The 226,155-nt window shown below is 61.3% G+C and carries 204 protein-coding genes, 5 tRNA genes, 3 rRNA genes, 1 other RNA gene and 1 pseudogene (2 of these 214 only partly in view); 132 read left to right on the top strand and 82 right to left on the bottom strand.

The window, feature by feature from the left end; translation table 11 throughout:
- The 4 genes in view from KIG99_RS06565 to KIG99_RS06550 are tightly spaced (at most 9 nt apart) and all read right to left on the bottom strand, a layout consistent with a single transcriptional unit that may run on beyond the window.
- On the bottom strand, positions 1–493 hold the beginning of the coding sequence (locus tag KIG99_RS06565) for an ABC transporter permease (RefSeq protein WP_226459421.1). It extends 716 nt beyond the left edge of the window; 493 of the gene's 1,209 nt are visible here — the first part of the coding sequence; it begins with the start codon at positions 491–493; the stop codon falls past the left edge of the window.
- Positions 480–1,169: an ABC transporter ATP-binding protein gene (locus KIG99_RS06560; RefSeq protein ID WP_226459420.1), complete on the bottom strand. Its 690-nt coding sequence runs from the start codon at positions 1,167–1,169 to the stop codon at positions 480–482. The genes KIG99_RS06565 and KIG99_RS06560 overlap by 14 nt, the downstream gene beginning before the upstream one ends.
- 3 nt (positions 1,170–1,172) lie before the next feature.
- Positions 1,173–2,321, bottom strand: a complete 1,149-nt coding sequence (locus KIG99_RS06555) for an efflux RND transporter periplasmic adaptor subunit (protein ID WP_226459419.1) — start codon at positions 2,319–2,321, stop codon at positions 1,173–1,175.
- A 9-nt stretch (positions 2,322–2,330) separates the two neighbouring features.
- The gene (locus KIG99_RS06550; RefSeq protein WP_226459418.1) at positions 2,331–2,918 is read right to left on the bottom strand and encodes a hypothetical protein; all 588 of its coding nucleotides are present in this window, start codon (positions 2,916–2,918) and stop codon (positions 2,331–2,333) included.
- Positions 2,919–3,293: 375 nt separating this feature from the next.
- On the opposite strand from KIG99_RS06550, the gene KIG99_RS06545 reads away from it, so the two are divergent.
- The 6 genes from KIG99_RS06545 (at position 3,294) to rrf (ending at position 9,387) form a co-directional block, all read left to right on the top strand.
- On the top strand, positions 3,294–3,677 hold the full coding sequence (locus tag KIG99_RS06545; RefSeq protein WP_226459417.1) for a RidA family protein: 384 nt from the start codon (positions 3,294–3,296) through the stop codon (positions 3,675–3,677).
- 555 nt (positions 3,678–4,232) lie between these two features.
- Positions 4,233–5,770 (top strand): 16S ribosomal RNA (locus tag KIG99_RS06540).
- Positions 5,771–5,832: 62 nt separating this feature from the next.
- Positions 5,833–5,909 (top strand) — tRNA-Ile (locus tag KIG99_RS06535).
- Between the two features lie 96 nt (positions 5,910–6,005).
- Positions 6,006–6,081, top strand: a tRNA-Ala gene (locus tag KIG99_RS06530).
- A 206-nt stretch (positions 6,082–6,287) separates the two neighbouring features.
- Positions 6,288–9,168, top strand: a 23S ribosomal RNA gene (locus tag KIG99_RS06525).
- Between the two features lie 105 nt (positions 9,169–9,273).
- Positions 9,274–9,387, top strand: a 5S ribosomal RNA gene (gene rrf, locus KIG99_RS06520).
- The 16S, 23S and 5S rRNA genes sit together here with 2 tRNA genes alongside, the layout of an rRNA operon.
- A gap of 101 nt (positions 9,388–9,488) precedes the next feature.
- On the opposite strand, the gene KIG99_RS06515 is transcribed toward rrf, so the two are convergent.
- Positions 9,489–10,334: an alpha/beta fold hydrolase gene (locus KIG99_RS06515; RefSeq protein WP_226459416.1), complete on the bottom strand. Its 846-nt coding sequence runs from the start codon at positions 10,332–10,334 to the stop codon at positions 9,489–9,491.
- A gap of 63 nt (positions 10,335–10,397) precedes the next feature.
- Between KIG99_RS06515 and KIG99_RS06510 the strand changes: the two genes are divergently transcribed.
- Positions 10,398–11,345, top strand: a complete 948-nt coding sequence (locus KIG99_RS06510) for an MBL fold metallo-hydrolase (protein WP_319002363.1) — start codon at positions 10,398–10,400, stop codon at positions 11,343–11,345.
- A 37-nt stretch (positions 11,346–11,382) separates the two neighbouring features.
- On the opposite strand, the gene tcdA is transcribed toward KIG99_RS06510, so the two are convergent.
- Entirely contained in the window at positions 11,383–12,147 is a 765-nt protein-coding gene (gene tcdA, locus KIG99_RS06505) for a tRNA cyclic N6-threonylcarbamoyladenosine(37) synthase TcdA (RefSeq protein WP_226459414.1), read from the bottom strand.
- The gene (locus tag KIG99_RS06500; protein WP_404817875.1) at positions 12,147–13,181 is read right to left on the bottom strand and encodes an HD domain-containing phosphohydrolase; all 1,035 of its coding nucleotides are present in this window, start codon (positions 13,179–13,181) and stop codon (positions 12,147–12,149) included. Before KIG99_RS06500 ends, tcdA begins: the two co-directional genes overlap by 1 nt.
- Before the next feature lie 210 nt (positions 13,182–13,391).
- On the opposite strand from KIG99_RS06500, the gene ispB reads away from it, so the two are divergent.
- From ispB to ampD, 6 genes are all read left to right on the top strand, one after another.
- Positions 13,392–14,360, top strand: coding sequence for an octaprenyl diphosphate synthase (ispB, locus tag KIG99_RS06495; protein WP_226461797.1), 969 nt, complete (start codon positions 13,392–13,394; stop codon positions 14,358–14,360).
- A gap of 17 nt (positions 14,361–14,377) precedes the next feature.
- Positions 14,378–14,454, top strand: a tRNA-Pro gene (locus tag KIG99_RS06490).
- 293 nt (positions 14,455–14,747) lie between these two features.
- Positions 14,748–14,978, top strand: coding sequence for a PP0621 family protein (locus KIG99_RS06485; RefSeq protein ID WP_226459412.1), 231 nt, complete (start codon positions 14,748–14,750; stop codon positions 14,976–14,978).
- A complete protein-coding gene (locus KIG99_RS06480; RefSeq protein ID WP_226459411.1) occupies positions 14,975–16,552 on the top strand; it encodes a sensor histidine kinase in 1,578 nt (525 codons plus the stop codon). Before KIG99_RS06485 ends, KIG99_RS06480 begins: the two co-directional genes overlap by 4 nt.
- Positions 16,543–17,895, top strand: coding sequence for a sigma-54-dependent transcriptional regulator (locus KIG99_RS06475; RefSeq protein WP_226459410.1), 1,353 nt, complete (start codon positions 16,543–16,545; stop codon positions 17,893–17,895). The genes KIG99_RS06480 and KIG99_RS06475 overlap by 10 nt, the downstream gene beginning before the upstream one ends.
- On the top strand, positions 17,892–18,461 hold the full coding sequence (gene ampD / locus KIG99_RS06470; RefSeq protein WP_226459409.1) for a 1,6-anhydro-N-acetylmuramyl-L-alanine amidase AmpD: 570 nt from the start codon (positions 17,892–17,894) through the stop codon (positions 18,459–18,461). The genes KIG99_RS06475 and ampD overlap by 4 nt, the downstream gene beginning before the upstream one ends.
- Here ampD and KIG99_RS06465 read toward each other — a convergent pair.
- Entirely contained in the window at positions 18,438–19,625 is a 1,188-nt protein-coding gene (locus tag KIG99_RS06465; protein WP_226459408.1) for a pyridoxal phosphate-dependent aminotransferase, read from the bottom strand. The genes ampD and KIG99_RS06465 overlap by 24 nt on opposite strands.
- 73 nt (positions 19,626–19,698) lie before the next feature.
- Positions 19,699–21,543 carry a phosphoenolpyruvate carboxykinase (GTP) gene (locus KIG99_RS06460; RefSeq protein WP_226459407.1) on the bottom strand — a complete coding sequence of 615 codons (1,845 nt, stop codon included), beginning with the start codon at positions 21,541–21,543 and terminating at the stop codon, positions 19,699–19,701.
- Positions 21,544–21,787: 244 nt separating this feature from the next.
- Here KIG99_RS06460 and KIG99_RS06455 point away from each other — a divergent pair, with 244 nt between their 5' ends.
- Positions 21,788–24,067 (top strand): NADP-dependent malic enzyme, encoded by a 2,280-nt coding sequence (locus KIG99_RS06455; RefSeq protein ID WP_226459406.1) that lies wholly within the window; start codon positions 21,788–21,790, stop codon positions 24,065–24,067.
- Between the two features lie 103 nt (positions 24,068–24,170).
- The gene (gene pbpG / locus KIG99_RS06450) at positions 24,171–25,253 is read left to right on the top strand and encodes a D-alanyl-D-alanine endopeptidase (RefSeq protein WP_226459405.1); all 1,083 of its coding nucleotides are present in this window, start codon (positions 24,171–24,173) and stop codon (positions 25,251–25,253) included.
- Between the two features lie 41 nt (positions 25,254–25,294).
- Here pbpG and KIG99_RS06445 read toward each other — a convergent pair whose 3' ends face one another.
- A complete protein-coding gene (locus KIG99_RS06445) occupies positions 25,295–26,023 on the bottom strand; it encodes an IclR family transcriptional regulator (protein ID WP_226461796.1) in 729 nt (242 codons plus the stop codon).
- Between the two features lie 130 nt (positions 26,024–26,153).
- Here KIG99_RS06445 and KIG99_RS06440 point away from each other — a divergent pair, with 130 nt between their 5' ends.
- The 6 genes from KIG99_RS06440 to KIG99_RS06415 are packed head-to-tail and all read left to right on the top strand — an operon-like array spanning position 26,154 to position 30,840.
- On the top strand, positions 26,154–26,882 hold the full coding sequence (locus tag KIG99_RS06440) for a (Fe-S)-binding protein (protein ID WP_226459404.1): 729 nt from the start codon (positions 26,154–26,156) through the stop codon (positions 26,880–26,882).
- Entirely contained in the window at positions 26,882–28,324 is a 1,443-nt protein-coding gene (locus tag KIG99_RS06435) for a LutB/LldF family L-lactate oxidation iron-sulfur protein (protein WP_226459403.1), read from the top strand. The genes KIG99_RS06440 and KIG99_RS06435 overlap by 1 nt, the downstream gene beginning before the upstream one ends.
- Positions 28,325–28,326: 2 nt before the next feature.
- Positions 28,327–29,025 (top strand): aldehyde dehydrogenase family protein, encoded by a 699-nt coding sequence (locus tag KIG99_RS06430; RefSeq protein ID WP_226459402.1) that lies wholly within the window; start codon positions 28,327–28,329, stop codon positions 29,023–29,025.
- A complete protein-coding gene (locus tag KIG99_RS06425; protein ID WP_226459401.1) occupies positions 29,025–29,981 on the top strand; it encodes a D-2-hydroxyacid dehydrogenase in 957 nt (318 codons plus the stop codon). The genes KIG99_RS06430 and KIG99_RS06425 overlap by 1 nt, the downstream gene beginning before the upstream one ends.
- Positions 29,978–30,628 carry a LutC/YkgG family protein gene (locus KIG99_RS06420; RefSeq protein WP_226459400.1) on the top strand — a complete coding sequence of 217 codons (651 nt, stop codon included), beginning with the start codon at positions 29,978–29,980 and terminating at the stop codon, positions 30,626–30,628. Before KIG99_RS06425 ends, KIG99_RS06420 begins: the two co-directional genes overlap by 4 nt.
- Positions 30,625–30,840, top strand: coding sequence for an RNA-binding S4 domain-containing protein (locus KIG99_RS06415; RefSeq protein WP_226459399.1), 216 nt, complete (start codon positions 30,625–30,627; stop codon positions 30,838–30,840). Before KIG99_RS06420 ends, KIG99_RS06415 begins: the two co-directional genes overlap by 4 nt.
- Before the next feature lie 3 nt (positions 30,841–30,843).
- Here KIG99_RS06415 and KIG99_RS06410 read toward each other — a convergent pair whose 3' ends face one another.
- Entirely contained in the window at positions 30,844–31,032 is a 189-nt protein-coding gene (locus KIG99_RS06410; RefSeq protein WP_226459398.1) for a hypothetical protein, read from the bottom strand.
- Between the two features lie 310 nt (positions 31,033–31,342).
- Between KIG99_RS06410 and KIG99_RS06405 the strand changes: the two genes are divergently transcribed.
- Positions 31,343–32,176, top strand: a complete 834-nt coding sequence (locus tag KIG99_RS06405) for an alpha/beta hydrolase (protein WP_226459397.1) — start codon at positions 31,343–31,345, stop codon at positions 32,174–32,176.
- A gap of 54 nt (positions 32,177–32,230) precedes the next feature.
- Here KIG99_RS06405 and ccoG read toward each other — a convergent pair whose 3' ends face one another.
- A complete protein-coding gene (ccoG, locus tag KIG99_RS06400; RefSeq protein WP_404817874.1) occupies positions 32,231–33,643 on the bottom strand; it encodes a cytochrome c oxidase accessory protein CcoG in 1,413 nt (470 codons plus the stop codon).
- A gap of 282 nt (positions 33,644–33,925) precedes the next feature.
- Here ccoG and KIG99_RS06395 point away from each other — a divergent pair, with 282 nt between their 5' ends.
- A complete protein-coding gene (locus tag KIG99_RS06395; RefSeq protein WP_226459396.1) occupies positions 33,926–35,245 on the top strand; it encodes a sigma-54 interaction domain-containing protein in 1,320 nt (439 codons plus the stop codon).
- A 56-nt stretch (positions 35,246–35,301) separates the two neighbouring features.
- On the top strand, positions 35,302–35,748 hold the full coding sequence (locus tag KIG99_RS06390; RefSeq protein WP_226459395.1) for a cytochrome c: 447 nt from the start codon (positions 35,302–35,304) through the stop codon (positions 35,746–35,748).
- 103 nt (positions 35,749–35,851) lie between these two features.
- Here KIG99_RS06390 and KIG99_RS06385 read toward each other — a convergent pair whose 3' ends face one another.
- Both KIG99_RS06385 and KIG99_RS06380 read right to left on the bottom strand, forming a co-directional pair.
- Positions 35,852–36,532 (bottom strand): EF-hand domain-containing protein, encoded by a 681-nt coding sequence (locus KIG99_RS06385; protein ID WP_226459394.1) that lies wholly within the window; start codon positions 36,530–36,532, stop codon positions 35,852–35,854.
- 122 nt (positions 36,533–36,654) lie between these two features.
- Positions 36,655–36,885 carry a hypothetical protein gene (locus tag KIG99_RS06380; protein ID WP_226459393.1) on the bottom strand — a complete coding sequence of 77 codons (231 nt, stop codon included), beginning with the start codon at positions 36,883–36,885 and terminating at the stop codon, positions 36,655–36,657.
- Between the two features lie 14 nt (positions 36,886–36,899).
- On the opposite strand from KIG99_RS06380, the gene KIG99_RS06375 reads away from it, so the two are divergent.
- The 3 genes from KIG99_RS06375 to KIG99_RS06365 all read left to right on the top strand — a co-directional run bounded on the left by KIG99_RS06375 (position 36,900) and on the right by KIG99_RS06365 (position 40,738).
- Positions 36,900–37,595, top strand: coding sequence for a response regulator transcription factor (locus KIG99_RS06375; RefSeq protein WP_226459392.1), 696 nt, complete (start codon positions 36,900–36,902; stop codon positions 37,593–37,595).
- Between the two features lies 1 nt (position 37,596).
- Positions 37,597–38,721, top strand: a complete 1,125-nt coding sequence (locus tag KIG99_RS06370; protein WP_226459391.1) for a HAMP domain-containing sensor histidine kinase — start codon at positions 37,597–37,599, stop codon at positions 38,719–38,721.
- A 157-nt stretch (positions 38,722–38,878) separates the two neighbouring features.
- Positions 38,879–40,738 carry a TolC family outer membrane protein gene (locus KIG99_RS06365; RefSeq protein ID WP_226459390.1) on the top strand — a complete coding sequence of 620 codons (1,860 nt, stop codon included), beginning with the start codon at positions 38,879–38,881 and terminating at the stop codon, positions 40,736–40,738.
- A gap of 102 nt (positions 40,739–40,840) precedes the next feature.
- Here the strand turns inward: KIG99_RS06365 and KIG99_RS06360 are convergent, their stop codons facing one another.
- Positions 40,841–41,668, bottom strand: coding sequence for a response regulator (locus tag KIG99_RS06360; protein WP_226459389.1), 828 nt, complete (start codon positions 41,666–41,668; stop codon positions 40,841–40,843).
- 6 nt (positions 41,669–41,674) lie between these two features.
- Here KIG99_RS06360 and KIG99_RS06355 point away from each other — a divergent pair, with 6 nt between their 5' ends.
- The 17 genes from KIG99_RS06355 (at position 41,675) to KIG99_RS06275 (ending at position 60,508) form a co-directional block, all read left to right on the top strand.
- Positions 41,675–42,103, top strand: a complete 429-nt coding sequence (locus KIG99_RS06355) for a hypothetical protein (RefSeq protein ID WP_226459388.1) — start codon at positions 41,675–41,677, stop codon at positions 42,101–42,103.
- On the top strand, positions 42,100–44,850 hold the full coding sequence (locus KIG99_RS06350) for a response regulator (RefSeq protein WP_226459387.1): 2,751 nt from the start codon (positions 42,100–42,102) through the stop codon (positions 44,848–44,850). The genes KIG99_RS06355 and KIG99_RS06350 overlap by 4 nt, the downstream gene beginning before the upstream one ends.
- Positions 44,847–45,239: a response regulator gene (locus KIG99_RS06345; protein ID WP_226459386.1), complete on the top strand. Its 393-nt coding sequence runs from the start codon at positions 44,847–44,849 to the stop codon at positions 45,237–45,239. Before KIG99_RS06350 ends, KIG99_RS06345 begins: the two co-directional genes overlap by 4 nt.
- Positions 45,240–45,348: 109 nt before the next feature.
- Positions 45,349–45,840 (top strand): DUF3124 domain-containing protein, encoded by a 492-nt coding sequence (locus KIG99_RS06340; protein ID WP_226459385.1) that lies wholly within the window; start codon positions 45,349–45,351, stop codon positions 45,838–45,840.
- A gap of 87 nt (positions 45,841–45,927) precedes the next feature.
- Positions 45,928–46,893 carry a potassium channel family protein gene (locus KIG99_RS06335; protein ID WP_319002362.1) on the top strand — a complete coding sequence of 322 codons (966 nt, stop codon included), beginning with the start codon at positions 45,928–45,930 and terminating at the stop codon, positions 46,891–46,893.
- Positions 46,894–46,998: 105 nt separating this feature from the next.
- On the top strand, positions 46,999–47,310 hold the full coding sequence (locus KIG99_RS06330; protein ID WP_226459383.1) for an STAS domain-containing protein: 312 nt from the start codon (positions 46,999–47,001) through the stop codon (positions 47,308–47,310).
- 72 nt (positions 47,311–47,382) lie between these two features.
- Positions 47,383–48,774: a cation:proton antiporter gene (locus KIG99_RS06325; protein ID WP_226459382.1), complete on the top strand. Its 1,392-nt coding sequence runs from the start codon at positions 47,383–47,385 to the stop codon at positions 48,772–48,774.
- 77 nt (positions 48,775–48,851) lie between these two features.
- Positions 48,852–49,154 carry a c-type cytochrome gene (locus KIG99_RS06320; RefSeq protein ID WP_226459381.1) on the top strand — a complete coding sequence of 101 codons (303 nt, stop codon included), beginning with the start codon at positions 48,852–48,854 and terminating at the stop codon, positions 49,152–49,154.
- A gap of 301 nt (positions 49,155–49,455) precedes the next feature.
- Positions 49,456–50,697 carry a PAS domain S-box protein gene (locus tag KIG99_RS06315; protein WP_226459380.1) on the top strand — a complete coding sequence of 414 codons (1,242 nt, stop codon included), beginning with the start codon at positions 49,456–49,458 and terminating at the stop codon, positions 50,695–50,697.
- 73 nt (positions 50,698–50,770) lie between these two features.
- On the top strand, positions 50,771–51,760 hold the full coding sequence (locus KIG99_RS06310; protein WP_226459379.1) for an efflux RND transporter periplasmic adaptor subunit: 990 nt from the start codon (positions 50,771–50,773) through the stop codon (positions 51,758–51,760).
- 3 nt (positions 51,761–51,763) lie between these two features.
- Positions 51,764–54,982 carry an efflux RND transporter permease subunit gene (locus KIG99_RS06305; RefSeq protein ID WP_226459378.1) on the top strand — a complete coding sequence of 1,073 codons (3,219 nt, stop codon included), beginning with the start codon at positions 51,764–51,766 and terminating at the stop codon, positions 54,980–54,982.
- Positions 54,979–55,206, top strand: coding sequence for a YgaP family membrane protein (locus KIG99_RS06300; RefSeq protein WP_226459377.1), 228 nt, complete (start codon positions 54,979–54,981; stop codon positions 55,204–55,206). The genes KIG99_RS06305 and KIG99_RS06300 overlap by 4 nt, the downstream gene beginning before the upstream one ends.
- Positions 55,207–55,382: 176 nt before the next feature.
- Complete coding sequence (locus tag KIG99_RS06295) at positions 55,383–57,254, top strand: putative bifunctional diguanylate cyclase/phosphodiesterase (RefSeq protein WP_226459376.1); 1,872 nt, start codon at positions 55,383–55,385, stop codon at positions 57,252–57,254.
- Between the two features lie 56 nt (positions 57,255–57,310).
- The gene (locus tag KIG99_RS06290; RefSeq protein WP_226459375.1) at positions 57,311–58,180 is read left to right on the top strand and encodes an NAD(P)-dependent oxidoreductase; all 870 of its coding nucleotides are present in this window, start codon (positions 57,311–57,313) and stop codon (positions 58,178–58,180) included.
- Complete coding sequence (locus KIG99_RS06285) at positions 58,177–59,034, top strand: NAD(P)-dependent oxidoreductase (RefSeq protein ID WP_226459374.1); 858 nt, start codon at positions 58,177–58,179, stop codon at positions 59,032–59,034. The genes KIG99_RS06290 and KIG99_RS06285 overlap by 4 nt, the downstream gene beginning before the upstream one ends.
- Before the next feature lie 3 nt (positions 59,035–59,037).
- Positions 59,038–59,781, top strand: coding sequence for a flagellar brake protein (locus KIG99_RS06280; RefSeq protein ID WP_226459373.1), 744 nt, complete (start codon positions 59,038–59,040; stop codon positions 59,779–59,781).
- Between the two features lie 34 nt (positions 59,782–59,815).
- Positions 59,816–60,508 (top strand): hypothetical protein, encoded by a 693-nt coding sequence (locus KIG99_RS06275; RefSeq protein WP_226459372.1) that lies wholly within the window; start codon positions 59,816–59,818, stop codon positions 60,506–60,508.
- Here the strand turns inward: KIG99_RS06275 and KIG99_RS06270 are convergent.
- Genes KIG99_RS06270 through KIG99_RS06245 form a run of 6 tightly spaced genes read right to left on the bottom strand, consistent with a single transcriptional unit; the run spans position 60,502 to position 66,635 of the window.
- Positions 60,502–61,836, bottom strand: coding sequence for a sigma-54-dependent transcriptional regulator (locus KIG99_RS06270; RefSeq protein WP_226459371.1), 1,335 nt, complete (start codon positions 61,834–61,836; stop codon positions 60,502–60,504). The two genes, KIG99_RS06275 and KIG99_RS06270, sit on opposite strands and share 7 nt — an antisense overlap.
- Positions 61,829–62,191 carry a 5-carboxymethyl-2-hydroxymuconate Delta-isomerase gene (locus tag KIG99_RS06265; protein WP_226459370.1) on the bottom strand — a complete coding sequence of 121 codons (363 nt, stop codon included), beginning with the start codon at positions 62,189–62,191 and terminating at the stop codon, positions 61,829–61,831. Before KIG99_RS06265 ends, KIG99_RS06270 begins: the two co-directional genes overlap by 8 nt.
- Positions 62,172–64,001 carry a sensor histidine kinase gene (locus KIG99_RS06260; protein WP_226459369.1) on the bottom strand — a complete coding sequence of 610 codons (1,830 nt, stop codon included), beginning with the start codon at positions 63,999–64,001 and terminating at the stop codon, positions 62,172–62,174. The genes KIG99_RS06265 and KIG99_RS06260 overlap by 20 nt, the downstream gene beginning before the upstream one ends.
- A 31-nt stretch (positions 64,002–64,032) precedes the next feature.
- On the bottom strand, positions 64,033–64,824 hold the full coding sequence (locus KIG99_RS06255; protein WP_226459368.1) for an ABC transporter ATP-binding protein: 792 nt from the start codon (positions 64,822–64,824) through the stop codon (positions 64,033–64,035).
- A 1-nt stretch (position 64,825) separates the two neighbouring features.
- Positions 64,826–65,638: an ABC transporter permease gene (locus tag KIG99_RS06250; RefSeq protein ID WP_226459367.1), complete on the bottom strand. Its 813-nt coding sequence runs from the start codon at positions 65,636–65,638 to the stop codon at positions 64,826–64,828.
- Positions 65,639–65,648: 10 nt separating this feature from the next.
- The gene (locus tag KIG99_RS06245) at positions 65,649–66,635 is read right to left on the bottom strand and encodes an ABC transporter substrate-binding protein (protein ID WP_226459366.1); all 987 of its coding nucleotides are present in this window, start codon (positions 66,633–66,635) and stop codon (positions 65,649–65,651) included.
- 70 nt (positions 66,636–66,705) lie between these two features.
- Here KIG99_RS06245 and KIG99_RS06240 point away from each other — a divergent pair, with 70 nt between their 5' ends.
- The 3 genes from KIG99_RS06240 to KIG99_RS06230 are packed head-to-tail and all read left to right on the top strand — an operon-like array spanning position 66,706 to position 68,084.
- A complete protein-coding gene (locus KIG99_RS06240) occupies positions 66,706–66,897 on the top strand; it encodes a hypothetical protein (RefSeq protein ID WP_226459365.1) in 192 nt (63 codons plus the stop codon).
- 17 nt (positions 66,898–66,914) lie between these two features.
- Entirely contained in the window at positions 66,915–67,775 is an 861-nt protein-coding gene (locus tag KIG99_RS06235; RefSeq protein ID WP_226459364.1) for a DUF3553 domain-containing protein, read from the top strand.
- Positions 67,776–67,811: 36 nt separating this feature from the next.
- A complete protein-coding gene (locus KIG99_RS06230; RefSeq protein WP_226459363.1) occupies positions 67,812–68,084 on the top strand; it encodes a hypothetical protein in 273 nt (90 codons plus the stop codon).
- Positions 68,085–68,159: 75 nt separating this feature from the next.
- On the opposite strand, the gene KIG99_RS06225 is transcribed toward KIG99_RS06230, so the two are convergent.
- Together KIG99_RS06225 and pdxR are read right to left on the bottom strand one after the other, a co-directional pair.
- Positions 68,160–68,372, bottom strand: a complete 213-nt coding sequence (locus tag KIG99_RS06225; RefSeq protein ID WP_226459362.1) for a hypothetical protein — start codon at positions 68,370–68,372, stop codon at positions 68,160–68,162.
- 182 nt (positions 68,373–68,554) lie between these two features.
- Positions 68,555–70,066, bottom strand: a complete 1,512-nt coding sequence (pdxR, locus tag KIG99_RS06220) for a MocR-like pyridoxine biosynthesis transcription factor PdxR (protein ID WP_226459361.1) — start codon at positions 70,064–70,066, stop codon at positions 68,555–68,557.
- A gap of 123 nt (positions 70,067–70,189) precedes the next feature.
- Here pdxR and KIG99_RS06215 point away from each other — a divergent pair, with 123 nt between their 5' ends.
- A complete protein-coding gene (locus KIG99_RS06215; protein ID WP_226459360.1) occupies positions 70,190–70,633 on the top strand; it encodes a carboxymuconolactone decarboxylase family protein in 444 nt (147 codons plus the stop codon).
- A gap of 23 nt (positions 70,634–70,656) precedes the next feature.
- On the opposite strand, the gene KIG99_RS06210 is transcribed toward KIG99_RS06215, so the two are convergent.
- From KIG99_RS06210 to mtnA, 8 genes are all read right to left on the bottom strand, one after another.
- The gene (locus KIG99_RS06210; RefSeq protein ID WP_226459359.1) at positions 70,657–70,989 is read right to left on the bottom strand and encodes a hypothetical protein; all 333 of its coding nucleotides are present in this window, start codon (positions 70,987–70,989) and stop codon (positions 70,657–70,659) included.
- Positions 70,990–71,003: 14 nt separating this feature from the next.
- Positions 71,004–71,612 carry a hypothetical protein gene (locus tag KIG99_RS06205; protein WP_226459358.1) on the bottom strand — a complete coding sequence of 203 codons (609 nt, stop codon included), beginning with the start codon at positions 71,610–71,612 and terminating at the stop codon, positions 71,004–71,006.
- Positions 71,613–71,932: 320 nt separating this feature from the next.
- On the bottom strand, positions 71,933–73,117 hold the full coding sequence (locus KIG99_RS06200; RefSeq protein WP_226459357.1) for a hypothetical protein: 1,185 nt from the start codon (positions 73,115–73,117) through the stop codon (positions 71,933–71,935).
- A gap of 328 nt (positions 73,118–73,445) precedes the next feature.
- Positions 73,446–73,976 carry a hypothetical protein gene (locus KIG99_RS06195; RefSeq protein WP_226459356.1) on the bottom strand — a complete coding sequence of 177 codons (531 nt, stop codon included), beginning with the start codon at positions 73,974–73,976 and terminating at the stop codon, positions 73,446–73,448.
- Between the two features lie 142 nt (positions 73,977–74,118).
- Positions 74,119–74,526: a hypothetical protein gene (locus KIG99_RS06190; RefSeq protein WP_226459355.1), complete on the bottom strand. Its 408-nt coding sequence runs from the start codon at positions 74,524–74,526 to the stop codon at positions 74,119–74,121.
- A gap of 132 nt (positions 74,527–74,658) precedes the next feature.
- Positions 74,659–75,624, bottom strand: a complete 966-nt coding sequence (dmeF, locus tag KIG99_RS06185) for a CDF family Co(II)/Ni(II) efflux transporter DmeF (RefSeq protein WP_226459354.1) — start codon at positions 75,622–75,624, stop codon at positions 74,659–74,661.
- A 4-nt stretch (positions 75,625–75,628) separates the two neighbouring features.
- On the bottom strand, positions 75,629–76,258 hold the full coding sequence (locus KIG99_RS06180; protein WP_226459353.1) for a class II aldolase/adducin family protein: 630 nt from the start codon (positions 76,256–76,258) through the stop codon (positions 75,629–75,631).
- Positions 76,251–77,339, bottom strand: coding sequence for an S-methyl-5-thioribose-1-phosphate isomerase (gene mtnA / locus KIG99_RS06175; RefSeq protein ID WP_226459352.1), 1,089 nt, complete (start codon positions 77,337–77,339; stop codon positions 76,251–76,253). Before mtnA ends, KIG99_RS06180 begins: the two co-directional genes overlap by 8 nt.
- Positions 77,340–77,790: 451 nt before the next feature.
- On the opposite strand from mtnA, the pseudogene KIG99_RS06170 reads away from it, so the two are divergent.
- From KIG99_RS06170 to mscL, 3 genes and pseudogenes are all read left to right on the top strand, one after another.
- Positions 77,791–79,560: pseudogene (locus tag KIG99_RS06170) on the top strand (methyl-accepting chemotaxis protein); the annotation flags it as partial.
- Between the two features lie 92 nt (positions 79,561–79,652).
- Positions 79,653–80,822 carry a pyridoxal phosphate-dependent aminotransferase gene (locus KIG99_RS06165; RefSeq protein ID WP_226459350.1) on the top strand — a complete coding sequence of 390 codons (1,170 nt, stop codon included), beginning with the start codon at positions 79,653–79,655 and terminating at the stop codon, positions 80,820–80,822.
- A 78-nt stretch (positions 80,823–80,900) separates the two neighbouring features.
- The gene (gene mscL / locus KIG99_RS06160; RefSeq protein WP_226459349.1) at positions 80,901–81,329 is read left to right on the top strand and encodes a large conductance mechanosensitive channel protein MscL; all 429 of its coding nucleotides are present in this window, start codon (positions 80,901–80,903) and stop codon (positions 81,327–81,329) included.
- 67 nt (positions 81,330–81,396) lie between these two features.
- Here the strand turns inward: mscL and KIG99_RS06155 are convergent, their stop codons facing one another.
- The 3 genes from KIG99_RS06155 to glnE form a co-directional block, all read right to left on the bottom strand.
- Positions 81,397–84,516 (bottom strand): response regulator, encoded by a 3,120-nt coding sequence (locus KIG99_RS06155; protein ID WP_226459348.1) that lies wholly within the window; start codon positions 84,514–84,516, stop codon positions 81,397–81,399.
- A gap of 19 nt (positions 84,517–84,535) precedes the next feature.
- Positions 84,536–85,678 carry an FIST signal transduction protein gene (locus KIG99_RS06150; protein WP_226459347.1) on the bottom strand — a complete coding sequence of 381 codons (1,143 nt, stop codon included), beginning with the start codon at positions 85,676–85,678 and terminating at the stop codon, positions 84,536–84,538.
- Between the two features lie 77 nt (positions 85,679–85,755).
- On the bottom strand, positions 85,756–88,452 hold the full coding sequence (glnE, locus tag KIG99_RS06145; protein WP_226459346.1) for a bifunctional [glutamate--ammonia ligase]-adenylyl-L-tyrosine phosphorylase/[glutamate--ammonia-ligase] adenylyltransferase: 2,697 nt from the start codon (positions 88,450–88,452) through the stop codon (positions 85,756–85,758).
- A 153-nt stretch (positions 88,453–88,605) separates the two neighbouring features.
- On the opposite strand from glnE, the gene KIG99_RS06140 reads away from it, so the two are divergent.
- Genes KIG99_RS06140 through KIG99_RS06125 form a run of 4 tightly spaced genes read left to right on the top strand, consistent with a single transcriptional unit; the run spans position 88,606 to position 95,408 of the window.
- A complete protein-coding gene (locus KIG99_RS06140; RefSeq protein WP_226459345.1) occupies positions 88,606–92,499 on the top strand; it encodes a YhdP family protein in 3,894 nt (1,297 codons plus the stop codon).
- Positions 92,496–93,302 carry a carbon-nitrogen hydrolase family protein gene (locus tag KIG99_RS06135; protein WP_226459344.1) on the top strand — a complete coding sequence of 269 codons (807 nt, stop codon included), beginning with the start codon at positions 92,496–92,498 and terminating at the stop codon, positions 93,300–93,302. Before KIG99_RS06140 ends, KIG99_RS06135 begins: the two co-directional genes overlap by 4 nt.
- 10 nt (positions 93,303–93,312) lie before the next feature.
- Positions 93,313–94,758, top strand: a complete 1,446-nt coding sequence (gene tldD / locus KIG99_RS06130) for a metalloprotease TldD (RefSeq protein ID WP_226459343.1) — start codon at positions 93,313–93,315, stop codon at positions 94,756–94,758.
- A gap of 29 nt (positions 94,759–94,787) precedes the next feature.
- On the top strand, positions 94,788–95,408 hold the full coding sequence (locus tag KIG99_RS06125; RefSeq protein ID WP_226459342.1) for a c-type cytochrome: 621 nt from the start codon (positions 94,788–94,790) through the stop codon (positions 95,406–95,408).
- On the opposite strand, the gene KIG99_RS06120 is transcribed toward KIG99_RS06125, so the two are convergent.
- The gene (locus tag KIG99_RS06120) at positions 95,405–96,502 is read right to left on the bottom strand and encodes a PA0069 family radical SAM protein (RefSeq protein WP_226459341.1); all 1,098 of its coding nucleotides are present in this window, start codon (positions 96,500–96,502) and stop codon (positions 95,405–95,407) included. The two genes, KIG99_RS06125 and KIG99_RS06120, sit on opposite strands and share 4 nt — an antisense overlap.
- 51 nt (positions 96,503–96,553) lie before the next feature.
- Here KIG99_RS06120 and aroG point away from each other — a divergent pair, with 51 nt between their 5' ends.
- Both aroG and KIG99_RS06110 read left to right on the top strand, forming a co-directional pair.
- Positions 96,554–97,645, top strand: a complete 1,092-nt coding sequence (gene aroG, locus KIG99_RS06115) for a 3-deoxy-7-phosphoheptulonate synthase AroG (RefSeq protein ID WP_226459340.1) — start codon at positions 96,554–96,556, stop codon at positions 97,643–97,645.
- Positions 97,646–97,701: 56 nt separating this feature from the next.
- Complete coding sequence (locus KIG99_RS06110) at positions 97,702–98,121, top strand: hypothetical protein (protein ID WP_226459339.1); 420 nt, start codon at positions 97,702–97,704, stop codon at positions 98,119–98,121.
- A gap of 31 nt (positions 98,122–98,152) precedes the next feature.
- Here KIG99_RS06110 and KIG99_RS06105 read toward each other — a convergent pair whose 3' ends face one another.
- The 4 genes from KIG99_RS06105 to KIG99_RS06090 all read right to left on the bottom strand — a co-directional run bounded on the left by KIG99_RS06105 (position 98,153) and on the right by KIG99_RS06090 (position 102,036).
- On the bottom strand, positions 98,153–100,183 hold the full coding sequence (locus KIG99_RS06105) for a PAS domain-containing hybrid sensor histidine kinase/response regulator (RefSeq protein WP_226459338.1): 2,031 nt from the start codon (positions 100,181–100,183) through the stop codon (positions 98,153–98,155).
- 93 nt (positions 100,184–100,276) lie between these two features.
- On the bottom strand, positions 100,277–101,098 hold the full coding sequence (locus KIG99_RS06100) for a crotonase/enoyl-CoA hydratase family protein (RefSeq protein WP_226459337.1): 822 nt from the start codon (positions 101,096–101,098) through the stop codon (positions 100,277–100,279).
- A 66-nt stretch (positions 101,099–101,164) separates the two neighbouring features.
- Positions 101,165–101,449, bottom strand: a complete 285-nt coding sequence (locus KIG99_RS06095) for a DUF1330 domain-containing protein (protein WP_226459336.1) — start codon at positions 101,447–101,449, stop codon at positions 101,165–101,167.
- Complete coding sequence (locus KIG99_RS06090) at positions 101,446–102,036, bottom strand: cob(I)yrinic acid a,c-diamide adenosyltransferase (RefSeq protein ID WP_226459335.1); 591 nt, start codon at positions 102,034–102,036, stop codon at positions 101,446–101,448. Before KIG99_RS06090 ends, KIG99_RS06095 begins: the two co-directional genes overlap by 4 nt.
- Positions 102,037–102,097: 61 nt before the next feature.
- On the opposite strand from KIG99_RS06090, the gene otnI reads away from it, so the two are divergent.
- Positions 102,098–102,871 carry a 2-oxo-tetronate isomerase gene (otnI, locus tag KIG99_RS06085; protein ID WP_226459334.1) on the top strand — a complete coding sequence of 258 codons (774 nt, stop codon included), beginning with the start codon at positions 102,098–102,100 and terminating at the stop codon, positions 102,869–102,871.
- Positions 102,872–102,875: 4 nt separating this feature from the next.
- Here otnI and KIG99_RS06080 read toward each other — a convergent pair whose 3' ends face one another.
- Positions 102,876–104,153, bottom strand: a complete 1,278-nt coding sequence (locus KIG99_RS06080) for a GGDEF domain-containing protein (RefSeq protein WP_226459333.1) — start codon at positions 104,151–104,153, stop codon at positions 102,876–102,878.
- Between the two features lie 277 nt (positions 104,154–104,430).
- Between KIG99_RS06080 and KIG99_RS06075 the strand changes: the two genes are divergently transcribed.
- The 5 genes from KIG99_RS06075 (at position 104,431) to KIG99_RS06055 (ending at position 109,988) form a co-directional block, all read left to right on the top strand.
- Positions 104,431–105,912, top strand: coding sequence for an FAD-linked oxidase C-terminal domain-containing protein (locus tag KIG99_RS06075; RefSeq protein WP_226459332.1), 1,482 nt, complete (start codon positions 104,431–104,433; stop codon positions 105,910–105,912).
- Positions 105,912–106,979: a glycolate oxidase subunit GlcE gene (glcE, locus tag KIG99_RS06070; protein WP_226459331.1), complete on the top strand. Its 1,068-nt coding sequence runs from the start codon at positions 105,912–105,914 to the stop codon at positions 106,977–106,979. Before KIG99_RS06075 ends, glcE begins: the two co-directional genes overlap by 1 nt.
- Positions 106,979–108,217, top strand: a complete 1,239-nt coding sequence (gene glcF, locus KIG99_RS06065; RefSeq protein ID WP_226459330.1) for a glycolate oxidase subunit GlcF — start codon at positions 106,979–106,981, stop codon at positions 108,215–108,217. The genes glcE and glcF overlap by 1 nt, the downstream gene beginning before the upstream one ends.
- Positions 108,214–109,098, top strand: coding sequence for an HDOD domain-containing protein (locus KIG99_RS06060; protein ID WP_226459329.1), 885 nt, complete (start codon positions 108,214–108,216; stop codon positions 109,096–109,098). The genes glcF and KIG99_RS06060 overlap by 4 nt, the downstream gene beginning before the upstream one ends.
- Positions 109,099–109,190: 92 nt before the next feature.
- Positions 109,191–109,988, top strand: coding sequence for a PP2C family protein-serine/threonine phosphatase (locus tag KIG99_RS06055; protein WP_226459328.1), 798 nt, complete (start codon positions 109,191–109,193; stop codon positions 109,986–109,988).
- 47 nt (positions 109,989–110,035) lie between these two features.
- On the opposite strand, the gene KIG99_RS06050 is transcribed toward KIG99_RS06055, so the two are convergent.
- The 9 genes from KIG99_RS06050 to KIG99_RS06010 all read right to left on the bottom strand — a co-directional run bounded on the left by KIG99_RS06050 (position 110,036) and on the right by KIG99_RS06010 (position 123,278).
- Positions 110,036–111,505: a DEAD/DEAH box helicase gene (locus KIG99_RS06050; RefSeq protein WP_226461794.1), complete on the bottom strand. Its 1,470-nt coding sequence runs from the start codon at positions 111,503–111,505 to the stop codon at positions 110,036–110,038.
- A gap of 188 nt (positions 111,506–111,693) precedes the next feature.
- Entirely contained in the window at positions 111,694–112,056 is a 363-nt protein-coding gene (locus KIG99_RS06045) for a response regulator (RefSeq protein ID WP_226459327.1), read from the bottom strand.
- Positions 112,049–114,586: a sensor histidine kinase gene (locus KIG99_RS06040; RefSeq protein ID WP_226459326.1), complete on the bottom strand. Its 2,538-nt coding sequence runs from the start codon at positions 114,584–114,586 to the stop codon at positions 112,049–112,051. Before KIG99_RS06040 ends, KIG99_RS06045 begins: the two co-directional genes overlap by 8 nt.
- A gap of 43 nt (positions 114,587–114,629) precedes the next feature.
- Positions 114,630–115,055: a hypothetical protein gene (locus tag KIG99_RS06035; protein WP_226459325.1), complete on the bottom strand. Its 426-nt coding sequence runs from the start codon at positions 115,053–115,055 to the stop codon at positions 114,630–114,632.
- Positions 115,056–115,132: 77 nt separating this feature from the next.
- Positions 115,133–115,762, bottom strand: coding sequence for a TetR family transcriptional regulator (locus tag KIG99_RS06030; protein WP_226459324.1), 630 nt, complete (start codon positions 115,760–115,762; stop codon positions 115,133–115,135).
- A gap of 31 nt (positions 115,763–115,793) precedes the next feature.
- Positions 115,794–117,221, bottom strand: a complete 1,428-nt coding sequence (locus KIG99_RS06025; protein ID WP_226459323.1) for an efflux transporter outer membrane subunit — start codon at positions 117,219–117,221, stop codon at positions 115,794–115,796.
- A gap of 1 nt (position 117,222) precedes the next feature.
- Entirely contained in the window at positions 117,223–120,348 is a 3,126-nt protein-coding gene (locus tag KIG99_RS06020; protein ID WP_226459322.1) for an efflux RND transporter permease subunit, read from the bottom strand.
- Positions 120,349–120,357: 9 nt separating this feature from the next.
- Positions 120,358–121,581 (bottom strand): efflux RND transporter periplasmic adaptor subunit, encoded by a 1,224-nt coding sequence (locus KIG99_RS06015; protein ID WP_226459321.1) that lies wholly within the window; start codon positions 121,579–121,581, stop codon positions 120,358–120,360.
- Between the two features lie 158 nt (positions 121,582–121,739).
- Entirely contained in the window at positions 121,740–123,278 is a 1,539-nt protein-coding gene (locus tag KIG99_RS06010; RefSeq protein WP_226459320.1) for an autotransporter outer membrane beta-barrel domain-containing protein, read from the bottom strand.
- 178 nt (positions 123,279–123,456) lie between these two features.
- Between KIG99_RS06010 and KIG99_RS06005 the strand changes: the two genes are divergently transcribed.
- The gene (locus KIG99_RS06005; RefSeq protein WP_226459319.1) at positions 123,457–123,690 is read left to right on the top strand and encodes a hypothetical protein; all 234 of its coding nucleotides are present in this window, start codon (positions 123,457–123,459) and stop codon (positions 123,688–123,690) included.
- 15 nt (positions 123,691–123,705) lie between these two features.
- Here the strand turns inward: KIG99_RS06005 and KIG99_RS06000 are convergent, their stop codons facing one another.
- A complete protein-coding gene (locus KIG99_RS06000; protein WP_226459318.1) occupies positions 123,706–124,152 on the bottom strand; it encodes a ProQ/FINO family protein in 447 nt (148 codons plus the stop codon).
- A 155-nt stretch (positions 124,153–124,307) separates the two neighbouring features.
- Here KIG99_RS06000 and KIG99_RS05995 point away from each other — a divergent pair, with 155 nt between their 5' ends.
- The 24 genes from KIG99_RS05995 to KIG99_RS05880 all read left to right on the top strand — a co-directional run bounded on the left by KIG99_RS05995 (position 124,308) and on the right by KIG99_RS05880 (position 149,067).
- Positions 124,308–125,609 carry an extracellular solute-binding protein gene (locus tag KIG99_RS05995; protein ID WP_226459317.1) on the top strand — a complete coding sequence of 434 codons (1,302 nt, stop codon included), beginning with the start codon at positions 124,308–124,310 and terminating at the stop codon, positions 125,607–125,609.
- Positions 125,609–126,352, top strand: coding sequence for a glycerophosphodiester phosphodiesterase (ugpQ, locus tag KIG99_RS05990; protein ID WP_226459316.1), 744 nt, complete (start codon positions 125,609–125,611; stop codon positions 126,350–126,352). Before KIG99_RS05995 ends, ugpQ begins: the two co-directional genes overlap by 1 nt.
- A gap of 64 nt (positions 126,353–126,416) precedes the next feature.
- Positions 126,417–126,770, top strand: coding sequence for a hypothetical protein (locus KIG99_RS05985; RefSeq protein ID WP_226459315.1), 354 nt, complete (start codon positions 126,417–126,419; stop codon positions 126,768–126,770).
- A 94-nt stretch (positions 126,771–126,864) separates the two neighbouring features.
- Positions 126,865–129,486, top strand: a complete 2,622-nt coding sequence (gene alaS, locus KIG99_RS05980; protein WP_226459314.1) for an alanine--tRNA ligase — start codon at positions 126,865–126,867, stop codon at positions 129,484–129,486.
- A 182-nt stretch (positions 129,487–129,668) separates the two neighbouring features.
- Complete coding sequence (locus KIG99_RS05975) at positions 129,669–130,292, top strand: OmpW/AlkL family protein (RefSeq protein WP_226459313.1); 624 nt, start codon at positions 129,669–129,671, stop codon at positions 130,290–130,292.
- Positions 130,293–130,387: 95 nt separating this feature from the next.
- Positions 130,388–130,486: signal recognition particle sRNA small type (gene ffs, locus KIG99_RS05970), an RNA gene on the top strand.
- A gap of 27 nt (positions 130,487–130,513) precedes the next feature.
- A complete protein-coding gene (gene dnaX, locus KIG99_RS05965) occupies positions 130,514–132,145 on the top strand; it encodes a DNA polymerase III subunit gamma/tau (RefSeq protein WP_226459312.1) in 1,632 nt (543 codons plus the stop codon).
- Between the two features lie 15 nt (positions 132,146–132,160).
- Positions 132,161–132,484, top strand: a complete 324-nt coding sequence (locus KIG99_RS05960; RefSeq protein ID WP_226441095.1) for a YbaB/EbfC family nucleoid-associated protein — start codon at positions 132,161–132,163, stop codon at positions 132,482–132,484.
- A complete protein-coding gene (gene recR / locus KIG99_RS05955; RefSeq protein ID WP_226459311.1) occupies positions 132,485–133,084 on the top strand; it encodes a recombination mediator RecR in 600 nt (199 codons plus the stop codon).
- An 83-nt stretch (positions 133,085–133,167) separates the two neighbouring features.
- On the top strand, positions 133,168–133,767 hold the full coding sequence (petA, locus tag KIG99_RS05950) for a ubiquinol-cytochrome c reductase iron-sulfur subunit (RefSeq protein WP_226459310.1): 600 nt from the start codon (positions 133,168–133,170) through the stop codon (positions 133,765–133,767).
- 3 nt (positions 133,768–133,770) lie between these two features.
- Positions 133,771–135,072 (top strand): cytochrome b, encoded by a 1,302-nt coding sequence (locus tag KIG99_RS05945; RefSeq protein ID WP_404817873.1) that lies wholly within the window; start codon positions 133,771–133,773, stop codon positions 135,070–135,072.
- Between the two features lie 11 nt (positions 135,073–135,083).
- Entirely contained in the window at positions 135,084–135,803 is a 720-nt protein-coding gene (locus KIG99_RS05940) for a cytochrome c1 (protein WP_226459309.1), read from the top strand.
- 83 nt (positions 135,804–135,886) lie between these two features.
- On the top strand, positions 135,887–136,483 hold the full coding sequence (locus tag KIG99_RS05935; RefSeq protein WP_226441091.1) for a glutathione S-transferase N-terminal domain-containing protein: 597 nt from the start codon (positions 135,887–135,889) through the stop codon (positions 136,481–136,483).
- Between the two features lie 5 nt (positions 136,484–136,488).
- Positions 136,489–136,923 carry a ClpXP protease specificity-enhancing factor gene (locus KIG99_RS05930; protein WP_226459308.1) on the top strand — a complete coding sequence of 145 codons (435 nt, stop codon included), beginning with the start codon at positions 136,489–136,491 and terminating at the stop codon, positions 136,921–136,923.
- A gap of 128 nt (positions 136,924–137,051) precedes the next feature.
- Positions 137,052–139,775: a nitrate reductase gene (locus KIG99_RS05925; RefSeq protein ID WP_226459307.1), complete on the top strand. Its 2,724-nt coding sequence runs from the start codon at positions 137,052–137,054 to the stop codon at positions 139,773–139,775.
- An 18-nt stretch (positions 139,776–139,793) separates the two neighbouring features.
- On the top strand, positions 139,794–140,783 hold the full coding sequence (ybiB, locus tag KIG99_RS05920; protein ID WP_226459306.1) for a DNA-binding protein YbiB: 990 nt from the start codon (positions 139,794–139,796) through the stop codon (positions 140,781–140,783).
- Between the two features lie 253 nt (positions 140,784–141,036).
- Positions 141,037–143,487 carry a nitrite reductase large subunit NirB gene (nirB, locus tag KIG99_RS05915; protein WP_226459305.1) on the top strand — a complete coding sequence of 817 codons (2,451 nt, stop codon included), beginning with the start codon at positions 141,037–141,039 and terminating at the stop codon, positions 143,485–143,487.
- Between the two features lie 57 nt (positions 143,488–143,544).
- Positions 143,545–143,856 carry a nitrite reductase small subunit NirD gene (gene nirD / locus KIG99_RS05910; protein ID WP_226459304.1) on the top strand — a complete coding sequence of 104 codons (312 nt, stop codon included), beginning with the start codon at positions 143,545–143,547 and terminating at the stop codon, positions 143,854–143,856.
- A gap of 4 nt (positions 143,857–143,860) precedes the next feature.
- Positions 143,861–144,646, top strand: a complete 786-nt coding sequence (locus KIG99_RS05905) for a type IV pili methyl-accepting chemotaxis transducer N-terminal domain-containing protein (RefSeq protein WP_226459303.1) — start codon at positions 143,861–143,863, stop codon at positions 144,644–144,646.
- Positions 144,647–144,735: 89 nt separating this feature from the next.
- The gene (locus KIG99_RS05900) at positions 144,736–145,116 is read left to right on the top strand and encodes a sirohydrochlorin chelatase (RefSeq protein ID WP_226459302.1); all 381 of its coding nucleotides are present in this window, start codon (positions 144,736–144,738) and stop codon (positions 145,114–145,116) included.
- An 8-nt stretch (positions 145,117–145,124) separates the two neighbouring features.
- Complete coding sequence (locus KIG99_RS05895; RefSeq protein ID WP_226459301.1) at positions 145,125–145,700, top strand: ANTAR domain-containing response regulator; 576 nt, start codon at positions 145,125–145,127, stop codon at positions 145,698–145,700.
- A gap of 382 nt (positions 145,701–146,082) precedes the next feature.
- Positions 146,083–147,264, top strand: coding sequence for a CmpA/NrtA family ABC transporter substrate-binding protein (locus tag KIG99_RS05890; protein WP_226459300.1), 1,182 nt, complete (start codon positions 146,083–146,085; stop codon positions 147,262–147,264).
- A 56-nt stretch (positions 147,265–147,320) separates the two neighbouring features.
- On the top strand, positions 147,321–148,250 hold the full coding sequence (gene ntrB / locus KIG99_RS05885; RefSeq protein ID WP_226459299.1) for a nitrate ABC transporter permease: 930 nt from the start codon (positions 147,321–147,323) through the stop codon (positions 148,248–148,250).
- 16 nt (positions 148,251–148,266) lie between these two features.
- The gene (locus KIG99_RS05880) at positions 148,267–149,067 is read left to right on the top strand and encodes an ABC transporter ATP-binding protein (protein ID WP_226459298.1); all 801 of its coding nucleotides are present in this window, start codon (positions 148,267–148,269) and stop codon (positions 149,065–149,067) included.
- Positions 149,068–149,206: 139 nt separating this feature from the next.
- On the opposite strand, the gene KIG99_RS05875 is transcribed toward KIG99_RS05880, so the two are convergent.
- Both KIG99_RS05875 and KIG99_RS05870 read right to left on the bottom strand, forming a co-directional pair.
- Positions 149,207–149,482: a hypothetical protein gene (locus tag KIG99_RS05875; RefSeq protein ID WP_226459297.1), complete on the bottom strand. Its 276-nt coding sequence runs from the start codon at positions 149,480–149,482 to the stop codon at positions 149,207–149,209.
- Between the two features lie 145 nt (positions 149,483–149,627).
- Entirely contained in the window at positions 149,628–150,404 is a 777-nt protein-coding gene (locus KIG99_RS05870; protein WP_226459296.1) for a spermine/spermidine synthase domain-containing protein, read from the bottom strand.
- Positions 150,405–150,560: 156 nt separating this feature from the next.
- Here KIG99_RS05870 and KIG99_RS05865 point away from each other — a divergent pair, with 156 nt between their 5' ends.
- Complete coding sequence (locus tag KIG99_RS05865; RefSeq protein ID WP_226459295.1) at positions 150,561–153,494, top strand: sensor domain-containing protein; 2,934 nt, start codon at positions 150,561–150,563, stop codon at positions 153,492–153,494.
- Positions 153,495–153,532: 38 nt separating this feature from the next.
- Here KIG99_RS05865 and KIG99_RS05860 read toward each other — a convergent pair.
- Positions 153,533–153,607 (bottom strand) — tRNA-Arg (locus tag KIG99_RS05860).
- 94 nt (positions 153,608–153,701) lie between these two features.
- Between KIG99_RS05860 and KIG99_RS05855 the strand changes: the two genes are divergently transcribed.
- Both KIG99_RS05855 and KIG99_RS05850 read left to right on the top strand, forming a co-directional pair.
- A complete protein-coding gene (locus tag KIG99_RS05855; RefSeq protein WP_226459294.1) occupies positions 153,702–155,744 on the top strand; it encodes a methyl-accepting chemotaxis protein in 2,043 nt (680 codons plus the stop codon).
- Between the two features lie 119 nt (positions 155,745–155,863).
- The gene (locus KIG99_RS05850; protein WP_226459293.1) at positions 155,864–157,792 is read left to right on the top strand and encodes an ATP-binding cassette domain-containing protein; all 1,929 of its coding nucleotides are present in this window, start codon (positions 155,864–155,866) and stop codon (positions 157,790–157,792) included.
- 48 nt (positions 157,793–157,840) lie between these two features.
- On the opposite strand, the gene KIG99_RS05845 is transcribed toward KIG99_RS05850, so the two are convergent.
- Positions 157,841–158,698 carry an HDOD domain-containing protein gene (locus KIG99_RS05845; protein WP_226459292.1) on the bottom strand — a complete coding sequence of 286 codons (858 nt, stop codon included), beginning with the start codon at positions 158,696–158,698 and terminating at the stop codon, positions 157,841–157,843.
- A 119-nt stretch (positions 158,699–158,817) separates the two neighbouring features.
- Between KIG99_RS05845 and KIG99_RS05840 the strand changes: the two genes are divergently transcribed.
- A complete protein-coding gene (locus KIG99_RS05840; protein WP_226459291.1) occupies positions 158,818–159,459 on the top strand; it encodes an MBL fold metallo-hydrolase in 642 nt (213 codons plus the stop codon).
- A 3-nt stretch (positions 159,460–159,462) separates the two neighbouring features.
- On the opposite strand, the gene KIG99_RS05835 is transcribed toward KIG99_RS05840, so the two are convergent.
- On the bottom strand, positions 159,463–160,629 hold the full coding sequence (locus tag KIG99_RS05835) for an EAL and HDOD domain-containing protein (RefSeq protein WP_226459290.1): 1,167 nt from the start codon (positions 160,627–160,629) through the stop codon (positions 159,463–159,465).
- A 185-nt stretch (positions 160,630–160,814) separates the two neighbouring features.
- On the opposite strand from KIG99_RS05835, the gene KIG99_RS05830 reads away from it, so the two are divergent.
- The 5 genes from KIG99_RS05830 (at position 160,815) to KIG99_RS05810 (ending at position 165,604) form a co-directional block, all read left to right on the top strand.
- A complete protein-coding gene (locus tag KIG99_RS05830) occupies positions 160,815–161,783 on the top strand; it encodes an acetyl-CoA carboxylase carboxyltransferase subunit alpha (RefSeq protein ID WP_226459289.1) in 969 nt (322 codons plus the stop codon).
- A complete protein-coding gene (gene tilS, locus KIG99_RS05825; protein WP_226459288.1) occupies positions 161,752–162,732 on the top strand; it encodes a tRNA lysidine(34) synthetase TilS in 981 nt (326 codons plus the stop codon). The genes KIG99_RS05830 and tilS overlap by 32 nt, the downstream gene beginning before the upstream one ends.
- A 79-nt stretch (positions 162,733–162,811) precedes the next feature.
- Positions 162,812–163,690 (top strand): 4-hydroxy-tetrahydrodipicolinate synthase, encoded by an 879-nt coding sequence (gene dapA, locus KIG99_RS05820; protein WP_226459287.1) that lies wholly within the window; start codon positions 162,812–162,814, stop codon positions 163,688–163,690.
- Positions 163,691–163,706: 16 nt separating this feature from the next.
- Positions 163,707–164,834, top strand: a complete 1,128-nt coding sequence (bamC, locus tag KIG99_RS05815; RefSeq protein WP_226459286.1) for an outer membrane protein assembly factor BamC — start codon at positions 163,707–163,709, stop codon at positions 164,832–164,834.
- Complete coding sequence (locus tag KIG99_RS05810; protein ID WP_226459285.1) at positions 164,831–165,604, top strand: MBL fold metallo-hydrolase; 774 nt, start codon at positions 164,831–164,833, stop codon at positions 165,602–165,604. The genes bamC and KIG99_RS05810 overlap by 4 nt, the downstream gene beginning before the upstream one ends.
- Before the next feature lie 58 nt (positions 165,605–165,662).
- On the opposite strand, the gene KIG99_RS05805 is transcribed toward KIG99_RS05810, so the two are convergent.
- Positions 165,663–165,902, bottom strand: coding sequence for a hypothetical protein (locus KIG99_RS05805; RefSeq protein WP_226459284.1), 240 nt, complete (start codon positions 165,900–165,902; stop codon positions 165,663–165,665).
- A gap of 126 nt (positions 165,903–166,028) precedes the next feature.
- Complete coding sequence (locus tag KIG99_RS05800; RefSeq protein WP_226459283.1) at positions 166,029–166,508, bottom strand: DUF7931 domain-containing protein; 480 nt, start codon at positions 166,506–166,508, stop codon at positions 166,029–166,031.
- A gap of 51 nt (positions 166,509–166,559) precedes the next feature.
- On the opposite strand from KIG99_RS05800, the gene rlmD reads away from it, so the two are divergent.
- Positions 166,560–167,858 (top strand): 23S rRNA (uracil(1939)-C(5))-methyltransferase RlmD, encoded by a 1,299-nt coding sequence (gene rlmD, locus KIG99_RS05795; protein WP_226459282.1) that lies wholly within the window; start codon positions 166,560–166,562, stop codon positions 167,856–167,858.
- Between the two features lie 48 nt (positions 167,859–167,906).
- Here the strand turns inward: rlmD and KIG99_RS05790 are convergent, their stop codons facing one another.
- Positions 167,907–168,599 (bottom strand): Bax inhibitor-1/YccA family protein, encoded by a 693-nt coding sequence (locus tag KIG99_RS05790; protein ID WP_226459281.1) that lies wholly within the window; start codon positions 168,597–168,599, stop codon positions 167,907–167,909.
- A gap of 133 nt (positions 168,600–168,732) precedes the next feature.
- Between KIG99_RS05790 and KIG99_RS05785 the strand changes: the two genes are divergently transcribed.
- Positions 168,733–168,820, top strand: a tRNA-Ser gene (locus KIG99_RS05785).
- A gap of 115 nt (positions 168,821–168,935) precedes the next feature.
- Positions 168,936–169,184 carry a type II toxin-antitoxin system HicB family antitoxin gene (locus tag KIG99_RS05780; protein WP_226459280.1) on the top strand — a complete coding sequence of 83 codons (249 nt, stop codon included), beginning with the start codon at positions 168,936–168,938 and terminating at the stop codon, positions 169,182–169,184.
- A 28-nt stretch (positions 169,185–169,212) separates the two neighbouring features.
- On the opposite strand, the gene KIG99_RS05775 is transcribed toward KIG99_RS05780, so the two are convergent.
- Together KIG99_RS05775 and queD are read right to left on the bottom strand one after the other, a co-directional pair.
- Positions 169,213–170,361 (bottom strand): patatin-like phospholipase family protein, encoded by a 1,149-nt coding sequence (locus KIG99_RS05775; RefSeq protein WP_226459279.1) that lies wholly within the window; start codon positions 170,359–170,361, stop codon positions 169,213–169,215.
- Positions 170,362–170,423: 62 nt separating this feature from the next.
- On the bottom strand, positions 170,424–170,876 hold the full coding sequence (gene queD, locus KIG99_RS05770; protein WP_226459278.1) for a 6-carboxytetrahydropterin synthase QueD: 453 nt from the start codon (positions 170,874–170,876) through the stop codon (positions 170,424–170,426).
- 44 nt (positions 170,877–170,920) lie between these two features.
- On the opposite strand from queD, the gene KIG99_RS05765 reads away from it, so the two are divergent.
- Positions 170,921–171,757 carry a radical SAM protein gene (locus KIG99_RS05765; RefSeq protein WP_226459277.1) on the top strand — a complete coding sequence of 279 codons (837 nt, stop codon included), beginning with the start codon at positions 170,921–170,923 and terminating at the stop codon, positions 171,755–171,757.
- Between the two features lie 39 nt (positions 171,758–171,796).
- Here the strand turns inward: KIG99_RS05765 and KIG99_RS05760 are convergent, their stop codons facing one another.
- Entirely contained in the window at positions 171,797–172,102 is a 306-nt protein-coding gene (locus tag KIG99_RS05760; protein WP_226459276.1) for a helix-turn-helix domain-containing protein, read from the bottom strand.
- 271 nt (positions 172,103–172,373) lie between these two features.
- On the opposite strand from KIG99_RS05760, the gene KIG99_RS05755 reads away from it, so the two are divergent.
- Positions 172,374–172,823, top strand: a complete 450-nt coding sequence (locus KIG99_RS05755; RefSeq protein WP_226459275.1) for a CBS domain-containing protein — start codon at positions 172,374–172,376, stop codon at positions 172,821–172,823.
- Between the two features lie 49 nt (positions 172,824–172,872).
- Here KIG99_RS05755 and KIG99_RS05750 read toward each other — a convergent pair whose 3' ends face one another.
- On the bottom strand, positions 172,873–173,031 hold the full coding sequence (locus KIG99_RS05750) for a hypothetical protein (protein ID WP_226459274.1): 159 nt from the start codon (positions 173,029–173,031) through the stop codon (positions 172,873–172,875).
- 37 nt (positions 173,032–173,068) lie between these two features.
- Here KIG99_RS05750 and aroC point away from each other — a divergent pair, with 37 nt between their 5' ends.
- From aroC to KIG99_RS05635, 23 genes are all read left to right on the top strand, one after another.
- A complete protein-coding gene (aroC, locus tag KIG99_RS05745; RefSeq protein WP_226459273.1) occupies positions 173,069–174,160 on the top strand; it encodes a chorismate synthase in 1,092 nt (363 codons plus the stop codon).
- A 57-nt stretch (positions 174,161–174,217) separates the two neighbouring features.
- Positions 174,218–174,484: a YdcH family protein gene (locus KIG99_RS05740; RefSeq protein ID WP_226459272.1), complete on the top strand. Its 267-nt coding sequence runs from the start codon at positions 174,218–174,220 to the stop codon at positions 174,482–174,484.
- A gap of 41 nt (positions 174,485–174,525) precedes the next feature.
- Entirely contained in the window at positions 174,526–175,713 is a 1,188-nt protein-coding gene (locus KIG99_RS05735) for an MFS transporter (protein WP_226459271.1), read from the top strand.
- Between the two features lie 32 nt (positions 175,714–175,745).
- Positions 175,746–177,152 carry a 3-isopropylmalate dehydratase large subunit gene (gene leuC, locus KIG99_RS05730; RefSeq protein ID WP_226459270.1) on the top strand — a complete coding sequence of 469 codons (1,407 nt, stop codon included), beginning with the start codon at positions 175,746–175,748 and terminating at the stop codon, positions 177,150–177,152.
- Between the two features lie 9 nt (positions 177,153–177,161).
- Entirely contained in the window at positions 177,162–177,410 is a 249-nt protein-coding gene (locus tag KIG99_RS05725) for an entericidin EcnAB (protein ID WP_226459269.1), read from the top strand.
- Entirely contained in the window at positions 177,410–178,048 is a 639-nt protein-coding gene (gene leuD, locus KIG99_RS05720) for a 3-isopropylmalate dehydratase small subunit (RefSeq protein ID WP_226459268.1), read from the top strand. Before KIG99_RS05725 ends, leuD begins: the two co-directional genes overlap by 1 nt.
- Positions 178,049–178,060: 12 nt before the next feature.
- A complete protein-coding gene (gene leuB / locus KIG99_RS05715) occupies positions 178,061–179,116 on the top strand; it encodes a 3-isopropylmalate dehydrogenase (RefSeq protein ID WP_226459267.1) in 1,056 nt (351 codons plus the stop codon).
- 51 nt (positions 179,117–179,167) lie between these two features.
- A complete protein-coding gene (gene asd, locus KIG99_RS05710) occupies positions 179,168–180,301 on the top strand; it encodes an aspartate-semialdehyde dehydrogenase (protein WP_226459266.1) in 1,134 nt (377 codons plus the stop codon).
- Positions 180,302–180,453: 152 nt separating this feature from the next.
- The gene (locus KIG99_RS05705; RefSeq protein ID WP_455431252.1) at positions 180,454–183,597 is read left to right on the top strand and encodes a FimV/HubP family polar landmark protein; all 3,144 of its coding nucleotides are present in this window, start codon (positions 180,454–180,456) and stop codon (positions 183,595–183,597) included.
- Positions 183,598–183,658: 61 nt separating this feature from the next.
- A complete protein-coding gene (locus KIG99_RS05700) occupies positions 183,659–184,252 on the top strand; it encodes a hypothetical protein (protein WP_226459264.1) in 594 nt (197 codons plus the stop codon).
- Positions 184,249–185,037 (top strand): tRNA pseudouridine(38-40) synthase TruA, encoded by a 789-nt coding sequence (truA, locus tag KIG99_RS05695; protein ID WP_226459263.1) that lies wholly within the window; start codon positions 184,249–184,251, stop codon positions 185,035–185,037. Before KIG99_RS05700 ends, truA begins: the two co-directional genes overlap by 4 nt.
- Positions 185,034–185,672, top strand: coding sequence for a phosphoribosylanthranilate isomerase (locus KIG99_RS05690; RefSeq protein ID WP_226459262.1), 639 nt, complete (start codon positions 185,034–185,036; stop codon positions 185,670–185,672). Before truA ends, KIG99_RS05690 begins: the two co-directional genes overlap by 4 nt.
- Before the next feature lie 118 nt (positions 185,673–185,790).
- Positions 185,791–186,996 carry a tryptophan synthase subunit beta gene (trpB, locus tag KIG99_RS05685; RefSeq protein ID WP_226459261.1) on the top strand — a complete coding sequence of 402 codons (1,206 nt, stop codon included), beginning with the start codon at positions 185,791–185,793 and terminating at the stop codon, positions 186,994–186,996.
- Positions 186,997–186,998: 2 nt separating this feature from the next.
- Positions 186,999–187,805, top strand: a complete 807-nt coding sequence (trpA, locus tag KIG99_RS05680; protein ID WP_226459260.1) for a tryptophan synthase subunit alpha — start codon at positions 186,999–187,001, stop codon at positions 187,803–187,805.
- Complete coding sequence (gene accD / locus KIG99_RS05675; RefSeq protein WP_226459259.1) at positions 187,802–188,671, top strand: acetyl-CoA carboxylase, carboxyltransferase subunit beta; 870 nt, start codon at positions 187,802–187,804, stop codon at positions 188,669–188,671. Before trpA ends, accD begins: the two co-directional genes overlap by 4 nt.
- Before the next feature lie 76 nt (positions 188,672–188,747).
- Positions 188,748–190,055: a bifunctional tetrahydrofolate synthase/dihydrofolate synthase gene (gene folC / locus KIG99_RS05670; protein WP_226459258.1), complete on the top strand. Its 1,308-nt coding sequence runs from the start codon at positions 188,748–188,750 to the stop codon at positions 190,053–190,055.
- Positions 190,056–190,085: 30 nt separating this feature from the next.
- A complete protein-coding gene (locus KIG99_RS05665; RefSeq protein WP_226459257.1) occupies positions 190,086–190,829 on the top strand; it encodes an SPOR domain-containing protein in 744 nt (247 codons plus the stop codon).
- Positions 190,826–191,317: a CvpA family protein gene (locus tag KIG99_RS05660; RefSeq protein ID WP_226459256.1), complete on the top strand. Its 492-nt coding sequence runs from the start codon at positions 190,826–190,828 to the stop codon at positions 191,315–191,317. The genes KIG99_RS05665 and KIG99_RS05660 overlap by 4 nt, the downstream gene beginning before the upstream one ends.
- A 13-nt stretch (positions 191,318–191,330) precedes the next feature.
- Complete coding sequence (gene purF, locus KIG99_RS05655) at positions 191,331–192,872, top strand: amidophosphoribosyltransferase (protein ID WP_226441022.1); 1,542 nt, start codon at positions 191,331–191,333, stop codon at positions 192,870–192,872.
- On the top strand, positions 192,872–194,059 hold the full coding sequence (locus KIG99_RS05650; protein WP_226459255.1) for an O-succinylhomoserine sulfhydrylase: 1,188 nt from the start codon (positions 192,872–192,874) through the stop codon (positions 194,057–194,059). The genes purF and KIG99_RS05650 overlap by 1 nt, the downstream gene beginning before the upstream one ends.
- Positions 194,060–194,283: 224 nt before the next feature.
- Complete coding sequence (locus KIG99_RS05645) at positions 194,284–195,561, top strand: DEAD/DEAH box helicase (RefSeq protein WP_226459254.1); 1,278 nt, start codon at positions 194,284–194,286, stop codon at positions 195,559–195,561.
- A 91-nt stretch (positions 195,562–195,652) separates the two neighbouring features.
- Complete coding sequence (locus KIG99_RS05640; RefSeq protein ID WP_226459253.1) at positions 195,653–197,311, top strand: fatty acid--CoA ligase; 1,659 nt, start codon at positions 195,653–195,655, stop codon at positions 197,309–197,311.
- Between the two features lie 75 nt (positions 197,312–197,386).
- On the top strand, positions 197,387–198,073 hold the full coding sequence (locus tag KIG99_RS05635) for a DUF3334 family protein (RefSeq protein WP_226459252.1): 687 nt from the start codon (positions 197,387–197,389) through the stop codon (positions 198,071–198,073).
- Between the two features lie 27 nt (positions 198,074–198,100).
- Here KIG99_RS05635 and KIG99_RS05630 read toward each other — a convergent pair whose 3' ends face one another.
- The 7 genes from KIG99_RS05630 to KIG99_RS05600 are packed head-to-tail and all read right to left on the bottom strand — an operon-like array spanning position 198,101 to position 204,810.
- On the bottom strand, positions 198,101–198,718 hold the full coding sequence (locus tag KIG99_RS05630) for a DUF2238 domain-containing protein (protein WP_226459251.1): 618 nt from the start codon (positions 198,716–198,718) through the stop codon (positions 198,101–198,103).
- A gap of 1 nt (position 198,719) precedes the next feature.
- Positions 198,720–200,537, bottom strand: coding sequence for a DNA helicase RecQ (gene recQ, locus KIG99_RS05625; protein ID WP_226459250.1), 1,818 nt, complete (start codon positions 200,535–200,537; stop codon positions 198,720–198,722).
- 45 nt (positions 200,538–200,582) lie between these two features.
- Positions 200,583–201,263: a UDP-2,3-diacylglucosamine diphosphatase gene (locus KIG99_RS05620; protein WP_404817871.1), complete on the bottom strand. Its 681-nt coding sequence runs from the start codon at positions 201,261–201,263 to the stop codon at positions 200,583–200,585.
- 53 nt (positions 201,264–201,316) lie between these two features.
- Entirely contained in the window at positions 201,317–201,808 is a 492-nt protein-coding gene (locus KIG99_RS05615) for a peptidylprolyl isomerase (protein ID WP_226459248.1), read from the bottom strand.
- A gap of 10 nt (positions 201,809–201,818) precedes the next feature.
- Complete coding sequence (locus KIG99_RS05610) at positions 201,819–202,379, bottom strand: peptidylprolyl isomerase (protein ID WP_226459247.1); 561 nt, start codon at positions 202,377–202,379, stop codon at positions 201,819–201,821.
- Positions 202,379–203,680, bottom strand: a complete 1,302-nt coding sequence (locus KIG99_RS05605) for a L,D-transpeptidase family protein (RefSeq protein WP_226459246.1) — start codon at positions 203,678–203,680, stop codon at positions 202,379–202,381. The genes KIG99_RS05610 and KIG99_RS05605 overlap by 1 nt, the downstream gene beginning before the upstream one ends.
- Positions 203,681–203,709: 29 nt before the next feature.
- Complete coding sequence (locus KIG99_RS05600; RefSeq protein WP_226459245.1) at positions 203,710–204,810, bottom strand: nuclear transport factor 2 family protein; 1,101 nt, start codon at positions 204,808–204,810, stop codon at positions 203,710–203,712.
- Between the two features lie 105 nt (positions 204,811–204,915).
- Between KIG99_RS05600 and cysS the strand changes: the two genes are divergently transcribed.
- Positions 204,916–206,286 carry a cysteine--tRNA ligase gene (cysS, locus tag KIG99_RS05595; protein ID WP_226459244.1) on the top strand — a complete coding sequence of 457 codons (1,371 nt, stop codon included), beginning with the start codon at positions 204,916–204,918 and terminating at the stop codon, positions 206,284–206,286.
- Positions 206,287–206,349: 63 nt separating this feature from the next.
- Here the strand turns inward: cysS and KIG99_RS05590 are convergent, their stop codons facing one another.
- From KIG99_RS05590 to grpE, 4 genes are all read right to left on the bottom strand, one after another.
- Positions 206,350–207,495, bottom strand: coding sequence for an ABC transporter substrate-binding protein (locus KIG99_RS05590; protein ID WP_226459243.1), 1,146 nt, complete (start codon positions 207,493–207,495; stop codon positions 206,350–206,352).
- A 287-nt stretch (positions 207,496–207,782) separates the two neighbouring features.
- Positions 207,783–208,925 (bottom strand): molecular chaperone DnaJ, encoded by a 1,143-nt coding sequence (dnaJ, locus tag KIG99_RS05585; RefSeq protein WP_226459242.1) that lies wholly within the window; start codon positions 208,923–208,925, stop codon positions 207,783–207,785.
- Positions 208,926–209,022: 97 nt separating this feature from the next.
- Positions 209,023–210,963, bottom strand: coding sequence for a molecular chaperone DnaK (gene dnaK, locus KIG99_RS05580; protein ID WP_226459241.1), 1,941 nt, complete (start codon positions 210,961–210,963; stop codon positions 209,023–209,025).
- Positions 210,964–211,028: 65 nt separating this feature from the next.
- Positions 211,029–211,586, bottom strand: a complete 558-nt coding sequence (grpE, locus tag KIG99_RS05575) for a nucleotide exchange factor GrpE (RefSeq protein WP_226459240.1) — start codon at positions 211,584–211,586, stop codon at positions 211,029–211,031.
- A 150-nt stretch (positions 211,587–211,736) separates the two neighbouring features.
- Here grpE and KIG99_RS05570 point away from each other — a divergent pair, with 150 nt between their 5' ends.
- Positions 211,737–213,107, top strand: coding sequence for a serine/threonine protein kinase (locus tag KIG99_RS05570; protein WP_226459239.1), 1,371 nt, complete (start codon positions 211,737–211,739; stop codon positions 213,105–213,107).
- 84 nt (positions 213,108–213,191) lie between these two features.
- Here the strand turns inward: KIG99_RS05570 and KIG99_RS05565 are convergent, their stop codons facing one another.
- The 7 genes from KIG99_RS05565 to KIG99_RS05540 all read right to left on the bottom strand — a co-directional run bounded on the left by KIG99_RS05565 (position 213,192) and on the right by KIG99_RS05540 (position 219,149).
- Positions 213,192–214,793 carry a methyl-accepting chemotaxis protein gene (locus tag KIG99_RS05565; RefSeq protein WP_319002360.1) on the bottom strand — a complete coding sequence of 534 codons (1,602 nt, stop codon included), beginning with the start codon at positions 214,791–214,793 and terminating at the stop codon, positions 213,192–213,194.
- A 45-nt stretch (positions 214,794–214,838) separates the two neighbouring features.
- Positions 214,839–215,903 carry a VCBS repeat-containing protein gene (locus KIG99_RS05560; RefSeq protein WP_226459237.1) on the bottom strand — a complete coding sequence of 355 codons (1,065 nt, stop codon included), beginning with the start codon at positions 215,901–215,903 and terminating at the stop codon, positions 214,839–214,841.
- A 54-nt stretch (positions 215,904–215,957) separates the two neighbouring features.
- The gene (gene trxA / locus KIG99_RS20945; RefSeq protein WP_455431260.1) at positions 215,958–216,230 is read right to left on the bottom strand and encodes a thioredoxin; all 273 of its coding nucleotides are present in this window, start codon (positions 216,228–216,230) and stop codon (positions 215,958–215,960) included.
- A gap of 15 nt (positions 216,231–216,245) precedes the next feature.
- Positions 216,246–216,401 (bottom strand): hypothetical protein, encoded by a 156-nt coding sequence (locus KIG99_RS20940; protein WP_455431251.1) that lies wholly within the window; start codon positions 216,399–216,401, stop codon positions 216,246–216,248.
- Positions 216,402–216,454: 53 nt separating this feature from the next.
- Positions 216,455–217,558, bottom strand: coding sequence for a ferrochelatase (gene hemH, locus KIG99_RS05550; protein ID WP_226459236.1), 1,104 nt, complete (start codon positions 217,556–217,558; stop codon positions 216,455–216,457).
- Positions 217,558–218,586 (bottom strand): heat-inducible transcriptional repressor HrcA, encoded by a 1,029-nt coding sequence (hrcA, locus tag KIG99_RS05545; RefSeq protein ID WP_226459235.1) that lies wholly within the window; start codon positions 218,584–218,586, stop codon positions 217,558–217,560. Before hrcA ends, hemH begins: the two co-directional genes overlap by 1 nt.
- A gap of 74 nt (positions 218,587–218,660) precedes the next feature.
- Entirely contained in the window at positions 218,661–219,149 is a 489-nt protein-coding gene (locus KIG99_RS05540) for an acyl-CoA thioesterase (RefSeq protein ID WP_226459234.1), read from the bottom strand.
- A 132-nt stretch (positions 219,150–219,281) separates the two neighbouring features.
- On the opposite strand from KIG99_RS05540, the gene KIG99_RS05535 reads away from it, so the two are divergent.
- Together KIG99_RS05535 and recN are read left to right on the top strand one after the other, a co-directional pair.
- The gene (locus KIG99_RS05535; RefSeq protein WP_226440998.1) at positions 219,282–220,193 is read left to right on the top strand and encodes an NAD kinase; all 912 of its coding nucleotides are present in this window, start codon (positions 219,282–219,284) and stop codon (positions 220,191–220,193) included.
- Between the two features lie 6 nt (positions 220,194–220,199).
- Positions 220,200–221,855 (top strand): DNA repair protein RecN, encoded by a 1,656-nt coding sequence (gene recN, locus KIG99_RS05530; protein ID WP_226459233.1) that lies wholly within the window; start codon positions 220,200–220,202, stop codon positions 221,853–221,855.
- Positions 221,856–221,897: 42 nt separating this feature from the next.
- Here the strand turns inward: recN and KIG99_RS05525 are convergent, their stop codons facing one another.
- Together KIG99_RS05525 and fur are read right to left on the bottom strand one after the other, a co-directional pair.
- Entirely contained in the window at positions 221,898–222,506 is a 609-nt protein-coding gene (locus KIG99_RS05525; protein ID WP_226459232.1) for a TMEM165/GDT1 family protein, read from the bottom strand.
- A 6-nt stretch (positions 222,507–222,512) separates the two neighbouring features.
- Positions 222,513–222,956, bottom strand: a complete 444-nt coding sequence (gene fur, locus KIG99_RS05520) for a ferric iron uptake transcriptional regulator (protein WP_226440995.1) — start codon at positions 222,954–222,956, stop codon at positions 222,513–222,515.
- Positions 222,957–223,051: 95 nt separating this feature from the next.
- Between fur and KIG99_RS05515 the strand changes: the two genes are divergently transcribed.
- The 3 genes in view from KIG99_RS05515 to KIG99_RS05505 are tightly spaced (at most 5 nt apart) and all read left to right on the top strand, a layout consistent with a single transcriptional unit that may run on beyond the window.
- The gene (locus KIG99_RS05515) at positions 223,052–223,534 is read left to right on the top strand and encodes an outer membrane protein assembly factor BamE (RefSeq protein WP_226459231.1); all 483 of its coding nucleotides are present in this window, start codon (positions 223,052–223,054) and stop codon (positions 223,532–223,534) included.
- Between the two features lie 3 nt (positions 223,535–223,537).
- Positions 223,538–224,344 (top strand): 4-hydroxy-tetrahydrodipicolinate reductase, encoded by an 807-nt coding sequence (gene dapB / locus KIG99_RS05510; protein WP_226459230.1) that lies wholly within the window; start codon positions 223,538–223,540, stop codon positions 224,342–224,344.
- Positions 224,345–224,349: 5 nt separating this feature from the next.
- Positions 224,350–226,155, top strand: the 5' portion of a protein-coding gene (locus tag KIG99_RS05505; RefSeq protein WP_226459229.1) for a response regulator. The gene runs 744 nt beyond the window's last position; the window shows 1,806 of its 2,550 coding nt (coding positions 1–1,806); it begins with the start codon at positions 224,350–224,352; its stop codon lies beyond the right edge, outside the window.

Genomic DNA, 226,155 nt, shown 5'->3' with positions numbered 1-226,155 from the left:
CGCGAATCGTGGCGCCGATCACGGCGACCGGCGAGCCGCGATTCCAGTCTTCGTCCGGCAGGCCCTGGCCTTGCGCCAGTTCGAAATTGCGGATCGGCAGGAATTCACTCGTCGAGCCGGCGACCATGACTTCGCGCAGGCGGCCGCCGAAACTGATTTCCGAGGTGCCGACGGCAAGTGGTGCGAGGCGGCTGACGGAAGGGGCGCGGCGCAGCGCGCCGGCGTCGTCGATGCTCAGGTCGCGCGGTGTGCTGGTGATCGCATTGGCCGGATTGAAACCGCCGGTGCCGGAGCGTCCGGGCAGCACGATGACCAGGTTGGTGCCGATCGAGGAAAACTGGCCGACGACGTAGCGGCGCGCGCCGTCGCCCAGCGCCGTGAGAATGACCACGGCAGCGACCCCGATCGACATGGCGAGCACTGAAAGCGTGGTCCGCATCGGGTAACCGACGGCCGCGTCGCGGGCAAAACGCAGGGTGTCAGCCAGGCGCATGCGCGCTGTCCTGTTTCAGGCGGCCGTCTTCCATGATCAGTTGCCGTTTGGCCCGGGCGCCGAGCGCCGGGTCGTGGGTCACGACAATCAGCGTGACGCCGCTGCTGTTCAAGCCCTCCAGCAGATGCACGACTTCGTCGCCGGTGTGGCGGTCGAGATTGCCAGTCGGTTCGTCAGCGAGAATCAGCGCCGGCTGCATGATGGTGGCGCGGGCAATTGCCACACGCTGACGCTGGCCACCGGAAAGCTGGTCGGGGCGGTGGTCGGCGCGATGTTCCAGACCGAAGTTGGCGAGCGCCAGTTCGACTCGTTGTGCGCGCTCCTTGGCCGGAATGCCGGCCAGCATCATGGGCAGGGCGATGTTTTCGGCGGCGGTCAGGCGTGGGACGAGATGAAAGCTCTGAAAAACGAAACCGATGCGCTGGCTGCGCACCTGCGCCTGCTCGTCGGGTGACAGCGTCGTGACGTCGCGGTCTTCCAGTCGGTAAGTGCCGCTGCTCGGATGGTCGAGCAGGCCGAGCAGGTTGAGCAACGTTGATTTACCCGAACCCGACGGCCCCATTACCGCGACGTATTCGCCGGCGGCAATGCTCAAATTGAGCTGAGCCAGCGCGTGGACCGTTGAGTCGCCGAGCTGGAAGACTCGTTCGATGTCCTTGAGTTCGATCAGCGCCATGGGCTATTTGCCCTTGGTCTTGTCGTCCGGAACGACGCTGGCGCCCGCCTTGATGCCATCCTTCTCGAGCGAGGTTGCAATCCTCTCACCAGCACTCAGGCCTTCAAGCACTTCGGTGTATTCCCAGTTGCTCAGCCCGGCCTTGATCTGGCGTTCGTCGAGTTTGCCGCTGTCTGCATTGTATACAAGCACCTTGCCACCTTCCTGGATGGCGGCGGTTGGGATGCGCAGCACATTCTCCCGGCCGGCGAGAATGATTTCGACGTCGGCGCTGTAGCCGACCAGCAGTTTGCCGGTGGCGTCCGGTTGCGCGAAATCAACTTCGATATCCACGGTGCGCGCCTGCTTTTCGACGGCCGAGACATAGGGGGCGACGCGTCGTACCTTGCCTGGCAGCAATTTGCCCGGCAGAGCGTCGAGGGTGATGCGTGCCGGCTGGCCGGCCGTTATCTTGGGGGCGTCCACTTCATCCATCGGTGCCTTGACGTAGAGGCAGGTGTCGTCGATCAGATCGATGGCGGGCGGCGTAGGGACGCCAGGGGGGGACGGGGTTGAATATTCGCCAAGTTCGCCGACGATTTTTGCCACTGTGCCATCAAAGGGCGCATAGAGTGCGACCCGTCCCTGTTCAACGCGGGTGGCGCGGAATTTCGCTTCGGCCTGGGCCTCATCCGCCTTGGCTGTATTGCAACTGGCGCGCCGTGCTTCGGCTTCGGTGCGGGCGGCTTCTTCGCGGCTGGGCGAGACGAAGCCTTTCTCGCGCAGCTCGGCCTGCCTTTTTGCCTCTTTTTCTGCGTTGACCGCTACCAGGCAGGCTTCCTCGGTGCGCTTGCCGGCCAGCGTGATCTGCGACTGGGCGAGTGTTGCCTGAGCTTGCTGGTCGTCATTCCACAGCTTGAGCAGCAATTGCCCCTTCTTGACCTTGTCGCCTTCCTTGACGCCAAGGAACTCGATGCGGCCGCCAATGATGGTGGACAGCTTGGTGCGCAGGCAGGCTTCGACCGTGCCAGCACGGGTGTTGGCCAATGTTGCCTCAACCTTGCCGGCGGTGACTTCCTTCAATACAACCGGAATTGGCTTGCTGCGGCTGAACCAGGCGTAAGCCAGGCCAAGGCTAATGATGATGGCAGTGATCACGGCGATGCGACGCATGGTGTTTCCTTAACGAAAACCGGGCAGCCAGCCGGATTGGGCTTGGCCGTTGATCGGCTCAAGCGGCCCCTGGTAGAGGGCTTCGATGACCGGCGGATCCTGCCAGGGCTCGTTCATGAAGGTCAGGCCGACTTCCTCGACCGTTTTGCCCGACCAGTAATATTCCGCCACTTCATCGAGCGCGCTCAGCGACAGGCTGTGCGGCAGACGCAGGTAGTCCAGCCAGCTGGCGTCGTGGAACGAGCATATATATGCGCCTTTGGTGCGGGCGCAGACCAGATTCTTGCCGAACACGCGTTGCGGGTGCTTGCTGCGGAAGGTCATCGCGTCTGTGCGTGTCGCAAACAGGAGGAGTGCGTGCAGGCGGCTGGGGAAATGGTTGTAGCGTCGTTGCCGGAAGTATTCGAGGTGATACTCGGCAAAATAATTCTGGACGGTGATCAGTTGATCACCCGGAGTCGGTTCGCCACCTTCGGGGTCGGACAGCGTTGCGCCAAAAGGACTGCCCTTGAGGATGTCCCAGCCCGGCAACTCGGCACCGGGCTCGAGCCAGCAGGAGAGCTCCAAGGTTGCGGTATCTTTGAACAGATTATCCATGACTGAATTATCGGTTAATCCGCCTGTTCTCACTCATCATTTATGCGGGACGAAATCGTTGTGAGTGGAAATTGATGCCGTCGTCTGAAGTCAAAATCAGCGACCGAAAATTGTTGGAGAAAGATGTAGCTTTTTTTTGCCGGAGTGATAATCTGAACCTGTACCGAGGTTAGCAGCAAGCCCCGGCAAGCCGTACCAGTACTGCTGCGTAGCAGGAGATTCTATGGCAGTTTTCGCAAAGAGCATTCTTGAGATTACCGTGTAGTACTCCGTAACGGCGAAAAGCCGAATACCCCAGCCTGATGTGCCGGGGTGCAGTAAAAGAAGCCCATGCCTGAACCGCATGGGCTTCACGCATTCAGGGAGCCCATTTATATGTCTATCAAGCGCAACGGCACTACACGCCGCTATTCAGACAGTGTTGTACACAATGGCACTGCCTATCTGGTGGAAGTGCCTTCCAATAGTGATGGCGATATTGCTGCTCAGATGTCGAATCTGTTGTCCGGTGTTGAGCGTTTGCTGGAGCAGGCGGGAAGTGACAAGTCGAGTTTGTTGATGGTGACCATCTATCTTGCCGATATGGCTGACTACGAAGCAATGAATGCCCTTTGGGACAATTGGCTGCCTGAGGGTGTTGCTCCAACGCGGGCATGTGTTCAGGCGAGGTTGGCTAATCCTGCACTTAAGGTGGAGATGGCGATTGTTGCTGCCGCCCATCGTCGCCCAGCTGCGCAAACTTTCCCCGTACTGGAGTGACAAGGGTCCGGTGGCTAATCCCGAGGCCGCCTTCGCTCCGACTTACGCCTGACGGCAGCCGTTCTCTCTCAGCAGTAACCTCGGTTGGCCCCGGAAGCGATTCCGGGGCCCTTTTTTGTCTACAGACTGGTTAAGTTGGGGGAGGCGCCAAAAGCGGCCGAAAAGGGACGAATTGAATTAATTTCGAAAACAGTATTGACCTTGGTTTGAAGTTCTATATAATGCGCCCCTCCTTGCAGCGCTTGGTTCTACGGGCGGTGAGGGGAAGAAGTGGTGGTTTGAGTTTTGGCAGGTTGAGCGAAAAAAGATTTCAAATTTTGCTTGACGGTTTAGCTGAAGTTCTTCATAATCTCGCTTCTCTGCTGCTGACGGATTTAACGAGACGGCGCGGTGGAAATGATCTTTAACAATTTGAACAACCGATAGGTGTGGGTGCCTTGATGCTAGTGACTTAGGTCACACAAAAGTATTAAAGGCAATCACACGGATGGAGAGATCCATCGAGGTAGAAGTTAAATTCTACCGTCAGTGAATTGTGAGTAGTAATGTTGGATTGAACTGAAGAGTTTGATCCTGGCTCAGATTGAACGCTGGCGGCATGCCTTACACATGCAAGTCGAACGGCAGCACGGGAGCAATCCTGGTGGCGAGTGGCGAACGGGTGAGTAATGTATCGGAACGTACCATTGAGTGGGGGATAACGTAGCGAAAGTTACGCTAATACCGCATATACCCTGAGGGGGAAAGCAGGGGATCGCAAGACCTTGTGCTCTTTGAGCGGCCGATATCAGATTAGCTAGTTGGTGAGGTAAAGGCTCACCAAGGCGACGATCTGTAGCGGGTCTGAGAGGATGATCCGCCACACTGGAACTGAGACACGGTCCAGACTCCTACGGGAGGCAGCAGTGGGGAATTTTGGACAATGGGGGCAACCCTGATCCAGCCATGCCGCGTGAGTGAAGAAGGCCTTCGGGTTGTAAAGCTCTTTCGGCCGGGAGGAAATCGCATCAGTTAATACCTGGTGTGGATGACAGTACCGGAATAAGAAGCACCGGCTAACTACGTGCCAGCAGCCGCGGTAATACGTAGGGTGCGAGCGTTAATCGGAATTACTGGGCGTAAAGCGTGCGCAGGCGGTTTTTTAAGACAGGCGTGAAATCCCCGGGCTCAACCTGGGAACTGCGCTTGTGACTGGAAGGCTAGAGTATGGCAGAGGGGGGTGGAATTCCACGTGTAGCAGTGAAATGCGTAGAGATGTGGAGGAACACCGATGGCGAAGGCAGCCCCCTGGGCCAATACTGACGCTCATGCACGAAAGCGTGGGGAGCAAACAGGATTAGATACCCTGGTAGTCCACGCCCTAAACGATGTCAACTAGGTGTTGGGTGGGTAAAACCATTTAGTACCGGAGCTAACGCGTGAAGTTGACCGCCTGGGGAGTACGGCCGCAAGGTTAAAACTCAAAGGAATTGACGGGGACCCGCACAAGCGGTGGATGATGTGGATTAATTCGATGCAACGCGAAAAACCTTACCTACCCTTGACATGTTCAGGATCCTGAAGAGATTTGGGAGTGCCCGAAAGGGAACTGGAACACAGGTGCTGCATGGCTGTCGTCAGCTCGTGTCGTGAGATGTTGGGTTAAGTCCCGCAACGAGCGCAACCCTTGTCGTTAATTGCCATCATTTAGTTGGGCACTTTAACGAGACTGCCGGTGACAAACCGGAGGAAGGTGGGGATGACGTCAAGTCCTCATGGCCCTTATGGGTAGGGCTTCACACGTCATACAATGGTCGGTACAAAGGGTTGCCAAGCCGCGAGGTGGAGCTAATCCCAGAAAGCCGATCGTAGTCCGGATCGTAGGCTGCAACTCGCCTGCGTGAAGTCGGAATCGCTAGTAATCGTGGATCAGCATGTCACGGTGAATACGTTCCCGGGTCTTGTACACACCGCCCGTCACACCATGGGAGCGGGTTCCGCCAGAAGTAGGTAGCCTAACCGCAAGGGGGGCGCTTACCACGGCGGGGTTCGTGACTGGGGTGAAGTCGTAACAAGGTAGCCGTAGGGGAACCTGCGGCTGGATCACCTCCTTTCTAGAGAAAGCATCACTGGCACCCACAACCTATCGGTTGTTCAATGAGTAGCAAACAGACGAGGGTCTGTAGCTCAGTCGGTTAGAGCACCGTCTTGATAAGGCGGGGGTCGTTGGTTCGATTCCAACCAGACCCACCAACGTCAAATCAAGTAAGCGAGCAGTACGAGGCGCGAGACATCGCCGCATACACCTGTATGCAAGATGTTGAGCAACGACGTAATGCGAAGCTTAACGGGGGATTAGCTCAGCTGGGAGAGCACCTGCTTTGCAAGCAGGGGGTCAACGGTTCGATCCCGTTATCCTCCACCAGAACCTAAAGATAAGCAGAGATGTTTATCTTTAGCTTTTGAGGAATCAATTGCTACGCTCTTTAACAAATTGGAAGAAGGTTGTGTCACTCGTGCTGATGAGGCATGGGTGATGCGTTGTGATTGCATCTGTAACGTCTTCGGACGATACAGCACAAATATGAGTTTGCCTGTAGCCGCTCTCGCTAAGAGAGTACAAGGTTATAGGATCAAGCGACTAAGTGCATGTGGTGGATGCCTTGGCGATCACAGGCGATGAAGGACGTGCAAGCCTGCGAAAAGCGGGGGGGAGCTGGCAATGAAGCTTTGATCCCCCGATATCCGAATGGGGAAACCCACCTCTTATGAGGTATCCCTGACTGAATACATAGGTCAGGGAGGCGAACCCGGTGAACTGAAACATCTAAGTAGCCGGAGGAAAATAAATCAACCGAGATTCCCCAAGTAGTGGCGAGCGAACGGGGAGCAGCCTGCTAGTGATAGCGGAATGGTTAATGGAACGGAATGGAAAGTCCGGCCGTAGTGGGTGATAGCCCCGTACATGAAAACCAATCCGTGGTACTAAGTTAGCGAAAAGTAGGGCGGGGCACGTGAAACCTTGTCTGAACATGGGGGGACCATCCTCCAAGGCTAAATACTCGTGATCGACCGATAGTGAACTAGTACCGTGAGGGAAAGGCGAAAAGAACCCCGGGAGGGGAGTGAAATAGATCCTGAAACCGCATGCATACAAACAGTGGGAGCCGACTTGTTCGGTGACTGCGTACCTTTTGTATAATGGGTCAGCGACTTACGTTGTGTTGCGAGCTTAACCGAATAGGGGAGGCGTAGCGAAAGCGAGTCTGATAAGGGCGTTTAGTAGCACGGCGTAGACCCGAAACCGGATGATCTATCCATGGCCAGGATGAAGGTGCCGTAACAGGTACTGGAGGTCCGAACCCACTAATGTTGAAAAATTAGGGGATGAGCTGTGGATAGGGGTGAAAGGCTAAACAAATCCGGAAATAGCTGGTTCTCCCCGAAAACTATTTAGGTAGTGCGTCACATATCACCAACGGGGGTAAAGCACTGTTATGGCTAGGGGGTCATCGCGACTTACCAAACCATGGCAAACTCTGAATACCGTTGAGTGCGAGTGTGGCAGACAGACAGTGGGTGCTAACGTCCATTGTCAAGAGGGAAACAACCCAGACCGCCAGCTAAGGTCCCCAAGACACAGTTAAGTGGGAAACGAAGTGGGAAGGCATAGACAGCTAGGAGGTTGGCTTAGAAGCAGCCATCCTTTAAAGAAAGCGTAATAGCTCACTAGTCGAGTCGTCCTGCGCGGAAGATGTAACGGGGCTCAAACTGTGCACCGAAGCTGCGGATATCGAAAGATATGGTAGGGGAGCGTTCTGTAGGTCTGTGAAGGTGACTTGAGAAGGTTGCTGGAGATATCAGAAGTGCGAATGCTGACATGAGTAGCGATAAAGGGAGTGAAAAGCTCCCTCGCCGAAAGCCCAAGGTTTCCTACGCAACGTTCATCGGCGTAGGGTGAGTCGGCCCCTAAGGCGAGGCAGAAATGCGTAGTCGATGGGAAACAGGTCAATATTCCTGTACCGATTCTAGATGCGATGTGGGGACGGAGAAGGTTAGGTCAGCCATCTGTTGGAATAGGTGGTTTAAGCGTGTAGGAGTGTCCCTTAGGCAAATCCGGGGGAATTATCTGAGGCGTGACGACGAGGCACTACGGTGCTGAAGTGATTGATACCAAGCTTCCAGGAAAAGCCACTAAGCTTCAGTCTAGAATTGACCGTACCGCAAACCGACACAGGTGGGCAGGATGAAAATTCTAAGGCGCTTGAGAGAACTCAGGAGAAGGAACTCGGCAAATTAACACCGTAACTTCGGGAGAAGGTGTGCCCCGGTAGGGTATAAGTCCTCGCGACGAAAGCCCGATGGGGTTGCAGTGAAATGGTGGCTGCGACTGTTTAATAAAAACACAGCACTCTGCAAACACGAAAGTGGACGTATAGGGTGTGACGCCTGCCCGGTGCCGGAAGGTTAAGTGATGGGGTGCAAGCTCTTGATCGAAGCCCCGGTAAACGGCGGCCGTAACTATAACGGTCCTAAGGTAGCGAAATTCCTTGTCGGGTAAGTTCCGACCTGCACGAATGGCGTAACGATGGCCACACTGTCTCCTCCTGAGACTCAGCGAAGTTGAAATGTTTGTGAAGATGCAATCTCCCCGCGGCAAGACGGAAAGACCCCATGAACCTTTACTGTAGCTTTGCATTGGACTTTGAATCGGTCTGTGTAGGATAGGTGGGAGGCTGTGAAACCGGGACGCTAGTTTCGGTGGAGCCAACCTTGAAATACCACCCTGATTTATTTGAGGTTCTAACCTTGATCCGTGAATCCGGATCGGGGACCGTGCATGGTGGGCAGTTTGACTGGGGCGGTCTCCTCCCAAAAGGTAACGGAGGAGTACGAAGGTACGCTTAGGACGGTCGGACATCGTCCATAAAGTGCAATGGCAAAAGCGTGCTTGACTGCGAGACCCACAAGTCGAGCAGGTGCGAAAGCAGGTCATAGTGATCCGGTGGTTCTGTATGGAAGGGCCATCGCTCAACGGATAAAAGGTACTCTGGGGATAACAGGCTGATACCGCCCAAGAGTTCATATCGACGGCGGTGTTTGGCACCTCGATGTCGGCTCATCTCATCCTGGGGCTGTAGCCGGTCCCAAGGGTATGGCTGTTCGCCATTTAAAGAGGTACGTGAGCTGGGTTTAAAACGTCGTGAGACAGTTTGGTCCCTATCTGCCGTGGGCGCTGGAAATTTGAAGGGGGCTGCTCCTAGTACGAGAGGACCGGAGTGGACGAACCTCTGGTGTACCGGTTATGACGCCAGTCGTATCGCCGGGTAGCTATGTTCGGAAGAGATAAACGCTGAAAGCATCTAAGCGTGAAACTCGCCTTAAGATGAGATTTCCCGGAGTCTTGAACTCCTTAAAGGGTCGTCGAAGACCACGACGTTGATAGGTCAGGTGTGGAAGCGCAGTAATGCGTTAAGCTAACTGATACTAATTGCCCGTACGGCTTGATCCTATAACCTTGTAATACACTGCAAGCAATACTCATAAAGCAGTCACAACAATCAACCTTCTATCCCAATTTGGCCTGACGCAATCCGCGGCAGGCACACAAGTTACGCTTGGCGGCAATAGCCTGCTGGACCCACCCCTTCCCTTCCCGAACAGGACCGTGAAACAGCAAAGCGCCGATGATAGTGAGTATTTCGCTCGCGAAAGTAGGTCACCGCCAGGCTCCCATTTCAAAAGCCCCTCTAGCTCTCGCTAGCGGGGCTTTTGTGCGTCTACCCAACAGAAAATAACGAGCGAATGAAATTGAGCGCGCTCGTTGCCTTGTTACACCGCTTGGGGCGGCTGCTCGATGAAGGCCATCAACTCGCGCACAAAGCGCTCTCGTTGCCATTGATGGGGAGAGTGATCTGTTCCTTCGTAGATGTGAAGGAGAGCGTTGGGGATCCGGTCTGCAACATAATGCGCCGTTTCGGTGCGGTAAAAATTGCTTTCACCACCATAGATCAGCATCGATGAGACATCGATGCTGGCCAGTACATCGCGATAATCGGCCTTGGTCAGACTTTCCCAGCACTTGATCAACGGCCCTGGATCCTGTGCCCGGAGAGCTGATCGGGAACGTTCCCAGCCACTTGCCCCGGTCAGATATTTTTCACGGGCCCTCGCATTCAGGCCGAAAGCCGTAAGCTTGAGTACGCCTTCGGCAAAATCGTCGTTCAGCGTTCCCAGCATTTCCTGCGATTTTTCACCATTGAAGTCGCCGTAAATTCCGTGATCCCAGTCTGCGTCGGTGAGCAGTTTGGGCGATTGATCGATAAAGCAAAGACGTGAAATTCTTTTCGTTCCATAGTCGCGAATGTATTGCCACAGGGTCAGGGCGCCCATGGAGTGCCCAACCATCGTGACTTGTTCAAGCCCGTAATGATCCAGGAGATTGCTCAAGTCTCGGGCCATTCGCTCGACCGTGGGCGGAGTCTTGACGTCCTGTTTGTGCCCGCCGTGGCCTCTGGCATCCCATCGATATACCCGGTGCCGCTTATTCAGTTCAGCCAGAAAAGGAAACCATTCCTGGCTGCTCGAGGTCCAGCCGTGCAGCATGACGATGGGCGAGCCCTCGCCTGAAATTTTGACGTGCAGTTTTGCGCCATCATCGGCAAAGAAGTGTGTCATGGGAAGAAAAGACGTTGCGGAGAGGCAAGTATAATCCGCGGGTCAATACGCAGGAGTATGGAAATGTTCGACTGGAGAGATTACGGAAACGGGATTGTTGCCTTCGATGCCGGTTATGTGCGGCCTATCCTGGCGGCGATTCACATGGTGATCGAAAATGGCCGCGTTGCGATTATTGATACGGGAAGCAACGACTCTCTTCCCAATGCCCTCGCCGCGCTCGAAAGGCTGGGACTGGGTTCCGCAGCGGTCGACTATGTTTTTTTGACACATATTCATCTGGATCACGCCGGTGGTGCCGGGCGCATGCTGCAGTGTTTTCCCAATGCGCGCCTAGTTGTGCATCCGCGTGGAGCTCGGCATATGGCCGAGCCCTCAAAGCTAATCGCAGGTGTCAGTGCCGTGTATGGAGCGGAGTACGTCGAGCGGGTTTATGGGGAGATTCAGCCCATTCCTGCCGAGCGTATTATTGAAGCCGCTGATGGGCATGTTGTTTCGCTGGCCGGCCGCGAACTGCTTTGTCTCGATACGCCGGGGCATGCGCGTCACCATATCTGTATTGTCGATACCCGGACGACCGAGATCTTTACCGGAGACATGTTCGGCCTGTCGTATCGTGAACTGGATGTCGGTGATCGCCAATTCATCTTTCCGACGACGACCCCAACCCAGTTCGAGCCGGACGAGATGCGAAAGTCGATTGCACGCCTGCTTTCTTACCGGCCGGAGGCGATGTATTTGACCCATTACAGTCGGGTTGGCGATGTCGCCTCCAAGGCCGATAGCTTGCTGCGTCACCTCGACGCCATGGTCAATATCGCTTTGCAGGAAAAGGCAGCCGGTGACGAGCGCCACGTCCGGATCAAGGAGCGCACAACTGATTATTTGTTCTCGGCAATCCGGGCGCACGGTTGTACGCTGCCGGATGCCGAATTGCACGCAATCTGGGCCACCGATCTCGAATTGAATGCGCAGGGGCTTGGTGTCTGGCTGGACACCTTGAAGGGCTGAGTGTCTGAGTGAGCCGGGCTGGATTTTCAGCGCGCGCTCACCGCTCGGTGATCAATTTGATTGCTTGGGCGGCCGCAACCATCCCGAAAACCGATGTTACGCAGACCGATGAGCCAAAACCGGCGCAGTTGAGTCCGGCCGGACCGCGATCGGTTGCGCAGCTTGCCGTGCTGTCCGGGTAACGCAACGGCTCGGTGGAAAATACCGCTGGCACGTTGAATTTGCCTTTGCCGTCGCGGGGAAAGCCATATTCCTTGCGCAGCAAGGAGCGCACTTTGGCGAGCAACGGATCCTGAATGGTCTGGCTGAGGTCGCTGCTGCGAATCTGGGTTGGGTCGAGTTGGCCGCCGGCTGCGCCACCAACGATGATCGGCAACTGGCGGCGACGGCAAAAAGCAATCATGGCGGCCTTGGCACGAACCTGATCGATTGCATCGATTACAACCGAGAAGTCTTGGTCGAGTATGCGGTCGACGTTGTCCAGAGTGACAAAATCCTCGATGCAGGTGACCCGGCAAGCCGGATTGATCGCCTGCATGCGTTCGGCCATGGCATCGACCTTGGCTTTGCCGTAGATATCGCCCAGTGCGTGTATTTGCCGGTTGGTATTCGACTCGGCCACCATATCTAGGTCAATCAGCGTAATCCGGCCAACGCCGGTGCGGGCTAGTGCTTCTGCCGACCATGAGCCAACGCCGCCAATTCCGACTATGCAGACATGCGCTTCGCGCAAACGTTGCGCTCCTTCGTGTCCATAAAGTCGCGCTACGCCGCCGAAACGGCGATCTTGTTCTGGGCTCATCAGGTTTCTATTGTCTTGCGGATGACGCTGTTGAAAGGGGCAATCCATTCCGGCGCAAACTGTTTGTCGCAGGCATTGATCTCGGCGATGGCGCGCAATACGGAGCGATTCTTGCCGCGATGGATGTGCTTGAGCATAACGGCTTCAAATGCATCGACAATGGCGAGAATCCTGGCGCCGGTACAGATTTCCTTGTCGTGCAGCTCCTTTGGGTAACCGCCACCATCCGGCATTTCATGATGCTGGGCAACCATTTCGGCGGCAGCCTCCCAGCCGGGAATGCGTTGCAGCAAGCCGGCAGCAAAGCCGGGATGGTTGCGCAAGGCCAATTTGTCCTCTTCGGTCATCTTGCCGACCTTGAGCCAGATGGCTTCCGGCATCAGCATCATCCCGACATCGTGTAAATAGACTGCCGCTTCCAGTTGTACGGGATCGACGACGGAGCCACCCGCCTTGTTGGTTTCCAGGGCGAGACGCAGGATGCGCATGGTGCGTCCCTTGAACAGCGGGGAGCGTCCTTCCAGTTGCAAGGCCAGGGAGCGGAAAAACTGCAGGTCGCTACTGGCGTTTTTCTGTTCGCTACTGGGCTTGCCAACGCGGGGCGCGCGGCTAGAAATATCGCCAATGACAGGCGAAAAACCGGTAACAGCTTCGATCAGCTCGGCGCACTTGACGTCGATATCCTGTACGGATGCCAGGGATAGTTTTTCCAGTCCCTCCACCAAGGCAAGCAAATGCAGGTTTTCCAGGGATTTGTTGCAGAGAAGCGCATCGGTGGCTAGTTCCAGGCGGTCCACCGCGAGCAGGATCATTTCAGCCAGCAGGTCCGAGAACGGGATTTCGCCTTCCCGGAAACGGGACATCATCGTTTCGATGGGGTGGGCGATGACGACGCCTAATTCAAATTTGCAGAGAGAAGCATCGCCTTTGATGTTGTGAATCGCACGAAACAGGTCGGCAATGAGTTCGCGGTCCGTCGGGTGTTTTTTCAGGCGGGCGACATCGCGCTCAACCTCCGGGGCGCGGTCGGTCAAGACATCCGCAAACTCCTCAAGTGCCTCGCGGTCCTGTATCACCGGCGCTCTTATCGAATGGACATCCATACCCGCCTCCCTGTTTTGTTTTTGAATTGTCGAGTTTAGCCCAAAGTGCTTTCAATTCAGAGCAGATCTATTGCCTTGGCGGCCTTGACGGGCTTGGCTTCGCCACCTAAGATTCCGCGCTTCCCCCTAGAATTGCCTATTGTGACACTGGATCAGCTTTACGCCCTTATCGGGCCAGACATGAAGGCCGTCGATGCGGTCATTCGCGACCGATTGCACTCCGATGTGGTGCTTGTCCGACAGGTTGCGGAATACATTATCAACAGCGGTGGCAAGCGCATGCGCCCGGCTCTGGTGTTGTTGGCCGCAGGTGCGATCGGTTACCAGGGAACGCAACATCACGACATGGCTGCTGTGGTCGAGTTCATCCACACGGCGACCCTGCTGCATGATGATGTCGTTGACGAATCGGCATTGCGGCGTGGGCGCGATACGGCAAATGCCATGTTCGGTAATGCGGCGAGTGTTCTGGTTGGTGATTTTCTCTATTCCCGTGCTTTCCAGATGATGGTTGCCGTCGACGACATGCGCGTCATGCGAGTGTTGTCGGATGCCACGAATATCATCGCCGAGGGTGAAGTCCTGCAATTGATGAACTGTCATGATGCCGATGTCGATGAGGCTCGTTACATGCAGGTCATTCATTACAAGACGGCCAAGCTTTTCGAAGCGGCTGCGCAACTGGGCGCCATTCTCGGTCAGGCAAGTCCTGAGGTTGAGCAGGCCATGGCGGCTTACGGCATGCACCTGGGAACCGCTTTCCAGTTGATTGATGATGTGCTCGACTATTCCGGTGATGAGGCGGATACCGGCAAGCATCTTGGTGATGATCTGGCCGAAGGCAAACCGACCCTGCCGCTTATCTATGTCATGCAGCATGGCACGCCGGATCAGGCGGCATGTGTGAGGAAAGCAATCGAAAATGGTGGTCGCGAGGACTTTCCTGCGGTTATGGGGGCTATTCGTGAAAGCGGAGCGCTTGAGCATGCGCGTATGCGGGCAAAGCGGGAAGCAGAACTCGCAAGAGATGCAATTTCTTGTCTGGGGGCTTCAAATTATCAAAAAGCTCTGCTACAATTGTCGTTCTTCGCGGTTGAGAGAAATCACTGATTGATCTTGATCCGCATCGGAGTGTAGCTCAGCCTGGTAGAGCACTGCGTTCGGGACGCAGGGGTCGCATGTTCGAATCCTGTCACTCCGACCAATTAAAAACCCCGTAATTCGAAAGAATTACGGGGTTTTTTCATTTTCGCGCCGGATTTTGCCTGTTTCGACCAATTTGATGAAGAGAGGCCAATGGTAGTCAATGGGGCGGTGGTGTATCCTTGTTGCTCGGGTGCTTGCTAACACCATGATTTTTAATACTATTGATATGTTTTCCCGGTGCGCTCATGGGGCTGTGATTATCGCTGCAGGTTTTTTGCTCTTGAATGATTGAGGCTTGCGGTGTTCGTAAGCTTTTTTGCCGGATAGCCTGATCTCGTTTTGGGGGACGTGATGAAATACTTGTTACTTTTGGCCTTGATCGGCGTGATTTGGTGGCGCTGGAAAAAACGTCATGAGCGTCCGGTACGGTTTGAGCGTACCCCCGACCCGAAACCGGAGAACATGGTGGTTTGTTCGCATTGCGGCGTGCATCTTCCGGAAAGCGATGCCCTGAATGACGCAGGTGAGATGTTTTGCGGTCAGGCGCATCTGCTGGCAGCCCGGGCATCGAAGCGCGGATGAGCGACTGGCTCTCAACCACCTGGGAGGCCAACTGGCGACCTTTCCAGTATTTCAACCTCTATCGCCTAGTACTGGCCGGCTTGTTTTTTCTTGCCATTCTTTTGCCGCACGAATGGACGGCGCGACTTGAACTGGCGGCAAGCGGTTCCTTGCTGGCTTTGGCAATTGCCTATCTGTTCGTGATTCTCGGGGGCTTGTTCCTTTCCTTCCACTGGCAGCAGCACTTCAACTTTCAGCTTTCCCTGCAAGTGATCGTGGATGTCGTTGTGGTCAGCCTGTTCATGTATGCCGCAGGGGGCGTCGGCAGCGGTATCGGTGTCTTGTTGCTGGTCTCACTGGCTGCCGCCAGCATGGTCGGTCGAGGCCGGCTGGTTTTGTTCTATGCCGCACTGGCGACGCTGGCAGCCTTGCTGAGTCAGCTCTATGGCGTTTTTGTGCGCGGTTTTGACCCGGCCAGTATTTTTCAGGCAGGGATTCTTTCCGCCGGGTTCTTTGCGACCGCCATTCTGGCCAGGCTGCTTGGCCAGCGCGTGATGGTTAACGAGGATTTGGCATTTCGGCGTGGAGTTGAACTTGAGAATCAGCGTTTGATCAGTCAGCGTGTGGTTGAGCGCATGCTGGACGGTATTCTGGTGCTGAGTCGCGACGGACTGGTGATTCGGCATAATCCGATGGCCATCAGCATGCTTGGTATCCCGCTCGAGATAAATGGCGAACTTTCCCGCTGCGTTCCGGCGTTGCATGCCGGTCTCCTCGTGTGGGTTTCCGGCGACGGGCCGGAGACCTCGCTGTTTGTGGGCGGCGATGGCAAGGAGTTGCGTGCCCGATTTGAGAAGACCAGCAGTTCGGATGGCGAGGTGCTGATTTTTCTCGAGGATGTCGGACGCATCAAGGAACGCGCCCAGCAATTGAAATTGGCCTCGCTGGGACGGTTGACCGCCAGCATTGCGCATGAAATCCGTAATCCCTTGTCGGCGATCAGCCATGCCGGAGAATTGTTGCGCGAGGAGCGGCGAGGTGAAATTCAGGATCGTTTGCTGCGCATTCTTGGCGACAATATTCAGCGCCTTGATCGCATCGTGGCGGATGTCTTGCAACTCGGGCGTCAGAACCGCGCCGAGCCGGAATTGCTGGTGATGAGCGATTTTTGTACGGCTTTTGTCGAGAGTTTTGCCGCGGCGGAAGGCTTGGCCGGCGATGTCCTGCATCTGGAGATCGAGGCGGATGCCACGCTCTGTTTCGATCGTGCGCACCTGCATCAGGTGCTCTGGAACCTGCTCGGTAACGCCCTGCGCTATTGCAGTCGCGGCGAGGCCTCTGTCCGTCTGGTAATTTGTCGCGGCGCCAACGAAGGACGCATGGAGTTGCATGTCAGGGATGATGGCCCGGGGGTGCCGGAGGCGGTACGCGAGCAGATTTTCGAGCCCTTTTTCACGACCCATACCCAAGGCACCGGCCTTGGCTTGTTCATCGCGCGTGAGCTTTGTGCCGCCAATGGCGCTTCGCTTGAGCTGACTGCTGAACTGGCCGGCGCTCACTTTATTCTGATCGGGAGAAACGATACGTGTCATTAGTTAATGGCGAGCGCCGTCCGCGCGGCGAACTGACCCGGGTTCTGGTCGTTGATGACGAGCCGGACATCCGCGAGTTGATCGATCTGACGCTGGCGCGCATGGGACTGCTGGCGGAGTGTGTCGGTACGGTTGGCGAGGCGCGTCAGGCGCTGGCCGGGGAGCGTTTCCAGCTCTGTCTGACCGACATGCGTCTGCCGGATGGAGACGGTCTGGAAATCGTCCGCTGCATTACCGAGCAGCATGCGCAGACACCGGTAGCGGTGATTACTGCCTTTGGCAGCGCCGAAAATGCGGTCGCGGCGCTCAAGGCGGGGGCTTTCGACTATCTCGCCAAGCCGGTCGGGCTCGACCAGTTGCGCGCCCTCGTCAAGTCGGCCTTGCGTTTGCCGGATGTCGGGGCGGTCAATGATGATCCGCTGCAGTCGCTGATCGGCGATTCGCCAAGCATGCAGCAGGTGCGGGCGATGATCGAGAAGCTGGCGCGCAGCCAGGCACCTGTCTATATTTCCGGCGAGTCGGGCAGCGGCAAGGAATTGGCGGCGCGCCTGATCCATTTGCGCAGTGCGCGCAGCGCCGGCGCCTTCGTGCCGGTCAACTGCGGTGCAATCCCGGAAAACCTGATGGAGAGCGAGTTTTTCGGCTATCGCAAAGGGGCGTTTACCGGCGCGGACAGCGATCGTGAGGGTTTCTTCCAGGCGGCCAGCGGCGCCACCTTGTTTCTCGACGAAGTGGCCGACCTGCCGCTGCTGATGCAGGTCAAGCTGTTGCGGGCGATCCAGGAAAAGCGTGTGCGCAAGGTTGGCAGCGTCACCGAAGAGCCGGTTGATGTCCGCATCATTTGCGCGACGCACCGCAATTTGCGGGAGTGCGTCGACAAGGGCAGCTTCCGTCAGGATTTGTATTACCGCCTGAACGTCATCGAGCTGCGCATGCCGCCGCTGCGCGAGCGTCTGGAGGATATTCAGCCGCTCGTCGGGACCATTCTGCAACGGCTGTTTGGCGAGGCCGGGCCGCAACTGACGGCGGGGGCATTCAAGGCGCTCGGACTGTATCCATTCCCCGGCAATGTGCGCGAACTGGAGAATATTCTCGAGCGGGCGACCGCGCTTTGTTCCGGCGAGGTTATCGAGGCGGCCGACCTGCATCTCGAGCCGGAGGAAATGTGCGGTGAAAACATCGGCCGGGGCAGCGAGACGCTCGATGATTATCTCGGTCGCCTCGAGCGCCAGGCCATCCTTGAAGCACTGCAAAAAACCGAGGGCAACCGGACGGCGGCGGCGCGCCTGCTTGGCGTCACCTTCCGCTCGATGCGTTACCGGCTCGAACGGCTGGGCATCGAATGAGACCGTGGCTGGGTGGCGGCTGGCTGGCCGGGGTGCGGCAGGTGTTTTCGCCGAATTTCGGCAGTCGACCGGTCGGCGCCGAGGTCTCCCTGGTCGTCATCCACAACATCAGTCTGCCGCCGAACGAATTTGGCGGCGACTGGGTGGCACGCTTTTTCGTCAATCAGCTCGATCCGGCGGCGCATCCCTATTTTGCGGAAATTGCCGGACAGCAGGTATCGGCACATTTCTACGTGCGTCGCGACGGGCAGATCGTGCAGTTCGTCGATTGTGACCGGCGCGCCTGGCATGCCGGACGGTCGACCTGGCTGGAACGGGAAAATTGCAACGATTACTCGGTGGGCATCGAACTTGAGGGCGCCGATGATCTGCCTTACACCACGGCGCAATATGGTGTCCTGCGCGAACTGATCGATGCCTTGCAGGCGCGTTATCCGATCACGGCGGTGGCCGGACATTGCCATGTCGCGCCGGGGCGCAAAAGCGATCCCGGCCCGGCCTTCGACTGGCGTTTTATCCGGCAGCACTGGCCGGCGCTCGCCTTACCGGCCGAAGTAGGCGGCTAGCCGACGCACGGCTTCGCCCAGACGGTCGACGTTCGTGGTATAGGCAAAACGGATGTGCTTCTCCGGTGCGTTGCTGCCGAAGTCCAGTCCCGGCGTCGCGGCCACGCCGGCTTTTTCCAGCAGGTCGCGGGCCAGCGCAAAGCTGTCATCGCTCAGTGCCGAACAATCGCAATACAGGTAGAAGGCGCCTTCCGGGCGGGCGGTAACACGAAAGCCGATGGCTTCCAGGGCCGGTGCGAGGAAGTCGCGGCGCTGCCGGAATTCGGCGCGACGTTCTTCGAGAATGGCGATGGTTTCCGGGAGGAAAGCCGCCAGTGCAGCGTGCTGGGCCGGCGTCGACGGGCAGAGCACGAGATTCTGGGCGAGCTTTTCGACATCGCGCACATAGGCTTCGGGAATCACCATCCAGCCCAGGCGCCAGCCGGTCATCTGGAAATACTTCGAAAAGCTGTTGATCACCCAGATGTCGTCGCCAGCGGCGCAGGCAGTGGGGGCTTCCATCTCATCCCCCAAGGGGACTTCCTGCGGGGCGTAGGTCAGCCCGTGGTAGATCTCGTCGACCAGGAAGTGGCCGCCCCTGGTGCGGCAGACGCCGGCCAGCGCCTGGATTTCAGCGAGCGTGAGCAGTGTGCCGGTCGGATTGGCTGGCGACGCGACGAGCAGGCCGGCGGTTTGCGTCGTCCAGTGTTGCTGCAGCAATTCCGGCGTCGGCTGGAAATTGGTTTGCGGGCCGACCGGAATGCTCAGCGGTCGACCTTCGTAAGTGCGCAAAATGTGCCGATTGCACGGATAACCCGGATCGGCGAGCAGCCATTCGCTGCCCGGATCGGCGAGGGCGGCAAAAGCCAGGTTCAGCGCGCCCGAGGCGCCGTTGGTGATGGCGATGCGACTGGCCGGCACGGCAACGCCATAGCGTTCCTGGTAGAAAGCGGAAATCGCCTGACGCAGTTCCGGCAGGCCGAGCGCCTGCGTGTACAGCGTTTTGCCGCTTTTGATCGCGTCGACCGCTGCGGCGGCTATCGGCGCCGGCGTCGGGAAATCCGGCTCGCCGACTTCCATGTGAATGATGTCGCGGCCTTCGGCTTCGAGCTGGCGGGCGCGGGTCAGCAATTCGACGACGTGGAAGGGCTCGATCTCGGCAAGGCGGGCGGCGGGGCGGTACATGGGCGACTCCAATGTAAAACGGCCACCGGGTTTGAACCGCGGTGGCCGTTTGCTTATTGCTTACTGCTGCGGATTATTCGGCATCCTTGAAAATGCCCATTTCGAACAGTTCGCGCTTGAGGACGAGTTCGCGCGGCATCTTTTCGCCCATCTTGTCGAACCACTCCTTGTGGCCGGCCAGTTCAGATTTCCAGGCTTCCGGATCGATCGTGCTGAGGGCTTCGAAATCGGCCTTGTTGATGTCCAGGCCGGTCCAGTCGATGTCTTCGAACTTCGGCATCCAGCCCAGCGTGGTTTCCTTGGCGCCGACGGTGCCCTTGCAACGCTGGACGATCCACTTCAGGACGCGCATGTTGTCGCCGAAGCCCGGCCACATGAAGTTGCCGTCCTTGTCCATGCGGAACCAGTTCACGCAGAAGATCTTCGGTGTGGCATCGACGGTCTTGCCCATCTTCAGCCAGTGGTTGAAGTAGTCACCCATGTGGTAGCCGCAGAACGGCAGCATGGCGAACGGATCGCGACGCACGACACCTTGCTGGCCGAAAGCGGCTGCGGTGGTTTCCGAGCCGAGCGTGGCGGCCATGTAGACGCCGTAGTTCCAGTTGAAAGCCTGGTAGACGAGCGGCACGGTGGTGGCACGACGACCGCCGAAGATGAAGGCGGAAATCGGCACGCCAGCCGGATCTTCCCAGGCCGAGTCAACCGACGGGCACTGGTTGGCCGGGGCGGTGAAGCGGGAGTTGGCGTGCGCAGCCTTGCGGCCGTTCTTGCCGTCTTCCGGCGTCCAGTCCTTGCCCTGCCAGTCGATCAGGTGATCCGGCGCCTGCTTGGTCAGGCCTTCCCACCACACGTCGCCGTCGTCGGTCAGCGCGACGTTGGTGAAGATGATGTTTTCCTTCAACGTGGCCAGCGCGTTGTAGTTGGTCTTCTCGGAAGTGCCCGGGGCAACGCCGAAGAAACCGGCTTCCGGGTTGATGGCGTAGAAGCGGGTGACGCCGTCCTTGTCGACGCGCGGCTTGATCCAGGCGATGTCGTCGCCGATGGTGGTGATCTTCCAGCCGTCGAGGGTCTTCGGCGGAATCAGCATCGCGAAGTTGGTCTTGCCGCAGGCCGACGGGAAGGCGGCCGCGACGTAGGATTTTTCACCTTCCGGCGATTCGACGCCGAGGATGAGCATGTGTTCGGCCAGCCAGCCTTGTTCGCGGGCCATGTTGGAGGCGATGCGCAGGGCGAAGCACTTCTTGCCGAGCAGGGCGTTGCCGCCGTAGCCGGAACCGTAGGACCAGATTTCGCGGGTTTCCGGGTAATGCACGATGTACTTGACGGTCGGGTTGCACGGCCACTTGGCATCCTGCTGGCCCGGCTCGAGCGGGGCGCCGACAGTGTGGATGCAAGGCACGAATTCGCCATCGCTGCCGAGCACGTCGAAGACGGCCTTGCCCATGCGGGTCATCGTCTTCATGTTGGTGACGACGTAGGAGGAGTCGGTGATTTCGAAGCCGATGTGGGCGATCGGCGAACCGAGCGGCCCCATCGAGAAGGGGATCACGTACATCGTGCGGCCCTTCATGCAACCCTTGAAGATGCCGTTCAGCGTCTCGCGCATGACGGCAGGCTCTTCCCAGTTATTGGTCGGGCCGGCGTCTTCCTTCTTGGCGGAGCAGATGTAGGTGCGGTCTTCGACGCGCGCCACATCGGACGGGTCGGAGAAGGCCAGATAGGAATTCGGGCGCTTGGCTTCGTTGAGTTTGATCAGCGTGCCGGCCTCTACCATTTCGGCGCACAGGCGGTCATACTCTTCCTGCGATCCGTCGGCCCAGTGGATGTTGTCCGGCTGGGTCAGCGCGGCGATTTCGGCGACCCATTTTTTCAGGCCTTCATGTTTGACGTAAGCAGGTGCGTTCAGCGGTGCGGTCATGGCGATGTCTCTCTCCAAGTTACTGAAATAGATTAACTTTTCGCCAGTCGCCGGGAGCTGCCACCAAGACTTAGAGCGGCTGAAGGCCGTCGGCTGGGAAGCCCATAATTATGCAACAAATTAGGGTAAACATCTACTTGACGTTGGCGTTATACGTGATTACCGAAGGTGAAAGCGACGTTTGAGCATGGTATGATCTTCCGCGATTCAAAATCGCGTTTCACGATATAAAATGGAGGCAGACATGGATCCGAGACAATTGCGCGAAGCCGCGCTCTATTACCACCGCCAGCCCAAGCCGGGCAAAATTGCGGTCACCCCAATCAAACAACTGACCAATCAGTACGATCTGTCGATGGCCTACTCGCCGGGCGTTGCGTTTGCCTGCGAGGAAATCGTCGCCAATCCGGCTGAAGTCAGTACCCTCACTTCCCGTGCCAATCTGGTTGGTGTCATCACCAACGGCACGGCCGTACTCGGCCTGGGGGCCATCGGGCCGCTCGCCGCCAAGCCGGTGATGGAAGGCAAGGGCGTGCTGTTCAAGAAATTCGCCAACATCGATGTTTTCGATCTGGAAATCGACGAGCGCGATCCGGACAAGCTGATCGACACCATCGCTTCGCTGGAGCCGACCTTTGGCGGCATCAACCTCGAAGACATCAAGGCGCCCGAGTGCTTCTACATCGAAAAGAAGCTACGCGAGCGGATGAAGATTCCCGTTTTCCATGACGACCAGCACGGCACGGCGATCGTCGTCGGTGCCGCGGTGCTCAATGGCCTGCATTTGATCGGCAAAGACCTAGCTACCGTCAAGATCGTCACCTCCGGTGCCGGTGCTGCGGCGCTGGCCTGTCTTGACCTGCTGGTCATGCTCGGCGCACCGGTCGACAACATCTGGGTGACCGATATCAAGGGCCTAGTGTACGACGGTCGCGTCGAAGAAATGGACGAGATCAAGGCGCGTTACGCCAAGAAAACCGATCAGCGCTCGCTCGGCGAGGCAATTGCCGACGCGGATGTCTTCCTCGGTCTTTCCGCCGGCGGCGTGCTGAAGCCGGAAATGGTTGCCAAGATGGCGGCCAAGCCGCTGATCATGGCGCTCGCCAACCCGACGCCGGAAATTTCGCCGGAACTGGTCAAGAGTGTGCGCGACGACGCGATCATGTGTACCGGTCGTTCCGATTACCCGAATCAGGTCAATAACGTTCTCTGCTTCCCCTTCATCTTCCGTGGCGCACTCGATGTCGGTGCGACGACGATTACCGAAGAAATGAAGATGGCAGCGGTCAAGGCGATCGCCGAGCTGGCGCGCGCCGAGCAGTCGGAAATCGTGGCGACTGCCTACGGCGAGAAGGTTTCCGGCTTCGGTCCGGAATACCTGATTCCCAAGCCCTTCGATCCGCGCCTGATCGTCAAGATCGCGCCCGCAGTTGCCAAGGCCGGCATGGATTCGGGTGTTGCGACGCGTCCGATCAAGGACTGGGCTGCCTACGTCCAGGGCTTGAATGAGTTCGTTTACCACTCCGGTATGATCATGAAGCCGGTGTTCTCGCAGGCCAAGATGGCGCCCAAGCGCATTGTTTTCGCCGAGGGTGAGGACGAGCGCGTGCTGCGCGCCGTGCAGGTGATTCGCGATGAAGGCATTGCCTGGCCGGTGCTGATCGGCCGCCATGCCGATATCAATCGCCGCATCGAGGAAGCAGGTCTGCGCATTCGCGAGGGCGAGGATTTCGAGGTTGTGCATGGCGACAACTGCGCGTTTTTCGACGAGCATCTCGACGAGTTTGCGCAGACCTATCACTCTCTGATGGAGCGCCGTGGTGTATCGCCGGAATATGCGCGCCGCGAGATTCGCCGCCGGGCGACGCTCTACGGCGCCCTGATGGTGCGTCTGGGTTACGCCGATGGTCTGATCTGCGGCACCTTCGGGCGTCACGAAACGCATCGCGAGTATGTCGAAAACGTCATCGGCGCGCGTGAAGGTCTGGATCGTCTGTATGCGATGAATCTGCTGATGTTGCCGGAACGTACGGTCTTCATCGGCGATACCTACGTCAATTACAACCCGACGGCCGAACAGCTTGCCGACATGACCCTGCTGGCAGCGGAAGAAATCCGCAATTTCGGCATCCAGCCGAAAGTGGCGCTGCTTTCGCATTCGACCTTTGGCACGGAAGACACGCCGACCTCCCTGAAAATGCGCGAGGTGCTTGGCTTGTTGCAGCAGCGGGCGCCGAATCTGGAAGTCGAAGGCGAAATGCACGGTGATGCGGCACTTGACGAGCAAATTCGTCTGGCCGCCTTCCCGAACTCACGTCTCAAAGGCCAGGCCAACCTGCTGGTCATGCCGACCCTTGATGCAGCGAACATCTCGTTCAATCTACTCAAGGTGGCGGCAGGCGACAACCTGACGGTCGGTCCCATCCTGCTCGGGGCAGCCAAGCCGGTTAACATCCTGACGCCAACGGCAACCGTGCGCCGTATCGTCAATATGACTGCACTTACTGTGGTTGACGCTGTATAAATTGTTGCTTTAAGTTGTTGTTGTATCTGTTTATTTTTGTTGTGATTTCACTATCTCCGGCCAAACTGGGCTACAATTTCCCAGTGTTGGCAGGAGGTAGCGAATGAAGTTTAAATTTAGATCAGTCCTGTTGCTCAGTGCTTTGCTGAGCGTCGGTGTGGCGCCTCAGGTGCAGGCTTCCGGTGCAAAAAAGCCGGTGCAGCAGGCCAGCAAGAAGAGTGAAGCCCCGGCAAGCAAGAAAGTCCAAGCCGCGCGCAAGCCCGTGCTCAAATCAGCCGCGGCAAGCAATCGCAGCAAGACGGTTGCGGCAAACGCCCCGTCCATCAAGACCAAAACCGCCAAATCGGGCAAGTCCATGCAGCTGGCGCAGACCCAGGCCAAACAGCCGGTGCGTCGTGTTTCCCTGACCGATATCGATCCCAGCCGTCTGGCGCTCTATTCGTCTTCGGCGCTGGTCATTGATCAGAGTACCGGGCAGTCCGTGCTGGCAAAGCACCCGGACACGGTCACACCGATTGCATCCATCTCGAAGCTGATGACCGCCATGGTGGTGCTGGATGCCAATCTCAATTTGCAGGACGTCATTGCCATTGGTGATGAAGACGTCGACGGCTTGAAGGGCACGCGCTCGCGTTTGCCGGTTGGTACGACGATGACGCGCGAAACCGCGATGCTGCTTGCCCTGATGTCCTCGGAAAATCGCGCCGCGCATGCGCTGGGTCGTCACTATCCGGGCGGTCTGCCGGCATTCGTTGCGGCAATGAACAAGAAGGCACAGGCGCTGGGCATGTACAACACGCGCTTCGAGGAGCCGACCGGTCTGTCGAGCAACAACGTGTCGACTGCGCATGACTTGGCACGCATGGTGACTGTGGCGGCGCGTTATCCGGAAATCCGGCATTTCTCGACCACGGCCGAAGCCAAGGTCGAACTCAATGGTCGCGTCCAGAATTTCGGCACGACCAATCCGCTGGTGCGTAGCGACAACTGGGAAATCGGTCTGTCGAAGACGGGTTATATCTCGGAAGCCGGGCGTTGCCTGGTGATGCAGGCACGAGTAGCCGACAAGCCGGTGGTCATCGTGCTGCTCGACTCGCAAGGCAAGATGACGCGGGTGGGTGATGCGAACCGGATCAAGCGCTGGATGGAAAGTGCCAGTCTGGGAAGCGAGCGCAAACGCGTTTGAGCGATACTGCGTTCAGAGAAAAAGGCCGCTGTGTGCGGCCTTTATTTTTTCGGGCTGGTGTAGCCGAGGGCTTTCGACACGGCATCGGCTGCGCCTTTGACCTGCGCCGCCCACTCCAGGGCGTGACGGTCGGCGGGGGCGGAAACCGACAGGGCGGCAATGATGTTGCCTTCATCGTCGCGGATCGGCGCGGCGACGCACTTGAGGCCCATTTCGGCTTCTTCGTCGTCGTAGGCGATATCGTGGCGACGCACCTTGTCGAGTTCCTTCTCCAGTGCGATCAACGTCGTCAGCGAATGCGGCGTCTTGCCGGGCAGGCCGGTGCGCTTGGCGTATTCACGAATCTTCTGCGGGCCATCGGCGGCAAGGAAGAGCTTGCCGAGCGAGGTCAGGTGCAGCGGCGCACGGCCGCCGACGAGATAGACGACGCGAACCAGCGAGCGGCCGGACGAGGTGCGTTCGAGATAGACGATTTCATCATCGTGGCGGGCGCCAAGATTGATTGCCTCGCCGATGGTTTCGTGCAATTGCTGCATGTAGGGCAGCGCGACTTCGCGCAGGCTGATGCGCGATTTGACGATGGCGCCGAGTTCGAGCAGGCGGATGCCGAGGCGGTAGGTGCCGGCATCTTCGCGCTCGACAAAGCGGGCGTTGCTCATTGCGGCGAGAATGCGGTGCGCCGTGGACGGATGCAGTTCGGTGGTCGCCGCGAGATGTTTCAGGCTGGCCGGTTCAGACGAGTTGGCGAGCGCGTCGAGCAGCGACATCATGCGCTCGATGACCTGTATGGAGCCGGGATTTTTCGCGGACCCTTGGGCTGCTTCGGACAACTGGATTCCTTTATTGGTGCTGTTTGAGTAGCATTAGCCACTTTATTTTCTTGTGCGCCGCAATATTAGCATGCGCTTAGCCCTCTACGTTACCTGTCTGGTGGACCTGATCCGACCCTCGGTCGGCATGGCGAGCCTGCGCCTGCTCGAAGCGGCCGGCTGTGAAGTCATTGTCCCGGAAAGCCAGACCTGCTGCGGTCAACCGGCCTGGAGTGCGGGAAATCGGCCGCTTGCCGCCGAGCTTGCGAAGAAGGCGATCAGCGAGCTGGAGGGCTATGACTACGTCGTGATTCCTTCCGGTTCCTGTACCGATCAGGTGCGCAACGTCTATCCGCAATTGCTGGCCGACGACCCGCTGTGGGCGCCGCGTGCGCAGCAACTGGCGGCGCGGACCTTCGAATTGACGACTTTTCTTGTCGATATTTTGAAGGTCGAATTACCGCCGGCCGATTTCGCCGGCAGCGTCACCTATCACGACTCCTGCAAGGGCCTGCGTGGCCTCGGCATCAAGCGCCAGCCGCGCGAACTGTTGCTCAAGGTACGCGGCCTGAGCCTCGATGAAATGGCCGATTGCGAGGAGTGCTGCGGTTTCGGCGGCGCCTTCTCGGTCAAGTTCGGCGATATTTCGACGCAGATCGTCGATCGCAAGTGCGAGTCGATTGCCAAGGTCGGCGCTGCTGCGGTGGTTGGCGGCGATCTCGGCTGTCTGATCAATATCGAGGGCCGTCTGCGCCGGCGCGGCGACGAGACGACGCGCGTCCTGCACATTGCCGAAGTGCTGGCAGGGGAAGAATCCTGATGGCCGGCGCCAAGCATTCGCAGGCGATGTTCTTCCAGGCGCGGGCTGGCGAGAAGATCCGCAACAAGGTGCTGCAGAAGGCCTTGCAGAAGGCCAAGCCGCTCTTCGTCGGCAAGCGCGCCAAGGCGATGGCTGCGCTGCCCGAGGACGGTTTCGAATTCGAGGCGCTGCGCAGCGCTTGCGTCGATATCCGCAACCGCGTGCTGGGCGATCTCGACGTCTGGCTGGAGCTGTTCGAGGAAAAGGCGAAGGCGACCGGCGCCGAGGTGCTCTGGGCGCGCGATGGCGACGAAATCTGTGAGCTGGTCATCGACGTGGCGCGCCGACATGGCGTGACCAAGGCGACCAAGTCGAAATCGATGCTCTCGGAAGAGGCGCATCTCAACGAGGCGCTCGCGGCGGCCGGTATCCGGCCGGTCGAGACCGACCTCGGCGAGTACATCATCCAGCTCGCCGGCGAAACGCCGTCGCATATCATCGCGCCGGCCGTGCACAAGACCATTGAAGAGGTCGAGGCATTATTTGCCGAGGAGCACGGTCGACCGCTGGAAACGCGTACTTCTGCCGATATCCCGGCGATGACGCGGGAAGCGCGCGAAGTGTTGCGCCAGCATTTCCTGAGTGCCGAGATGGGCATCACCGGCGCCAATTTCCTGATCGCCGAAACCGGCAGCGCGGCGCTGGTCACCAACGAGGGCAACGGCCGCATGGTGACGACGCTGCCGCGCGTGCATGTCGTGGTCACCGGCATCGAGAAGATCGTGCCGACGCTCGACGATTTCGCGACCCTGATGCGCCTGTTGCCGCGCTCGGCGACCGGGCAGACGATTTCCAACTATGTTTCGCTGTTGACCGGTACGAAACAGCCGGGCGACAGCGATGGCCCGGAAAAGACGGTCTTCATCCTGGTCGACAACGGTCGCGCCAATCTGCTTGGCTCGGCCTACCAGGAGATGCTGCGCTGCATCCGCTGCGGCGCCTGCATGAACCATTGTCCGGTCTATTTCTCGCTCGGTGGCCATGCCTACGGCTGGGTCTATCCCGGTCCGATGGGCTCGGTGCTGACGCCGCTGTACACCGGCATCGAAAACGCGCTCGATCTGCCGCATGCCTCGACCGGCTGCAACCAGTGCGGCACGGTGTGCCCGGTGCGCATCCCGCTGCCCGGCCTGATGCATCGCCTGCGCGAGGAACAGGTCGAACGCGGCCTGCGCCCGCTCGGCGAAAGTTTTGCGCTCAAAGCCTGGGCCTGGCTGGCCGGCAAACCGCGCCTTTACCGCTGGGTGGTGCGGCGCGCCTCGCGTTATCTCAACTGGCTGGCGGACGACAGCGGTCGCATCCGCATTTTGGGCATGGCGCCGGGGTGGACCGCCGGGCGCGATCTCAGTGTGCCGGCCGGCAAGACCTTCCACGAACAATACGCAGCAAGAAAGAGAGCTTGAGCATGGATTTCACTCCCGAAGGCCCGCAGGCCATTCCCCTCTGGATCAACGGCCGCGCCTTTCTGACCGTGGCCGATGGTTTCCTCGACGTGACCAATCCGGCAACCGGCGAGGCGATCCGCCGCGTGCCGCTGTGTGGTGCCGACGAGGCGGTCGAAGCCGTCGCTGCGGCGCGCGCCGCGCAGCCGCTGTGGGCCGACATGGGTATGCAGGCGCGCCGGGTTTGCCTGAGCCGCCTGGCCGAGGCACTGGAGGGCTATGCCGGGCATTTCGCCAAGCTGCTGCAACAGGAAACGGTACTCGATGACAGCGCGGCAAACGCGGAAGTCGTTGCGGCCGTCGAAGCGCTGCAGTCGGCTTTAGTCGGCGATACCGGCGTGGTCGGGCTGGTCCTCGATCCGACGCGGCCGCTGGCGGCCTTTGCCGGTGCCATGGCGCCCTTGCTGATGGCCGGGGCAACCCTGGTCGTCAAACCCAGTCCGAAGGCGCCGTCGGCGATCTATGCGCTGTGTGAGCTGTCGGCGCGCGTTGAGTGGCCTGCTGGCGTGCTCAACCTGCTCCAGGGCGATACGGCGGCAGTCGAAGGTCTGTGCGCGGCCACGGTCGATCGCCTGCTCTATGCCGGCAACCCGGCGCTGGGTGAGCAGGTCGGGCGGATCGCCGCCGCTGCCGGCACGCCGTTCGAGATGCTGGGTGGCTGATGCAGCGCATCGTCTACCTTGAGCGCGATGCGCTGGTCGCCGATGTTCGGCGGCCGGACTTCGCGCATACCTGGACCGAGTACGCCAAAACGGCGCCGGGCGAGGTCGTCGAGCGCCTGGCCGGGGCGAGCATCGCCATCATCAACAAGTGCCCCTTGCCGGCCGCAGCGGTCGACCTGCTGCCCGAGCTGAAAATGGTCGCGGTGGCGGCGACCGGCACCAATATTGTCGATCTCGATGCCTGCCGGGCGCGCGGCATCGTTGTCTCGAATATCCGTGGTTACGCCGAGCAGACCGTGCCCGAGCATGTCTTCGCGCTGCTCCTCGCCCTGTCGCGCAACCTGATTGCCTGGCGTGCTTCGCTGCAGGCCGGGCGCTGGCAGCAGTCGGAACAGTTCTGCCTGTTCGATCATCCGATCCGCGACCTGCACGGCGCGACACTCGGCCTGATCGGCGCCGGCAGCCTGGGCGGCGGGGTTGCCCGTCTGGCCGAAGCCTTTGGTATGCGCGTGCTGCGCGCCGAGCGCAAGGGGGCGAGCGTGGTGCGGCCCGGCTATACGGCGTTTGCCACGGTGCTGCGCGAGGCCGATGCGATTTCGCTGCATTGCCCGCTGAACGACGAAACGCGCCATCTCCTTGCGGTCGACGAGCTGCAGGCGATGAAATCGAGCGCCCTGCTGATCAACACCGGGCGCGGCGGGCTGGTCGACGAGGCGGCACTGATCCGCGCGCTGCGCGAAGGCTGGATTGCCGGCGCCGGTTTCGACGTGCTTACCGCCGAGCCGCCGCCCGCCGATCATCCGATGCTGGCGCCCGAACTGCTCGCATTGCCCAATTTCCTGCTGACGCCGCACGTTGCCTGGGCCAGTCGCCCGGCGATGCAAGCGCTGGCCGATCAGCTGATCGACAACATCGAAGCCTTCGTGGCGGGCATCCCAAGGAACCGCGTTGTATGAGCGCACGTGAGGAAATTCTCGGCCGGGTCCGGGCCGGTGTCGGCAAGGACGATTTCGCGGCGCGCCGGGCGCGCGCCGAGGCGCTGCTCGCGGCGCCGGTACGTGGACCGCAGCCGGTGCTCGATGGCGATCTGGTGCAGCGTTTCCGCGCCAAGGCGGAGAGCCTGGCGAGCAGCGTGGACAGCGTCTCCGCGTCAGGTGACGCGCCGCAGGCGGTGGCGCGCTATCTGGCGGCCGGCGGGCTGGGGCGCGAGGCAGTGCTGACCGGCGATCTGGCAACGCTCGACTGGGCGGCGAGTGGCCTCGACGTGGTCGTGCGGCCAGCGGTCGACGCCGATAAAGTGGGCATTTCCGGCTGCTTCTGCGCGATTGCCGAAACCGGCACGCTGCTCCTGCTATCGGGGGCGGCGACGCCGGCGACGGTCAGCCTGCTGCCGGAAACCCACATCGCGCTGGTGCCGGTGGCGCGCATCGTCGCCACCATGGAAGACGCCTTTGCCCTGCTGCGTGCCGAACGCGGCAGTGTGCCGCGCGCCCTCAATTTCATCTCCGGCCCGTCACGGACCGGCGACATCGAACAAACCATTGTCCTCGGTGCCCATGGGCCCTGCCGGGTGCATCTGATACTGACCGGAGAAAACTCATGAGCATCCGCTTTGCCGTGCGCGGCGAATACATTCAACTCGATCAACTGCTCAAGGCGACCGGTCTGTGCGATTCGGGCGGTTCGGCGCATGCCGCGATCGCCGAAGGCCGGGTCAAGGTCGATGCAGCGGTCGACACCCGCAAAAGGGCGAAATTGCGGCCGGGGCAGACGATGACGATAGGCGGCGAAACGGTCGAACTGATCGCCGAATAGGCTTCAAGCGCCGGTTTTGCCGGCGTCTGTCTTGCCGAAATAAAGCTCCCACTCCGCTTCGCTGATCGCGCATTCCTCGATTTCCGGAATGCGTCTTTCCGTCGATCGCCGGCGGTCGCTCCAGCCGGCAGGCGGCCCGTTGTCCTGCTGGCGACGATCGTTTTCTTTTCTCGGTTTCTGGCTGGTCTTCATGGCCGGTCTTGTTGAAATTCCTGTTGCCGAGTCTACACGAATCAGGCATTCGGCTGCGCGTGCCGGCAGGGCCTTGGTGTTGTTCGACGGCGGTCGGGAAGAAAGCAGCTGCCATCGCTGGTCTGCGGTTTTTTGCCGGTAGTAAAATCAGTGTTTTCTTATATTCTGGGTCTGCCTTGAGCAATTCGAATTTGTACCGGAACGGGGTGATTCCTGCTGTCCCATTCAGGGCGGGGCGACTGGTGCCTGTCGTTTGTCCTTGTCTGCCGGGTCGCTCAGGATGAGTGCCTGGTGGCTATTGCCGCCCTTGATGGCGGCCGGCGTTACGCTGCTCAATTTGGCGATTCGCCGCGGCCTGGCCGCGCCGCGCCTCGTTTCCACGGCAGTACCGGAAGGCCTGCCATGGCAGGAGGTTTCGGTGCCGACGGCGAACGGGAAAAATCTGTTCGGCTGTTTTATCCCCGGCCCGAGTCGTGCACCGGCGTTGGTCGTCATGCATGGCTGGGGCGGCAATGCCCAGACCATGCTGCCGCTCGCTGCTCCGCTTCATGGGGCCGGTTACACGCTACTGTTTCTGGATGCGCGTTGTCACGGGCGCAGCGATGCCGACAGCTTCGCCTCGTTGCCGCGGTTTGCCGAAGACATCGAAGCCGGCTTGGCCTGGTTGCAGCGCCTGCCGGGTATTGATCCGGTCGCTTACGGTTTGATTGGGCATTCGGTCGGTGCGGGCGCTGCGCTTTTGGCCGGAACGCGGCAGTCGACCGTCACGGCAATCGTCAGCCTGGCGGCTTTTGCGCACCCGGCCGGCATGATGCGCCGCTGGCTGGCGGCAATGCATATTCCCTATTGGCCGCTTGGTGCGTACATCCTGGCTTATGTGCAGCGGGTCATCGGCTACCGTTTTGATGATATCGCGCCTTCGCGCAGCATCGCGCGGCTGTTCTGTCCGGTGCTGATTGTGCATGGCCTGGCCGATGAAACCGTTCCGTTCAGTGAGGCGCAGGAGATCTTTGCCGCGCGTGCGACGGATTTGGTCGAGCTACTGCCGGTTCCGGGCAGTCACGACGATTATGGCGATATTGATTTGCATCTGCCTGCGATGCTCCTTTTTCTCGAAGCGGCATTCATACCTGTGGTCGTGTAGACAAAAAAGAGCGGGAGACCAGCTCCCGCTCCTTTGCGTTCGATTGGCTGCGACTCAGGGCATCATGAATGAGGCCTTTTCGCGAACCTTGATGTCCGGGTTTTCCTGGGCGACGATTTCGAAGTGGATCGGATTGGCACCCTTCTGACCGGCTTCCGGCGGAACGCTGATGACGGTCATGAAGGACTGGAGTGTTGCCGCCGGGACCTCGACATCGCCGGTGCCGGTAATCTTGATGCCGTCCAGGCCATCCACCACCACCTTGTAGCGATGCGGCTGCTCTTCGGTGTTCATGATCTGCAGCGTGAAGACGTTTTCGATGCTGCCGTCGTCGGCCTCGCGGGCCAGCGTCGAGCGGTCGCGAATGATGTCGACCTTGAGCGGGATGCGGTGCGCCAGGAACCAGGTGGCGAGGCCGGTGATCAGCACCAGGATCGCGGTATAGAGCAGGATGCGCGGCCGCACGATATGGGCGAGGATTTCCTTGCGCGTCAGGTGACGGGCCAGGGCATTCTCGGTGGAGTAGCGGATCAGGCCGCGCGGCAGGTTGACCTTGTCCATGACCTGGTCGCAGACGTCGATACAGGCGGCGCAACCGATGCACTCGTATTGCAGGCCGTTGCGGATGTCGATGCCGGTCGGGCAGACCTGGACGCACAAGCCGCAATCGATGCAGTCGCCGAGACCGGCCGCCTTGGCATCAACGCCCTTCTTGCGGGCGCCACGCTGCTCGCCGCGCTCCGGATCGTAGGTGATGATCAGCGTATCCGGGTCGAACATCACACTCTGGAAGCGGGCGTACGGGCACATGTACTTGCATACCTGTTCGCGCATGAAGCCGGCCATCAGGTAGGTGAAGCCGCCGTAGAAGAAGATCCAGAAGATTTCCCAAGAGCCGAGATTGTTGGTACGCACGTTCTCGATCAGTTCGCTGACCGGCGTGAAGTAACCCACCAGCGTGAAGCCAGTCCACAGCGACAGCAGCAGCCACAGGCCGTGCTTGGTGGCGCGGATGCGCAGCTTGCGGGCGCTCATCGGTTCCTTGTCGAGCTTGATGCGCTGATTGCGCTCGCCTTCGACCCAGTTCTCGATCCACATGAACATCTGCGTGTAAACCGTTTGCGGGCAGGCGTAGCCGCAGAACAGTCGCCCGGCGATGGCGGTGACCAGGAACAGCGCGTAAGCCGAGACGATCAGCAGGGTCGCCAGGTAAATGACGTCCTGCGGCCAGAAGACGACGCCGAAGATGTAGAACTTGCGTTCGACAAGGTGCAGCAGGAGTGCCTGGCGACCGTTCCATTCCAGCCACAGGCCACCGTAGAAGATGACCTGGGTCAGGAGAACGAGCGCGACACGCCAGTTGTCGAAGTAGCCGCGCACCCCTTTGGCGAAGATTTTTTTACGTTTTTCGTAGAAGGAAACCCCGGTCGGTTTCATTTCTTCTGTCTTGTCGGCAGGTTGATTCATCTCGGCTTTCATTGATGAGAAAAATTAGGTCGGAAACCGGCACTACCAACAGCAATCAGCAACTGCGTCAAAGCATGCCTGCGGGGCGAATGAAAAAAGACGCAGCGACCTTGGTGAGACGGAATCTGCCGGTTTCCTGTGTTGCTATTAACAAGATGCATGCCTGCGGGCACTTTGCACCTTGTTGTTTCAAAATCAGTTGCTTATATACATCACTCGGCTACAAATGAGCAATGTGTGTCAAAATTGTCTGACAACGATGACAGAAATGGCGAGGGTGGCATGACGGCACATTTTCTCAGCGAATTGATTTCCTTCCTCGATGGCCTGCCCGAGCCGCGCATCATCATGGATGGAGAATACCGCATCATCGCGGCCAATACCGCCTACTTGAAGGAATTCGGGGGGGGCGAGCCGATTGCCGGGCGCTGCTGTTATGAGGTGTCGCATCACTTCAGCATGCCTTGCGATCAAGCCGGCGAGTCCTGCCCGCTCAAGCAGAGCCTTGAGGCCGGCGCGCCGCAGCGTGTGTTGCATTTGCATCACACGCCGCGGGGCGAAGAGCACGTTGATGTCGAAACCACGCCGATCCGCGACGACCAGGGACAGGTCGTCTATTTTGTCGAGACGATGCGCATTGTTCGCCAGGCGAGCAGTCGGGCTGCAGCTCAGGGCCTGGTTGGGCGTTCCCCCGCGTTTGTCGGCATGCTGGAGAAGGTCCTGCGTGTCGCCAATTCCAATGCGTCGGTCTTGTTGCTGGGCGAGACGGGGACCGGCAAGGAGTTGGTGGCACAAGCCATTCACGAAGCGAGTGCGCGGGAGGATGGGCCCTTTGTCGCGGTCGACTGCGCCGGAATGACCGAAACGCTGTTCGAGAGCGAGTTGTTCGGCTATGAAAAAGGTGCTTTTACCGGCGCGAATCATCGCAAGCAGGGGCTGGTTGAAGCGGCCAGCGGCGGTACGCTGTTTCTTGATGAAATCGGCGAGTTGCCCCTTGCGCTGCAGGTCAAGCTGCTGCGTCTGCTGGAAACGGGAACTTACCGGCGGGTTGGCGGGTTGGACTGGTTGCCCGCGAATTTCCGCCTGATCGCGGCGACCCACCGCGATTTGCGCAGCATGGTTCAAGCCGAGACATTTCGCCGCGATCTCTATTTCCGCATCAATACCTTCCCGATTCACACGCCGGCTCTGCATGAGCGGGTCGAAGACATTCCCCTGCTGGCAGCGTCGCTGCTCGAGCGAGTCGATCGCAAGCCGCGTCGGCAGCTGACGCCTGCTGCGCTGGCCTGGCTGTCCAGTCGTCGTTTCAGTGGAAACATTCGCGAACTGCGCAATCTGATCGAGCGTGCCACACTGCTCGCCGACGGTGACAAGATTGATCTGCCGCATCTGACCGAAATGGCCGATGATGTCGCTCCGGCGCCGGTCGACTCCAGTGCCGGCTTCAAATTGAGTGCGGTGATCGAACTGGCAGAGCTGGAGATGCGCTACATTGCCTGGGCTGAAGCGCAAATGCCCGGCGATCCTGGTCTGCTGGCCAGTTTGTTGGGGGTCAGTCAGCGCACCCTGTACCGCAAGCTGAAAGACGCCAGGGCTCATTAGGTCGGGACAGCTCCGATTTCCTGTTTGCTATTTTTGAATGAATTGAAAACTTGTTAATGCAACGCAACAAAATTCTGATTTTCGGGCTGCTTTGCTCTTTTCTGGCGGCCTGTGGTGAGCCTGCCGACACGCATCCGGGGCAGCCGGTCACTCATCGCCGACAGGCTTTCGGGCAGATGCTCAATGCCTTTGAACCGATGGGGCAGCAGTTGCGCAAGGGACAATACAAGCCTGACCAGTTCCTTGTGCATGCCAAGGCGCTGGATGCAGCCAAGAATGGGCCGTGGCAATATTTCGGGCCGGACACCAACTATCCGCCAACGCATGCCACGGCAAAGGTCTGGCGTGAGCCGGCAAGTTTCGAGCGCGAACGGCAGGCCTTTCTGGTCGCCACGGAGCATTTGCTGGCGGCCGCAGAGAGTCGTGATCTGAAAAGGGTGAGTGCCGCTTACGAGGCCGTGCATGAGCAGTGCCGCAGCTGTCACAAGGTGTTCAAGGACTAACAAGGTGAGCGAGTGGTGCGTGGCAGGTGCCAGGCAATTATCGTTATTGAAAATAAAACAGGCTGGCTTGTTCAGGCCAGCCTGTTTTTGTGTGTCGCAATTTTCAGGCTGAAACCGAAAGCAGGCTGCTAGCTGTCGTGTTCTGCTGGTCCTGATCCGAACTGCCGTAGGCGTGCATCAGTTGCAGTATTTTCATCATGACCTGGGCTTCGCTGTTGCTCGCCGATGCACTTGATGTGCTGCCGGTGGCGCTGTCGCTCGTTGCCGAGGTGCTGTTCGAGTCGCTGTTGTAGCTCTGTGCTTCGGCAAAGGTCACCTTGCCATCGCCGTCGGCATCGGCTGTTTCGAAGTTGCTGACGATATTGGAGATGAAGCTGGCGCGTTCGCTGTCAGTGCTGCCGATTTCGTCGAGCTGACTGGTCAACTCATCTTTGCTAAAGCCGCTGTCGTCTTGCGGCGGCGGGGGCGGTGGCATGCCTGCCATGCCGTTGCTGCCCTGGGTGCCGCCAAAGCCGTTCATGCGCATTTCGTTGAGCTGGCTGTCCAGTTCTTCCTGCAACTTGGTGAGAGTGGTCGAAAATTCGCTTTCGGTGACCTTGCCATCGCTGTCGCTGTCGAGTGCTGCAAAGACATCGTCAACGCCTGAGCTGTCGCTGCTGCCCGAGTTGATCTGGCTAAATGCCGAGAGCAGATCGCTTTTCTCGATATATCCCTGGCTTTTGCTGTCCAGCTTGGCGAATAACTGGCTGATGGATGTGGTGCTGCTACTGATGCTGCTGACCATGATTACCTCCTGTTGTTTGTTGAAACATCCTTGCCCGCTTGCGGGTTGATCTCTTTGAGCAAGTTATCGGCCTGAAATGGCGAAAATCAGTGGTGTTTCCTGTTAATCGAGGTAAAAAGCTGTTAAGAAATCCAGGTGTTTTGTCGGTTTTTGCCTGGGTTTTTCGGGTTTTTTCCAAAATCCGGCAAAATTTTCAGGGCGGCAAAATTTGCCGCTATCGTTTTCCAGTCCTTGTCGTCAGTGCTTTCTTCGTTCAAAAACGGCGCCGCCAAGTCCGCTGGGTTGCCGGTAAAAGTCTGTAAATCCGGCACCTTGAGGGCACTTGCTTGGTTATGATGCGCAAGCATCCACATATAAAGAGTCTGCAATGAATCCGGGCACCCATATCTTGCTGGTCGACGATGATGTCGAGCTTTCAGGCATGTTGCGTGACTACCTGATCCAGGATGGTTTCGCTGCGACGGCGGTAAATGACGGTGAGAGCGGTGTGGCAGAAGCCCTCTCCGGAAAATATGCGATTGTCGTGCTTGATGTGATGATGCCTCGTGTCAATGGCGTTGAGGCTTTGCGGCGCATCCGGGCGGGCAGCACGATTCCGGTGTTGATGCTGACGGCCAAGGGGGATGACATGGATCGTATTGTCGGCCTTGAACTTGGGGCTGATGACTATGTGCCGAAGCCCTGTCTTCCTCGTGAATTGGCTGCCCGCTTGCGCGCCATCTTGCGGCGCACGCAATTTCCTGGTGAGGCTGCATCCGGTGCCCCTCTGGTGATTGGCGCCTTGAGTGTTCTTTCCGAGCAGCGTCGGGTCGAGTGGGCTGGTGCCCCCGTCGAGCTGACCAGTACCGAATTCAACCTGCTGGAGATTCTGGCCAGACATGCAGGTCGACCGGTCAGCAAGAGTGACTTGTCAGAGCAGGCGCTTGGGCGCCCTTTGGCTCGCTATGATCGAAGCATTGATGTTCACCTGTCGAGCATTCGGCACAAGCTCGGGGTCCTGCTTGACGGTCGCTCCTGTATCCAGACCGTCTATCGGCAAGGTTATCAACTGCTGCGTGAGTAACGTGGGACGCCTCTTCTGGAAGTTCTTCCTGTTTGTCTGGCTGGCTCAACTGGCTGGTATTCTCGGGGTTGGGCTGGTTTTCTGGTTGGAGCACCGCCGGACAGATCAGATGGTCGACTCTGGCAGACCCGTGTCCATGCAAGAGTCGCCTCCGCATCTTGGTGCTTTGCACAGGCCTCCTCCTGACTTCGGGCGACTTCCTCCGCCGGGCGAGCATCCCGTCCCGCCGCCGGGTGAGTTCCGCATTCCGTTTGTTCCCGCATTGGCGACTTTGCTCGCCAGTCTGGTTTGTGCGTTCGCTCTCGCTTGGTATTTCGCCAAACCCATCCGTTTTTTGCGCGAGGCCTTTGATGCTGCGGCCGAGGGTGATCTCGATATCCGTATCGGGCGGCGCATGGGGGGGCGGGATGATGAACTGGTTGATCTGGCCCGTGATTTTGACCATATGACGGAGCGTTTGCGTGCGCTTATGGAAGGGCAGAAGAACCTGCTACATGATGTTTCGCATGAAATACGTTCTCCTCTGGCCCGCCTTCAGGCTGCCATCGGCCTGGCTCGGCAGCAGCCTTCTCGGATGGGGGATTCGCTTGATCGTATCGAGCGAGAGGGGGAACGGATCAATCAACTGGTTGGCGAATTGCTGACATTGTCACGTCTTGAGGCTGGGGTGGTTGGGGCGCTTGAAAATGTTGATATGGGTGAATTGCTCGTTGGTATTGTTGAAGATGCCCGGTTTGAAGGAGTTGCACGGGGAGTCGAGATAGATTTTGTGGCGGGGGAGATGGTTGAGGTCAGAGCCAATGCCGAGTTGTTGCACCGGGCCATTGAAAACATTATTCGCAATGCCTTGCGTTTCTCGCCTGAGGGCGGGAGGGTGTTGGTCAAGGCTGGGTTGGAGGGAGATTGTTTCGGGTTTTCGATTGCGGATCAGGGGCCCGGTGTTCCGGAGGCTGATCTTGAGGCAATCTTTGCCCCGTTCTTTCGTGAAGGTGGACAGGGTTCAGGTGGCGGTTACGGATTGGGGCTGGCAATCGCGAAGAGAGTGCTGGTAGCGATCAATGGCTCAATAGTCGCAAGTAATGGAGAGGCTGGCGGCTTGGTGGTCAAGGTGGTTTTGCGAGTGTAGTAACAGTTTACAAAAACTTACATAGCTGACATTTTGCTTGTCTATAATCGGCTCACTTGAAGCAATACCCATGCTTCCAATAATTCGTGTCCTGCCGGTGAGCGCCTTGTCATGTGTGTCGGTGGGTTAATTGATGCTTTTTTCTGATTGAATGCTCATGAAACCAAACACTATTCTTGCCCTGCTTCTCTCCACAGTGTTTCCGGTGCTTGCGCAGGCAGCTCCTGAAGGCGCCCCTGCTACCTTGAAGGAGGTTGCTCAGCAGGCTGTGCTGAGTAGTCCGGAAGTGACTTCGAAATGGCACAACTACAAAGCGGCGGAAGAGGAAGTTGGGGTTGCGCGTGGGGGCTTCATGCCGCGAATCGACGCGACAGCCGGGGGGGGGCGTGAAAGCTTGAAGACGCCTACTGAGACTCAGAAGGACTACACGCGTAGTGGCTTTGGCTTGAGCCTGAATCAGATGCTGTTTGATGGCTTCGCAACCCACAACGAAGTCAAGCGACTCGACAAGGCTCGCCTGGTTCGTTACTACGAGTTGCTTGATGCATCCGAAAATATCGCGCTTGAAGCGGCTCGTGCTTATCTCGATGTCTTGCGTTATCGATTCCTGGTCAATCTGGCCGAAGACAATTATGTTCAGCACAAAGCGACGCATGAACAGTTGATTCGTCGTACGCAATCCGGTGTGGGGCGCCGGGTCGATCTGGAGCAAGCCGGGAGCCGTCTGGCCTTGGCCGAAATCAATTTGACGACCGAAACGGCGAATCTGCACGACGTCACGGCTCGCTACCAGCGCCTGGTTAATAGCCAGCCGCCAGGTTCGGTGATTCCGCCGAGTCAGTTGAGCAATGGTTTGCCGGCTAGCCAGAAGGCGGCTCAGGATGTTCTGTACAAGAAAAATCCGGCCTTGTTGGCAGCAGTTGAAAATATCGAAGCGGCTGAGCGCGATATGGCTGTACGACGTGCTGCTTACTCGCCCAAACTCGATTTTCGTGCGCGGACCGATCACACCAAAAATTACCTCGGGGTAGATGGCGATCGTGTTCAGAATGTTGCCGAACTGGTGATTAACTGGAACTTGTTCAATGGTGGTTCGGATCGGGCGCGGGAACGGCAGTATGGTGAACGCAAGAACATTGCTCTTGATCTGCGCGAAAAGGCGTGTCGCGATACCCGTCAGACCCTGTCGATTGCCTACAACGATGTGTTGCGGCTGAAGGAGCAGGCCAATTACCTGGCGACTCAGGTCAGTCTGCTTGAAAAGACCCGTGACGCTTATCGGGATCAATTCAATGTTGGTCAGCGCACGCTGCTCGACTTGCTCGATACCGAAAACGAGTTGCTGAGCGCCCGTCGGAATGCGGTTAATGCTGATACTGATCTCAGCCTCGCTTATCTGCGTACTTATGCTGGTATGGGAACGCTGCTCGAGTACCTCGGTTTGCAGAAACTGGATGTTCGTGATCCGGAAAGCAGCGAACTGGCCTCGGTCGATGCCAGCCAATTCTGTCCGAATGATTCGATTGGCACTTTTGCATCGGACCGCGAAGCCTTGAACGCGCGTGCGATGAGCCAACTCAATAGCAAGCCGCTGGCTCAGCCGGTTGCTTTTGCTCCTGCGGCAGCAAGTGCTAACGATGACATCATTCGCCAAGTTAAGTCCTGGGCGGCTGCTTGGTCCGCCAAGAACTATTCCGATTATGCCGGTTTCTATGCCCCGACTTTTACTCCGGATGGCGGTCTGAATCGTGAGGACTGGGCTCAGTTGCGCCGGAGCCGGATATCGACACGTGACAATATCAGCGTCGATGTTCAGGAGGTCACCGTCCGCATGGATGGCAAGGACCGTGCCTTTGCTGACTTCCGTCAGGTTTACCAATCAAACCAGTATCGTGATGTCACGAAGAAGACGCTCGAAATGATACTGGTTGGTGGCAAGTGGCTGATCAATCGCGAGGGGTCTTCTCCTTGTGCGGGCAACACCGTGGGCGGCTGTAAGGTCACTGGTGGCAAGTAACTCTTAGTCATCTCCGGATGTCAAAAAGCCGCCTGAGGGCGGCTTTTTGACATCCGTGCTCGGGTTGCAAGCGATGGGGCATCGGTCAAACGAGGTGGCTGGCTATTGCGAGGCTTCCACTGCTGCGATGAAAACATAGCCTTGGGAGCGCAGGGTCTTGATGAAACTGCTGCCATCCGCTTGTTTGCCCAAGATGCGGCGAATCTGGCTGACATGAACGTCAATGATTCTGTCGTACGGAACATATTCGCGTTTCAGTACGCGGGAAAGCATTTCCCGGGAAAGCGGCTCAAAAGGGTGGTCGAGAAATGCAGAGAGCAGAGCAAAGGCGGAAACGCCTAATGGTGCGGGACGTCCCTCGGCATCGGTGAGTTCGCGCGATGCAGTATCAAGGATCCAGTCGCCAAAATGCATGCGTCGAGCTTCATTTTTTTGCGCAGGTTGACGTCCTTGTGTCCTGCGCAGCAAGCCCCGGGTTCGTGCAACCAGTTCGCGGAGATTGCAGGGCTTGGGCAAAAAGTCATCTGCACCGATTTCGATGCCGATGATGCGTTCGACTTCGTCCGATCGGGTAGAGTGAATCAATACCGGAATTTCCGACTGTTGTCGCAACTGGCGCAGGAGTTCCAGGCCATCCGAATCCGGCAGGCTGAGGTCAAGAATAATGACATCGGGATTTTCGGAGAGCTGTTGCCACATTTCTGCGCCGGTTTCGGCGAATATGCTATTGATGCCGGCAGATAAAAGCGTGGCGCTGAGAACATGGCGCGTTCCCGGATCGTCTTCGACAATGAGCGCAGTTTGGCGCATAAGTTTGACGTAAGCGAGTTTGTAAAGATGGCATTGTAATCCAATGTAAAACCTTTGAATTGTTTTACCATTCCCATGTTTTTTCGATTCTTTTTGCTGTGACAATCCGTAGATCTGCATTTCTGATTGCGCCGCTGTTTTTCGCGTTTCCCCCCTTTTATTCCGATGCTTATTCCTAAATCCATTCAAGGTTTTGATATAGATGCCGCCGTGGAGCGCATGCTGGGGCTGTCAGCATTGTGGTGGCAGGCACTCGGACTTTTTGTCCAGCACTTCTCCCAATGGGAGCGGGAATGGCTTGCTGCTCGCGGTGATGATGAGGTTGAGCGTAAAAAGGTGCATGCATTGCGCAGTGCCGCAGCGAATGTCGGTGCCGATCAGTTGTCCTGTGCAGCAGCTGTGCTCGAGGAGTTGCTATCGTTGCGCCTGGCTGGGCAACAGATCGCGGTGCCACCAAGCGTGCGCTGGTACTTGCAGGATTGTTTTCGTGAGGCCTGGCGTGCGGCGAGCGAAGCCAAGCTCCGCGAATCGATCGTGCCGCTGAATCAGCTATGAGCAGGTTCTTCCATTCGCCGTCCTTGCGCGCACGGTTGGCCAGTATCAATTTTTATGTCCTGGCTTCTGCCATTGCCTTTGTTTCCCTGGTGATTCTTTTAACGTCCGCTTGTATCACCGTGCGTACCCAGGTGATTGATGGAGAGACGCGTCTTGAATTGCTGAACGCGATTCTTGCTCCTGCGCTTGCGTCGGATGATCAGGCTGCTGCGAACCAGTTGCTGACATCTTTGCGTGCCCAACCTGACGTCCAGTCGGTTGCGATTTTTCGTCTCGATCGTACGTTGTTTGCCGCCTACGAACGGGATGCCGGATCCGGGCATCCCGGCGCGCCCTTACCGGTCGACGCTCAGCCAATGCATGAATTTCATTGGTCGGCGATTGATTTTCTGGCATATGTGCATCTCGATCGGGCTGAGCGGGGATGGATCCGCCTAGTCATTGATCTCTCGACAATCTACCAGCAAGTGTTCTGGTATCTCGGGTTGATCCTGCTGGAGATGGCTGTTGCCTTGATGATTGCCCTGCGCCTTCAATCTCGTCAGATCGATCGTTTGATGAGTCCCCTGCTTGTCCTTACCGAGCACATGGCGCAGGTGTCGAGAGGGCAGCTTGATACTCGCGCGGCAGAAACCGGGGTGGCGGAACTGGATCTGCTGGGGGAGGGGTTCAATGCCATGGTCGAACAGATTCGTGAGCGGGACCGCTGGTTGGCTTCGCATCTGGGCAGCCTGGAGCAGATGGTCGAGCAGCGTACGCGCGAGTTGCGGAGCGCCAAAGATCTTGCAGAGGCAGGGAGTCAGGCAAAAAGCGAGTTTCTGGCAACGATGAGTCACGAAATCCGCACTCCGATGAATGGTGTGCTGGGGATGACCGAGTTGCTGCTCAATACCCGCCTGGAGCCAACGCAGCGTCAGTTCGTTGAAGCCGTAGAGCGTTCAGGTCGCCATCTGCTGGGCATCATCAACGATATCCTGGATTTTTCCAAAATTGAGTCTGGCAAGCTCGAACTTGAGGAAGTCGATTTTGATCTTCTCGGGCTGCTCGAGGAGTCGCTTGAGCTGTTTTCACAGCCAGCCCAAAAAAAGGGACTCGAGTTGGTTGCCGATTTGCCCTTGGCCGAATCCTTGGTGGTGCGAGGAGATTCCCTGCGCTTGCGGCAGGTGATTGCCAATCTGTTGAGTAATGCGGTGAAATTTACCGATCACGGCGAAATAGTACTGTCATTGGTATTCGGTATTTCCGACGAAAACAGGTTCAATCTGACCTTGACCATAAGGGATACCGGGATTGGTATTCCGCCCGAAGCTCAGGAAAAAATATTCGAACATTTTTTGCAGGCGGATGGTTCGACTACCCGAAAGTACGGAGGGACCGGGCTGGGGCTCGCCATTTGTCGCAGCCTGGTCGATATGATGGGCGGGAAGTTGTCGGTATCCAGTCAGCCAGGGCAGGGCTCCTGTTTTGTAATCACCTTCAGTTTGCCATTTGGTCAGTTGGTCGAGGCACAAGAGTCCATCTCGACAGTCAGCATGTCCGGGGCGCGCATGCTGGTGGTGGATGACAACCAGACCAGTCTTGAAGTCATGCTGGGTCAGGCCAGGAAAAAAGGCTTCGATGTCGGGGCGGCTGTTTCCGGTGTGGAGGCGCTCGCCCGCTTGCGTGAATCGGCCGAAGCCGGTGAGCCTTTCTCGGTGGTGTTGCTTGACCTGCATATGCCCGGCTTGCCGGGACTGCATGTCGCCAGTGCCATTCGCAGCGACGAGCGCCTCAAGGCGACGCGGATTGTGGTCCTTTCATCTTCGGTCGAGTTGATCGCCAAAGAGGATCAGGCGCGTCTTGATATTTCTGCTTGTCTCGTCAAGCCGGTGCGTCAGGCAGAGCTTTTCGAGGCAATCGAGTTGGCGTTCCGGCGCCGGGCGGTTCGCGCCAACAAGGTTTCGGCTGTGCCACCGCGTTTACGGGGGCGTGTGCTGATTGCCGAAGATAATGAAAGCAATCTGATCGTTGCCCGGGCTCATCTCGAACGAGCAGGCATCAGGGTGAGTACCGTCAGTGATGGGCGGCAGGCACTTGAAATGCTTGCCGACGAGCGTTTCGATCTTGTTCTGATGGATTGCCAGATGCCATTGCTTGATGGCTTCGAGGCCACCCGAATACTGCGTCAGCGCGAGGAAGGAAGCGGACTGCATCTTCCGGTTGTCGCCTTGACCGCCAACGCCATGCCCGGAGATCGTATCCGTTGCATGGAGGCCGGGATGGATGACTACCTGACCAAACCATACAGCGGGGATGAGATGCTGGCTATTCTCCAGCGCTGGTTGCCAGCCGAACGGCGCCAACCGGAAGTCGAAGCGAGCGCGCCCGATGCAGAAAAGGTGGTGATTGCCAGTCCGCTGGATCCATCTGCTCTCGACAAGATTCGTGCGCTGTCTCCGGCGCGGGCCGAGGTTCTCGTGCAGCAACTGCTGAGTGCTTATCTGAAGGCGGCGACGCAGGATATGGCGCGCCTGGAATTGGCGCTCCGGTGCTCTGATGTCGAGCAATTGGCAAGCGCCGCGCATGGATTGAAGTCGAGTTCATTCAACGTCGGGGCCAATCGTTTCGCTGAAATCCTGCGGGATATCGAGGGGGGCGGTCGGGCGGGTAACCTGACGGAAGTTTCCCTGCATGTCGAGTCCCTGATGCTCGAGTGGGGGAGGGTTTGCCTGGCCGTCAAGCAGATGCTTGCCGAGAATCCTGCATGAGTCAGCCGATATGCCGGGTCCTCGTTGCCGATGACGATCCCACCGTTGCCCTGCTGATGCCGATAGCACTTGATCCGAGCGAGTTTTCTGTTGTCGTTGTTGATAATGGCCTGGATGCGCTTGCCGAGTTCAAACGCACACCTTGCGATATTGTGCTGCTTGACGTCGAAATGCCGGGAATGGATGGCTTTGCGGTTTGTGCGGCGATTCGCCAAAGCCGGGGGCGCGATTTCCCGGTGGTGCTGGTAAGCGGTCATCGCGATCCGGAGAGTATCGCCAGGGCTGAGCAACTGAATGCCAGCTACATTGCCAAGCCGGTAAATTGGCAGTTGATCTCCGCCCAGTTGAAAGCCTTGCTGGCGCAGCCTCGTCCTGCAGCCCGTTCCTGAGTTCCCGTTCTTTCTCTGCGGGCTGGCGTCAGCCGTGCGGTAAACTCCGCCTGCAGGTATCATCGGCCGGAAAATACATGGAGCCAATCTGCTTGATCGAGGGGGAGCGATGAAACTGGTTAATTTGCGCAAGTTGCTGTTCGGCGCGTGCGGGCTGTTCCTGTTGTGCGGAGCTGTATCAGCCCAGGAGTTGCGTCCTCAGGCGAAAAGCCAGACGCTGTACTTGCCGATTTACTCTCACATGCTCTATGGCAATCTTGGCAAGAGCGGCAAGGCGTCATACGTGCTGCTTTCCGCCCTGGTCAGCATCCGCAACACGGATGCCCGTCGTCCCTTGCGCGTTTTGTCGGCCCGCTATTACGACACTCAGGGGAAATTGCTGGGGGAACGGGTGCCGACTGCCGTCACCATCCCGCCTCTGGGAACGCTGGAGCTTTTTGTCGAACTGAACGATGCCTCGGGCGGTTCCGGAGCCAATTTTGTGGTCAAGTGGGATGCCGATACTGCGATCAGCCCACCTCTGGTCGAAGCTCTGCACGCCAATATGGATGGTGGCAAAGCCGTCATTTTCATGACTCAGTCCGTGCCGATTGTCGAATAGGTCGATGCCGTGACATCCGCCGTCAAAGCATCCCAAATCAGTTATATCTTTCGCCTGCTATATGTCGCTTTGACGGCATTGCTGGCGGTGCACGCGTTCGGCACCCTGGGCTACATGTACCTGACGGATGGAAAGTACTCCTGGTTCGACTGTTTTTACATGACGTTCATTACCGTCGCCACGATCGGCTTTGGTGAAATCATTGATATGTCGAGTAATCAGCCGGCCCGGGTACTGACGGTCATTCTTGGCATTCTGGGGGCGGGCAATCTGTCGATGCTGTTCTCGGTCGTGACGGTTGCGTTGCTGGAAACCGATCTCAATGGAACTCTGCAGAGAAAGCGTATGGAAAAAACCATCAAGAAGCTCAAGGGACATTACATCCTCTGCGGTTTCGGCCGGGTCGGGCGCAATATCGCGCATGAGCTGGAGGCGACCAATCGCCACTACGTCGCCATCGACGAAGACAATGTCCGCCTGCAGGAGTACAAGGAAAAAAATCCTGGCCTCCTCTATCTGCATGGCGATGCGAGCGACGACGATATTCTGATGGCGGCCGATCTCGAGGATGCCAAAGGGGTTTTCGCCGTCACCGGCGATGACTCGCGCAATCTGATGATCGTCATTACGGCCAAACAGTTGAAGCCCAATGTCCGCATCGTCGCCCGCTGCATGGAAACCCGCAACATGGAGAAAATGCGCAAGGCGGGTGCCGATGCCATCGTTTCTCCCGACTTTACCGGCGGCATGCGCATTGCCTCGGCGATGATCCGGCCGCATGTGGTTTCTTTTCTCGATGAAATGCTCAAGTCGGAAAAAAACCTGCGTGTCGAGGAGGTCCCGGTCCCCGCCGGTTTCATTCCGAAGCCGATTGCGGCTCTCAAGCTGCGTAGCGCCAACTATGTGTTGCTGGCCGTGCGCGAGCGCAATGGAGAATGGCAGTTCAATCCCGATAATGATTTCCTGATCAAGCCCGGGTTCATGTTGATTGCCATGGCCAGTCCGGTCGGTCGCATGGAAATCGAGGCCTTGCTGATTGAGCTCGCTTCCTGAGTCGAGAGCTGCCAGGGCTTGATTCCCCTGTTGCCAGGCGTAAGATTTACCTAAAACAACGCCAGCAAAACGGCTTGCTTCAGACGAGCCTATCAGGGGGAAGCGATGCTGATTGACAGTCGCGAAGTCGGGGAGGGAGCTCCGGTTCTATCGATTTCCGGGCGCCTGGATTTCACCCGGCGTCAGGAGTTTCTTGCAGCGGTCGACGGTTTTTTCAAGGGACTTTCGACGCCGCTCGAGGTGCGGCTTGATTGTGCCAATCTGACTTATCTCGACAGTTCCGGCCTGGGCTTGTTGCTGGTCGTGCGCGACCGGGCACGCAATCTCGGTTGTACGGTGGCCCTGCTTGATTGCAATGCCGGGGTGCGGGAAATTCTCGGTACGGCCCAGTTCGGGCGACTGTTCCGCGTTTCCTGAATTCCCGAGCCGCCACAGGCCGAAATGGGCCGATGCTAGAATCGGCCGGTCATCCTGTTTGTCGAGAAGCTCATGTCTGCCCAGCCCCCTGTTTCTCCCCCGTCTCTTGATGTCGGCAGCCTGCGGCGAGTCTTGCCGCTGGTTTTGCTGCTTTCTGCCGGGCCGGCTCTGGCGGCGAGTGCCGGTGCGGTAGGCGAGAACCTGTTGTGGCTGGCTATCATCATTCTTTCCGCCCGTCTTTTCGCACCGCTGGCGCAGCGTATCGGCTTTCCCGCGGTCCTAGGGGAACTCTTGCTGGGCGTGGTGCTGGGCAATCTGGGCTTGCTGGGCGTGCATTATTTCGCTGCGGTGGCGACCGATCCGATCATCCTGTTCATGGCCGAACTCGGGGTGATCATCCTGCTGCTGCAAATTGGTCTGGAGACGCGCCTTGGCGATCTGGTCAGCGTCGGCGCGAAGGCCTCGCTGGTGGGCTCGGTCGGGATTGCCGTGCCGTTTGCGCTGGGAGCCTTTGTCGCGGGCCCCTGGCTGCTGCCGGGCTTGTCATTCAACGCTTACCTGTTTCTCGGCGCAACGCTGGCTGCCACCTCGGTGGGCATTACCGGCCGTGTCTTTCGCGATCTCGGTCGTCTCAAGATGCCTGAAGCGCAGATTGTGCTCGGTGCTGCCGTGATCGACGATGTGCTCGGGCTGGTCATCCTGGCCGTGGTGAGCAGCCTGGTGCAGGTCGGCACGGTGAGTGCCGGTGAAGTGAGCTGGATCATAGCCAAGGCGGTACTCTTTCTCGGTGGCTCGATCCTTATCGGCCGGGCGGTTGCGCCTTTCCTGTTGCGCCGCGTCTCGCGGCTCGACAATGGCCATTCGATGCTGTTTTCGCTGGTCCTGGTCGTTGGCCTGTTCATGGCCTGGTTGGCGCACGCGGCCGGGTTGGCGCCAATCATCGGCGCCTTTGCCGCCGGCTTGCTGTTCGAACCGGTTTTCCTCAAGGAATTCGAGACGCCGAAACTGGTGCAGGAAATCGAGCCGCTGCTGCCGGAGAATTGCAGTGCCAGCAGTCAGGTACAGATTCGCGAAGTGCTGGCCCGCCACAGCAGCCATCAGCACGAACACATGCTCGAGCCGATCGGCTATTTCTTTGTGCCGGTATTTTTCGTGTTGACCGGCATGCAGGTCGATCTGAGGACCTTGAGCGATCCGCAGACTGTGCTCGTTGCGCTGGGGATTACCGTCGCTGCCGTCATCGGCAAACTGTGCGCCGGCTTCGTTGCCGGCCGCGCCAACAATCCCTGGGTCGTCGGCTGGGGCATGGTGCCGCGCGGCGAGGTCGGGCTGATTTTTGCAATGGTTGGCAAAAGTCTGGGGGTGATGAGCGAAGGCATGTTTTCGGTCATCGTCATCATGGTCATCCTGACCACCATGCTGACTCCGCCGGTCCTGACTGCCTTGTTGCGTCGCCAGGGGTAGGCTGCTGCCATTCGCCGGGTTAGACTGTGCCTGTAAACCAGCGCCCTGACTGGTTCGTGACTCTCTGGAGGAAAAAAATGAAACACTGCATCGCGATTTTTGTTGCTGCCGGCTTGTTGACCGGTCAGGCCATGGCTTCCGATGAGCTTGCGAAGGCCAAGAACTGCATGACTTGCCACTCCTTCGACAAGAAGATCGTCGGGCCGAGTTACAAGGATGTGGTTGCCAAGCGTGCCGGTGAGAAGGGCGTCGAGGCTGCGCTGGCCGGAAAAATCAAGAATGGCAGCAAGGGCGAATGGGGTGCCGTGCCGATGCCGCCGAATAACGTGACCGATGCGGAAGCCGCTACGCTGGCCAAGTGGGTACTTACCCACAAGTAATCGCATGACCCGGCGCCCGGCTTGGCTCGTGGCGCCGAAGCCGTTTGCCGGGAGGCTGATGCCTAGGGGACGCAGTAAGCAGCGTCCCGCAGCTTACTGCGAACGCGCCTTGGCCTCAGCCTCTTGCCAGGTCCGGCGCAATAATATGTCTGGAAATCGGGTTTGATTTGTGATGACATGAGCCCGAAGGAGGGCGAGCATGTCTCCACGGCTGACTCAACGCGCAAGCTTGATTGCATCCCGGCCTTATTGGCCATTGTTGGGGGCATTTGCATCCTTTCTTTTGTGTGCGGTTTTGTTGGTGCTGGTTGCTGCGGGCCTGGAACAGGTGCGGCGTCAGGAGCGCGAAACCCAGGTTCGCCAACTGGCATCGGCCGTTGCGCAGGATCTCGGCGAGCGCCTTGAGCGCGCCCTGTCTGCCTCGCATGCCCTCGCCGCCATGCTGCGTCAGGGCGGTGGTGTCATCGATGACTTTGACCCGCTGGGGAGGGAGCTGATTGGTCTTTTTGGCGGCATTTCGGCGCTGCAACTGGCACCGGGTGGCACGATCAGTCATGTCGTGCCGCTAGCCGGCAACGAGCGGGTTATCGGCTTCAGTCCGCTCAATGATCCTGTGCAGGGCCCCGAGGTGCAGCAGGTCATCAGCAGCCACAAGCTTGGGCTGACCGGCCCGTTCGAGTTGCGCCAGGGCGGGGTCGGTATTGTCGGGCGCAATCCGGTTTTTCTTGCCGATCAGGATGGCCGGGAGCATTTCTGGGGCTTGGTTCAGGTTTTGATCCGCGTCCCCGACTTGCTGGTTGCGACGCGTCTGAACGATATCGAAGAGGCTGGATGTCGTTACGAGTTGTGGCGTTTTCCGCCCGGAAGCATGAGCCGGCACGTCTTTTCCCGTTCATCGGAGCAGCCGCTGGTCGAGCCGGTCGATATCCGGATTTCGGTGGCCAACGGTGAATGGGTGCTCAGCGTGGCACCCGATGGTGGCTGGTATTCACCCGCTCGTTTGGTTCTGGATGGCCTGCTTGTCTTGCTGCTCGCGAGCATTGCCGCGCTTGTGACTTATTTTGTCCTGCGCCAGCCGCAGCTGTTGCGGCACGAGGTGGCAACTCGGGTGCGTGAACTGCAGGCCAGCGAGCACAAGTTTCACGAGCTGGTCGATTCGGTGGGCGTGATCCTGCTCAAGTGGGACCGGCAGGGCAATATCGTTTTCATCAACCGCTTTGGCGAAGAATTCTTCGGTTTCGCACCCGGCGAACTGGACGGCCGGCCCTTGCTGGGCAGCATCATGCCGGAGATGGAATCCGATGGGCGTGACCTGCGGCAACTCGTCACGCAGTGCCTGCTTGAGCCGGAAACCCATGCCAGCAGCTTCAACGAAAATATCTGCAAGAATGGCAAGCGGGTCTGGGTGGTCTGGCGCAACCAGGCGATTCGCGATGCGGCTGGCGCGGTAACCGGCATGTTCAGTGTCGGGCTGGACCCCGCGCTGTGGCAGTCGCGTCATTCGTCCTCCCGGTTGCGCCACGACGATCCGGCCACTTCATGAAAAACGAGTGAAATCAAGGGTTGACCGTTGTCGGCCTTGTCGCGCCAAGCTTAATTAGAGTATTCTTATATACATGAATTCAAAACTTATCCACGCTCTGGTTTTTGCTCTTCTCGGGATGTCGACCGCTGCGCAGGCAGCCGAGCCGCTGCCGGTCATTGTCGTCAAGCCGCATCTGGTGGCGCTCGGCTTTCCGGCCGAATCGCTGGTCGAAGCCGTGCAACAGGCAACCGTCGGGGCGCAGATCGCCGGTCGGGTCGTTGAAGTGAGGGCCGATGCCGGGCAGGCGGTACGCAAGGGCGACCTGCTGATGCGTATCGACGCGCGCGAAGCCGATGAAGCGGCAAGGGCGGCCGAGGCGCAGTACGTCAATGCGAAACTCAATTACGAGCGGCACAAGAGCCTGAAGGACCAGAAATTCGTCAGCCAGGCCGCCGTCGACAAGGCGCGCGCCGATTTCGACGCGGCCGCTGCCAATCGTTCGGCCGCCGGGGCCGGGCAGAGCCATGCGGCAATCGTTGCTCCACTGGATGGCATCGTCGCCCGCCGTCTGACCGAGCTTGGCGACATGGCGACGCCGGGCAAGCCCCTGTTCGTCATTTATCAGCCGGGCAGCCTGCGCGTCACCGCCAGCGTGCCGCAATATCGCCTGAAGGAAATGCAGGGCGTCAAGGCGGCACGGGTCGAGTTCCCGGAACTCGGCAAGTGGGTCGATGCCGTTTCGGTCAAACTGCTGCCGACCGCGGATGCGTCCACCCATGTCTCGCAGGTACGTGTGCAATTGCCGCCGATGCCGGAAGCGATGCCGGGCATGTTTGCCCGCGTGCATTTTGTTGTCGGCCAGGCCGAAAAGCTGACCGTGCCGGCCACGGCTATCGTGAGGCGTGGCGAGGTGGCGGCGGTTTACGTGCAGGCGGCCGATGGCCGTACCAGCCTGCGCCAGCTGCGTCTCGGTGATGCGGTCGGGCAGGGCGAGATCGAAGTGCTGGCCGGTCTGGCCAGCGGCGACAAGGTGGTGGCCGATCCGGTCAAGGCCGGTATCCAGCTCAAGTCGGCGAAGTAAGCCATGGCGCACACAGAGGAAAAGCTCGGCATCTCCGGGCGCATCGCCGCCGCCTTCCTGACTTCGCGCATGACGCCGTTGCTGGCGCTGGTCGCCTTTTTGCTCGGCCTGTTCGCAACCCTGGTCACGCCGCGCGAAGAGGAGCCGCAGATCGACGTCACCATGGCCGATGTGCTGATCGCTTTCCCCGGCGCCTCGGCCAAGGATGTCGAGAATCTGGTGGCGCGGCCGGCCGAACAGGTCCTGTCGCGCATGCACGGCGTCGAGCACGTCCAGTCGGTGTCGCGCCCCGGCGGCGCGGTGGTCACCGTGCAGTTCGACGTCGGCGTCAAATACAACGATGCGGTGCTGCGCCTCTACGATACCGTGATGTCGCACCGCGACTGGCTGGCGCCCAATCTCGGCGTCATGGAGCCGGTGATCAAGCCGCGTGGCATCGACGATGTACCCATCGTCTCGCTGACCTTCTGGACGCGGGATGAAAACCGTTCGGCCTTCGACCTGCAGCAGGTGGCACGCGCCGTCGAAATCGAGCTGAAGCGGATCAAGGGCACGCGCGACGTATCCACCATCGGCGGGCCGGAGCACGCCATCCGCGTGCTCATGGACGCCGAGCGAATGACTTCCTACGGCATCACGCCGCAGGACATCGCCGCCGCGCTCAAGGTGTCGAACGCGCTGCAATCGTCGGGCAGCCTGACTGCCGGCAATCGCGAGGTGCTGGTGCAGACCGGTACTTATCTCGAATCGGCCGCCGACGTGAAGCAACTGGTGATTGCCGTGCGCGGCAGTGCCGGCGAGCGCAAGCCGGTTTTCCTGAGCGACGTTGCCACGGTCGAGGACGGCGCCGACCAGCCCAAGGCCTATGCCTGGTTTGGTAGCAAGGACGGCGAATTCCCGGCGGTCACGATGCAGTTGTCGAAGCAGCCCGGCGTCAACGCGGCCGATGTCGCGAGCGCCGCGGTCGACCGCATCGAAAGCCTGAAAAACACGGTGATCCCGGAAGGCATTGAAGTCACCGTGACGCGCAACTACGGCGAGACGGCGACCGAGAAGGCGCAGAAGCTGATCGGTAAACTCGTTTTCGCCACCGCTTTTGTCGTGCTGCTGGTTTTCTTTGCGCTCGGCCGGCGCGAGGCGGTGATCGTCGGCGTCGCCGTGACCCTGACTCTGGCCGCGACGCTGTTCGCTTCCTGGGCCTGGGGTTTCACGCTGAATCGCGTGTCGCTGTTCGCGCTGATCTTCTCGATCGGCATCCTGGTCGACGACGCGATCGTTGTCGTCGAGAACATTCACCGCTGGCAGGGCCTGTATCCGGAAAAGAGCTTGCTGGAAATCATCCCGGGCGCTGTGGACGAAGTCGGCGGGCCGACCATCCTGGCGACCCTGACGGTGATTGCGGCGCTGCTGCCGATGGCCTTCGTGAGCGGCCTGATGGGCCCGTACATGAGCCCGATCCCGATCAATTCGTCGATGGGTATGGCCATTTCGCTGGCCGTCGCCTTCGTCGTCACGCCCTGGCTGGCCGGCAAGCTGATGAAATCGCACGCGGCCGGACACGCGCTGCCGGCGCAGTCGAAGCTCGACGCCCGGCTCGATGCGACCTTCCGCAAGCTGCTGACGCCCTTCCTTGATCCGCTCAAGGGCGCCGCGATGCGTCTCAAGCTGGGCATTGCCGTTGTCCTGCTCATCCTCGGTTCGGTGTCGCTGGCTTACTTCCAGCTCGTCGTGCTGAAAATGCTGCCCTTCGACAACAAGAGCGAGTTCCAGGTCGTGCTCGACATGCCGGTCGGCACGCCGCTCGAAGAAACGGCGCGCGTGCTGCACGAAATCGGCAGCGAACTGGCCGGCGTTGAAGATGTGGTCAATTACCAGGCCTATGCCGGCACGGCCAGCCCGATCAATTTCAACGGCCTGGTGCGTCAGTACTACCTGCGCGCCGCGCCGGAAAAGGGCGACATCCAGGTCAATCTCGCCGACAAGCATCACCGCTCGCGCCAGAGCCACGAAATCGCTGTGTCGCTGCGCGAGCGCATTGAGGCGATCGGCAAGAAGAATGGCGGCGTCGCCAAGGTCGTCGAAGTGCCGCCCGGCCCGCCGGTGATGTCGCCGATCGTCGCGGAAATCTACGGTCCCGACTACAAGGGCCAGATGAGCGTCGGCAAGCAGGTGCGGGCCGCGTTCGAGAAGACGGACGATCTCGTGGCGGTCGACGACTATATCGAGGCCGATTCCAGAAAGGCCGTGCTGCATGTGCTGCAAAGCAAGGCGGCGCTGCTCGGCGTCGCGCAGAGCGACATCATCGAGGTGGTCGGCATGGGGCTGGCCGGGCAGGATGTGACGCCGGCGCGCAATACCGAATCGAAATTCGAGATTCCGGTGCGCATCACGCTGCCGGCCGAGAAGCAGTCGAATCTCGACGCCCTGCTCAAGCTGCGCGTGCGTTCACGCGACGGCCTGCTGGTGCCGGTTTCGGAACTCGTCGAAGTGCGCGATGCGGCGCGCGAAAAAGCGATCTACCACAAGGATCTGCTGCCGGTGGTCTATGTCGTCGGCGACATGGGCGGCCAGCTCGATTCGCCGCTCTACGGCATGTTCGACGTGCGCTCGCAGATCAACGGCATGGCGCTCAAGGAAGGCGGCACGCTCGGCGAATTCTTTATCCGCCAGCCGGCCGATCCGTATGCCGGCTACAGCGTCAAGTGGGACGGCGAGTGGCAGGTGACCTATGAAACCTTCCGCGACATGGGCCTCGCCTACGCGGTCGGCCTGATCCTGATCTACCTGCTGGTCGTGGCGCACTTCGGCTCCTACCTCGTGCCGCTGATCATCATGGCGCCGATCCCGCTCACCATCATCGGCGTCATGCCTGGCCATGCGCTGTTCGGCTCGCAATTCACCGCGACCTCGATGATCGGCATGATCGCGCTGGCCGGCATCATCGTGCGCAACTCCATCCTGCTCGTCGATTTCATCAAGCTGCAGGTCGCCGCCGGCATGCCTTTCGCCGAGGCCGTCGTGCAATCGGCCGCGGTGCGGGCCAAGCCGATCGCGCTGACCGCACTGGCCGCCATGCTCGGCGCACTGTTCATCCTCGACGATCCGATCTTCAACGGTCTGGCGCTCTCGATGATCTTCGGCATTCTCGTCTCCACCCTGCTCACGCTGGTGGTGATCCCCGTTCTCTATTTCTCGGCCTTCCGCAAGGAGCAGCAACAATGACCATCGAACGCATCATCCGCATCATGGCGGGCTTTTTCATCCTTCTTTCCCTGGCACTTGGTGTCGAGGAAAGCCCGCTTTTCGTTTCGCGCTGGTTCCTCGCATTCACCGCTTTTGTCGGCTTCAATTTGTTACAGAGTGGTTTCACCGGCTTCTGTCCGCCGGAAAAACTGCTGGCAAAACTGGGTGTGAAGCGCGGCAATGGCGGTGGCTGCTGCGGTTGATAAAATGACTTATTCTGTTTTGGATCAAGCCTTAATGTTCGATCCTAAGCGCTTGTAATATATGTAATTATGTTAGTTTTTCGGCGGCAAAAATAAGCGCTGAAAACATTGTTGCAACTCGGTTAAACTGCCCGCTCTCCAAGTCTATTTTGTGGTTTCGGGTCGTTTCAATCTTGATGCAAACAGCGCGGGCTTTTCGTAAATTTCGTCTGATTCTGGTCGGCGCAATTGTTCTGGTCTGGTCCCTGGCGGGCTATAACCTGTGGTTGCAGCCAAGCCTGGCCGGCTGGCTGCTGGCTCTTGCGCTGCTGCTCAGTGCCCTGGTCTGGCGCGGCTTTTCGACGCTGGGCTGGTCCCTGCGCCAGGCTGGCGAGCAGACCGATTTGCATCGCCAGATCATTGATTACACGTCGGAAGCGATGATGCTGACCGATGGCGGTCTGCGCATCCTGGCGGTCAACGCCGCTTTCGAACGCATTACCGGTTATCCGGCGGCCGAGGCGGTCGGCCAGACGCCGCGTCTGCTCAGTTCCGGGCGGCACGACGCCGGCTTTTATCGTGCGATCTGGGACAGCATCACGAGCAGTGGTGAGTGGCAGGGAGAAGTCTGGGATCGGCGCAAAGGCGGCGAGATTACACCGCACCAGTTGCGCATCAGCGCAATCAATCCTGCCGAGCCTGGCGGTCGGACACATTATGTCGGCGTTTTTTCCGATATCAGCGCCCAGAAGGCCCAGGAAGCACGTATCGAGTATCTGGCCCATCACGACCCGCTGACCGGCCTGCCCAATCGTGCGGCCCTCGACGGTTGCCTGGCGCGGGCGCTGGTCGCGGCGCGCCGCCTGGAAGGCAGTTTTGCCGTGCTCCTGCTCGACCTGGACAACTTCAAGACGGTCAACGACTCGCTCGGTCACCATGCCGGCGACCAACTGCTGTGCGAAGTCGCGCGGCGCCTGCATGGCTTCGCCAGCGAATTCGACCATGTCCTGCGCCTGGGCGGCGACGAATTCGTCCTGGTATTTGAAGGCGTGCGCGACGCCGACGCCATGGTCAGCAAGGTGCATAGTCTGGTGCAGGCGATCAGCGAACCTTGCGAGATCGATGGTCACCAATTGCATACCAGCCCCTCGATCGGCATCAGCTTCTACCCGGCCGACGGCGACACGCCGGAGGCCCTGATGCGCAATGCCGATACCGCGATGTATTACGCCAAGGCGAGCGGCCGCAACAATTACCGTTTCTTCGCGGCGCCGATGAACGTTGCCGCCAACAAGCGCCTGCATCTCGAAAACGAGTTGTGGCAGGCCCTGGCCGACAACCAGCTGCTGCTGCATTACCAGCCGCAGGTCGATCTGCCGAGCGGGCGCATCGTCGGTGTCGAGGCGCTGGTGCGCTGGCAGCATCCGGTGCGCGGCATGATTCCGCCGGGCGACTTCATCCCGTTGGCCGAAGAGAGCGGCCTGATCCTGCCGCTCGGGCACTGGGTCCTGCTCACCGCCTGCCGGCAGGCGCGTGCCTGGCTGGACGAGGGCGTGGACATGGGCGAAATCGCGGTCAATATTTCGGCGCACCAGTTCCGCCAGCCGGAATTCGTTCAGTCGGTGCGCGCCGTGCTTGCCGAAACCGGTTTGCCGGCCGAGCGCCTGGAACTGGAAATCACCGAGAGCACCGTGATGCACAGCGCCGACTCCTCGGTGGCGACCCTGGCCGAACTGAAGGCGATGGGCGTCAAGCTGGCGATCGACGACTTCGGCACCGGCTATTCCTCGCTTTCCTACCTGCGCCGCTTCCCGATCGATCGCCTGAAGATCGACCAGGCCTTCGTTGCCGACATGGAGTCGGATACCGATGCCGCGTCGCTGGTTTCGTCGATCATCGCGCTTGGCCGTTCGCTCGGTTTGAAACTGGTCGCCGAAGGCGTCGAAAATTCGGCGCAGGCGGATTTCCTGCGCGAGATGGCGTGCGAGCGTGGGCAGGGTTTCCATTTCTGTCGCCCGGTGCTGGCTGACAATATCGTTGTTGCCGGCCAGGTGCCGAAGCCGGCCTGATTGCCGGTTAAGGGGCCAGCCCCTAGAATCTGGGCCTTCCCGCTCCGGAGTTCCGCATGAAAATCGCTTTCCTTGGCCTCGGCATCATGGGGCGCCCGATGGCCCTCAATCTGATCAAGGGTGGCCACCAGGTCACCGTCTGGGCGCGTCGCGCCGAATCGATGCAGCCGCTGCTCGACGCCGGCGCCAGTGGCGCGGCCAGCCCGGCCGAAGCGGCAGCTGGCGTCGAACTGGTCATCTCGATGGTCGCCGATGCGCCGGATGTCGCCGAAGTCATGCGCGGCGTTGCCGCCGGGGCCGCATCGGGCCTGGTCGCGGTCGACATGAGCACCATTGCGCCGGCCGCGGCGCGCCGGATTGGCGAGGAACTGGCGGCGGCCGGCGTCGATTTCGTCGATGCGCCGGTTTCCGGCGGCGAGGTCGGCGCCATTGCCGGCACGCTGTCGATCATGGCGGGCGGCTCGGAAGCCGCTTTTGCCAGGGCGCAGCCGGCATTCGCCTGCATGGGCAAGAACATCGTTCACGTCGGCGCCAGTGGTGCCGGTCAGGTCACCAAGGCGGCCAACCAGATCGTTACCGGCATGGGCGTGCTGGCGGTGGCCGAGGCTTTTGCTTTTGCCAGTAAAAACGGCGTCGACCGGTCCAAGGTGCGTGAGGCGCTGCTCGGTGGTTTTGCCTATTCGAAAATCCTCGAAAATCACGGTCAGCGCATGCTCGACCGCAATTTCAAGCCCGGCTTCAAGAGCTGGATGCACGAAAAGGATCTCAATATCGTCATGCAGACGGCGCATGAACTCGGTCTCTGCCTGCCCGGTTCGGCGGCGACGGCGCAGATGTTCAATGCCATGGTCGGTTCCGGCCACGGCGAGGAAGACTCGATTGCCGTGCTCAAGCTGCTCGAAGGCCTGTCTGGGCAGGACGCATGAAGGTCGGCTTCATCGGTCTCGGCGTCATGGGGCGGCCGATGGCGCTGCACCTGCAGCGCGCCGGCCACGAATTGCACGTCTGGGCGCGTCGACCGGCGAGCGCCGCCGGCTTGCCGGCGATCTTGCATGCGACGCCGGCCGAACTCGGCCGGGCCTGCGAGGTGGTGTTTACGGTCATCACTTCGAGCGCCGACGTCGACGCGGTCGCCCTCGGGCCGGACGGCCTGATCGAGGGCATGGCGCCGGGTAGCGTGCTGATCGATTGCTCGACCATCGCACCCGACGTCGCCCGCCGCATCGCCGATGAACTCGGTCGCACGGGCATTGCCATGCTCGATGCGCCGGTTTCCGGCGGCGCCCAGGGCGCCATCGACGCAACGCTGGCGATCATGGCCGGCGGCGATGCCGCGGTGCTTGAGCGTGTGCGGCCGCTGCTCGACTGTCTCGGCAAGCGCATCGTGCATGTCGGCCCGAACGGCGCTGGCCAGGTCGCCAAGGCCTGCAACCAGATGATCATGGTCGCTGCCATCCAGGCCGCAGCCGAGGCGATGCATCTGGCGCGTGCGGCCGGCGTCGATTGCGGCAAGGTCAGGGACGCGCTGGCTGGCGGCTCGGCCGGGTCGCGCGTGCTCGATGTGATGGGCCAGCGCATGGTCGAACGCGATTTTGCGGCCGGCATCGAGGCGCGCCTGCACCACAAGGATTTCGGTCTGGTCCTGGAAGCCGCACGCAAAAGTGGCGTTCCCGTGCCGTTGACCGCTGCCGTCGCGCAGCAACTGAACAGCCTGATGGCGCAAGGCTGGGGCGGCGACGATACCGCTTCGCTGCTGCGCGTTCTCGAAGTAAACTCCTGAGCCATGAGCCAGCTTGCCCAACTCTCCGAAGCGGAAATCGAAGAACGCTTTCATATCGTCAGCGCCTCCGCCATCCAGTTCATGCTGGCCGGTTTCGTGCGCGAGCGCGAGTCGTTCAGCGTCCAGTTCGGTGCCAATCGCGAAACCTTCCAGACCATCCTGCTCGCCGTTCAGGCCGACAAGGATCGCCTGGTCTTCGATTGCTCGGGCAGTCCGGAAACCAACCGGCGTTTCCTCGACAGCGACCACATCGTTTTCATGGCCAGGCCCGGCGGCATCCAGGTGCATTTCAGCGCCGCCGCGGCGATTGACGTCAATTTCGAAGGGGCGAAGGCATTTGCCGTCAAGCTGCCGAAAACAATCGCCCGCCTGCAGCGCCGCGAATATTTCCGGATCGAGACGCCGCGTATCCGGCCGCTCGAACTGTTTGCCCGCCTGCCCGGTGATGCGCTGTTCAAGTGCCCGCTGCACGACATTTCGGTGTCCGGCATCGGCCTGAGCGCGAGCAGCGTGCCGGATGGCCTGGCGGTCGGCGACGTGTTGCAGAACTGTCGCCTGGTCCTGCCGGAAGATCCGCACGACCTGCTCTTCTCGGTGACTGTCCGCAATATCATCGAACTCGAAGCGCGCGCCAGCGTGCCACAGTTCCGCATCGGCCTGCAGTTCAACAACCTGTCGACCGGTGACGCCAACCGCATCCAGCGCTACATCTCGCGCCTCGAACACGAGCGTCGCGAACTTGCCTGATGCCCGCTGTCGCGCGCCGGGGGGCTGGTAAAAGATGAGTGCCGCCCGGATTCTCGAGAGTAGCCAGCTTGCTGCCGCCGGGCTCAACCTGCAGGCGGTTTTCAACATTGCCGAGCTGCCGCCGGCGCTGCGCGGTCAACTCGCCGAAACGGGTGATTTTCGTCAGCTGATCCTGCTTGGTCATGGCGGTCGCGCGCTGTGGGATGCGGTGCAGCGTTCCGGCATCGTTTCGGCCGATCCGATCGACGATTTTACGCGCGCCACGGTCGACCGCTGGTTTGCCGCCGAAATGCCGGCACAGCGCTATTCGGTGCTTTATCCCGGCGCTTGTCCGGTCGGCCTGCAAGCGCTTGGCAAGCTGGCCGGCTGGCATCATGCGTCGCCTTTCATGGTCGGTATCAACGCGACCTGGGGCAGTTGGTACGCCTATCGCGCCGTCGTGCTCGCCGATACGGATTTCGTGCCGACGCCGGCCTTGACCGGTAGCTCGCCCTGCCTGTCCTGTACCGCGCAGCCCTGCATCGCAGCTTGTCCCGGCGAGGCGCTGGCCGGCGGCGAATTTGCGCTCGACAAATGCATCGCCTGGCGCCGCCAGCCGGCGTCGACTTGCGCCACCGCCTGCCTGGCCCGCATCGCCTGCCCGGTGGCCGGCGAGCACCGCTACTGCGGCGACCAGATCCGGCACAGCTACGCCATCTCGCTGCGCATGATCGAGCAGTATTACTGAGCCTGGCGGCGGAAATCCTCGGCGACGAGGGCGTGCCGCGTCAGCTTGTCGTACAGGGTTTTCTTCGGCAATTTCAGCGTTTCGGCGGCGCGTGCGACATTGCCGTCGGCCGCCAGCAGGGCCTTTTCGATGGCGGCTTTTTCGGCGGCCTCGACCTGTTCGGCGAGCGAACCCGCGGGCTGCGTCGCACCGGCCGGCTGCGCCAGACCGTCGGGCAGGCCGAGCGCCCAGCGGTCGGCGACATTCTTCAGTTCGCGCACATTGCCCGGCCAGTCATGCGCCGTCCAGCGCGCCAGGTCGGCCGGCGTCATCGCCGCGGCCGGGCGCTGGTAGCGCGTCGCGGCATCCTGCAGGAACTGCGCCATGAGCAGCGCGATATCCTCGCGGCGCTGGCGCAGCGGCGGCAGGTCGATGCTGACCACGTTCAGGCGGTAATAGAGGTCGGCGCGGAACTGGCCGGCGGTCGACGCCGTTTTCAGGTCGGTTTTGCTCGCCGCGACCAGGCGGCAATCGACCGGGATCGCCGTGTTGCTGCCCAGGCGCTCGACGCTGCGTTCCTGCAGCACGCGCAGCAGCTTGACCTGCAGGTTGAGCGGCATCGACTCGATTTCGTCGAGGAACAGCGTGCCGCCGTTGGCGTGCTCGATGCGGCCGATGCGGCGCTTGCCGGCGCCGGTGAAGGCGCCCGCCTCGTGGCCGAAGAGTTCGCTCTCGAACACCGTTTCCGGCAGCGCACCGCAGTTGATCGCGACGAAGGGGCCGCGCCGGCCGCTGGCATCGTGGATGGCGCGCGCGACGACTTCCTTGCCGCAGCCGGTTTCGCCGTTGATCAGGATGTCGACGCCGGTCGGGGCGAGCGTGCCGACCAGTTGGCGCACCTGCTGCATGGCCGGCGACTGGCCGATGATCTGGCTGCCGCTGCCCAGGCGTTCCTTGAGCTGGCGGTTTTCGCGCAGCAAGGCGCGTTTTTCCAGGGCGCTCCTGACCGCGGCGACCAGGCGCTCGGACGGGAAGGGCTTCTCGATGAAATCGTAGGCGCCCTCGCGCATCGCCTCGACCGCCATGGCGACGTCGCCGTGCCCGGTCATCAGCAGCACCGGCAGCTCGCGGTCATGCTGGCGAAGTTCGCGCAGCAGCGTGAGGCCGTCGCGGCCGGGCAGGCGGACGTCGCTGACGACCAGGGCTGGCGTTGCCGTGGCCAGCGCGGCGAGCAGCTTCTCGGCATCGGCAAAGGCGCGTACCGGGATGTCGGCGATGGAAAGCGCCTGTTCGCAGCCTTTGCGCACGGCGGCGTCGTCCTCGACCAGGAAAACCGGGAAGTCAGCCATTGAGCACGGCCTTGGCGTAGCTGCCGCGGTCGAGATCGACGGTCTCGACGCTGAGCTGGATTTCTGCCCCCGTGGGCGCGTCGACCGCTGAGCGCAGTGCGGCGAGCACGGCTTCGGCCAGTTCCTTGCGCTCGGCCTCGCTGCGCCCGGCGAGCAATGCGATGCGGACATGCGCGAAGGCACGCGGCGCCGGCCGGATGCCGACTTGGAAATGCTCGAGGGCGAAGGCCCGGCTCTTGATGTCGGGCTCGCTGAACAGGCCGGAATCGAACATCGCCGTATTCAGCGCAGCAAGGGCGAGCGCCGGCGAAAAACTGGCGAGATTGTTGCTGTATTCAAGGGTCAGATGGGGCATCGGGTTCTCCTGCGGCGGGCAGCGTCAGAACGAACACGGCGCCGCCATCCGGCGCATTGTGCGCGCCCAGCGTGCCGCCGTAACTTTCGACGATGGTCAGTGAAATGGCCAGGCCGAGACCGAGGCCTTCGCCGGCCGGCTTGGTGGTGTAGAAAGGTTCGAATAGGTGAGTACGCACTTCGTCGGCCAGGCCCGCGCCGTGGTCGCGAACATGGATGCTGACGCGTTCGCCATGGCGGTTGGCGCTGACTTCAAGCACGGGTTCGGGCTGGCCGGCCATGGCGTCGAGGCCGTTGCGCAGCAGATTGACCAGCACCTGTTCGAGGCGGCCGGCTTCGGCCAGTGCGAGAAGATCGGTGGCCGGCGGCGTGATTTCGATGCGGGCGGCGATTTCCCGCCGGCGCGGCTCGACGATGAGCAGGGCGTGCTCTATCGCGCTGGTGATGGTGACCGCCTGCGGCGTCGCCGCTTCCTTGCGGGCAAAACTCTTCAACTGGCGCACGATGCGCCCGGTGCGGTCCACCAGCTCGCTGATCAGCTGCAGGTTTTCGCCGACTTCATCGTGGCGGCCGCGGGCGAGCAGGGCGCGTGCGTTGTCGGCCAGGGTTTGCAGCGCAGCGAGCGGCTGGTTCAGTTCGTGGCTGATGCCGGCCGACATCTGGCCCAGCGTCGCGAGCTTGCCGGCCTGCACGGCGGCGTCGCGCGTTTCACGCAGGATGGCCTTGGTGCTTTCGAGGGCAGCGATCTGTTCGGTGAGGTCGGCGGTGCGCTCGGCGATGCGTTCCTCAAGTTCGCCATAGACGCGGCGCAATTCCTCGCGGCGCCGGGCGCGGTGGCGGAAGTGGGCGGCCAGGCCGAGCAGGAAGGCGGCGGCAAAAACGACGGCGCTGGCCGCGCCAAGTGCCGCGGCACGGGCCTCGCCGGGGTCGCCGAGCTGTACCACCTGCCAGCCCTGGCCGCCGACCGGGCGGCTGTGGATCAGGCGTTCGCGCGCCATTTCGCCAGGCAGGGCGAGGCGTAGCGGTTGACCGTTCGCAGCGGGCAAAATTGCCTGCGCCGCGAGCGGCGTCACCGGCTGCGTGCCGTACTGGCGCGTTTCGGCGAGGCGCGCGCTGACTGCCTCGGGCAAGGGCGCCAGTGTGCGGTAGCGCAGGCGGCGCTCCGAAGACAGGAAGACGACGCCGTCGGCATCGGCCAGCAGCAGGGTGTCGCCGGCGCCGGCCAGGGCCTGTTCCATGCTGTCGAGGGAGAGCTTGAGGACGATCACGCCAAGCACCTTGCCGGCTGCGCGCACCGGCGCGGCGAGGAAATAGCCGGGCTCGCCGGTGGTGACGCCGACACCATAGAAACGGCCGAGGCCGTCCTTCAGCGCATCGCGGAAATAGGGGCGGAAAGCGTAGTTGTGGCCGACGAAACTGCGCGGCAACTGCCAGTTGCTGGCCGCCAGCGTCTCGCCGTGGGCATCGATCAGGAAGGTGACGCTGACCGCGGCGCCCTGCTGGGCCGCTTCGAGATAGGCGTTGGCAGCGGCGATGCGTTGCGGGTTGCGCGGTTCGCGCAGTAATGCGGCGAGTGACGGGTCGAGGGCGAGCAGGCCGGGCAGCGATTCGTGGCGGGCCAGCGTCGCTTCGAGCGAGCGCGCGAAGGCATCGAGGCGCTGCGCCGACAGTTGCCGGTCATTGGCCAGATAGATGCCGAAAAACAGGCGGTAGGCCAGCCAGCCGAGCAGCAGGCAGAGGCCGACCGCCGCACCGAGCAGGAGCAGGGTGCGGCGGTTGCGGCCGGCGGTGGGGGGCGGTTCGGGATTCACCCCGACATCCTACCGATTTTGCCCGTTTTTCTCAGTCGACCGCCGCCAGCTTCATTTCGTCGTTGGCGTGGCGCTGCTGCTCTTCCATGACCAGGCGGCCGAGTTCGCGCTTGAGTTCGTTGAACTCGGCGCTCGCCGGGTCGCGCGGGCGCGGCATGTTGACGTACTGGTCGCGCTTGACCGTGCCCGGCCGGTAGGTCATGACGACGATGCGGTCGGCCAGGTAGATCGACTCCTCGATCGAGTGGGTGACGAAGAGGATGGTCTTGCCCAGCTTTTCCCAGATGCGCAGCAGCTCGTCCTGCAGGTTGCGCCGGGTCAGCGCATCAAGCGCGCCGAAGGGCTCGTCCATCAGCATGATCGGCGAGTCGAGGGCGAGCACGCGGGCAATCGCGACGCGCTGGCGCATGCCACCCGACAGGTCCTTCGGGAAACGGTCGCGGAAGTCGTTGAGATGCAGCAGGTCGAGTAGCTGGTTCACGGTCAGGTCAATCTCGGCCTTTTCCTTTTTCTGCACCTGCAGGCCGAAGGCGATGTTCTGCGCCACGGTCATCCACGGGAACAGCGCGTATTCCTGGAAGACCATGCCGCGCTCCGGGCCGGGGCCGGTGATCTTCTTGCCTTCGACGCTGATTTCGCCGGCCGAGGGCAGCGCGAAGCCGGCCACGGCGTTGAGCAGCGTCGACTTGCCGCAGCCCGAGGGGCCGAGCAGGCAGACGAATTCGCCGGCCTTGATCTCGAGATTGATGTCCTTGAGCGCGATGACATCCTTGCCCGGCGTCTTGAAAACTTTTTGTACGTTGTTGACGATGATCTGCGACATCTCAGTGCTCCAGGCCGCGGTGCCAGCGCAGCAGATGATTGTTGAGGCGGCTGACCGCCGAGTCGATGGCGAGGCCGAGGAGGCCGATGGTGATCATGCCGGCGATGATCTTGTCCGACCACATGAACTCGCGCGCTTCGAGGATGCGGAAACCGAGGCCGTCATTGACCGCGATCATCTCGGAGACGATCACGACGATGAAGGCGGTACCGATGCCGATGCGCACGCCGGCCAGGATGTAGGGCGTCGCGGCGGGCAGGATGACGCGCGTGAACATCGTCCATTGGTTGACGCCGAGGTTGCGCGCCGCCCGCAGATAGATGCCGTCCACCTGGCGCACACCGGCGATGGTGTTCATCAGCACCGGGAAGAAGGCGCCGATCGCGATCAGGAAGAAGGACGGCGGATTGCCCAGGCCGAACCAGAGGATCGCCAGCGGAATGTAGGCGATCGGCGGGATCGGCCGCAGGATCTGCATCAAGGGATTGAACAGCTCGTAGATGCGCGGGCTGGCGCCCATCAGCAGGCCGAGCGGCAGGGCCAGCGCGGCGCCGATGACGAAGCCGGCAACGACGCGGAACAGGCTGGAGTAGGCGTCATGCAGCATCTCGCCGGAGACCAGCCAGGCCAGGTAGCTCTGGCCGGCTTCCTGCGGCTGCAGCGGCAGCAGGTAGGCCCACCACTTGATCGCGACCGCGGTCGGCGAGGGCAGCAGCACCTCCGAGAAGAGGCCGAGACGCGAGCCGGCTTCCCAGAGGACGAGCAGCAGGACGGGAACGATGCACCCGTACAGGAAATTCTTGAGGTTTTTCATCGTCGACCGCTCACTTCACCTTGAGTTCGGTCTTGGCCTTCTGCAGCAGGTCGAGCTTGACCCACTCGGCCGCCTTGGGTGGCTTCTGCATGCGGCCGACGCCGTATTTCTGCATGAAGTCGGTGGTGACGTCGATGTGCTCGAGCGTCACGTCGTAGGTGTAGTCGGCGTTGTCCATCGCATCGCGGAAATCCTGCGAGGTGATCTGGCCCTTGAACATGGACTCGCGCACATACTTCTCAGCCAGGTTGGGGTCGCTGTTGAACAATGCGGTGGTTTCGACGAAGCACTTCATCAGGCGCTGTGCGACGTCCTTCTTCTCGCCGTACATCTTCTCGGTCATCACCAGCAGGCGCACCGGCTCGCCCATCTTCGTGGTGTAGGGCTTCATAATCTCGACGCCGAACTTCTTGTTGATCGCCTGCGAGGATTGCGGCTCGGACTGGTTCATCGCGTCGATCTGCTTGGCGGCGAGCGCCTGGTTGAGGTCGGCGAAGGCGAGGAAGACGATCTGCACGTCCTTGCCCGGCTTGTCGGACCAGCTCAGGCCGGCTTTTTCCAGCTCCGCGTAGAGCAGCAGCTCATGCGCGCCGCCACGCGTGACGCCGACTTTCTTGCCCTTGAGGTCGGCAATGCTCTTGATGCCGGTATCGATGCCGGCGACGATGCGTGCGCCGCCCTTGGCAAAACCGGCGACGGTGTAGATCGGCACGCCGTTGGCGCGGCCGGAGATGGCGCCGTCGGAAGCGAGCGCCGCGATGTCGATTTCGCCGGCGACGATCGCCGGCATGATGTCCGGGCCCTTGGCGAACATGCGTTCCTCGACCTTGAGGTTGTACTTGCCGCAGGCCTCCTTCATGTAAGAGACGGCGCCGTAATGCGCGAACTTCAGATTGCCGAGGCGGACGACATCGGGCGTCTGCGCCTGGGCGGCGAGCGGGGTGGCAAAAGCGAAGGCCAGGGCGAGGCAGGCAAGCTTGGGCTGATTGTGGGTCATGAAGATCTCCTTTAGTGTTTTTGCGACGTCCGCCGGGCGGAGGTGAAAAACAGATTGCAGGAGACGTGCCATGCCGGGCTGGCTGGTTCAGTTGATTGATTTAATTGGTTTTTGCCTGTTTTTTGCAGTCGACCGCTGCGCTTGCTGTGCGGAAATCCGCAATGCCGGCGGTGGCCTGTGCGGAATCTCGCGCTGGCGAATGACGCGCTGCGGGGGGCGGCGGGGCGGCGTCCATGATAAAATTGATCGCTTTTTCCGGTAATAGAAGCGGAGAGCAAGATGAGCACCCTAATCGCAGGCGATCGTGTCACCCACCCCAAGCAACAGGAATGGGGTCTCGGCAAGGTGCTCAGCGCAACCCCGGACAACCTTGACGTGTTTTTTGTCGGTGCCGGCCGCAAGCGCCTGTCGCGCTCCTTCATCCAGCTTGAAAAGGCTGAAGGCGCCGCATCCAAGCACCGTCTGCTCGACAACCTGATCGAAACCACGCTGATGAATCCCGATGACTTTGTCACGGTACCGATGGCGATCGACCGTTTCATGGCGAACTACCCGGATGGTTTCGAAGATGCCGACTACATCAAGAATGCGCGCGAAGCCAATGTGCGCGGCAACAAGTTCTGCGTTCAGTTGCTCAGCCAGGAAGAACTTTCCCGCCTGATCGAGGAAGGCAGTTTCGACGCGGTCTGCGACCGTGCCCGCCATGTCGAATCGAGCACCAACCTGCTGACCAAGAGCGAGCGCAAGGTCTTTCACGACGCCCTCGAGTCGGTCCCCTGCCAGAAACTGTTTGCCGTCGCGTTGCTTGAACTCCTCTACGGCAGCGAAACCGAAGAGGCGCGCTTCAAGCATTTCCTGCGCACCCTGGGCATCCTGGGACTGAACAAATGGCCGTTTGCGACCCTGTTCAGCTTCATCCGTCATCCCAAGCAATCCCTTTTCATCAAGCCGCTGGCCATCCAGAACTCGGCCAAGGCGCTGTGCTGGCGCATCGGCTACAAGCCCGAGCCGAACTGGAAGACCTACGATGCCGTGCTGCGTTTCTACAGCTACGTCCGTACCAACCTGCTGGAAGAGGGCCTGATGCCGCGCGACATGATCGACGTGCAAGCCTTCATCTGGTCGATCAGCCAGAAATAAGTAGTACGCTACAGCCCATTATTCGAAAGGAAGAACATGAACGCGCAAGCACTCGCTGAAAAACTGAACAAGCTGGGTTATACCCCCGTCGCCCTGAGCGAGCCGTCCAAGAAGGAAGACGGCATGATCATGTTCACCAAGGGCGTGCATGTGCAGGTGCCGCTGTTCGGCGATGAGCCCAACGTCGTTCTCGAAACCAGCGATGGCGAGTTCGAGTTTTACGATGCGCAGCGAAACATCGAGGATCTGATCGCCGACTTGAAGGCCGCGCTTGAAGAAGAGCTGAGCATGTGCCGCAGCGCTGACTGAGTTCGGCGGATTTTTCGCGATAAAAAAAGAAGGCCGGCAAGTTTGCCGGCCTTCTGTGCGTGTGCGGTTGGTGTTTCAGGCCGGACTGCCGACCGGCGATAAGCGGGGGGCAATCAGGGAACGTTCGGAAACGATCAGGCGTTTTCTGATCCCCGCGCCGATCTTGCGCTCCACTTCCCACATGGCCGCGCCCTTGACGACGGCTACTTGCTCTATGGCGGTTACGACATCGCCCAGTTTGGTGCAGAGGTACTCGGCACCGCGTTCGATTGAAGACTTCACTTTCATTCGGCCAAATCTCCCGTGTGGTTTTGCGTGAACAATCTTACTCAGGTTTTCAGAAGCGTGAAACAGGCTATTTCGTATTTGCTTCGCAGAAAAGCAGAGACCTCATATTGACCGCAAACGGGCTGTTGGCGTTCCTCAGTATTGCAACGCTTTGTACCGGTGTGTTGCCGCCTGCGAAGGGCTCAGGTTTTCCGCTGGCCGGTACTCGCCGATGCCCGGCTGGCCGCGGTGAGTACCGGCAGCATCTGTGCAACACCTTGGCGGATCTCTTCCGGGGTGAAGGCGGAGAAGCCCAGGATCAGGCCCGGCGGCGCCGTCTGTGTTCTGCGGTAGAAGGACAGGGGGCGGCTTTCGATGCCCTGTTCGCCTAGGGCGGCAGCTACGGCACGGTCGTCGGCCTGAGCGGGCAGGATGGCCGTCGCGTCGAGGCCGGTGGTCAGCGGCAGCAGCGTCAGCAGATCGGCGAGTTGAGTCTTGCATTCGTGAGCAAGGGCGGCTGCCCGCTCGCTGTAGAGCAGCCGCATGTGGCGCAGGTGACGGGCGAAATGCCCCTCGCTGATGAAGCGGGCGAGCACAGCCTGCGCGAACACCGGCGCATGCCGGCAGGTCAGTGCGACGGCCGCCGCGAACGGCTCGGTCAGCCATTCCGGCAGTACGACGTAGGCCAGGCGCAGGGAGGGAAAGAGCAGCTTGCTGAAGGTGCCCATGTAGATCACGCGGCCGTTGCGATCGAGACTTTTCAGACTGGAGAGCGGCGTGCCGGCAAAGCGGAATTCGCTGTCGTAATCGTCCTCGATGATGCAGGCGTCGCAGCGCTCCGCCCAGTCGAGCAAGGCCAGTCGGCGCTCGACCGGCAGGGTGGCACCGAGCGGTGACTGGTGCGCGGTGGTGACGTAGGCAAGACGGATGTCGGGCGCTGTCGGCAGGGGCGGCTCGGTACACAGCCCGGCGTGGTCTACCGGGATGTCGATGACGCGGGCACCGGTCAGCTCGAAAATGCGGGCGGCGCCGGGATAGCCGGGATCCTCGACGAGGGCCGCATCGCCGGCGTCGAGCAGCAGACGGGCGCAGAGGTCGAGCCCCTGCTGCGCGCTGCCGACGATCATGATTTGCCCGGTCTGGCAGGTGATGCCCTGGGCATACGCCAGGTGTTCGGCAATAGCCTGGCGCAGTGGCAGATAGCCGGCAGCGTCGCCGTAAGCCATGCTTGCCGGCTGCATCAGCTTACTGCAGCGCTGCCCCAGCCGGTTCCAGATGGCCAGCGGAAAGACCTGCAGATCGGGCTGGTTGGGCCGGAACGGCCGGGCTTGCGGGCTTGCCTTGTGTAAGGGAAATGGATTGTCGGCAAACAATTTGCCGGTGCGAGACAGGCGCCCGGACGGGGGCGTCAGTGCGCTCGCTGAAAGTGAATTGGATGGTGCCAGCGGGATCCGCAATGAACCGGTAACGGTGGTGCCACTGCCGGTGGCGCCGGCCAGGTAGCCTTCGGCGGTCAACTGCTCGTAGACAGCCAAAACGGTGCCGCGCGAAATGCCCTGCTGGCGTGCCAGATCGCGCGTCGACGGCAGGCGGCGGCCGGGGGCGATGCGTCCAGCCAGGATCGCTGCCCGCAATTCGCCATACAGCCAGCGTTGCAGGGTGCAGTCCGGGGGACAGGGAGCCAGGCTGAGTTCGAGTTCCTGAGCGCGTCGCATGCTTTAAGTGGACTATCGTAAGTCGAAGTAAATGGATATTTTCATCGTACCACCTGCGCCTTAGGATGCGCCATCGTGCCTGCGGGCATGACTTCCCTTCAACTCGATACTGGATACAACCCCATGGAACAACGCTTCGATGTCAGCAAGTTAATCCCGGACGGCTACCAGGCCATGCTTGGCGTGCATACCTATGTTCAGGGCTGCGGCCTCGATCTCGGCCTGCTCGAACTGGTCCGCCTGCGCATTTCGCAGATCAACGGTTGCGCCTTCTGCGTGGCGATGCATATCCCGCTCGCCCGCAAACATGGTCTGAGCGAAGACCAGATCAACCTGGTCGCAACCTGGAAGGAGTCTCCCGTTTTCAGCCCGCGCGAGCGCGCCGCGCTGGCCTGGGCCGAAGCCGTCACCGTGCTGACCAGCCAGGAAGTGCCGGATGCGGTCTACGGGCCGCTGACGGCCCAATTCAGTGTCGAGGAAATCGCCAAGCTGACGCTGTGCATCGGCGAGATCAATACCTGGAACCGGCTGATGATCGCTTCGCGCACGCCACCTGTCCTCGGCTGATTAAAACGCCCCAGTCAATGGAATTAAAGGGGGCAGAGACATTTCCCGTTTTTGCCCAATCTTTTTTCCATTGCTGCTTTCTCAAAATCCTGTTGCCCTGTTATCCGTGCATTCTTTTCTCCTCCACGCCATTCCCACAACAGCCCCTCATTATTGATGTGTTGCGGGTCATTGATAGCGTCGTTTCCAGTTCCGTCAGAAAGAACGAAAAAGACTCGCACATGAGGGCCGTTCGAATCGTACAGTTTGGGGACGGTAAAGCCATTCAACTGCTGATCGGCGATCGTGAAGGTCGCCAGGTCTGTAGCGGTAGCGGGGCGGGTCGTCACGCCGTCATTCAATGTGGAGCCGGTCATAATAGGAGCCTTGTTCAGAAAGTCTTTGAGTAGGCAAGCGTGTGGTTGAAGCGGTCTTCGCGGGTACGGGCATTGGCGTCCAATGAGCGCAAGTAGATATGCACTTGCATATAGAGGCTCAACGTCCGGTTATTCACCTCGATCACAATGGTTGGCCCTGATGTCTGCATAGGCAGGCTCGGGTCGATGCGCGCCGGATCTTCCTGATGCAAGACCACCCGATCCGTGAAAATCTCTTCAAGATTCAAGACCGCCTCATGGGGCACACCATCCCGGGAGCGCCATTTCACTTCCAGCGGGCCTTCGAAGGCCCGGAGGCCGAGCATTCCGCCGCCAGTGAGGTCGCGCCTTTCGTCATCCTGCGTTTTCTCTCGCATCACTTCTGGACGACTGCCGGGAAAAACGCTTCTATAAACTAAGCGCCGCCCATAAATAACTTCCATCTGGGTCGCACTAAACAGGGTGACATCTATGGCATGCTCCCTGAAGCGCAAAGCATCGCCGGGTACTGAGCGTGTGGTCATCGGCGAACATCCTTCTTGTATCATGAAGGTAACTGAGCAAGCAGCCATTGCGGCAGCATATTTGAGAATTGCCAGGTAGAGTCTTGGTTTAGCTTTCATGCAGGGCTTCTCCATTAGTTGTCGTTGCTTGCGCAGCACAACAAAACAGAAGACGGGCCACGTTTTCCATCCATTTCCGCAGTCGACCGTACCAATCCCGCCCCATCATCCTTATCCATTTATTCATCCCCCAATTTCAACAATTTCCTACGGTCAACTTGATTTTTCCGACAAATATTTATTTCCATTACCGCCGTCCAATTCCGGCACAAAAAAATCTAATTGTTTAGCGCACCGGACTGGCGATAGAGGCTACTCAGGCTGCCAAGCAGCCACAGAACATCCTGGTATCCCAGTTTTCTCCCGGAAATTTTCATTCGCTAGTGGCTCAGTTTAGAAAGGGAAATTTCTCTGACCGGTTTGGTATCGCTTTGACAAAGATTCAGAATGGCAATGGGTTTGCGAGTTCCAACTTTCCAGTTGGCGGCCCGGCCAAAGACGAGCTTGCAGCCATCAGGGGAGAGTTGCATCGCAAAAACGGATTCGGGCGTATGGAACCAACTTGTTGGCTTACCCCAAATACGGGTCAGGCGTTCGTCATTAAGCAACATGATTGACGTATTCGGCGTGATCAGCAGCCCTACTGGTGTAAATAGAAAATAACCGACGCCTTTTAAACCGTATTCGTAGATTATTTCGGGGTACGGTATCTCCTCGATAGAGCCATCGAGTGAAAGCAGACGAAAGGGAGTCAGGGCATAGGGGCGATTCCCCCAAGAGTTCCCGGCCAGTCGTTTATCTGTCATCGAAGTGCCGTGAGGGTCATAGTAGTTCAGTTGGTATTTCCTGGCATATTCAAGATATTGCCGCCAGCCACCCTTAATCTCTGAAAAGTGAATATTTAACTCAATTGCAGGCTTGTTCGGGACGACATATGTCGCTTTGTCACCAAGGGTATGCTGGAGCCCAAGAGCAGCCCTTTGTATATATCCATGCCCTTCGTGTAGTGCCCAGCTGTTTTTTGGGTAAAGTCCTCGGGGCAAACATTCGTGTGTTCCGAGGTCAGCCACATCTGGAATTTTCGTAACTGTTCCAGCAGAGTCAATTCGAACCCATTTATATTGCCAATCATTCTGTTCCGGGCTTTTAAATGGCAACTCAGGCTTGAATGGCGAAGGGCGAATCGCCCCAACCCCGCGCAAAGGATTAAAACACCATAACACCCAGCCTGGATCAAGCAACTGGCGACTTTCTCCCGTTTCCGCATCCACTAGCATAGTGCGTTCAGCTTGCAGTATGTTGACATCGGGAATGTCCTGCGCCGCCATTACCATAAAAAGGCGATTACTCAGCCAGTGAACACGAAATTCCCACGAAGCTGCCACCATCTGATTGGGGCCTGACATGAATTGCAAATCGGTTTCTATAACTGGCAGTGGATTCTCGTTGAATATTCGTTTTGTTTCTTCGGCTTGGCAGATTGTGCAAATAGAAAATATATAAGTAAAAACAACGATTAAATGGGGGAGAGATATTTCCCGTTGTCGCCCAAGCATTTTTTTCATTTCTGCTTCCTTGAAATTCTGTTGTTCTGATACGGCTTAGTTCAGAAAACGAAATGTCTCTGACCCCTTTGGCCTGATCTTCATCGGCGAAAAAGCACGACTCGCGGTTGATGCCGCGCTGAACGATGTGCAGCGGGTAGTTGGCGAGGAGAACGCGAGGGCGGCGGGGCATGGTCAGTGACTCAGTTCAGAAAGCGAAATGTCTCTGACCTCAATGGCACTTTAGAAGTCACCGATTTCGCGATGCCCCCCGCCTGGGATTGCTCCGCGCTTACTTTGCCAACGACTTCAGTCATGCCGGTTCCTTTTGGTCAAATGGTTGAATGGGTTATTTCTGTGCAGGATCGGGATAGATCTGCTGAATCTTGCTTCCGTCGAAACGCTTGGTGCCCCCCTGTATCGGCTTGAATCGCTCGTTAGGCGTTCCTTTTGTCCAAGGCTGCCCATCCCACGGCCACTCGATGAATACATACAGTTGGCGTCCGTAACAGGCAAAATGAATGGTCAGGTGATCAAGGCTCTCGGGCAGGCGATGGCGCAGATCAACGGTATCCTCCAATACCTCGCCAGTTGCCTTTATCCGCCATTTGACGTGAAGTTTGTCGCCGCGCGGGATATAGCCGGTGACATTGTCAGACTTAAGGGCTTGACCGAGTCGTACCCGCTCCCTCTCCGGTGCGAAGCCAATTGACTGCGGCTCACCGTATTGATAGTCCAGCACCTCGATATCCGGACTATCCCGATAAGCATCGAACTCGAATGTATGGAATTCCACTTTTTCACCTCCTGTGGAACAAGCTGATAACCCGAAAACCCCTACCAAAATAACAATCCAACCGAGGATAGATATCTCTCTCATGCTGCACTCCTCCGGGTCCAATCGTTCAGCGTGTCGCTCCAAGCTCCGTTGTCGCACGGCAAGTCCGGCTCAAACTGCAGCACCAAAGGGGTCAGAGACATTTCACGTTTTCTCCGAGTCGTCTTTTCCATTCCAGTCCTCCTTAAAATCCAAGATCTTGTTGGCTCGTTATTGGTTGCGCGCTTGCTTCATTCGCAGGCCCATTCGGCCGCCCGCGCTTGCCGGAGTTATGCAGGACACCCTCCCGGCCGCAGATCGTTTCGGCAAAACGCTCGTTGCCTATCGGTATGCCCAGTTGTTCAGCCTGGCGAATATCGCCGACGGGCGCCGCATCCAGTTCGGGGCGAGAGAGCGCCCGAGAGCTAGCTGAGCAGGTGCCCGTTTTATAACCCGGCGCCTGAACGGGGTCGCGGAAGTTTTCCTGCGAATATGGTGGCGGGAAATCCTGCTCGACGAGCCTGGCATTAAATGGCTGGTGATAGAGGTTGCTCAGGCTGCCGTGCTGCCAGAGAACATCCCGGTATCCCGGCTTATCCCCGGAAATTCGCATTCGTTAGCTAATTTTTACAAAGTGCCGTGGATGCTAGGGGTGGGTTGATGCTAGGTCAATATGCGATTTGGCATATTTGATGGTGTGTGGGCATTTCTTGTGAAAATCAAGGCGAGGGGGTATCCCCCCGCTTCAGCACTCATCGCAAAGATGGATCTCGACCGTGGCATGCACGATTTCTGGGTGGATGCCGAGCTGCTCGCGAATGGCGAGCGGGGTCAGTGTGGCATCGTGGGTGAGCAGGCTGAGCGCGCAGGCGTAGGCGCCGGTGCCGACGCGCCAGACGTGCAGGTCGGTCAGTTCGGTCTGGCCGGCGGCGGGCAGGGCGGCGATGACGTCGCGGATCTCGGCGACGACCGGGTGGTCCATTTCGCGGTCGAGCAGGACACGGCCGCTCTGGGCGAGCAGTTTCTTCGACCACAGTGCGACGAGCACGGCGCCGAGCAGGCCGGTCAGCGGGTCGAGCCAGTCCCAGCCGTAGAACCAGCCGCCGGCCAGGGCGGCGATGGCGAGCACCGAGGTGGCGGCGTCGGTGATGACGTGGATGTAGGCGGCCTTGAGATTGAGGTCGTCGTGACCGTGTGAGTGCGCATGACCATGCGCGTGGGCGTGCTCATGATCGTGGTGATGATGCTCATGCGCCTGGCCGAGAATCAGTGCGCAGACGAGGTTGACCGCCAGGCCGAGCACGGCGACGGCCATCGCTTCCGGGTAATGGATGGTCTGCGGCGCGACCAGGCGTTCGAGCGAGCCGTAGATCATTGCGGCGGCGACGCCGAGCAGGCAGATGGCGCTGGTGTAGCTGGCCAGCACCTCGATCTTCCAGGTGCCGAAGGCGAAGCTCGGGTCGGCGCTGTAGCGGCGAGCCGCGGCGTAGGCGAAGGCAGCCAGGCCTAGGGCGAGCGCGTGCGAACTCATGTGGAAGCCGTCGGCGAGCACTGCCATCGAGTTGAACCACCAGCCGGCGCTGATTTCCATAAGCATTGTCGCGACGGTGATCCACATCACCAGGCGGGTGCCGCGTTCGGCCGCGGCATTGCCGTCCGAGTAATGGTGGTTGTGCGCCCAGCGCGTCAGGTCGTGTGTGGTTTTGGCCATATTTTCACTGTTGACCGTAGCCGGCGAATTTCGCCAGCACGGCGGTCATTTCGTCGGCGGAAAGGATGACCGGCTGGCCGAGCTGGCAGGCGCGCCAGTATTGCTCGCACAGTTCTTCCAGTTCGATGGCGAGCGCCATGGCTTCGGCGAGGTCGCGGCCGGCGACGAGCAGGCCGTGGTTGGCGAGCAGGCAGGCCTTGCGTTCATGCATGGCGGCGAGCGCAGCGGTCGACAGTTCCGGCGAGCCGAAAATGGCGTAATCGGCACAGCGGATGCTGTCGCCGCCGAAGCGCGCGATCATGTAATGGAAGGCCGGAATGTCGTAGCGCAGGCAGGCCAGGCTGACCGCAAACGGCGAATGCGCGTGCAGCACGGCGCCGACTTCCGGCCGGCTGGCGTAGAGGTCGCGGTGAAAGCGCCACTCCGAGGATGGCTTGCGGCTGCCCTGGTGCGAGCCATCGAGCGCCATCAGCGGGATGTCGTCGGCCTGCAGCGTGGCGTAGGGCATGCCGGTCGGCGTGATGTAGAAGCCGGCGCCGCTGCGCACGCTGACATTGCCGGCCGTGCCGCGATTCAGCCCGGCCGGCTGCATGACCCGGGCGGTGGCGATCAGATCAAGGCGCAGGTCAGGCACGGGCTGCTTCCGGGTAGAGGTCGAGCAGGCCGGCACGGCTGGCCGGGCAGACGCCGCGTTCGGTGATGATGGCCGTGACCAGGCGGGCCGGCGTCACGTCGAAGGCCGGATTGGCGACGGCTTCGCTTGCCGCCAACTGGCGCAGCGCGCCGGGTTCGGCGTGGCGGTCGACGCCGTGTACGAGGCGAAATTCGTCGCCGTCGCGCTCTTCGATGGGAATCGCGGTGCCTTCGGCGCAGGCGAAATCGAGGGTCGAACGCGGTGCCGCGACATAGAAGGGAATCCCGTTGTCGGCGCAGGCCAGCGCTTTGAGGTAGGTGCCGACCTTGTTGGCGACATCGCCGTTGGCGGCAATGCGGTCGGCGCCGACGATGACCGCGTCGACCTGTTTTTCCCGCATCAGGATGCCGGCCGCGTTGTCGGCGATCAGCGTGTGCGGCACGCCGTGCTGCGCGAGTTCCCAGGCGGTGAGCAGGCCCTGGTTGCGCGGCCGGGTTTCGGAGACCCAGACATGCACCGGCAGGCCGGCGTCGTGCGCGGCATAGACCGGCGACAGCGCGGTGCCCCAATCGACGGTGGCGAGCCAGCCGGCGTTGCAGTGGGTCATGATGTTCAGGGTCTTGCCCGCGTGGCGTTCGATTTGGCGGAACAGGCCGAGCCCGTGCTGGCCGATCGCGGCGTTCTGGGCGACATCCTCTTCGGCAATCGCTGCTGCTTCGGTCCACGCCGCCGCAGCACGCATTTCCGGCGCCAGCGGGACGAGCACCGCCTGCATGCGGGCCAGCGCCCAGTGCAGGTTGACGGCGGTCGGCCGGGTCGCGCCGAGGATCGCGATGGCGTCCTGCAAACGTGCATCACCGGCCGCGTCGTTGAGTGCGATGGCCAAGCCGTAGGCCGCGGTGGCACCGATCAGCGGCGCGCCGCGTACCTGCATGGCGCGGATGGCGTGTGCCGCTTCGTCCAGCGTTGCAACACGCACCCAGTGCAGCGCATGCGGCAGCCGGGTCTGGTCGATGATGTCGATGAGGCCCTGCGCCGGATGGGCGCGCAGGGTGCGGGTGGGGGTGCCGTCAATGTTCATGGAAGTGGTTGTTGTCTTGCTGGTGTGGCGGGAAGACCGGATGGTCAGTGCGTATCCTACATTCTCCGGCCCGTGCCCGGGAAAACCGGCGTAGTGGGTGGGCTTCATAGTCAGCCTTTTTTGGGCTAGAGTGGATCCCATAAAAAGCAGACGGAGCCAGTGGAGGCTTAGCTGATCAAGGCCTTGCCGGGCGATGTGCCCGGTAAAAAAACAAAAGGGGACTTACATGTTTTCATTCTTCAAATCGGCAGCGTCGGTCGGCGGGACGCCTTCATCCTTGTCGGAGACGCTGCCTGCCGTGCGCGGGCGTTTCCATGTCGAGCGCCTGCCGGCCCGGCGTGCCGAGCTTGGTGTGTCGGACAATGCCGGCGGCCTGTTCATCGGCTTCATTCCGCCGCATGCCAATTTTGCCAGCGCCGCCGAAGGGCTGGCGCGGCTGGTCGCCGGCTCCGGTCAGAAAACTGCGTTCGCGGCACTTTCCTCGAACGGTGCCCTGTGCAGTGGCGGGCCGTCGACGTACTGCGGCGCCGAGGCGCAGGACCGTGAGGGCAGCTTCCTGTGGTTGTCGGATTCGATCATCGAAAAAAGCGAAATCTTCACCCTCGACCTGCGTGTCGGCCAGGGCAGCACGGTCGGTGAGCGCGTCGCGAAAATTGCGCAGGAACTGAAGGGCGTCAATCCGTCGTTCCCGATCAATGCTCAGGATTGTTTTGCGCTGGTCTTCTGCGACGGCCTGTCGGCTTCGGAAGGCTTCCTGATGCGCGCCTGGTACGAGAGCCAGCGCTTCCCCTGCCTGGCAATCGGCGGTTCGGCGGGCGGCAAGCTCGACTTTTCCGGTACCTACATGCATGACGGGCAGCGCGTGCTGACCGGCCGGGCGCTGCTGGTGTTCTGCAAGGTTCGACCGGGCATCCGTTTCTCGCCGTTCAAGTCGCAGAATTTCGTCCCGGCCGGCAAGAGCTGGCTGGTGGCCGATGCCGATCCGGTGGCGCGCACGGTGAGCAGCGTGTTCACGGCGGACGGGCAGAGCCAGGGTTTCCTGAGCGCACTGGCGGCGCATTTTCGTTGCGCCGAGCATGAGGTCGAGAAAAATCTGGTCGGTCATACCTTCGCCGTGTCAGTCGAGGGCGAGATGTTCATCCGCTCGGTGGCGACGCTGGCTGCCGACAAGACCACCTTCTTCTGCGACATCGAGTTCGGCGACTGTCTGCACCTGCTCAAGGTGACCGATTTCATCGCTTCGACGCAGCGCGACTGGCAGCAATTCCTGACCGGCAAGGGGCAGCCGCTGGCCATGCTGCTCAACGACTGCGTGCTGCGCCGCCTGGGCAATGCCGACCTGCTCGGGCGATCCGACTTCTTCGCCGAGACGCCGGCCGCCGGTTTCTCGACCTTCGGCGAGATTCTCGGCATCCCGATCAACCAGACGCTGTCGGCGCTGGTTTTCTTCCGCGACAACGAGCGCTATGCCGATCCCTTCATGGATTGTTTCCCGGTGCATTACGCGGCCTTTTCGACGCATTACACGCAGCGTGCGCTGCAACGCTGGATCACGCTGAACGGTATCCAGCGCGGCATGGTCGAGCGGGTGGTCGATTACGAACGGGCGGTGCAGCCGGTCATCGATACCCTGCCGTCGCTGGCTGCCGGTTTCCGCCAGCAGTCGTCGACCTTGAGCCAGGCCCTGGCGCTGATGGCCGATGTCGGGCTGGCCGCCAAGGCGTCGCAGAGTTCGCAGGCCAGCCTGGGAGCGGGGCTCGACGATCTCGAACGCCTCTCCAAGGCGATCGGCTCGATCACCGGCGGGATCAGCGCGATTGCCGACCAGACCAACCTGCTTGCCCTCAATGCGGCGATCGAAGCGGCGCGGGCCGGCGAGGCCGGGCGCGGTTTCGCGGTGGTGGCCGACGAGGTGCGCAAGCTGGCCCAATCGGCCAAAAACCAGGCCGATGCGACGGCGTCGAGCATCCACGAGGCGGTGCAGACGATCACCGATATCCGCCGGATTGCCGAGGAAACCCTGCTGGCGATCGATGGCCTGATCCACAAGAGCGAGGAAGCCTCGGGCCGGATCGAGCAGATGACGACCGATGCGGCACGCGAGCAGGCGCAGGTCACGCAGAGCCTGTCCAGTGTCGATGAGCTGACGCAGGGCATGGCGACGCTGAACGAGGTGCTCGGCCGTCTCGATCACCTGCAGGCGATGGCCGGCAAGCTGTAATTGGTCTTTCCGGCCGGTCCGGCCTTGGCCGGGCTTGCCGGAACGGGTTGCGGCGCGGCATGATCCGCCTCTCATTTCCTATCGAGCCGTTCATGGATACGCCTGTCCGCATCGCTTCCCGCTTCCCGAACATGGGCACCACGATCTTCACCGTGATGTCGAAAATGGCCGCCGAGTGCGGCGCCGTCAACCTGTCGCAGGGCTTTCCCGACTTCCAGGCCGAGCCGGCGCTGTTCGACGCGATGCATCGCCACATGCTGGCCGGACGCAACCAGTACGCGCCGATGACCGGCCTGCCGGAACTGCGCCAGGCCATCGTGGACAAGGTCGCGGCGCTGTACGCTACGCGCTACGACGTCGAGTCCGAAGTCACCGTCACGGCCGGCGCGACGCAGGCGATCTTCACAACGATTGCCGCCTTCGTCCGGCCCGGCGACGAGGTACTCGTCTTCGAGCCGGTCTACGACAGTTACGTGCCGGCCATCGAAACCGTGGGTGGCACGGCGGTTTTCGCGCAATTGAAATTTCCCGATTACGCGCCTGACTGGGAACAGGTCAAAAAGCTGATCACGGCCAAGACGCGGATGATCATCGTCAATTCGCCGCACAACCCGACCGGCAGCCTGCTCTCGGCGGTCGACCGGGAAAAACTGGCCGAATTGGTGCGCGGCACCGATATCGTCATTCTTTCCGACGAAGTCTACGAGCACATTCTGTTCGACGGCGAACAGCACGCCAGCCTGTGCGGCCATCCCGAGCTGGCGGCGCGCAGCATCGTCGTCTCCAGCTTCGGCAAGACCTATCACATCACCGGCTGGAAGATCGGCTACGTGGTCGGTCCGGCGGCGCTCATGGCCGAGTTCCGCAAAGTGCATCAATTCAACGTATTCACCGTGCACGCGCCATCGCAACTGGCGATTGCCGAGTACATGCAGGATGCCTCCCGCCATCTCGGGCTGGCTGCCTTCTACCAGGAGAAGCGCGACTTCTTCCGCGAACTGATGGCGCCGACGCCCTTCGAACTGCTGCCCTGTCGCGGCACCTATTTCCAGCTTGCCAGCTATGCCGGCCTGTCCGAGCTCGGCGACCGTGCCTTTGCCGAGTGGCTGACGCGCGAAGTCGGCGTGGCCGTGATCCCGGTCTCGGTATTCAATACGGATGGGCGCGACGACAAGGTGGTCCGCTTCTGCTTCGCCAAACGCGAAGAAACTCTGCGCGCCGCAGCCGAGCGGCTTTGTAAAGCCTTTGTGAAAAAAACTTAAATTATGATTTTCGCCTTGACGCTGCTCCGTCCGGGCGCGAATAATTCGCCCGTTTATTGATCACACAGGGGAAACAACATGGGAATGATTCAGGAATTCAAGGAATTTGCCGTCAAGGGCAACGCAATGGACCTCGCGGTCGGCGTCATCATCGGTGGTGCCTTCGGCAAGATCGTCGACTCCATCGTCGGCGACCTGATCATGCCGCTGGTCAGCCGCGTCGTCGGCAAGCTCGATTTCTCCAACCTGTTCGTCGTCCTCGGTGACAACCCGAACAGCCTGACTGCGCTGGCCGAGTTGAAGAAGGCCGGCATCCCGGTTTTTGCCTACGGCTCCTTCCTGACCATCCTGGTTAACTTCGTTATCCTTGCCTTCATCATCTTCATGATGATCAAGCAGATGAACCGCCTGCGTCCGACCGAAGCGCCGGCTCCTGCACCGGAAGCGCCGGCGACGCCGGAAGATGTTCTGCTGCTGCGCGAAATTCGTGATGCGCTGAAAAAGTAAGGCGTACTTTCATCCGCAAAAAAGCCGCTCGTGAGCGGCTTTTTTGTTGTCGCCGAGTTGCCCGGCTTCAGCTGGCGCCACGCCAGTGGCTGCTCAGTAATTTGAGGTGGGCTGCGAGCGTGGCGATCTCGTGTTCCAGCTGATCTACCCGAGTGCTCAGCTTGCCCAGCGGCAATTGCCGGGCACCTGTTTCGAGTTCGCCGGCAAGGCGGGCTGCGGGTTCGGCATGGAAAGTGGCGAGAATGCCCTTCAGGCTGTGCGCGGTATGTTCGACCAGTTCGGCTTTGTCGCTGGCGATGCCGGTACGCAGGCGTTCGATGTTGCGTTGCCAGGTATCGAGAAAAATCTCGGCAATGATCTCGACCATTTCGCGATCGGCCTGGCGCAGCGCGACGCCGTAGTCAAAGGCCGGAGGCAGGCTGGGCGGAGCATTTTGCAGCCCGCCATAGGTGTGCAGCTTTTCCAGCAATTCCTTGATCTTGATCGGCTTTGACAGGTAATCGTCCATGCCGGCCTCGATGCAGGCATCGCGGTCGCCTTGCATGGCGGCGGCGGTCATCGCAATGATCGGCGTGCGCGGCAGGCTGGAGGCCTGCTCGAAGTGGCGGATGCGCCGGGTCGCCTCGATGCCGCCCATGACCGGCATCTGCATGTCCATCAGGATGACGTCGAAGCTGCGTTCGGCATGCCGGACGAGGGCTTCCTGGCCGTTCTGGGCGAGGACCGGGTGGTGTCCCCATTTTTCCAGCAGGCCAATCGCCAGTTTCTGGTTCACCGGATGGTCCTCGACCAGCAGGATGTCGAGGGCACGTTGCAGTTCGCGCAGCGAATGGCGGGTGACCAGCTGGTTGGGCGCTGCTGCCGGCTGATTCTGGCTGGTGTCGAAGAGCCGGCACAATGCGGCGAGCAATTCTTCCGAGGAGATCGGTTTCGCGAAAAAGCCGGCGATGCCGACTTCCTGGCAGCGCTGGCCGTCGCCGCGCATGGCGCCGGACGACAGCATCAGCATCGGCGGCACCTGGTCGAGTGCCTCGCGCAGGGCGGCGGCCAGCTGGTAGCCATCCATTTCCGGCATATGGGCATCGAGCAGGATGCAGTCGAACTGGCGCCCTTCCTGCCGGACGAGCGCGAGGGCGGTCTGGCCGGAGTCGGCAACGCTCGCGGTGATGCCGAAGGAACTCAGCATGCCGGCCAGGACGCGGCGGTTGGTGTCGTTGTCATCGACCAGCAAAATATGCTTGCCGGCGAGGTCGACCGGTGGGCGCAGGATTTCGGTCGGCGCCTGGTCGATTTGCAGGGCGACCGAGAAATGGAAGGTGCTGCCCTGGCCGAGCTCGCTCTCCAGCCAGATTTCGCCGCCCATCAAGTTGACCAGGCGGCGCGAGATGGATAGTCCGAGGCCGGTACCACCGTATTTGCGGGTGGTCGAGCTGTCTTCCTGGGCAAAGGCATCAAAAATCAGTTGCTGCTTTTCGGCGGCGATGCCGATGCCGGTATCACGCACCGCAAAATGCACCGTGGCGATGTTGCCGTGCCGGGCGCTCAGCGTGACGCGCAGCGCGATTTCACCGTTTTCGGTGAACTTGATGGCATTGCCGACGAGGTTGGTCAGGACCTGACGGATGCGGCTGGGGTCGCCCTGCGCATGCGTCGGCACTTCCGGCAGGACTTCGCTGACCAGTTCGATGTTTTTCTCGTGCGCGCGCAGCGACATTGTCTTCAGGGATTCCGAGACGAGGCGGTGCAGGTCGAAGGAAATGTGTTCGACGAGGAGCTTGCCGGCCTCGATCTTCGAGAAGTCGAGAATGTCGTTGATGATGGTGAGCAGCGATTCGGCCGAGGATTTGACAATCGCCATGTACTCGCGCTGTTCATCGGTCAACGCGGTATCGAGGGCAAGATCGGTCATGCCGATGATGCCGTTCATCGGCGTGCGGATCTCGTGGCTCATGTTGGCCAGGAAGTCGCTCTTGGCCCGGCTTGCCGACTCGGCGGCATCCTTGGCCAGGCGCAGCTCGGCCTCGGCCTGCTTGCGGTCGGTGATGTCGATGATGATGCCGAGCAGGCCATGCACCGTGCCGTCGAGCTGGGTCAGGGCCGCCTTGCGATAAATCGCGTCATGCCGCGTGCCGTCGCGTGCATGCACCTCCGCCTCGTAGGACTGGATGCCTGAGCTGGCCAGCAATTCCCTGTCCTTGGCGGCGTGCAGGGCGGCATCCTCGGGGCTGAGCAGGTCGTGCAGGGTGCGGCCGATGAATTGCTCGCGCGTCGTATGGAAGAACAGTTCGAAGGCGCGGTTCAGGCGCAGGTAGCGACCGGCAGCATCCTTCATGTACAGCGGCAGCGGGATGGCCTCGATCAGTTCCTCGACCATGTGCAATTGCTCGGAAAGCTGTGCCTCCATCTGCTTGCGGTCGGTAATGTCGGTACGGATGGCAATGTACTGTTCGGGCAGGCCGTTGGCGTCGAGCAGCGGCACGATGGTCGCATTGACCCAGTAGGTGTGGCCGTTGCGCGCCCGGTTGCAGACCTCGCCGTGCCAGACCTTGCCCTGGCTGATGGTGTCCCACATGTCGCGGAAAAACTCGGCCGGATGCTGGTTCGAATTGATGATCCGGTGGTTGCGGCCGAGCAGTTCGTGGCGGTGATAGCCGCTGATCTCGCAGAAGCGGTCATTGGCATAGATGATGGTGCCGGCGATGTCGGTGATGCTGACGATGGCGTGCTGGTCGAGGGCGAACTTCTGGTTGGCCAACGCGCGGCGACCGGCTTCACTTTCGCTGACCAGGGCGGCGAGGCGTTGCGCCAGCGCGCCCAGGTCCTCCTGGGCAAGGATCAGCGAATCGGCCTGGGTTGTTGCATTGGGCAGCAGGTCGCGGATCGCATCACGCACCGAGCAGAGCGCGCTTTCGCGCTCGCCCAGTTCACGGCGCAGCTTGTCATTGAGGCTGGAGAGTTCCTGCGAGGAGATTTCCAGGCTGCGCGTACGCAACTCGAGGTCGCGTTCGTGTTGTTCATAGGAAGCATCGACCCGCTGCAGCAGTTCGCCGAAGCCGTTGAACAAGCCCGCCAGTTCCGGATCGACGCCGGCCGAGGCGGCCTGAAGCTTCTCCAGCAATTGGGCAAGCGCCGCCTTGTCGGCGACGCCGATGGTGCGTTTCAACTGGCGGAGCAGGGTTTTTTTCATGGCAGAAGGGTGACGACTTTCAGTTTTCGCGCAGACAGGTAATGGTCATCGTCTGGTTGTGCAGGCGGCAGGCGGCATCCGGCTTGAACGGGCTGATCTCGCCGTAGGAATAAAAACCGGTCAACACGGCCTTGCTGCCAAAAATCTCGCTGACCGCTTCGACTTCTTCATCGACCCGCTCGCCCATGACCAGTTTGCGGCCGACGCAACTGACCAGGATGGCCAGGCAATCGCCGGCGTTATCGAGCATGCCGGTCGCCATTTCTGCCGCCGTTTCGGCGCCGGCGACGAGCTTGTCGGTGCTGGCGTGCATCAGTTTCAGATAGCCGTTGGTGAGAATCTCGCCCGCCAGGGTCAGGCTGCCGGCCGCTTCGTCGACGCCGAGTATGGTCCGGATCAGGCCGTTGCCGTGGTGGTCTTCGCCGAGCATGGCAAAGGGAAAGAGCAGGCCGGAGGCGGGCAGACGCTCGGCGTGTTCGCCGAGATAGCGTTTGTACACCGCGAGTGCCGGTTCGTCGTCGAGCTCGAACAGGACGTTGCCTTCGCAACGCGTGACCTTGCGGGCCGGGCCGAAGGGTTCCCAGCCGCCGAACGAGCCGTGCCCCAGCTGCAGTGCATCGCCGCAGAAACCCACGGCCACCACGGCCTGGTCGCTGACGCCGTCCCGGCCGAGCGTGAAGGTCTGGCGAAAGGCACCGTCGTCGCCGGCCAGGCCGCCGGTAATCGGCAGTTCCGTGCCGAGTACGCTGGCCAGGCCGTTGACCAGGGCGCTGCCGTTGATCTGCACGCCAGGCCCGAAAACCAGCACGGCCTTGAGGTCGGGCGCCTGCAACTGCTGGGCGAGGCGTTCGCCGGCGGCGAAGGAGTCGTTCATGCCGGTCAGCACGGTACTACCCTGGGTCAGGCGGGTCTTGTCGAAGCGGATGGCGGTCAGTACGCAGCTGCCGTTGTCGACGCCCTGGCCGGTGATTTCACCGGCGGTCGAGCAGCCCAGCAAGAGGCTCTGCGGGCAGGCAGCGCGCAGGTTGTCGACAAAACCCGGTGCATTGAGCTGCGCGGTCGAGGCGAAGACGAGCAGCAGGTCGGGCTGCTGCTCGCCTGGTGCGGCCAGGGCCTTGGTCAGCTCGCCCGGCATTTTGATGCTTTCCTGAACGATGCGCATCCTGTCTCCTTTATGGTTGGGCGCGAAAATACCACAGGCTGCATGCGGGTATTGCCGTCGCCGACGGTCAACCGCCGTTAACTGGCAAAAACCGCCTGCCAGAGCTGGTCGACCGCTGTGGCATGCTTTTCGATGCTGTCGCGCTCGACGCGTGCCTTGGGCGTGGCGGTAAGGCGGCGGGCATGCTGCAGGCGGCGGTATTCGCGATAGGCATTGCCGGCTGCGGCGGCGAGCGCGGCCGGAATCAGGCCGAGCTCGGCGGCGATCCGCAGTAGCGCGATGTTGCCGAGATTGCCGGTCAGCTCGTTGTGCTGGCTGGCGTAGCCAAGGACCAGGTATTGCACGATGAACTCGACATCGACGATGCCGCCGCGGTCGTGCTTGAGGTCGAACTCGGTGTCGCTGTTCGAGGCGTGCGCGTCGAGCATCTTGTCGCGCATGGCGATGACTTCTTCGCGCAGTTTGGCGAGGTCGCGCGGCTGGCAGAGGATTTCGTTGCGGATCGCCTCGAAGCGAGCGCCGACCGCCGGATCACCGGCCACAAAGCGGGCGCGGGTCAGCGCCTGATGTTCCCAGACCCAGGCGTGCTTCAACTGGTAATCGCGGAAGGAATCGACCGATACCGCGAGCAGGCCGGAGTCGCCGTTCGGGCGCAGGCGCAGGTCGGTTTCGAACAGGATGCCGGCCGAGGTCTGGCTCGACAGCCAGGTGTTCAGGCGCTGGCCGAGGCGGGTGTAGTTTTCTTCGGCTTCCTGGGCGTCATCTTCGAACAGGTACACGAGATCGAGGTCGGAAGCGTAGCCGAGTTCCTTGCCGCCCATTTTGCCGTAGCCGATGACGGCGAATTTCGGCGTCGCGCAATGCCGGTTCCTGACCTTGCTCCAGCACAGCGGCAGGGTTTCCTGGACGATGGCGTCGGCCAGTTCGGTGAGGTGGTCGGAGAGGTGTTCGATGGTCTGCAGGCCGGCCAGGTCCTGCGCCAGCAAGCGGAAAATCTGCGCGTGGTGCATTTCGCGCAGGATGTCCATTTCGCGCTCGGTGTCATCGACATTGTCGGCCAGGCTGCGCTGCAGGTTGTCGCGGAAGGCGGCCCAGTCGGTGGCGATGTCGTAGAGGCGCGGGTCGAGCAGCTCGTCGAGGAGCAGCGGATGGCGGTTCAGGTAATCGGCCGCCCAGGACGAGGCACAGATCATGTCGGCGACGCGGCGCAAGGCCATCGGATACTGCTGCAGCAGCGCCAGATAGGAGCCGCGCCGGGCAATGTTTTCGAGAAAGCTGAGGCCGCGGGTCAGCGTCGTGTCGGGGGCGGCGGTGGCGCCCGCCGCTTCGATCAGGCGCGGGCCGACCGCATCGAGCCGCGAACGGTTGCTCGCCGGCAGTTGCTGGTAGCGGCCGGAGGTGCGCAGTTCGCCAAGGCGGGCGATGGCTTCGCGCGGCTGGCGGAAGCCAAGATTGCCGAAGGCTTCGATCGCCGTTTCTTCATCGATTTGCCCCATCCACAGGCCGGTCAGCGGATGTTCGCCGGCTTCCGGGTCGGAGAAGATCTCTTCGAAATGCCGGCTGACCTTGTCGCGATGCGCGTTGAGGACGAGCAGCATCGCCTCCCAGTCGGCAAAGTTCATGCTGCGGGCGATGCTGGTACGGCCTTCCGGCGTTTCCGGCAGCATGTGCGTCTGCTTGTCCTCGACGTATTGCAGGCGGTGTTCGAGGCGACGCAGGAAAATATAGGCTTCGCGCAGTTCCTGCTCGCTTTCGGCCGGCAGCAGCTTGCGTTCGACGAGCAGCTTGAGGACCGACAGCGTTGGCCGGATCTGCAGCGCCGGATCACGGCCGCCGCGGATGAGCTGGAAGACCTGGGCCATGAACTCGATTTCGCGGATGCCGCCGGGGCCGAGCTTGACGTGGTCGGCCATGTCCTTGCGTGCGACTTCGCGGCGAATCTGCGCGTGCAGGTCGCGCATCGCGTTGATCGCGCCGAAGTCGAGATACTTGCGGAAGACGAAGGGCCGGGCGATTTTCTGCATCGCCGCCACCCAGGCCGGCTGCAGGTTGTCACCGGAATTCATGGTGCGGCCCTTGATCCAGGCGTAGCGCTCCCACTCGCGGCCCTGCGTGATGAAGTAGTTCTCCAGCGAGTCGAGCGAGCAGACCAGCGGCCCGGAGTCGCCGTTCGGGCGCAGGCGCATGTCGACGCGGAAGACCTGGCCATCGGCGGTGATGTCGCCGAGCGCCTGTATCACCCGCTTGCCGAGACGGTTGAAGAAGTCGTAATTCTCGATGCTCTTCGGGCCGGCGGTGTCGCCGTCTTCCGGGTAGATGAAGATGTAATCGACGTCGGAGGAGACATTCAGTTCGCGCCCGCCCAGCTTGCCCATGCCGATGACCAGCATGCGCAGCGGCTGGCCGGCCTTGTCGAGCGGCTCGCCGTAGGTGGCGACAAACTGTCGGTGGTAGTGGTCGAGGGCGAAATTGGTCGTGATGTCGGCGAGCATGGTCATGCTTTCGACGATCTCGGACAGCGGCGCGAGGCCGCACAGGTCGCGCAGCGCAAGGTGGGTCATGACGCGCTGGCGCAGGCGGCGCAAGCTGCTCTTGACTGCGTCGTCGTCGGCAAAAGGCCCGCGCAGCGGCGCCAGCAGCATGTCTTCGCTGAGCGGCTGCTGCCAGGTGGCGAGCAGTTCCGGGATCAGTTCGGGGCGGGCCCGCAACTGATTGGCGAAATAGCGGCTGTGCTCGAAGGCCGGCTGCCAGAGGGGGAGAATGGTGTGGTCCATGATTACTCGATCGGCGCGTATGCCGAAAAGGATAGAATGTGCTTTTTGGTTGATCTTCGATTGTAGTGATCTATTTCCCTCTCTGGCAAAAAAGCCTGCGCTCTCCGTTGATTCCTGTCGCTTCCGGTCAGCACCGGTACAACGGTTTGCCGCGTGAATAGCCCGCTGACCCGGCAGGAAGTCCGGGGCGCCGTCTATCATCGTCTGCACTGGTTATGGCCCTGGCTGGCCCGGCCGGCCGTGGCGCGCAGCTTGCGCATCGCGGGCTGGAGCCTGTTCGTGCTGTGGCTGTTGTTCGTCGCGCTCGTCCTGGCGCTGCGTTATGTCGTGCTGCCCAAAGTCGCCGATTATCAGGTGCAGATCGAGCAGGCAGCGACGCGCGCCGTCGGTCAACCGGTCAAAATCGGCAAAATCGAGGCGCGCTGGCGGGGACTCAATCCGGATCTGGTGCTCGATGATGTCACGGTGTCCGATCGTCTCGGCCAGCCGGCCTTTTCGCTGACGCGCGTCGAGAGTGTGCTTTCCTGGCAGAGCCTGTGGCGTCTGCAGCCGACCTTGTCCCTGCTTTCCTTCGAGGGGCCGGTGCTGCATGTGCGGCGCGAAAGCAACGGCAAGATTACCGTCGCCGGCATGGCGACCGAGGGCGACAACGATCCGGCCTTTGCCGAATGGGTGCTGCAGCAGAAACATATCCGTGTCCGCGATGCGACCATCGTCTGGGACGACCGCCTGCGTCAGGCGCCGCCGCTCATCCTCGAAGACTTGCAGTTCGGGCTGGATAACAGCGGCCGGCGGCATCGCTTCGGCCTTTCGGCGGCGCCGCCGGCCGAATTGGCGGCACGCATCGACATTCGCGGCGAAGTGCGCGGCGAGATCGGCGAAGTGCTGGCCGATCTTTCCGGCAAGCTGTTCGTCGAACTCGACTATGCCGACCTTGCCGGCTGGCGCAGTTGGGTCGATTACCCGGTGCACTTGCCGCGCGGCCGTGGTGCGCTGCGCGTCTGGGGCGATTTCGCCGATGGCGGCGGCAAGCTGACCACCGATTTTGCCCTCGAGGAAGTCCGCATCCGGCTCGGTCGCAAGTTGCCGGAACTCAATCTGGCGAGCATGCGAGGTCGTCTCGAAGGCCGCTACAAGGGCGAGGCCTGGGCGGTGAGCGGGCAGAAGCTCGAATTGCTGACCCAGGAAGGCATGCGCGTAGCGCCGACCGATTTTCAGGTCGAATGGCAGCAAGCCCCGCAAACATTGGCGGTCAGCGGCAGTGCCCGCGCCAGTTTTCTCGATCTTGCCGTGCTTGGCAGTCTGGCCGCCTACATGCCGCTCGATGCGCAGAGTCGCGAGTTGTTGCAAAAGCACCAGCCGCAGGGGCGGATCACCGAATTGCGGACGAGTTGGGCGCTGGAAGGCGATGAGCTGAAGCGCTACGCCCTGAAGGCCGGCTTCAGCCAGCTCGGGCTGGTCGCCAGCGGTTACGTTCCTGGTGCCAGCGGCCTGTCCGGGTTGATCGATGCGAACGAAAAGGGTGGCGAGATGGCGCTTGATTCGGGAACGTCCGGCGTGTCCCTGCCGGCCGTGTTTCCCGAACCGGATATCGCGCTCGACACGCTGAAGGCCAAGACCAGCTGGAAAATCAATGGCGCGGTTGCCGACATCAAGCTCGACAAGCTCGAATTTGCCGGTCCGGAAGCGGCGGGTTCGGCGCGAGGGACCTATCGCTACACGGGTGAAGGGCCTGGTGAAATCGACCTCCAGGCAACCGTCGACCGGGGCGATGGGCGAGCCGTCTGGCGGTTCATGCCGCATGCCGTCAATGCCGATGCGCGCGCCTGGCTGCGCCGCGGCATCGTCGGCGGTCGCGGTTACGACGGCAAGCTGGTGCTCAAGGGCAATCTCAAGGACTTCCCCTTCCGCGACGGCAAGGGCGGCCAGTTCCTGGTGACCGCCAAGGCGGCGGGCGCGAAGATCGATTACGCGGCGGGCTGGCCGGTGATCGAGAATATCGACGGCGAAATGAGTTTCGGCGTCGGGATGAAGGTCAATGCCAGCAAGGGCACGATACTCGGTGCCAGGTTATCCGGTGTCACGGTCGAGATTCCCGATTTCGAGTCGCACGAGGAAATGCTCTTCGTGCGTGGCGCCGCCCACGGGCCGACCAGCGAGTTCCTGCGTTTCATCGAGCAGAGTCCGGTCGCCGACAGCATCGATCGTTTTACCGACGGCATGAAGGCGAACGGTAACGGTCGACTCGATCTGGAACTCGATATTCCGCTGCGCCATGCCCTCGATACCCGCATGCGTGGCGACTATTTTTTCCAGAACAACCAGGTGCAGCCGCTCGCCGGTTTGCCGCCGCTGACCCAGGTCAATGGTCGTTTGCAGCTGACCGAAAAGAGCATCATCGCGCAGGATATCAATGGCCGCCTGTTCGGTGGTCCGGCCCGGGTGCAGGTCAGGAATGTCGGCGACAAGGTGGCCGTCCAGGCCAGCGGTACGGCCAATATCGGCGAAGTGAGCAAGCACTTCGGCTTTCCGCTGATCAATCACCTGAGCGGCAGTTCCGGCTGGAAGGCCGATATCGCCATCCGCAAGCGCAACGCCGATGTCGTCATCGACTCCGACCTGCTCGGCGTCAGTTCGCCGCTGCCCGAGCCGCTCAACAAGAACGCCACCATGGCGCTGCCGCTGCGCATCGAGCGCACCGCGCCGGATGCGACGCGCGAGCAGTACAAGATCACCTTGGGCAAGGTGGCGCAGGGCTTGATCGTGCGCCGCGGCGACAACTGGGAGCGCGGCGTCTTCGCGCTCGGCGATGCCGAACCGCGCTTGCCCGACAAGGGCCTGGCGGTGCGTGTCGCCGTGCCGCAGATCGATGCCGATGCCTGGAAGAACTTCCTGCCCGATGGCGGCACACCCGATGGCGCGGCCAGCGGTGGACTCGCCCTGAACACGGTTTTCCTGAAAACGCCGCGCCTGCACCTGATGGGGCGCGACTACAGCCAGGTTGAAACGACCCTGCGGCCGCGCGACGGCGGCTGGCAGATCGGCCTCAACACGCGCGAGGCGGTCGGCGATATTTTCTGGAAGAGTGCCGGCGAGGGCTGGGTCGAAGGCAATTTCAAGCGCCTGATCGTGCGCCCGGCGGCGGAAAGCAGCGAGAGCGGCAGTGCCCTGCTCAACTCACTGCCTGGCATGAGCCTCTCGGTCGACGATTTCCATGTCGGCGACAAGGTGCTCGGCAAGCTCGATCTCAAGGCGCGCAACGACAAGGGCGCCTGGAACCTCGATCTGCTCAGCCTGCAGAACCCGGACGGCGGCCTCAAGGGCAAGGGCGTCTGGTTCAATAGCGGCAAGCAGCAGACGCGCCTCGATTTCGAGCTGAATGCCAAGGACCTCGGCAAACTGCTCGATCGCCTCGGCTATGCCGACACGGTGCGGCGCGGTACGGCCAAATTGACCGGCGACCTGCAATGGAACGGGCCGCTGACCGGCATCCACTATCCGTCGCTGACCGGTCAACTCACCGTGCAGGCCGAAAAAGGCCAGTTCAACAAGCTCGAACCGGGCGTCGGCAAGCTGCTCGGCCTGATCTCGCTGCAATCCTTGCCGCGCCGGTTGACCCTGGATTTTCGTGATATTTTCAGTGATGGCCTGGCTTTCGACAGCATCAACTCGGTGTTGTCGGTGAAAAAAGGCATCATGCGCACCACCGAACCGTTGCGCATCAAGGGGCCGGCCGCGCACATCGAAATGCAGGGCGAAACCGACCTGAAGAACGAGACGCAGGACCTGCAGGTCGTCGTCCGGCCGGAAATCGGCAATGCCGCGGCGGTCGGCGTGGCGTTGGTCAATCCGGTGGTCGGTGCGGCGACCCTGCTTGCCAATACCGTGCTGCCGAATCCGCTGAATCCGCTCAACCGCCTGTTCAGCTACCGCTATCATGTCACCGGCAGCTGGAGCGACCCCAAGGTCGACAAGGCCGGCGAATCCGCGCCCAGCAAGCCGAAGCCGGAAGAAGAAAAAACCCCGATGGAGAATGACGCCCGATGAAGCAGAACTGCCGTATTGCCGCCCTGCAGATGATTTCCGGGCCGCGCGTCGGCGATAACCTGGAAACCGCCGGCCGGCTGATTGCCGAAGCGGTCGATCAGGGGGCCCAGATGGTCGCCCTGCCCGAGTATTTTCCGATCATCGGTGCGGCCGACGCCGACCGTGTGCGCGCCCGCGAAACCTACGGCAACGGGCCCATCCAGGACTGGCTGGCGGCGACCGCGGCACGTCACGATGTGTGGATTTTTGCTGGTTCCATCCCGTTGACCGCGACGCAGCCGCACCAGATGCGCAACAGTTCGCTGGTCTTCAACGATGGCGGCGACTGCGTCGCGCGCTACGACAAGATTCACCTGTTCGGCTTCAAGAAGGGCGACGAGTCCTACAACGAGGCCGCCTTCATCGAGCCGGGCAACACGCCGGTCGCCGTCGATACGCCGTTCGGCCGCGTCGCGCTGTCGATCTGCTACGACCTGCGCTTCCCCGAACTCTACCGTTCGCTCGGCCCGGTTGACCTGATCCTGATGCCGGCCGCCTTCACCGACACCACCGGCCGCGCCCACTGGGAAATCCTGCTGCGCGCGCGTGCCATCGAGAACCAATGCTACCTGCTCGCGGTCGGACAGGGCGGGCGCCATGAAAACGGTCGCGTCACGCACGGCAACAGCATGATCGTCGATCCCTGGGGCGAAATTCTCGACCGCAAGATGAAAGGGCCGGGCGTCGTCATCGCCGATCTCGACCACGCCCGTATCGCCGAAATCCGCGAGAGCCTGCCGGCGCTCGCCCACCGCATACTCTGACGGAGTTTCAATGAACCAGAACAGCGCCCTGGCCCAGGCCGAATCGCTTCTCCTCACCCCGTTCTCGCTGAGCGAGAGCGACCTGTCGCGCACCTTCGGCCAGATCCTGACGCACCAGGTCGATTACGCCGACCTCTACTTCCAGTATTCGCGTTCCGAGGCCTGGAGCCTCGATGAGGGCATCGTCAAGTCGGGCAGCTTCAACATCGATCAGGGTGTCGGCGTGCGCGCCATTTCCGGCGAGAAGACCTCGTTTGCCTACTCCGACGACATCAGCTCGCGCGCTTTGGGCGATGCGGCCAGTGCCGTGCGCGCCATTGCCGCCGCCGGCCAGAACGGCATTTTGCCCGCTTTGCAGGCGTCGACCGCCAGCCGTGCGCTGTATGTGCCGCACGATCCGATTGCCTCCTTGCCGGCCGAAGCCAAGGTCAAGCTGCTCGAACGTCTGGAAGGTTTTGCCAAGGCGATCGATCCGCGCGTCGTGCAGGTCATGGCCTCGCTTGCCGGCGAATACGAAGTGATCCTGGTCGCCGGTTCTGACGGTCGTCTGGCCGCCGATATCCGGCCGCTGGTGCGCTGCTCGATCTCGGTCATCGTCGAGGAAAACGGCAAGCGCGAACAGGGCGGCTCGGGCGGCGGAGGACGCTTCGATTTTGCCTATTTCTCCGACGACATCCTGCGCCGCTACGCCAGCGAAGCCGTGCATCAAGCGGTCACCAACCTGCATGCCGACGCTGCACCGGCTGGCCAGATGACCGTCGTGCTCGGTTCCGGCTGGCCCGGCATCCTGCTGCATGAAGCGGTCGGCCACGGTCTGGAGGGCGACTTCAACCGCAAGGGTAGCTCGGCGTTTTCCGGCCGGGTCGGCCAGCGCGTCGCCGCCAAGGGCGTCACTGTCATCGATGACGGCACGATTGCCGACCGGCGCGGTTCGTTGAACATCGACGATGAAGGCAATACGACGCAGCGCAACGTGCTGATCGAGGACGGCATCCTCAAGGGCTACATGCAGGACAGCCTGAACGCACGCCTGATGGGCGTCGCCCCGACCGGCAACGGCCGGCGCGAATCCTTCGCCCACCTGCCCATCCCGCGCATGACCAACACCATGATGCTGGCCGGCGAGCACGACCCGGCGGAAATCATCAAGTCGGTCAAGAAGGGCATCTACGCCGCCAATTTCGGCGGCGGCCAGGTCGATATCACGAGCGGCAAGTTCGTCTTCTCGATGAGCGAGGCTTACCTGATCGAGGACGGCAAGGTGACGCGTCCGATCAAGGGGGCGACGCTGATCGGCAACGGACCGGACGCAATGACGCGCATTTCGATGATCGGCAACGACCTCAAACTCGACCCCGGCGTCGGCACCTGCGGCAAGGATGGGCAGAGCGTACCGGTCGGCGTCGGCCAGCCGACATTACGGATAGATGGACTGACCGTGGGTGGAACGGCATAATTACCACCTTCTCAGGGGAGGACAATGTAATGCGGGCGTTGATTCTGGCAGCAGGCTTGTTGGTGGCGTGTGGTGGTGCAATGGCGCAGCAGGGCGTCCAGGAAAAGCTGAAGGCCATCCAGTCCGATCCGGTGGCCTTGCGCGCAGCGGTCGACGCCGGCAAGAAGGTCACTTTCTTCTGTGCCAATTGTCATGGTGAAGACGGTATCAGCAAGTTGCCGGAAGTGCCCAATCTGGCCGGCCAGAACCCGGCCTATCTGCTTGAGCAGATTCGCAAGTTCGGAACCGGCGAGCGCAAGGACCCGTTCATGCAGGGCCTGATCAAGGTGCTCAAGGATGACGAGCGCCTGCAGGCCGCCTCCTACTATGCCAGCATGCCGGTGCCGCCGTCGCGTGCCGATGCTTCACAGGTGAGCAAAGGCAAGGAATTGTTCGGCAAGCTGTGCGTGCGCTGTCATGGTGAGCAGGGTCGCGGCAATGAAACGATTGCCCGCCTGGCCGGACAGAAGCAGCCCTACCTGCAGACGACGATCACCCGCTATCGCGACAAGACCGGGGTGCGCAACAACCAGTTGATGGCCATCGCCACGGCCGGCCTCAAGAACGAGGAAATCGTCGCGATCAGCAACTACCTGACCCAGTTGCCCTAAAACAGGCTGAGTTGCCGCTCCCCGTCGTTTTTCGGCGGGGTGAAGCGGCTGGCGTCGAGTTGCGGCCAGTCGCGTGCCAGGCCAAGCCGGCGGCAGGTCAGTTCGAAACGCTGGCGGATCAGTTCGGCAAAATGCCCGAGGCCGGTCATCCGGCTGCCAAATTGGGCATCGTTGGCGCGTCCACCGCGCAAATCATAAAGTACCGACATGATGCGTGCCGCTTTCTGCGGCGCATGCCATTCCAGCCAGTCGCGAAAGAGGCCGGCCACTTCGTGCGGCAGGCGCAGCAGTGTGTAGCTGGCGCTGCTTGCCCCATGCTCGCGGGCGGCACCGAGCAGTTTTTCCAGTTCGTGATCATTGAGGCCGGGAATCAGCGGCGAGGCAAAGATCGAGACCGGTACGCCGGCCGCGGCCAGTTTCTCGATAGCCGCCAGGCGGGCGTGCGGCGCACTGGCGCGCGGTTCGAGTTGGCGGGCGAGCGGGCCGTCGAGCGTGGTCAGCGAAATGCCGACATGGGCGAGATGGTGGCGGGCCAGTTCGGCCCACAGGTCGAGATCACGCAAAATCAGTGACGACTTGCTGACCACGGCGACCGGATGCCGCGCCTCAAGCAGCACTTCGAGCAGGCTGCGACTCAGCCTGGTCTGGCGCTCGAAAGGCTGGTAGGCGTCGGTCGCTGCGCCGAGGACCAGCGTCGAGCAGACGTAGCCGGGGCGGGCCAGTTCGGCGCGCAGCAGCGCGGCGGCGTTGGGCTTCTGGAAAATCTGCGTCTCGAAATCGAGGCCGGGCGACAGGCCGAGATACGCATGCGTCGGCCGGGCATAGCAGTAAATGCAGCCGTGTTCGCAACCGCGGTAGGGGTTCAGCGACTGGGTGAACTCGAGGTCGGGCGAGTCGTTGCGGCTGATGATCGACTTCGCGGCATCGTCGAGCAGACGGGTTTGCGGCAGCGCCGGCGTGTCGCGTTCCCAGCCGTCATCCTCGGCCTGGCGCTGGTCGCTGCTGAAGCGGTGGGCGACATTGCCGACGGCGCCGCGACCCTTGACGGGGCGGTCCGGCAACTCGAGCGAGGGGTGAAGGTCGGAATCTTCCATGCGCATCCGGTAGAATGCTCGTTTTTCAGGCATTTTCAAATGGGGCCGGGCATGACGCAGCACAGCACGCAAGCAAGCAAACCGAATACCGACGACCTGCGGATCAGGGAAATCAAGGAACTGGTGCCGCCGGCGCATGTCTTCCGCGAATATCCGGTATCGAACCGCGCCGCGCAAACTACCTACGTTGCCCGTCAGGCCATCCACCGCATCCTGCACGGTGCCGACGACCGCCTGCTGGTCGTGATCGGACCATGTTCCATCCACGACTACGATGCCGCGATGGAGTACGCGAAGAAGCTGGTCAAGGAAGCCGACAAATACAAGGACGACCTCGTCGTGCTGATGCGCGTCTATTTCGAAAAGCCGCGCACGACGGTGGGCTGGAAGGGGCTGATCAACGATCCGCGGCTCGACAACACCTTCCGCATCAACGAAGGCATCCGCCTGGCCCGCAAGATCCTGCTCGAAATCAACGAGCTGGACCTGCCCTGCGCGACCGAGTTCCTCGACACCATCACGCCGCAATACACCGCCGACCTGATCGCCTGGGGCGCCATTGGCGCGCGTACCACCGAGTCGCAGGTGCACCGCGAGCTGGCATCCGGCCTGTCCTGCCCGGTCGGTTTCAAGAACGGCACCGACGGCAACATGCGCATTGCGGTCGACGCCATTCGTTCGGCCAATTCGCCGCACCATTTCCTGTCGGTGACCAAGTCCGGTCATACCGCCATCGTGTCGACGATGGGCAACGAGGATTGCCACGTCATCCTGCGCGGCGGCAAGGAACCCAATTACGACGCGGCCAGCGTCGATGCTGCGTGCACCGAGATCGCCAAGTCCGGCCTCGCGGCGCGGCTGATGGTCGACTTCTCGCACGGCAACAGCCGCAAGCAGTACAAGCTGCAGATGGAAGTCAGCGACAGCGTCGCCGCCCAGCTGACCGCCGGCGAGGAGCGCATCGTCGGCGTCATGGTCGAGTCCCACCTCGTCGAAGGCCGCCAGGACATCGTGCCGGAAAAGCCGCTGACCTACGGCCAGAGCGTCACCGATGCCTGCATCAACTGGGACGACAGTCTCAAGGTGCTCGACCAGCTGGCCGCTGCCGTGCGCGCCCGGCGCGTTGCCGAGGCGGCCGAGTAATTGTTTCGCTGGCCGGCATTGCCGGCCATTTTTTTGACTGGCCGAAAGGACCCGCGATGAATTTCAAAAGCCTGAGTCTTGCATTTCTGGTCGCGCTGATGCTCAGCGCCTGCGCCCTGACCCGTTCGGATACCAATCCCTGGCTCGATGCGCGGGCCGGTCAGTCCGGCGAAAACATCGCCGGTAAATGGACGACGGCCGGTGGCGTCGGGGCCAACTGGGGTGAAGCCAATTTCATCCAGGATGGTTCGCGTTTCTACGGCACGCTCGGTTCCTACTACGTCGATGGCTCGATCAATGGCGAGCATCTCTTTCTGGCGCTGAGTTCGGGCAAGAAGGTCTATTACACGGCGCGCCTGAACCGCGCGCCGGACGGCAGTTACGCCGGCAAGGTGGTGCAGGGAGCGATCGTCGACAACTCGAATCGTGCCGATGACGGCTTCACGCTGATGAGCATGCGCCGGCTCGGCAACTGAGCCCAGGAGTCAGCGGCCGGCGCTGAACGGTTCAGCGTCGATGGCTTGTTCGCCCCTGGCTCAGCCAGAGGGTGATTACCTGAATCAGCCGGTTCGGATCGGTCGGTTTCGAGATGAAGTCATCCATGCCGGCGGCGAGGCAGCGCGATCTGTCCTCCTCGAAGGCATTGGCCGTCATCGCAATGATCGGCACCTCCCGACCCAGGGGCAGCCGGCGGATGCAGCGGGTTGCTTCCAGGCCATCCATGTTCGGCATCTGCATGTCCATCAGGATCAGCGCGTATTCCTGCTTTTCCAGACGGTCGACCGCCTGGAGTCCGTCTTCTGCCGTATCGACGACAAGACCGGCATCCTCCAGCATCATGCTCGCCACTTCGCGGTTGATCGGTTCGTCCTCGACGAGAAGGATGCGGTGTTGCGAGAGATCCGGCGTGGAGCGGCATGCAGCGCTAGCCGTCGCGGCCGGCTGATGGACGGTGTCTTCCTGTTTGCGCAGGCGGGCGGTGAACCAGAAGGTGCTGCCTTGGCCGGGTGTGCTGCTGGCACCGGCGGTGCCGCCCATCAGGCCGGCCAGGCGGCGGGTGATCGCAAGACCCAGGCCGGTACCGCCATATTTGCGGGTGGTCGTGTTGTCGACTTGTTCGAAGGCGGAAAACAGCCGCGGTAGTGCGTCGGCCGCGATGCCGATGCCGGTATCCTCGACCGTGAAGCGAAGCAGCATGCTGTGCGCGTCTTCCTCGATGATGCCGGCTTGCAGGGTGACGCTGCCCGTCTCGGTGAATTTGATCGCATTGGCCGCGTAATTGAGCAGAGCCTGCTGCAATGCCGTCTGGTCGCCAAGCAGTCCGCCGGGTAGTTCGCCGGGCCGGGCAATGAACTGGAGATGCTTGGCCTGGGCGCGTTCCTGCAACATCGACAGGACATTGGCGAAGACGCTTTCGATCCGGACCGGGCTCTCGCTCAGGGTGACCTTGCCGGCTTCGATCTTCGACAGTTCAAGGATCGCGTTGATGATGCTGAGCAGATGCTCGCCGGCTGCCTCGAGTTTGTCCATCCTGGCGACTTGTTCCGGATTGAGGCCGCTGCGGCGAATCAGGTAGGCCATGCCGGTAATCGCATTGAGCGGCGTCCGGATTTCATGGCTCATGTTGGCGAGAAAGGCGCTTTTGGCGATGTTGGCGGTTTCGGCGGCCTCCTTGGCGGTCGACAGTTCCGTCGTGCGTTTTTCCACCAGTTGTTCGAGGTGCTTGCGGTATTCGGCCAGTTCTTCCTCGGCCCGCTTGCTGTCGGTAATGTTGCGGGTGATCGAGAGCAGGCAGGCGACACCGTTCAATTCCATGCGCGAGGCGGAGAACAGGCCCCAGAAGGTGCTGCCTTCCTTGCGCCGGAAGAGCGCCTCGAAATTGAGTACCTGATCGCCGCTGCTGAATTGCCGGCTGAAACGCTGACGATCCTCCGGGTGAGCCCAGATATTGAGTTCCAGCGAGCTGCGCCCGATCAGTTCGCTGGCCTGATAGCCGGACATGTCGACAAAGGCGCGATTGACGTCGAGGTAGCAGCCTTCCTTCAGCGTCGTGATGGCGATGGCGTCGAGCGTGGTCTGGAAGGCCGTGCGGTAGCGCAACTCGCTGTCGGTGAGTGCCTGGCGTGAGCGGACGATGTCGGTGATGTCGCGGAAATACCAGACGCGTCCGAGATACTCGCCAGCGGCGCTGCGCAGGGGGCTGGAGTGACGCTTCAGGCTGCGCCCGTCGACCAGGCTGATCTCGCAGTTGTCTTCGAGTGCGGGATTGGCATACAGCTCGCGCACCCGTTGCAGGAAGAGTTCCGGTTGCGCAACCCGTTTCAGTGCCTGCTCAAGGAAGGGATCGTCGGAGACGTTGGCCGGGGCGTCGAGCGGATAGTCCGGCTGGGCCATCCGCCAGACTTCGAAAAAACGCTTGTTGACCGACACGATATGACCATCGTGATCGACGACGAGAATCCCGTCCGGGCTTTCGTCGAGAATGGCCTTGTGCAAAGAGGCGCGAAACTCCTTGCTGCGATTTTGCTGCGAACCCATGTGCCGTTACTCCCTGGCCGGCGTTGGCTTGTCTGCCTGAATTGTACGCGCTTCCCCGACCCATGAACGCCGGGGAAGCGCCAGCAGGCTGCCTCAGTCGGCGAAGTTGGGGGCGCGTTTCTCGCGTTGCGCGGCGATGCACTCACCGAGGTCGCCGGAGAGCAACAGGGCGGCATTCCAGGTCGCGACGTAATTGAGGCCGTCGGCGATGCTGTGCTCGCGGCTGTAATTCATGACCTCCTTGAGGCCGCGCGTCGCGAGTGGCGACTTGGCGGCGATGCTCGCGGCGATGTCGCGCACGCCAGCGGTCAACGCTTCAGAAGAGGCAAAAACGCGATTGACCAGGCCGATTTTGCCCGCTTCGGCAGCGTCGACCGTGCGGCCGGTGTACGCCAGTTCGCGCGCGATGCCGTCACCGACCAGACGCGGCAGGCGTTGCAGCGTGCCGACGTCGGCGACCATGCCGAGGTCGATTTCCTTGATCGAGAACACGGCATCCTCGGCGGCATAGCGCATGTCGCAGCAGGTAACGAGATCGAGCGCGCCGCCGACGCAGGCGCCCTGGATCGCAGCCAGCACCGGTTTGCGGCAGCGCTCGATGGCGGAGAGGCAGTCCTGCAGGTCGAGGATCAGGCGGCGCAGGGCTTCGCGACTGCGCGCGCCGTCCGGATGGGCGATGCGTTGCTGGATGCTGCCCAGCATGGCGAGGTCGATGCCGGCGCAAAAATTGCGCCCGGCGCCGGCGAGGATGGCGACACGCGCTTCCGGGGTACTGTCGACCCAGTCGAAGGCCTGGCGGATTTCCTGCCACATCGCATCGTGCATGGCGTTCGACTTGTCCGGCCGGTTGAGGCGGATCTCGGCGATGCCGTCGGCGAGGTGCAGGGTGAGGCTGGTGAATGCGGGGTGTTGCATGCGGCTGTCTCCTTGTTTGTTATGCCGGAGACTTTAACCCGAAGGCAGGATGCCGCGAAGCCCTGTCTATTCGCTGAAGCTGACCAGGTCGATGTCGGCGGCCGCCTGGCGCAGCGGCAGCAGTGCCTGGTAGGCCGGCGAGTCGTACCAGCGGTCGACGCTCGCCAGATCGGGAAAACGGATCACCACCGTGTCGGCATGCGCATGCGTGCCGGCGAGCAGCCGGCCGCGCTGGCCGCGAAAGACCAGCTCGGCGCCGAAGGGCGCCAGCGTGGCCGGTACCCGGGTGCGGTATTGCGCCCATTGCTCGGCATCCCTGACCGTGATGTGGCCGATGACCAGCGCGCTCATGCGGCGTTCTTGCCTTTTTGCCAGAGCACGTCGCCACGCCCGCCGGCGCGGTTGAGGACGCGGCCGAGGATGAAAAGCAGGTCGGAGAGGCGGTTGATGTAGCGGCGGGCCGGCTCGGAGAGCGGCTCGGCGGCGTGCAGGCGGACCATCGAGCGTTCGGCGCGGCGGCAGACGGTACGGCTCAGGTGGGCCAGTGCGGCGGCGCGCGTGCCGCCGGGCAGGATGAATTCCTTGAGCATGGGCAGGCCGGTGTTGAATTCGTCGGCCAGTTCTTCGAGACGGGCGACCTGGGCATCCTTGATGATGTTCATGCCGGGCAGGCAGAGTTCGCCGCCGAGATCGAACAGGTCGTGCTGGACGTCGAGCAGTGCGGCGCGCACGGCGGCCGGCAGTTCTTCGCAGAGCAGCACGCCGAGGCCGGAGTTCAGTTCGTCGATTTCGCCGATGCTGTCGATGCGCAGGCTGTCCTTGGTCGTCCGGCTGCCATCGCCGAGCCCGGTGGTGCCGGCGTCGCCGGTGCGGGTGACGATCTTCGACAGGCGGTTGCCCTTGCGTTCGCTGTCCGTATTGTTCTGGTTGTCGCTCACGGTCTCTCTCCTTGGTTGTCGGCGGATTATACTTTTGGCTCAGCCACAGACTGTCATCGTCATGCCAAAGTTCGCCGCCAACCTGAGTTTTTTATTTACCGACCGGCCTTTCCCCGAACGTTTTGCCCTGGCCGCAGCGGCCGGCTTCGGCGGGGTCGAGTATCTCTTTCCCTACGAGCATTCGCCGCACGACATCGCCGAGTGGTTGCAGGCGAGCGATCTGGAGCAGGTGCTGTTCAACCTGGCGCCCGGCGACTGGGCGGCCGGCGAGCGCGGTCTGGCCTGTCTGCCGCACCGTCAGGGCGAGTTCGCCGAGAGCGTCGAGCAGGCGCTGGAGTACGCCGTCGTGCTCGATTGCGAGCGCGTGCATTGCATGGCGGGACTGTCCCCCGCCGGCGTGGCCGAGGTTGAACTCGAAGAAACCTACATCGCCAACCTGCGCTACGCCGCCGACTGGCTGGCGACGGTCGGCGTCACGGTGACGATCGAGCCGATCAACAGCCGCATCGACATGCCCGGCTACTGGCTCGATGACGTAGCCAAGGGTTTTCGCCTGCTGGCGGCGGTCGACCGCCCGAACGTCAAATTGCAGTACGACATCTATCACGCCCAGATCATCGCCGGCGATCTGGCGCGCACGCTGGAAGCCAACATCGGGCAGATCGGCCATATCCAGATTGCCGACAATCCCGGCCGGCATGAGCCGGGGACCGGCGAGATCAACTATCCCTATTTGTTCGCCTTGCTTGACCGCCTCGGTTACGCCGGCTGGGTTGGCTGCGAATACAAGCCGCTGACGACGACCGAAGCCGGTCTTGGCTGGCTGAAGAAGTAGGCGCTCACACTACGCGGTTGCGGCCGCGTCGTTTGGCGGCGTAAAGCTTGCCGTCGCATTCGGCGATCAGGTCGCGGACCAGGCCGGCGTCGACGACAGTGTAGGAGGCCGGCGCGATTTCGGTGACGCCGAAACTGGCGCTGAGCGGAATCGCCGGTTCGCCGGGCAGCGGGTTGTCGTGGATGCGCTGGCGCAGTTTTTCGGCGAGCAGGTGGGCCTGGGCGTTACCGGTCGACGGTGCGACGAGCAGGAATTCCTCGCCGCCGTAGCGGAAGACGAGATCGGACTGGCGCAGCGTGTCGCGCACGATGCCGGCGATATGCTCGAGCGCCCGGTCGCCGGTGTTGTGGCCGTACTTGTCGTTGAGTTTTTTGAAGTGATCGAGGTCGAACATGATGACGCTGAAGGCCGACTCGGTCGCCTTGGCGATTTCCATCTGGTTGACCAGCACGCGGTCGAGAAAGCGGCGGTTCAGGAAGCCGGTCAGCGGATCCTTGTTGTACACGCTCATGATGACGATGCTGTTGAGCAGCGAAATTTCGTTGCCGAGTTCCAGCGAGTAGGTTTCGGCCTTTTTCAGCAGCGCGTAGATCGGGCTGCTCGCGCGCCGGTGGCTCATGATTTCGCTGACTTCGCAGACGACATGATGCAGCGACTCGTGCAGTTTCCGGATCTGCCCGATATGACTCTTGTCGCGGATCAGCTTGCTGCCTTCCCCATTCAGCCAGGTGCCGAACTGGCAGCGGGAGTGGTCGAGTTCCGGCATCCGTTCCGGATCGCGCAGGCGCGCCGCCTCGACCAACTGGGCGATCCATTCGAGATGGCTTTCGAAGTAGGAGAGGATGTTCTTGTCGCTGAGTGCCTGGATGTGACTCAGGCGCAGGTGATTGCGCGTGCCCAGGCGATTGAGGAAGACGCGCAGGTAGATGCCGGCGAACTCCTCTTCCATGTCCTCGAACAACGCGATCAGTTGCCGGGCCTGCTCGATGTCTTCGCGGCTTAAAACGAGTTTGATGATCAGGTTGCGCAGGACGCCGAACTGGTGCGCGAAGAGCATGAAGGGCGTGCCTTCGCCGGCCAGTTGCTCGAGCATCGCATGGCACTGGTTTTCACCTTCGCTGGCGAGAGCCTTGGCCAGGCAATTCTTGATGTGCGGCCAGGCGACATTGACGCTTTCGACAACGACGGCCTCGTCGGGCGGCGCGCTCGCCAGTTGCGCGTCGAGCTCCTGCAGTAGCGAGCCGAGCAGGGCGCGGATGTCGGGGGCGGTCCAGAGGTTCATTCGTCATCTTTCCTGTGATCCGCATTGCGGGTGCCATGCCGGGGAGGTTGGCGCAGATCGACTAAGTCCGTGATTGGCTTGTGTTTTTATGCCGCCAATAAAGCGCGCGATTATAGAGGGAAGGCGCCCGGGAAGTGGGTAAAAATATGTTGTTTCAGGCTAGCAAGACACCCGCCTATGTCATTGGCAAATCGCTGCTTTGGATTGTGCTGTATGACGTTCGGGAATCTGCGTGTCGCCCCTCTTTTTGCTTTCGCCCCCGGTTTAGAATGTACGGATGGGGACCGTCGAAAATACTTTCCAGACCGATCGCAAGGCGCTCGCCGAGCGTCTCAAAGGCATCCTGCCGGCGCATTGCCTGCTGGTTGATGACGAGGATTTGCGCCCCTACGAGTGCGATGGCCTGACCGCCTACCGCGAATTGCCGCTCGCCGTTTGCCTGCCGGAAACCGAGGCGCAGGTGGTCGATATCCTGTGGACCTGTCACCAGCTCGGCGTGCCGGTCGTGGCGCGCGGTGCTGGCACCGGTCTGTCGGGCGGGGCGATGCCGCATGCCCAGGGCGTCGTGTTGTCGATGGCGCGTTTTAACAAGATTTTGCGTGTCGACCGTGCGGCGCGTCTGGCGGTCGTCCAGCCCGGTGTGCGTAATCTGGCGGTGTCGGAAGCGGCGGCGCCGTTCGGCCTGTATTACGCGCCCGATCCTTCGTCGCAGATCGCTTGCACGCTGGGCGGCAACGTCGCCGAAAATTCGGGTGGCGTGCATTGCCTGAAATACGGCCTGACCGTGCACAACATCCTGCGTATCCGGGTGGTCAGCATCGAGGGCGAGATTTTCGAAATCGGCTCCGAAGCCCCCGATGCGCCCGGTTACGACCTGCTCGCCCTGCTCATCGGTTCGGAGGGCATGCTTGGCGTGGTCACCGAAGTGACCGTCAAGCTGGTGCCCAAGCCGGCGCTGGCGCAGGTCGTGATGGCGTCCTTCGACCAGGTCGGCAAGGCCGGTGAAGCGGTGGCGGCGATCATCGCCGCCGGCATCATTCCGGCCGGACTGGAGATGATGGACCAGCCGGCGACGGCGGCTGTCGAACCCTACGTCAAGGCGGGCTACGACCTTGACGCGGCAGCCATCCTGCTCTGCGAGTCGGACGGCACGCCGGAAGAGGTGGCCGAGGAGATTTCGCGCGTTACGGCGGTGTTGACCGCGGCCGGCGCGCGCGACATCCGCGTCTCGCAATCGGAAGCCGAGCGCCTGCGTTTCTGGGCCGGGCGCAAGGCGGCGTTTCCGGCGGTCGGGCGGATCACGCCGGATTATTACTGCATGGATGGCACGATTCCGAGGAAGCGCCTGGCCGAGATGCTGGCCGCGATTGCCGCCATGGAAAAGAAATACGGCCTGCGCTGTGCCAACGTCTTTCATGCCGGCGACGGCAACCTGCATCCGCTGATCATGTACGACGCGGCCCAGCCGGGTGAGTGGACGCGGGCCGAGGCCTTCGGCGCCGAAATCCTCGAGCTGTCGGTGCGTCTGGGCGGCTCGATCACCGGCGAGCACGGGGTCGGCATCGAAAAGATCAACCAGATGTGCGTGCAGTACAAGACGCGCGAACTGGAAGTCTTTCATCGCATCAAGGCTGCCTTCGACGAGCGCGGCCTGCTCAATCCCGGCAAGGCTGTGCCCAGCCTGCATCGCTGTGCCGAATACGGGCAGATGCATGTGCATCATGGCGAACTGAAATTTCCCGAACTGGAGCGTTTCTGATGCGCCTCAGCGATCTGGTGGCGGTGATAGTCGAGGCCGCGGCGAACAAGGAGCCCTTGCGCATCCGGGCCGGCGGCAGCAAGGATTTCTACGGCGGCATGCTGGCCGGCAAATTGTTCGATGTTTCAGCGCATCGCGGCATTGTTGCCTACGAGCCGACCGAGCTTTACGTGACGGCGCGCTGCGGCACGCCGCTGGTCGAAATCGAGGCGGCACTGGCCGAGCGCGGCCAGATGCTGGCTTTCGAGCCGCCGCATTTCGGGCGGGCGACGCTGGGCGGTTGCGTCGCGGCCGGGCTGGCCGGACCACGCCGGCAGCAGGCCGGCGGCGTGCGCGATTTCGTGCTCGGCGTGAAGCTGGTCGATGGCTGCGGCTTGGTGCACGATTTTGGCGGTCAAGTCATGAAGAATGTCGCCGGTTACGATGTCTCGCGCTTGCTCGCCGGCAGTCTCGGCACTCTCGGCGTGCTTGCCGAGGTGACGCTGAAAGTCCTGCCGCAGCCGCGCGCCGAGCAGACGCTACGCTTCGACATGGACGAAGGCGCCGCGCTGGCCGTGCTCAACGAATGGGGCGGGCAGCCCCTGCCGATCTCGGCCTCATTCTGGTCAACCGGGCAGCTCTGGTTACGCCTGTCCGGCGCACAGGCCGCAGTGGCCAGCGCGGTGGCGCGTCTGGCGGACCAGTTTGGCGGCCAGACGGTCGACGGCGAAAAACACTGGATTTCCGTGCGCGAACAGACGCATTCGGCCTTTGCCGGTGCCAGCCTGTGGCGTCTGGCGCTGCCGACGACAAGCCCGGCGCTCGGCCTCGAAGGCCTGAGCGCGATCGAGTGGGGTGGCGGCCTGCGCTGGTATGCCGGCGACGCCGTCCCGGCTGCCGTGTTGCGCGAGCGGGCAGGGCAGGCCGGCGGGCACGCCGTGCTCTACCGCGCGCCGGAGTCGCAGCGCTGCCTGGAAGACGCCTTTGCGCCCCTGGCGCCGCCCTTGCTGGCGCTGCACCGGCGTCTGAAGAAGAGCTTCGACCCGCAGGGTATTCTCAACCCCGGTCGGCTGTATGCGGAGTTCTGATGGATAGCCGCGTCACTGATACCCTGCGTCAGACCCGAGCCGGCCAGATCGCCGAGGACATCCTGCGCAAGTGCGTGCACTGCGGTTTCTGCACGGCGACCTGTCCGACCTACCAGTTGCTGGGCGACGAGCTGGACGGGCCGCGCGGGCGAATCTACCTGATCAAGCAATTGCTCGAAGGCAAGGAAGTGACGGCCAGGACGCAACTGCACCTGGATCGCTGCCTGACCTGCAGGTCGTGCGAAACGACCTGCCCCTCCGGCGTGCAATACGCGCATCTGCTCGATATCGGGCGCGAGGTACTGGCGGCACAGTTGCCACGGCCGCGCGCCGAGGCGCTGAAGCGCCGCCTGCTGCGCGAGGGCCTGACCCGGCCGCGCCTGTTCGGCACGGCGATTCGCCTCGGCCGCATGTTGCGTCCCTTGCTGCCCTCCGGCCTGGCCGACAAGCTGCCACGCCCGGCGCCCGGTGACAGTCGTGGCAAGCCGGCCGGCGGCCGGCACGCGCGCCGCATGCTGTTGCTCGCCGGTTGCGTGCAGCCGGCGCTGGCGCCCAATATCAATGCGGCGACGATGCGCGTCTTCGACCGGCTCGGTATCGCGTTGTTCGAGGAGGACAAGGCCGGCTGTTGTGGCGGCGTACGCTTTCATCTCGACGATCAGGACGGGGCGAAGGCCGACATGCGGCGCAATATCGATGCCTGGTGGCCGCATGTCGAGGCCGGCGTCGAGGCGATTGTCGTCACCGCGTCCGGTTGCGGCGTGCAGGTGCGCGATTACGGTCACGTGCTGGCCGACGATACGGTCTACGCCGAAAAAGCGGCCAAAATCAGCGCGCTGTGCCGTGATCCATCGGAGATCCTGTGCGCCGAGCGGTCCGCCCTGTTATCGCTTTTGCCAGAAGATCAACCGGCGCGCGAACGGCTGGCTTTTCATGCCCCCTGCACCTTGCAGCATGGCTTGCAGATTCGTGGCGTGATCGAGGATCTGCTGCAGGCGGCTGGTTTCGCGCTGACGCCGGTGGCCGACGCGCATTTGTGTTGCGGTTCGGCAGGAACTTATTCGCTCCTGCAACCGGAATTGTCGGTACAGTTGCGTAACCGGAAACTGGCCGCGCTCGATGCCGGGGGGCCGGCGCTGATTGCCACGGCCAATATCGGCTGCTTGACGCACTTGCAGGCGGGCAGCATGCTGCCCGTCCGGCACTGGATAGAATTGATGGATGAGGTGATGGTTTGAGCGGAACATCGGTAAATGAGGCGGTCAAGACGCTGGGCGAAGAAGATGCCAAAAAGATCAAGCGCCTGCTTGAACGGGGTGTCAAGATTCCGCCGCAGCCGCGGGTCATGCAGGAGCTTTTCAAGCTGCTGCAGCAAAAGGAATTCGACATCCGCGTGCTGTCGCGGGTGATCAACCAGGATCCCGGCATCACGGCCATGCTCTTCAAGGTGGTTGGCAGTGCGGCTTACAAACAGCATCAGCCCTTTGAAACGGTCGAGCAGATCCTGCACGCCGTCGGCGTGCGCCAGACGGCCAACCTGGTGCAGGCCGTGGCGCTGGCCGGCATGGGCGACATCAAGAAGAACACGCGCGTGTACGAAGCCTTCTGGGCGCGTTCGCAGGCGGTGGCGCAGATTGCCATGCTGATTGCCGACGACCGCATCGCCGTCTGCAACATCTTCCCCGATCAGGCCTACCTCGCCGGGATTTTTCACGATTGCGGCGTACTTCTGCTGCTGCAGCGCTTTACCGCCTATTGCGCCGAAATGCATCTCGGCGAGCCGGGGCGCTGGGTCGATCTGGCCGACGAGGATCGCAAGTTCAGTGCCGATCATTGCGTGGTCGGCTACATCGTCGCTCGCCACTGGCATCTGCCTGACTTCATCTGCGATGCCATTCGCTATCACCATGACATGAGCGAACTGGGCATGCACGCCTCGCGCACGATGGTGGCGATCCTGCAGCTGGCGATCGAAATTTATTATCGCGAGCAGCGCATCCACAATGCCGAATGGGATCGGGTCAAGGAGGAGGTGCTGCCTGAGCTCGGGCTTGGCGAGGACTCGCTGCCCGAGTTTGTCGACGTCATCATCGAGCGTTTCCATATGGCGCAACACTGATGCGGCGCGGGTGATGCATGGTTTGCGTTAATTTTGTGTAAAGCTTTGTATATCCCTTTCATGATAACCTTCTCCGGATAAAGGAGAGGGTAATGCCGTTAGCAATTGATGCGTGCGCAGCGCAGCACCAGGGGGATCGCAAGGAGCAGCAGGATCGTCTTGCCATCCTGCCGCATGCCAAGAAAAAAGGTGTCGCACTGGTCGTCGTTGCCGACGGCATGGGTGGCCATACAGGGGGGGCCCTGGCCGCCGAACAGGTGTTGCACACGGCGAAAACCACTCTGGAACATTTCGCACCGGCGGAAGAAAGTCCGCGTGTCCTGCTCGAAAACAGCATGCGTGAAGCGCATACGATGATCAAGGCGTCGCGCTTCATGAATGAAAAGGATCCGCACAGCACCGCCGTCATGCTGTTGCTGCAGCCGGGCAAGGTGACCTGGGCGCATTGCGGTGACAGCCGCTTGTACCGTTTTCATGACGGGAAACTGGTTCGCCGTACGGTCGACCACTCCTATGTCGAACATTTGGTCGCCAATGGCCGGATCACCGCCGAGCAGGCGCTGACGCACCCCAATCGCAATGTCCTGCTGACCTCGCTGGGCGGGCAGGAAGAACCCAAGTTTGACTTTGCCGAAGCCGAAGACATCGCCGGCGGCGACGCTTTCGTGCTTTGCTCTGACGGCCTCTGGGCCTACTTCGATGATGCCGAACTGGGTCGCGTCGTGGCGGAAAACTCGGCGCGAAATGCCTGCGAAAAGCTGATCGATCATGCCCGTTCGCGGGCTGCCGGCAGTGGTGACAACATCTCGCTGGCGATCATCAAGCTGGTGGACGTGCCGGCTGAAAAGCCGAAGGCGCCGGTCGGGTTCGTGCCGCGTCTGCCGACTTGATTTCAGTCCGGACGATGTAAAAACGGCGCCCAGGGCGCCGTTTTCATTTACTGCTTGCGACCCAGGCCGCCGAGCAGGGCGGCGACCACCCGCTTGGGTTTGTGCGGGTCGATCTTGGCCGGTGCCTGCGGCGAATCCGGCACGTCGCTGCGCGGACTGCTGTCTTCGTAGGGCTTGCTGAAGTCGAAGCCGTCGGCAGCGATCATCGGATTGCGGCGTGCCGGGCGACGTTCGTGGCGGTCGCCGCGATCATTGCGATCACCTCGGTCGTTACGCTCGCCACGTTCCGGGCGCTGGGCAACTGGCGCCTTGGTCGGGGCGGCGGCGGGGGCGCTGCGTTTTCTCTTGTTGCCCGGCGGGTATTCGTATTCGGCTTCCGGCTCGAAACCGACGACTTCAACCTGCTCGATCGGGCGCTTGATCAGCTTTTCGATATCGACCAGATAGCCGACTTCGTGCGCACTGACCAGTGAAATGGCGTTGCCGAGCTTGCCGGCACGGCCGGTGCGGCCGATACGGTGTACGTAGTCTTCCGGCGTGTGCGGCAGTTCGTAGTTGATCACGTAGGGCAGGTCGTCGACGTCGAGGCCACGCGCGGCCACGTCGGTGGCGATCAGGGCGTGCGTCTCGCCGGCCTTGAAGGCGTCGAGCGCCTTGATGCGTTCGAGCTGGCTCTTGTCACCGTGGATGGCGTCGGCCTGGATGCCGGCGCGCTGCAGTTCGCGGGTCAGGCGCGAGCAGCCCTGCTTGGTGCGCATGAAGACCAGGCACTGGCGGATTTCGCTGGATTTGAGCAGCTTGATCAGCAGGCCGCGCTTGCCGTATTCGGAAACCGGATGCACGCGGTGTGTGATGTTCTCCGAGACCTGGTTGCGGCGGGCGACTTCGATCAGCACCGGTGAACGCAGCATGGTGTCGGCCAGGCGCTTGATTTCCTCGGAGAAGGTCGCCGAGAACAGCAGGCTCTGGCGTTGCGCCGGCAGCATGTTGAGGATGCGCGTCACGTCGGGCACGAAGCCCATGTCGAGCATGCGGTCGGCTTCGTCGAGGACCAGGGCCTGCACCGAGTTGAAGCTGACGCTCTTGTTTTCGACGTGATCGAGCAGTCGACCGGGGGTGGCGACGAGAATCTCGACGCCTTTTTTCAGTTCGGCGATCTGCGGCCGGATATCGACGCCGCCGAAGGCGCACATCGAGCGCAGGTGGGTGTGCTTGCTGTAGGCCTTGACCGATTCATAGACCTGCAGGGCGAGTTCGCGGGTCGGCGCGAGAATCAGGGCGCGTACCGGATGCTTGGCCGGCGATGGGCTGCTGCTCGCGAAAGGCAGGATGCGCTGCAGGATGGGCAGCGTGAAGGCGGCCGTCTTGCCGGTGCCGGTCTGGGCGCCGCCCATGATGTCCTGGCCGCGGATCACGAGTGGAATGGCCTGAGCCTGGATCGGCGTCGGCTTGGTATAGCCCTCTTCGAGCACTGCACGCAGCAGTTCCGGGGCCAGGCCGAGATCGGCAAAGGTAATTTCGGGAGTGGCTTCTGCGGGCAGTTCCGCCGCCGGGGTGCTGGCTGCGTCGCCAGCTAACGTATTGATTTCAGACATGGGTCGGGATTATACGCCTAGCGGCGGACAGTCAAGCAGCTGACGTGCAATCCGTCAGCCTGCCGGCCGTGGTTTTTGCTTCTGGCGGGCGGTCGACCGTCCGGCGGTGCTCAAAGACCGACGATCAGGTCTTCAAGCAGCTTGCGGTTGATCGGCTTGACCAGGATGTCGTCGAAACCGGCAGCGAGGAAGCGCGCCCGCTCTTCGGGAAAGGCGTGCGCGGTATAGGCGAGGATGCGCATGGTCTTGCCGTTCGGGCATTCGCGCAGGCGGGCGCAGGTGTCTTCACCGGACAGTCCGGGCATGCTGATGTCGAGCAGGACCAGCGTTGGCGCAAAGCTGTTGGCCAGGGCGATGGCGGTTTCGCCGCCTTCGGCTTCGTGTACCGTCCAGCCCTGTTTCTTGAGCAGGGCAATGGCCAGCAGACGGTTGGTCGGGTGGTCGTCGACGACGAGGGCGTGACGTTCAGTCATGGCTTTCCCCTTTGGGGAGATAGAGGGTGAAAGTAGAACCGATGCCGACGCTGGATTCAAGGGTGATGCGCCCCCCCATGCGCTCGACCAGTTGGCGGACCAGGGCGAGGCCGAGGCCGGTGCCGCCGTGTTCACGGGTCAGGAAACTTTCGAGCTGCTTGAATTTTTCGAAGACGGTTGCGTGGTGTTCGGGGGGAATGCCCGGCCCTGTATCGCTGACGGCAAAGGCAATTTCATTGCCGATGGCTGCGACGCGCAGGGAAACCGAGCCATGCTCGGTGAATTTCACGGCATTGCTGAGCAGATTGTTGAGCAACTGGCGCAGTCGGGTGCCGTCGGTGCGCAGTTGTTCCGGCAGGCCGTCGGCAAACTCGAGATGCAGGGCGAGGCCTTTTTCTGCGGCACTGCTGCGATGCACGGCGATGCTTTCGTCGATGAAACTGGCGAGCGCGATGGGCGCCAGATTGAAGGTCATTTCGCCGGACTCGATCTTGGCCAGGTCGAGAATTTCCGTGACCAGTTGCTGCAGATGTTCGCCGCTGCTGTGAATGATGCCGGCGTACTCATGTTGTGTCGGATCGGTCAGTTCGAGCTTGAGCAGGTCGGCAAAACCGATGATGCCGTTGAGCGGGGTGCGCAGTTCGTGCGAAACGGTGGCGAGGAAGGCCGACTTGAGGCGGCTCGCTTCTTCTGCCTTTTCGCGGGCTTCTTCCAGGCGCTTGAACGACTCTTCGACCGAATCCGCCATGTTGTTGAAGGATTGGGCGAGTTCGCCCATTTCATCGGAGGAGCTGGCATCGAGTCGGTGTTTCAGGTCGCCTTGCTTGAAGGCTCGGATGCCGGAAATCATCCGGGTGATGCGTCCGGTCAGCAGATTGGCCATCCACACGGCGACGCCGATGACGAGCACGATCATCAGCAGGGTCGAGCCCCACAGGCCGATCGCCGTCGAGGTCAGGCTTCTCTGAATGTCATCGAGCATCTCGCTGCGCTGCGTCTTGAAGCTGACATCCTTTTCATTGACCAGGGTGTTGATCTTGCCGGCGGTTTCCGTCGCCGCCTTGTGGAACTCGTCGACATTGGCGCCGATCGTGACGAAGCCGAAGCCCTGTGGCGTCTTGCCGTACTGGCCGGTGTAATAGGGGATGGCGGCGGCGGTGGTCAGCTTCCAGAGGCCGGAGAAGAAAATGACAAAGGAGCCGGAGCCGCCATGCTCGGTGACTGCATTCCAGCCATCGCACTGCGGCGAGAAGTTCAGGTAGCGGCAGTCGAGCCCGATCGTGCCGGCCTTGACCAGTTCCTTGGCCGGCTTGCGCTTGAGATTCTGGTCGCGGAAGGCCGGGATGCCGGCGAGGAATTCGTCGGATGGCTTGCCGCTCTGCTGCCATTCGGCATACAACTCCTCATCCATCCACGGAGTTGCCGGGCGGCCGGTCTGCGCATCGTAACCGACGATCATGTAGTCGCGCGGGTGCGAGATCGAGCGGCTCCTGTGATCCCAGATGAAGGCGTAGTTGCCCTTGATCGCATCGGCAATCGGCGTGTAGCGCTCCTCGGTCGGCATCAGGCGATCGGAGAACTGGCGGATGTGATCGTGGTCGAGGGCCAGCGTCACGTAGCCGCTGATCTGGCCGTTGCGGACGACCGGCATGGCCCAGCGCACGATGCCGCGGAAACGTTTGCCGACCGGGTTCTCGGTGCCGGCATAGGCAGACTCTTGCGGCTTGAACGGCTTGCCCGCCTTCTCCAGCGCGGCCGGCAGGTAGGGGCCGACAACCTGGGTCGGGACGTAGGCGCCGATCACGTCCGAAACATAGATTTCACCGGGCTTCAGCTTTTTCAGCTCAGGGAAGTAGTTCTCTGCCCGGACGAAGGTGTTGCGCCGGTCGACGACGTTTTTCAGGCCTTTTTCAGTCAGGTCGCCGCGGGTGACCTTGATCTTTTCCTGGCCATCGAGGCCGATATAAGTCATTTCGACGAAAAGCGGACGTTGCTCGGCTTCGCCAAAGTACTCCGGCGGCCGGGCATGAAAATCCTTGGCATTGTCGGGCAGGATGGGACGGGTTACCTTGGCTTCCCGTAGCGGCGACTTTTCCGGTACCCAGGATTTGCCATCTTCCGCCAGTCGCCATGGGCCATGGTGGTGCAAGCTGCGGGTGCGCTCGGCCAGGAAGTTCCTGAATGCCGTTTCCGATGGTTCAAGTCCGGCGGCGAGGCGGATATCGTGATCGCGGTCGTAGAGAAAGCTGGCAATTTCCCGTGCGGCATCGGTCGTCAGCGACTCGATCGCCTCACGTGAGCGCAGGTCGAGGGCGCGGATCGAGTCGTCGGTGACGGTCTTGCCGACCGATTTGATGCTGTCGAGCATCGCATCGGCCATGCCGCCGGCCCTGATCGAAACCTCTTCGCCCAATTGCTGAGCAGCGTGCCAGGCGAACCACGCGAGCAAGACGAGCGGAACAACCTTGATGACGACGAAGATTGCGATCAGCTTGCCGCGAATGCCCGCAAAGAGTGTTGGTAGTTTCAAGTCTCCACCTCCGGTTTTCCCCGCATTCTGACGGCAGGGCTAATCAATGTTTTTCGGCGGCTTTTTCTTCGGTCGGGGCGGCGCTCTTGGCTTCTTCCTTGGCGCTGCCTTTTTCGCCTTCCGGTTCCGCTGCTGCTGCCGCTTCGGCTTTCTTGCGCTTTTTCGCGGCGCTTGGTGGTTCCGGCGGGGGGAGTTGCGGCGCTATGGTTTCAAGCTGGTTTTCCCGCATGTAAGCGTCCATTTCCTTCCAGCCTTCGTAGATCGAGGCCTTGGGTAACCAACTGTAGATCGAATAGCAATCTTCGATCGCCCGGCCGGACTGGCGGCAGGCGCTGCCGACCGCCTTGCCTTCGGCCTGCTGGGTTGCTTCCTTCTTGGCCGGATCTTCGAGGCCGAGTTTCTGGTTGATCTGGTCGCAACCGGCGAGGGAAAGCAGAAAAAAGGTGATCAGGGATGTGCGCTTCATCATGGCTCAAGATTTTCGCACAGCTTGGCGGCAATACAAGAGGAAACGGCGGTTTGCACCGCCGTTTCACTTTTTTCCTGTTACAGCACCCCGGGGCGGGCGCCAAGGCCGCGGAAATAAGTCGCCACGATAGGCCCGGCATATTCCTTGAGCGGAAACATGGCCGGGTTTTTGGTCCAGTTGAAGAGTAGACCGTCGAGCAGGCTGATCAAGCCGATGGTGGCTTGATGCGGGCTCATGTCGTGTTCGATCTGGTCTTGAGCGCGGGCCAGCGTGAAGGCGCGCTGCAGGATGTCGATATGGTTCTCGCCCTCATCGAGGTGACTGTCACGGATGGTCGCCATCTCGCCGACGTATTCACATTTGTGCCAGAAAATCTCGAACACCTTGCGAAAGTTCGTATCGGTCAACATCTTGCCGACAAACTCTTCCGTGGCTTCACGAATGAAAAGCAAGGGGTTGGCGGCGATGCGCGCGTCGCGATCTTCCGCATTGATCAGCAGGGGGCAGACCAGGCGTTCGATCATGGCGTTGAACATCGCCACCTTGTTGTCGAAATGCCAGTAGATGGCGCCACGGGTGACGCCAGCCTCCCTGGCGATGTCGTTGAGCGAGGCTTGCGATACACCCTTGTGGTTGAACACCTCGACTGCCGTGTCGAGGATGCGGTTACGGGTGACCTGGGCGTCTTCCTTGGTTCTCCTGACCATTTTTCTCTTCCTTTCCGGTTGCCGGCCCGGCTCAGCTTCCGGTCGGCAGCCAGCCGCCGCCGAGCGCCTTGAACAGGTCGACCGCCGCACCGAGCCGGTTCTTGCGGCTGGCAAGGTAGGACAGTTGTGCCGTGTTGGTCGTGCGTTGCGCGTCGAGCAGTTCCATGAAACCGGAGTAGCCGGCTTCGTAGCGGGTCTGGGCCAGTTCCTGGGCGCGGCGGGCGGCAACGACCTGGGCGTTGTTGGCGCTTTCCTCGTCAGCGTATTCCTTGAGGCTGACCAGGGCGTCGTTCACTTCCTTGAAGGCGGTCTGCATGGTCTTGCGGTAATTGGCCAGGCTTTCCTTCTGGCTCGCCGTTGCCTGATCGACGCGGGCGCCGGTGCGGCCGGCGTCGAAGATCGGCATCGAGAGGCCGAGTGCTGCCGACCAGATGCCGGCGCTGCCGTCGAACAGCTTGGCCAGCGCCATGCTCTCGCCGCCATAGAGGCCGGTCAGGCTGATTGTCGGGTAGTAGGCGGCCTTGGCGACGCCGATGCGGGCATTGGCCGCGATCAGCGTTTCTTCTGCCTGGCGCACGTCGGGACGCGCGTCGAGCAGGCTGGACGGCACGCCGACCGGCGGAGTCGGCGGCAGCGGCAGCTTGTCGAGGTTGGCGGCCGCGATTTTCAGACCGGGTTGGCCGGTGAGCAGGCCGAGCTGGTTTTCCGAAATCGCGCGTTGCCGGCGCAGCTGGTTCCATTGCGCCTGGGCGGCAGCGCGGGCGCTTTCCGCCTGCGACTGCTCGAGTGCCCCGGCCGAGCCGGCGTCGACGCGGGCCTTGACGATCTGCAGTGCTTTTTCGCGGCTGGCGAGCGTGTCTTGGGTGACTTCGAGCTGGGCATCCAGGCTGCGCAGTGCCAGGTATTCGTTGGCAACCTGGCCGGTCAGCGTCAGGCGCACGGTGTCGCGGCCGAAACGGCTGGCCAGTGCATCGGCCCGCGCAGCTTCGTTGTTGCGCCGGATGCGGCCCCAGAGATCGAGCTCGTAGCTCAGCGAGGCGGCGGCCCGGGTGTTGTTGTAGGTTGCCTGGCCGGTGTTGCGGCCGCTGAAGGTTTCGCCGCTGATCTGGTTGCGGGCGCTATTGACGCCCAGCGTCGCACTCGGCAGGTAGTCGGCACCGGCTTCGCGGGCGACGGCTTCGGCGCGTTCGAGGCGGGCGATCGCGGCCTGCAGGTCCTGGTTGGCGTCGAGCGCCTGCTGCTCCAGGTTGTTCAGGTCGGCATCGCCGAACAGCGTCCACCATTGCGGGTTGATCGGTGCCTCGGCACGGGCTTCCGGTACGGCTTCCTTGTGCTGCTCCGGAAACCAGTAGCTCGGCCGCAGGTAGTCGGGGCCGACGGCGCAGCCGGAGAGCAGCAGCGCAGCGGTCAACGCCGCGCCAAGGCGGATTTTCGGCAGGTTTCGTTCAAATGCGTGCATCTCAGTTTTCCTCCGCGTGGGCGGCATGGTCATGGCCGGCCGGTTGCGCTTGCTTGCCGCGCTCCAGCCACATGAAGAAGAGCGGAATGAAAATGGTGGCGATGAAGGTCGCGGCGATCATCCCGGCGAACACGCCGGTCCCCATCGACTGGCGGGCGGCAGCACCGGCGCCGCTTGCCTTGACGAGCGGGAAGACGCCGAGCACGAAGGCGAGCGAGGTCATCACGATCGGGCGCAGGCGCAGGCGGGCGGCTTCGAGGGCCGCATCGACGACGTTCATGCCTTCGGCGTACTTCTGGGCGGCGAACTCGACGATCAGGATGGCGTTTTTCGACGCCAGCCCGATCAGCACGACGAGACCGATCTGGAAGTAGATGTCGTTCGGCATGCCGCGCAACCAGATCGCGGTCAGCGCACCCATCAGGGCGAAGGGCACGGCCATGATGACGGCGAGCGGCAGCGACCACTTCTCGTACTGGGCGGCGAGGATCAGGAAGACCATGATGATCGCGAAGCCGAAGGCATACAGCGAAGAGCCGGAGCTGCGCTTTTCCTGGAAGGCCTGGCCGGTCCACGAGATTTCATAGCCCGACGGCAGGCTGGCGGCAGCCACTTCCTCGACGATCTTGATCGCATCGCCCGAGCTGATGCCCGGCTTGCTGTCACCCATCACCTTGGCGGCAACGAAGCCGTTGAAGCGTTCAACCTGTTCCGGGCCGACGACGCGCTTGATGGTGCTGATCGCGGACAGCGGAATCATCGCGTTGCTGGTGCTGCTGCGGACATAGACCTTGCCGAGATCGTCCGGCTTCATGCGGTAATTCGCCTCGGCCTGGAGCTGGACACGATAGACGCGGCCCGACTTGTTGAAGTCATTGACGTAGAGCGCCCCCATCGTGCTTTGCAGCGTGCTGTAGATGTCGGCGAGCGGAATGCCCAGCGCGAGCGCCTTCGGCTCATCAACTTCGACGAACAGCTGCGGCACGGTCGGGCGGAAGAAGGTGCTGACACGGGTGAATTCCGGATGCTTCTGCAGGTCTGCCATGAAAGCCTGGACGACCTCGTTGAGCTTCTTGGTATCCCCGTCGACGCGGTTCTGGATATAGACTTCGAAGCCGCCGGCGGTGCCCAGGCCCATGATCGGCGGCGGGTTGAAAACCAGCGCCAGACCGTCGGCCTGCATCATGCCCATGCCCATGAACTTGCCGGCCAGATCCTGCGCCTTGGCATCGCGTTCCGACCAGTCCTTCAAGGGGATGAAGATGGTGCCGGCGTTGGGCTTGTTGCCGCCGCCGATCAGGTCGAAACCGGAAACGACGAAGGTGTGCTTGACGGCCGGGTCGTTGGCAACCATCTGGCGCATGTTTTCGCCGGTGACCTGGGTGCGCTTCAGGGTTGCGCCATCGGGCAGCATCAGCGCTGAAATCAGGTAGCCCTGGTCTTCGGCCGGCACGAAGCTGCCGGGAATGATGCGGAAGAAGAAGCCGACCACGCCGATCACCAGGACGAAGAGGATGCCGCCGATGATGCCGTGCTTCAGCGTCAGGCTGACGGTGCTGGTGTAGGAGCGGGTGAAGCGCTCGAAGAGGCGGTTGAACGGCGCGAACAGCTTGCTTTCGGTGTGCTGGGCCTTGAGCAGCAGGGCGCACAGGGCCGGCGTCAGGGTCAGTGCGACGACCCCGGAGAGCACCACGGAAACGGCGACGGTGACGGCAAACTGCTTGTAGAGCTGGCCGGCGATACCGCCGAGGAAGGCGACCGGGACGAAGACCGAGACCAGCACCAGCACGATGGCGACCAGCGCGCCGGAAACCTCCTGCATGGCCTTGATCGCGGCATCCTTGGGCGAGAGCTTTTCCTCGGCCATCAGGCGCTCGACGTTTTCGAGCACGACGATCGCATCGTCAACCACGATACCGATGGCCAGCACCATTGCGAACAGCGTCAGGGTGTTGATCGAGAAACCGAAAATCCACAGGCCGGCAAAGGTGCCGATCAGCGAGATCGGCACGGCGACCATCGGGATCAGCGTCGCGCGCCAGCTCTGCAGGAAGATATAGACCACGGCCAGCACCAGCACCATGGCTTCGATCAGGGTATGTATCACTTCGTTGATCGAGGCCGAGACGAAGCGCGTCGTGTCGAACGGGATGACGTAGCCCATGCCTTCCGGGAACTTGACCTTGAGCTCGTCCATCTTGCCGCGGACGCGCTCGGCAACTTCCAGTGCATTGGCGCCGGTCTGCAGGAAGACGCCCATGGCGATGGTCGGTTGGCCGTCCAGGCTGACCGTCTGGTCATAGTTGTAGGCACCGAGTTCGATGCGGGCGATGTCCTTGAGACGCAGTGCGCCGCTCGGGCCACTGGCACGGATGACGATGTTGCCGAACTCTTCCGGCGTCAGCAGGCGGCCCTTGGCGGTTACCGTATATACCAGCTGCTGGTCGGATGGGGCTGGTTCCTGGCCGATCTTGCCGGCGGCGTTCTGGGCATTCTGGGCCTTGATCGCGCTCGAGATGTCGGTCGTGGTCAGGCCGAGTTGGGCCATGCGGTCCGGCTTCAGCCAGACGCGCATCGAGTAGTCCTGGGCGCCAAAAATCGAGACATCGCCGACGCCCTTGACCCGTTTCAACTCATCAACGATGTTCAGGCTGGCGTAGTTGGAGAGGAACAGGGTGTTGTACTTGCCCTTTTCGGAGTCGAGTGCGACGACTTGCAGGATGTCGTTCGAACGTTTCTGGACGGTCACGCCGTTGCGCCGGACTTCTTCCGGCAGGCGCGGTTCGGCTGCCTTGACCCGGTTGTTCACGTTGACCGAGGCCATGTCGACATTGGTGCCGACTTCGAAGGTCGCAGTGATCGAGACCGAACCGTTGGCCGAGGCCGACGAGGTGAAGTAGGACAGGTTCTCGACCCCGTTCAACTGTTCCTCGATCGGTGCGGCGACCGTCTTGGCCAGCGTTTCGGCGGAAGCGCCCGGATAGGTGGCGGAGATCATCACGGTCGGCGGGGCGATCTGCGGGTATTGCGCAATCGGCAGTACCTGCGCGGCAACCAGCCCGGCGATGACGATGATGATCGAAATGACCGATGCGAAGATCGGCCGGTTGATGAAGAATCTGGTCATGCTGGCTCCTTAACCTTGCTTGGCGGGAGCCGGCGCGGCTTCCTTGGCCGCTGCGGGGGCGGCGCCTTCCTTGGCGGGGGCGGCAGCGGGGGCAGCGGCGGGCGCGCCGCCGGCGGCCGGGGCGCCCGGCTTCTCGCCCGGGCCGTGCGGCGCAACCGGAGCGCCCGGCTTGAGCTTCATCAGGTTGTCGACGATGACCTTGTCGCCAGCCTTGAGGCCGCCCAGCACGACCCAGTCCTTGCCGTACCAGTCGCCGGTCTTGATCGGACGCGGCGCCACCTTGTTCTCGCCGTCGGCGGTCATTACCAGGTTGCCCTGCTCGGTTTGCAGTACGGCGCTCTGCGGCACGACGAAGACATCTTCACGTTCGCCGGCAAGCAGGCGGACACGTACGAACTGGCCGGGCAGCAGGGTGTTGTCCTTGTTGGCAAATTCGGCCCGCAACTGCTGGGTACCGAGTGTCGGGTCGATCGTGCTGGCCATGAAATTGAGCTTGCCCTTGATCGGATAGGTGCTGCCGTCCGGCATGACCAGTTCGACGCCGGTCACCGTCTTGGCAGTCAGGCGACCACCGGGCAGCTTGGCGGCTTCGCTTTCGGAAACGCTGAAGCGCACCCACATCGGATCGCTCTGGTAAACCGAGGTGAGCAGGCTGTCGCTGCCGACCGTGATCAGGTTGCCGACCGACTTGGCGGCCCGCCCGGTAACGCCTTCGACCGGCGCCGTGACCGTCGTCCAGGAAAGATTCAGTTCGGCCTGGCGCAGTGCAGCCTGGGCCAGTTCATTGGCGCTGTTGGCATCGTCGAAGTCCTTGCGGCTGATCGCCTGGGCATCGATCAGTTTCTTCATGCGCGCGAGTTCGCGGGCGGTCTGGTCGGCCTTGGTCTTGGCTTCGACATGGGCGATTTCATAGGTCGAGCGGTCGATCTGGAACAGCGGCTGGCCGGCCTTGACGATCTGGCCTTCCTGATACAACTGCTTGACCAGGATGCCGCCGACGCGGGCACGCACTTCAGCCTCCTTGGCGCCTTCGGTCTGAGCGACCACTTCCAGTGCGTTCGGCACCGAGCGCGGCTGCATTTCCAGCACGGTAACCGGCAGCGGCCCCATGCCCGGTCCACCCTTTGGGGCTTCGCCGCCGGAGCAGGCGGCCAGCGTCAGGGCGGTGCTGACAAGCAGCGGAAGCAGCAGGGGCTTGGCAATGCTGTGCGGCATTTGGGTGGTGAGGGGCATGTCGGGGCTCCGGATTTTGGGATGATTGATGCTCGGATTCTACATACATCCGCGAATGTATGTAAGTAACCGAGTGTAACTTTTGGGCAAGAAGTAACAATCGACCCGTTCGGGCGAGACAAGGTTCGCGGTTTGTTGTCCCGGCCGTTGCCGGAAGGCTAGAAAGCCCAGTGGGCGCTGGCCTGGGCTGTTTGCGTCGAGTAAGACTCGCCGGTGGTCAGGTGGTAGCCGAGGCTAGACGTGAAGTTCTTCCGGTTAAAGAAGCTGATGCCGATGCCGACGGCCAGGGTGTTGCGATCAAGCGTCGGACCGGGGGTGACAAAGCTGGAACTGCCGTCCGCGAAGCTGACATGGGCATCGATTCCGCGATTGCGAAAGTCGTGCTGCCAGAACAACTTGCCATAGGGGCGGGCATTGATGCCGGCGATTGTTGTGCTGTGTTCAAGCTGGACCCCGATGCCTGCTCGCATGCGCTCGATGCTGTTTCCGCCAACGCTGACGGCGAGAGCGTTGCCGCCGCTCTCCTTGTAGCCGTCCTGTCTGATCCAGTTCCATTCAAGGCGGAGTTGGGGGGTGATGACGGTATTGGCTGACAGCGGTAGCGGCAGGCCGCCATTGAGACGCGCGCCCCATTGCTCGCCGGCGAAATTGCCATAGGCGTAGCCGTTGAGTATGGTATCGCGGCGGTTGTCGTACTTCTGCTGCGCGTAGGCGGCGACCCCTTCAATGAAGTAGGCGCCGAAGTTTCTGCTGCCGTACGCGGAAATTTGAGTGCTTCTGACCGAGTTGCTGTTGCCGGCCAGTTCGTTCTGGTAAGAAATGCCGGTGTCCGAATAGGCGAGGGCGATGCCGGCCATGAGTCCGGGTGCTAACTCGCGGTCGATGCCGATGATGCTTCCCCAGCCGTCACCTTTGTAGCCCGCTTGAGCGTCCTTTGCCGTCTGCTGGTCTCGGGTCCCGTAGAACTTTATCCACAAGCCGGTTTTGGTGCCTTCCCCGCTATCCTGTGCCGGGCTTTCGAGCTTGGCCGAGTGCTTGTTTGCCGCGCCGTAACGAAGGGTGTCCAAACGCTCTCCGATCTGCGTGAAAGCAGCCAGCATGCTGCTCCGACTGGTTGTGGCCAGCGTTGACGGGCTGGTCAGGCGGGAGTATTGCGGTGCGCACAGGTTGCTGGTTCCCAGACTGATGCAGCCCGTGCCGCTGAGCGCGAACAGTGCATCCGTGCCGCTGGTGAATCCCTGAAACAGTTGCAAGTAGGTGTATTGCTGTCCGCTGATCAGGTTGACGTTCTGGATTGTAATGCTTGGGGGGGTGATGCCGGTGTTCTTATCCTTCGTCGACTGGATGCCGTAGATGAACTTGGATAACGCCGTCGTTGGATCGGCGCTTGCGTTGGGAGCAAAGGTTCCCTGGATGATCTGGAGGCCTTTCGATACGCCATCAATATTGAGCGTTGCGTTAAAAAGGCCGGTACTGCCGACATAAAACGTGCCCATAGCGTAAGGCACGGCAGTTCCGGAATAGCCGGTAAAGTTGGTGTTGGCCGAGTCGGAGGTTAGCGGTGTGGCAAATCGGGTCGTAGTTGTATCGCTCCAACTCGAAATGCTGCTGACTGTGTCGGCGAGGGCCGATTCGCTTGCTAAAAGGCTGCATCCCGAGATGATCACGGCCAGGAGCTTGAGTTCGGGGTGGCGCATGGGCTGGGCGATTCTGGTCCGGGATGGGTGCTGCATTGTGCTTTTTTGCCTGGAGGCGGTCAATGTGAGTGTCCGCTTCGCAATTGCCGCGCCGTTTGTGCGCGGTGTCACGCGCCTGTTATGAAAATTGATTAGTTTGCAGCCTTGTGTTCGACCGGTTTCGGTGCAGGGAGTGGTGATGAATCATCAGGACAAGGTATGGCAGGCGCTGGCTCCGGCGCAATCGGGTGTTTCTGTGGCTGCGACTGGAGGGCGTTCGGCGCGGCAGGTTTGTCCGGCTTGTGGCAGCCGGGATTTGAGCCGGATCCGGCGGCGACCGGTCGACCGGCTTTTTAGCCTGTTTTTCAGCGTTTACCGTTATCGCTGCTGCGAATTTCGTTGCAGCTGGGAAGGTAATTTACGCCGGCGTTGAATGCCGGCGTTCGTGTCAGCTATTGCGCCCGAACTTGGCGAGCAACTGGCCCATTTTCTCCGTGCGCTGACGTTCGGCTTCCGCTGCTGCGTGTTCGACTGCGGCGGCTTCCTTTTCGGCACGGCGTTTGTCGGCTTCCTTCTTCAGGCGTTCGCGGATGGCTTCGAGGGCGTGGGCGCGATGGGCGTCGGTGACTTCATCTGCGGTGTTGCCATCGAGATCGAAGCGAACCGTCGCTTTTTCCATGACCTTGAGGTAGCGCAGCGAGTTGGTGTGAATGCCGAGGGCGACACGCAGGGTCTTGCGTTCGAGGTCGGGCAGTCGGGCCAGCAATTGCTTGTCGATGCCGATGGCCAGAGGCTGGCTGTCGCGGAAAACCGGGAAGTCGGCCTGCAATTTCTTGAGCAGGGCACGCGGGCTCAGGCCGGGGACGACGTCGGGTGTGGCGGTAGCGGTGTTCATCGTTCGAAAGGATTGCGTGGGATGTTCGAAGGGAGCAGGGTACCACACCCCTGTCCTGCTGATGCGATCCGTGCGCCGCGTCGCATGTTCGGCGTCGGGCATTCGTTGTTGCCCGGGCGCTATAATTGCGTTCCTTCCGAATTGCTGGAGTATTCATGTCGCATCTGATTCGCCCCTTGTTCGTTGCCGTCAGCCTGGCGCTGGCTTTTTCCGCCAATGCCGCCAAGCCGGCAAAGCCTGCTGCCAAGCAAGTAGTAGTTGCGCCGGTTGCATCGCCCGATTTCGAGCTGGCTCACAACCTCGGGCCGCTGGGCGAAGAGCAACTGCAGGCGGTGGTTGATCGTTTCAACAAGGAAAGCGGCGCCAACCTGAAGCTGACGCGTCTGGAAAAAGGCGAAAAGCCGGCCGGGCTGAACCTGGTTCGTCGTTACGACATGAGCGATGTGCTGACCCAGGCCAAGAGCTTTGTGCCGCTCTACGCGATGATGGCGAAAGCCGGGCAGCCTTTGAATCTGAGCGACCTTTCCGCCGATCTGAAGGCCGGCGTCGTCGATGCCAAGGGCCGTCTGGTCGCCTTGCCGCTGATCTATTCGACGCCGGTCCTGTTCTATAACAAGAATGCTTTCCGCAAGGCCAAGCTCGATCCGGAGCAGCCGCCGAAGACCTGGTTCGAGATGCAGGGCATGCTCGACAAGCTGCAGGATGCCGGCTATGCCTGCCCGTACACGACCTCGTGGCCGGTCTGGGTGCACGTTGATAACGTCAGTGCGATTTCCGGCGTGCCGGCGGTCAGCGACAAGGGCCAGCTGATTTTCAACGGCCTGCCGCAGGTCAAGCATGTGGCGATGATGGCGACCTGGACCAAGGCCAACTACTTCAAGCTGTTCGGTCGGCGCAACGAAGCCAGCCAGCATTTCCGCGAAGGCGAGTGCGCGATGATCAGCACCGATTCGCGCGAGCATGTCGATTTCCGTGATGCCAAGGGGGTCGAGCTCGGTGTGGCGGCGCTGCCGTATCACGACGATGTTTACGGCGGGCGCCAGAACTCGCTGGCCGATGGCGCATCGCTTTGGGTGGGGGCTGGGCGCTCGCCGGCCGAATACAAGCAGGCGGCCAAGTTCGTCTCCTTCCTGTTGTCGCCGGAAATGCAGGTTGAGTTGGTGCGTGTCTATGGCGGCCTGCCCCTCACCGCTGCGGCGCGTGCCGCGGCACGCAGCAAGGTTCTGCGTGATGGCGACAAGACGCTGGAAGTGGCCTATGCCTCGCTCAAGGGCAAGGGCGCCTCGCCGGCTTCGCATGTCTCGGATGCTGATCCGGTGCGCATCATCACCAATGAAGAGCTGGAAGCGGTGTGGAGCGACCAGAAGCCGGCCAAGGCGGCGCTCGATACGTCGGTGACGCGTGGCAATGCCGTGCTCGGCGCCAAGCCGGCGCTGAAAAAGACGCAGCCCTTCTGATGCTGCCGCCGCTGCCGCGCTGGTTTGCCCATCGCGGTGGCGGCTCTCTCGCTCCGGAAAACACGCTGGCCGGCATACGGCTGGCGGCCCGCATGGGATTCCGGGCGGTCGAGTTTGACGTGATGCTCAGTGCCGACGCCACGCCGCTGCTGATTCACGATGAAACCCTGATGCGCACGACCAATGGCAGCGGCCGGGTCTGCGAAATGCCGGATGCGCTGCTATTCGCCCTGGATGCCGGCGGTGGCGAGCCACCGCCGCGCTTTGCCGAGGCGGCACTCCTTTGCCGGCAGCTCGGCTTGCTGGCCAATATCGAGATCAAGCCGGCGCAGGGGCATGACGTCCGTACCGCCGAGGTGGTTGCCGGGATGGTGGCCGACGTGTGGCACGGCGCGGCGCAAATGCCTTTGCTTTCTTCCTTTTCCCTGGCCGCGCTGGAAGTTGCCCGCGATCTGGCGCCGGAGATTCCGCGCGGCATCCTGTTTGATCGGGTGCCGGCCGACTGGCTGCGCCAGTTGCACGAACTGCAGGCGGTAACCCTGCATTGCAATGCAACTTACCTGACCGATGATGTATTGCAGGAAGCCGGGGCGGCCGGCATTCCCGTGCTTTGCTATACGGTCAACGCCGCAGAAAAGGCAAAAATGCTTTTCGCGCGTGGCGTGTGCTCGTTATTTACCGATCGCCTCGACCTGTTTGCGCCGGAAACAAACGATTACAAAGGCTTGCATTCTCCCGGCTGATTTTTACCCGCTTTTACCTTCTAATGGCGCTCAGGGAATGGACCCGCCACTCAAGGAGAAAGTCATGAAAAGCATCAAGACCGTTGTCGCTATCGCTCTCGCACTGCCCGTCCTGGCTTTTGCCCAGGCCAACACGCCGCGCGTCGACCAGCGCCAGGCCAACCAGGAGCAGCGCATCGACCAGGGAGTGGCTTCCGGCAGCCTGACCCAGCGCGAAGCGAATCGCCTGGAAAACGGTCAGCAGCGCGTGGATAACATGGAAAATCGTGCCAAGGCCGATGGTGTCGTGACCAAGCGCGAGCGGGCCCGTCTGCATGTAGCGCAGGACGCGCAAAGCGATCGCATCCATGCCCAGAAGCATGATCGCCAGCATGATTTCAACCATAACGGACGCGTTGACCGTCCGCGCCGTCGCTAAGCCAGCCTGGTCTGCGCAACAAGACCCGCCGCCCGGCGGGTTTTTCTTTTAAAATTGCCGGCTCCGAATGAACAGCCTTGAAGGCCGCCAGCTAATGAAAAGCTCAGAAATCCGCCAGCAATTCCTCGACTTCTTCGCCTCCAAGGGCCACCAGATCGTTTCTTCCAGCTCGCTGGTGCCGCATGAAGACCCGACGCTGCTGTTTACCAATGCCGGGATGAACCAGTTCAAGGACGTTTTCCTCGGTTTCGACAAGCGTCCCTACACGCGCGCCACGACCTCGCAAAAATGCGTGCGCGCCGGCGGCAAGCACAACGACCTGGAAAACGTCGGCTACACGGCGCGCCACCACACCTTCTTCGAAATGCTCGGCAACTTCTCGTTCGGCGACTACTTCAAGCGCGACGCGATCAAGTACGCCTGGGAGCTGCTGACTGAAGTCTACAAACTGCCCAAGGACAAGCTGACCGTCACCGTTTATGCCGAGGACGACGAGGCCTACGACATCTGGACCAAGGAAATCGGCGTGCCGGTTGAGCGCGTCATCCGTATCGGCGACAACAAGGGCGCCCGCTACGCTTCCGACAATTTCTGGATGATGGGCGACACCGGCCCCTGTGGCCCGTGTACCGAAATCTTCTATGACCATGGCGAAAAGCACTGGGGCGGCCCCCCGGGATCGCCGGAAGAAGACGGCGACCGTTTCATCGAAATCTGGAACAACGTCTTCATGCAGTTCAACCGCGATGAAGCCGGTGTCATGCATCCGCTGCCCAAGCCGTCGGTCGATACCGGCATGGGGCTGGAACGCATCTCGGCCGTGCTGCAGGGCGTGCACGCCAACTACGAGATCGACCTGTTCCAGAGCCTGATCAAGGCCGCGGCCCGCGAAACCAGCGATGCCGACATGGACAGCCCGTCGCTCAAGGTGCTGGCCGACCATATTCGCGCCTGCTCCTTCCTGCTGGCCGATGGCGTCATTCCGGGGAACGAAGGCCGTGGTTACGTGCTGCGCCGGATCATTCGCCGCGCCATCCGTCACGGCTACAAGCTGGGCGCCCGTGCAGCCTTCTTCCACAAGATGGTGCCGGACCTCGTCGCCGAAATGGGCATGGCCTACCCGGAGCTGGGTCAGAACCAGGCGCGCATCGTCGCGACGCTGAAGCAGGAAGAAGATCGTTTCTTTGAAACCATCGAGCACGGCATGGCCATCGTCGAGTCCGAACTCGCCGCCCTCAAGGCCGCCGGCGACAAGACCTTCAATGGCGACACGGCGTTCAAGCTGCACGATACCTATGGCTTCCCGCTCGATCTGACGCAGGACATTTGCCGCGAACACGACATTGCCGTCGATGCGGCCGCCTTCGATGCCGCGATGGCCCGTCAGAAGGAGCAGGCGCGTGCCGCTGGCAAGTTCAAGATGGCCGCCAATCTCGAATACGACGGTCCGGCGACGACCTTCCATGGTTACGATGCACTGGAGTTCAAAGGCAACGTGCTGGCGCTGTACAAGGACGGCGCAGCGGTCAACCAGTTGAATGAGGGCGAAATGGGTGTGGTCGTGCTCGACAACACACCGTTCTACGCCGAGTCCGGCGGTCAGGTCGGTGATTGCGGTGTGCTGCAGTCGGTGCATGGCATCTTCGCTGTCGAAGATACGCAGAAGATCCAGGCCACCGTCTTCGGTCATCACGGCGTCGTCAAGACCGGCGCGATCACCGTCGGCAACGGCGTCAATGCCAAGGTCGATGTGCTGGCGCGTGCTCGCACTGCCCGCAACCACTCGGCGACCCATTTGCTGCACAAGGCGCTGCGCGAAGTGCTCGGTGATCACGTTCAGCAGAAGGGTTCGCAGGTCGATCCGGACAAGACCCGTTTCGATTTCGTGCATAACCAGCCGTTGACCGATGAGGAAATCCGCCGCGTCGAAAATATCGTCAATGCCGAGGTGCTGGCCAATACCGCCAACGAAACCCGCGTCCTGCCGATTGCCGAAGCCCAGAAGCTGGGCGCCATGATGCTGTTCGGCGAAAAATACGGCGACAGCGTGCGCGTCCTCGATATTGGCTCTTCGCGCGAACTGTGCGGCGGTACGCACGTTTCGCGGACGGGTGACATCGGTCTGTTCAGCATCACCGCCGAAGGTGGTGTGGCGGCCGGCGTGCGCCGGGTTGAGGCGGTGACCGGCGATAACGCGCTGGCTTACATGCAGGGTATGGAAAGCGCCCTGGGTGGCGTTGCCGGTACGCTCAAGGTGCTGCCTAAGGACGTGCATGGCCGGGTGCTCGCCGTGCTCGATCAGGTCAAGAAGCTGGAGCGTGAACTGGCTGCGCTCAAGGGCAAGCTGGCCTCCGCCCAGGGCGACGACATGCTGACCCAGGCGGTCGACGTCAAGGGCGCCAGGGTTTTGGCTGCGTTGCTGCAGGGGGCGGATGTCAACGCCCTGCGCGAAACCATGGATAAGCTCAAGGACAAACTGAAATCGGCCGCTGTCGTGCTGGCATCGGTGATTGATGGCAAGGTGACGCTGATTGCCGGCGTGACCGCTGATCTGACCGGCAAGGTCAAGGCGGGCGAACTGGTCAATATGGTCGCCCAGCAGGTCGGTGGCAAGGGCGGCGGTCGTCCCGACATGGCGCAGGCGGGCGGTACGCAGCCAGAGAATTTGCCGGCGGCGCTGGCTTCGGTGACGGCGTGGGTCGAGGGCAAGCTCTAGTTTGCAGTCTTTTTCCGAGGGTCCTGGTCGCCGGCCTGCCGGCTGCCGGGATTTTTTTCTGGGTGCATAAATTGCGTTAATGTGATTAAAACGATATAAATGATCGTTTTGATGTAGGTCAAAAACCCCTCTTGAGGGGCGCGTAGCATGCCCCTCTTTCAACGAAGAAGAGGGAGTATTAAATGCATAAGAAGATTCTTGCTGCTGCTCTGGTTGCCTCCGGTCTGGTTTCCGCTGGTGCTGTCTATGCAGATGACAGTGGTTTCATGGTGCGTGCGCGTGCAGTGTCTATCTCTTGGGATAATGGGAACAAGGACGGTTTGGCTGGCGCAGGTGTTGGCAAGGTCGAAGCCAAGGATTTGTGGATTCCCGAGGTTGATGTCAGCTATTTTTTCAACAAGAACCTCGCTCTTGAGCTTGTGCTGACCTATCCGCAAACCATCGACATTGCGGCTGGCGGCACAAAAATTGGCAAGGTCGATGCGTTGCCTCCTTCGTTGATGCTGCAATACCATTTTGCTGACCTTGGCGCGTTCAAGCCCTACGTCGGAGCTGGTTTGAATTACACGCTGTTCACCAAGAAGAGCTTTGATGTTGCTGGCCTCGGCAAAGTCAGTGTCGATCAGACCAGTTTGGGTCTTGCCGGCCAGGTAGGCTTCGACTATTTCCTGACCAAGAATGTCTCGCTGAATGTTGATGTCAAGTACATCCAGATGGCGACTGACGTAAAGTTGAATGGCGGCAAGATCGGCAAGCTTGATCTGAACCCGATCACCGCCGGCGTCGGTATCGGCTATCGCTTCTAAGCTTTTTCGTCTTGTCAAAACGGGGTGCCTGCGGGTACCCCGTTTTTTATTGGTGGATGCCCGTCGGCCGGTGAATCGGTGCTAGAATTCGCCCCGGCGGGTCTCCCCGCATTGCAGGGTGGTGAATCTGGTCAGGTCCGGAAGGAAGCAGCCACAGCTACTTACTGCAAGTGCCGGGGGTTAGGCTCGCCATTTTCTATTCTTGTTTTGGTGTGGGGCGCATGAGTTATCAGGTTCTTGCACGCAAGTGGCGGCCGCGTAATTTTTCTACGCTAGTCGGACAGGAACACGTTGTCCGGGCTCTGACCCATGCGCTTTCCGAAAAGCGTCTCCATCACGCCTATTTGTTCACCGGTACCCGTGGTGTCGGCAAAACCACCATCGCCCGCATTCTCGCCAAGTCGCTGAATTGCGAAAGTGGCATCACGGCGACCCCGTGCGGTACCTGTTCGGCCTGCCAGGAAATTGACAGCGGTCGTTTTGTCGATCTGCTCGAAGTGGATGCGGCGACCAACACCAAGGTCGACGAGATGCGCCAGCTTCTCGAAAACGCCGTCTATGCGCCAACGCGCGGGCGTTTCAAGGTTTACGTGATCGACGAAGTGCACATGCTCTCCAACTCGGCCTTCAATGCCATGTTGAAGACGCTGGAAGAGCCGCCCGAGCACGTCAAATTCATCCTGGCAACAACCGATCCGCAAAAAATTCCGGTGACCGTACTGTCGCGTTGTCTGCAGTTCAATCTGAAGCAGATGCCGGTCAGTGCCATCACGACGCATCTGGCGCATATCCTGCAGGCCGAGAGCGTTCCCTTCGACAGTGGTGCGCTGGCCCTGGTTGCCCGTTCGGCTGCAGGCAGCATGCGCGATGCGCTGTCCCTGCTCGATCAGGCGATTGCCCACGGTGCCGGCAAGGTTGAAGAGTCGCAGGTGCGCAGCATGCTGGGCACGGTCGATCTGGATTACCTGTTTGCGATTCTTGAGGCGCTGCAGGCGGGTGATGCTTCGGCACTGCTGCGCGTGGCGGCCGATCTGAGTGTGCGCAGCCTGTCGTTTGGCGCGGCCTTGCAGGAGCTCGGTGCGCTGCTGACGCGGGTGCAGATTGCGCAATGCGTGCCGGGCGCGGTCGATGATGACGATCCCGAGCGCGAGCAGTTGCTGCAGGTTGCTGCGGCGTTGTCTCCCGAGTTCGTGCAGTTGGCTTACCAGATCGTGAATATTGGGCGAAATGAGCTGTCGACCGCACCGGACGAATATGCCGGTTTTGTCATGACCTTGTTGCGCCTGCATACCTTCCGGCCGGCCTCGGTGGCTGATGTCGTGGCTTCAGTGCCGGCGCGCTCACGGCCCCCGGTCATGCCGGTGACGCGCCCGGTTGCTGCCGTTGCGCCAGCGCCCGTGGTCAAGCCGGTGGAGGCGTCTGCGCCTGTGATGTCCGCGTCGCCGATCAGCAAGCCTGCGCCGCAGTCGGCTGCCGATTCGGATTGGCATGAAATCGTCTCGGGTCTGCAGTTGAGCGGTCTGGCGCGAACCCTGGCGCAACACTGTGAGTTGCGCCAGTTGAACGAGGCGGATTGCCTGTTGCGCCTGTCGCCGTCCCATTCGCATCTGCAGATGAAGCCGGCGCCGGATCGTCTGGAGCAGGCCTTGAGCGAATATTTCGGGCGTCCTTTGAAGGTGCGTTTCGAATTGGCGCAGAACGAGGTTGATACCCCGGCCGAAACTGCCGGGCGCGAAAAGCGCGAGCGCCAGGACAAGGCGATTGCCTCGATCGAAGAAGATTCCTTTGTGCGTGACGTGATCGAGTCGTTCGATGCGTCCGTTGTTGATACATCCATTAGACCAATCACTTAACGGAGAACTCGGAAAATGATGAAGGGTGGCTTGGGTGGCCTGATGAAACAGGCCCAGATGATGCAGGAAAACATGAAGAAGGCGCAGGAGCAGCTCGCCCAGATCGAGGTCGAAGGGCAGTCCGGCGCCGGTATGGTCAAGATCGTGATGACCTGTGCGCACGATGTGCGTCGCGTCAGCATCGATCCGTCGGTGATGGATGATCGCGAAATGCTCGAAGATCTGGTTGCGGCAGCAGTCAACGATGCAATCCGGCGCGGTGAGGCGCTCAGCCAGGAAAAGATGGCCGGATTTACGGCTGGCATGAATCTGCCGGCTGGCTTCAAGCTGCCGTTCTAAGTGAATCCCTCGGGCCTCGAAGCGCTGATAGAAGCCCTCCGCTGTTTGCCTGGCGTTGGGCCGAAGTCGGCCCAGCGCATGGCTTATCACTTGTTGCAGCGCGACCGCTCGGGGGCTCGCAAGCTCGGTGATTCCCTTCTGCATGCGCTGCATGCCATTCGGCATTGCCAGCGCTGCAATACCTTTACCGAGTCCGATGTCTGCGAGCGTTGCGCTTCTCCAAAGCGCGATCAGTCCCTGCTTTGCGTGGTTGAAACCCCGGTTGATATGAACATGATGGAGCAAACTCTGGCTTATCAGGGGCTCTACTATGTCCTGATGGGGCGGATATCGCCGCTGGATGGGGTGGGGGCGCGTGAGCTTGGTCTGGAGCGGGTCATGGCGCGTGCCCTTGATGGCCTGGTCAAGGAAGTCATTCTGGCCACCAATTACACCAATGAAGGCGAAGCCACTGCGCATTACCTGACTGCCATGCTGCGGCCAAAGGGGATTGCCGTGACACGAATCGCTCGCGGGATACCGGTCGGTGGCGAGCTCGAATACGTCGATAGTGGCACGCTGGCGCAGGCGCTGCGCGAAAGAAAGAACTGCGTCGGGTGACAGCGGCTTTGATCGGAGGTTCCGATGTCGTATAATTTAGCGTTTATTTTTAATCCCATCCAATTCCTTTAGGGGTCAGCGTTATGAGCAAACAAGGAAAAATGGACTGCGGCAGACGGCGTTTGATCGTCGCGACCGCGGCCGTGGGCGGGGCGGGGGCTGTTGCAGCACTCGTACCGTTCGTCTCCAGCTTGCTTCCGTCAGAGCGTGCCAAGGCAGCAGGCGCTCCGGTAGAAGTCGATATCAGCAAGCTTGAACCGGGCCAGATGATGACCGTCGAGTGGCGCGGCAAGCCGGTGTGGATCATCAATCGCACCAAGGAAATGCTGGAAACGCTGCCCAAGCTGGCTGATGCCGTGGCTGATCCGAAGTCCGAGAAGACGAGCCAGCAGCCGGCCTATGCCCAGAACGATACCCGTTCGATCAAGCCGGAAATCATGGTCGTGGTCGGTATCTGTACCCACCTTGGCTGTTCGCCGTCCTCCAAGTTCAAGGCCGGTACCGAAGAAGGCATGCCGGGTGGCTGGCTGGGCGGTTTCCTTTGCCCCTGCCACGGTTCGACCTTCGACTTCGCTGGCCGCGTGTTCAAGGCAAAGCCTGCCCCGACCAACCTTGAAGTGCCGCCGCACGTGTATCTCGCCGATACCCGTATCCTGATCGGCGATGACAAGAAGGGAGCATAAGAAATGGCTGCTGGCAATTTCGAAAAATACAAGTCCGACGGTTCCCTGGCCGGTAATGCGCTGGAGTGGTTGGATGCGCGTTTCCCGGCAACTTCCATGTGGAAGGGGCATCTGTCTGAATACTACGCACCGAAGAATTTCAATTTCTGGTATTTCTTCGGTTCCCTGGCGCTGCTGGTCCTGGTCATCCAGATCGTTACCGGCATCTTCCTGGTCATGCACTACAAGCCGGACGCTGCAGTAAATGCGAACGGTGTGCCGATCGCCTTTGCTTCCGTCGAGTACATCATGCGTGATGTCCCGGGTGGCTGGCTGATTCGCTACATGCACTCGACCGGCGCTTCGGCCTTCTTCATCGTGGTCTACATGCACATGTTCCGTGGTCTGATCTACGGTTCGTACCGCAAGCCGCGCGAGTTGACCTGGCTGTTCGGTGTCGGCATCTTCCTGGTGCTGATGGGCGAAGCCTTCTTCGGCTATCTGCTGCCGTGGGGTCAGATGTCCTACTGGGGCGCCCAGGTGATCGTGAATCTGTTCTCGGCCATTCCGGTCATCGGCGGTGATCTTTCGTTGATCATCCGTGGTGACTTCGTTGTTGGCGACGCGACCCTGAACCGTTTCTTCTCCTTCCACGTCATCGCCTTCCCGCTCGTGCTGCTCGGCCTCGTTGCCGCCCACGTCCTGGCGCTGCACGAAACCGGTTCGAACAACCCGGACGGCGTCGAAATCAAGGCCAACAAGGACGAGAACGGCATCCCGCGCGACGGCATCCCGTTCCACCCGTACTACACGGTCAAGGACATCGTCGGTGTTGTCGTCTTCCTGATGATTTTCTCTGCCGTGATGTTCTGGGCGCCTGAAGGTGGTGGTTACTTCCTGGAAACGCCGAATTTCTATCCGGCCGACCCGCTGAAGACTCCGCCGCATATCGCGCCGGTCTGGTACTTCACGCCTTACTACTCCATCCTACGTGCGATGGTCTGGAACTTCTTCGGTCTTGATGCCAAGTTCTGGGGTGTGGTGGCGATGGGTGCTTCCGTGGTGATCTTTGCCGCCTTGCCGTGGCTGGATCGCAGCCCGGTCAAGTCGATCCGCTATCGCGGTCCGATTACCAAGACGATGATCACCATTTTCGTGATTTGCTTCTTCATCCTCGGTTACCTGGGCACCTTGTCCCCGTCTCCGATGGGCGAAATCATTTCGCAAATCTGCACGGTGTTCTACTTCGGTTTCTTCCTCGGCATGCCGTGGTGGTCCCGCATGGACAAGTTCAAGCCGGTTCCTGACCGCGTGACGATGAAGTGAGGGTGCAAAAAATGAAAAAAATTCTGATCGCATTGCTCTTCGCGCCGATCATGGCTTTTGCCAGCGGCGGTGCGGTTCATCTCGACAAGTGGCCGGGTTCGGTCAGTGACAAGGCGGCGCTGCAAAATGGCGCCAAGGTCTTCGTCAATTACTGCCTGAACTGCCATGGTGCGTCCTACATGCGCTACAAAAACCTGCTGGATCTGGGGTTGACCGAGCAGCAAGTGAAGGACAACCTGATGTTCACGACCGACAAGATCGGTGCCCTGATGACGGTTGCTGCCCGTTCCGACGAGCAGAAGCAATGGTTCGGCGCCACGCCGCCCGACCTGACCATCATTGCCCGGGCCCGTGGCGAAGCCGGCAACGCCGGTGCCGGTGCCGACTGGTTGTACACCTATCTGCGTTCCTTCTACCGCGACGAAAACCGTCCGACCGGCTGGAACAACGTGGTGTTCGAGAACGTCGGTATGCCGCACATCCTTTATGGTCTGCAGGGCCAGCAAGTGCTGAATCACGAAACGCACAAGCTGGAACTGGCCGTGCCGGGTGAGCTGGCTCCTGCCGCCTACGACAAGACGGTTTCCGATCTGGTCAGCTTCATGGTCTGGATGGGTGAGCCGCAACAGGAATTCCGTCGCACGCTGGGCTTCTACGTTCTTGGCTTCCTTGCCGTTCTCTTCGTCGTGGCCTACGCGCTGAAGAAGGAATACTGGAAAGACATTCACTGATCCTTCCCGGATCAGCTAACGGCATCGCGGGTTTGGCTTCGGCCAGCCCCCGGTGCCGAATCTCATTTTGAGGGTTACCACAAATGATGAACCTCTATTCGGGCACTACCTGCCCCTTTAGTCACCGTTGCCGTATTGTCCTGTTCGAAAAGGGCATGGACTTTCAGGTCATCGACGTCGACATGTTCAACAAGCCGGAAGAAATGGCCGCGATCAACCCGCACAATCGCGTGCCGGTTCTGGTCGAGCGCGATCTTGTCCTGTTCGAGCCGAACATCATCAACGAATACATCGATGAACGCTTCCCGCATCCGCAACTGATGCCGGCCGACCCGATCATGCGCGCCCGCGCCCGCCAGTTGCTGGTCGGCATGGAACGCGAAATCTTTTCCTTCATGGAAGTGATCGAAAAGAACAGCAAGACTGCCGACAAGGCCCGCCAGGAAATCAAGGCCCGCCTGACCGAAATCGTGCCGATCTTCAACAAGCAGAAGTTCATGCTGGGTGACGAGTTCTCCATGCTCGACGTGGCGATTGCCCCGTTGTTGTGGCGTCTCGACCACTATGGTATCGATCTCGGCAAGGCTGCCGCGCCGCTGATGAAGTACGCCGAACGCATTTTCAGCCGTCAGGGTTTCATCGACGCGCTGACGCCGTCCGAAAAAGCGATGCGCAAGTAACAGGCATGGGGCTTCCTTCGACCAAGCCTTATTTGCTGCGCGCCATCTGGGAATGGTGCTGCGATAACGGCTTTACGCCGCATATCGCCGTCACCGTCGATTCACGGACCCGCGTGCCGCGCGAGTTCGTGCGTGATGGCCAGATCGTGCTCAACCTCGGGCCCGGTGCCACCAACAAACTGCAGATCGGTAATGACTATGTCGAGTTTCAGGCGCGTTTTGGTGGTGTGGCCCGCGATTTGTCGATACCGGTTGGCCAGGTGACGGCGGTCTATGCGCGTGAAAACGGTGCCGGGATGGCGTTCGAACTCGAGGACGATGCCGGTGTGGCCGAAGAGTTTGTAACCGGCTTGAGTGCCGAGGATCCTGCACCAGACGAGGAACCACCCGAGCCTCCGCGCCCGGATGCGGGGCGTCCGAAACTGCAACGCATCAAATAGGGACTCGATCGCTCGGCGATGCACCAGAATGGGGAGATTTCCATCGGAAATTTCCCCGTTTGTTATCCAAGTCCATGATTTTTAAAGATGGCACGGCTGTTGCTCAAAGCCATGCCAAAGGGAAAATCATGCAAACTGAAGTCAAATCCACTTGTTGTTATTGCGGCGTCGGCTGCGGTGTTCTGGTTGCCAGCGAAGGCGGCAGGATTGTTGGCGTGCGCGGTGATCCGGAGCATCCCGCGAATTTCGGTCGTTTGTGCACCAAGGGGGCCAGCCTGCATCTGACGGCCGACACCACCTATCGCCTGCTCCATCCCGAGCACCGGCAGCAGCGCGGTGGCCTGCGCCAGCGTCTGAGTTGGGATGCGGCGCTCGATCAGGCGGCCGAGCGTTTTGCTTCGATCATCCGCGAGCATGGCCCGGATTCGGTTGCCTTTTATATCTCCGGTCAATTGATGACCGAGGATTACTACGTCTTCAACAAACTGGCCAAGGGGCTGGTCGGTACCAACAACGTCGATACCAATTCGCGTCTCTGCATGTCCTCCGCGGTGGCAGGCTACAAGCAGACCCTGGGCGTCGATGCGCCGCCTTGCAGCTACGAGGATATCGATCAGGCCGGCCTGATCTTCATCAGTGGTGCCAATCCGGCGCTTGCCCATCCCATCGTTTTTCGCCGGATCGAGGATGCACGGGCCGCCAACCCGAACCTGCGCATCATCGTTGCCGATCCGCGGCGCAGCGAGACGGCGGAGATCGCCGATCTGCACCTGCCGCTCAAGCCGGGCACCGATGTCGCGCTGTTCAACGGCATGCTGCAGGTGATGATTGCCGAGAATCTGGTCGACGCTGCTTACATTGCTGCGCACACCCGTGGCTATGCCGAACTCAAGGCGATCGTCGCTACATACACCCCGGAGCACGTGGCGGCGATCTGTGGTCTGCGGGCTGCCGATATCGTCACGGCAGCGCGCTGGTTTGCCGGCAGCAAGGCAGCACTTTCGCTCTACTGCCAGGGGCTCAACCAGTCAGCGCACGGGACGCAGAATAACGCCGGCATCATCCATCTGCATCTGGCGACCGGCCAGATCGGCAAACCCGGCGCCGGGCCATTTTCCCTGACCGGTCAGCCGAATGCGATGGGCGGGCGCGAAGTCGGCGGCCTGGCCAACCAGTTGTCGGCGCACCGTGACCTGGGCAATCCCGCACATCGTGCCGAAGTGGCGAAGCTGTGGGGGATTCCCGACGTGCCGTCGCAACCGGGCAAGTCAGCGGTCGACCTGTTCAAAAGCCTGAAAACCGGCGAAATCAAGGCGGTCTGGATTGCCTGCACGAATCCGGCGCAATCGCTGCCCAACCAGGCAGCCGTACGCGCGGCACTGGAAGCGGCCGACTATGTTGTGCTGCAGGAAGCCTATGGCAACACCGATACTGCGGCCTATGCCGACCTCCTGCTGCCAGCCACGACCTGGGGTGAAAAACACGGCACGGTGACCAATTCCGAGCGCCGCATCAGTCGCGTTCAGTCGGCGGTTGCCGCGCCGGGCGAAGCCCGCCACGACTGGCAGATCGTTGTCGATTTCGCGCGCCGGCTCGGGCTCAAGCTGGGCAATCCGGCCACCGAGCACTTGTTCCCCTACGCCGATGCCGAAGCGATCTTCAACGAGCATCGCACCAGCACGCTGGGTCGCGATCTCGATATCGGCGGCCTGAGTTATGCCTTGCTCGAGCAGGCCGGCCCGCAGCAATGGCCGTATCCGCAGGGCGCTTCCGCCGGCAAGACGCGTCTTTATGAAGATGGCGTGTTTGCCTCTGCCGACGGCAAGGCCGCCTTCCTGCCGATCGAGCATCAGCCGACCGCCGATGCCAACACGGTCGACCTGCCAATCAGCCTGCTTTCCGGGCGCATGCGCGATCAATGGCACGGCATGAGCCGGACCGGCACCGTGCCGCGCCTGTTCAACCAGGAAGACGAACCCTTGCTCGGCATGCATCCTTGCGACATGCGCCACCGGGCTTTGGCGAGCGGCGATCTGGCGCGGCTCAGCAATGCGCGTGGCGACAGCGTCCTGCGCGTCGTCGAGCGGGCCGGGATGCAGAAAGGCCAGGCCTGGCTGCCGATGCACTGGGGCAGTCAGTTCCTCAACTCGCCCGGTGCCAATGCCGTGGCTTGCGATGCGGTTGATCCAGCCTCGATGCAGCCGGAACTCAAGCATGCCGCCGTGCAGATCGCCCGTCTCGAACTGCCTTATCCGCTGGCCGTCATCCGCCGTTGCGAAAGCCAGGCCGAAGCGCTGCAATTGATGCAGGAGGCGCGTCCGTTGCTCGACCGCTATCCCTACGCCAATGTCAGTCTCTATGGGCGGCAGGCGCCGCTGGTCGTGTTCCGGGCAGCGCTGGAACAGCCACTCGATGCCGCGGCGCTTGCTGCGCTTGACCAGTTGTTCGGCATGGCGGGCGATGCCGGTGCGATCGTCTATAGCGATCGCAGCCGGAATATTGCCAAGAAGGCGATTTCGCGCGATGGCCGTCTGCTTGCCGTGCGCCTGGCCGGCGAGGTGCTCGCCCAGACCTGGTTGAAGCAGGCGATGGCAGAGGATGAGCTTGATCCGGCGATGATCCGCTTTGCGCTGGCGCCATGCAGTGCGCCGCCGGTTACCATTGCGCCGCGCAACATTGTCTGCAAGTGCGCCGATGTCAGTGACGTACAAATCAAGGCTGCAATTACTGCTGGTGCCGATTTGCCCGCGCTGCAGCAGAATCTGAAATGTGGAACCTTCTGTGGTTCCTGTGTGCCGGACATCAAGCGGATGCTGGCTGAATGCAAGACCCATGAGACTGTGCCCGTTTGAGCGCGGCAGGAGAAGACAATGACTTACGCCCACTACATCAAGGAAATCGGCCGCGGCGCCCAGGGGGCGCGCAGCCTCTCCGGCGACGATGCGCGCCAGCTTTACGCGGCAATTCTCGACGGCGGCGTGCCCGACCTCGAACTTGGCGCAATCCTGCTCGCCTTGCGCGTCAAGGGCGAATCGCTCGATGAGATGCTTGGCTTTCTGGCCGCGGCGGAGGACAGGACCGCACTGCTGGATAACCCAGCCGGGCGTGTGCGCCCGGTTGTCCTGCCCAGTTACAACGGCGCCCGCAAGGAAGCCAATCTGACCCCGCTGCTGGCGCTGATGCTGCGCCGCTTCGGTGTGCCGGTGCTGGTGCATGGTCTGCTCGAGGGCTTCGGCCGGGTCACCACCGGCCATATCTTCCGCGAACTCGGCATCATGCCGGCGACGACGACGCACCAGGCGCAAACCACGCTGCAGGAAAAAGGTCTGGCCTTCGTGCCGCTGACTGCGCTGGCGCCCGGCTTGCACAACCTGCTCGCCCTGCGCGCCCGCATGGGCGTACGCAACAGTGCGCACAGCCTGGTCAAGATGCTCAATCCCTTCGAAGGCGAGGCCGTGGTTGTCGCGCCGGCGACGCATCCCGATTTCATTGACCTGATGCGCGACATGCTGCTGGCGCGCGGCGAGCGCGCCATCCTGCTGCGCGGCACCGAAGGCGAGCCCTTTGCCAATCCGAAACGGCGGCCGCGCCTCGAATATGTCCACGAAGGCTTTGCCGATGTGCTGTTCGAAGCCGAGCACGACAGCCTGCGTACCTTGCCCAATCTGCCGGACGGTGCCGATGCGGCGCAGACGGCGAAATGGACGCAGCGCGTGCTCGACAAGCAGGCAAGCTTGCCCAAGCCGATTGCCAACCAACTGGCCTGTCTGCTTTACGCCAGCGGTTATGCCGAGGACTTCAACCAGGCCAAGGCCATTGTCGCGGTCGAGGCCAACGCGCTGGCGGCGACCAGCAGCTAGGCTGCAATTTAGTGCCCGCTCGGGTGCCTGATGCCTTCATTTGGTGCGGATGTCAGGCGGTCGACAACAGGAATATGCAATAAATCATCGTGTTAGCTTCCTGGCACGAGGATTGCGATCAGTAATTCATCAACAGCGAAATACCCCGTCAACGACGACGGAATGGACCGCTCCGGTCCGCAATGGCAAAGACGTCATGCGCTGAAACACAAGTTTCGCGTCCCTCCGGGCGCACGCATCGTTGGAGCCCATAATGAGCAAACCCCGTCTCGTCCTGATCGGCAACGGCATGGCCGGTGTCCGTACCGTTGAAGAACTCCTGAAGATCAAGCCGGATCACTACGACATCACGATCTTCGGTGCCGAACCGCATCCCAACTACAACCGCATCCTGCTCTCGCCGGTGCTTGCCGGCGAAATGACCATCGCCGAGATCGTGCTCAACGAACTCGAGTGGTACAAGGAAAACAAGATCACCTTGCACACCGGCAAGCAGGTGGTGAAGATCGATCGCGTCAATCGCAAGGTGATTGCCGACGACGGCAGCGAGGAACATTACGACCGCCTGCTCGTCGCCACCGGCTCGACGCCCTTCATGCTGCCGATTCCCGGCAACGATCTGCCCGGCGTCATCGGTTACCGCGACATCAAGGACACCGACGAGATGATCGAAGCCGCCAGGCTGCACAAGCACGCGGTCGTCATCGGCGGCGGCCTGCTCGGCCTGGAAGCTGCCAATGGCCTCAAGCTGCGCGGCATGGACGTCACCGTGGTGCATATCGGCCCGTGGCTGCTTGAACGTCAGCTCGACGAAGTGGCCGGCCGCATGTTGCAGAAGTCGCTCGAAGACAAGGGTCTCAAATTCCTGCTGCAGAAGCATACCGAGGCGCTGATTCCCGGCGAGAGCGGGCGCGTCGCGGCGATCCGCTTCAAGGATGGCATGCAGTTGCCGGCCGATCTCGTCGTGATGGCCGCCGGCATCCGCCCCAACTACACGCTGGCCGAAGCCTCGGGCATCTACTGCAACCGCGGCATCGTCGTGAACGACACGATGCAGACCTACGATCCCAAGGTCTACGCGGTTGGCGAATGCGTCAGCCACCGCGGCATCGCCTACGGCCTGGTCGCGCCGCTCTTCGAGCAGGCCAAGGTCGCCGCCAATCACCTGGCCGGCTACGGCATCGGCCGCTACACCGGCTCGGTGACCTCGACCAAGCTCAAGGTGACCGGCATCGACCTCTTTTCTGCCGGCAACTACATGGGCGGCGAGGGCTGCGAGGAAATCCTGCTCAACGACCCGTACGGCGGTGTTTACAAGAAACTGGTGGTCAAGGACAACAAGCTGGTCGGCGGCGTCATGTACGGCGATACGGCCGACGGCCCGTGGTATTTCCAGTTGCTCAAGGACGGCCGCGACATCCACGACATCCGCGATTCGCTGATCTTCGGCCAGTCGCTGGTCGGCGACGTCGGCCACGCCGGCAACAGCAAGGCGGCCGAAATGCCAGACACGGCCGAGGTCTGCGGCTGCAACGGTGTGACCAAGGGCACCATCGTCAAGGCGATCAAGGAAAAGGGCCTGTTTACGCTCGACGAGGTCAAGAGGCACACCAAGGCGGCATCGTCCTGCGGTTCCTGCGCCGGCCTGGTCGAACAGATTCTTGCCTCGACCATCGGCGGCGCCTACACACCGGCCGCTTCCGACAAGAAGCCGGTCTGCGGCTGTACCGAGCAGTCGCACAAGATGGTGCGCGATGCGATCCGCGAGCAGCATCTGGTCAGCAAGGAAGCCGTCTTCAAGGCCCTCGAATGGAAGACGCCGAACGGTTGCGACAAGTGTCGCCCGGCCGTCAATTACTACCTGATCTCGACCTGGCCGCACGAGGCCAAGGACGATCCGCAGTCGCGCCTGATCAACGAGCGTTCGCACGCCAACATCCAGAAGGACGGTACCTATTCGGTGGTGCCGCGCATGTGGGGCGGCCTGACGACGCCGGCCGAGCTGCGCGCCATTGCCGATGCGGCGGAAAAGTACAACGTGCCGACCGTCAAGGTCACCGGCGGTCAGCGTATCGATCTGCTCGGCATCAAGAAGGAAGACCTGCCCGGCATCTGGGCCGACCTCAACGCCGCCGGCATGGTGTCCGGCCACGCCTACGGCAAGTCGATCCGCACCGTGAAGACCTGCGTCGGCGCCGAGCACTGCCGCTTTGGCACGCAACTGGCGATGTCGATGGGCGTCAAGCTCGAGAAGATGCTGTTCGACATGTATGCGCCGCACAAGGTCAAGCTCGCCGTCTCCGGCTGTCCGCGCAACTGCGCCGAAGCTGGCATCAAGGACGTCGGCATCATCGGCGTCGATTCCGGCTACGAGATCTACATCGCCGGCAACGGCGGCATCAAGACCGAAGTCGCGCAGTTCCTGTGCAAGGTCGGTTCGGACGAGGAGGTCATGGAATATTCCGGCGCCTTCCTGCAGCTTTATCGCGTCGAGGGCTGGTACCTGGAGCGCACCTGCCACTGGCTGGAGCGGGTCGGCATGGATTACGTCAAAGGCAAGATCGTCGAGGATGGCGAAGGCCGCAAGGCGCTCTACGCCGCGCTGCTCGACTCGCTGAAGGATGCGAAGGATCCGTGGGCGACGTCGCGCGAGCCGGAAGCGATCAAGCAATTCATTCCCATCGTGCCGGTGGCGATTGCCTGAGGCCGCAAGGCGCTAGCGGTCAACATCCGAAAAATGGCAAAAATCGAGGAATACACAATGAACAACTGGAAACTGATCTGCAAGCTGGAAGACATCCCGCCGCTGGGTTCGCGCATCGTGCGCCCGGAGAAGGGCGGCGACATCGCCATTTTCCGCAACGCCGAAGACGAGGTCTTCGCGTTGCACGACAAGTGCCCGCACAAGGGCGGTCCGCTGTCGCAGGGCCTGGTGCATGGCCGGCGTGTCACCTGCCCGCTGCATGGCTGGAACATCGGCCTTGAAGACGGCCAGGCGGTGGCGCCGGATGTCGGTTCCTGCAACAAGTTTTCGGTCAAGGTCGAGGGCGGCGAGGTGTTCCTTGCTCTCTGAGGGAATGCGCCGCCGGAACTTCGTTCTTGGCGCGCTCTCCAGTTTTGTTGCTCGGCCGCTGTTTGCCGCAGAAAGCGGTGCCATGTCGCTGGGTGCGGCGATCAACAAGGCCGGGCGGCAACGCATGTTGTCGCAGCGCATGGCGAAGGCATTCACCATGCTGGTGCTGGGCGCGATGCCGCAGAAGGCGGAGGTCTTGCTCGAGCAGTCGCGGCGGCTGTTCGAGTCGCAGCTGGCCGAATTGGCGAGCATCGCTCCCGGCGAAGCGATCAAGGGCGCACTGCTCGATCTGGAGCGCGCCTGGGGGGGCTATCGTGACGTGCTTGGACGTCCCCGGACGCCGGAAAATCTGCGCCTGGTGCTGGCGGAGTCCGACCGGACCTTGCGCGCGGCACATCTGCTGACCGGTTTGTACGAAAAACAGGCGGGCAGCACGGCCGGGCATCTGGTGAATATCTCGGGGCGGCAGCGCATGCTGTCGCAGCGCATGGCCAAGTGCTTTCTCGTCGAGCAGTCCGGTATCGTCTCCGAGGCGCTGCGGGGCGAACTGGATGCGGCGCGGCGCGACTTCGTTGCGGCACTCAGGGAACTCAACCAGGCACCGGAAAACACGCCGGAAATCCGCGTCGAACTGGAACTGGCCAACACCCAGTGGCTGTTCTTCGAGCAAGCCCTGAACGGGAGGGAAACACGGGAGCTTGCGGTGCGTAACGTGGCAACGACCAGCGAGCGGATTCTCGAAGTGATGGATGGCCTGACCGGCCGTTACGAAAAGCTGGTACGTGGCTGAACTTAGGGGGCGCTGCGTGTTCTGATCGGCTGTCAATACGCCCGAAGCGGTAGCAGTCGGGCTTTCCTCTTCAGTTAAAGTGTACCCAGATGAAAACAGCCTTGATCCTCTTTGCCCATGGTGCCCGCGATCCCGAATGGGCGAGCCCGATGCGCCGCGTCCAGGCCTTGCTGCGTGGCCGTGTGCCGGAAACCCCGGTCGAACTGGCCTTTCTCGAATTCATGACGCCCAGCCTGGCCGAGTGTGTGGCCGATGCGATTGCCGCCGGGGCCGGGCGCATCGTCGTGCTGCCGATGTTCATCGCGCGCGGCGGCCATTTGAAACGCGAACTGCCGGAAATGCTGGCCGCCTTGCGGTCGACCTATCCGCAAGTCGAGTTTTCACTCGGCAATGCGATCGGCGAACATGAAGTCGTTGTTCAGGCCATGGCCGAGGCCGCCTTGCTGCTGGCTGGTTCGGAGCTTGCTTGAGTTCAGGCATGCTGACCGTTCTTGTCATTGATGAATCGCGCTCGCGGGCCGGAGAAATCTGTGCCGGGCTGGCGCTCGCCGGTTACCAGGTGGCCGCGATCCTGGCCGATTCGGAAAACCTGACGGCCGAAGTCGAGAAGTTGCAGCCGGACGTGATCCTGATCGACACCGACAGTCCGAGTCGCGACACGCTGGAAAACCTGGCCGCGATGCATCGCAACATGCCGCGGCCGGTCGTCATCTTTACCCAGGAAGAAGGCCAGCAAAGTATCCGCGATGCAGTCAAGGCGGGCGTTTCCGCCTATATCGTCGATGGCCTGGACCAGAAGCGGATCAAGCCCATCCTCGAAGTGGCGCGCGCCCGTTTCGAGGATACACAGGCCCTGCGCCGCGAACTCGACGAAGCATCGCGCAAGCTCACCGACCGCAAACTGGTCGACAAGGCCAAGGGCGTGCTGATGAAGGCGCGCGGCCTCGACGAGGATGCGGCCTATCACGCCATGCGCAAGCTGGCCATGGAGCGCGGCCAGACCCTGGCCAAAGTCGCCCGCGACGTCATCGACATGGCGCGCGTACTGCTCTAAAGGCGTGCGGCATCGCCGCTTGCTGCACTGCAATAGTGCGTTCATCGCCCTGGCGCCGGCCAGCGGTCAACCCCGAAAAAATCGAGAAAATGCTTATCCGGCAAGGGGTTAAGAAAAATATTCCGGGCCTGGCACGGCCATTGCGATAGTCAGTTCATTAACGCACGGTCAATGGCGGCCGGGCGCGAGTCAAAGGTATCGACTCACAGGACAAGGGCGTCCATCCGCGCTGCCAGACCGGCAGCCGGATGTGACGCCCGTTTTGTTTTCTGGATTCCCGCAATCAAAGGAGCAAGCAATGGACGATAGCAAGCCGGTGGAACAGACCACCTCCTCGATTTCTCGTCGTGATTTCGTGTCAACCGCTTTGGGAGCCTCTCTGATGGCCATGGTACCCCCCGGTGTTCGCAGCGGCGCCTGGGCCGCAGGTTCGGATGCCCCTGAAAAGAAGGAAGTCCGTATCGGCTTCATCCCGCTGACCGACTGTGCCTCCGTGGTGATGGCTTCGGTCATGAAGTTCGATGAGAAATACGGCATCAAGATCATCCCGACCAAGGAAGCTTCCTGGGCCTCGGTGCGCGACAAGTTGGTCAATGGCGAACTCGATTGCGCCCACGTGCTGTACGGCCTGATCTACGGCGTGCAGATGGGCATTGGCGGGCCGAAGAAGGACATGGCCAACCTGATGACCCTGAACACCAACGGTCAGGCGATCACGCTGTCCAACCAGATGAAGGACAAGGGCGCGGTCGACGGCCCCAGCCTGGCCAAATTGATTGCCAAGAAGGAGCGCGAATACACCTTCGCCCAGACCTTCCCGACCGGCACGCACGCGATGTGGCTGTATTACTGGCTGGCCAGCCAGGGCATCAATCCGCTCAAGGACGTCAAGACCATCACCGTGCCGCCACCGCAGATGGTCGCCAACATGCGCGTCGGCAACATGGATGGCTACTGCGTCGGCGAACCCTGGAACAACCGGGCGATCATCGACAACATCGGCTTCACGGCAACGACGACGCAGGACATCTGGACCGATCACCCGGAAAAGATTCTCGGCACTACCGCCGAATGGGTGCAGAAGAACCCGAACACGGCACGCGCCGTGGTTGCAGCCATTCTCGATGCCGGCAAGTGGATCGATGCCTCGCTCGCCAACAAGCAGAAGACGGCCGAAGTCATCGCCCAGAAGTCCTACGTCAATACCGACACCGACGTCATCGTGGCGCGCATGCTCGGCCGTTACCAGAACGGTCTGGGCAAGAGCTGGGACGACAAGAATCACATGAAGTTCTTCAACGATGGCGCGGTGAATTTCCCCTACCTGTCGGACGGCATGTGGTTCATGACCCAGCACAAGCGCTGGGGCCTGCTCAAGGATCACCCGAAATATCTCGAGGTGGCGAAGCAGGTCAATCGCATCGACATCTACAAGCAGGGCGCGGCTGCGGCCGGTGTTGCCCTGCCCAAGAGCGACATGCGCAGCCACAAGCTGATCGACGGCGTGGTCTGGGACGGCAAGGATCCCGCCAAGTACGCCGACGGTTTCAAGGTCAAGGCCTGATCGACTGCAGGTGATGCCGGTTGCAGCCGGCATCACGACTGTCCGAGGAGAGAAGCATGAGCGCAACGACGATGAGTGTCGATCTGGTCAGCCCGCTGGCGCGGGTCGATGTGCCGAACAGCCCGCCGGTTGTGGCGCAAGCCGCGCTACCGGCCAAGGAAAAGAAAATGGAAAAAACACTGTCCCAGCCCAGCGGTACGCCGCTGGGCGAGAAATTCAACAACCTGCTGCGCGCCATCCTGCCGCCCAGCCTCGGCATGCTGATCCTGATCGGCATCTGGTATGTCGCCACCCTCAAGGGCGGCAGCATTCCCGGCCCGGGCCAGACCTGGGACGCTGCCACCGTGCTCTTCGCCGACCCGTTCTACCGCAACGGGCCGAACGACCAGGGCATCGGCTGGAACATCTTGTCCTCGCTGCAGCGCGTCGGCATCGGCTTCGGCTTTGCCGCCGTGGTCGGCATTCCGCTCGGCTTCATCCTCGGCCGCTCGGCCTTCCTGTCGGCGATGATCAATCCGATCATCAGCCTGCTGCGTCCGGTGTCGCCGCTGGCCTGGCTGCCGATCGGCCTGCTCGTGTTCAAGAAGGCAGACCCGGCCGCGACCTACACCATCTTCATCTGCTCGATCTGGCCGATGATCATGAACACCGCCCAGGGCGTGCAGCGTGTGCCGCAGGACTACCTCAACGTCGCCCGCGTCCTGGCGCTCTCCGAGTGGAAGGTCGTCACCAAGATCCTCTTCCCGGCCGTGCTGCCCTACATGCTGACCGGTATCCGCCTGTCGATCGGTACTGCCTGGCTGGTTATCGTCGCTGCCGAGATGTTGACCGGTGGCGTCGGCATCGGCTTCTGGGTTTGGGATGAGTGGAACAACCTCAAGGTCGAACACATCATCATCGCCATTTTCGTGATCGGCATCGTCGGCCTGATTCTCGAGCAAAGCCTGATCCTGCTTGCCCGCAAGCTGACCAAAGAAGCCGATTGAGCGAGGAGAGAACATCATGGAAAAATTCGTAAGCGTGGAAAAAGTCGGCCAGACCTTCGATACCAAGAAGGGCAAATTCGTCGCCCTGCGCGACATCGACCTGTCCATCAAGCAGGGCGAGTTCATCGCGCTGATCGGCCACTCCGGTTGCGGCAAGTCGACCCTGCTCAACCTGATTGCCGGCCTGACCAAGCCGACCACCGGCGTGCTGCTCTGCGACGGCCGCGAAATTGCCGGTCCGGGCCCGGAGCGGGCGGTGGTCTTCCAGAACCACAGCCTGCTGCCCTGGCTGACCTGTTTCGAGAACGTCTACCTGGCGGTCGAACGCGTCTTCGGCCAGAAGGAAGGCAAGGCGAAGCTGAAGGAGCGGACCGCGGCAGCGATCAATCTGGTCGGTCTCGATCACGCCAGCAGCAAGTACCCGAACGAGATTTCCGGCGGCATGAAGCAGCGCGTCGGCATCGCCCGGGCGCTGTCGATGCAGCCGAAAGTGTTGCTGATGGATGAACCGTTCGGCGCCCTCGACGCGCTGACCCGGGCCCGCCTGCAGGACGAGCTGATGAAAATCTGCGAAGCGACCCGGGCCACCACGGTCATGGTCACGCACGATGTCGATGAAGCCGTGCTGCTCTCCGACCGCATCGTGATGATGACCAACGGCCCGGCCGCGACGATCGGTGAAATCCTTGAAGTCAATCTGCCAAGACCGCGCAACCGGCTGACCCTGGCGCACGACCAGGATTACATCGGTTACCGCGCCGCCGTGCTCGAGTTCCTCTACGAGAAACAGGCGCACGTCGAGAAAGTCGCCGCCTGAGCCAGGTCGACCGTCCGGCATTGCCGCTGGACGGTCGACGTGCTGAAAAAGGCATTTTTCGGCGTAAAAAAGCCCGGCACCAAAGGCCGGGCATGACCAGTCGGTTGGCTGGTCGAAACCCGCAGGGGAGTGCGGGATTTCAGGGATTCATGTGGGTGGGAATCGGGTGCGTACGCTGCAGGTGCTCGTAGGTCTGCGACAGGTTCTTGACGCGTTCGTACTTGCCCTGTTCCAGCGCGTGCGTCATGTTTTCGATGATCATCGTGTGCAGGCGGCAAACGCCTTCCGGGGAGCAGAGCAGCACTTCGCTCAATTCGGCGGCAACGGTGACGGGAATGTGCTCATGTTCCGCAATGGCTTCGATTTCGCCGCGGTCGAGATCACAGTAATCAAGAACGTCCTGAATGGATAACATGTCTTCCTCCTTCGATAGGTGAGGCGATAAGGCTTTTTTCGTGCAATGGCCGGTTATCGTTTTTCTATCCGCCTTGTAGAATTTTTGGTGGAGGACTAACTTGTTTTTAGCTTCTGTCGGCCGATAAGGCAAGGCCGAATCCCGCCTAAATGCGCAGCATGCCTTCCGGCAAGGGGTAGCTCAGTTGCAGGCGGCTGATGGTCGGCAGCAGGTCGAGCCGGCTATCCTTTTTCAATTGCACGGCACGCTCGCGCATGGCTTCGAGCGAGACAGCGACAGGCTTGCCGCCCGTGGCAAAGGCAATCGTGTTGCCGCTGTCGCAGGATGGAAAAACGGCAAGCCGGCCATCAAAGGCGGTGCAGATACGCTCGACACTGCCCTGGAAACCCTTGTTGCGACCCAGCAGATTGACGCCGAGCAGTCCGTCGTCGCTCAGCCGGCTGCGGCAGGCCTGGTAAAACGGCAGTGTATCGAGTGCGCCGGCGCTGGCTTCGGCATCGAAACCGTCGGTCAGGATGTAGTCGAACTGGCGCCCGCCCGCCAGCATGTAATCGGCGCCGCAGCCGGTGATGACATCAAGGCGCTGCGGATCGTCCGGCAGCTTGAAGTATTGGCGGGCGACAAATTCGACCTGCGGATTGATCTCGACGACGGTGATCCGGCAGTCGGGCAGGTAGCGGTAAATGAACTTGGCCAGCGAACCGGCGCCGAGCCCGATCAGCAGCGCATGGCGCGGCCATTGCGCACTTTGGCGCAAAAGCAGTCCGGCCATCATCTCGCGGGTGTAACCCAGTTCCAGCGACCAGGGCCGGGCAATGCGCATCGCGCCTTGAATCCAGTCCGAACCGAAGTGCAGATAGCGAATGCCGGCTTCCTCACTGATGTCGACGGAATGGCGGGGCGGCTTTTTCGATTGGCGCATGGCTGGGCGGCTTGTGAACAGAGGGCGCATCATAAAGCCAGGCGGCCTCGGGTAAAAGCGAAGGAGCAACGCGGGATCTATTATTGGCAAAAATGCGCATAATGCGTAATTTTCGACATAATGCGTAATTCGCAATGACACAGGCAGAGTGAAGGGATGCTGGTTTCTGGCGAAAAGCATTTCGAGGTGCTGAACGAAATTTTGGCAACGAGCCTGCTCCCCGAAGGGGAACGGGTTGGGCGTTTGCTCGAACTCGGCTGTCGCAGTTTCCGGATGTCACTCGGCCTGCTGATCCGGCTTGATGATCCGGTCGCGCCCGAAATTCTCGTTGCCACGGCTGCCGCTTCGATTCCGGCCTGGTTTGGCCCGGCGCTGGCTGCTGCTTCTTCGCCTGTATTTTCTGGTGCAGCCCTATCCTGCGCTGGCAGTGGCCTGATCCAGCCGCTACCCGAGATTGCTGGCCGGCAGCTGGTACTCTGCTTTGCCGAGCCCATTTTGCCGGCCGCACCCCTTGCTGCGGGGGACCTCGGTTTTCTTAAATTGCTTGCCCAGTGGATGGCTGTCGAGCTGGAGCGCCGGCAACAACAGGACTCCCTGCAGGATCTGTCCGAGTGGCAGCGGGTCATTCTGCAGAGTGCAAACTTCTCGATCATTGCCACGGGAATAGACGGTGTCATCGTCAGTTTCAACCGTGCGGCAGAAAAAATGCTCGGCTATCGCGCCGACGAAGTGGTTGGCAAAGTCACGCCAGGCATCATCCATGATCCGGCAGAAGTGATTGCCCGCGCTCCGGAGCTGAGTCGTGAATTGGGTGTGCTGATCGAGCCCGGTTTTGATGTTTTCGTTGCCAAGACGCGTCTGGGGATCGCCGAGGAGCGGGAATGGACTTATGTGCGCAAGGACGGCTCACGCTTGCCTGTACTTCTTTCAGTCACTGCGATGCGCAATACGCAGGGCGAGATTCGCGGTTATCTTGGTATTGCGCTCGATATCACGTTGCGCAAGAAGTTCGAGGAAGCCTCTGCTCATGCCCGAGCCAATGAACTGAGTCGGGCATTGATCCGTTCCTTGGCTGAGGGCGTTATTGGCGTAGCGGTCCACCCGCCGCACACCATTCTTTTTCTCAACCCGGAGGCCGAGCGCCTCTTTGGTATCAGTGAGCAGGAGGCCATCGGCCAGCCGCTTGATGCCATCGTTCAGTCGGTAGCGCCGGTCGTCGGTGGCGAGCCCGAGGTATGCCGCGGGTTCAGTTGCTTGCTGAGCGGCGAACCTGGGCGCGAGGCGGTCGAAACATCCGTGTGCGCCCTGGTGTCGGGACGCATCTTTCCGGTTGATTGCATCATTTCGCTGGCGCACGAGGTTGGCGGTCAGCAACTGGCAGTAATTTCCTTTCACGACATCAGCGAACGGCGCCAGGCCGAGCAGCGCCTGCGCCTGTCGGACAAGGTCTTCGAATACAGCGCCGAGGCGATTATGGTGACCGACCCGGCCGGCATCATTCTCAACGTCAATCCGGCTTTTACCTGGTTGACTGGCTACCGGCCGGATGAAGTTATCGGTCGGACGCCGCGCATCCTGGCTTCGGGACGGCACGACAAGGCATTCTACGAGGCGCTGTGGCGTGCGTTGCTGGCAGATGGGCACTGGTCGGGCGAAATCTGGGACCGGCGCAAGGATGGTTCGTTCTACCCCAAGTGGATCATCATCAATGCCATCCGGGAGAATGACCGGACAACACATTATGTTGCCCTGTTCTACGACATCTCGGAGCGCAAGGAAAACGAGGAACGGATCAATTTTCTGGCCCATCACGATCATCTGACCGGCCTGCCCAACCGTCTGATGTTCAAGGAACGAATGGGGCAGGCCCTGCTCCGGGCCGCTCGTGCCGACAGCCGTCTGGCCCTGATCTTCATTGATCTCGACCGCTTCAAGAACATCAACGACTCGCTCGGACATCACATCGGCGACCAACTGCTGATCGAGGTGTCGCGCCGTTTGACGGCAAGCGTACGCCTGTCGGATACGGTGGCTCGCCTCGGTGGCGACGAGTTTGTCGTGGTGGTCGAGAATATCGATGGCCAGAATGATGCGGCCCTGGTTGCGATCAAGGTGCACGCCACCCTTGGTCAGCCTTTCGTGATTGAGGGCAAGACCCTGCACACGCCACCTTCGATGGGGATCAGTCTTTACCCGGATGACGGAGGTGATGTCGAAACCCTGATGAAGCAGGCCGATACCGCCATGTACCAGGTCAAGGCGGCCGGGCGCAACAACTGGACTTTCTATACCTCGCGCATGAACGACGAGGTGCAGGAGCGTATCGCCCTGGAGAACGATCTGCGGCTGGCTCTTGAGCGGGGCGAGTTCCTGCTCCACTACCAGCCGCAGTGGGACCTTGCCGCGGGTTGTCTGTTCGGCTGGGAAGCCTTGCTGCGTTGGCAGCATCCCGAGCGCGGCATGATTTCGCCCGACCGGTTCATCCCGATAGCCGAGGAAACCGGCCTCATCCTGCCGATCGGCGACTGGGTACTGGCCACGGCACTGACCGAATTAAGGCGCTGGGACGATGCCGGCCTTGGGCGCTGTAGCATCGCGGTCAATCTTTCCGGCCGCCAGTTCCGCCAGCATCTGCTGGGCGAACGTATCGAGGCTTTGCTGGCGGCGGCAGGCCTGGCACCGGACCGGCTGGAGTTGGAAATCACCGAAAGCGTACTGATGGAGGATGCCGATACGGCGAGTGAGATTCTCGGGCGTTTGAAACGGCATGGGGTGCGCATTGCCATCGACGATTTCGGTACCGGCTATTCTTCGTTGGCCTACCTGAAGTCGTTTCCGATCAACAAGCTCAAAATCGACCGCTCGTTCGTGCGCGACATCGCGACCGATCCCAATGATGCCGCCATCGTTTCCGCGATCATCTCGATGGCCCGTTCGATGGGGCTGGGGACCATTGCCGAGGGGGTTGAATCGGAGGAGCAAAGGGATTTTTTGCTGTCGCGTGGTTGCAGCGAGATCCAGGGCTACCTGCTCGGCAAGCCGATGCCTGCCGCGGAGGCCAGGGCGATGCTTGCGCAGCTGGCCGGCTGATCTGACCGGTCGGCCCGTTTTTGCGGTGCGCCTGATTGTGGTACCCCCAGGTGGAATCGAACCACCAATTCGCCCTTAGGAGGGGCGTGTTATATCCATTTAACTATGGAGGCGCCGCGTGCCCGGCTGGCAGGCGCGCATTGTACCGGTGCTCGCCTCCCTTGTGATAGATTGCTGCGAATCAGAAGAACGACAGGGAGACAAAAAATGTTCGCAGCCCTTCAGCGCCGGCCCATCGCACAACAATTGATCGTGGCTACCCTGGTTGCCTTGCTGTTGGTCTTTTCGGTGATGACCGTCATCGTCCAGATCAAGGCAGACAGCGCAGCCATCGTCGTAGCCGAAAAAAATCTGCAGCATGAAGCCCAGTTGATGGCTGGTACGCTGGATTCGCTTTTCGAGGCAATCAAGGTGCGCGGTGAAAACCAGTCGCAGTTTTTTCTGCGCTATGCCGGCGGCAAGCCGGAGCTTGGCCAGGGGATGGTCAGAACCGGCGAGGTTGATCTGCCGGTTGTTCGCCTGGGGGGCGAACAACTCAATGGCAATGAGCGGATTTTGCGGGTTTTCAAGGAGTTGACCGGTGAAGAAACGGCTTTCCTGGTAATCAAGGACGGCAAGCTCTACCGCCTGAATACCCTGTTGAAGGACAAGGACGGCAAGTCGATGAATGGCGTGCCGATTGGCGACAACGATCCGGTCGCGAAGGCGGTCCTGGCTGGCAAGGACTATCAGGGACTGGCGATTCGCGGTGGCAAATACAATTTCAGTACGGTCAAGGTCCTCAAGGCTGCGGATGGCAAGGTCTGGGGCGCCTATTCGGTACGGATCGGGCTGGATGGCGAGTTGCAACGGCTGCGTGCGCAGTTTGGCAGTCTGCAGGCCGGCAAGACCGGCTATGTCTATATCGTGCGCCCGACGGATGAAAAATCCATAGGCGAATTCGTGCTGCATCCGAAGTTCCAGGAAAAGACTGTGGCGGAACTGGATTTGCCCGCCGCGTCGAAGGCTGCAATTACCGAGGTGATCAAGCTCAAGAATGGTGCCTTGCGTTATTCCCTGCCCGATGAGTCGGGGCGTGAGCGTGAAAAAATCGTTTATGCCGCAACCTCGTCAGCCTGGGGCTGGACGGTGGCAACCGGTAGCTGGCTTGATGAGTACCTGGAGGAAAGCCATGCCTTGCGCAATCTTCTGGTGCTGATCAGCATCGTGGCAGCGCTGGTGCTCGCGGTGGTGATCTATCTGCTGGTCAGTTCGCGCTTGCGCGGGCTGTCCTTGCTGGTCCAGGAAGTAGCGCGCATCAGTGCGGGTGACTTGCGTGCATCGGTGCGCGATGCCGAGGCCGGCAGCCGTAACGAAGTGCATGCCATCGGCCATGCGTTCAACGAGATGGCCGGCAGCATGCGCAATCTGGTGAGTGGCGTCGCGACCACCTCGGCCCAGGTCGGGGTCGCCGCCAATGAGCTGGAAGGGGCGGCGAAACTGGCGCTGCAAAGTTCCGCGCAGGCCTCGCAGTCGGCTTCCGGCATTGCCGCCTCGGTCGAGGAGTTGTCGGTCAGCATCACGCATGTCGCCGACAATGCCAATCATGCGGCGCAGATTTCCGAAGAGGCCAAGGTGGTTACCGGCAGTGGCCGCGCTGTGGTGCATCGCGCGATGAACGAACTGGAGCGGGTGGCGAGTGATATCAACGACTCGGCGCAGTTGATCGAGTCGCTGGGCGAGCGTTCGAAGCAGATCTCCAGTGTGGTCGGCGTCATTCGGGAAATTGCCGATCAGACCAACCTGCTGGCGCTCAATGCGGCGATCGAGGCCGCGCGTGCCGGCGAGCAGGGGCGCGGCTTTGCCGTGGTGGCCGATGAAGTGCGCAAACTGGCCGAACGGACAGCGCTGTCGACCCAGGAAATCTCGACCACGGTGGCGGCCATCCTGCAGGAAACCGGCACCGCGGTGCAGCGCATGCAGGCGGTGAGCACCAACATGACGGGCAGCGTCGGTCTGGCGCGGGATGCCGGCGATTCGCTGCTGACCATCGATCAGCATGCGCAGGAGACGGTCAATGTCGTGCACGGCATTGCCGACAGTACGCGCGAGCAAAGCGCGGCCAGTCAGGAAATCGCCCGTCTGGTCGAAAATATTGCCCAGTCGGCAGAAGGCAGCAACAGCCGGGCGCAGCAAAACAGCGGTCGGGCGCAAAACCTGCAACGCCTGGCCAGCGACCTGCAGGCGCAGCTTGCGCGGTTTACGCTCTGACCAGGAGGCGTTCGAGTCGTGTCTGTTTTGCCGGATGTTTTTCCGGAGTGCCGCTGAGCGGATAGAATCCCGGTTCTTTCCATCGCGGCGCCTCCGGGGCGCCGCTTTCAGCCGGTGCCATGCCTTACCTAAAACTTTCCGATGCCTGTCTCGCCTACGGCCATGTGCCGCTTCTTGATCATGCCGATTTTCTGCTCGACCCCGGTGAGCGCGTCGCGCTGATCGGTCGCAACGGCACCGGCAAGTCGTCGCTGCTGGCCGCGCTGGCCGCCGGCTCCGGGCGCGGCAAGCTCGACGACGGCGAGGTCTGGGTGCAGCCTGGTATCCGCGTTGGCTATGTGCCGCAGGAGCCGCCGCTCGATCCCGATCAGACTGTTTTTGAGGCGGTCACCTCCGGCATGGGTGAGGCCGCCAAGCTGCTTGCCGCCTACCATGAAGTGTCGCATCAGATGGCCGAAGGCACGGGCGATCACGAGGCGCTGATGGATCGCATGGAAACCTTGCAGCACGAGCTTGAAGCCTGTGGTGCGTGGACCTACGAGGCGCAGGCCGAGCGCGTCATCGACCGTTTCGGCCTCGATCCGGAGGCCAATGTCGGCAGCCTGTCCGGCGGTCAGAAAAAGCGCCTGGCCCTGGCCCAGGCGCTGGCCGTGGCGCCCGAGGTGCTGCTTCTCGATGAGCCGACCAACCACCTCGATATTGCCGCCATCGAATGGCTGGAAAACCTGCTGATCGAAACCAACACCACCTTGTTCTTCATCACCCACGACCGCTCCTTCCTGGATCGCGTCTGTACGCGCATCGTCGAGCTCGATCGCGGCAAGTTGGCCAGTTATCCGGGCAGTTTCAAGGAATACGGCGTGCGCAAGGAAGCACAACTGCACGAGGAAGGCCTGGCCAACGCGCGTGCCGACAAGTTGCTCAAGGAAGAGGAAGTCTGGATCCGCAAGGGCGTCGAAGCGCGTCGGACGCGGGCCGTCTTCCGCGTCCAGCGTCTCGACCAGTTGCGTGCCGAACGCCAGGCGCGGCGCGAGCGCATGGGCAAGGTCAATCTGCAGCTCGACGCCGGCGACAAGAGCGGCAAGCTGGTCGCCGAGCTGGAGCATGTCGGCAAGCGCTTCGGTCAACGCGTCATCGTTGATGATTTCTCCATTCGCATCCAGCGCGGTGACAAGATCGGCCTGATCGGCCCGAACGGTGCCGGCAAGACGACGCTGTTGCGGATGATCCTTGGCGAACTCCAGGCAGATAGCGGCATCGTCCGCATGGGCACGAAGATCGATGTCGCCTATTTCGACCAGTTCCGCACCCAGTTGAATCCGGATTCGACGCTGAGCGATGTCATTTCACCGGGCTCCGACTGGGTCGAAATCGGTGGCGCCAAGAAGCATGTGATCGGCTATCTGGAAGATTTCCTGTTCGCGCCGGAGCGCTCCCGTTCGCCGGTCAGTTCGCTGTCCGGTGGCGAGCGCAACCGCCTGCTGCTGGCCCGCCTGTTTGCCAAACCGGCCAATGTGCTGGTGCTGGACGAGCCGACCAACGACCTCGATATCGAAACCCTGGAACTGCTCGAAGAGCTGCTCGCCAATTACACCGGCACGCTGTTCCTGGTCAGTCATGACCGGACTTTCCTCGACAACGTGGTAACCCAGACCATCGCCGCCGAGGGCAACGGCCAGTGGCGCGAATATGCCGGTGGTTACAGCGACTGGGCAAACTACAAGGCAAGTCTGCAGAAGGAAGAGGCGGCTCGCCAGAAGTCGGATGCCAAACAGTCTGCGGCCAAGGCGGCTGATCCGGTCAAGCCGAAGCTGGAAAAGTTGTCATGGAAGGAACAGCGCGAACTCGAAGAGTTGCCGGGAAAGATCTCCAGTCTGGAGGACGAGCAGGCCAGCCTGAGCAAGCGCCTCGAAGATCCGGCGATCTACCAGACCGATCCGGCGGGCGCGCAAAAGGCTGCCGAGCGGCTGGCGCTGATCGATGACGAGTTGATGGGCTTGCTTGAGCGCTGGGAGATTCTCGAGGCGCGCAGCGACAAACCCGCCTGATTCGATGCCCGGCCGGCTTGCCCTTGTGGCGAGCCGGCCTTCTCTTTTTTACAGGCCGTCGTTGCCGTCGGCTTCACGGGCCGGCATCGGTTCAAGTCCGAGACGCTGGCGCACCGTTTCCGGTGTGATATTGAGCAGCTGGCCGATGCCCTTGTAGTCGTCAGGCAGGGCCGGATTCTCCCAGCCGTGCGCCGAGTGACGGGCAAGGCGTACGGCCAGGGCAACATTCTGGACGCGCGGATTGCCGAGATGATCGTCGTCGATCAGGCGCAGCAGCAGTTCCGGCAGATGCCAGACGCGGCAAAGCTCAAGCTGGATATCCTGGAAGGTCAGACCCAGTACCTGACGCTGGGCTTCGGCGCTGCGCAAGGAGGGCTGCGCCTTCTGGCGAGCAAGAATGTCGAGGCCGAGCGCCGGTGCCGAACACCACACCAGGATTTCCGCCAGATCGTGCAGCAGCGCAGCGATGCGAACTTCTTCCATGTTGATGTCGTGGCGCCAGATTGCCCATTCCTGGGCATAGTCGGCGGCACGCTGGGCGCGCCGGCTGATCTGCAGGATGCCGAGCAGGGCGTGGGTGTCGGCGTCTTTCAACTGATCTTCGATGGTCAGCAACTCGTCGAAGCGTTTGAAGAAGGGTTCGATGCCGGCCATCATCACCGCGCTGGCGATGGTCGTGATGTCGTGTTGCAGCGAGCGACCGCGCATCGGCTGGATATAGGCCAGAACGCGGACGGTCATGATCGGATCCTGCAGGATGACGCGGGCCAGTTCGCGGGCATCGACGCGGTCCAGGTTTTGCCGCATTTCACTGATCCGGCGCTTGGTGACGCGCAGTACCGGCAGGGTGTTGTTGCTGAAAAACAGCACCCAGCTGTCAATGTCGGGCAATGGATGGTCGATCATTTATTTGTCATCCTTCAGTAAACGGCTGTCTCTCCGGTGCGCAGAGTGTAAGGGCGGTGCTCTCGCCGGGCAAGGGCGCATGCGATAATCGGGCCTGCTCAATCTCCCCGGTTTTTGCCATGCGCTACACCATTGTTCCGGTTACCCCCTTTGAACAGAACTGCACCATCTTCTGGTGCGAAAAGACCCGTCAGGCTGCGGTGATTGATCCGGGCGGCGATGTCGAACGCATCCTGCAGGTGTTGGCCGAGGAAAAGCTGACGCTGGCCAAGATTCTTGTCACGCATGGTCATATCGATCATGCCGGCGGTGTGGCGGCGCTCCTGGAGCGGGTTGCCGTACCGGTGGAGGGGCCGCACGAGGATGATCGTTTCTGGATCGAAGGCATGCCGCAACAGAGCAAGATGTTCGGCTTCCCGAATGTCCGGACCTTCGAGCCGACGCGCTGGCTGAAGGGGGGCGACAAGGTTGCCTTCGGCGAGGTCGAACTGGACGTGCTGCATTGTCCGGGGCATACGCCGGGTCACGTTGTTTTTCATCATGCGCCCAGCCATCTGGCGCAAGTCGGCGATGTGCTGTTCCAGGGATCGATCGGGCGGACCGATTTTCCCAAGGGCGATCACGACACGCTGCTGCGTTCGATTAAGGAACAGCTCTTCCCGCTCGGCGATGAAACCGACTTCGTGCCGGGGCACGGGCCGATGTCTACATTTGGCGAAGAGCGCCGCTACAACCCCTTCCTGAGCGGCCGCTTCGGCTGAGTATCAGGGGGCCGGGTGGATCTTCGCGGCCCAGCTCAGCGCAGTGAGTTGGGCTTCGAGGAAGGTTTCGCCACTGATCGACAGCGCATCAAGCTGGCGGGCCGCAGTCTTGAGGTCACGGCTTTCGGCAGAATTGATCGCCTGCAGCAGTTGACCGAGTGGGCCGGCATGTTCGGCCAGTGCCTGATGCACGACTTCCTGCAAGGGGAGCTGCTGCAAGATTTCGCTCATCGACATGTTGAGCAGGGCATCAAGCAGCGAGAATACGCCGATCATGAAAGCGGCATCTCCGGGGTTGTCGACCGTCAGGGCTGGGGTCAGGGCCGGAGCCAGCAGTTCAAGCAGGCGGCCGCGCGCTGCCGCCTTCTGCAGTAGCGGGTTGGGGTGGTGCCCGTTGTCGGGGTCGGCATAGACCAAGAGTTGCAGCCAGCGTTGCAGTTGCCGGCGGCCGAGCAGGTTGATGGCCTGGGTAAAGCTGGTAATCGGACTACGCGGCGCGAGAGCTGCCGAGTTGACCAGGCGCAGCAGGCTGTAGGAGAGCTTGGGCTCCTGCCGGAAAATCCCTTCAATGGCTGCCGTGTCGGCATCTTCGGCAATCAGGGCAAGCATCTCGAGCAATTTGATCCGGGTCATGTCGGCCCGTTTGCCAGCGCTGTTTCGGCTCAGCAGGAATTCAGCCGTGGACAATGAGCAGGCATTGCCCTGGCTCCAGGTGTAATCGGCGTGGCTGTGTACGTCGGTGACAACGATGATGGTCCGGCTGGCCTGTCCGAGCAGCGTAAATGGCGGCAGCGTGCGCGCATGACTGGCGCTGAGCAGCAAGTAATCCCAGGTGCCGGTCATCGGGAGTTTTTCACCAGATGCGAGGGTGAGGCCCAGTGTGTTGCGTCCCTTGCGCAGGTTTTCTTCGTGTTCCTTGGAGGTGGCGAGCTTTGCTGATGTGAATACCTGAACCAGATTGCTGATCAGGCTCTTGTTGTCCACTCCCGTTTGGGTCGGCAGCAACCAGGGCTGACGATGGTCGAATTCGGCAACGGTCGGATTTTGGCAAAGCCGGGCGAGTGTTTTTCCTTCCGGCGTGGCATCTGCTGCAGTTTCCACCAGATAACCGGACCAGGAGTCGTCCGCGCCCAGCAATGGGTGAAGGAACAACAGGTCATCAACAGGCATGTCTTGCTTTCTTCGTCTTGTTTTCAAAGATGGTAGCAAAATCCGCCGACTTTCGTTATCTCGATTGGCGTCTTTTCGCGGTTTGGCGGTGCTTTGGCGGTAGATACGCCGTTCGTGAAACATTGAAATCGGGTCCGGCAATCCTTTAGGGTAAAATACACGCCGATCCAGAAACCGAGCTGTCCATGAAAACAAGTTTCCTCGACTTCGAGTCGTCCATCGCCGACCTCGAAGCTAAAATCGAAGAGTTGCGTTTTGTCCAGGATGATTCCGCCGTCGATATCTCTGAAGAAATCGAGCGGCTGGAGAAAAAGGGCAACCAGCTGACCAAGGATATTTACGCCAAGCTTTCGCCCTGGCAGATTTCGCAGGTGGCCCGCCACCCGCAGCGCCCCTATACGCTGGACTACCTGTCGCTGATCTTCACCGATTTCGAAGAATTGCACGGTGACCGTGCCTTTGCCGACGACCACGCCATTGTCGGCGGTCTGGCCCGTTTCAACGGCCAGCCGGTGATGGTGATCGGCCACCAGAAAGGGCGCGACACCAAGGAAAAGATCTATCGCAACTTCGGCATGCCGCGTCCGGAAGGCTATCGCAAGGCCCTGCGCCTGATGAAGCTGGCCGAGAAGTTCGGCATTCCGGTGCTGACCTTCGTCGATACGCCGGGTGCCTATCCTGGCATCGATGCCGAAGAGCGTGGCCAGTCCGAAGCGATCGGTCGCAATCTTTACGTGATGGCCGAGCTCAAGGTGCCGGTCATCGTCACCATCATCGGTGAAGGCGGTTCCGGCGGTGCGCTGGCGATTGCCGTCGGCGATACGGTGCAGATGCTGCAGTACTCGACCTATTCGGTGATTTCGCCGGAAGGCTGTGCTTCCATTCTCTGGAAGAGTGCCGAGCGTGCACCGGATGCCGCTGAAACCATGGGGATCACGGCGCAACGCCTGAAGACCCTGGGCCTGATCGACAAGATCGTGCCCGAGCCGCTTGGCGGTGCGCATCGCGATCACCCGGCCATGGCGCAGTCGCTGAAGAAGGCGCTGCAGGAAGCGCTCAAGCAGCTTTCCTCGATGCCGACCGACGAGCTTCTGGCAACCCGCTACGAGCGGCTGATGAGTTATGGCCGCTTCAAGGAACAAGCCGTCAGCTGACGATCTGCCCGGACGGGTCGGCGCTTTTGTCGCCGCCCGCCTGGCGCCGGCCGAATCACTTTGTGTCGGCCTGTCCGGTGGTTGCGACTCGGTTGTCCTGTTGCATGTCCTGAGTCGCCTGGGGCTGGGCGAACGCCTGACGGCCATGCACGTTCACCATGGTTTGTCAGCGCATGCCGATGCCTGGGCCGGATTCTGCAGCGATTTTTGCGGTCGACTCCCGGTTTTGCTCAAAATTGTCCGGGTCAGCGTCGACCGGCAGAGCGGCCTCGGTCTTGAGGCTGCGGCGCGGGCTGCACGCTATGCTGCCCTGACTCAGTGTGGTGCGGACAATCTGGTGCTTGCCCACCATCAGGGCGATCAAGCCGAAACCCTCCTGTTTAATCTGTTGCGCGGTGCCGGTGTGACCGGTGCTTCCGGCATGCCAGCCGTGCGCCGCGTGGCCGGCGTGAATCTGTTGCGCCCCTTGCTCGGTGTCCATCGCAGTGTGCTGGAGGGTTATGCGCAGCAACATGGTTTGCGCTGGATTGAAGACGAGAGCAATGCGGATACCCGGTATTCGCGCAATTTCTTGCGGCACGAGGTCGTGCCGTTGCTGCGGCAGCGCTTTCCAGCGGTCGAGGCGACTCTGGCGCAGGCGGCGACGCACTTCGGCGAGGCGGATGAGCTGCTTGCCGAGCTGGCAGCGGTCGACTGGCAAAATGTCCGCGAAATCAACGGGTCTTCTGCTTCCATGTCGCGTTTGCGGCAATTGCCAGTGCCGCGTCTGAAAAACCTGCTGCGCCATCGTCTTCGTACATTGGGCTGGCAGGTGCCGGTTGCCTCGCGTCTCGACGAATTTGCCCGGCAACTGCTTGCCGCGGCCCCCGACCGTCATCCTGTGCTGCAACTGCCGGATGGCGTCATGCGGGTTGCCGATCGGCAATTGCACTGGCTGCCGCAAAAATAACAATCTGTTACCCAGCCTGCTATCCGCAGTTCCGACCCTTCAGTTACAATCGACAAATTATCATCTCGCAAACAAGGCCATGATTACTGGATCCATTGTCGCCATTGTCACCCCCATGCACGAGGATGGCAGCCTCGATTTGAACGCCCTGCGCAACCTGGTCGACTTCCATGTGCAAGAAGGAAGCGATGCGATCGTCGTTGTCGGTACGACGGGTGAGTCGCCGACGGTCAACGTCGAGGAACACTGCGAATTGATCCGCGTGACGGTTGATCATGCGGCTGGTCGTATTCCCGTGATTGCCGGAACCGGCGCCAATTCGACGGCGGAAGCCATCGAACTGACCGAGTTTGCGCGGCGTGCCGGCGCAACCATGGGGCTGTCGGTCGTGCCTTACTACAACAAGCCGACGCAGGAAGGTCTCTACCGCCATTTCAAGGCGATCGCCGAAGCCGTCGAACTGCCGGTCCTGCTCTATAACGTACCGGGCCGTACCGTTGCCGACATGAGCAACGACACCATTCTGCGCCTGGCCGAAGTGCCCGGTATCGTCGGTGTCAAGGATGCGACCGGCAACCTGGATCGTGCCAGCGATCTGATCGCCCGCGCTCCGAAGGATTTCGCGCTGTACAGTGGCGACGACATGACCTGCATCGCCTCGATCATGCTCGGCTTCCACGGCAATATCTCGGTGACCGCCAATGTCGCGCCGCGCCTGATGCATGAAATGTGCGTTGCCGCTGCTGCCGGTGATGTTGCCAAGGCACGTGAAATCCATTTCAAGCTGCTTGGTCTGCATCGCGATCTGTTCTGCGAAGCCAATCCGATTCCGGTCAAGTGGGCGGTGCACAAGTTGGGCCTTACCGCCAACGCCATCCGCCTGCCCCTGACCACCCTGTCCGAAGCCAACCAGCCGCGTGTGCTTGCCGCCATGCGTCTGGCTGGTGTCATTGCCTGAGCGGAGCGAAGTAACCATGAATCGTCGGCTGCACAGCCTTTCCCTTTCCCTGCTGGTTCTGGCCCTGACCGGCTGCAGCATGATTCCCGAAGCCCGCAAGATCGACTACAAGTCGGCGGGCAAGGTCCCGACGCTTGAAGTGCCGCCCGACCTGTCGCAGGTGGCGCGTGATGACCGTTATGCCGTGCCGGATGCCAATGGCAAGGGAAGTGCCACCTTCTCCGCTTACACCGCAGATCGTTCGGTTGCCGGCCAGGCTCAGAATTCCGTCGTCCTGCCGCAAGTGGACAAGGTTCGTGTCGAGCGCTCCGGCAATCAGCGCTGGCTGGTTGTTGCGGTGCCGGCCGACAAGCTGTGGGATACCGTCAAGGATTTCTGGCAGGAAACCGGCTTCATCATCAAGCAGGAGCTTCCTGATGCTGGCGTGATGGAAACCGATTGGGCCGAAAATCGTGCCAAGATCGGCGATGATTTCATTCGCAATACCCTGGGTGGCTTGCTCGATTCGCTGTATTCGACCGGTGAGCGCGACAAGTTCCGTACCCGTTTTGAAGCAGGTGCTGAGCCTGGTACGACGGACATTTTCATCAGCCACCGCGCGATGGAAGAGGTCTATACCTCTTCTGCCAAGGATGAGACCCGTTGGCAGCCGCGTCAGCCTGATCCGGAACTCGAAGCTGAAATGCTGCGCCGCCTGATGGTGCGCCTGGGCTCCGAGGAGAAGCGTGCTGAAGTCTCGATTGCCGCCGCCAAGGCCGAGCCGCGTGCCAAGATGGCGAAGGCCGATGATGGCGCCGGTACGCTCGAAGTTCTCGAGCGTTTCGATCGCGCCTGGCGCCGGGTTGGTCTGGCGCTTGATCGCGTTGGATTCACCGTCGAGGACAGGGATCGTTCGCGCGGCCTGTACTTCGTGCGCTATGTCGACCCGGATGCCGACAACACCAAGAAGGATGACGGTTTCTTCTCGAAGCTGGCTTTCTGGAAGGGCAAGGACGCAGCGGCTTCCAGCAAGGTGCAGTATCGCGTGCACCTGAACGACGTCGGCTCCATTACGGTGGTGCAGGTGCTGACCAGCGAAGGTGGCACGGATCGTTCGGATACCGCCAAGAAGATTCTCGCGCTGCTCTATCAGCAGTTGCAGTGATCCGCTTTGCTTCGCTCGGCAGTGGCAGTGCGGGAAACGCGCTGCTCGTCGAGTCGGGGGCAAGCTGCCTGATGCTGGATTGCGGTTTCGGGCTGCGGGATACCGTAGCCCGGCTGCAAAGTCTCGGGCGAACGCCGGCTGATCTGTCCGGCATTCTTGTGACGCATGAACATGGTGACCACGTGGCGGGCGTTTTTCGCCTTGCCCGCAGGCATGGCTTGCCGGTGTGGTTGACGCACGGTACCTGGGCGGCCTGCCGGGAAAATGATGCCGGGCTTGATCTGCGCATCATCGATAGCCATGCTTCCTTTTCGGTCGGCGAAGTTGAGGTTCAGCCCTTTCCGGTGCCGCACGATGCGCGCGAACCGGTGCAGTACGTCTTTGCCGGCGCGGGTTTTCGTTTGGGAGTTTTGACCGATATCGGTGAAATCACGCCGCACGTTTGCGAACTTCTATCGGGTTGTGACGGCCTGGTTCTTGAGTGCAATCACGATGCCGGCCTGCTTGCCAACTCGTCCTATCCGGCGTCGCTCAAGCGGCGCATTGCCGGTCGTCTCGGTCATCTGGAGAATTCGATGGCGGCCGGTTTGCTGGCGCAGATCGATTGCTCGCGGCTGCAGTGTCTGGTGGCGGCTCACCTGAGTGAGCGGAATAACTTGCCTGAGCTTGCGACAAGGGCATTGGCCGAGGTGCTGGGCTGTGCGCAGGAGTGGATCGGCGTGGCCATGCAGGATGCCGGGTTTGCCTGGCGAGAATTGAGCCGGCAATAAAAAAGCAGGCAATAAAAAAACGGAGCCGAAGCTCCGTTTTTGCTGTGCTGTAAAGCTATTACTTGGCAGCAGCCGGGGCAGCAGCCGGAGCAGCGGCTTCAGCCGGCTTGGCTTCAGCAGCCGGGGCAGCAGCCGGAGCAGCGGCTTCAGCCGGCTTGACTTCAGCAGCCGGGGCAGCGGCCGGAGCGGCAGCAGCCGGAGCAGCAGCCGGAGCGGCTTCAGGAGCCGGGGCTTCTTTTTTGCCACAAGCGGTCAGGGCAACAGCAAGCAGAGCAGCAACGAGAAGAGACTTATTCATGAGATTTCCTTATCGACAAGAAGCGGTATACGCCAAAATTTAGAGATCAGGAACGACCTAATCAGTCGCGGATTATAGCAATAAAATAAATTTTTGTTGGTGTTGCTATGCAGCAATATGCGCTTATCACAGGCCCAGTGTGGTGGCGCTGATCGAACTGCCTTCCTCGCGCCATATTTCTTCGAAGCGCGTCAGGTAGGAGCGCAGTTCTTCCGGTTCATCAATCAGCAGTTTGCTGCGCGGCAAGTCGCGTTCGAAGCGGATCAGGCCGTAGCGGTCATCAACCAGGATCATCGAGTCGCGCAAGTGGGCAAGCCCGGGCGGTGTTTCCAGGGCTGAGATCTTGTGGTCGAAGCTGGCGAGCAGTCCCATCGTCAGCGGGTTTTGTCGCCGCAGTGGTTCGCCATTGCGTAACGCCAGGCGTATGGAAGCGGTCGAGTTTTCGGCGCGCAGCAGGTGTTTCAGTATGCTGTGACGGCCGCTGGATTCAAGGCGAAGCTGGGCGAGGTCTTCGTCATAGATGCAGATGCGATGTTCGGCCATCGACAGCAGGCGGTCGATGGCTGACTGGTAGTCGCCCCAGGAGGTGATTAGTTCGCGTGCCATGGCGTTCAGTTTAGCCGATTGTTAGAATTCGCGCTTTTTCCGGAGTTGACCGTGCCAATCGGGATCATTGAGTCGCTGGACCATGAGGCGAGAGGAATTACCCGCCTGGAGGGCAAGACTGTCTTTGTTGACGGCGCCCTGCCTGGCGAGACGGTCGAATACGCCAGTTTTCGCCGGAAATCCAGTTATGAACTGGCGCATCTGGTTCGCGTCCTGAAACCCTCGAACGCGCGGGTTGAACCGAGTTGCCCGCATTTCGGCATTTGCGGTGGTTGCGCCATGCAGCATATGGATCACTCGGCTCAGGTGGCGGCCAAGCAGCGGGTTCTCGAGAATAGTCTTTGGCACGTTGGTCGGGTCCGCCCGGAAAGCGTGCTGCCGCCTGTGCATGGTGCGCCCTGGGGCTACCGTCACCGGGCGCGCCTTGGTGTGCGCCGGCTGGGCAACAAGGGGGGCGTGCTGGTCGGCTTCCACGAATGGCGCAGCAGTTATATTGCCGATATCAAGACCTGCGCCGTCCTGGCGCCGCATGTTTCGGCATTGCTGATGCCGCTGCGTGCACTGGTCGACTCACTGTCGATTGCCGATCGCTTGCCGCAAATTGACATTTCTGTCGGCGAGCATTGCACAGCCTTGTTGCTGCGCATTCTCGAGCCCCTGAAAGCGGCGGACGAAAAGTTGTTGCGCGCCTTCGCCGATCAGCACAACGTTATTCTCTACCTGCAGCCGAAGGGGCCGGATACCGCCTATCGTTTTTATCCGTTGCCCGGTCCGCGCCTGTCCTACACCTTGCCGGAGTTCGATCTCGAACTCGATTTCCGGCCGACCGACTTTACCCAGGTCAATCATGCGGTCAATCGTGTCCTGGTGCGTCGTTCGTTGCGCCTGCTCGATGCGCAGCCGGGGGAGCGGATTGCCGACATGTTCTGCGGTCTGGGTAATTTCACGTTGCCGATTGCGCGTTCGGGGGCCAGCGTTGTCGGCGTCGAAGGCAGTGAGGCCCTGGTTCGCCGCGGGCGCGAAAATGCCGAAGCCAACGGCCTGGCCGGGCTGGTCGAATTTGGGGTTGCCAATCTCTTCGAATGTACCGAAGCCTCGCTTGCGGCGCTCGGTCATTTCGACAAGATGCTGATCGATCCGCCGCGCGAAGGCGCCATGGAACTGGTCAAGGCGATAGGGGCAGACGGGCCGCGCCGCATCGTCTACGTATCATGCAATCCAGCGACGCTGGCGCGCGATGCGGCGGTGCTGGTTAATACGCATGGCTATCGATTTGTTTCGGCCGGGGCATTCAACATGTTCCCGCATACCTCGCATGTCGAGTCGATTGCGGTGTTTGAGCGGGCATGACGTAAAAAAGGCGGCCGTAGCCGCCTTTTTCATTGGCAAGTTGGCGGTTTAGTCGCGTTCGCCGGTCAGTGCCATGATCAGCTGCAGCAGGCTGACGAAAACATTGTAAATATCGAGGTAGACCGCCAGGGTGGCGCTGACGTAGTTGGTTTCGCCACCCTGCACGATGCGGCTGATGTCGTACAGGATGTAGGCCGAGAAAATCACGACGACCGCAGCGGCGATGGTCAGTGACAAGGCCGGGATCTGGAAGAAGATGTTGGCAACGGCTGCCAGCAGCACGACGATCATGCCGATGAACAGGAACTTGCCCATGTTGCTGAAGTCGCGCTTGCTGACTGCAGCGATGCTGGCCATCGTGAAGAAGATGGCGCCGGTGCCACCTGCAGCCAGCGCAATCATCGAGCCGCCGTTGCTGAAGCCGAGTGCGACCTGCAGGATGCGCGACAGCATCAGGCCCATGAAGAAGGTGAAGGCGAGCAGCAGGGCAACGCCAAGGCTGCTGTTCTTGTTTTTCTCGATGCCCCACATGAAGCCGAAGGCGATGCCCATGAACAGCAGGAAGGAAATGAACGGGCTGCCTGCCATGAAGCTGAACTGCATCTGGATGCCGAGCAGGGCGCCAAGTACCGTCGGCACCATGGACAGGCCAAGCAGCATATAGGTGTTGCGCAAGACGCGGTTCTGCTGCTGGGCAATTTGCGGCGAGTGCTGGCCAGCAATGTCAAAATTGGTGTTCATGTGGGATATTCCCTTTTCTGGATGTAACGAAGGTTAAGACTAACGGAGCCGGCTGAAAGTTTCAATCAAGAGCCGGAGTGAGTGTCTGGAATAGATGCCTCCGGATAGCTCTGTGCTATCATGCGCGCCCTGTGGGTCTGTGGCAGAGCGGTTGAATGCACCGGTCTTGAAAACCGGCGTGGAGAAATCCATCGTGAGTTCGAATCTCACCGGACCCGCCAGAATCCCCGGTTTTGCCGGGATGGTGGATTTTCCGGGCGTCAGCCCGAAGCGGCCGCAAGCCCGGTTCCGCCAGTCACTACTTCAAATTCCCAGCCAGACTGCGCAATTGCCGTTATGAACCAACCTGTACCGTACAAGATCAAATACGAGGTTTATCCGGAAGACGGGATTTTTGTCGCCCGTTGCCTGGATATCGATGTCGCCAGTGATGGCGATACCGAAGAGGAGGCCCTGGCGAATCTGCGCGAGGCGATCGAGTTGTTCTTTGAGCGCAATGCAGAAGCCGTATTCCGGGCCAGCGAAGAGGAAGATGAAGACGCTGATGCGGCGGATGACGAAGAGTTCGGCGAGTCGGACTACTGAGCGCGGGGCCGGGTGATCCCGGCCTGTCTCAGAGATCGAGAAAGCTGCCGACTTCTACGCTGCGCGCCATGGTGTCGGCGTAGCCCAGATCGATCAAGGCTCTGGTAAAGGGTTTTTCAAACAAGAGATAGCTGGTCAGGGCGCCGCCCTGGCGATTCATGGCACCGAGCCCGGTCAGTAGTAGTTTGACCGGCCAGGGCAGAGCGTCGGCATGCTCGGCGGCAATCCGGTCGAGGCGTTGCGAGGGGGAAATGACCAGTGTCCTGATCGGGCGCATGCCCCTGGCGGCGTGTACTTGCCCTTCGCTGGCCGCCAGCATCTGGTTGATTCCCTGCATTCTTTCGATGTCGACCGCCAGGCCGTCGAGAAAAATGCTCGACAGCGTATGGCCGGCGATTTGCGCCAGGGATGGATAGTCTTCGCTGCTGCGTCGTGGCTGGTGTTCATTGGCGCGGCCGGCGCCGATGATTAGCACCCGTTCGGCGCCGAGGTGGATGGCTGGCGAGATGGGGGCGAGCTGGCGCATCGAGCCGTCGCCGAAGTATTCGCGGTGAATCCGGGTGGCTGGAAAGATAAACGGAATGGCACTTGAGGCGAGCAGGTGGTCTACGCCGATTTCCGAACGGATGCCCAGACGCTGCACCCGGTTCCATGGTTTGGCCGCTGGGTGTGCCTGGAAGAAACTGATGTTTTCGCCGGACTCGTAGCCGGAGGCGGAAATGCTCAGCGCGTGCAGGGCGCCGCTGTTGATGGCGCGCTCGATTCCGGTGAAGTCCAGGTTGCGGCTGAGCAAGTCCCGGAGCGGGCTGTTGTCGAGCAGGGAGCGGGGCGGGTTGCCGATCAGCCAGCCGAGAGCCAGGGCCGAGAGCCAACGGGCGCCGGAGGCGCCAACGCCGATTGCATCGGCGCGATAGATGTCGCCGGCCTGCATGTTGCGCCAGATGCTGGCGAGTATGCCGACGCCCTTGCCGAAGTTGTCGGCCATGCAGGCTAGACCGGCCGCATTGATGGCGCCGGCCGAAGTGCCGCAGAGAATCGGGAAGGGGTTCTGTCGGCGTTTGCGCGACAGTTTGGCAATGGCAAGCAGCACGCCGACCTGGTAAGCCGCCCGGGCGCCGCCGCCGGTCAGGATGAGGGCGGTCTTTGCCTTGCCTGCTGGTGCTGCAGATTCACTCATGGCCGCCTCCCTTGTTGTCTGTCCTTGTTTTCAGGGCAGTATAGGGGTGGCGGCCTGACGGTTCAATCGAGACGGGTGCGTACTGCGTCGGCCCAGCAGTTTGGCGTTTCGTAAAGACGGACCTGCTCGAGTTGCAGGTGATTGCCGTAAGTGTCGCGATAGACCGCGTCGAGGCGTTCGAAGGCGATGCGGGCCAGGTTTTCGGCGGTCGGTACGCGGTCGAGAACAACCGTCTTGTGCTCGGGCAGGGAATTCAGGAACTCGACAATCGCCGTATCGCCGGCGTAAGCCAGGAAGGCGTGATCCCAGGCGTCGACCAGGTGGGCTTTTGCGAGATCCTTGACTTGCGAGAAATCCATCACCATGCCGTTGGCGGCATCGCCAGCCTTGTCGATGACGCCGCCGGAAAGGGTGATTTCGATGACGTAGCGATGCCCGTGTAGGTGGCGGCACTGGCTTTTGTGGTCGGGGATGCGATGCCCGGCATCGAACTCGAGGCGGCGGGTGATAAACATGGCGGTTTTGCTCAGCAAGACGGTCGCGGATTATACAATGCAGCATGCTCACTACAGACGATCATCGCCGCGACAGCGCCGGCCTGCGCTATGTCTATCCGGTCGTGTCGCGCCGCGCCGGCGGCGTTTCGATCGGGATCAACCTCAATACCAACAATGCCTGCAACTGGGCCTGCCTTTATTGCCAGGTCGATAATCTGACGCGCGGCGGGCCGCCGCCGATCGATCTCGATCTTCTTGAGAGCGAACTGGCCGGTTTTTTGACGGATGTGCTGCACGGCGATTTCATGCAGCGGCAGGTGCCGTCGGAAGCGCGGCGTCTGATGGATATCGCTTTCTCCGGCAACGGCGAGCCGACGAGTGCGCCGGAGTTTGCCGCGGCCGTTGACCGGGTCGGCAAGGTGCTCGGTAAATTTGGCCTGGTGGGGCAGTTGACCGTGCGGCTGATCACCAATGGCAGTTTCCTGCATCGTCCGGAAGTTCAGGCGGGTATTCGCCGTCTCGGCGAACTCGGTGGCGAGGTCTGGTTCAAGGTTGACCGGGTTGATGCTGTCGCTGTTGCCGAAGTGAACGGTGTGCCGATGTCGCCGGAAAAAATTGCCCGCAATCTGGAAACCTGCAGTGCTCTGGCGGCAACCTGGGTACAGACTTGCTGGTTCGGGCTGGATGGCAAGGCGCCGGCGGCAATGGCGCGTGATGCTTATTGTGAATTGCTCAAGCCGCTGGCGGCGAGTCTGGCCGGTGTGCATCTCTATGGTCTGGCGCGGCCTTCGCTGCAGCCTGCGGCACCGCGACTGAGTCGCTTGCCGGCTGCGGAACTTGAAGCGTTCGCGCAGGAAATCCATGAAAAAACGGGCATCCGGGTGATGGTTTCCCCGTGATGCCCGTTCAAGCGGTCGACGACCGCTTCAGGTCTTGATTCAGGCTGCCTTCTTGGCGCGGCCGCGAGCTGACTTCTTCAGGGACTTGAACAGTTCCGGTTCGTTGGCCTTGAGGTATTCCACAACTTCCCAGTCGTCGCGCTTGATCGACTTGATGTCGATCTGTTCGACGTGCACCAGGCGGAGCAGTTCACGCACCGGCTTCGGCATGTTGCGGCCACTTTCGTAGCGGGAACCGCCACTCTGGGTGACGCCCAGAGTGGACCAGAATTGTTGTTGGTTGAGGCCAAGTTTGCGACGGATCTCGCGAGCGTCGATTTTTTCGATGGTTTTGACGGTAGTCATTATCCACTCTCCATACGCTAGTGTAATTAGGCTACCCAAGCATCCTAGCGGTGTATGACTTAGGTAATATGACCTAGTGTATAGATGCTGATCGGGTTGTGCAAGTGCCAATGCCATAATTTTTTTGGAAATTTTCCCGGAAAACCATTTCATTCATGGGGTTGATGGCGCTTGATGCAGTGCCTGAGCGGTTTTCGGCATTTGGTCTTTCGTAAAAGAGAGGGATGCTCTAAGATCGACGCGTTGAATATAATTTTGTCGGGAGACTGCAATGCAGGTGCGGGAAATCATTCGCGTCAAGGGCGGTGCGCTTTATACGACGACGCCGGAACAATCCCTGGCCTCGGCGATTGATGCCATGGCCGAGTTCGATGTCGGCTCGCTGGTCGTCATGGAAGGCGGCAAAATGGCCGGCATGCTGACCTTTCGCGAGGTGCTGGTTGCCTTGAAGCAACAGGGCTTGTGCCCGAGCGACGGCCTCAAGGTGGGCGATGTCATGCTCAAGAACCCGGTCACCGTTTTCCCGGAGATGGAGGCCAATGACCTGCGTCGCCTGATGATTGAAAAGCGCTCGCGCTACATGCCGGTGATGAATGGCGAGGAGTTGATGGGCGTCATTTCCTTCCTCGACGTTGCGAAGGCGGTGCTCGATGAGCAGGGTTTCGAGAACCAGATGCTGAAGAGTTACATCAAGAACTGGCCGGACGAGCCGCAAATCTGATTCGGCGTATGCCTAAAAGGCGGCTGCGGCCGCCTTTTTTCATGTTGTTTCAGCGGCCATCCCAGCCGTAGCGTTTACTGCGCTGCCAGCGATTGTCGGGCTGCTGGCGCGCATTCGGCGCATTCGGTGCGGTGCGCTGGCTCTGGGGTGGGCGATTGGCCGGTTTGCTGGTGGTCGACGCGCCAACCGGGGGCTTTTTGCTTGGCATGGTAAACTCCTGTATCCATTTTAGACTGTAGCGCTCCATGTCCGGCAATACCTTTGGCACCCTGTTTACCGTTACTTCCTTTGGCGAATCGCATGGCCCGGCGATCGGTTGCGTCGTCGATGGCTGCCCGCCCGGGCTGGCGCTCTGTGCTGCCGATATCCAGGCGGAGCTCGACCGACGCAAGCCGGGCACGTCGCGGCATGTGACGCAGCGCCGCGAGCCGGATACCGTCGAGATTCTTTCCGGTGTTTTCGAGGGCAAGACGACCGGCACGCCGATCGGCCTGCTGATCCGCAACCAGGACCAGCGCAGCAAGGATTACGGCAATATCGCCGAGACCTTCCGGCCCGGTCATGCCGACTACACCTACACCCAGAAGTACGGTTTCCGCGATTACCGCGGTGGCGGTCGCTCCTCGGCGCGCGAAACCGCGGTGCGTGTTGCGGCAGGGGCGATTGCCCGCAAGTGGCTGGACGAGCGTTACGGCGTCAAAATCCGTGGCTGGATGAGCGCGCTCGGGTCGCTCGAGATTCCCTTCGTGTCGGCCGACGACATCGACGGCAACGCCTTCTTCGCGCCGAACGCCGCCATCGTGCCGGAGCTGGAGTCCTATATGGACAGCCTGCGCAAATCGCTTGATTCGGTTGGCGCCAAAATCACCGTCACGGCAACCGGTGTGCCGCCGGGTTGGGGTGAACCGGTCTACGATCGTCTGGATGCCGAAATCGCCTACGCGATGATGGGCATCAATGCGGTCAAGGGCGTCGAGATTGGTGCCGGCTTCGCTTCGGTTGCCCAGAAGGGCAGCGAGCACGGCGATGAAATGACGCCGCAGGGCTTTGCCAGCAATCACGCTGGCGGCATCCTGGGCGGCATTTCGACCGGCCAGGAAATTGTCGTCAACATGGCGATCAAGCCGACGTCATCGATCGCGCAAGCGCGCCACTCGGTCGACGGCCAGGGGAATGCGATTTTGGTGGCGACCGAGGGGCGGCACGATCCCTGTGTCGGTATCCGCGCGACGCCGATTGCCGAAGCCATGCTGGCGCTGGTGCTGATCGATCATGCCCTGCGCCATCGGGCGCAATGTGGCGATGTCGTTTGCAGCATGCCGCGCATTCCGGGCTGATCGGCGCAAGATTTTTTATTGCCGCCAGTCGGCGGCTTTTGCTTCAGGGAGAGCAGCATGCAGATCGAACATCACGACCTCCATCATGAATTTCCGGAATTCAATGATGCCATCAACGCCCTCAAGGCCGGCAATTCGCACTTTGCCAAGCTGTATGCGAGTTACCAGCGCCTGACCGGACGGGTTGAGGATCTGGAAGAACACGACATGCCGGTGGCCGATTTCACCATCGAAGACATGAAGAAGCAGCGCATCAAGCTCAAGGACGAGCTCTATCACATGCTGCTTGCCTTCCGCGCCGGCCAGCAAGCCGCCCAGGCCTGATCCGGGCCGCCGTCCGCACCTGCATCCGGTAAAATCGCCGGATGCATCCTTTGCCTTACTGGCGCCTCGCGGGCTACTACTTTTTCTATTTCGCCTTCATCGGCGCCTTTTCGCCTTATTTCGGGCTCTATCTCCAATCCCTCGGTTTTTCTGCCTGGGATATTGGTCTACTGATGTCGCAGATGCAGTTGATGCGCATGTTCGGCCCTTATCTCTGGGGCTGGCTGGCGGATCGTTTCGGGCATCGCATGGCGATCATCCGCCTGGCCGGCAGCATCGGCCTGGCCGGCATCACTGCCTTTTTCTGGTTGCAGCAACTGCCGGCCATGCTGGTCGCGATGGCAGTACTTGCCTTTTTCTGGAGCGCCGCCCTGCCGCTCGTCGAAACGCTGACCTTTGATCATTTGCGCGAGGAGCGCGGACGTTACAGCCGGATACGTCTGTGGGGCTCGATCGGTTTCATCCTGGCGGTGATGGGAACCGGCGCCCTGCTCGATGTCGCGCCGCCGGTCGGTGTGCTCTGGGTGTGTTCCGGCATCCTGCTCGGCATGGCGCTGGTTACCCTGGTCCTGCCCGAGGCGCCGAGCATGGCGCCGGCCCGGGATGCCCTGCCGATCGGCGAAATCATGCGCCGGCCGCAGGTGCGCGCCCTGATGCTGGCCTGCTTTGCGATGTCGGCGGCGCATGGCGCGTTCTACGTCTTTTTCTCCATTCATCTGGCCGGTCATGCCTACAGCAAGACCGAAGTCGGCGCGCTGTGGTCGCTCGGCGTGGTCGCCGAAATCGTCGTTTTCATGTTCATGGCGCGACTGGTCCGGCGTTTTTCCCTGCGCCATATCCTGCTCGCCAGCTTTGCCGCGGCGGTGCTGCGCTTCCTGCTCATGGGGTGGGGCGTCGAATCGCTGCTTGTCATGCTGTTCGTGCAGGTCCTGCACGGCCTGACTTTCGGTGCCTATCACGCCTCGGCGATTGCCGCCGTCAACCAGTGGTTTGCCGGGCGGGCGCAGGGGCGCGGGCAGGCGCTTTACTCGAGTATTTCCTTCGGTGCCGGCGGCTTGCTCGGTGCCCTGATCAGCGGCCGGACTTGGGATGACTGGGGGGCGGGCTGGACCTTCTCGCTCGGTTCGGCCTTTGCGCTGGCCGGCTTTCTGCTGGTCTGGCGCTGGGTGCGTGCTGATCCAGCGGTCGACGGTCCGGTACGGGCAAAAACCGCTGATCCTGTGCCATAATTCCCAGCTTTCCCGCCTCAATAAAGCACTCCATGTCGAAGACCCTTTACGACAAGCTCTGGGAGAACCATGTTGTCCATCAGGAAGCGGACGGCACGGCACTCCTTTATATTGATCGCCACCTGGTGCACGAAGTGACCAGTCCGCAGGCTTTTGAAGGCCTGCGCCTGGCCGGGCGCAAGCCGTGGCGCGTGTCGTCCATCGTGGCGACACCGGATCACAACACCCCGACCGATCACTGGGAAGAAGGCATCAAGGACCCGGTGTCGCGGCAGCAGGTTGAAACGCTCGACAGCAACATCCGTGCGGTCGGCGCCCTGGCTTATTTCCCGTTCAAGGATCAGCGCATGGGGATTCTCCATGTCGTCGGCCCGGAAAACGGCGCGACACTGCCCGGCATGACCGTCGTTTGCGGCGACTCGCATACCTCGACGCACGGCGCCTTCGCCTGTCTGGCACACGGTATCGGCACCTCGGAAGTCGAGCACGTGCTGGCCACGCAGTGCCTGGTCCAAAAGAAATCCAAAACCATGCTGGTTGCCGTCGAAGGCAAGCTTGGCAAGGGCGTCACCGCCAAGGATGTGGCGCTGGCCATCATCGGCACCATCGGCACGGCCGGCGGCACCGGCTACGCCATCGAGTTCGGCGGCAGCGCGATCCGCAGCCTGTCCATGGAAGGCCGCATGACGCTGTGCAACATGGCGATCGAGGGCGGCGCGCGCATGGGCTTCGTGGCGGTCGACGACACCACGATCAATTATTTGAAGGGCCGTCCGTTCTCGCCGCAGGGCGAAGTCTGGGAAAATGCCGTGGCTTACTGGCGCACCCTGCATTCCGACGCTGGCGCGCAGTTTGATCGCGTCGTCACCTTGCGTGCCGAAGACATCCGGCCACAGGTCACCTGGGGGACTTCGCCGGAAATGGTTGTCGCCATCGATGCCGTGGTTCCGGACCCCGCCAAGCAGACCGATCCGGTCAAGCGCGAAGGCATGGAGCGGGCGCTGCAATACATGGGCCTCAACCCGAACACGCCGATCCAGAACATCGCAGTCGACAAGGTCTTCATCGGTTCGTGCACCAATTCCCGCATTGAAGACCTGCGCGAAGCCGCTTCCGTCCTCAAGGGCCGGCATATTGCCGCCAACATCAAGCTGGCACTGGCTGTGCCGGGCTCCGGGCTGGTCAAGCGCCAGGCTGAGGAAGAGGGGCTGGACAAGGTTTTCGTCGCCGCCGGTTTCGAATGGCGCGAGCCGGGCTGTTCGATGTGTCTGGCGATGAACGCCGACCGTCTGGAGCCGGGTGAGCGTTGTGCCTCAACCTCCAATCGCAATTTCGAAGGTCGTCAGGGGCCGGGCGGGCGTACCCACCTGCTTAGCCCGGCGATGGCAGCAGCGGCGGCGATTGCCGGTCGTTTCGCCGACGTGCGGGAAGTGCTGTAAGGAGTTGTCATGCGCATTTTGCTGATTTCACTCGCGGTCTTTGGCCTGGTTGCCTGCAATACCGCTCAGGGTGTCAAAAAAGATGTCGCCATCGGTGCTGAAAAGACCGGTGAAGCACTGGAAAAAGGGGGCGAGGCTGTCGGCCACGCCTTGAACAAGACAGGTGAAGTCGTCGGCGGCGCCATGCACAAGGGCGGTGAGGCCGTGGGTACGGCACTCAAGAAGTCCGGTGAAGCCGTACAGAAAGTGGTGGAGTAATGGATAAGTTCGTTCGTCTGGATGGTTTGGTGGCGCCGCTCGACCGCAATAATGTCGATACCGATGCGATCATCCCCAAGCAGTTCCTGAAGTCGATCAAGCGTTCCGGTTTCGGTCCGAATGCCTTCGACGAATGGCGTTACATGGATGTCGGCCAACCCGGGCAGGATAATTCGGGCCGTCCGAAGAACCCGAATTTCGTGCTCAACCAGCCGCGCTATCAGGGTGCGCAGGTTTTGCTGACGCGCGCCAACTTCGGCTGCGGCAGTTCGCGCGAACATGCGCCCTGGGCGTTGCTCGACTTCGGTTTCCAGGCGATCATCGCCGAGTCTTTCGCCGACATCTTCTTCAACAACTGCTTCAAGAACGGCATTCTGCCGATCGTGCTGCCGGCCGCTGAAATCGAGGCGCTGTTCCAGCAGGTCGAGGCGACGCCCGGCTACAAACTGGTGGTAGACCTGCAGGCGCAACTGGTGGTGCGTCCTGACGGTTATGGCATTCCGTTCGCGGTCGATGCCTTCCGCAAGGAATGCCTGCTCAACGGTTGGGACGATATCGGCCTGACCCTGCGTCATGCCGAAAAAATCCGCGAATTCGAAGAGAAGCGCCGTATCAACCAGCCCTGGCTGTTTGCGTAACAAGGAAAAGCGATGAAGATCTGTGTTCTGCCGGGTGACGGCATTGGTCCCGAAATTACGGCCGAGGCCGTGCGTGTTCTGAACTCCCTCGATCTCAAGTTCGAGATGGAAGAAGCCCTGCTGGGCGGGGGCGCGGTCGACGCGACTGGTAACCCCTATCCGGAAGCCACCCAGAAGCTGGCGCGTGAAGCCGATGCCGTGCTGCTCGGCGCGGTCGGCGGCCCGCAGTGGGATACGCTGCCGCGCGAAAAGCGTCCGGAGCGCGGCCTGCTCGGTATTCGCAAGGATCTGAACCTGTTCGCCAACCTGCGTCCGGCTATCCTTTACCCGGAACTGGCCAATGCCTCGACGCTCAAGCCGGAAGTCGTGGCCGGTCTGGATATCCTGATCGTGCGCGAGTTGACCGGTGACATCTATTTCGGCCAGCCGCGCGGCATCCGCGAGGAAAACGGCGAGCGCGTCGGTTTCAATACCATGGTCTACAGCGAGTCGGAAATCCGCCGCATCGGTCATGTCGCCTTCCAGTCTGCACAGAAGCGCAACCGCAAGCTCTGTTCGGTCGACAAGATGAACGTGCTCGAATGCACGCAACTCTGGCGCGACGTGATGATCGAAATCAGCAAGGAGTATCCGGACGTCGAACTCAGCCACATGCTGGTCGACAATGCCGCGATGCAACTGGTCAAGGCGCCGAAGCAGTTCGACGTGATGGTCACCGGCAACATGTTCGGCGACATCCTGTCCGACGAAGCCTCGATGCTGACCGGCTCGATCGGCATGCTGCCGTCCGCTTCGCTCGACGACAAGAACAAGGGTTTGTACGAGCCGTCGCACGGTTCGGCGCCGGACATCGCCGGCAAGGGCGTCGCCAATCCGCTGGCGACCATCCTGTCGGTCGCGATGATGTTGCGCTACACCTTCGGTCTCGAAGAGCAGGCCGTTCGTGTCGAGAATGCAGTCAAGAAGGTGCTCGCCCAGGGCTTCCGTACCGGCGACATCTATGAGCGCGGTACCAACAAGGTCGGCACCAGGGAAATGGGCGACGCGGTTCTTGCGGCGCTGGTGTAATACCAAAAGCGCCTCGGCGCGTTAAACAGGTTTGACTCGGAGAGTGATGACATGAAGAAGGTTGGTCTGGTCGGTTGGCGTGGCATGGTTGGTTCCGTGCTGATGCAGCGCATGGTTGAAGAGGGCGATTTCGCCCATATCGATCCGGTGTATTTCTCGACGTCTGCCGCTGGCGGCAAGGCGCCGGTATTCGGCGGCAAGGAGGCCTCGCTGCCCCTGCAGAATGCCTCCGATATCGAGGCCCTGAAGGTCTGCGAAATCATCATCACCTGCCAGGGTGGGGACTACACCAAGGAAGTCTTTCCCAAGTTGCGTGCTGCCGGCTGGAACGGCCACTGGATCGATGCGGCCTCGTCGCTGCGCATGGCTGACGACGCAGTGATCGTGCTCGACCCGGTCAACATGCACGTCATCAAGGATGCGCTGGCCAAGGGCGGCAACAACTGGATCGGCGGCAACTGCACGGTTTCGCTGATGCTGATGGGCCTCGGTGGCCTGTTCCAGAACGACCTGATCGAATGGGCGACGTCCATGACCTATCAGGCCGCCTCCGGCGCCGGTGCGCAGAACATGCGCGAGCTGATTTCCCAGATGGGTGCGATCCATTCGTCGGTTGCCGACCTGCTGGCCGATCCGGCTTCCGCCATTCTCGACATCGATCGCAAGGTCGCCGAAACCATTCGTTCCGATGCCTTCCCGAAGAAGAACTTCCGCAATACGCCGCTTGCCGGTTCGCTGATTCCGTGGATCGACGTGCCCTACGAAAACGGTCAGTCCAAGGAGGAATGGAAGGGCGGTGCCGAATGCAACAAGATCCTCGGCAAGCCGGCTTTCCGCACGGCGGGTTCGATCCCTATCGATGGTCTGTGCGTGCGCATCGGTGCGATGCGTTGCCACAGCCAGGCGCTGACCATCAAGCTCAAGAAGGATGTGCCGCTCGACGAGATCAGCGACATGCTCGCCAAGGCCAATCCATGGGCCAAGGTTGTGCCCAACGATCGCGAGATTTCCGAACGTGAACTGACGCCGGCTGCCGTCACCGGTACGCTGACCGTGCCGGTTGGTCGCCTGCACAAGATGGCGATGGGTCCGGAATACCTGGCTGCCTTCACCTGCGGCGACCAGCTGCTGTGGGGGGCTGCCGAGCCGCTGCGCCGCATGCTGCGCATCCTGCTCGACGCCTGATCTTGTTATGACATGCAAAACGGGGCTGCGGCCCCGTTTTTAACATGTTGGAATTATGTCTAAGGTCATGTTCTGAGAAGCAGGTTTAGCTTGCATTGCTAAGTCCATGATGTTAATTTGAAACTCCCAAATTCGATGCTCAGGGTTTCGCCGTGACCGAAACTAGCTGCTCCAAATTCAAGAAACGTGCGGTGGTACTTGCTGTCGCCTCATGTTTGTCCGTTGCTCCCTGGTTTGCCGAAGCGGCAGGCCTCGGAAAACTTACCGTTTTTTCCGGGCTGGGTCAGCCTCTGCGAGCGGAGCTCGAAATCGCCGCAAATCGCGATGAGCTGGCTGGCATGACGGCGCGACTGGCGTCGCCGGAATCCTTTTCCCAGGCGGGTGTCGATTACCCCCAGGCTTTGCGTGATCTGCGCTTTGTCGTCGAGAAACGCGGCAATGGTCAGCCCGTCATCAAGGTCTCCTCGTTGCGGCCGGTCAACGAACCTTTTCTCGATATGCTGGTTGAGCTGAACTGGCCCGCCGGACGTCTGGTCCGCGAATACACCTTCCTGCTCGACCCTCCCGAGATGCTCGCCAAGGGCGCGGTTGGCCCGGTTTCCGTGGCCGAGGCCAAAGTGATCGAAACCATTCCGGGGGGCAATGCGGCCCTGAATCGTGCGCCGACTCCGGTCAAGGCGCAGCCGCAGGTGCGGCAAGCGCCTGCAGCCAAACCGGTGGCCGAATCACGCAAGGCGGAGCCTGCGGATTCGCGCGTCGTCCAGTCGGGCGATACCTTGCGCAAGATCGCGTCCGAAACCAAATACGAGGGCGTGTCGCTTGAGCAAATGCTGGTTGGTCTGTTCCAGAATAATCCGGATGCATTCATCGGCAAGAACATCAATCGTCTGAAGGCTGGTGCCATTCTCGGGATCCCGGAAAAGAGCGCGGTCGAAGCGGTTTCGGATGCCGAAGCGAAAAAGGTCTATGTGACCCAGTCGACCGACTGGAATGCCTATCGCCAGAAACTGGCTGCAGCGACGGCCAAGGCGCCGGCGCGTGAAGAGTCCGCCAGTCAGCAGGGGGTAACGGGCAAGATTACCGCCAAGGTTGAAGACAAGGCCACGCCTGCCGAGCAAAGCAAGGATCAGGTCAAGGTTTCGCGTACCGAGCTGCCCGCCAAGGGCGCGGCAAACGGCAAGGCTGCTGCCAGCGAGGCTGATCTGATTGCCAAGGACAAGGCCCTGCAGGAAGCACAGGGTCGTCTGGCTTCGCTGGAAAAGAATGTTGGCGAGCTGCAAAAGCTGCTCGAGTTGAAGACCCAGAAGCTGGCCGAGTTGCAGCAGGCGGGCAGCAAGAAGGAAGAGGCCAAGCCGGCGGAGCCGGTCAAGGCAGTTGAGCCGCCCAAGCCGGTCGAGGTTGCCAAGCCGGTCGAGCCGGTCAAGGAAGAGGTCAAGCCGGTCGAGGTAGTCAAGCCTGCGGAAGAGGCCAAGCCGGAAGAAGCACCGAAGCCGGTTGCCGAAAAGCCGGTCGAAGCCCCCAAGCCGCCGGAGCCCAAGCCGGTTGTTGCGCCGGAACCCGAGCCGGAAGAGCCGGGCTTTATCGATGCACTGGCTGAAAACCCGCTGACTCTGGTTGGTGGCGGCGGTATCCTGGCCCTGCTGGCTGCCTACTTCCTGGCCAAGCGCCGGCGTCAGCCGGTTGTCTCGCCGGAAACCACGACGGCCCCTTCGCCGTCCAGCCTGGGCCCGAATTCGGTGTTCCGGATGACCGGCGGGCAGAGTATTGACACCGGTAACACCGCGCCGCAGACCGGCGATTTCAGCCAGACCGGGCCGGGTAGCATCGATACCGATGAGGTTGATCCGGTGGCCGAGGCCGATGTGTACATGGCCTATGGGCGCGATACCCAAGCTGAGGAAATCCTGCTCGAGGCCTTGCAGAAGGATCCGCAGCGCACGGCAATTCACGCCAAGCTGCTCGAAATCTACGCCAATCGCAAGAGCCTGAAACAGTTCGAAACGTTGGCGAGCGAGCTCTATGCCCAGACCGGCGGTGTTGGTCCGGAGTGGGAAAAGGTTTCCGAGTTGGGCGCCAGCCTCGATCCGGCCAATCCGCTTTATTCGGGTGGGCATGCCGCTGAGCCGTCTGCTTTTGATGCGGATGCAACGATGATCGTGACGCCGGAAGCACTGGCCCGCGATGTGCCGCCCGAGCTCGAATTGCCTGCTGTAATGGCGCTTGACGAGCCGGCCGATGAGCCTGTGCCGGATGCGCTGGTTCTCTCCGTTCCGGTTGTCGAGCCGCAGGCCGAGGTTGTCGCGGAAGAGGCTCAGCCGGATACGGTCGACGATGAAATGAGCCTTGATTTCGACATCGGTTTGCCGGTGGTTGAAACGGTTGGTGCAGCAACTCCGGAGGAGGTGCCGGTTGTGGCGGAAGCGCCGGTTTTCGAAGAGCCGTATGTCGATACCGTCGTGACCGGCGAGCCGAATGCTCTCGATTTTGATCTTGGGGCAGATGCCGCTGCGGCGGCCGAAACAGCCGCGGCAGCTGAGCCTGTCGTTGCTAACGAGCCGATGCTGGCCGAGGATGCCAATTTCGGTTTTGATCTCGGCGCAGAGCCGGCTACCGAAGAAATCGATGCGCAGGAAGTGGCTGATGCCAGTCCCGACTTTTCACCGGAAGGCACGATGGTGATGCCGTCCGGGATGGACGAGGATGCCGCAGTATCGACCTTTGTCGGTGTTGACGGTTCGCCGGCTGCATTCATGACTGAACCTCCAGAACCGGAACCGGTCGAGCCGCCGATGGCGGATTTCGCTTTCGACATCGGTTCGTCGGCGACGCAGACCATCGTCAATCCGATGATCGACGAGGAGCTGGCTGCTGCAGCGCAGGAGTTTGCGCAAAGTCCGGCCCGGATCGAAATCGATAATCCGGAATTGACCGCAACCACGGTGGGTTCGGATGCCGATTCGCTGGAATTCGACGTCAAGCTGACGGATTCGGTATTCCTTGGTCAGCCGATGATTCCGCCGGAGTTCGACATTGGCTCGATCGATCTCGATCTGTCGGCCGAACCGTCGCCGGCACCGCTTGAAGCCGCCGCGCCGGCAGCCGAGCTCGAGGCCGAGGAAGATGTTGCCAAGGACAGTCATTGGGAGCAGGTCAATACCAAGCTCGATCTGGCCAAGGCCTACGAGGAAATGGGCGATCTCGAAGGCGCGCGCGAATTGCTCCAGGAAGTGGTCGGCGAAGGTTCTGCTGATCTCGTTGAGCAGGCACGTGCGATTCTCGGCCGCATAGGCGAGTAAAATCACGGCTTGTGATCGGCACATGGCCCCGCAAGGGGCCATGTGCATTTTGGAGCCCGACTTGCATCCGACTACTGCCCTGATTGCCTGGCTGGCGGCCGTGCTGGCCACCCAGTTTCTCGCCTATGCCGGGCTCGCCTTGCTCGTGCTCGGCCTGATGCTGGCTCGCCCGACCCTGTGGCGTTCCTGGTTCGCCTACATCCGGCGCGGCCGCTGGCTGTTGCTCAGCCTGTGGCTGATCCTCGCCTACAACACGCCCGGCGAGGCGCTCGCCGATCTGCCTTGGGCGCCGACTTACGAAGGCATGGCCGAAGCCTCCCTGCAGGCGACGCGCCTGGTTGCCATGCTCGGCTGTCTGGCCTGGCTGTTCGAGCATCTCGGGCGGGACGGCCTGGTCAGCGCCTTGTGGGGACTGTTGCGGCCCTTGCAATGCTTCGGTTTCGATACGGCGCGCCTTGTCGTACGCCTGTCGCTGGTTCTGGAAAATCTGCAGGTCAGGCCGGAGAAGGGCGCCTGGAAGAAAATGCTGGCTGGCGACCCCGATTTCGCCGGCGGCCCCGCCGTGCTGCATCTGAGCCTGCCGCTCTGGGTGGCGCGCGATACGCTGCTGGTCCTCGCCAGTGCCGGCTTGTTGCTGGGGGCAATCCTGTCATGAGAATCGCCCTCGCCATCGAGTATTGCGGTACACATTTCCACGGCTGGCAGAGCCAGCCCTCCGGCAATACCGTGCAGGATGCGCTGGAGGCTGCGCTGGCGGCGATTGCCGGGCAGCCGGTCGGCGTCATCTGCGCCGGGCGGACCGATGCCGGCGTGCATGCGACGCACCAGGTCGTGCATTTCGATGCGCCGGTCGAGCGGCCGCTGAGCGCCTGGGTGCGCGGCGTCAATTCACATCTGCCGGCCGGTGTGGCGGTGCGCTGGGCGCAGTCGGTCGACGCCGAATTCCATGCCCGTTTCAGTGCGCGCGGCCGGCGTTACCGCTATTTGCTGATGAATCGGCCGCAGCGCCCCGGCCTGTGGCAGGGGCGGGTCGGCTGGTTCCATCTGCCGCTCGATCTGGCGGCGATGCAGGCGGCGGCCGGTCGACTGCTCGGCGAGCACGATTTCTCTGCCTTCCGTGCTGCCGGCTGCCAAGCCAAAACACCGGTCAAGACCTTGTGGCGTGCCGATGTGCAGCAGCAGGGCAATCTGCTGGTCTTCGATTTCGAGGCCAGCGCCTTTCTGCATCACATGGTGCGCAACCTGGTCGGTAGCCTGGTTTACATCGGCAAGGGGGCGCAGCCGGCAGAATGGATGGACGAATTGCTGCAGGCGCGCGACCGCACTGCGGCGGCGCCAACCTTCTCGCCGGATGGGCTGTATTTCCGCGGCCCGATCTACGAGGCGCACTGGCAATTGCCCGATCCGCAAGACGATTTTCTCGATGGCATGCTCAAATGACTAAAACCCGCATCAAGATCTGCGGCCTGACCCGCGAAGAGGATGTCGACGCCGCCGTGACGGCCGGTGCCGACGCGATCGGTTTCGTCTTCTATCCGCCCAGCCCGCGCTACGTGACGCCGGCGCGTGCCGCTGAACTGGTTCGGCGCATTCCGCCCTTCGTTGATGTGGTTGGTTTGTTCGTCAATGAGGCGCCGGAAAGCGTGGAGGAGGTGTGCCGTCAGGTGCCGATCAACCTGCTGCAGTTCCACGGCGACGAGGATCCCGCCTATTGCCGCCAGTTCGCCCGCCCCTATCTGCGCGCGGCGCGGGTGAGGCCGGGGCTCGATCTGGTAGAATTCGCCGGCGCGTTTCCCGAGAGTCGCGGTTTATTGCTCGATGCCTTCGTTGAAGGCTATGGCGGTGGCGGTCATGTTTTCGACTGGACGCTGATTCCGCCGGGCTTGCCGGGCTTTTTGCTGCTTTCGGGCGGGTTGACCGCTGCGAATGTCGGCGATGCCGTGCGCCGGGTGCGCCCGGCAGCGGTCGACGTCTCGTCGGGCGTGGAAATGGGCAAGGGCATCAAGGATCACGCGAAAATCGCTGCCTTCGTCGCCGCGGTGCGCGCGGCCGATCAGGCAGTCAGCGAAGGATAGGAATATGCGGGAATCGGCGGGTGGCATCACCCGAACCTGTTGGCGGCATCACCTGGCAAATCATCCCTGAAGACGGACGATTCGTCCTTTTTCGTCCAATTTTTCCAGGAGTCTTGCCATGTCCCATACCCCGTACAATTTTCCCGACGCGCGCGGCCATTTCGGCCCTTACGGCGGCGTCTTCGTTGCCGAAACGCTGTTTGGCGCCCTCGATGAACTGAAGGCAGCCTACGCTGCGGCGCAGGCCGATCCGGCCTTCCGTGCCGAATACGAATACGAACTCAAGCACTTCGTCGGCCGGCCGTCGCCGATCTATCACGCCAAGCGCTGGTCCGACCTGCTGGGTGGCGCGCAGATTTATCTCAAGCGCGAAGACCTCAATCACACCGGTGCCCACAAGGTGAACAACTGCATCGGCCAGGCCATGCTCGCCAAGCGCATGGGCAAGCCGCGCGTCATCGCCGAAACCGGCGCCGGCCAGCACGGCGTCGCGACGGCCACGGTCGCTGCCCGCTACGGCATGGAATGCGTGGTGTACATGGGCAGTGAGGATGTGCGTCGCCAGGCGGCCAACGTCTATCGCATGAAGCTGCTCGGCGCCACCGTGGTGCCGGTCGAATCCGGCTCGAAGACGCTCAAGGATGCGCTCAACGAAGCGATGCGCGACTGGGTGACCAACATCCACAACACCTTCTACATCATCGGCACGGTCGCCGGTCCGCACCCCTACCCGATGCTGGTGCGCGACTTCCAGAAGGTGATCGGCGAAGAATGCCTGGTGCAGATGCCGGAAATGGCCGGGCGCCAGCCGGATGCGGTGATTGCCGCGGTCGGTGGCGGTTCCAACGCGATGGGCATCTTCTACCCGTACATCAATGAAGAAAACGTCCGCCTGATCGGCGTCGAAGCCGCCGGTGACGGCGTCGAAACCGGTCGTCACGCGGCTTCTCTGACCGCCGGCGTGCCCGGCGTGCTGCACGGCAACCGCACCTACCTGCTGCAGGACGAGGATGGCCAGATCATCGAGACGCATTCGATCTCGGCCGGTCTGGATTACCCCGGCGTCGGGCCGGAGCATGCCTGGCTCAAGGATCTCGGTCGCGCCGAGTATGTCCCGATCAACGATGCCGAAGCGCTCGCCGCCTTCCACAACCTGTGTCGCCTCGAAGGCATCATCCCGGCGCTCGAGTCGAGCCACGCCCTGGCCTACGCTGCCAAGCTGGCGCCGACGCTGCCGAAAGACAAGATTCTGCTGGTCAACCTCTCCGGTCGGGGTGACAAGGACATGCATACCGTGGCCGAAAAATCCGGGATCCAGTTCTGATCATGTCGCGCATCCAACAAGCTTTCGAACGCCTCAATGGCGAAGGCCGCAAGGCACTGATTCCCTTCATCACGGCCGGCGACCCCGATGTCGCGCTGACCCTGCCGCTGCTGCACACGCTGGTCGAAGCCGGCGCCGACGTCATCGAACTCGGCGTGCCCTTCTCCGACCCGATGGCCGACGGTCCGACCATCCAGCGCGCTTCCGAGCGCGCCCTGGCCAAGGGCATGACGCTGCGCAAGGTGCTGCAACTGGTCATCGACTTTCGTCAGACCGATGCGAAAACGCCGATCGTGCTGATGGGCTACGCCAATCCGATCGAGGCGATGGGCCTGGAAAAGTTCGCTTTGGCGGCGTCGACCGCTGGCGTCGACGGCGTGCTGGTCGTCGATTACCCGCCGGAAGAGGCGGCCGGTTTTGGCGCCGCGATGAAAGCCCATGGCATGGATCCGATCTTCCTGCTGGCGCCGACCTCGAGTGTCGAACGCATCGAACAGGTGGCTGAAATTGCCTCCGGCTATGTCTATTACGTGTCGCTGGCCGGCGTGACCGGTTCCGGCGCCCTGAATGTCGAGGCGGTGGCTGAACGCCTGCCGCTGATCCGCGAAAAGACCGGCCTGCCGGTCGGCGTCGGTTTCGGCATTCGTGACGCAGCGACGGCGGCCCGCATTGCCGGCATTGCCGACGCGGTTGTCGTCGGCAGCCGGATCATTGAAGAAATTGAAAAATCGACGGCAGAAACTGCCTGCGCCAACGTCAAGGCGTTGGTGGCAGACATTCGCCGTGGTGTAGACGAGGTGAAATCATGAGTTGGCTAGACAAACTGCTGCCCCCGAAAATCAAACGCGAGCAAGGTACCCAGCGCCGCGGCGCGTTGCCGGAAGGCCTGTGGAGCAAGTGCCCGTCCTGCGAGGCGGTGCTTTACGCCACCGACCTGGAGAAGAATCTGCAGGTTTGCCCGAAGTGCGGTCACCACAACCGCATCAACGCGCGCGATCGTCTCGATCTGCTGCTCGATCCGGAAGGCCGCTTCGAGATCGGTGCCGAAGTCGTACCGGTCGACACCCTGAAATTCAAGGATTCCAAAAAGTATCCGGATCGTCTGATGGATGCCAATGAGGCGACCGGCGAGACCGATTCGCTGGTGGTCCTGCAGGGCGCCATCAAGAACATGCCGGTGGTCGGTGCAGCTTTCGAGTTCGACTTCATGGGCGGCTCGATGGGGTCCGTGCTCGGCGAGCGCTTCGTGCGCGGCGTCAATGCCGCCATCGAGCAAAAGGCGGCATTCATCTGCATTACTGCGTCCGGCGGTGCGCGCATGCAGGAAGGCCTGTTCTCGCTGATGCAGATGGCCAAGTCGACCGCTTCGCTGACCAAGCTGTCGCAAGCCGGTCTGCCTTTCATCTCCATCCTGACCGATCCGACCATGGGCGGCGTCTCCGCTTCCTTCGCCTTCGTCGGCGATGTGGTGATTGCCGAACCGAAGGCGCTGATCGGTTTTGCCGGGCCGCGCGTCATCGAGCAGACGGTGCGCGAAAAACTGCCGGAAGGCTTCCAGCGTTCCGAGTTCATCCTCGAAAAGGGCGCCATCGACATGATTGTCGACCGCCGCGAAATGCGCGACCAGGTTGCCCGCGTCCTGGCCCTGTTGCAGAAGCTGCCCGCAGCCGCCTGATGGCTGCGAGTCGCTGGTTCTTTGTCCTTGGCTGCAGGCCAAGGACAAGCAGCTGGCGACTAATGACTGATTACAAATGACTAAAAACGACTGGCTGGCCCATCTTGAAGGCCTGCATCCCAAGGGGCAGGCCGGCATCGTGCTGGGCCTCGACCGCATTCGCCTGGTCAAGGATGCGCTCGGCCAGACGCAGCATTGTCCGGTCATTATCGTGGGTGGCACCAATGGCAAGGGCTCGACCTGCGCCTACCTGGAAAACATCATCGATCGCGCCGGCTACAAGGTCGGCTGTTATACCTCGCCGCACCTGCTCGATTACAACGAGCGGATTCGCCTGAATGGCCAGTCGGTTGATGATATCGCGCTGTGTGCTGCCTTCGCGCGGGTTGAAGCGGCGCGTCAGCAGGCCGGCGATGTCGCGCTGACCTATTTCGAATTCGGTACGCTGGCCGCCTGGGAAGTCTTTGCCGCGGCCGGTGTCGAGGCGGCGATTCTCGAAGTCGGCCTGGGCGGGCGCCTCGATGCGGTCAACGCCTACGAACCGGATATTTCCATTGTCACCACCGTGGCGCTCGATCATACCGACTGGCTGGGCAATGACCGGGAAAGCATCGGCTTCGAGAAGGCCGGCATCTATCGCGCCGGCAAGCCGGCTTTTTGTGCCGACCCGAATCCGCCGCACAGCCTGCTCGATCGCGCAGCGGCCATCGGCGCCGACTTGCGCCTGATCGGGCGCGATTTCGGTTTCGAGCGACCACCTGCGGAAAGCAATGAAAACCGCCTGCAATGGCGCTGGTGGTGCCGTTCCGGCGAGCGCATCCTGAAGCGGGCACTGGCTTACCCCGGCTTGCGCGGCCCGACCCAACTGTTCAACGCCAGTGTCGTGCTGGCCGCACTCGAAGCGCTCGGCGACAAGTTGCCGGTGACCATGCAGGCGATCCGGCCCGGCCTGATCGAAACCGAACTGGCTGGCCGCTTCCAGGTGTTGCCCGGCAAGCCGGCCATCGTGCTCGATGTCGGGCACAATCCGCAGGCGGTCAAGGTGCTGGCTGACAATCTGTCGGGGATGGGATTCTTCGCCAATACGCACGCGGTCGTCGGCATGCTCAACGACAAGGATATTGCCGGTGCGCTGGCGCCGCTCAAGGACAAGGTCGATTTCTGGCATGCCGCGACGTTGACCGGTCCGCGCGGTACGACGGCCGAAGCGCTAGGCGCCCTGATTGCCGCGGCCGGCCTGGGCGGCGAGGTGATTTGCCACCCTTCGCCGGAGGCGGCAATGCAGGCGGCCAAGGGGCAAGCCGGCGAAAGTGATAGAATCCTCGCCTTTGGATCGTTCTACACGGTTGCCGGAGCCCTTCTGGTGCTGCGTAAAAAGCCCTAGGTCATGGAAGATAACGACGCTCAGCTGCAAATGAAAAAACGTGCCCGACGCCGGCTGGTGGGCGCGGTCGCCTTCGTTTCCGTGGTTGCCGTCGTGCTGCCCGTGGTCATGGATCACGAGCCGCGCCAGGCGGTGCAGGATGTCGAAATCCGCATCCCGGGCCAGGACGAAAAGCCCTTCGCGCCCAAGTTTGCTGCCGCTCCGGTTGAAAAGGCTGGCGAAAAGCCTGCTGAAAAAGCCGTCGAGCCGGTAGTCAAGCCCGTCGCCGAGCCGGTTGCCGCTCCCGCAGTTGCACCGGCTGTTGTGCCAAGCACCAAGCAGCCTGAAGTCGTCAAGGACAAGCCGGCGCCGGCCAAGGCGCCTGAAAAGCCGGCAGAAAAGCCTGCCGCCAAGCCGGAAAAAGCCCCGGAAAAACCACCAGCAAAGAGCGAGAAGCCAGCAGAAAAGGCGGCGGAAAAGCCTGTTGCCAAGAATGACGACGCCAAGCGCGCAGCCGCCATCCTGGCTGGTCAGCCGGCTGACACCAAGCCAGCCGCCAAGTCCGGCGAATATCTGGTGCTGATCGGGGCATTTTCCAACGAAGCCAATGTCAAAACCCTGAAAGCCAAGCTGGGCGAGCAGGGCATCAAGACTTTCAGCGAACCGCTTGATACGCCGCAGGGCAAGAAGACGCGCCTGCGCGCCGGGCCGTTCCCGAATCGTGAAGCGGCCGCCAAGGCGCTGGAAAAGATGCAGCATATCGGTGTCTCCGGGGTTGTCGCGGCCAAGCAATGACGATTTTTGACTATGTCGTGATCGGCATCGTCGGCCTGTCGCTGCTGTTTGGTTTGTGGCGTGGCGTGGTTGGCGAGATTCTCGCCCTGGTCGCCTGGGGTGTCGGTCTGTTTGCCGCGATGGAATTCGGTGCCCAGGTTGGGCAGATGGCTTTCGGCGGTATCGCCGATCCGTCGATGCGGATGCTGGCCGGTTGCGTGCTGGTCTTTGTCGGCGTGCTGCTGGCGATGGCGCTGGTGCGCATGGCGGTACGCAGCATGGTCAAGGCGTTGGGGCTGTCCGTGTCGGACCGCCTGTTGGGAATGGTATTTGGGCTAGTGCGCGGCATGCTGGTCACCATGGTGCTGGTCGGGCTGGGCGGGATGACCGCGGCGCCGAAGCAGGCCTGGTGGAAGGAAGCAACGCTGGCGCAGCCTCTGGAAATAGCCGTGATGGCAGTCAAACCCTGGCTGCCGGACGATTTGGCAAAACGAATTCGATTTAGCTAGGCAGGAAGAAACTATGTGCGGGATTCTTGGCGTGATGGCGACATCACCGGTTAACCAGTTGCTCTATGATGGTCTGATGGTGCTTCAGCATCGCGGGCAGGATGCGGCTGGGATTGCAACGGCAGAAGGCAATACTTTCCATCTGCACAAGGGGCCGGGTCTGGTCCGCGACGTGTTCCGCACCCGCAACATGCGTGCCTTGCCGGGCAACTGGGGTATCGGCCATGTGCGTTACCCGACCGCCGGTTCGGCCTACAACTTTGCCGAGTCGCAACCCTTCTACGTCAATTCACCGTTCGGCATCGTGCTCGGTCACAACGGCAACCTGACCAATGCCGAGCAGTTGAAGGGCGAGATGTTCCGCCTCGACCGCCGCCACATCAATACCAATTCCGATTCCGAAGTGCTGCTCAACGTGCTGGCACACGAGCTGCAATCGGCTTCGCATGGTTATGAACTCGACGTGGATAGCATTTTCCAGGCCGTGGCCGGCGTGCACCGCCGTTGCCGTGGTGCTTATGCTGTCGTCGCGCTGATTGCCGGTTATGGCCTGCTCGCCTTCCGCGATCCCTACGGCATTCGTCCGCTGGTCTATGGCCAGAACGAAACGCCGGAAGGCATGGAATACCTGATCGCCTCCGAGTCGGTTGCCCTCGATACCCTGGGTTTCGACATGGTGCGCGATATCGAACCCGGCGAAGCCGTATTCGTCAGTCTCGATCACCAGCTATACAGCCGCCAGTGCGCGCAGCAGCCGACCTACGCGCCGTGCATTTTCGAATACGTCTATCTCGCCCGTCCGGATTCGGTGATCGATGGCGTTTCGGTTTACGAATCGCGTCTGGCGATGGGCGAGTCGCTGGCCGAGAAGGTCAAGCTGCATATTCCGGTCGATGAAATCGATGTCGTCATTCCGATTCCCGATTCGAGCCGTCCGTCGGCAATGCAGCTGGCGCAGGTACTGGGCATTCCGTTCCGTGAAGGTTTCGTCAAGAACCGCTATGTCGGTCGCACCTTCATCATGCCCGGCCAGGCGATGCGCAAGAAATCGGTGCGCCAGAAGCTGAATACCGTCGGTCAGGAATTCAAGGGCAAGCGCGTCCTGCTCGTCGACGACTCCATCGTGCGTGGCACGACCAGTCGTGAAATCGTCGAAATGGCGCGTGCCGCCGGTGCAACCAAGGTTTATTTCGCCTCGGCAGCGCCTCCCGTGCGCTACCCCAATGTGTACGGCATCGACATGCCGACCCGCGCCGAGTTGATCGCCACCGGGCGTGACGATGCCGGCATCGCCGAGGAAATTGGCGCCGACGCGCTGGTTTACCAGGATCTCGATGCCCTGAAGAACTCGGTGACCAAGCTGCGCGCCGACCTCACCGTGTTCGACGCCTCCTGTTTCGACGGCTGCTACATCACCGGCGACATCGACGAGTATTACCTCGATGCCGTCGAAGGCAAGCGCGGCGGCAACAAGTCGGGCAAGAACGACGAGGATGGTGACGGCAAGGCTTCGCAGCAACTGGTTTTGCAACTGGCATCCGAGGCCCAGGACTGATGAGCGAGATCGATCAGGATCGGCCGAACTACCGTCCGGAAACCCTGGCCGTACGTGCCGGCCAGGAGCGTAGCCAGTTCGGCGAACATTCCGAAGCCCTGTACCTGACGTCGAGCTTCGTTTTCAAGAGCGCGGCACAGGCGGCCAAACGATTCTCCGGTGAGGAAGAGGGCAATGTTTACGCCCGCTTCTCCAACCCGACGGTGACCATGTTCGAGGAGCGCCTTGCCGCTCTCGAAGGGGCCGAGGATTGCGTCGCCACGGCGAGCGGCATGTCGGCGATCATGGCCTTGTGCCTGGCGCATCTCAAGCAGGGCGATCACATTGTCGCGTCGAACAGCCTGTTCGGTGCCACCGTGCAGTTGTTCAACAACATCCTGTCGCGCACCGGCATCTCGACCACCTTCGTGTCGCACACCGACCCGGCGGCCTGGGAAGCGGCGATTCGTCCCGAGACTAAGCTTTTCTTCCTTGAGACGCCCTCCAATCCGCTGACCGAAATTGCCGATATTCGCGCGTTGACCGCTATCGCTCACGCCAAGGGCATCCTGGTCGCTGTCGACAACTGTTTCTGCACGCCCATCCTGCAGCGTCCGCTCGAGATGGGCGCCGATCTGGTTGTTCATTCGGCGACCAAGTATCTTGACGGTCAGGGCCGCGTGCTCGGCGGTGCCGTCTGCGGTGCGAAGAAACTGACCGAGGAAGTCTTCAAATATCTGCGTACGGCCGGGCCGACCCTGTCGGCGTTCAACGCCTGGGTCCTGCTCAAGGGCCTGGAAACGTTGAAGATCCGCGTCGAGGCGCAAGCTGCCAACGCGCTGCAACTGGCGACCTGGCTCGAAGCACATCCCAAGGTGGCGCGCGTCTTCTATCCCGGGCTGCCGTCGCATCCGCAGCATGAACTGGCGAAAACCCAGCAGAAGAGCGGCGGCGCAATCGTTTCCTTCGAAGTGAAGGGCGGTCGCGAGCAGGCCTGGCAGGTGGTCGACAACTGCCATCTGCTGTCGATCACCGCCAATCTCGGCGATACCAAGACCACGATTACCCATCCCGCTTCCACCACTCACGGCCGGATTTCGCCCGAAGCCCGGGCTGCGGCCGGCATCAGCGACGGGCTGCTGCGCATTGCGGTGGGCCTGGAAGCCGTCGAAGACCTGCAAGCCGATCTGGCGCGCGGCCTCGGCTGATCCTTTGGCCCGGGCCGCTGTGTCGGTCCGGGCAATTCCTGCCCGATTTCTTTGCCGGCGGCATTCGCGCCCGGCGTGGTAAAATGCCTTGGTCGCAGGCTGGAATCAGTCATGGCTTGCGGCGTCAGGCGGATTTCCCGTCATTTCAATCCGATTTCCGCCTTGCCTCGACTGGTTCGTGTCCGCACGAAAGGCCCCGGGCTTACGTTCCAGGAGAACCCCCCATGCATTTCACCGATCTCGGCCTACGCGCCGAACTTTTGCGCGCCGTCAGCGAACAGGGTTACGACACCCCGACCCCGATCCAGCAGCAAGCCATTCCCGCCGTGATGACCGGCCAGGACCTGATGGCCACGGCACAGACCGGCACCGGCAAGACGGCCGGCTTCACGCTGCCCATCCTGCATCGTCTGGCCGGTGGCCCAAACGACCGCCTGACCCGCGTTTCCAAGACGCCGCGCGTCCTGGTTCTGACCCCGACCCGCGAACTGGCCATCCAGGTCGAGGAAAGCGTGCGCACCTACGGCAAGTATCTGCCGATCAATTCGCTGGCCGTCTTCGGCGGCGTCGGCATCAATCCGCAGATCGCCAACCTGCGCCGCGGTGTCGATATTCTGGTCGCAACGCCGGGCCGTCTGCTCGACCACGTGCAACAGCGCACGGTCGACCTCTCCTCCATCGAGATTTTCGTTCTCGACGAAGCCGACCGCATGCTCGACATGGGTTTCATCCGCGACATCCGCAAGATCATCGCCCTGCTGCCCAAGCAGCGTCAGAACCTGATGTTCTCGGCGACCTTTTCGCCGGAAATTCGCGAACTGGCCAGCGGCCTGCTGCACAATCCGGCTTCGGTCGATGTCGCCGCGCGCAATACGGCGGCCGAAACGGTCACCCAGCGCGTCATCGAAACCAATCGCGAACAGAAAAAAGAACTGCTCTGCCACCTCTTTGCAACGCGTGGCTGGCACCAGGTGCTGGTCTTTGCGCGCACCAAGCACGGTGCCGATGCCCTCTCCAAGACGCTCGACAAGGCCGGCATCAAGTCGGCGGCGATCCACGGCGACAAGTCGCAGGGCGCGCGTACCCGCGCCCTTGGTGATTTCAAGGACGGCAAGCTGGTGGCGCTGGTTGCAACCGACATCGCGGCGCGCGGCATCGATATCGATGCGCTGCCCTACGTCATCAATTACGAGTTGCCGAATATCGCTGAAGATTACGTGCACCGCATCGGCCGTACCGGTCGGGCCGGCATGGAAGGCGAGGCGATTTCGCTGGTCTGTCACGACGAGCGTGGCAGCCTCAAGGACATCGAGCGCCTGATCAAACGCACGCTGGAGCGTGAAGTGATCGAAGGCTTCGAGCCGTCGGCGACCGCCGCACCGCGTCCGGTGCAGCCGCCGCGTGGCGCGCGCAAGCCGCAGCCGGGTCGGCCGCAAGGACAGAAAACGGCCCAGAAACCCGGTGGACCGCAACAGCACCGCACCGGCAGCCGTCATCGTTAAGTAATAAAGGGCGCCCCAAAGGGGCGCCCCGGTTGTAAACTCCCTGTTCGCGCACAGACGCGCCATAAAAAGACAGATCAGGGAGAGAGTCATGCCGGTAAAACTCGTTCAATCGACGGCTTCTGCTTACCAGTACCCGTTGCTCATCAAGCAATTGTTGCTGACGCCGCTGGCCATCGCGCCGGACCAGGAAATCACCTACCAGGGCAAGCTGCGCTACAGCTACCGCACGCTCAACGAGCGGATCGGACGCCTCGCCAACGGCCTGGGCAAGCTCGGCGTCGAAGCCGGGCAGACGGTGGCGATGATGGACTGGGACAGCCATCGCTATCTCGAATGCTTCTTCGCCGTGCCGATGATGGGCGCCATCCTGCAGACGGTGAATGTCCGCCTCAGCCCGGAACAGATCCAGTACACCCTGAACCACGCCAAGGCCGATGTCCTGCTGGTCAACAGCGAGTTCTTCCCGATTGTCGCGCAGATCGCGGCCGGTCTCGAAACCGTCAAGCGTTTCGTCTTTTTCACCGACGAAGCGGAAATGCCGGCCGTGCCGACGACGATGGACGCCGAGTACGAAATGCTACTTTCCGAAGCGTCGACCGCCTACGACTTCCCCGATTTCGATGAAAACGCGCAGGCGACAACCTTCTACACGACGGGCACGACCGGCAACCCGAAGGGCGTCTATTTCAGCCACCGCCAGCTCGTGCTGCATACCCTGGGCTGTGCAGCGATGCTGGGCGGCGCCAACCGCCAGGGGCACATCCATCGCGAAGACGTGTACATGCCGATCACGCCGATGTTCCATGTGCATGCCTGGGGCTTTCCCTACCTGGCGACCATGCTCGGTCTCAAGCAGGTCTATCCCGGCCGCTACCAGCCGGATCTGATCTGTCGCCTGGTCACTGAGGAAAAGGTCACCTTCTCGCATTGCGTGCCGACCATCCTGCACATGATCCTGACCCACCCGCATGCCCGGGACAAGGATTTCTCCGGCTGGAAGATCCTGATCGGCGGCTCGGCGCTGCCCGAAGCGATGGCGATCGCGGCGCAAAAGAAGGGCATGGACCTGTTCACCGGTTACGGCATGTCGGAAACCTGCCCGGTGCTCAGCATCGCGCACCTGTCGAGCGCCGATCTTGATCTGCCGCTCGAACAGCAGGCCGTGCTGCGCGCCAAGACTGGGCTGCCATTGCCACTGGTTGACCTGCGCGTCGTCGATCCGGAAATGCAGGGCGTCGCCCACGACGGCAAGACGACCGGCGAGGTAGTCGTGCGCACGCCCTGGCTGACCCAGGGTTACCTGGGCGCGCCGGAAGCCTCCGAAGCCTTGTGGGCCGGCGGTTACCTGCATACCGCCGATATCGGCAACATCAATCCGGCCGGCTATCTCAAGGTCACCGACCGGATCAAGGACGTCATCAAGACCGGTGGCGAATGGACTTCGTCGCTGCAACTCGAAGACATCATCGGCAAGCACGAGGCGGTACATGAAGTGGCGGTGATCGGCGTGCCCGACGACAAGTGGGGCGAACGGCCGCTGGCGCTGGTCGTGCTCAAGCCGGAGCATGTCGACCAGATCACCGAGCATGCATTGCGCAATTACGCCGCGCATGCCATCGAGGCGGCGGGCATTTCGCGCTATGGCGTGCTGCTCCAGGTCAGTTTCGTCAAGACCCTGGTCAAGACCAGTGTCGGCAAGATGAACAAGCGCCTGATGCGGGCCGACCCCGAAGCCTTGCGCATGTGATTTCGTGGCGGGCGCGGCCTGGCCGTGCCCGTGTTATATAGAGAGCTGTTCATTTCCAGCAGAAGAGCAAAAATCATGAGCCAACAAGAAAGCCCGGTCGTATACGGTACGGAAGACATCCTGCGCAGCCTGTGCAATTCGGTGACCAAGGTCCTGTCCTTCGCGACGCAGAGCAATATCCACTATTCCGGCATGGTCCAGCGCATCACCAAGACCTGCCTGAAGCCGGACATCGGCTGCTTCGTGCTGTTCGACGGCGGTTTTTCCGGCCTTGTGGTGACCAATTTCTCGGCGGCCGCCGCCATGGAACTCTACGAGAGCTACATGCTGAGCATGGGCATGGCCAAGGATGAACTGGCCAGCTCGCACACCTCAGATGAAGTCGGCAATGTCATGGGCGAACTGATGAACCAGATCGTCGGCGACTTTACCGGCAAAGTGGCGCGCGAACTGCAGACCCACATCACGCAGAACCAGCCGAAGATGCTCGCCCTGACCAAGCAGGTCATGCTCAGCGTCGACACCAATCTCGACAAGCCGGAAGCCCGCCGCGTCACTTTCTTCACCGGTCGCAACAACATCTTCTATCTCGAACTGGCGATCGACCGTACCGAGTTCATCAAGCTCAACGACTTCGAGAGCGAAGAGCTCGATCCGGATGTGCTGATGGAGCAGGCCAATGCCAAGCCCGCCGAGGCGGCGCCGGCCAAGAGTGTCGGGGCGAGCGAACAGGACGACTTCCTGAATTCACTCGGTATGTGAAAAATGCCCGCGCCGGGCGGTCGATCGTCAGGCAGCGGGCGATTTCGCCAGTTGCCGGTCGTGCCAGCCGGCGAGCAGCAGCATCGCGGCGCTTGAGCCGATCAGCGCCATCAGCATGTCGGACTGGGTGTCCCATGGATCGCCCTGGGTGCCGAGGAACTCGTCAGCACCCTGGCCAAGCCACAGCGCGGCCCCCCATTCGATCAGTTCGTAACTGGCGCTGATCGCCATGGCGATGCAGATGCAGAGGAAGGCGCACATGCGCCGGCCGCGCACATAGGTGCCGCGCAGCAGGATTTCGCGGGCCACCAACGCTGGCACGAAGCCCTGCAACAGGTGGCCGATCTTGTCGTAGGGATTGCGCGCCGTGCCGAGCAGATCCTGCAGCCAGAAGCCGAGCGGCACGCGGGCATAGCTCCAGGTGCCGCCGGCAATCAGGACCAGTGCATGCACGGCGATCAGGATGTAGAGCAGTGTCGTCAGCGGATAGGTCTTGCGTGTCGCGGCGAGCAATACCAGTGCGATCACCGCCGGCGCGACCTCCATGACCCAGGTCAGACGGTCGAAAGGTGCGATGCCGGAAATGAGCAGGGCGCCGCCGACGAGGATGGCGAGGCCGGCGGTCAGCAGATTGCGGTTTTCCATGTCAGCCCTCGTTGCGGATCAGTGTGAGCAGTTCTTCGCCGTAGTGCTCGATCTTGGCGCTGCCCATGCCGGTGATGCCGGCCAGCATGCCATGGCTTTTCGGACGCACTTCGGCCAGTTCGCGCAGGGTCTTGTCGTGCAGGATGACATAGGCCGGCACGCCCTGCTCGCGGGCGGTGTCGCCGCGCCAGCCGCGCAATAGCTGGAACAATGCTTCATCGGCCGGGGCCAGTTCGCTGCGCACGACCGCACTGCTGCTGCGCGACGGACTGCTGCTCTTGCGCTTGACCGGCCGGCGCAGTTCGACGCGCTGGCCGCCCTTGAGTACCAGGCGGGCGGCATCGGTCAGTTGCAGGGCGCCGTGCTCGGCCATGTCGACGTGCACCAGGCCGGCGGCAGCCAACTGGCGGAATACGCTTTTCCAGGCATGATCGTCGAGGTCGGCGCCGACGCCGAAGGTCGGCAGCTGGTCGTGGTTCCACTGTTTGACCTTGTCGGTCGCCTTGCCGCGCAGGATGTCGGTCAGGTGGCTGACGCCAAAGCGCATGCCGGTACGGAAGATGGCCGATAGCGCCTTTTGCGCCGCCTGCGTGCCGTCCCACAGTTCCGGCGGGTCCTGGCAGACGTCGCAATTGCCGCAGGGCTGGCGTTCCTCGCCGAAATAATTGAGCAGGACCTGGCGCCGGCAGCGCGGTGCTTCACAATAGGCGAGCAGGGCGGTCAACCTTTGCGATTCGAGGATTTTCTGGCCTTCGCCAGCGCCCGATTCGGCGATGCGCGCGTGTTGCAGCGCGACGTCCTGCATGCCGTAGGTCATCCAGGCCTCGGCTGGTTCGCCGTCGCGGCCGGCACGGCCGGTTTCCTGGTAATAGGCCTCGATGCTTTTCGGCAGGTCGAGGTGGGCGACGAAGCGCACGTCCGGCTTGTCGATGCCCATGCCGAAGGCGATCGTCGCGCACATGATCAGGCCTTCCTCGCGCAGGAAGCGGCGCTGGTTGGCGGCGCGCTCCGGGGCGGGCAGGCCGGCGTGGTAGGGCAGGGCCGGGAAGCCCTGTTCGGACAGCCAGGTGGCGGTTTCTTCAACCTTCTTGCGCGACAGGCAATAGACAATGCCGGCCTGGCCCTTGCGCCCGGCCAGGAAAGCCTGCAACTGCTTCTTCGGCGTGTCCTTCTCGACCACGGTGTAGCGGATATTCGGGCGGTCGAAGCTGGACAGGAAGACGCGCGCCTCGTTGAGGCCGAGACGGGTCAGGATTTCGCTTTGCGTCGCCTGGTCGGCGGTCGCGGTCAGCGCAATGCGCGGGACGTTCGGGTAGCGTTCGTGCAGTGTCGACAACTGCAGGTATTCCGGCCGGAAATCGTGGCCCCACTGCGAGACGCAGTGCGCCTCGTCGATCGCGAACAGGGCGAGCTTGCCGGCCTCGTACAGGCTGTCGAGCATGGCCAGCGTGCGGTCGAGCAGCAGGCGTTCCGGCGCGATGTAAACAAGGTCGAGATTGCCGCTGAAGATGGCCTGCTCGACTGCCTGCGCCTCGCGCCAGTCGAGCGTCGAATTAAGGCAGGCCGCCTTGACGCCGAGCTGGATTAGCGCGTCGACCTGGTCCTGCATCAGCGCGATCAGTGGCGAGACGACGACGGCACAACCCGGACGGAGCAGGGCGGGAATCTGGTAGCACAAGCTCTTGCCACCGCCGGTCGGCATCAGGACCAGGGCGTCGCCGCCGTTGCCGATATGGTCGATGATCTCGGCCTGGGCACCGCGGAAGGCGGGATAGCCGAAGACATCGCGCAGGATGTCGAGTGCTGCTGCGTGGCTCATTGCGCTTTCCAGATCAGATTTTGGCGGCAGGCGGTCGACGCCATTTCAGGCCCGTTTTTCCGGCAGGATGACTTCGCGTTGCAGCGTTTCGCCATCCCAGACCAGGCATTCGCCGCAGGCTTCGTGCCAGTCTGCGAGCACCCAGCGTTCGACGTGGATGCCGTCGACGATGTGGTCATGCCGGGCCGGCTGGTGCGTGTGGCCGTGGATGAAGGTGGCGTAGCCGTGCTGGCGCAGGAAGTCGTCGGTCGCGGTGGGCTGCAGGTCGGTGTAGGGGTTTTCCTTGCCGCGCTGGCCGGCTTCGCTGACTTCGCGCATGTGCGCGGCAATCGCCCGGCGTTCGGCGCGCGGCTTGGCAAGCAGGGCAGCCTGCCATTGCGGATTGCGCGCCTGCTCGCGAAAGGCCATGTAGGCCGTGTCGTCGAGGCAAAGCGCATCGCCGTGCGAGAGCACGAACTGCCATTCCGGCGTGGACAGAATGTAGGGATCGCTGATCAGCTTGATGCCGCTGGCGGCGGCAAAACCGTCGCCGAGCAGGAAGTCGCGGTTGCCGTGCAGCAGGCTGATCTTCAGGCCGGCATCGCTGGCGGCGCGCAGGGCGGCGACGATTTCGGCGTTATAGGCATCGTCGATGTCGTCATCGCCGATCCAGGCCTCGAAAAAATCGCCGAGGATGTACAGCTCCGTCGCCTGCCGGGCGCGCCCGGCGAGAAACTGGAGGAACAAACAAGTCGCCCCGGGTGACCGGGGCGACAGGTGCAGATCGGAAATGAAGAGGATCAAACGATTTCAGCTTTTTCGATGATCACGTCTTCAGCCGGTACGTCCTGATGGAAGCCCTTGTTGCCGGTCTTGACGGCGCGGATCTTGTCCACGACATCCAGGCCTTCGACGACTTCGCCGAAAACGCAGTAGCCCCAGCCCTGGCCGCTCGGTGCCTTGAAGTCGAGGAAATCGTTGTCGACGGTGTTGATGAAGAACTGGGCGGTGGCCGAGTGCGGATCGTTGGTACGTGCCATGGCGACGGTGCCGCGCTTGTTCTTCAGGCCGTTGGCGGCTTCGTTCTCGATCGGGGCCTGGCATTCCTTCTGTTTCATGCCCGGCTCCATGCCGCCGCCCTGGATCATGAAGTTCTTGATGACGCGGTGGAAGATGGTGTTGTCGTAATGGCCGGCTTCAACGTAGGAGATGAAGTTGGCAACCGTCTTCGGGGCCTTTTCGGCGTCCAGGTTGAGGGTGATGACACCGTGGTTGGTGGTGAGCTTGATCATGGGGTAATCCTTATTTTTCAGAGATGATTTTGACGTTTTGAATGATGACCGGGGTGGCCGGCACGTTCTGGAAGGGGCCGGCATTGCCGGTCGGCACCTGGGCGATGCGGTCCACGACATCCATGCCCTGGGTGACCTTGCCGAACACGGCGTAGCCCCAGCCGTCCTGGCTCGGGTAGTCGAGGAAGGCGTTATCGGCATGGTTGATGAAGAACTGGGCGGTGGCCGAGTGCGGGTCCGGCTTGCGGGCCATGGCGAGCGTGCCGCGCAGGTTCTTCAGGCCGTTCTTGCCTTCGTTTTCGATGGCCGGGCCGGTCGGCTTCTGGGTCATCTTGGCATCGAAACCGCCGCCCTGGACCATGAAGCCGGGAATGACGCGGTGAAAGACGGTGCCGTTGTAGAAGCCGCTCTTGGCGTATTGCAGGAAATTGGCAACGCTTTTCGGGGCCTTGTCAGCCGCCAGTTCGACGGTGATTTTGCCGAGCGAGGTCGTGATTTCGACCGTGGGCGTAGACCAGGCGGCAAGCGAAACAAGCAGGCCGGCGGCAAGCAGGGAGATTTTCTTGAGCATCAGGCACTTCCTTCGTAAATGATTTTCCAGCGGCCATCTTCACGCAACCAGTACTGGCGCTTTTTCATCTGGTTGTTGAGGTTGTTGCTGCGGTAGTCCTGATCGAAGGTGACGACGATCATTTCTTCCTTGCCGGGGTTGCGGAAGACGGAGAGATTGTCGAGCTTGACCTTGATCCATTCCTTGCCGGCGTTGACCTGCTTCTTCTGGGCGGCGAACTGGTCGAAGCTCTGGTCGGCCGACTTGAAGCGCTTCGAGTAATGCTTCATGAAGCGGTCGGTGTCGCGGCTTTCCCAGTCGGCGCGCCAGGCGTCGATGGTCTTGTTGAGTTCGTTGCGTTCCTTGTGCCAGTCGTCGAGCGACAGCCATTCGATCGAATTGCTGATGATGACCGGAGTCAGGCCGATCTGCAGATTCTTGGCGACGGTGTCGAGATCCTGATTGGTCAGCACGACACAGCCGTCGGAGGCGCGCGGTGGCCGGGCGAAGGTGTCGGACGGCGTGCCGTGCAGCCAGATGCCGCTGCCGCTGCGTCCCTGCCGTTTGTCCCATTCGTTCGGGTAATTGAGCGGGTAGGCGCCGTTGCCGTAAAGGTCGCCCAGTTTCTGGCGCGGCAGGTTGGAGGTGACGTGATAGACGCCGATCGGTGTCTTTTTGTCGCCTTCGGAAACCTTTTCGGCACCGAGCTTGCCCTGGGTCACGTAGTAGTCGGCAATGAAGCGCGGCCGGCCACCATTGGCGACATCGTTTTCGTAAACGTAAAGGCGTGAGCGCTTGGTGTCGACGACGATGGCGTAGCGCTGATCGGCCGGCATCTGCATCAGGTAGCGCGGGACGAAGTTGGCCTCCGGCTTTTCGCGATAGCCCTTGAGGCGGACGATGGCCTCGGCACGCAGGTCGGCCACCTTGTCGGCCGGGGCGCCGCTCAGCGCGCCGAAGGTCTGGATCGGCTGGCGTCGTGCCAGCAGCAGATCGCCCTTGATCAGGTTGGCGAGGCGGTAGTTGGGGTGCTGGCGGAGCAGGGCTTCGGTCAGCTCCAGGGCGCGCCCCAGCTGATTGGCCTCGATTTCCTTGAAAATCCTCGCCAGTTGGGCTTCCGGGCCGCTATCCGAAACGGTTGCCGGCAGGCGGCCAGCGGTGGCCGCCGTGCTGTTGCGGGCGAGGACGAGCGGTGCGGCGACGAGCGTGGTTTTCGCGACGCGCGATACGATTTTTGCGGACTTCTGCGACGATGTTGCGTTTGCCTGCTTCGGTGCTTTTTGCTGTTTGGCCAGCGCATGGCCGGCCAAACAGCTTGCCAATCCGATAATTGCTAACTTGCGGACGAGCATCAGCGAGCGTTTTCTTCCTTGATCAGCCACTTGCTGCCGGAGCGAACGAGAACCAGCGTCTTGGTCGACGAGGAGTCGAGGCTGCCGGCCTTGTAGTGCTGACGGAACTTGGCGGTTGCCTTGTCACCGTTGATGGTGATGGTCGGCTCATCGATGTTCACCGAAATCTTGCCCGGCTTGCCGGCAATGCGGTCTTCGCGTTCGGCTTCCCAGGCCTTGCGGGCCATGCCCTTCGGCGTGTTGAAGTCAGCCGCATAGGCGCCCAGATAGCCCTTCATGTCCTTGCGCGACCAGGCATTGGCCCAGTTGTTGATGGCTTTTGCCACGTCGTCCTGTGCTGCATCGGTCTTGACTACGGCGGGCATCGGTGCGGCAACCGGGGCGGCTGCCGGTGCCGGGGCGGCTGCCGGCTTGGCCTGGGCGGTCGAAGCAGCGCCCTGCGTGGTGGCGACAACGCTGGCGGTCGGTGCGACAGCCGGCTTGGCTGCGACAGGTGCGGCAACCGGTGCCGGCGCGGCAGCGACCGGTGCAGCCGGCATGGTCGGTTTGACATTGCCCTTGCCGGTGGTGATCAGGTCGCGAATCAGGGCCAGCTTGTTTTGCGTCGTGGCGTTCGAGTTGTCGAGTTGCAGCGCCTTGTCGTAGGCCTGGCTGGCCAGCTTGGCGTAGACGTCGCCGAGGTTCTCATAGGCGATGGCGTAGGAAGGGTGAGTCCTTATGGCCATTTCGAGCGCCGTGCGGGCCTTGTCGTACTGCTTCTGCTGGGCGTAGAGCACGGCCAGGTTGTTATAGGGTTCGGGCAGTTCCGGGTAGTCTTCGGTCAGCTTGGTGAAAACGCCGACGGCCTCGGCCGGCTTGTTCATTTCGGTATAGATCAGACCTTTGAGGAAGCGGCCCTGGGCATCGCGGGGCTTGCTGCTCAGGTAGGCGTCAACCTTCTCCATGGCTTGCGGCAGCTGACCCTGCTTGATCAGACGCTGCACTTCCGGAAGGTTGTCGGCAAAGGCCGGTGCTGCAAAACCGATGGCCAGGCCAAGGGCAATTGCACGCAGCGCTTTGAGCTGCTGGAAACGGGGCTGGGGCAGAGAGGTCGTGTTCATCGCTGTGCTATAATTTCCAGAGTTTTACAATCCCAAGATTCTATCAAAAATGCTGCCCTTCCCATAGGCTTCTCAAGCCCGGCGGCTCCATGAATTTATCCCGGCATGCTCAAGATTTTCAATTCCCTGAAGCGGGAAAAACAGGTTTTTACGCCCATAGAAGCCAACAAGGTCCGCATGTACGTATGCGGCATGACGGTTTACGACTATTGCCACCTCGGGCATGCCCGGGTCATGGTGGTCTTCGACATGGTTTATCGCTGGTTGAAAGCTAGCGGTTATGACGTCACCTATGTGCGCAATATCACCGACATTGATGACAAGATCATTCGTCGCGCCGCTGAAAACGGTGAAACCATTCTGCAACTGACCGATCGCTTCATCGCCTACATGCATGAGGATGCCGATGCGCTGGGCGTGTTGCGTCCCGATCACGAGCCGCGCGCGACCGAGTTCGTGCCGCAGATGCTCGATCTGATCGGCAAGCTGGAAGCGCGTGGCCTGGCCTATCGGGCGGTCGATGGCGACGTCAATTACGCGGTGCGCAAGTTCGAGGGTTACGGCAAGCTGTCCGGCAAGTCGCTCGACGATCTGCGTGCCGGCGAACGGGTCGAGGTCGACTCGGCCAAGCAGGATCCGCTCGATTTCGTGCTCTGGAAACACGCCAAGCCGGGTGAGCCGGCCTGGGAATCGCCCTGGGGCGAAGGTCGACCGGGTTGGCACATCGAGTGCTCGGCGATGAGCTCGAGCATTCTCGGCCAGCATTTCGACATCCACGGCGGCGGCCAGGATCTGCAGTTCCCGCATCACGAGAACGAAATTGCCCAGTCCGAGGGCGCTAACTGCTGCTCCTACGTCAATTACTGGATGCACAACGGTTTCGTGCGCGTCGACAACGAGAAAATGTCGAAGTCGCTGGGCAATTTCTTCACTATCCGCACCGTGCTCGAGAGCTACGATGCCGAGGTGGTGCGCTTCTTCATCCTGCGCGCGCATTATCGCAGTGCGCTGAATTACTCGGACGCGCATCTCGACGATGCGAAGAACAGCCTGGACGGCCTCTACTTCGCCCTGCGCGACGTGCCGCCGCAGGCGGTCGACATCGACTGGAGCAATGATTTCGCCAGCCGTTTTGCCGCGGCGCTGGACGAAGATTTCGATTCGCACGGCGCGATCGCCGTCCTTTTCGAGCTGGCCGGCGAGGTCAACCGCCAGAAGAGCGGCGAGCTTTCCGGTCTGCTCAAGGCGCTGGGCGGCATCATCGGCCTGCTCGAACGCGAGCCGACCGTTTATCTGCGCGGTGCGGCCAAGGCCGGCGGTCTTGATGAAGCCGCCATCGAGCAACTGATTGCCGATCGTGCCGCCGCCAAGAAGGCGCGCGATTTTGCCGCGGCCGATGGCATTCGCGACACGCTGAAAGCGGCCGGCATCGTGCTCGACGACAGTGCCCAGGGAACGACCTGGCGACGCGCCTGAGTCACCGTACGGAAATGAAAAAGGCCCTGAAAAAGGGCCTTTTTTTCGTGTCGACCGTCCGGCTTACTTGAGCACCTTGCCGCCGGCGCCGATCACCGTCAGTTCGACATGGCGCGAGCCGAGGTGGCTGTTGCTGCCGTAATTGACGCGGTAGCCGCCGAAATCGACCGGCCCCATGCTTTCCAGGGTCGAGGTCAGTTTTTCGCGGCTCAGGTCCTTGCCGGCCCGCTTGAGGCCTTCGACCATGGTGCGGGCCATCAGATAGGCTTCCATGCCGTAGTAGGACGGCGGGTTGGTCTTGCTGGTCAGGCGCTGGTAATCGCGCACGATCGGCACGACGTCGTTCCAGGGATAGGGCACGACTTGCGAGATGCCGAGACCGCGGGCATCGGGGCCGAGTTCCTGGACCAGCTGCTCGGTGCCGACCGGCGACAGGGTCATGAACATCGGCGCCTGGCCGGCTTTTTTCATCGCCTTGACGAAGGCGGCGGTCGGCTTGTACAGCGTGACCATGATCACGGCCTGCGGATTGGCCTTGGCGATCGGTTCGACGGCCTTGGCGACGTCGACCGAATTGCGCTCGACGGTGCTGACTGCCGACGGCTTCAGGTTGTGTTTTTGCAGCGCGGTCGTGACGCCTTCCAGTCCGGATTTGCCGAAACCATCGTTCTGGTAGAACACCGCGATGCTCTTCAGGCCCAGAGAAACCAGTTGATTGACGATGGCTTCCGTTTCGTCGGCATAACTGGCGCGGACGTTGAACATGTAGCGCGCATTTGCATTGCTGCTGATCGGTTCGCGCAGGCTGGCCGCACCGGAAATGGTGCCGACCAGCGGCACGCGGGCCGGACCGAAAACGCCGTTCATGGCTTCGGTGGTCGGGCTGGAGCCGTAGTAGGAAAGCAGCGCGAAGGCGCGTTTTTCGTTGAGCAGGATCTTGGTGTTGGCAACCGTGCGGTCGGTCTCGTAACCGTCGTCGAGGGCGATCAGTTCGAGTCGGCGACCGTTGATGCCACCGGCCTTGTTGACCTGTTCGAAATAGGCCTGGATGGTTTGCCGCATGTCGAGGCCGTAGGCGCCGTTCGGGCCCGACAGGGGTGCCGACATGCCGAGGGTGATGCTGCTGTCGGTGATGCCCGGGTCGCTCGCCCAGCTCAGGGCTGAACAGGCAATGGCGCCAATAGTGGCCAGTCTCTTCAGGACTTGCATGTGTGGTCTCCCCCATCAATGATTCACCGATTCTAACAGTCGAAAGCGCGCCCCGAGAAGTCTTGCCGCGTGAGTTTGGGAATCGCGTCCGGCCAGCGGTCGACCGTCCGGAAGTGGCCAAAATGAAAATTGCCCCGGGCATGTGGCATGCGCGGGGCAATTTGCGGGCTGGCAGGGCAGGCTGCGCCTTGGTCAATCTTCGAGAAATTCCTTCACCTTGTGGTTTCGGCCGGAGCTTTGCTCCTTAACCTGCTGGAGCAGGTTAGCCTGCACCGCAAGGTCAAGCATCAGTCCTCAAAAAACTCCTTAACCTTGTCCATCCAGGACTTGGCGCGGGGGTTGTGTTTGGCACCGCTGTCGCGGCTGGATTCTTCCAGCTCCTTGAGCAGTTCCTTCTGGCGGTCGGTCAGGTTGATCGGGGTTTCGACCACGACATGGCACATCAGGTCGCCATGGGCGTGACTGCGGATGCCCTTGATGCCTTTGCCGCGCAGGCGGAAGACCCGGCCGGACTGGGTTTCACCGGGGATCTTGATGCTTGCGGCACCGTCCAGCGTCGGAATCTCGATTTCGCCACCGAGCGCTGCCGTGGTGAAGGAAATCGGCATTTCGCAATGCAGGTCGTTGTGGTCACGGGTGAATACAGCGTGCTGCTTGAGGTGGATCTGGACGTAAAGGTCGCCCGGCGGGCCGCCATTGACGCCATGTTCGCCTTCACCGGCAAGCCTGATGCGATCGCCCTCATCAACCCCGGCCGGAATCTTGACGGCCAGTGTCTTGTGCTGCTTGATGCGCCCGGCGCCACCGCAGGATTTGCACGGGTCGGCGATGAAACGACCGGTGCCGTGACATTTGTGGCAGGTCTGCTGGATAGAGAAGAAACCCTGTTGCAGGCGGACCTGGCCGGAGCCGCCACAGGTCGGGCAAGTCTTCGGCTGGGTGCCGGATTTGGCGCCGGAGCCGCTGCACGGTTCGCAGACTTCCATGGTCGGAATGCGGATCTTGGTTTCCGTGCCGTGCGCGGCCTGCTCGAGCGTGATTTCGAGGTTGTAGCGCAGGTCGGCGCCGCGGTAGATGTTGGAGCGGCCACCGCCGCCACCACCGCCGCCACGACCACCAAAGATCTCGTCGAAAATGCCGCCGAAGGCATCGGCAAAACCACCGCCGCCGCCACCGCCAAAACCGCCGCCCATGCCTGCTTGCGGATCGACGCCCGCGTGGCCGTACTGGTCGTAGGCAGCGCGCTTCTGGTTATCCGACAGGATCTCGTAGGCTTCCTTGGCTTCCTTGAATTTTTCCTCGGCCGCCGGATTGTCCGGATTGCGGTCGGGGTGGTGCTTCATGGCCAGCTTGCGGTAGGCCTTCTTGATCTCGTCTTCACTGGCGTCCCGGTTGACGCCAAGAATTTCGTAAAAATCGCGTTTTGACATAGCTGTTTCCGACAGGTGCTGCACAAAGGCCGGATCGAGGCGGCGCCGGGGCGTCCGCTTCGATCCGGCCACTTAAAACGGCACATCTGTGTCCGTTTTAAGCCTTCTTGTCCTTGTTCACTTCCGTGAATTCGGCATCAACCACGTCACCTTCGACGGTCTTTTCGCCCGTTTCGGCTTGTTGACCGGCGGTACCGGCAGCAGCACCTTCCGCCTGTTGCTGGGCATACATCTTTTCACCCAGCTTCTGGGCGGCCTGGCTCAGGGCTTCGGTCTTGGCGACGATGGTGTCCTTGTCGCCGTCGCGCAGCACGGATTCGACATCCTTGATCGCGGCTTCGATGGCTTCCTTCTCGGCGGCGTCGAGCTTGTCGCCGTATTCGGTCAGCGACTTCTTGACCATGTGCACCATGCCGTCGGCCTGGTTGCGGGCATCGGCCAGTTCATGCACCTTCTTGTCGTCTTCGGCGTGCAGCTCGGCATCCTTGACCATGGCCTGGATTTCAGCTTCGCTCAAGCCGGAGTTGGCCTTGATCGTGATCTTGTTTTCCTTGCCGGTCGCCTTGTCCTTGGCGGTGACGTGCATGATGCCGTTGGCGTCGATGTCGAAAATGACTTCGATCTGCGGCGTGCCACGCGGGGCCGGCGGGATGCCTTCCAGGTTGAACTGGCCGAGGCTCTTGTTGCCGGAAGCGACTTCGCGCTCGCCCTGCAGCACGTGGATGGTCACGGCGTTCTGGTTGTCGTCGGCGGTCGAGAAGGTCTGCGAAGCCTTCGTCGGGATCGTCGTGTTCTTCTGGATCAGCTTGGTCATGATGCCGCCCAGGGTTTCGATACCGAGCGACAGCGGGGTGACGTCGAGGAGCAGCACGTCCTTGACTTCGCCTTGCAGCACGCCGCCCTGGATGGCCGCGCCGACGGCAACGGCTTCGTCAGGATTGACGTCCTTGCGCGGTTCCTTGCCGAAGATTTCCTTGACCTTGTCCTGCACCTTGGGCATGCGCGACTGGCCGCCGACCAGGATGATGTCGTCGATGTCGCCGATCTTGCAGCCGGCATCCTTGAGCGCCATGACGCAAGGCGCCATGGTGCGTTCGATCAGTTCGTCGACCAGGGATTCGAACTTGGCGCGGGTGATCTTCAGGGCCAGGTGCTTCGGACCGGAGGCGTCAGCGGTGATGTAGGGCAGGTTGATTTCGGTCTGCTGGCTGGAGGACAGCTCGATCTTGGCCTTTTCGGCGGCTTCCTTGAGGCGCTGCAGGGCGAGAACGTCGGCCTTCAGGTTGACGCCGGATTCCTTCTTGAATTCGTCGATGATGTAGTCGATCAGGCGCTGGTCGAAGTCTTCGCCGCCGAGGAAGGTGTCGCCGTTGGTGGCGAGAACTTCGAACTGCTTTTCGCCATCAACGTCGGCGATTTCGATGATCGAGATGTCGAAGGTACCGCCGCCGAGGTCATACACGGCGATCTTGCGGTCCTTGCCCGGCGCCTTGTCCATGCCGAAGGCAAGGGCGGCTGCGGTCGGTTCGTTGATGATGCGCTTGACTTCCAGACCGGCGATGCGGCCGGCGTCCTTGGTCGCCTGACGCTGGCTGTCGTTGAAGTAGGCCGGTACGGTGATGACGGCTTCGGTGACTTCTTCGCCGAGGTAGTCTTCGGCGGTCTTCTTCATCTTGCGCAGCACTTCGGCGGAAACCTGCGGCGGGGCGATCTTCTTGTCGCGCACGGCAACCCAGGCGTCGCCGTTGTCGGCCTTGACGATCTTGTAGGGCATCAGGGAGATGTCCTTCTGCACTTCCTTCTCTTCGAAGCGGCGACCGATCAGACGCTTGACGGCATACAGCGTGTTCATCGGGTTGGTCACGGCCTGGCGCTTGGCCGGGGCGCCGGAGAGGATTTCGCCATCTTCGGCATAGCCGATGACGGACGGCGTGGTGCGTGCACCTTCGGAGTTCTCGATAACCTTCGGCGTGCCGCCTTCCATGATGGCGACGCAGCTGTTGGTGGTGCCCAAGTCAATACCAATGATTTTGCCCATGATTTATTCCTTTACTGAATACGAATGAATGCGATGTTCTGGAGTTGGGGGCGTTGCCCCGGATTTCAAGACTTCGGTTTGGTGACCATGACCAGTGCGGGGCGCAGGGTGCGCTCGGCGATCAGATAGCCTTTTTGCAGCACGGTGACGACGGTATTGGCTTCCTGCTCGGCGTCGACCATGCCGATGGCCTGGTGCTTGTGCGGATCGAACTTTTCGCCGACCGGGTTGACCTCGATCAGGGCGTTCTTTTCGAAAGCGGCGACCAGTTGCTTCAAGGTCAGCTCGACGCCGGACTTGAAACTTTCCACGGTTTGTTCCGGCACGGCCAGGGCGGCTTCCAGGCTGTCCTTGACGGCGAGGAGTTCGCCGGCAAATTTTTCGACCGCGAACTTGTGCGCCTTGCTGATGTCTTCCTGTGCACGGCGACGGATGTTTTCGCCCTCGGCCTTGGCACGCAGCCAGGCGTCGTAGTGCTCGGCGGCCTTCAGCTCCAGCTGGCGGAATTGTTCCTCGATGCTGGGCAGGGTGTCCGTGTTTGCGGCAACGGCCGGCTCGACGACGGGTTCGGTAATGGTTTGCTTACCCAGCAGGTCTTCCTGGGTGGTTTCGTTGTTCGACATGCGTATTTCTCCCAAAAATCTTTTCGCTATCTGGGGGCGTGAATGATGGTTTCAAGAGCCTTCGACAAATATTCTTGCGCAGGCAAAACTGCTGCCATCACTTCGTCTGCGTGCTACGATCGTCTGATGATTCATTTTTCTGCAGCCTGAATGGAAACAATCGGCAAATACCGCGTTGTTCGCGAACTCGGCAAGGGGGCGACGGCGACGGTTTATCTCTGTGACGATCCCGAGGCGGGGCGTCAGGTCGCTGTCAAAGTGATCAGTTTTGGTCAGGACAGCGCGGCGATGTCGCGCCGCATGCGCAAGCTTTTCCAGAATGAAGGCATGGTTTCGCGCCGGATGAATCACCCGAACATCGTGCAGGTCTACGACGCCGTTGTCGAGGACGATTACGCCTATCTGGCGATGGAGTACATCGACGGTTTCAGCCTTGAAGAGCATTGCCGCATCGACAAGCTGCTGCCCATGCACCGCGTCATCGGCATCATCTTCAAGTGCTGCATGGCACTTGATTCGGCTTATCGGCAGGGCATCATCCATCGCGACATCAAGCCGGCCAACATCATGGTCGCCGCCAATGACGAGCCGAAGATCGCCGATTTCGGTCTGGCCCTGAACATGAACAAGGACATGGACCGCGACTCGACCTTCATCATGGGCGTCGGCTCGCCAGCCTACATGTCGCCGGAGCAGATCAAGGGCTACCCGCTCAACCAGAAAACCGACCTCTATTCGCTCGGTGTCGTGATGTTCCAGCTGCTTACCGGTCGACTGCCATTTCGGGCCGCAAATCAGGCAACCCTGATCTATCGCATCATCAATACCGACGCGCCGGCGGTGACTGCGCTCAATCCGAATCTGCCCGAGGGCCTCAATCCGATCATGCGGCGGGCGCTGGAAAAGGATCTCTACAGCCGCTACAAGAATGGTGCCGAGTTCGCCAAGGATTTGTCGTCGGTGCGTTACCAGATACTCGAAGAGGACGAAACGGCCCAGGACAGCCGGCATTTCGAGATGTTGCGCAAGCTCGACTTTTTCACCGAGTTCGAAAATATCGAATTGTGGGAAGTGCTGCGCGTTTCCGTCTGGCGCGAAATTGCCCCGAATGTCGCCATCGTGCGCGAAAGTGAGCGTAACAAGGTGTTCGGCATCATCCTGTCCGGCAGTGTCGAGATTTCGATCGAGGGACGCGCCCTGTGTCGCCTCGGCGTCAGCGAGCCGGTCGGCGAGGTGGCTTTCCTGCATCCGGCCAGCGATCAGCGCAGCGCGACGGCGATCACGCTTGAAACAACGCTCTTTCTCGAGATCAATGCCGCGGCCCTGGCGCTGTCTTCGGAGGAGCTGCTGAGTCGCCTGCGCAATGCCTTGCTGGCACGCATGATCAAGCGCTTGCGCGAGGTCAACAAGATCGCGGCGGCGCAGGGGCAACCGGCTGTCGAAGCCGGTACTGGTTCGGTGAACACCTTTTCGCGTTCCCGTCCGGGCGGTGGGCTCGATCTGGAATTGGCGCCGATGTAATAGCTGTCGCGCTGGACGGCCGGCAAAACGCCGATGTGAAAACCGCCTCGATCGAGGCGGTTTTTATTTGTGGCTGATTTATGTTCAGACCTTGAAGCGGCCCACCATCGCTGTCAGGCCTTCGGCCAGACGTTTCAGGTCGTGTGCGGCGCCCGTGGTCTGTTCCACCGTGCCGTTGTTTTCGCGTGCCATGCCGGCAATGGCTTCGATGCTGGCTTCGACATCACCGGAGACGCGGCGCTGCTGGTCGGTTGCTGCAGCGATAGCATCCAGGCCATGGCCGACTTCGGTCACCGAACCATTGGTGGCCTGCAAGACGCTGGATACCGTGGCTACGGCAGTCTGGCTGCTTTCCAGATGTTCCAGGCCTTCTTCGATGCTGCGCCGGACGGCGACCGACTGGGCGCTCAGCGTGGCGGTAATCGAATCGATCTCGCTGGCCGAGCGTGACGATTTTTCGGCCAGCTTGCGTACCTCGTCGGCGACCACGGCAAAGCCGCGACCCTGCTCGCCGGCGCGAGCGGCTTCGATGGCGGCATTGAGCGCCAGCAGGTTGGTCTGTTCGGCGATGTCCTTGACCTCGCGGGTCATGTGGGTGATCGCCTCGGTGCTGCGCACGAATTCGTTCACCGAGCCGGCCATTTCCTTGACGGCCTGTTCGACGACATCCATTTCGCCGAGCAGTACCTTGAGGTTGCGGCTGCCTTCGTTGGCGCGCAGCAGGCTTTCCTGCGACTGGTGCTGGACATGCTCGGCGCTCTGGGCGATCGAGGAAATGCTGGAAACCAGTTGTTCGACCGCTGCAGCAGCGTCGTTCGATTTTTCATTCTGCTGATGCGAGCTTTGCGAAACGCGGTCGGCGTTGTCGGAAAGCGCTGCGACGCGGGCCGAGACCTGGGCCGCGGAATCGCGTACCTGACGGACCAACTGGTTGAAGTTCTCCATCATCTCGTTGAAGACGAGCGCAGCCTGGCCGACTTCATCCTTGCCCTTGACCGGCAGGCGCCGGGTCAGGTCGCCTTCGCCGCGGGCGATGTCGGAAAGCCCCTTGCGCAATTCGTCGAGCGGTACGGTGACGAAATGGTTGGTCAGCAGATAGATGATGACGAGCAGGATGCCGACCGCCGCCAGAGCAACGCCGGCAATCTTGATGCGGAAAGCAGAGACATCGGCTTCGACGGAGTCGAGCGATACCTTCATGCTGACAATGCCGAGTACCGTGCCTTCGGGCACCTGGTGGCAGAGCACGCAATCCTTGCCGAGGTAGTTCTTGGAAGCCTTGGTCGGGTTGATGACGTGCAGGTAGGAATTGCCGTTGCCGGACTCGACCGAAAGATAAGGTACGCCGGTAGACATGACCTGCTTTTCCAGCGGGTCGAGCTGGCGGGTCTCCTTGGTGTCGGGGCCGTAGAGCTTGACGACGGCCTCGCCACGGGCGACGTGCAGATCCTTGATGATCGACAGTTGCTTGATCTGGTCGAGGAATACCTCGCGCTGGCCAACCGTGCCGGTGATCATCATGCCGGTCAGGCCGGCCATGGTCATTTCATGGATGCTTTGCGAGAAATCCTGGGCCTGTCGGATGGCCGTGTCGCGATTAACTTGCGTAGCCCAGACGATGATGATCGTCCAGATGATGGCTAGTGTCAGCCAGATGGCAGCCGTCAGGCGTATCCATATTTTCATGTCACCAAACCTCGGCATTGTGTCCCCTCAATAGCGACCATCTTATCAGGCTGTCAGGTCGATTTGCTGGATTGTGCCAGCGCTTCCGTCTTCCTGCAAAAAAATACCGGAACTGCGAATTTTGCCAAGTAGCTGGTTGCTGTCATTTTTCAGGCTGAATGGCGTAGCGACGTTCGCCAGGGCGATAGCACCCACTCCGGCATCGCCCAGTGAAAGCAGTTGCTCTTTTGCATCAGCGTTGCGTGTCCAGACCTGGAGTTGGCCGAATGCAGCATCGTTTTCATCGATCCAGCCATTCTTGTCATCGTCGAGGGCGGCGAGTTCGCTGAAACCGTTGCCGCTGCTCGGGCCGAACATTTCCTTGCCGTTGTTGATGACGCCGTCGTGGTTGCGGTCAAACACGAGAAAGCCGCTGCCCGGGGCAACGAAATTGATCTGTTCCGCGCTGCCGTCGCTGTTGAGGTCGAAGGCAAAGCGCTGGTCAGTCAGCTGGGCGGCATTGCCGGCGAAATTGAGGACCAGCGGATCGACCTGACGGGCTGCATCGCCGAGGCGGATGCTGACGTTGCTCTCTTCGTAATAGCTGCGCGACATCGATAATTCGACATTGAAGTTGATGCTGCGCCCGTCGGCGGTCTGTACGCTACCCGTGGCCGAGAAGCTGGTCTGCTCCGTTTCGCTGTAGGATTCGTGGTAGTCGTAAGCCATGCCATAGCCGGCCGCCGGCGCTGGTGTGTTGCCTGGGCTGCCGCTTGCTGCCGGTGCTGTGTTGCTGGTTGCCGAGCCATTGCTGCCGTGCAGCTGGCTGCTGTCAAACGTGTGAATTTTTTTGCCGGTCAGATATTCCAGCATGCTGCGGATCAAATTCAGCATCGGATCATTGTCGACCGCTGCATCGACCTCCGAGTTGATCGCTTCCGCAGATTGGCTGCCCTGCCTTGCCGCATCGGAGAGTGTCACGAGGCTGCTGTTCGCGGCCGGCTGGCGGACTTGCGGCTCGCTGTTGGGCCGGCGCTGACCAACCCACATCTGTGTCGATTCGCGAACTTCGTGGCGTTGCGTGCTGTTGTGCGATGAACTCATTTGCAGCTGGGCGCTGGCGATTTTCATGGCGGGCCTCCGGGGGGAATATGTTCCTTGGTTAACGGCCCCCAGCCCGGAAAGTTAAGTTTTGTTAAGACTGGCGCGGACCCAGTGTTTGAGGGAGTTCGCGTCAAGTGCGCCGCTCTGGCGGGCAATTTCGCGACCGTTCCTGAAAACGGCCAGGGTCGGGATGCTGCGGATATTGAAGTGGGCGGCCAGTTGCTGTTCGTTCTCGGTATTGAGCTTGGCGAAGCGAACCTGCGGTTCGAATTCGGCGCAGGCCTGGGCAAAGGCCGGGGCCATGCTGCGACAGGGGCCGCACCAAGGGGCCCAGAAGTCGACGACGACCGGCAGATCGCTGCGCCCGACCTAGCGTTCGAAATTGCCAGCGGTCAACTCGATCGGCGAGCCCGAAAACAGCGCCTGCCGGCATTGTCCGCAATTCGGGTGCTCGCCCAAGCGGGCGGCGGGAAGACGGTTGACTGCCGCGCAGTGCGGGCAGACGACATGCAGGCTTTCACTCATCGGGGGCTCCGGTTAATCAGGTTTTCCTGATGTGTGGGCCGGTGCCCCGCTTTTCAAGAGTGGGCGCCGTGCTTGACGGCCAGGCTGGCGGTCAGCTCCTGTGCCCGCGGATCGATTTCCGCCTTGCTCGGCCAACCGCCGAGATGTTGCTCGACGAGGCTGGTCAGGGCGTGCAGCCAGTCGTTGTTCTCGTTGAGTGCCGGAATGTAGTGGTATTCCTTGCCGCCGGCGGCGAGAAAGTCGTCTCGCCCTTCCTGGGCGATTTCTTCCAGTGTTTCCAGGCAGTCGGCGGTGAAGCCCGGGCAGATGATGTCTACGCGGCGCACGCCTTCCTTGCCCAGTGCCTGCAGGGTCGGTGCGGTGTAGGGCTGCAGCCACTCTGCCTTGCCGAAGCGCGACTGGAAGCAGACCTTGTATTGCTCGGGCTGCAGCTTCAGGCGTTCGGCGAGCAGGCGGCCGGTCTTCTGGCATTCGCAGTAGTAGGGGTCGCCAAGGTCGAGGCTGCGTTTGGGCAGTCCGTGGAAACTGATGATCAGGCGGGCATCGGCAGTCAACTGGCCGCTGGCCTGCCAGTGCTTGCGCACGCTTTGCTCGAGGGCGCCAAGGTAGCCGGCGTCGTCGTGGAAGTTGCGGATGAAGCGCAGTTCCGGCTGGTTGCGGATTTGCGTCAGCCAGTGGCAGGCCTCATCGATGACGGTAGCCGTCGTGCTTGCCGAATACTGCGGATACATCGGGACGAGCAGGATGCGTGTCGCACCGCCGGCCTTGAGGCGGGACAGCACATCGGGAATCGATGGCGAACCGTAGCGCATCGCCCAGGTAACAGTCAGGTGATGACCGCGTTCGCCGATGTAGCCGGCGAGCAGCTTGGCCTGGCGTTCGGTATGGACGCGCAGCGGCGAACCTTCCGGCATCCACACGGAGGCGTACTTGGCGGCCGATTTCTTTGGCCGGATGTTGAGGATGATGCCGTTCAGGATCAGCCACCAGATCGGCTTGGGAATCTCGACGACGCGCGGATCGGACAGGAACTGGCGCAGGTAGCGCTTGAGCGACGGCGCATCCGGCGCGTCCGGGGTGCCCAGGTTGACGAGGACGACGGCGGTGGTGGCCGCCGTGCCGTGACGGTGCGGCGGCTCGGTGAGAAAGCGTGGCATCAGTTGTCCGATTGGTAGGAAAGGGCGCTGGAGAGCAGGCGGGCGGTGATGTCGACAATGGGGATGACCCGTTCGTAGGCCATCCGGGTCGGGCCGATGACGCCGACCGAGCCGACGATCTGGCCGTCCACGGTGTAGGGGGCGGCGATGACGCTGCATTCGTCGAGCGGGGCGATGCCGGATTCGCCGCCAATGTAGATCTGCACGCCTTCGGCACGGTTGGAAACGTCGAGCAGGCGCATCAGGCTGGAACGCTGGTCGAAGAGGTCGAACAGTTCGCGCAGGCGTTTCATGTTCGAAGAGAGTTCCTCGACGTCGAGCAGGTTCTTTTCGCCGGAAATGACATAGGGCGCCGGATTTTCCGACAAGGCGGCATCGCCGGCTTCAAGGGCCAGCGTCATCAGCGGCCTGATGTCGTCGCGCAACTGCTGGATTTCCTGGGTCAGGCGATGGCGGATCTGCTCGAAATCCATGCCGCCGAAATTCTGGTTCAGGTAATTGGCGGCGGTCACCAGTTCGGATGGCGAATAGTTCTTGTCGGTGTTGAGGATGCGGTTCTGCACGTCACCATCCATGGTGACGATGATGAGCAGGATGCGCTTTTCAGAAAGGCTGAGGAATTCGACCTGGCGGATGCGGCTGGCACCCCGGCGCGGCGCCATGACGACGCCGGCAAAATGGGTCAGGCCGGAGAGCAGGTGCGAGGCGCTGGAAATGATCTGGCTGGCCGGTTGACCGTTCAGCGCTTCTTCCATGGCGCCCATCTGGCGTGCTTCGAGCGGTCGCACGGTGAGCAGGCTGTCGACGAACAGGCGGTAACCGCGTGCCGTCGGGACGCGGCCGGCCGAGGTGTGCGGGCTGGAGACGAAGCCGGCTTCCTCAAGGTCGGCCATGACATTGCGGATGGTGGCCGGCGACAGGTCGAGCCCGGAAAACTTCGACAGTGCCCGCGAGCCGACCGGCTGGCCGTCGGCAATGTAGTGTTCAACCAGCGTCTTGAGCAGGGAGCGGGAGCGATCATCAATCATGGCTGGGGATTGTACAAAAAACCGGCGTTGCTGCTGCCCTTCATTTATGCGGGCAGCGCCATGAAAAAGGGCATTTACGCGATGTCGACCGGATGCAGGGCCTGGCGGCGCGATTCGAACTCCTGGCGCAGTTCGCGGCGCAGGATGGCGGCCTGGAAGCGGCGCTTTTCTTCGGCCGTTTGCGGCTGGCGTGGCGGCACCGGTGTCGCCTTGCCCTGTTCGTCGACGGCGACCATCGTGAAGAAGCAGCTGTTGGCGTGGCGCACGCTGTGTTCGCGGATGTTCTCGGTGAGCACCTTGATGCCGATTTCCATCGACGTGCGACCGGTGTAATTGACGCTGGCCAGGAAGGTCACCAGTTCGCCGACGTGGATGGATTGCCGGAACATCACTTGGTCGACCGACAAGGTGACGACATATTCGCCGGCGTAGCGGCTGGCGCAGGCATAGGCAACCTGGTCGAGCAGCTTGAGGATGGTGCCGCCGTGCACATTGCCGGAAAAATTGGCCATGTCAGGCGTCATCAGGACGGTCATGCTCAGTTGGTGGTCGGGGAGATGCATGGGTTTTGCCGGGAGGAAAGGGAGAGGGAATCTTACTGCGCTTTGCCGCTCAAGCGTTGCCGGCGCCTTCCGCTTCAGGGAGATGGAGATCGAGCAAGCGCGCGCGGCGATTTTTATGCAAGAATTCGGGCCATGAACAGAAGCTTCGCGTCCATCCGCGCGCCGCGGACGATTGCTCTGGTCGGCAAATACCACAGTATGGAAATTGCCGAGTCCTTGCGTCGTCTGGCCGAATACCTGCACGAGCGGGGCGTCAGCGTTTTCATCGAACGCGAGACGGCGGAGCACATCGGGCGCAAGGTCGATCTGTCGCGCTGGGTGACCTGCGGTTTCAACGACATCGGTGCGCATGCCGACCTCGCCATCGTGCTCGGCGGCGACGGCACCATGCTCAATGCAGCGCGCCGCCTGGCGCGCTACTGCGTGCCGCTGGTCGGCGTCAATCAGGGCCGGCTCGGCTTCATGACCGATATCGCGCGCGACGACATGCTGACCTGCATGGACGATCTGCTCGACGGGCGCTTCATGCCGGAAAACCGCATGCTGCTGGCCGCCGAGGTGATCCGCGACGGCAAGGAAATCGCGTCCAACCTGGCACTCAACGACGTCGTTGTGGACAAGGGGGCGATCGGCCGCATGATCGAGTTCGAACTCTTCATCGACGGCGAATTCATCTACAACCTGCGTTCGGACGGCCTGGTTGTCGCCACGCCGACCGGTTCGACGGCGTATTCGATGTCGGCCGGCGGCCCGATCATGCATCCGACCCTGGCCGGCATCGCGCTCGTGCCGCTCTGCCCGCATGCGCTGACCAACCGGCCGATCATCGTCAATGACAGTGCCGATATCGAACTGCGCATCGCCAATGCCGACGATCCGCGCGTGCACTTCGACGGCCAGGTCACGCTCGATCTGGCGCGCGACGATTGCGTGCGCATCAAGCGTTCCGGCTATTCCATCCGTTTCCTGCATCCGCCCGGTTACAGCTACTTCGCCATGCTGCGCCAGAAGCTGCACTGGAGCGAGCGCCCGAAAGGCCCCTGATTTCCGATGTTGCGCCACCTGACTATTCGCGATTTTGTCATCGTCGACCGCCTGGAACTCGAGTTTTCGACCGGTTTTGGCACGTTGACCGGTGAGACCGGGGCCGGCAAGTCCATCCTGATCGATGCGCTGACCCTGGCGCTCGGCGAGCGCGCCGATGCCGGCGTGATCCGTTCCGGTTGCGACAAGGCTGAAGTGGCGGCGACCTTCGATATTTCTGCTTTGCCCGAGGTGCGCGCCTGGCTGCTTGCCAACGATTTCGACGCCGACAGCGAGTTGCTGCTGCGCCGTGTCGTCGATGCCGGCGGCCGTTCGCGCGCCTACATCAACGGTTCGTCGGCCACTGCGCAGCAATTGCGCGAAGTCGGCGAATGGCTGGTCGATATTCACGGCCAGCATGCGCATCAATCCCTGTTGCGCAGCGATGCGCAGCGCGCCCTGCTCGATGCCCATGCCGGTCTGGGTTCTCTAGTGCGCGAAGTTGGCAGCGCCTTCCGCATCTGGCGCGAAGCCGGGCAGGCGCTGATGGCAGCCAGCGAGGGCGCCGAGGCGCTGGCGCGCGAACGCGAACAGCTCGAATGGCAGGTGCGCGAACTGGCCGCCTTGTCCTTCGGCGAAGATGAATGGGCCGGGCTCGATGTCGAGCACCGTCGTCTGGCACACGCCGCCAGCCTGATCGACGGTGCGCAGTTCGCGCTCGGCGTGCTGGCCGAAGACGAGGGCGCCTGCGAGCGCCAGATCGACAGCGTGGCGACACGTCTGACCAGCCTGGCCGAGTACGATCCGGCGCTGGAAGAAGTGGCGGCACTGGTCCAATCGGTTCAGGCCGAATTGTCGGAAGCCGTCTCGACCCTGCGCCGTTACGCCGATCGTGCGGATCTCGATCCGGCCCGCCTGGCCGAGGTCGAACGGCGCATGGACGCGGTGATGGCGAATGCCCGCAAATATCGCGTCCAGCCGCCTGAGCTGCCGGCCTTGCTGGCCGGCTGGCAGCGCCGTCTGGGCGAACTCGAAGTGGCCGCCGATCTGGCTGCGCTGCAGGCACGCGCGGCGGTGGCGCAGAAGGAATATCTGGCGCTGGCCGGTCAACTCTCCAGCGGACGGCAAAAAGCCGCGACCGAGATGGGGCTGGCGGTCAGCGAAGTGATGCGGCAGCTGGCCTTGTCGTCGGGGCGTTTCGAAGTGGCTTTGTTGCCCATCGAGAACGGCCAGGCCTACGGGCTGGAGCAGGTCGAGTTCCGCGTTGGCGGTCTCGCTGGCAACGAAGCGAAGCCGCTCGCCAAGGTGGCTTCCGGCGGCGAGCTGTCGCGGATCAGCCTGGCCATCCAGGTGTTGACCTCGCGTTCGGCCAGTGTGCCGACCCTGATTTTCGACGAGGTCGATGTCGGCATCGGTGGCGGCGTCGCCGAGATCGTCGGTCGCCTGTTGCATGAACTCGGCGGCGAGCGTCAGGTGCTGTGCGTGACGCACCTGCCGCAGGTTGCGGCGCAGGCCAACTGGCAGTGGCAGGTGAGCAAGGCGACGCGCGACGGGGTGACGCTGAGTGCCATTGCGCCGCTCGACGAGGGCGGTCGGGTGCAGGAAATTGCCCGCATGCTGGGCGGTGTCGAAATTACCGAGATCACCCGCCAGCACGCCCGCGAACTGCTGCGCTTCCAGTAAGCCGGTCGTCCCGGACGGTCGACGTCCGTCCAGAGGCAAAAATCAGATTTCGCCGTAGGCCAGTTTGCCGAGCGCGAGCAGCGCGAGCAGGATGAAGAACGCGCCGCTGATGCGGTGGATCCAGACCAGCGGCAGGCGTTGCAGCAACTTGCGGCCGGCGAAGACGCCGAGCAGCGAGGTGCAGGCCAGGGCGAGGGTGGCGCCTGTCCATACGGCGGCGGCTGCGGTGGTGCTGCCGAGGCCGGCGACGGCGATCTGCGTCTTGTCGCCGAATTCGGCCAGGAAAATCAGCAGGAAAGTCGTTGCGAAAACGCCGTGCCCCGGCTTTTCCTCGATCGCTTCGTCCTCATCCTCTTCTTCGTAACGCAGGGCGCTGACGCCGAACACGGCAAACAGCACGGCCACCGCCAGCGTGATGACCCAAGCCGGCAGCCAGGCGGCAACGGCGGCGCCGAACAGCACGGCAAGCAGGTTGAGAATGGCGAAGGCGGCAATCGCGCCGAGCACGACCGGCAAGCCGCGATGGCGTGCGGCGAGGGTCATGCAGACAAGCTGGCTCTTGTCGCCGAACTCGGCGAGAGCGATCAGCAAAAAAGTGGTCCCCGCCGAGGAAAACCAGCTCCCCGGCGCCAGTACTGCGAAATCAGGCATTGCCGCTCAGGACTTGTCGTCGGGATTGTTGCGGTGCGTGCAGTTGGTCTTGGTGCACTGGGCGTAGAGATAGAGCGCGTGATCCTGGATCGCGAAACCGCGCTCCTCGGCAATCGCGTTCTGGCGCTTTTCGATTTCCGGGTCGTAAAACTCTTCGACGCGGCCGCAATCGATGCAGACCAGGTGGTCGTGGTGCTTGCCGTGATTGATTTCGAAGACGGCCTTGCCGGATTCGAAGAAATGCCGCTCGAGCAGCCCGGCCTGTTCGAACTGGGTCAGGACGCGATAGACGGTGGCCAGCCCGATGTCCATGTTTTCGGCGATGAGCATGCGATAGACGTCTTCCGCCGTCATGTGCCGCACCGTGGTTCTCTCGAAAAGCTCAAGAATTTTGAGGCGCGGAAAGGTGGCTTTCAGGCCCATGTTCTTGAGGCTTTGGGGATCGCTCATCGGTAAAATTTCCAGAAGGTGTTGCGGCGGGGCCGGAGGGGATTTCGGGTATGATATACCGCTTCAAAGGTGTTTGAGAAACTCCGGAAAGCCGCATGCCTCGTTACCCGCTACTGCTCGTTGCAGCCTTTTGCACGCTTCTGACCGCTTGTACCTACAAGCCGGCCTTCATTAACGAATACAAGATCGACATCCAGCAGGGCAATGTGCTGACCCAGGAAATGGTCGCCCAGCTCAAGCCGGGGCAGACGCGCGACCAGGTTCGCTTCCTGCTCGGTTCGCCGATGATTACCGACATCTTTCACCAGCAGCGCTGGGATTATGTCTATCGTTACCGGAACGGTCAGACCGATCGGGTCGATGAGCGCAAGTTTGTCGTCTTCTTCGATGCTGCCGGCCGCCTCGAGCGCGTTGCCGGCGATGTCGAGGTCGCCTCGGTCGAGGATCTGACGACGCCGCAGAACAAGTCACGGCTGGTTGATCTCGGTTCGATTTCGGGCGAAGCGGCCGATGTGCCGTTGCCGCCGCGCGAACCGCCGAGCCTCTACCGGCGCTTCATGAACGCAATGGGATTTTAAGCAATGAGTGCAACACGTATTGGCATCGTCGGTGCCGGCGGCCGGATGGGCCGCATGTTGATCGAATCGACGCTCAAGGATGAGCGGGTCGTGCTGGGGGCGGCGTTCGGCCTGCCGGGCAGCCCGGAAGTCGGCAAGACGGCGGGTGATCTGGTCGGCATGGCGTGCGACGTCGTGGTCATCGACGATGTTGCGGCCGGTCTCAAGAATATCGACTGCCTGATCGACTTCACGCGCCCGGAAGGCACGCTCGAGCATCTCGCGCTGTGCCGCAAGGCCGGGGTCGGCATGATTATCGGCACGACCGGCTTCGATGCCGAAGGCAAGGCGGCGATTGCCGCGGCCGCGCAGGATATTCCCGTTGTCTTCGCCGCCAACATGGCGGTCGGCGTCAATCTGGTCTTCAAGTTGCTCGACGAAGCTGCACGTATCCTGAACCAGGGTTACGACATCGAGATCGTCGAAGCGCATCACCGCCTCAAGGTCGACGCGCCGTCCGGTACGGCGCTGCGCATGGGTGAGGTGGTGGCCTCGGCGCTCGGTCGCGATCTTGCCGAGTGTGCGGTTTACGGTCGCGAAGGCGTGACCGGCGAGCGCGATCCGTCGACCATCGGCTTTGCCACGGTGCGCGGCGGCGATATCGTCGGCGACCATACGGTGATGTTCTGCGGTCTCGGCGAGCGCGTCGAAATCACGCACAAGGCGAGCAGCCGCATGCCGTATGCCCTGGGCAGCCTGCGTGCCGCGCGCTTCATTGCCGGGCGCAAGAACGGCCTGTTCGATATGCAGGATGTGCTCGGTTTGCGCTAGCCGCCATGAAATCACGTCTGCTGGCACGTCAGTTACAAGAAGTCTTCGGCGGCGAAGGTGAGTCGCAATTAAGGCAGTTGATTGGCGATGCTGGTGGTGATCAAAATGCGTTGGCCCAGGGGGTTGAAAAACTTGTCGGGCTGGTTGATTCGGCCTACAGCGCCTATGCCGGGCTGAACAACTGGCAGGCCTTGCTGTCCGGCGATGCGTTGACCGACTGGAATCTGCGCAGCGGCCATATCGAATCTGGCCGGCAGTGGAAGGAATTGCTCGGCTATACGGTCGACGAGCTGGAAAACTCGATTTCCCAGTGGCAGAAACTGCTGCATCCGGAGGACCTGCGCGAGTTGCAGACCCGGATTGCCGCGCACACCCGGAGCAAGGAGCGCTATTTCCAGGCCGAATGCCGTCTCCGGGCGAAAAGTGGCGAATGGCGCTGGTTGCTGGTGCGCGGCGCGGTGGCGGCGCGTGATCCGGCGGGCGAGCCGATCCGCATGCTGGTCCTGCTGCGCGACATCAGCGCGGTGAAGGATGCCGAGGCAGCGCTGATTGCTGCCAAGGAAACGGCTGAGGCTGCCAACAAGGCGCGCGGCTCGTTCCTGGCCAACATGAGCCACGAAATCCGCACACCGATGAACGGCATCATCGGCATGACCGAACTGGCGCTCGATACAGAACTCGATGCCGAGCAGCGGCACTACCTGAAAACGGTCAAGTCGTCTGCCGAAGCCTTGCTGGTCATCGTCAATGACATCCTCGATTTTTCCAAGATCGAGGCCGGGAAGATGCAGTTCGAATCGCTGGCGTTTTCTGCCCAGGATATCGTTCTCGAAGCGGCCCGTGTACTCGCGGTCAGCGCGCACAAAAAAGGCCTGGAGCTGATCGTCGATGTGCGGCCGGATGTGCCGCTGCGTGTGGTTGGCGATCCGAACCGCCTGCGTCAGGTCATCATCAACCTGATCGGCAATGCCATCAAATTTACTGAAAAGGGCGAAGTCGTTCTGGTCGTCAGTGTCGAGCAGGCGGCGAGCGGCTCGGTCTTCCTGCGCTTTGCCATTCGCGATACCGGGATTGGCGTTCCCCCGGACAAGCAGCAGGCAATTTTCGAGGCTTTTTCCCAGGCTGACGTATCCACCACCCGGCGCTTTGGTGGTACCGGGCTGGGGCTGGCTATTTCAGCTCGCCTCGTGCAGTTGATGGATGGCCGGATCTGGCTGGAGAGCGAAGTCGGGAAGGGTTCGACCTTCTTCTTTACGGTCCGGCTTGGCGTCGAAACTGCCGCCGCGGGCATGGTAGTGCCTGATGGGCGTTTCAAGGGCAAGCGGGTATTGGTCGTCGAGGATAATGCGGTCGCCGGGCGTTATCTTGTCCAGTTGCTTGAGGCGCTTGGCATGCAGGTTTCCATGCTGGCGGATGCCGGGGCGGCGCTCGCGGCGATTGAGCGCTCCCGTTCGGTCGACTTTCCTTTTGACTATGTTTTTGCTGATGCCGGCATGGCGGCTCCTGCCGGTCTGGCTTTGGCTGAGAGCTGGAGTCAGGCAGGGCGTCCGGAAAAGCTCCTGATGATGCTGACTACCGAGAATCAGCGGCAGGATCTGGTGCGTTTGCGCGAGCTTGGTGTTTCCGCGCATCTGGTCAAGCCGCTCGGGCCGGGCGATGTGCTGGATGCTCTGCAGTTGGTCAGCAAGGAGCCGGAAGTTGCTGGCGAATTTGCTTTGGCCGATTTCAATGAGGATCTCGGGAAGGACGAGGGGGGGCGCGTCCTGAATGTGTTGCTGGTTGAGGATAATCCGGTCAATCAGGAACTGGCG

The organism is Quatrionicoccus australiensis (assembly GCF_020510425.1).
Taxonomy (GTDB): domain Bacteria; phylum Pseudomonadota; class Gammaproteobacteria; order Burkholderiales; family Rhodocyclaceae; genus Azonexus; species Azonexus australiensis_A.
Note: the sequence above shows the minus strand (reverse complement) of the source record. Positions and strands in the feature narration are given on the sequence as shown.

Excerpts from the sequence above, each read along its gene's own strand:
- dnaJ (WP_226459242.1), bottom strand. The coding sequence starts at position 208,925 with ATGTCAAAACGCGATTTTTACGAAATTCTTGGCGTCAACCGGGACGCC.
- KIG99_RS06445 (WP_226461796.1), bottom strand. The coding sequence starts at position 26,023 with ATGATGTCGCTGCTCGACGCGCTCGCCAACTCGTCTGAACCGGCCAGC.
- KIG99_RS06440 (WP_226459404.1), top strand. The coding sequence starts at position 26,154 with ATGCGCTTAGCCCTCTACGTTACCTGTCTGGTGGACCTGATCCGACCC.
- KIG99_RS06405 (WP_226459397.1), top strand. The coding sequence starts at position 31,343 with ATGGCGGCCGGCGTTACGCTGCTCAATTTGGCGATTCGCCGCGGCCTG.
- ampD (WP_226459409.1), top strand. The coding sequence starts at position 17,892 with ATGAGACCGTGGCTGGGTGGCGGCTGGCTGGCCGGGGTGCGGCAGGTG.
- recN (WP_226459233.1), top strand. The coding sequence starts at position 220,200 with ATGTTGCGCCACCTGACTATTCGCGATTTTGTCATCGTCGACCGCCTG.
- ccoG (WP_404817874.1), bottom strand. The coding sequence starts at position 33,643 with ATGAATCAACCTGCCGACAAGACAGAAGAAATGAAACCGACCGGGGTT.
- KIG99_RS06360 (WP_226459389.1), bottom strand. The coding sequence starts at position 41,668 with ATGCAGATCTACGGATTGTCACAGCAAAAAGAATCGAAAAAACATGGG.
- tcdA (WP_226459414.1), bottom strand. The coding sequence starts at position 12,147 with ATGAGCCCAGAACAAGATCGCCGTTTCGGCGGCGTAGCGCGACTTTAT.
- mscL (WP_226459349.1), top strand. The coding sequence starts at position 80,901 with ATGGGAATGATTCAGGAATTCAAGGAATTTGCCGTCAAGGGCAACGCA.
- KIG99_RS06010 (WP_226459320.1), bottom strand. The coding sequence starts at position 123,278 with ATGCGCCACCCCGAACTCAAGCTCCTGGCCGTGATCATCTCGGGATGC.
- tldD (WP_226459343.1), top strand. The coding sequence starts at position 93,313 with ATGAACCAGAACAGCGCCCTGGCCCAGGCCGAATCGCTTCTCCTCACC.
- grpE (WP_226459240.1), bottom strand. The coding sequence starts at position 211,586 with ATGTCGAACAACGAAACCACCCAGGAAGACCTGCTGGGTAAGCAAACC.
- KIG99_RS06390 (WP_226459395.1), top strand. The coding sequence starts at position 35,302 with ATGCAACGCAACAAAATTCTGATTTTCGGGCTGCTTTGCTCTTTTCTG.
- KIG99_RS06325 (WP_226459382.1), top strand. The coding sequence starts at position 47,383 with ATGTCTGCCCAGCCCCCTGTTTCTCCCCCGTCTCTTGATGTCGGCAGC.
- KIG99_RS05805 (WP_226459284.1), bottom strand. The coding sequence starts at position 165,902 with ATGAATAAGTCTCTTCTCGTTGCTGCTCTGCTTGCTGTTGCCCTGACC.
- KIG99_RS05905 (WP_226459303.1), top strand. The coding sequence starts at position 143,861 with ATGCGCCGCCGGAACTTCGTTCTTGGCGCGCTCTCCAGTTTTGTTGCT.
- KIG99_RS05740 (WP_226459272.1), top strand. The coding sequence starts at position 174,218 with ATGCAGATCGAACATCACGACCTCCATCATGAATTTCCGGAATTCAAT.
- purF (WP_226441022.1), top strand. The coding sequence starts at position 191,331 with ATGTGCGGGATTCTTGGCGTGATGGCGACATCACCGGTTAACCAGTTG.
- KIG99_RS05565 (WP_319002360.1), bottom strand. The coding sequence starts at position 214,793 with ATGAAAATATGGATACGCCTGACGGCTGCCATCTGGCTGACACTAGCC.
- KIG99_RS06340 (WP_226459385.1), top strand. The coding sequence starts at position 45,349 with ATGAAACTGGTTAATTTGCGCAAGTTGCTGTTCGGCGCGTGCGGGCTG.
- KIG99_RS05790 (WP_226459281.1), bottom strand. The coding sequence starts at position 168,599 with ATGAACACCAATTTTGACATTGCTGGCCAGCACTCGCCGCAAATTGCC.
- KIG99_RS06245 (WP_226459366.1), bottom strand. The coding sequence starts at position 66,635 with ATGACCCACAATCAGCCCAAGCTTGCCTGCCTCGCCCTGGCCTTCGCT.
- asd (WP_226459266.1), top strand. The coding sequence starts at position 179,168 with ATGAAGAAGGTTGGTCTGGTCGGTTGGCGTGGCATGGTTGGTTCCGTG.
- KIG99_RS05855 (WP_226459294.1), top strand. The coding sequence starts at position 153,702 with ATGTTCGCAGCCCTTCAGCGCCGGCCCATCGCACAACAATTGATCGTG.
- KIG99_RS05940 (WP_226459309.1), top strand. The coding sequence starts at position 135,084 with ATGAAAAAAATTCTGATCGCATTGCTCTTCGCGCCGATCATGGCTTTT.
- KIG99_RS06300 (WP_226459377.1), top strand. The coding sequence starts at position 54,979 with ATGACCATCGAACGCATCATCCGCATCATGGCGGGCTTTTTCATCCTT.
- KIG99_RS06380 (WP_226459393.1), bottom strand. The coding sequence starts at position 36,885 with ATGTGGATGCTTGCGCATCATAACCAAGCAAGTGCCCTCAAGGTGCCG.
- aroC (WP_226459273.1), top strand. The coding sequence starts at position 173,069 with ATGTCCGGCAATACCTTTGGCACCCTGTTTACCGTTACTTCCTTTGGC.
- queD (WP_226459278.1), bottom strand. The coding sequence starts at position 170,876 with ATGTTTATCACCCGCCGCCTCGAGTTCGATGCCGGGCATCGCATCCCC.
- KIG99_RS05665 (WP_226459257.1), top strand. The coding sequence starts at position 190,086 with ATGAAAAAACGTGCCCGACGCCGGCTGGTGGGCGCGGTCGCCTTCGTT.
- KIG99_RS05525 (WP_226459232.1), bottom strand. The coding sequence starts at position 222,506 with ATGCCTGATTTCGCAGTACTGGCGCCGGGGAGCTGGTTTTCCTCGGCG.
- trpB (WP_226459261.1), top strand. The coding sequence starts at position 185,791 with ATGTCCCATACCCCGTACAATTTTCCCGACGCGCGCGGCCATTTCGGC.
- KIG99_RS05660 (WP_226459256.1), top strand. The coding sequence starts at position 190,826 with ATGACGATTTTTGACTATGTCGTGATCGGCATCGTCGGCCTGTCGCTG.
- KIG99_RS06155 (WP_226459348.1), bottom strand. The coding sequence starts at position 84,516 with ATGAAAAAAACCCTGCTCCGCCAGTTGAAACGCACCATCGGCGTCGCC.
- KIG99_RS05515 (WP_226459231.1), top strand. The coding sequence starts at position 223,052 with ATGCCTCGTTACCCGCTACTGCTCGTTGCAGCCTTTTGCACGCTTCTG.
- ybiB (WP_226459306.1), top strand. The coding sequence starts at position 139,794 with ATGACTTACGCCCACTACATCAAGGAAATCGGCCGCGGCGCCCAGGGG.
- bamC (WP_226459286.1), top strand. The coding sequence starts at position 163,707 with ATGAATCGTCGGCTGCACAGCCTTTCCCTTTCCCTGCTGGTTCTGGCC.
- KIG99_RS06290 (WP_226459375.1), top strand. The coding sequence starts at position 57,311 with ATGAAAATCGCTTTCCTTGGCCTCGGCATCATGGGGCGCCCGATGGCC.
- KIG99_RS06395 (WP_226459396.1), top strand. The coding sequence starts at position 33,926 with ATGACGGCACATTTTCTCAGCGAATTGATTTCCTTCCTCGATGGCCTG.
- KIG99_RS06240 (WP_226459365.1), top strand. The coding sequence starts at position 66,706 with ATGCCGGGCTGGCTGGTTCAGTTGATTGATTTAATTGGTTTTTGCCTG.
- KIG99_RS06410 (WP_226459398.1), bottom strand. The coding sequence starts at position 31,032 with ATGAAGACCAGCCAGAAACCGAGAAAAGAAAACGATCGTCGCCAGCAG.
- KIG99_RS06045 (WP_226459327.1), bottom strand. The coding sequence starts at position 112,056 with ATGACTGAACGTCACGCCCTCGTCGTCGACGACCACCCGACCAACCGT.
- hemH (WP_226459236.1), bottom strand. The coding sequence starts at position 217,558 with ATGCCACGCTTTCTCACCGAGCCGCCGCACCGTCACGGCACGGCGGCC.
- KIG99_RS06230 (WP_226459363.1), top strand. The coding sequence starts at position 67,812 with ATGAACGCGCAAGCACTCGCTGAAAAACTGAACAAGCTGGGTTATACC.
- KIG99_RS05615 (WP_226459248.1), bottom strand. The coding sequence starts at position 201,808 with ATGATCAAGCTCACCACCAACCACGGTGTCATCACCCTCAACCTGGAC.
- KIG99_RS05870 (WP_226459296.1), bottom strand. The coding sequence starts at position 150,404 with ATGCGCCAATCGAAAAAGCCGCCCCGCCATTCCGTCGACATCAGTGAG.
- petA (WP_226459310.1), top strand. The coding sequence starts at position 133,168 with ATGAGCAAACAAGGAAAAATGGACTGCGGCAGACGGCGTTTGATCGTC.
- folC (WP_226459258.1), top strand. The coding sequence starts at position 188,748 with ATGACTAAAAACGACTGGCTGGCCCATCTTGAAGGCCTGCATCCCAAG.
- dapB (WP_226459230.1), top strand. The coding sequence starts at position 223,538 with ATGAGTGCAACACGTATTGGCATCGTCGGTGCCGGCGGCCGGATGGGC.
- KIG99_RS05850 (WP_226459293.1), top strand. The coding sequence starts at position 155,864 with ATGCCTTACCTAAAACTTTCCGATGCCTGTCTCGCCTACGGCCATGTG.
- KIG99_RS05725 (WP_226459269.1), top strand. The coding sequence starts at position 177,162 with ATGCGCATTTTGCTGATTTCACTCGCGGTCTTTGGCCTGGTTGCCTGC.
- KIG99_RS05995 (WP_226459317.1), top strand. The coding sequence starts at position 124,308 with ATGTCGCATCTGATTCGCCCCTTGTTCGTTGCCGTCAGCCTGGCGCTG.
- KIG99_RS06305 (WP_226459378.1), top strand. The coding sequence starts at position 51,764 with ATGGCGCACACAGAGGAAAAGCTCGGCATCTCCGGGCGCATCGCCGCC.
- KIG99_RS06205 (WP_226459358.1), bottom strand. The coding sequence starts at position 71,612 with ATGAAAGCTAAACCAAGACTCTACCTGGCAATTCTCAAATATGCTGCC.
- KIG99_RS05840 (WP_226459291.1), top strand. The coding sequence starts at position 158,818 with ATGCGCTACACCATTGTTCCGGTTACCCCCTTTGAACAGAACTGCACC.
- KIG99_RS05930 (WP_226459308.1), top strand. The coding sequence starts at position 136,489 with ATGGGGCTTCCTTCGACCAAGCCTTATTTGCTGCGCGCCATCTGGGAA.
- KIG99_RS05985 (WP_226459315.1), top strand. The coding sequence starts at position 126,417 with ATGAAAAGCATCAAGACCGTTGTCGCTATCGCTCTCGCACTGCCCGTC.
- KIG99_RS06190 (WP_226459355.1), bottom strand. The coding sequence starts at position 74,526 with ATGCGAATTTCCGGGGATAAGCCGGGATACCGGGATGTTCTCTGGCAG.
- KIG99_RS06515 (WP_226459416.1), bottom strand. The coding sequence starts at position 10,334 with ATGACACACTTCTTTGCCGATGATGGCGCAAAACTGCACGTCAAAATT.
- KIG99_RS06200 (WP_226459357.1), bottom strand. The coding sequence starts at position 73,117 with ATGAAAAAAATGCTTGGGCGACAACGGGAAATATCTCTCCCCCATTTA.
- leuC (WP_226459270.1), top strand. The coding sequence starts at position 175,746 with ATGTCGAAGACCCTTTACGACAAGCTCTGGGAGAACCATGTTGTCCAT.
- KIG99_RS05975 (WP_226459313.1), top strand. The coding sequence starts at position 129,669 with ATGCATAAGAAGATTCTTGCTGCTGCTCTGGTTGCCTCCGGTCTGGTT.
- recQ (WP_226459250.1), bottom strand. The coding sequence starts at position 200,537 with ATGAGCCACGCAGCAGCACTCGACATCCTGCGCGATGTCTTCGGCTAT.
- KIG99_RS05830 (WP_226459289.1), top strand. The coding sequence starts at position 160,815 with ATGAAAACAAGTTTCCTCGACTTCGAGTCGTCCATCGCCGACCTCGAA.
- KIG99_RS05640 (WP_226459253.1), top strand. The coding sequence starts at position 195,653 with ATGCCGGTAAAACTCGTTCAATCGACGGCTTCTGCTTACCAGTACCCG.
- KIG99_RS06150 (WP_226459347.1), bottom strand. The coding sequence starts at position 85,678 with ATGCGCATCGTTCAGGAAAGCATCAAAATGCCGGGCGAGCTGACCAAG.
- KIG99_RS06000 (WP_226459318.1), bottom strand. The coding sequence starts at position 124,152 with ATGAACACCGCTACCGCCACACCCGACGTCGTCCCCGGCCTGAGCCCG.
- KIG99_RS05760 (WP_226459276.1), bottom strand. The coding sequence starts at position 172,102 with ATGACTACCGTCAAAACCATCGAAAAAATCGACGCTCGCGAGATCCGT.
- KIG99_RS05690 (WP_226459262.1), top strand. The coding sequence starts at position 185,034 with ATGACTAAAACCCGCATCAAGATCTGCGGCCTGACCCGCGAAGAGGAT.
- KIG99_RS06250 (WP_226459367.1), bottom strand. The coding sequence starts at position 65,638 with ATGAAAAACCTCAAGAATTTCCTGTACGGGTGCATCGTTCCCGTCCTG.
- alaS (WP_226459314.1), top strand. The coding sequence starts at position 126,865 with ATGAAAAGCTCAGAAATCCGCCAGCAATTCCTCGACTTCTTCGCCTCC.
- KIG99_RS20940 (WP_455431251.1), bottom strand. The coding sequence starts at position 216,401 with ATGAGTGAAAGCCTGCATGTCGTCTGCCCGCACTGCGCGGCAGTCAAC.
- KIG99_RS06455 (WP_226459406.1), top strand. The coding sequence starts at position 21,788 with ATGGATCCGAGACAATTGCGCGAAGCCGCGCTCTATTACCACCGCCAG.
- KIG99_RS05900 (WP_226459302.1), top strand. The coding sequence starts at position 144,736 with ATGAAAACAGCCTTGATCCTCTTTGCCCATGGTGCCCGCGATCCCGAA.
- KIG99_RS06195 (WP_226459356.1), bottom strand. The coding sequence starts at position 73,976 with ATGAGAGAGATATCTATCCTCGGTTGGATTGTTATTTTGGTAGGGGTT.
- KIG99_RS05590 (WP_226459243.1), bottom strand. The coding sequence starts at position 207,495 with ATGCAAGTCCTGAAGAGACTGGCCACTATTGGCGCCATTGCCTGTTCA.
- KIG99_RS06135 (WP_226459344.1), top strand. The coding sequence starts at position 92,496 with ATGAAGCAGAACTGCCGTATTGCCGCCCTGCAGATGATTTCCGGGCCG.
- KIG99_RS06035 (WP_226459325.1), bottom strand. The coding sequence starts at position 115,055 with ATGATGAAGCGCACATCCCTGATCACCTTTTTTCTGCTTTCCCTCGCC.
- KIG99_RS06295 (WP_226459376.1), top strand. The coding sequence starts at position 55,383 with ATGCAAACAGCGCGGGCTTTTCGTAAATTTCGTCTGATTCTGGTCGGC.
- KIG99_RS05895 (WP_226459301.1), top strand. The coding sequence starts at position 145,125 with ATGCTGACCGTTCTTGTCATTGATGAATCGCGCTCGCGGGCCGGAGAA.
- pdxR (WP_226459361.1), bottom strand. The coding sequence starts at position 70,066 with ATGCGACGCGCTCAGGAACTCGAACTCAGCCTGGCTCCCTGTCCCCCG.
- KIG99_RS06125 (WP_226459342.1), top strand. The coding sequence starts at position 94,788 with ATGCGGGCGTTGATTCTGGCAGCAGGCTTGTTGGTGGCGTGTGGTGGT.
- KIG99_RS05945 (WP_404817873.1), top strand. The coding sequence starts at position 133,771 with ATGGCTGCTGGCAATTTCGAAAAATACAAGTCCGACGGTTCCCTGGCC.
- KIG99_RS06420 (WP_226459400.1), top strand. The coding sequence starts at position 29,978 with ATGAGCGCACGTGAGGAAATTCTCGGCCGGGTCCGGGCCGGTGTCGGC.
- KIG99_RS06100 (WP_226459337.1), bottom strand. The coding sequence starts at position 101,098 with ATGCAACACCCCGCATTCACCAGCCTCACCCTGCACCTCGCCGACGGC.
- KIG99_RS06120 (WP_226459341.1), bottom strand. The coding sequence starts at position 96,502 with ATGGAAGATTCCGACCTTCACCCCTCGCTCGAGTTGCCGGACCGCCCC.
- KIG99_RS06275 (WP_226459372.1), top strand. The coding sequence starts at position 59,816 with ATGAGTGCCGCCCGGATTCTCGAGAGTAGCCAGCTTGCTGCCGCCGGG.
- KIG99_RS05890 (WP_226459300.1), top strand. The coding sequence starts at position 146,083 with ATGGCCATGGTACCCCCCGGTGTTCGCAGCGGCGCCTGGGCCGCAGGT.
- KIG99_RS06110 (WP_226459339.1), top strand. The coding sequence starts at position 97,702 with ATGAATTTCAAAAGCCTGAGTCTTGCATTTCTGGTCGCGCTGATGCTC.
- KIG99_RS06005 (WP_226459319.1), top strand. The coding sequence starts at position 123,457 with ATGAATCATCAGGACAAGGTATGGCAGGCGCTGGCTCCGGCGCAATCG.
- KIG99_RS06330 (WP_226459383.1), top strand. The coding sequence starts at position 46,999 with ATGCTGATTGACAGTCGCGAAGTCGGGGAGGGAGCTCCGGTTCTATCG.
- KIG99_RS06430 (WP_226459402.1), top strand. The coding sequence starts at position 28,327 with ATGGATTTCACTCCCGAAGGCCCGCAGGCCATTCCCCTCTGGATCAAC.
- KIG99_RS06320 (WP_226459381.1), top strand. The coding sequence starts at position 48,852 with ATGAAACACTGCATCGCGATTTTTGTTGCTGCCGGCTTGTTGACCGGT.
- KIG99_RS05750 (WP_226459274.1), bottom strand. The coding sequence starts at position 173,031 with ATGCCAAGCAAAAAGCCCCCGGTTGGCGCGTCGACCACCAGCAAACCG.
- KIG99_RS06095 (WP_226459336.1), bottom strand. The coding sequence starts at position 101,449 with ATGAGCGCGCTGGTCATCGGCCACATCACGGTCAGGGATGCCGAGCAA.
- glnE (WP_226459346.1), bottom strand. The coding sequence starts at position 88,452 with ATGGACCACACCATTCTCCCCCTCTGGCAGCCGGCCTTCGAGCACAGC.
- KIG99_RS05775 (WP_226459279.1), bottom strand. The coding sequence starts at position 170,361 with ATGAGTGAATCTGCAGCACCAGCAGGCAAGGCAAAGACCGCCCTCATC.
- KIG99_RS06080 (WP_226459333.1), bottom strand. The coding sequence starts at position 104,153 with ATGAACCTCTGGACCGCCCCCGACATCCGCGCCCTGCTCGGCTCGCTA.
- dapA (WP_226459287.1), top strand. The coding sequence starts at position 162,812 with ATGATTACTGGATCCATTGTCGCCATTGTCACCCCCATGCACGAGGAT.
- KIG99_RS05780 (WP_226459280.1), top strand. The coding sequence starts at position 168,936 with ATGAACCAACCTGTACCGTACAAGATCAAATACGAGGTTTATCCGGAA.
- KIG99_RS06415 (WP_226459399.1), top strand. The coding sequence starts at position 30,625 with ATGAGCATCCGCTTTGCCGTGCGCGGCGAATACATTCAACTCGATCAA.
- ugpQ (WP_226459316.1), top strand. The coding sequence starts at position 125,609 with ATGCTGCCGCCGCTGCCGCGCTGGTTTGCCCATCGCGGTGGCGGCTCT.
- KIG99_RS06385 (WP_226459394.1), bottom strand. The coding sequence starts at position 36,532 with ATGGTCAGCAGCATCAGTAGCAGCACCACATCCATCAGCCAGTTATTC.
- KIG99_RS06545 (WP_226459417.1), top strand. The coding sequence starts at position 3,294 with ATGTCTATCAAGCGCAACGGCACTACACGCCGCTATTCAGACAGTGTT.
- ntrB (WP_226459299.1), top strand. The coding sequence starts at position 147,321 with ATGAGCGCAACGACGATGAGTGTCGATCTGGTCAGCCCGCTGGCGCGG.
- KIG99_RS06485 (WP_226459412.1), top strand. The coding sequence starts at position 14,748 with ATGAAATACTTGTTACTTTTGGCCTTGATCGGCGTGATTTGGTGGCGC.
- dnaK (WP_226459241.1), bottom strand. The coding sequence starts at position 210,963 with ATGGGCAAAATCATTGGTATTGACTTGGGCACCACCAACAGCTGCGTC.
- KIG99_RS06235 (WP_226459364.1), top strand. The coding sequence starts at position 66,915 with ATGAGCACCCTAATCGCAGGCGATCGTGTCACCCACCCCAAGCAACAG.
- accD (WP_226459259.1), top strand. The coding sequence starts at position 187,802 with ATGAGTTGGCTAGACAAACTGCTGCCCCCGAAAATCAAACGCGAGCAA.
- KIG99_RS06075 (WP_226459332.1), top strand. The coding sequence starts at position 104,431 with ATGGGGACCGTCGAAAATACTTTCCAGACCGATCGCAAGGCGCTCGCC.
- KIG99_RS05800 (WP_226459283.1), bottom strand. The coding sequence starts at position 166,508 with ATGGCACGCGAACTAATCACCTCCTGGGGCGACTACCAGTCAGCCATC.
- KIG99_RS06280 (WP_226459373.1), top strand. The coding sequence starts at position 59,038 with ATGAGCCAGCTTGCCCAACTCTCCGAAGCGGAAATCGAAGAACGCTTT.
- KIG99_RS05650 (WP_226459255.1), top strand. The coding sequence starts at position 192,872 with ATGAGCGAGATCGATCAGGATCGGCCGAACTACCGTCCGGAAACCCTG.
- KIG99_RS06550 (WP_226459418.1), bottom strand. The coding sequence starts at position 2,918 with ATGGATAATCTGTTCAAAGATACCGCAACCTTGGAGCTCTCCTGCTGG.
- KIG99_RS05845 (WP_226459292.1), bottom strand. The coding sequence starts at position 158,698 with ATGATCGACCATCCATTGCCCGACATTGACAGCTGGGTGCTGTTTTTC.
- KIG99_RS06255 (WP_226459368.1), bottom strand. The coding sequence starts at position 64,824 with ATGTCGCAGATCATCGTCAACAACGTACAAAAAGTTTTCAAGACGCCG.
- KIG99_RS06270 (WP_226459371.1), bottom strand. The coding sequence starts at position 61,836 with ATGGCTGACTTCCCGGTTTTCCTGGTCGAGGACGACGCCGCCGTGCGC.
- KIG99_RS06020 (WP_226459322.1), bottom strand. The coding sequence starts at position 120,348 with ATGACCAGATTCTTCATCAACCGGCCGATCTTCGCATCGGTCATTTCG.
- hrcA (WP_226459235.1), bottom strand. The coding sequence starts at position 218,586 with ATGATTGATGATCGCTCCCGCTCCCTGCTCAAGACGCTGGTTGAACAC.
- KIG99_RS05765 (WP_226459277.1), top strand. The coding sequence starts at position 170,921 with ATGCTCACTACAGACGATCATCGCCGCGACAGCGCCGGCCTGCGCTAT.
- cysS (WP_226459244.1), top strand. The coding sequence starts at position 204,916 with ATGCTCAAGATTTTCAATTCCCTGAAGCGGGAAAAACAGGTTTTTACG.
- glcF (WP_226459330.1), top strand. The coding sequence starts at position 106,979 with ATGGATAGCCGCGTCACTGATACCCTGCGTCAGACCCGAGCCGGCCAG.
- KIG99_RS05875 (WP_226459297.1), bottom strand. The coding sequence starts at position 149,482 with ATGTTATCCATTCAGGACGTTCTTGATTACTGTGATCTCGACCGCGGC.
- trpA (WP_226459260.1), top strand. The coding sequence starts at position 186,999 with ATGTCGCGCATCCAACAAGCTTTCGAACGCCTCAATGGCGAAGGCCGC.
- KIG99_RS05865 (WP_226459295.1), top strand. The coding sequence starts at position 150,561 with ATGCTGGTTTCTGGCGAAAAGCATTTCGAGGTGCTGAACGAAATTTTG.
- KIG99_RS06465 (WP_226459408.1), bottom strand. The coding sequence starts at position 19,625 with ATGTACCGCCCCGCCGCCCGCCTTGCCGAGATCGAGCCCTTCCACGTC.
- KIG99_RS06265 (WP_226459370.1), bottom strand. The coding sequence starts at position 62,191 with ATGCCCCATCTGACCCTTGAATACAGCAACAATCTCGCCAGTTTTTCG.
- KIG99_RS05935 (WP_226441091.1), top strand. The coding sequence starts at position 135,887 with ATGATGAACCTCTATTCGGGCACTACCTGCCCCTTTAGTCACCGTTGC.
- KIG99_RS06560 (WP_226459420.1), bottom strand. The coding sequence starts at position 1,169 with ATGGCGCTGATCGAACTCAAGGACATCGAACGAGTCTTCCAGCTCGGC.
- KIG99_RS06425 (WP_226459401.1), top strand. The coding sequence starts at position 29,025 with ATGCAGCGCATCGTCTACCTTGAGCGCGATGCGCTGGTCGCCGATGTT.
- KIG99_RS06310 (WP_226459379.1), top strand. The coding sequence starts at position 50,771 with ATGAATTCAAAACTTATCCACGCTCTGGTTTTTGCTCTTCTCGGGATG.
- KIG99_RS06345 (WP_226459386.1), top strand. The coding sequence starts at position 44,847 with ATGAGTCAGCCGATATGCCGGGTCCTCGTTGCCGATGACGATCCCACC.
- KIG99_RS06285 (WP_226459374.1), top strand. The coding sequence starts at position 58,177 with ATGAAGGTCGGCTTCATCGGTCTCGGCGTCATGGGGCGGCCGATGGCG.
- KIG99_RS05610 (WP_226459247.1), bottom strand. The coding sequence starts at position 202,379 with ATGCTCAAGAAAATCTCCCTGCTTGCCGCCGGCCTGCTTGTTTCGCTT.
- KIG99_RS06555 (WP_226459419.1), bottom strand. The coding sequence starts at position 2,321 with ATGCGTCGCATCGCCGTGATCACTGCCATCATCATTAGCCTTGGCCTG.
- dnaX (WP_226459312.1), top strand. The coding sequence starts at position 130,514 with ATGAGTTATCAGGTTCTTGCACGCAAGTGGCGGCCGCGTAATTTTTCT.
- KIG99_RS06210 (WP_226459359.1), bottom strand. The coding sequence starts at position 70,989 with ATGACCGGCTCCACATTGAATGACGGCGTGACGACCCGCCCCGCTACC.
- KIG99_RS06350 (WP_226459387.1), top strand. The coding sequence starts at position 42,100 with ATGAGCAGGTTCTTCCATTCGCCGTCCTTGCGCGCACGGTTGGCCAGT.
- nirD (WP_226459304.1), top strand. The coding sequence starts at position 143,545 with ATGAACAACTGGAAACTGATCTGCAAGCTGGAAGACATCCCGCCGCTG.
- KIG99_RS06105 (WP_226459338.1), bottom strand. The coding sequence starts at position 100,183 with ATGGGTTCGCAGCAAAATCGCAGCAAGGAGTTTCGCGCCTCTTTGCAC.
- KIG99_RS06435 (WP_226459403.1), top strand. The coding sequence starts at position 26,882 with ATGGCCGGCGCCAAGCATTCGCAGGCGATGTTCTTCCAGGCGCGGGCT.
- KIG99_RS05560 (WP_226459237.1), bottom strand. The coding sequence starts at position 215,903 with ATGAAAATCGCCAGCGCCCAGCTGCAAATGAGTTCATCGCACAACAGC.
- KIG99_RS05645 (WP_226459254.1), top strand. The coding sequence starts at position 194,284 with ATGCATTTCACCGATCTCGGCCTACGCGCCGAACTTTTGCGCGCCGTC.
- KIG99_RS05735 (WP_226459271.1), top strand. The coding sequence starts at position 174,526 with ATGCATCCTTTGCCTTACTGGCGCCTCGCGGGCTACTACTTTTTCTAT.
- KIG99_RS05960 (WP_226441095.1), top strand. The coding sequence starts at position 132,161 with ATGATGAAGGGTGGCTTGGGTGGCCTGATGAAACAGGCCCAGATGATG.
- KIG99_RS05880 (WP_226459298.1), top strand. The coding sequence starts at position 148,267 with ATGGAAAAATTCGTAAGCGTGGAAAAAGTCGGCCAGACCTTCGATACC.
- pbpG (WP_226459405.1), top strand. The coding sequence starts at position 24,171 with ATGAAGTTTAAATTTAGATCAGTCCTGTTGCTCAGTGCTTTGCTGAGC.
- KIG99_RS05535 (WP_226440998.1), top strand. The coding sequence starts at position 219,282 with ATGAACAGAAGCTTCGCGTCCATCCGCGCGCCGCGGACGATTGCTCTG.
- otnI (WP_226459334.1), top strand. The coding sequence starts at position 102,098 with ATGCCAAAGTTCGCCGCCAACCTGAGTTTTTTATTTACCGACCGGCCT.
- KIG99_RS06365 (WP_226459390.1), top strand. The coding sequence starts at position 38,879 with ATGAAACCAAACACTATTCTTGCCCTGCTTCTCTCCACAGTGTTTCCG.
- KIG99_RS06025 (WP_226459323.1), bottom strand. The coding sequence starts at position 117,221 with ATGCACGCATTTGAACGAAACCTGCCGAAAATCCGCCTTGGCGCGGCG.
- KIG99_RS06375 (WP_226459392.1), top strand. The coding sequence starts at position 36,900 with ATGAATCCGGGCACCCATATCTTGCTGGTCGACGATGATGTCGAGCTT.
- KIG99_RS05635 (WP_226459252.1), top strand. The coding sequence starts at position 197,387 with ATGAGCCAACAAGAAAGCCCGGTCGTATACGGTACGGAAGACATCCTG.
- KIG99_RS05600 (WP_226459245.1), bottom strand. The coding sequence starts at position 204,810 with ATGAACACGACCTCTCTGCCCCAGCCCCGTTTCCAGCAGCTCAAAGCG.
- KIG99_RS06460 (WP_226459407.1), bottom strand. The coding sequence starts at position 21,543 with ATGACCGCACCGCTGAACGCACCTGCTTACGTCAAACATGAAGGCCTG.
- KIG99_RS06480 (WP_226459411.1), top strand. The coding sequence starts at position 14,975 with ATGAGCGACTGGCTCTCAACCACCTGGGAGGCCAACTGGCGACCTTTC.
- KIG99_RS06215 (WP_226459360.1), top strand. The coding sequence starts at position 70,190 with ATGGAACAACGCTTCGATGTCAGCAAGTTAATCCCGGACGGCTACCAG.
- tilS (WP_226459288.1), top strand. The coding sequence starts at position 161,752 with ATGGCCGCTTCAAGGAACAAGCCGTCAGCTGACGATCTGCCCGGACGG.
- KIG99_RS06510 (WP_319002363.1), top strand. The coding sequence starts at position 10,398 with ATGTTCGACTGGAGAGATTACGGAAACGGGATTGTTGCCTTCGATGCC.
- KIG99_RS05540 (WP_226459234.1), bottom strand. The coding sequence starts at position 219,149 with ATGCATCTCCCCGACCACCAACTGAGCATGACCGTCCTGATGACGCCT.
- KIG99_RS05755 (WP_226459275.1), top strand. The coding sequence starts at position 172,374 with ATGCAGGTGCGGGAAATCATTCGCGTCAAGGGCGGTGCGCTTTATACG.
- KIG99_RS06030 (WP_226459324.1), bottom strand. The coding sequence starts at position 115,762 with ATGGTCAGGAGAACCAAGGAAGACGCCCAGGTCACCCGTAACCGCATC.
- leuD (WP_226459268.1), top strand. The coding sequence starts at position 177,410 with ATGGATAAGTTCGTTCGTCTGGATGGTTTGGTGGCGCCGCTCGACCGC.
- nirB (WP_226459305.1), top strand. The coding sequence starts at position 141,037 with ATGAGCAAACCCCGTCTCGTCCTGATCGGCAACGGCATGGCCGGTGTC.
- KIG99_RS06225 (WP_226459362.1), bottom strand. The coding sequence starts at position 68,372 with ATGAAAGTGAAGTCTTCAATCGAACGCGGTGCCGAGTACCTCTGCACC.
- KIG99_RS05570 (WP_226459239.1), top strand. The coding sequence starts at position 211,737 with ATGGAAACAATCGGCAAATACCGCGTTGTTCGCGAACTCGGCAAGGGG.
- KIG99_RS06055 (WP_226459328.1), top strand. The coding sequence starts at position 109,191 with ATGCCGTTAGCAATTGATGCGTGCGCAGCGCAGCACCAGGGGGATCGC.
- leuB (WP_226459267.1), top strand. The coding sequence starts at position 178,061 with ATGAAGATCTGTGTTCTGCCGGGTGACGGCATTGGTCCCGAAATTACG.
- dmeF (WP_226459354.1), bottom strand. The coding sequence starts at position 75,624 with ATGGCCAAAACCACACACGACCTGACGCGCTGGGCGCACAACCACCAT.
- fur (WP_226440995.1), bottom strand. The coding sequence starts at position 222,956 with ATGAGCGATCCCCAAAGCCTCAAGAACATGGGCCTGAAAGCCACCTTT.
- glcE (WP_226459331.1), top strand. The coding sequence starts at position 105,912 with ATGCGCCTCAGCGATCTGGTGGCGGTGATAGTCGAGGCCGCGGCGAAC.
- aroG (WP_226459340.1), top strand. The coding sequence starts at position 96,554 with ATGACGCAGCACAGCACGCAAGCAAGCAAACCGAATACCGACGACCTG.
- KIG99_RS05925 (WP_226459307.1), top strand. The coding sequence starts at position 137,052 with ATGCAAACTGAAGTCAAATCCACTTGTTGTTATTGCGGCGTCGGCTGC.
- truA (WP_226459263.1), top strand. The coding sequence starts at position 184,249 with ATGAGAATCGCCCTCGCCATCGAGTATTGCGGTACACATTTCCACGGC.
- KIG99_RS05835 (WP_226459290.1), bottom strand. The coding sequence starts at position 160,629 with ATGCCTGTTGATGACCTGTTGTTCCTTCACCCATTGCTGGGCGCGGAC.
- KIG99_RS05630 (WP_226459251.1), bottom strand. The coding sequence starts at position 198,718 with ATGGAAAACCGCAATCTGCTGACCGCCGGCCTCGCCATCCTCGTCGGC.
- KIG99_RS06165 (WP_226459350.1), top strand. The coding sequence starts at position 79,653 with ATGGATACGCCTGTCCGCATCGCTTCCCGCTTCCCGAACATGGGCACC.
- KIG99_RS06015 (WP_226459321.1), bottom strand. The coding sequence starts at position 121,581 with ATGCCCCTCACCACCCAAATGCCGCACAGCATTGCCAAGCCCCTGCTG.
- mtnA (WP_226459352.1), bottom strand. The coding sequence starts at position 77,339 with ATGAACATTGACGGCACCCCCACCCGCACCCTGCGCGCCCATCCGGCG.